The following is a 230686-nucleotide window of genomic DNA, read 5'->3' on the forward strand; positions in this document are numbered from 1 at the left end:
AGCGTCCACCACACCACGGGTATCCGCAGCGGGGTGAGCTCGTAGACCGCGGCGTAGATCGCCACGATGGGGATCTTCCACAGCGCGTCGAACACGAGGCTGCCCAGGCCCATGCCGACGCTGGTGGCAGCGTCCTTGGTCTCGTAGCCCTCCGCCTCCTCGTCGGGATGGAGGCGGTAGCTCACCATCTCGATCACGGCGAGCAGAACGAAGGCCGGTATGGACCACAACAGGACATCGGGCAGGTGCGGCATGTCCCGCACCATAAAGGTGTGGACGGCGGTGCCGCTAGGGGTTGTTACTGAGAAGTATGTAAGACGTGCCGTCAGCTGCGTCGAGACGACGACCCGGCGACAGGTCCCCTCGACGACCGGAAGCGAGGCTCCATGACCCGCACACCCACCATCGCCCTGCTCGGCGGCGGCTTCTCCGGCGACCCCGACACCCTGCTGGACGACTTCGTGCTGGAGACCGCCGGACGGCCCCGGCCGAAGGTCTGCTTCCTGCCGACCGCGAGCGGTGACGCACCGGGGTACATCGAGGGGTTCCACGCGGCGTTCGCCGGGCGCGGGTGGTGCGAACCGAGCCATCTGGAGCTGTTCCGGCGCACCGTGACCGATCTGCGGTCATTCGTCCTCGCCCAGGACATCGTCTACGTCGGCGGCGGCAACACCGCCAACCTGCTTGCCGTCTGGCGGGTGCACGGCCTGGACGCGATCCTGCGCGAGGCGTACGCGGCAGGGGTGCTGCTGTGCGGCATCAGCGCCGGGGCCTGCTGCTGGTTCGAGACCGCGTTCTCCGACTCCTTCGGGCCGCCCGTGCCGCTGGCCGACGGACTGGGACTGCTGCCGGGCAGCCTGTGCCCGCACTACGACGGCGAGCCGGAGCGCAGGCCCGGCTACCTCGCAGCGGTCAACGACCGTGCGCTGCCCGCAGGCTGGGCGGTCGACGACGGCGCCACCGGGGTGTTCACCGACGGCCGCCTCACGGACGTCGTCACCCGCAGACCGGGCGCCACGCTCCACCGGGTGAGCGTCGGCCGGGACGGCTCGGTCGAGGAGGTGGCGCAGACGGCGCGGCAGCTGGGGGCTTAGGGGGCGCCTTCCGGCTCTCCGTGGGCCTGCGGCGATCGAGAAGGAGCCCCCTTGGCGCCGGCGACCGGCTTCCGGCCCACCGTCAATTCCGCTGCCGGCCCCGGGAAGAGGGCCGGACCAGGGGGTGACCCCGCCTCCCGTCGTCCGTCCGCACGGCGGGCCCGCGGCGCATGGGGCGTGCGACTGCCCCGCGCGCCCCACGCCGGTTCGGTGGCTGTCAGTGGTGGCCCGTATCCTCAGTGACCATGCTCGAAGACCGTATGGCAGCAGCCGACCCGATCGCGCCGAAGATCGGGCAGCAGCCGGGCCCGCAGACGCCGCCGGCTCCCTGGCCGTCCGCATACCCCGAGGGGTACGCGGTGGTCGACGTCGAGACCACCGGCCTGGCCCGCGACGACCGGATCATCTCCGCCGCGGTGTACCAACTCGACGCACAGGGCGAGGTCCAGGACCACTGGTACACCCTCGTCAACCCGCAGCGGGACCCGGGGCCGGTCTGGATCCACGGACTGACCAGCGCCGTGCTGGCCGATGCCCCGCTCTTCCCGGAGATCGTCCCGGAGCTGTCCCGGCGCCTGGCGGACCGGGTACTGGTCGCGCACAACGCCATGTTCGACTGGTCGATGATCGCCCGCGAGTACGCCCGCGCCGCGGCGACGGCACCGGTCCGGCAGCGGCTGTGCACCATCGCCCTGTCCAAGGAGCTGCGGCTCCCGCTGCCCAATCACAAGCTGGAATCCCTCGCCGCGCACTACGGCGTGGTGCAGGAGCGCGCCCACCACGCGCTGGACGACGCCCGGGTACTGGCCGAGGCGTTCCGTCCCGGTTTGCGGCGGGCCGCCCAGGAGAATCTGCGGCTTCCGCTGATGAGCTGTCAGCCGCTGACGGAGTGGTCGGACGCCCCCGCGCCCCGGCAGCACGCCACGGCCTCGGCGTACCGCCCCACGTCCTGGCGGCCCTCCCGTAAGCGCCCGGCGTGCCCGTACCCCAACCCGGGGCGCTACGAGGCGGGTGGCCGGCTCGTCCAGGGGATGCGGGTCGCCTTCTCCGGCGACACCTCCGTGGACCGCGAGTTGCTGGAGGACCGGGCCGTCGAGGCCGGGCTCCATGTCGCCACGAGCCTGTCCCGGCTGACCAGCCTGCTGGTGACCAACGACCCCGACGCCCGGACCTCCAAGACGGCCAAGGCCGCCTCGTACGGCACGGTCGTGGTCGATGAGGCGGCCTTCATGCAGCTGCTGCAGGATGTCGAGCCGGCGGCATCGGCGCCTGCGTCCGGGTGAAGCCCGCCCAACACACCCGTCGGCACCTCGCCCCGCAGGGGCGCCGCCCGCACCCTGTGGCGCATGGCACGTTGTGAGGTCTGCGGAAACGAATACGGCATGACATTCGAGGTGCACGCGCAGGGCGCGGTGCACGTGTTCGACTGTTTCGCCTGCGCCATCCACCGCATGGCGCCGATCTGTGAGCACTGCCGGTGCCAGATCATCGGCCAGGGCGTGGAAGCCGACGGGCAGTGGTACTGCGGTGCGCACTGCGCCCGGTCGGACGGGAGGGTGGGCATCGTCGACCGGGTCTGAGCCCGCCGGACCCGGCCGGGCGGCCGCCCGGCCGGACCCTCCCCCGGCCGTTACCGGGGACCCCGGATCGGAATGCGGCAAAGGCCCGGGTACCGTCGAAGCCGTGTACCGCTTCCTGTTGTCCCGGCAGTGGGTGATCCTCACCCTCGTGGCTCTCGTGCTGATCCCCGTCATGATCAAGCTGGGCTTCTGGCAGCTCCACCGCCATGAGCACAAGGTGGCGCAGAACCAGCTGATCGCGAGCAGCCTGGCCGCCAGGCCGGTCCCGGTCACCGAGCTGACCGCGCCCGGCCGGACCCTGCCCCACCACGACATGTGGCGCACGGTCACCGCCACCGGCACCTACGACACCGCGCACGAGGTCGTGGTCCGTCAGCGCACCGCCGCCGACGAGCAGAGCATCGGCTACTACGTACTGACCCCGCTGGTCCTCGGCGACGGCAGGGCCGTGCTGGTCAACCGCGGCTGGATCTCGGCGGGCAACGACCTCACCAAGTTCCCGGACGTCCCGGCCGCCCCCCGGGGCAAGATCACCGTGACCGGCCGGATGATGGCCGACGAGACCACCGCCTTCAGCGGCATCAAGGACACCAAGGGCCTGCCCGCCCGCCAGATCATGCTGATCAACAGCAAGGAGCAGGCGAAGCGGGTCGGCCGGCCGCTGCTCGGCGGCTATATCGAGCAGACCGGGCCCAAGCCGCCCGGCGGCAAGCCGGAGCTGGTCCCCGAGCCGGACCACGACTCCATCGGGCCGCACATGGCGTATGCGGTCCAGTGGTGGCTGTTCGCGGCCGCGGTGCCGGTCGGCTGGGTGATCCTGGTCCGCCGTGAGCGCCGCGACCGGGTGGAGGCCGCGGCCAAGGAGGCAGCCGGGGCCGCACCGGACCCGGAGGCTCCCGAGGCTCCGGAGACCGACGACACGGCGCCGGTGCCGGCCAGGTCGTAGCCCGTACAGCCGCCCCAGCGCGTGGCGCCCCCGCCGCAGGGGAAAAGGCGCTGAGTGCACCCACATATCGAGGACTATGCGCTCATCGGCGATCTGCAGACCGCCGCTCTCGTCGGCCGCGACGGCTCCATCGACTGGCTGTGCCTGCCCCGCTTCGACTCCGGGGCCTGCTTCGCCGCGCTCCTGGGCCACAAGGACAACGGCCACTGGCGGCTGTCCCCCCGCGCCTCCGAGGCCCGCGCGGTGCGCTCCTACCGCGGTGATTCGCTGATCCTGGACACAGTGTGGGAGACCCCGACGGGCAGCGTCCGGGTCATCGACTTCATGCCGCAGCGCGACCGGCAGCCCGATGTCGTACGGATCGTCGAGGGCCTGAGCGGCAGCGTCGAGATGCGGGGGGTGCTGCGGCTGCGGTTCGACTACGGGCGGGCGGTGCCCTGGGTGCGGGCCACCGAGGGCTGCCGGGTCGCGGTCGCCGGGCCGGACTCGGTATGGCTGCGCACCCCGGAACGGAGCACCACCTACGGCAAGGACTTCAGCACCCGCTCGGACTTCACCGTCGCCGCGGGCGAACGCACCGCGTTCGTACTGACCTGGCACCCCTCGCACGAGCCCCGGCCGGTGCAGATCGACCCGTTCGAGGCGCTTCAGGACACCCTGGACGACTGGCACACCTGGTCCGGGCGCTGCCGCTACCAAGGCCCCTACCGCGAGGCCGTGATGCGCTCGCTGATCACCCTCAAGGCGCTCACCTACGGGCCCACCGGCGGCATCGTCGCGGCCCCCACCACCTCGCTGCCCGAGGAGCTGGGCGGGGTACGCAACTGGGACTACCGCTACTGCTGGCTGCGCGACGCCAGCCTCACCCTGAACTCGCTGCTCTCCGCCGGATATCTGGAGGAGGCCGGTGCCTGGCGGGACTGGCTGCTGCGTGCGGTGGCCGGTGCCCCCGACGATCTGCAGATCATGTACGGGCTGGCGGGTGAGCGGCGGCTGCCGGAGGCCGAGCTGCCGTGGCTGTCCGGATACGCCGACTCCGTGCCCGTACGCATCGGCAACGCCGCCGTCGAACAGCGTCAGCTCGACGTCTACGGCGAAGTGCTCGACTCCTTCCACATCGCGCGCACGGCCGGGCTGCCGTCGGAGCCGCACGCCTGGAGCATCCAGCGCGCGCTGGTCGACTATCTGGAGTCCGCCTGGCGCGACCCCGACGAGGGGCTGTGGGAGATCCGCGGGCCGCGCCGGCACTTTGTGCACTCCAAGGTCATGGCCTGGGTGGCGGCCGACCGTGTGGTGTGGGCGCTGGAGGCCAATCCGAAGCTGGGCGGGGACGTCGGCCGCTGGCGGGCGATGCGCGACGAGGTGCACCGGGAGGTGTGCGAGCGGGGCTATGACGCCGACCGCGGCACCTTCACCCAGTTCTACGGGTCCGCGGAACTGGACGCGGCGACCCTGCTGATCCCCCGGGTCGGCTTTCTGCCGGGTGACGACCCGCGGGTCGCCGGCACCGTCGAGACGGTACGCAGGGAGCTGAGCCACGGCGGTCTGGTGCGCCGCTACAGCACCGAGGGCGGCTCGGTCGACGGGCTGCCCGGCGACGAGGGCACCTTCCTGGCCTGCTCGTTCTGGCTCGTCGACGCACTGCGGATGAGCGGACGGCGGCACGAGGCCCGGGAGATGTTCGAGCGGCTGCTGGACCTGCGCAACGATGTGGGGCTGCTCTCCGAGGAGTACGACCCGGTGGCCGGCCGCCAGCTGGGCAACTATCCGCAGGCGTTCAGCCATATCGGTCTGGTGGGGACCGCCTTCGGGCTGCAGGACGGGGCGGGGGCAGACTAGGGCCATGGATCTTGGACTCACCGACCGGACGTACCTCGTCACCGGGGCGACCCGCGGCCTCGGCTTCGCCACCGCCCGTGAACTGGTCGCCGACGGCGCCAACGTCGTCCTCACCGGACGCACCGAGGAGAGCGCCGCCGCGGCCGCCGCCTCGCTCGGCGAACGCGCCCTGGGGGTGGCGGCCGACAACGCCGACCCGGAGGGCCCGGACCGCCTGGTGGCCGCGGCCCGGGAGCGCTTCGGCCGCCTGGACGGCGTGCTGATCAGTGTGGGCGGCCCGCCGCCCGGCGGCGCCCTCGACAACACCGACGACCAGTGGCGGCAGGCCTTCGAGTCGGTCTTCCTCGGCGCGGTACGGCTGGCCCGCACGGCCGCCGCCGAGCTGGCGGAGGGCGGTGTGATCGGCTTTGTGCTGTCCGGCTCGGTACATGAGCCGATCCCCGGGCTGACCGTCTCCAACGGGCTCCGCCCCGGCCTCGCCGGCTTCGCCAAGTCGCTCTCGGTCGAGCTCGGCCCGCGCGGCATCCGGGTCCTCGGCGTGCTGCCGGGACGGATCGCCACCGACCGGATGACCCAGCTCGACGCGCTCTCCGGCGACCCGGAGGGCACCCGCGCCCGTAACTCCGCGGCGATCCCGCTGGGCCGCTACGGCACCCCGGAGGAGTTCGGGCGGACCGCGGCGTTCCTGCTGTCGCCGGCCGCGTCGTATGTCACCGGGGTGATGGTGCCGGTGGACGGCGGGGCCCGGCACGGCTTCTGACGGGGAGCCCGCCGGGCGGCCGGGCCGGGGACGCCTCATGAGGACCGGACCGGCACGCTCGGCAGGAATCGCCCCGGCCGACCCGCCACCCTAACTGACCCGCTCGGGCCGGTGCTTGACCGCGCGCAGCCGGACGTCCCCCGGCAGCCGGCCGAGCCCGGCCGAGCTGCGGGCGTGGGTCACCGCCTCGTCCGACAGCCGGCGGACCACGGTTCCCGGATCGGCGTGCGGGGCGAGGGACAGCAGGGCCCGGATCCGCGGTTCGCTCCGGCGGCCGGTCAGCAGCACCCCGGCCCGGTCGACGCCCTCCAGCGACTCGGTCTCGGCCGCGAGGACGCTCTCCAGCGCCCGGCCGCGCAGGGTGGCGCCCTCGCCGTCGCCGCTGTCGACGAGGATCTCGTTCAGCCGGCGCCGCCGCAGCTGGGACAGCAGCCACCACAGCATCAGCAGCACGAAGACGGCCAGGACGGCGATCACCGCGGGCCAGAACCAGCCGTGGCCGGTCCAGCGGGTGCGCTGGTGCGCGGAGAGCAGTACGTCGCCGGGGCGGGACCAGGGCCAGTGGGCGGGCAGGCGCACCCGCCATCTCGCGGGGAGGTCCAGGCCGCCGAACAGCACCAGGCCACCGGTGCCCAGCAGCACCACGCCGGTCACACCGAGCAGTACCCGGTTGACCGTTCTGCCGACCCTGCGCATCGCTGCCTCATCCCTTCTTCGGGCGCCGGACGTGCAAGGTCAGGCCGATCCGGTGCGCCAGCCCCAGCTGCCGCAGGCCCTCGCCCAGCGCGATGTCGAGGTCGGCGCGGACCTCCTCCAGCTCACGGAAGTGCGAGACGGCGTGCGCCTTCGCCTTGCGGCGGCCGACCTTCATCCGTACGGACTGGACGCCAGCCACCTCCATGGCACGGTCGCGCAGCACCAGCGCGGCGGCGGCCCGGTCCAGCCCGGCCCGGAGGTCCGGCGCCGTCGGCCGCATCGGCAGCACCTGGCGCAGCCCGGGGGTGAGCGCCAGCACGATCAGCCAGATGCCGAGCACCAGCGCGAGAGCGGCGGCGGCCAGCACCCAGGGGTTGTCGAGGTGAAGGGTGGCCAGTTCGCGGGCGAGCCACCGGCGCCAGGCCATCGCGGGGTGGTGGGCGCGCACCGCGACCACGTCGTAGAGCAGCAGTCCGGCGGCGGCCAGCAGCACCAGCGCGACCACCGCGGCCGGCACCCGGCGGGCCGACCAGAAGCGCCCGCTGCGGCCGTCGTCCGCCCGGTCCGTCGCGGCCGGGTCCGGGGTGGGCCCGTTCCGCTCGTCCGCGGCGTCGGGCGTCTTGTCGAGGGTGGGCATCCGCCGGGTGTCCGGCTGCTCCGCGTCGTCGCTCATCGCACCCTCCCGCGGCCCGCCCGCTCCTGCAGCGGGGAGTGCAGCCGCTCGACCTCCACGGCGACCTCGGGCACCTCCATGCTCGCCAACGCCTTGACCTGCTCGGTGACGTGACGGCGTACCACCCGGCACTGGGCGCCGATGTCGGAGGGGTAGCCCAGCTCCACGGCGATCCGCACCCGCGCCTCGCCGAAGTGCCGGCGGTCATCGCGCCGGTGCACCGTCACCGTCGCATGGGCCTGGGTGCGGGCCTGCGGGGACTCCCGGCGCAGCGCCTCCCTGGCCGCCCGTGCGGCGATCTTCGCCACCACCCGGTCCGCGATGCTGGTCGCGCCCCGCTCACCCGCCGCCACGGTGGCGGCAGCGGCGGCCGGGGACACCGTCGCCACCCGGCTTCACCGCCGCCGTTCGTCGCGGTCGCCGCGGCGCGGACGGAAGAAATCGCCGGCCTCCAGATCCCCGTCCAGGAGTCTGCCGGCCACGAAGCCGATGGCGCCCAGCGCCGCCACGAGTACGAAGGCGCCGAAGCCGCCGAAGTATCCGGCGAAGCCCAGCGCCATGCCGGCCAAGAGGCCGACCACGGCCATGCTCATCGTGCGCTCCTTCGCTACCGCTCCGGACGGGCCCGGCTACTGGAGCCGCGGCTCCGCTCCCTCTTCTTCGTCTTCCTCGTCGGGCAGCTTGACGTCGCTGACCGCGATATTGACCTCGACGACCTCCAGGCCCGTCATCCGCTCCACCGCGGAAATGACGTTCTCCCGTACGGAGCGCGCCACATCGGCGATGGAGACGCCGTAGTCGACCACGATCTCCAGGTCCAGCGCGGTCTGCACCTCGCCGACCTCGGCCTTGACCCCGCGGGTCGCGGTCGCGGACCGGCCGCCGCCGGGCACCCGGTCACGTACGGCGCCGAGCGTACGGGCGAGGCCGCTGCCCATGGCATGCACACCGAGGACGTCCCGGGCCGCCAGACCGGCGATCTTCTCGACCACGCCGTCGGCGATGGTGGTCCGCCCGCGGGTCGCGGGGTCGCCGCCACCCCGCTTGGCAGGAGTCCGGGGCGCCTCTGCATGCTGCTGGCTCTCGCTCATCGCCGTAGTCCCTTCCGCGAGGAGAAGCGGTCCGCTTCCGAGAGGAGAAGCGGTCCGCCCGCTCCGTTGCCCACAGTAGGTCCGCATCCCCCGGACCGCTCCGGGGACGTGGCAGCGGAGTGCTCCGCACGGCGGTGCCCGGCACACCGCCCTGCCGTACAGGCCGTACGGGCAGGTCTGCGGCAGGCTGGTGACGTGGTGCGGGAGGTGTCCGGAACGGGTCCGGAGGCTTGCCGGGAAAGGGGTGACGCGGTGGCTGCGAACCAGTGGGCGCAGGCGGTGCGGGTACAGCTCGGGATCGGCCGGGTGCTGCCGCTCGGCGGGCCCGGCGACGGATCGTGGATCACCGAGCAGGCAGCCGCCGGGGCGTTGCGGGCGGCCGCCCAGGTGCCGGCCGGGGTGCACCTCGGCACGCTGCGGTTGTCCGTCGCCGACCCGGACCGGGCCCCACAGCCCGCGGTTCCGGCGCCGCCGAGCGCGCTGCCGCCAGGACCACTGCGGATCGAGGCGGATTTCGCCGCGGTCGCCGGCCGGCCGCTGCCCGCCGTCGCCGACCAAGTGCGCACCGCGCTGCTGGAGGCCTCGGTCCGGGAGCTGGGGCTGGTGGTGGGTGTGGTGGATCTGCAGGTCAGCGAGCTGCTGGAAGAGGGCGAGGCACCGTCGCCGCCCGCCGGCCGTACGCAAGGGCCGCCTGCCACCCCCGCGGCGGAGGAGGGCAGCGGTGCAACGCAGGAGGGCCCGGCGGGGATCACGGCCGCCGCGCGGGGCGTACCGGGCGTGGCCCGGCTGGCACCGGTGCTCGGCGGGGCGTCCCGCGCGGTGCGGTACACCGACGGCCATGTGCTGGTCCAGCTGGCGACCGCGCCCGGCTACCGGGCCCTGGACGTCTCGAGTGCCGTACGGCGCGCGGTGGCCGCCGCACCTGCGGCGCCGTCGACGGTTGCCGTACTGGTCACCGCCGTGGAACGGAGCTGACGGGCACCCCCGGCCGGAAGGGACGTCCGTCAGTAAGACCGGAAGGGATGCCCGTCAGCAAGAAGGGGTGCGGCGGGGCTACTCCCCCACGCCCGCGAGGTCGCGCAGCCGGCGTGCCTGTGCGGCCCGCTCGGCAGTGCGCTGCTCTTCGTACGTACGGCCCGCGGCGCCGGCCAGCAGGGCCTTGGTCTCGATGACGGCGTCCCGCGGCGGGGCGGTGAGCGCGGCGGCCAGGTCGGTCACCGTGGCATCGAGTTCGTCCGCGGGCACCAAGAGGTTGGCCAGGCCGATCCGCTCGGCCTCCTCGGCATGCACGAAGCGGCCCGTGGCGCAGATCTCCAGCGCCCGGGCATAGCCCACCAGCCCGACCAGGGGGTGGGTACCGGTCAGGTCGGGTACGAGTCCCAGGCTGGTCTCGCGCATGGCGAACTGGACGTCGGGCGCGACCACCCGCAGATCGCAGGCCAGGGCGAGCTGGAAGCCCGCGCCGATGGCATGGCCCTGCACGGCGGCGATGGACACCAGGTCGTTGCGCCGCCACCAGGTGAACGCTTCCTGGTACTCGGCGATCGTGGCGTCCAGGGCGCTGTCCGTGCCGCGCGCCAGATCGATGAACGACGGCTCGCCGTCGAAGCCTTCGGGCGTGAACGCCTGACGGTCGAGGCCGGCGGAGAAGGACTGGCCCTCACCACGGAGCACCGCGATCCGCACGTTTCCCGGCAGCAACGAGCCCGCCTCGGCGAGCGCCCGCCACATGGCCGGTGACTGCGCATTGCGCTTCGCTGCGTTGGCGAGGGTCACCGTGGCGATCGCACCGTCAACGGTGAGTCGCACACCGTCCTTGTCGAGCAGAGTCATCAGCGCCTCCGAGTCAGCCGTCCGCACCTGCGTGCGTAAGTGACTGAACGGTAACCTCCCGGTCGACCGCTCGGTCGACCGGGGGGACACCGTTGCACCCGGAGTCGCAGCCGTCAGGCCGATGCGGCCTTCTTGCCCCTTGTGGCTCCGCCTCGACCGCGCAGGACCACACCGGATTCGCTGAGCATCCGGTGCACGAATCCATAGGAGCGGCCGGTTTCCTCGGCCAGCGCCCGGATGCTCGCACCGGAGTCGTACTTCTTCTTCAGGTCTGCCGCGAGCTTCTCGCGCGCGGCGCCGGTTACCCGGCTGCCCTTCTTCAGAGTCTCGGCCACCCGTGCCTCCTCGTGGGAAGTGCGCTCTGGACTCTCATGATCACCCCTCCCCGGCTTCCTGGCCACCCATTCCGCAGGGTCAGTACGACATCCTTTGCCGTCCGGCGGCCGCTCCCGCGGGCCGGAATGTCACATTCCGCCTCGGTGGACGGCCGCCCGTACCCGGTTTTGCGCGAGAAGGGGCAGGTCAGGCCGTATGCGGCCGAAATGGTGACGGCCGGGCCCCAAGGACCCGGCCGGATGCCGCAGACTCGCCGGTGTACGAGCCGTTCTCACTCAGATGATGGATCACACATCGGCCGAATGATCCATACGGCATGATCCATACGCCGTGATCAGGCCAGCGCGACCAGGTCCGCGTAGTCCTGGCCCCACAGGTCCTCGACGCCGTCGGGCAGCAGGATGATGCGCTCCGGCTCCAGGGCGTCCACCGCTCCCTCGTCGTGCGACACCAGGACCACCGCGCCCGTGAAGGTGTGCAGCGCGCCCAGGATCTCCTCGCGGCTGGCCGGGTCGAGGTTGTTGGTGGGCTCGTCGAGCAGCAGCACATTGGCCGAGGAGACGACCAGCGTCGCCAGGGCGAGCCGGGTCTTCTCGCCGCCGGAGAGCACCCCGGCGGGCTTGTCGACGTCGTCCCCGGAGAAGAGGAAGGAACCCAGGGTCTTGCGGATGGCGACCAGGTCCATGTCCGGGGCGGCCGAGCGCATGTTCTCCAGGACCGTGCGGTCCGGGTCCAGGGTCTCGTGCTCCTGGGCGTAGTAGCCGAGCTTGAGGCCGTGCCCGGGGCGGACCTCGCCGGTGTCCGGTGTCTCGACGCCGGCCAGCAACCGCAGCAGGGTGGTCTTGCCGGCACCGTTCAGACCGAGGATGACGACCCGGGAGCCCTTGTCGATGGCCAGGTCGACGTCGGTGAAGATCTCCAGGGAGCCGTAGGACTTCGACAGGCCCTCGGCGGTGAGCGGGGTCTTGCCGCACGGCGCCGGGTCGGGGAAGCGCAGCTTGGCGACCTTGTCGGAGGTACGCACCGCCTCCAGGCCGGCGAGCAGCTTGTCGGCGCGCTTGGCCATGTTCTGGGCGGCGACGGTCTTGGTGGCCTTGGCCCGCATCTTGTCGGCCTGGGTGTTGAGCGCCGCGGCCTTCTTCTCGGCGTTCTGCCGCTCGCGCTTGCGGCGCTTCTCGTCGGCCTCGCGCTGCTGCTGGTAGAGCTTCCAGCCCATGTTGTAGATGTCGATGTTCGAGCGGTTGGCGTCGAGGTAGAAGACCTTGTTGACGACGGTCTCGACCAGGTCGACATCGTGGGAGATCACGATGAAGCCGCCGCGGTAGGTCTTGAGGTAGTCCCGCAGCCAGACGATGGAGTCGGCGTCGAGGTGGTTGGTGGGCTCGTCGAGCAGCAGGGTGTCGGAGTCCGAGAACAGGATCCGGGCCAGCTCGACGCGGCGGCGCTGACCACCGGAGAGGGTGTGCAGCGGCTGGCCGAGGATGCGGTCGGGCAGGCCCAGGCTGGCGGCGATGGTCGCGGCCTCCGCCTCGGCGGCGTACCCGCCCTTGGTCAGGAACTCGGTCTCCAGGCGCTCGTACTTCCGCATCGCCTTGTCGCGGGTGGCGCCCTTGCCGTTGGCCATCCGGTCCTCGTTCTCGCGCATCTTGCGCAGCACGCTGTCGAGATCACGGGCGGACAGGATGCGGTCGCGGGCCAGCACGTCCAGGTCGCCGGTGCGCGGGTCCTGCGGCAGATAGCCGACGTCGCCGGAGCGGGTGACCGTGCCGGAGGCGGGGATGCCCTCGCCCGCCAGCACCTTGGTGAGGGTGGTCTTGCCGGCGCCGTTACGGCCGACCAGGCCGATGCGGTCGCCCTTGGCGATACGGAAGGAAGCGGACTCGATGAGAATGCGGGCGCCGGCGCGCAGCTCAAGGCCGGAGGCGGTGATCACGGAAAAAACTCCAGGGCAGGAAGACGGCGGATTGGACGGACGGTCCGAGAGCGGGCTGCGCCGTCTAATGAACCCGGGGGAGAACTGCCATGGGAGGCAGTCTAACGGCCCCATGCAAATGGTTTACCTCCCACGTTTTCGGCTGTCCCGCCGTGGGGGTTGCTCGCCGTGTTCCGCCCGCTGCGCGGTGCGCTCGCCGTTTCGCCTGGCGGCGGGCCAGTTCGTTGCGCTTTGCCGCCGCCCCGGGTTCGGCTGTCCCGCCGTAGCGCCTGGCGGCGGGCGGTGCCGCTGCGCGGGGCGGGGTCCGCTGCGCGGGGCTGTCGGGGTGCGGTGACGGGCCTGCGCGGGTGGGAGTGGGCCTGCGTGGTCCGGTGCGCGTTGTGGGCGCAGGGAAATGGCCGTGGACATGGGGACCCCCATGGACAGGGCCTGCGCCATGGCACAGGCACGGGGAATCGGCTGTGATCGACGCCCGCCCCCACCCACCGTCACTTACTCACCCACGGGAGGGGACGGGCCGGAGGGGCCGGTGTGTGGGACGTAAAGCGAAGCAGTCCCACACACCGGCCCCGCAGGCCCGTCACCGCACCCACAGCCCCGCGCAGCGGACCCGGCCCGCCGCCAGGCGCAACGGAGAGCAACCCCCACGGCGGGACAGCCGAAAACGTGGGAGGGGCCGCCAGGCACAGGCGCACCGCGAAGCGGGCGGAAAACGGCGCGCAACCCCCACGGCGGAACTGACAAAAGCGTGGGATTACACCCCACCCGTATGGACTTGGAACGCCGCCCGCCGCACCGCCTTGGCGAGGGCCGGGTCGGGGTGGGCCGCGGCCAGGGCCACCAGGACCTGGACGGTGCGGGGGTGGCCGATGGCGCGTACCTCCTCCAGGAGGCGCGGAGACCGAGCCCTGGACCGCCGAGTCGAGGTGCCGCACCAGGAGTTGGGTCTCGCCGTGGTCGGCGACGGCCGCCGCGGTGTCCACCCAGAGCCAGGTCGACTCCTCACGGGTGAGCACATCGGGTGCGGTCTCGGGGTCGCCGCCCTCGTGCTCGACCAGCCACAGCAGGGCGTACGGCCGCAGGCCGGGTTCGTCGGCCGCGGCGCGTACGGCGGGTTCGGCGGGGGCGCCGACCGCGCGCAGTGCCTCGAAGGCGAGGCCACGCAGCAGCGCGTCCTCGCCGCGGGCCACGGTCAGCAGCTCCTCGACGGCCGCGCCGACCGAGCGGGCGGCGAGCCAGGCGCGGTACTCGGCGCGGGCCGGGCCGGGGGTGAGCCGGGCGCAGCCGCGCAGCATCGCCTCCGCCGACTGCTCGATATGGCCGGCCGGGCTCTGCGCGGCGACGCAGATCTGCTCCAGCTTGACCCATACCGACCAGTTACCGAGCGGTGTCAGCTGCGCCTCGGAAGCATCGTGGAAGGCCTCGTGGAGGCCGTCGTGCGCGCCGTCCGGCGCCACCAGCGCGCCGACCGTCAGCAGGGCGTCCAGCGCCCAGCCCAGCAGCTCGGCCAGCGACGCCCCCGCGGCGTCGTCGGCCGCCGGCGCGGCATGGTCGGCGCTGCCCGGGGCCGGGTCCTGGCCGTAGGGGACCTCGCAGCGTTCGGTGCGCAGCTCGGCGACGCGCTGGTCCAGCATGTCGAGCAGCACCGGCAGCCGGACGGGCCCGGCGGACAGGTGCAGCAGGGACAGCAACTGCGGCAGCGCCTCGACGACTTCGGCGACTATCGCGGGTCCTGCGGTGGCCGGGGCGGGGCGGGCCAGCGACCAGGCGTCGAAGAGGGCGACCCAGCCGCGCAGCACGGCGGTGTCGTCGCGGTCCCAGGCGCGCAGCCGCCAGCCGGGGCGGGCGAGACCGTCGTGGAGTTCGACGAGGCCGGAGAGCCGGGCGCGGTCCCAGTCGGTGCGGACCTGCTGCGGCGTCAGGCTCAAAGCCTCGGCGGCGCGTTGTGCCGCGGCCTTCGGCAGTGCCCCGTCCGCTCCGGCACGCAGCGCGGCGCCGTCGGCCCAGCGGGCGAGGCGGGCAGCGCCGGCCAGCACGGTTCGGGCCTGCCTGGCCAGTTCCGCGGGCGGCGGCGTGCCCTCGGGCGGACGGGGCGCCGGACGCTTGGTCCGGGTTGTCACCGCCCGGCGGGCGGCCGCAACCGGTTGACGGGGGACGATGCGGAGCCGGGAGTCGCGCGGGGTACGGGACGTCACAGGAGCAGTGTTGCCGCTGTCGGCCCGAAAGCCCAATCGGAACCCTGCCTGCGACCTGCCGGGGCCATGTCATCTTGCCGGCCCGTCCCTGATGGGGGGAGTTGTCGCCCCGTATGCCAGGGCGTCACCGGGCGCCGGCTCCCGGCGGGGGCGGCGGATTGGCGGGGCGGGTGTCACATGAGCGGGGTGAGGAAGCGCCGCAGCGCCTCTTCGTAGCCCGTGGGGTCGGCGTTCCACATCGCGGCGTGCGGTGCGTGCGGGACCGGCTGGAGGGTGACCAGATCGGCGCGGCGGGCGGCGAGGGAGCGGGAGGCCGACCAGGGGGCGATGAGGTCGTCGGGCCCGTGGAAGAGCAGGATGGGGACGTTCAGCCCGTCCGGGTCGATGGCGTCGGGCCGGTCGACGGGCATCCCCGTGGCGCCCTCGGCGGCGCGTACGACCAACGGGAGCAGGACGCGCGGGACCCGGCGGGCGGCCGCCAGGGCACGGATGGTGGCGCCCCGGTCGAGGACCGGGGAGTCCAGGACCAGGCCGCTGATCCGGGCGCGCAGCGCGGAGTGGGCGGCGGCGCGCAGCGCCATGGTCGCTCCGGTGGACCAGCCGTGGAGGACGATGTCCTGAGCGCCGTAGCGGACCGCGTAGCGGATCGCGGCGTCGAGGTCGCGCCATTCGGTGTCGCCGAGGTGGCTGAGGCCGTCGGCGGTGCGCGGGGCACCGACGTCGTTGCGGTAGGCCAGGTCGAGGACGGGCAGCCGGTGGCGGTGCAGGAACGGCATCACCACCATGGGGTGTTCGCGGGTGGTGCCCAGCCCATGGACGGTGATGACCCAGGTGTCGCGTACGCCGGGGAGGAACCACGCCGGGAGGGCGCCGAGTTCACCGGGGAGATCGACATCGGCGCAGTCGAGGCCGAGGGCGTCGCGGGGGTTGCCGAGGTGCACCTGCGGGGTGAGCCGCATCCGGTTGCCCGGTTTGAGGGTGCCGTGGGTGACCCGCACCAGGCGCCGTACGACCGCGTCGGCGGGGTGCGGTACGCCGTGGATGACATCGCCGACCACCGCGTGGCAGCCGGAGCCGGTGAGCCCGTAGGTGCCGGGCCGCAGGGTCGCCAGACTGCGGGTGAGGGCGATGCGGTTCTCGGTGGCGGAGTGCACGGTGAGGCGGGAGTCGCCCGGGAAGGGGTCGTCGGGCGTCGGTTTCAGGGCAATGTCGCCGGCGTACCGGCCGACCGCCACGGCGGCCGCCCCGGCACCGATCACGGTGGTGGCGGCCAAGGCCGCCGCGGTAACCAGGCGCACCTGTTCAGTGTGCGCAGGGGTGGCGGGAGCGGCCACTTGGCGGTGCCGGGCGGGTGACACCGGGGGCGGCCGGGTGACCAGGGGCGGCCGGGTGGACGGCGAGCGGGCGGACGGCGAGCGGGGGGCCGCGCCGCCGTCCACGGCGAGGGCTCAGCCCTGCCGGCCGTAGCCCCGCAGCTGTGCGGCGGCCGCGTCGAGCTGCCCGGCCGACAGCAGGCTCGGCGTGTGCCCGGGCACGGAGCTCGCGGTCAGCCAGACCCGGCACATCCACTCCAGCTGGGCCGTGCGGTCCAGCGCCTGGTCGAGGCTGTCGCCGTAGGTGAGGGTGCCGTGGTTCTGCAGCAGGCAGCCGGTGCGGTCGCGGAGCGCGTCGAGCATGTGGGCGGCGAGCTCGTCGCTGCCGTACAGGGCATAGGGGGCAACGCGCACGGGGCCGCCGAGCGCCGCGGTCATGTAGTGGACCGGCGGGAGTTCGGGAACGAGGGTGGAGACGGCGGTGGCGTACGGGGCATGGGTGTGGACGATGGCGGTGGCCGTGGTGCTGCGGTAGACCGCCAGGTGCATCGGCAGTTCGCTGGTCGGCTTGAGCGTGCCGATGATCTGGCGTCCTTCGAGGTCGACCGCGGTGGTGTCGCCCGGCCCGAGCCGGTCGTAGGGGACGCCGCTGGGGGTGACCAGGATCAGGTCCCTGATGCGGCGCGAGACATTGCCCGAGGTGCCGACGACCAGGCCGTCGGTGACGGTTCTGCGGGCGGTGGCGACCAGTTCGCCCCAGGCTTCGGCGAGGCGGTCGGCGTGGTCCTTCATGGGTCCTCCGGCGCGGTGCGGCAAGTGGCGGATGCAGTGCGCGACACCGTACGAGCAGGCCGGGGCAGAGCACGACGGGGCCCGCCCGCCGGCCATCCGCCATATAGGGATATCTGCCCCTCTGCGGAGGATTGGACGGAGGCAGGTCGCCTTGGGTTGGTTCTCCGTTAACGTCGTCGGGGAGCCGGCGCGCGGCGCCCTCGTGGGAACGGCCGGCCGGCGCAACTCATCAAGTTCGCCAACGGGTGAGGCGGAAGTGACGCGGGGGACACCTCCCTGTGAACACTGCGGGGGCGTCATCACCGCGCCCGTCCCAGTTCACTTTCCGTTCACCCGCTCTCCGTACGGTCCCAACGACACTGACCTTCGAACTGATTGCCTGGGTGAATGGAACACATCACGCTTCTCATCGGGATCGTGATCGTCACGGCCTTGGTGTTCGACTTTACGAACGGCTTCCACGACACGGCCAATGCAATGGCCACCACCATCTCCACCGGGGCATTGCGACCCAAGACCGCGGTGGCGATGTCGGCGGGGCTCAACCTCGTCGGTGCGTTCCTGTCCGTCGAGGTGGCCAAGACCATCTCCGGCGGGATCATCGACGAGAGCGCCGGCATCAGACCTGAAGTGATCTTCGCCGGCCTGGTCGGCGCCATCGTCTGGAACCTGCTGACCTGGCTCGCGGGGCTCCCCTCCAGTTCCTCCCACGCTCTCTTCGGCGGTCTCATCGGCGCCACCCTGGTGTCCGTCGGCACCAACGGGGTGCACGGCGACGCCGTCGTGATGAAGGTCCTGATCCCGGCGGTGGCCGCCCCGGTCGTGGCCGGCCTGGCCGCGATGGCGGCGACCCGGCTCACCTACCGGCTGACCCGCAACCGCGACGAGGCGGACACCGCCAAGGGCTACCGCGCGGGGCAGATCGCCTCCGCCGCCCTGGTCTCCCTCGCCCACGGCACCAACGACGCCCAGAAGACGATGGGTGTGATCACCCTCGCGCTGATCACCGGCGGTGTGGTCGCCCCGCACGCCGACCCGCCGCTGTGGGTCATCGCCTCGGCCGGTCTCGCCATCGCGCTCGGTACGTACCTGGGCGGCTGGCGGATCATCCGCACGATGGGCAAGGGCATCACCGACATCCAGCCGCCGCAGGGCTTCGCCGCCCAGACCGGTGCGGCAGCCACCATCCTGGCCTCCTCGCACCTCGGCTTCGCGCTCTCCACCACCCAGGTCTGCTCCGGTTCCGTGATGGGCTCGGGCCTGGGCCGCAAGGGCGGCGTGGTGCGCTGGTCCACGGCCGGCCGGATGGTCCTGGCCTGGGGTCTGACGCTGCCGGCCGCGGGTCTGGTCGCGGCGGGTGCCGCGTTCCTCGCCGGCCAGGGCACCTGGGGGGTGGCGGCGGTGGCCGTCCTCGCCCTGGGCATCTGCGGTGCGATCTGGGCCGCCTCCCGGCGCAAGCCGATCGACCACAGCAATGTCAACGAAGGCCCGGCCGCGGAGCCGGTGGGCGTGGTGACCGCCGCGCTGCGCACCGTCTCCCCTCCCCCGGCGGGCCAGCCGGCCCCGGCCGCCGACGCTCCGGTGGCCGACGCCCCGGTGACCGCCCCGGCGGCCGACGCCCCGGAGACTGCCGGGATTCCGGCTCAGACATCCGGTACCGACACCCCCACGACACCCGCCCCGCGCCTCAAGGCCGCGACGGTCTCCCGCTAGCTGTCATCACCCGATAAGGAACTCCATGAGCATCGACTGGGCAGCTCTCGGCCAGGTCTTCGGCGTCACCCTCGCGGTCACGGTCGGGATCGTGGGCCTGTTCACCGTCGGCATCGTCGGTACGTCCCGCAAGCCGCAGCCGGAAGGCGCCGCGGCCGCGGTCGCCGCACCGGCTGCGGGGGCGCGGGCCGGCGCGGTGACCGCCTTCGCCCTGTGCGCGGCGGCGGTGGCCTACGGCATCTATCTGATCGTCGCCGCCTGACCTCAGCCGCAGGCGGCAGCGGACAGCGCGAGGCGCCCGGCGGACCACGGCATCAGCCGTCGTCCGCCGGGCGCTTCGTCGTCGGTGCGCCCCGTCCGCCGAGCGCATCATCGGCCTGCCGGGCCAGCCGGTCGGCGATGGCGGTGCCGCCGGGGCCGTTGAGGAAGGCGGACACCCCGAGCTGAACGACCTTGCTGAAGGTCTGGTAGTGGGCGCTGCGCGGGCGCGGTTCGGCCGCCAGCAGCGCCTCGTGCAGGGTGCGGGGGTCGGGGCGCGGCTCCGGCGCCCCCGAGCCGCCGCGCTCCGCGTCGCGGGGCGGCAGCGGGCAGCGCGGTGCCGTGGGCCCGTCCCGGTACGCCGAGTCGCGGGTGGCCGCGAATCCCCGCTCCAGCAGACAGCGTTCGCTGCCCGCTCCGGTCAGCGCCTCGATCAGGGACCGGGCGCCGGCCGGCCGCTTGCTGCCCGCGGAGATCGCGAGGTTCTGCCCGCCCAGCACGGACATCCGCTTGCCGTCACCGGTGCGGGCGGGCAGCTGGGTGACGTCGAACTCCTTGCCCGGCGTGAGCTTGCGGGCGACCGAGGCGTACTCGACCGGCCAGTTGCGCATGAACAGCGCGCGGCCGTCGGCGAACCAGCGGCGGCTCTCGGTCTCGTCCATGGCCGTGGCCTCGTGCGGCATGATCGAGTCGAGCCGGTTCTTGAGCTCGGCGACGCCCAGTTGCAGCGCGCCGACCTGCTCGCCCTTGGTGAAGCTGGTGGCCTCCGGGTCGCCGCCGTTGTCCCAGGCCGACTCCAGGGTGTTGACGGTCAGTCCCTCGTACGGCCGCAGCTGGGCGACCATGCCGTACATCGTGGGCCGCTTCTTCTTGCCGGCGGCGGCGTCGTGGGCCGCCGTGCGGTTGTAGGCGTGGGTCACCTCGATCGCCATGTCCTTCAGTTCGTCCCAGGTGGACGGGGCGTCGTGGTGGTAGGCGTGCAGGATGTCCTTGCGGTAGTAGAGGAGCCCGGCGTCGGTGTTGAAGGGCACCCCCCACACCTTGCCGTCGTACTCCACGGTCTTGGCCACACTGCCGAGGAGGTCCCCGTCCAGGCTCGCGGGCCAGGGGCGGATCACGCCCGCCTCGGCGAACTCCGCGGTCCAGGCCACGTCGAGGTTGAGCACGTCGTACCCGCCGTTGCCGGACTGGCCCGCGGCCAGCAGCTGGCTGCGCTGGCCGTCGGCGGTGTCGGGGAGTTCGACGATCCGGACCGTGCGGCCGTTCTTCTTCTCCCAGGCGCGGATCAGATCCTGGCGGATGCCGGAGCTGCTGAGGTCGCTGCCGGTGGCGAAGACGATCGCGCCCTTCTCCGGGGCGTCCTGCTCCCCCGGCGTACAGCCGCTCACCGCCAGCGTCAGCAGCAGACATACCGCGGCGGCGGGCGTGGTGGTGCGTAGAGCGGTCATCGGTCCCCCTTGGCGGCCGTGCCGATGGAGGCGATCCGGCCGGCCAGCGTGTCGACGGCCTGCGGGCCGGCGGGCACGCACTGTCCGTGCGAGGCGCCGGCCAGCTGCCGGAAGGCGAAGGTGTCACAGCCTGACTGGCCCATCACCAGGGCCAGGATGGGTACATCGGGTTTCTCCTCCAGGAGGGCGCTGAGCGTCCGCTCCACGCCCGCCGCACGGCGGCCCGCGCCGTCGTCCTGGTCGAGCAGGAGCACGATGGCCTTGTTGGTGGCCGGGGACTTCTTCATCGTGCGCAGGGCACGGGTCAGCGCCTCCTCCATCGCGGCGCCGTGCTCGACCAGTTCGCCGCCGGCGATCCGGTCCAGCGCGGCCTTTCCCGGGGCCGGGTCGGCGCTACCCAGCCGGACGAGCTCGCGCACCGCGCCGGCGTCGGCGGGGTGCGCGCGGTCGGGGAAGGCCCACAGGCCGTAGGTGTGGCGCGAGCCGGCCAACTCCAGGGCGCGTGCGGCCGCGCTCAGGGCGACCGGGAGCCGGCCGCCGTCGGCCATGGAGGTGGAGGTGTCCATGAGGATCAGCACCTGGCTGGACTTCTGTGCCTTGTCGTAGCCGTCCAGCACCTGTGAGACCTGCTCCGGGCCGGCGGTGAAGGGCACCACCCGTCCGACGGGGTCGACGTCCGACCGGCTGTCCCGCAGCGGTGAGCCCGGTGGGGGGCTCGTCTCCCGCACCCCGCGGTAGCCCTGCGCGGTGAGGGCGCGCTGCCCGCCGTCGGGGGCGCGCAGCCAGCCGGCGAAGCTGGCCACGGCGGCCTGCCGCACGGTGGCGTCCGTGGCGCCCTGCCAGTCGACGCGGACCAGGGGGTGGTCGAGCGCGGGGACGTTGTCGGGGTAGTAGGCGAGGTAGCGGTTGCGGAACGGGAGCGCGGACGGGCGGGCTGGGCAACTGCCGATGGCATGGCCGAGGTTGTAGTCGGCGAGGGACTTCTCCGACACCAGGGGCGCGGACTTCGTACGGTCGACGGAGCCGGCGGCATCCGAGCCGGTGTCGGGCCGCAGCGAGCACAGCAGTTCGGTGCTGCCCGCGTACTGGCTGCCCGGGGCGGACAGCCGCTCCTCGGCCTGCCGGGCGAGGGTGAGGTCGGGCGCTCCCGTCGAGGCGCCGCCCGGGCCGTCGTGGGCGAGGTAGAGGCCGAGGGTGTGCAGCAGCCCGGTACCGGACAGCACCGGGCTGGGCCGCAGGAGTCTGAGGTCGTGGTGGCTGCCGTCCGTCTGCGTGAGCAGATCCGGCCAGGAGGCGTCGGCCGGTTCGACGTCGTCCAGGCGCCGGTTCTCCGGGATGCCGACGACCAGCGGGGTGTAGGCGACGGGGGCGCTGTAGTGGAGGGTCGCCGGGGAGCTCGTGGCGGGCATACCGCGGCGCGCCTCGTAGTAGTCGGCGGTGGACTCGGGGATCCAGATGTCGGGCTGTGGTCCGGGCCGGTTGAGGGGGCCGGGTCCCTTGTCGGCCGGCCGGGCCTGCCCGGTCCCCAGGGCCTCGCCCTGCCAGCGCTCGGCGGCGGCGAAGCCCTGGTCGACCTGGTCCCTGGCGGCGGAGTAGACGGTGATCTGGGCGCGCCGGCAGCCGTCGGGGAGGTCGCCCTCGCCGCTCAGGGGCCGGGTGTTGGTCTCGGACATCTCGTAGTCGAAGGCGGCCTGGCGCAGCGCGGGTTCGGCCTCGGGGGCGGTGAGCAGCCGCAGCTCGAGGGCGGGCGGACAGGGCGCCCCGTCGTCCGGGAGCCGGAGCAGGACGACGCCCGCGGTGGCCGGTACGAAGATGATCGCCAGGATCAGCAGGATGCCGGTCCAGTGCCGTAAGGACGACTTCAGCCGGCGGCGTAAGCGGACCCGCAGCGGGGTCGGCGGGCGGGCCTCGGGGGTGGCGAAGGAGAGGATGACGTCGTCGACGGTGTTCTGCTTCGCCGAGCGCGGCTCCCAGACGTCGCCCATCGGGGTCCGTTCACCGGCCAGTTGTTCGCGCAGGGCCCGGACCAGGTCCTCGAAGGTGACGAACCGTTTGCCGGGGATGCCTTGTTCCAGGATCTGGACCAGGGCACGGTTGAAGACGCTGCCCCCGGTGGGCTCCTCGCCGCTGAAGATCCGGCGGTTGGGCTGCGCGGCCATCAGCAGCGAGGTGGGGTTGCGGCAGGAGTGGAAGGCCTCGCTCGCGTTGCCGGCGTAACAGCACTCCAGGACGATCACGATGCGGTCGGCCCGGGCGTTGTCCAGGTAGGAGAGCACGGTGTCCTGCCAGGAGACGGTCTTGTGCCGCGGTTCCGAGGCACCGACCATGAGGTGCAGATTGCCGCCGTCGCTGCCCACCCGGCCGTGGCCGGAGAAGTACACCAGCAGCAGCCCGCGCGCCTCCTGGACGACGGTGTCCAGCGCCTGTTCCACCTCCCAGGGCTCCTGGGGCCGGCAGGTGACGATCTCGCCCTTGGTGAACAGATCGGTGCCGGGGGCGAGCAGGGCCTGCTCCAGCTTGCGGACGTTGTCCTTCACCGCGGGCAGCGGGCGCAGCGAGCGGTAGTCGTCGACGCTGATCAGCAGCGCCCGGTTGACCTTGCCCCGTGCGTCGTATTCGGACATCCGGCTCAGTCCCCGGCGGTGCTGCCGCTCCCGTCCGCCGGGCTGCCGGGATCGGGGTGTTCGGGGGCCGCCGTGCCCGGGCCCGCGTCGCCGAGCGCGTGCAGGTCCCCGTCACCGGCCCCGACGGCGACGGCGGGCCGCTCGCCGGTGTCGCGCTCCTCCCGGCGCCGTCGCAGCCACTCCTGCAGGGCGATGGTGAGGCTTTTGGTGATCTCGCCGGTGACGGCGCCGATGATGACCAGGATCAGGTCGTCGAGGCCGGCGGCCATGTCACCGGGGCCGTCGTCGCTCGCGTCCGCAGGGCGCGGCCGCAGCAGCCAGTCGTGGCCGTGCCGGTCCAGCCACGGCTCGCGCTCCAGCCAGGCCTTGAGGTCTTCGAGGTCCTGGTCAGGATTGTTGGTGCCCGTGATCCTGAGGCGGATCTCGTGACGGTCAGCGCTCTGCGGCATCCCCCGGCCCCCTTCCGGCGGCCCCGTCGCCACCGTGCACCACCAGATAGTGACGTGAGATCAGGGGCGCGGGCAACCGTCTGTGACCTCATCGCCACGCTGTGGCGTGCACCACAGCGCGTGCCACAGGACAGCGTCGCAGGTCAAGGCCGAGTTGACGGGCATCGCGGGGCGTGGTGGACTGCCGGAGCCATTCGGCGACAGCTGAGGAAGTCCGGTGCGAATCCGGCGCGGTCCCGCCACTGTCACCGGGGAGCGATCCTCCAGCGAAGGCCACGGTCCGCCTCGCATACGTCGGATGACGTACGCAGGGACTGGAAGGCCGGAGGACTCGCCGATCCGGGAGCCAGGAGACTCTTGTCGCCGACACGTCGAGCCAGGGCGCGGACCCTGAGTGAGGACACACCGCCATGCCCGGCCACCCGTCGAGATCTCCACTGCCCGCCGCCACAGGGTCCGTTGGACGCGCCTGCACGGCGGTCTGACCGGTGCGCGGCGAACACGCGGGATATGCGTGCGGCGCGGCCCTCGGCTTTCTCGGCGACCTGATCGCGGCGGACCCGCGGCGCGGCCATCCGGTGGCCGCCTTCGGCCGGGCCGCGAGCGCCGTCGAGCGCCGGCTGTGGCGCGATCACCGCGGATACGGGGCGGCGCACGCCGTGCTGTGTGCGGGCGGTGCCGCCGCCGGGGCCGCGCTGCTGGAGCGCACCGTACGGGCCACCGTCCCGCCTCCCCTGCGCGGCGGCGCCCGGATCGCGCTGACCGCGGCGACGGTCTGGGCGGTGCTGGGCGGCACCTCGCTCGGCCGCGAGGCCCGGGCCGTCGGTGGTGCGCTGACGGCGGGTGACCTGGACGTGGCGCGGGAGCGGCTGCCGCATCTGTGCGGCCGCGATCCCCAGGCCCTGGACGGGTCCCAGATGGCCCGCGCGGTGGTGGAGTCGGTCGCCGAGAACACCTCGGACGCCGTGGTGGGCGCCCTGGTGTGGGGCGCGCTGGGCGGGGTGCCCGGCCTGGTGGCGTTCCGGGCGGTGAACACCCTGGACGCGATGGTGGGGCACAAGTCGCCGCGCCACCGCCGCTTCGGCTGGGCCTCGGCCCGGCTCGACGACCTCGCCGGCTGGCCCGGCTCCCGGCTGACCGCCGCCCTCACCGTGCTCGCGGGCCCCGACCGGCGCGGTGCGCTGCGGGCCTGGCGGGCGGACGGCGGCGCCCATCCGAGCCCCAACGCGGGCCCGGTGGAGGCGTCGTTCGCGGGCGCGCTGGGCGTACGGCTGGGCGGCACGCTGGCCTACGGCGGACGGGTCGAGCACCGGCCGGTGCTCAACGACGGGGCGCCGCCGGTCGCGGTGCCCGACATCGAACGGGCGGTGCGGCTCTCGCGCCGGGTGAGTGTCCTTGCGCTGGCGACGACGGTGGCGGCGCGGCTGGCGGCCGGGGCGCTGCGGCGGTCCCCGGTGACCGCCGCCCGCCCGGCCGCGGGTGCGGTATCGCGCAGGGCCGTGCGTGCACTGGCGCGTACGGCTCACGACAGCCGGAGTCCCGGCGTATGAGGAGGACCCGGTGAACGGGCGGTTCAAGGCAGCGGGCGGGGCCGTCGGCGGTGGCCTGTTGGTGGCCGGTACGACGTCCGACGCCGGCAAGAGCGTGGTGACGGCGGGGATCTGCCGCTGGCTGGCCCGGCAGGGGGTGCGGGTGGCGCCGTTCAAGGCGCAGAACATGTCGCTGAATTCGTTCGTCACCCGCGAGGGCGCGGAGATCGGGCGGGCCCAGGCGATGCAGGCCGCCGCGGCGCGGGTGGAGCCGACCGCGCTGATGAACCCCGTGCTGCTCAAGCCCGGCAGCGACCGCAGCAGCCAGGTGGTGCTGCTGGGGAAGCCGGTGGGCGAGCTCAGTGCCAGGGGCTACCACGAGGGCCGCCAGAAGCAGTTGCTCGGCACGGTCACCGACTGCCTGGCCGAGCTGCGGCGTACCCACGACGCGGTGATCTGCGAGGGCGCCGGAAGTCCCGCCGAGATCAATCTGCGGCGTACCGACCTCGTGAACATGGGCCTGGCGCGGGCCGCCCGGATCCCGGTGGTGGTGGTCGGTGACATCGACCGCGGCGGGGTGTTCGCCTCCTTCTTCGGCACCACGGCGCTGCTGTCCAAGGAGGACCAGGCGCTGGTCGCGGGGTATCTCGTCAACAAGTTCCGCGGCGATGTGACGCTGCTGGAGCCGGGCTTGGAGATGCTGCGCGGCCTGACCGGGCGGCAGACGCTGGGCGTGCTGCCCTTCTCGCACGGCCTCGGCATCGACGAGGAGGACGGGCTGCACGTGTCGCTGCGCGGCGCGGTGCGCGAGAGCGTGGTGGCTCCGCCCCACGGCGCCGAGGTGCTGCGGGTGGCGGTCTGTGCCGTCCCGCTGATGTCGAACTTCACGGACGTGGACGCGCTGGCCGCGGAGCCGGGCGTGGTGGTGCGGTTCGTGGACCAGGCCGAGGAGCTGGCCGACGCGGACCTGGTGGTACTGCCGGGGACCCGCGGCACGGTCCGGGCCCTGCAGTGGCTGCGCGAGCGCGGGCTGGCGGACGCGGTCGTCCGGCGGGCCGCCGAGGGCCGCCCGGTGCTGGGCATCTGCGGCGGCTTCCAGATGCTGGGCGAGCGCATCGAGGACGACGTCGAGTCGAAGGCCGGCACGGTCGACGGGCTGGGGCTGCTGCCCGTGCGCGTACGGTTCGCGGCGGAGAAGACCCTGGCGCGGCCGGTCGGCGAGGCGCTGGGCGAGCCGGTGGCGGGCTACGAGATCCACCACGGCGTCGCCGAAGTGACCGGCGGGGACGAGGCGTTCATGTCCGACGGCGAAGGGCGCAGCCTGGACGGGTGCCGGGCCGGCTCCGTATGGGGCACGCACTGGCACGGCTCGCTGGAGAGCGACGGCTTCCGGCGGGCCTTCCTGCGGCGGGTCGCGGCGGACGCGGGACGGGCGTTCGTACCGGCCCCCGGCACCGCCTTCGCCGCCCTGCGCGAGGAGCAGTTGGACCGGCTGGGCGACCTGATCGAGGAGCACGCGGACACCGGCGCGCTGCTGCGGCTGATCGAGGAAGGAGTACCGGAGGGGCTGCCGTTCGTGCCTCCGGGGGCGCCATGAGGGTACGCAGTGGAGGACCGCGACCGACGCGGACGACGCAACTGACGCAGCCGCCCGACGACCTGGAGGACGACACAGCATGACTACCGCTCACCACACCGCCCCGCAGTACCCCTTCACCGCGGTGGTCGGCATGGACGATCTGCGGCTGGCGCTGCTGCTGAACGCGGTCAGCCCCGCGGTGGGCGGGGTGCTCGTCCGCGGGGAGAAGGGCACCGCCAAGAGCACCGCCGTGCGGGCGCTGTCGGCGCTGATGCCGCAGGTGGACGTGGTCAGCGGCTGCCGCTTCGCCTGTGCCCCGGCCGCGCCCGACCCCGGCTGCCCCGACGGGCCGCACGAGGCGGGCGCCGCCGAGGCCCGCCCGACGCGGATGGTCGAGCTGCCCGTCGGTGCCTCCGAGGACCGGCTGGTCGGCGCGCTGGACATCGAGCGGGCGCTGTCGGAGGGCGTGAAGGCCTTCGAACCGGGCCTGCTGGCCGATGCGCACCGCGGAATCCTCTACGTCGACGAGGTCAACCTCCTCCACGACCATCTGGTCGACCTGCTGCTCGACGCGGCCGCCATGGGCGCCTCGTACGTCGAGCGCGAGGGTGTCTCCGTACGGCACGCGGCCCGCTTCCTGCTCGTCGGCACGATGAACCCCGAGGAGGGCGAGCTGCGGCCGCAGCTGCTGGACCGGTTCGGGCTGACCGTCGAGGTCGCGGCCTCGCGCGAGCCGGAGCAGCGGGTGGAGGTCGTGCGGCGCCGGCTGGCGTACGACGCCGACCCGGCCGGTTTCGCGGCACGCTGGGCGGCCGAGGAGGACGCGCTGCGCCATCGCATCACCGCGGCGCGGGAGTTGCTGCCGGGCGTGACGCTGGGCGACGCGGCGCTCCGGCAGATCGCCGCGACCTGCGCGGCGTTCGAGGTGGACGGGATGCGCGCGGACATCGTGATGGCGCGTACGGCCACGGCGCTGGCCGCGTGGGCGGGGCGGACCGACGTCCTGGAGGAGGACGTCCGCCAGGCGGCGCTGCTGGCGCTGCCGCACCGCAGGCGCCGCAACCCCTTCGACGCGCCCGGCCTGGACGAGGACAAGCTCGACCGGACCCTGGAGGAGTTCGGCGGGGCGGACGAGGACACCGACGGCGAGAGCACGGACGGCGAGGACGATCCGGACCCGGACGGCCCGGACGGCGGCCCCGGCGGGGGCGGTCCGGACGGCGGCGGGGCGCCTGCGCAGGACGGTCCGGACGGCGCTCCGCAGGAGTCGCCCGCGGCGCAGAGCCCCGAACTCCCGCACCAGCAGGAGCGGGAGAGCGCCGAGGGCCCCGAGCGGCCTCAGGAGCAGCCTGCGGCCCCGGAGCAGTCCCAGGAGGGCGCCCCCGCGGCGGGCGGCGAGAAGGCCGCGGTCGGCGCCGGCGAGCCGTTCCGGACCCGGCGGCTGGATGTGCCGGGCCTGGGCGAGGGCGCGGACGGCCGCAGGTCGCGGGCGCGGACCGCGCACGGCCGGACGACCGGGGCGCGGCGTCCGCACGGCGCCCTGGGCAAGCTGCACCTGGCGGCGACCGTGCAGGCCGCGGCGCCGCACCAGCGGGCCCGCGGCCGCCACGGGCGGGGTCTGGTGGTGCGCCGGGACGATCTGCGCGAGGCGGTGCGCGAGGGGCGGGAGGGCAATCTGGTCCTGTTCGTCGTGGACGCGTCCGGTTCGATGGCGGCACGCAAGCGGATGAGCGCGGTCAAGGGTGCGGTGCTCTCGCTGCTGCTCGACGCCTATCAGCGGCGCGACAAGATCGGCATGATCACCTTCCGGAGCGGCGGCGCCGAGCTGGCGCTGCCCCCGACCTCGTCGGTCGAGGCCGGCGCGGCGCGGCTGGAGCAGCTGCCGACGGGCGGCCGTACGCCGCTGTCGGAGGGGCTGCTGCGGGCCCATGAGGTGCTGCGGGTGGAGCGGATGCGGGACGCCTCGCGGCGGCCGCTGCTGGTGGTCGTCACCGACGGACGGGCGACCGGCGGGCCGGAGCCCGTGGTCCGGGCCAACCGCGCCGCCCGGCTGCTGGCCGGTGAGGGCACCGCTTCGGTGGTCGTGGACTGCGAGACGGGCCCGGTGCGGCTGGGGCTTGCGGGCGAGCTGGCCCGTGAGCTGCAGGGCACCGCGGTCACCCTCGACGAACTGCGCGCGGACAGCGTCTCCGCGCTCGTACGGACCGTACAAGGCAACAGGAAGGCCGCGTAATGCCGCAGGGACAACCGTCCGTCGTACCGAACGACGGGCTCACCACCCGCCAGCGCCGCAACCGCCCGCTGGTGTTCGTCCACACCGGCCAGGGCAAGGGCAAGTCCACCGCGGCCTTCGGGCTGGCGCTGCGCGCCTGGAACCAGGGCTGGCCGGTCGGGGTGTTCCAGTTCGTGAAGTCGGCGAAGTGGAAGGTCGGCGAGGAGCGGGCGCTGAAGGTGCTCGGGGAGTCCGGCGAGGGCGGCACCGTCGCCTGGCACAAGATGGGCGAGGGCTGGTCCTGGGTCCAGCGCGACATCGCCTCCAGCGAGGAGGCGGCGCGCGAGGGCTGGGAGCAGGTCAAGCGGGATCTCGCCGCGGAGACCTACAAGCTGCTGGTGCTGGACGAGTTCAGCTACCCGCTGAAGTGGGGCTGGATCGACGCCGATGAGGTGGTCTCGGCGCTGCGCGACCGCCCCGGTACCCAGCATGTCGTCATCACCGGGCGGGACGCCCCCGAGGCGCTGCTGGACTTCGCCGATCTGGTGACGGACATGACCAAGGTCAAGCACCCGATGGACACCGGTCAGAAGGGCCAGCGGGGCATCGAATGGTGAGCCGGGTGAGCGCGGAATGAGCGGCGGTGCGATCCCCCGGCTGGTGATCGCCGCGCCGTCCTCGGGCGCGGGGAAGACGACGGTGGCCACGGGCCTGATGGCGGCGTTCGCCGAGGCCGGGCTCGTGGTGTCGCCGCACAAGGTGGGCCCGGACTACATCGATCCTGGCTACCACTCGCTGGCCACCGGCCGTCCCGGCCGCAACCTGGACGCCTATCTGTGCGGGCCCGGCCGCATCGCGCCGCTGTTCCTGCACGGCGCGGCCGGCGCCGATCTCGCGCTCGTCGAGGGCGTGATGGGGCTGTTCGACGGGGCGTCCGGGATGGGCGAACTGTCCTCGACGGCGCACGTGGCCAAGCTGCTGCGGGCGCCGGTGGTCCTGGTGGTGGACGCCTCCTCGCAGTCGCGGTCGGTGGCGGCGCTGGTGCACGGCTTCGCCTCCTGGGATCCGGAGGTACGGCTGGCCGGGGTGATCCTCAACAAGGTCGGCTCGGACCGCCACGAGGAGCTGCTGCGGGAGGCCATGGACTCCTCCGGGGTGCCGGTGCTGGGGGCCCTGCGCCGGGACGGGCGGGCCGGTACGCCGTCGCGTCACCTGGGCCTGGTGCCGGTCGCCGAACGGCGGGCCGAGGCGGTGGAGTCGGTGGCCGAGCTGGCCGCGCGGGTCCGTGCGGGCTGCGATCTGGAGGCGCTGCTGGCGCTGGCGCGTACGGTGCCCGAGCTGCCGGACGCCCCCTGGGACCCGGCGGCGGAGCTGTCCGTGGCCGAGGGGGGCACCGCCCCGGAGCGGCCGCTGATCGCCGTCGCGGGCGGCCCCGCGTTCACCTTCTCGTACGCCGAGCACGCCGAGCTGCTGGCCGCTGCGGGCGCCGAGGTGGCCGCCTTCGACCCGCTGCGGGACGAACAACTGCCGCCCGGCACCCGGGGGCTGGTGATCGGCGGCGGCTTCCCGGAGATGTATGCACCGGATCTGTCGGCGAACGCGCCGTTGCGCGCCGCGGTGGCCGCCCTGGCCGCGTCCGGGGCGCCGGTCTCCGCGGAGTGCGCCGGGCTGCTCTACCTCTCCCGGTCGCTGGACGGGAAGCCGATGTGCGGGGTGCTGCCCGCCGAGTCCCGGATGACCGAACGGCTCACCCTCGGCTACCGCGAGGCGGTGGCGCTGCAGGACAACGCCCTGGCGGCGGCCGGGACCCGGGTGCGCGGCCACGAGTTCCACCGCACGGCGCTGGAGCCGGGCGCGGGGGCCGACCCGGCGTGGGGACTGACCCACCCGGAGCGGCGGGTGGAGGGCTTTGTGTCCGGCGGGGTGCATGCCTCGTATCTGCATGTGCACTGGGCCGCCGAGCCGTCGCTGGCCGGGCGCCTGGTGGCGAGCGCGGCGCGTGGCGCCGTGGCGGGGAACTCGGCGTGAGGACCGTCGCGGGGAGCTCGGCGTGAGGACCGTCGCGGTATGAGGGGCCGGGCGGCCGGCGAGGCTCACGGGGCCGAGGAGGCCGACGGGGCCGACGAGGCCGGGGCGCCGCTCGTGCCGCTGGTCGCCGGCGTGGGCGCGCGCCGTGGCGTCCCGGCGCCGGAAGTGCTGGAGCTGATCACGGCCAGTTGCACGGCGGCGGGGTACGCCGTCCGCCAGGTCGTCGCCCTGGCGACGGTGGCGGCCAAGGCGGACGAGCCGGGACTGACCGCGGCGGCCCGGGAGCTGGGGGTGCCGTTGCGGTCGTTCCCGGCGGCGGCCCTGGCGGCCGTGCGGGTACCGGAGCCGTCCGCGGCCGCGTCGGCGGCCGTCGGGACGCCGAGCGTGGCCGAGGCGGCCGCGCTGCTGGCCGCGGGGCCGGGTGCCGCACTGGCCGCCGGCAAGCGGAAGTCGCCGCCGCCGGCCCGGGCGACCTGTGCGCTCGCCGGGCCGGCCGTAACGGACCACCTCGCCGGGCCGCTGTAACGGACAACAGCGTCCTTACCGCTGGTAGGGAGGGAGCGCCCGTCGTGCCCGCCACCGGGGCGGTTATCGTCATGGCCGCGCCCAACCCGCCCCGCCGTGGCCCGGATCGGCGGACGGCGGTCGCCGGCGACCCGGCGCCCGGCAGCGCACCCCCGGTACCAAGGAGACCCAGTGACCACTCCTCCCGCACTGCTCATCGCCGGTCACGGCACCCGTGACGAAGGCGGGGCCGAGGCGCTGCGCACGCTGGTGCGCATGCTCGGCGAGCGCCACCCCGACGTGCCCGTCGCCGGCGGGTTCTTCGGCGTCCCGGCCTCTCCCCTGCCGCTGGACGACGCCATCGACGGGCTCGTCGAACGGGGCGCGACCCGGCTCGCCGTCATACCGCTGCTGCCGGCCCCGACCGGGCCGGTACCGGACGCGCTGCCCTCGGCGCTGGAGCGGGCGGCGGAGCGTCACCCGGGGCTCGGCTATACCTGCGACGCCGAACTGGGGCCCCACCCCAAGGTGCTCGACGTACTGGAACGACGGCTGGACGAGGCGCTGGCCGCCGGCGCCCGCAGGCCCGAGGACCGGGCGCGGACCACGGTGTTGCTGGTGGGGCGTGGCGCGGCCGATCCGTACGCCAACGCCGAGGTGGCACGGGCCGCGCGGCTGCTGTGGGAAGGGCGCGGCTTCGCGGGGGTGGAGACCGCGTTCGTCTCCCAGGCGGCGCCCGATGTGCCGGCGGGCCTGGACCGGTGCCGGGCCCTGGCGGCCGCGGCGCCGCCCGACCGGCCACGCCGGATCGTGGTGCTGCCCTACTTCTTCTTCCCCGGGGGCCTCTTGGAGCGGCTGCACCTGCAAGCCGAGGGCTGGGCCGCGGCGCACCCCGGCACGGAGGTGTTCGGCGCGGGGGCGATCGGCCCCGCGGCCGAGGTGGCCGAGGCGGTCATGGAGCGCTACCGCGCGACGGTGGCGGACGCTCCACTGCCCGGCGGCGCGGCGTGCGGTTGCCGGGCGGCGGAGGACGCCCGGGGGACGGACGGCACGGCGCCGCGGACCGCCGCGGTGGCGGCGGACGCCGGGGAGCGGTGAGCATGCCGGCACACCCCTACACCGGATCCGCCCCGCTCCGGCCGCCCGGCCGGGACGCACCGCCCCCCGGGCGGGACGCACCGCCCCATGAGCCAGGCCTGCGGGACCCCGAGCCCGGCCTGCGGCCCCACGAGCCCGACCTGCGCCATCACGGCGATGCCGAAGTCCGGGGCGCGGACGGCGGATTGACGGATTTGGCGGTCAATGTCCGTACCGGTACTCCCCCGGCCTGGCTCAAGGCCCGGATCGCCGCCTCCCTGGACGGTCTGGCCGCGTACCCCGACGGCAGCGCGGCACGCCGTGCGGTCGCGGCCCGGCACGGCCTGCCCGTGGAACGGGTGTTGCTGACCTCGGGGGCCGCGGAGGCGTTCGTACTGATCGCGCGCGCCGTACGGGCCCGCCGGCCGGTCGTGGTGCATCCCCAGTTCACCGAGCCCGAGGCGGCCCTGCGGGACGCGGGGCACGACGTCGGACGGGTGCTGCTCGACGCGCACGACGGCTTCCGGCTGGATCCGGCGGCCGTGCCGGAGGAAGCCGACCTGGTCGTCGTCGGCAACCCCACCAACCCCACCTCGGTCCTGCACCCGGCGGACTCGCTGGCCGCCCTGGCGCGGCCCGGCCGGACGCTGGTGGTGGACGAGGCCTTCATGGACGCGGTGCCCGGTGAGCGCGAGGCGCTGGCCGGGCGCACCGACCTGCCGGGCCTGGTCGTGCTGCGCAGCCTCACCAAGACCTGGGGGCTGGCCGGGCTGCGGATCGGCTATGTACTGGCCGCCCCGGACACCGTCGCCGCCCTGGAGCGCGCACAGCCGCTGTGGCCGGTCTCCAGTCCCGCACTGGCCGCCGCCGAGGCCTGCTGTACGCCACGGGCGCTGGCCGAGGCGGAGGCGGCGGCCGGGGAGATCGCCGTGGACCGGGCACATCTGCTGGCCCGGCTGGGCGAGTTCGGGCAGATCCGGGCGGCCGGCCCGGCGGCGGGCCCGTTCGTGCTGATCCGGCTCCCCGACGCGGACGCGGTACGCGCCGCGCTGCGGGCCCGCGGCTTCGCGGTACGCCGTGGAGACACCTTCCCGGGCCTGGGCCCCGGCTGGCTGCGTCTGGCGGTACGGGACCGGGCCACGACGGACCGGTTCGCGGCGGCGCTGGGCGAGGTGCTTCGCTAGGTCCCGGGGACGCCGACGAAGGGTCAGCGGGGGGAGAAGCCACCGAGTCAGCGGCCCCGCCCCGCCCTCCATCACCCCCGGCAAGGATGAGGTGCGCCGCGCCCGGCCGTCCGAGACCGGGTACGGCGCACCTCGGGCCGTACACCGCGCGCGACGCCCCCACAGCACCGGCGCGGCGTACGGGGTCCGTCAGCCGCGGCCGCCCTGCGCGGCGTTGCGGCGCCGCCGGGCGAAGCCGACCGCCCCGGCGCCCGCGGCGACCATCAGGGCCGCGCCCCCGGCGAGGTACGGGGTGGCCGAACTGCCGCCGGTCTCCGCGAGGTTCTCGGTGCCGGTCCGCGAGCCGGCCTGGTGCACCTCGGTGCCCTTGCCCTCGACCGGCTTGGTACCGCCGTCCGGCGTGGTGCCACCGCCGGCGGTGCCGGAGCCGTTGTGCTCGGGCGCCTTGACGCCCGGTGCGGTGCAGGTGGCCCGGGCCAGGGTGACCCGGCCGTCCACCTCGGCGACGCCGAGCTTCAACGGGTTGAGGGAGACCTTGAGGTCGAGCGCGGTGGCCGCGGCGCTCTTGGACAGGACGTTCTTCCGTGACAGGTCGAGCCGCACCTGGCCCACGCCCGGCACCTTGACGTCCGTCGTCCCGCCCGCCGTGAGCCTGACCCGCTTGCCCAGGACGAGGACGTCGCCCAGCACGTTCGCCTCGGCCCGGGGCCGCTCGCCCGCCTCGCACACCGCCTTGGCGGTGACCTGCTGGACCTCGACCAGGGACCGCAGTGCCAGACCGGGCACCCGCACCTTCGCCTTCACGAGGTTGGCGTAGCCCTCGGTCTTCCGGCGGTCGGCGGTGGCCCGTGCGGTGGCGGCATCGGCGCGCAGCACGCTGAACGGCTTGCCGTGGTCGATGCCGTCGAGGCGGACGGTGAGCGCGGTCCTGGAAGCCGAGGCCGGGGCGTGCACCTCGTTGAGGACGGCGTTGAGCGGGACGTCGAGCGTCTTGTGGAGCAGCCCGATGTTCAGGCCGGTGCGCAGCACGACCGCGTCGGCCGTGCCGCGGGCCGGGCCGTGATCTCCGGTGGCATGCGCGGGCACGGCGCCGAGCAGGAGGGCGGAACCGGCCGTGAGCGCGGTGGCGACGAAGGTCGCGGCGAGGCGTCGGGGCATGCCGAAGGAGCGGGCGGGACTGGTGGACACGTGTGTGGAACCCTCACAGGAGAAATGGAGCCGCCGGCCGCGCCAATGGGGGACATCGCGCGGGCCGACGACCTCGACCCGCACATCGTGTCCGCACGGAGGGTGAACAGGGAGCCACGTGACGTCAGTTCATCCCAATGGGTGGTTTCCGCGTATTTATTCGATTCCTGCGGCACGGGGCACCACCCTCGCCACAGCGGCCCCACCGTCCGGGTGACCCGGGTTGACCGGGCCGGATGACGCCGGGGCACCCGCCCGGGCACCCCGGCACCACCCGCTGCCCGGCTACCCCACGACCTGCCCGCGCAGCACCACCCGCCGCGGCGCGGCCAGCACCCGGACGTCCTCGCGCGGATCGCTGCCGTAGACCACCAGATCCGCCGGGGCGCCCTCGGTGAGGCCGGGGCGGCCCAGCCACTCCCTGGCCCCCCAGGTGGTCGCGGAGAGGGCCGCCACGGCGGACAGACCGGCCTTGGTGAGCTCGGCGACCTCGTCGGCGACCAGGCCGTGGGCGAGCGCGCCGCCGGCGTCCGTGCCGGCGAAGACGGGCACACCGGCGTCGTAGGCCGCCCGTACGGTGTCGTAGCGGCGTGCGTGCAGGCGCCGCATGTGGTCCGCCCAGCGCGGGTACTTCCCTTCACCGCCGGCCGCGAGCCGCGGGAAGGTGGCGATGTTGACGAGCGTGGGCACGATGGCGACGCCACGCTCCGCGAACAGCGGGACGGTGTCCTCGGTGAGCCCGGTGGCGTGCTCGATGCAGTCGATGCCGGCCTCGACCAGCGGGGCGAGGGAGTCCTCGGCGAAGCAGTGGGCCGTCACCCGGGCGCCCAGCCGGTGGGCCTCGGCGATGGCCGCCTCGACCGCCCCCTGGGGCCAGCAGGTCCCCAGATCGCCCGTGGAGCGGTCGATCCAGTCGCCGACGAGCTTGACCCAGCCGTCGCCGCGGCGGGCCTCCTGCGCGACATAGGCGACCAGGTCCTCGGGCTCGATCTCGTGGGCGTAGTTGCGGGTGTAGCGCTTGGTACGGGCGATGTGGCGGCCGGCCCGGATGATCCGGGGCAGATCCTCGCGGTCGTCGATCCAGCGGGTGTCGGACGGGGAGCCGGCGTCGCGGATCAGCAGGGCGCCGGCGTCACGGTCGGTGAGCGCCTGCTTCTCACTGGTGGCGTGGTCCACCGGGCCGTGCGCATCCAGGCCCACATGGCAGTGGGCGTCGACCAGGCCGGGCAGCGCCCAGCCCGTCACGGTGGTGGCATCCCGTGCCATCGCCGGCCGGTCGAACGTGACCCGGCCGCCGACCACCCACAGCTCGTCGCGCACGTCGTCCGGCCCGACGAGGACCCTCCCCTTGAGGTGCAGCACCGCACCTTCGCTCATGGACGTCATAGGGGCACTGTAGGCGGCGCCCCCGGCGCTGTGACCCGTACGGTCACGCCGGTCGCAAGGCGGCATTCCCCCGCCGTTTCCCGGGATACCCGGCGCTGCGCCGCGCTTTTCGCCCCGGTCGCTCTCCGTAGACCTTCCGTACGCTCCGCGGGCACTTCCACACACACTTCCGCCGACGTTCTCCGCCCGTTTGCGGACATCGTCTCGCGCATGTTCTTGCGGGTCTTGTCATCGACCTGCCGAGCAGGTTTCGATGGGCCTTACGCCCAGCCTTCCGGGGGCGAATTCCCAATTACCCGCGCGTACAGCTTCCCGTATTCTTCTGCCCGCTTTTCCGGACCCCAAACGCCAAGATTTTGCTAGTGGCAAGTTCCGCAATTCGGACGCATCTCATCGATGTTACGGAGCTGTGACCGACTACACAACGTGTCCGTTTTACCCCGAACATCCCGGTCAAATCGGGACATCCGGCGGTGGGACCGCGCGCACGGGCGCCCCCGCGCGATAACACATCTTTGGCGCTTCTGTAACCCCTGCCCACGATGCAATTTCCTTTTTCCCTGGGTAAATTTAATTTCTATGACCGCCGCACAAGCAGACCATGCAGGTGCCCGAAGCGATATCAGAGAATTGCCGGAGGGCTTCAAGCTCGACACCCCACGCGTGGAGGACGGAGCCGCGATCTGGCGTATCGCCCGCGACTCGAAGGCGCTGGACCTCAACTCCTCGTACAGCTACCTCCTGTGGTGTCGCGACTTCGCCGCCACCTCCGTCGTCGCCCGCGACACAGAGGGCGAGCCGGCCGCTTTCGTCACCGGATACATCCGCCCCGAGCGCCCGGAAACCCTCGTCGTCTGGCAGGTAGCCGTCGACGACGCACACCGTGGCCAGGGGCTGGCGGCCGCACTCCTGGACGGGCTCGGCGCCCGTGCCAGGGACCAGCTGGGCATGCGCTTCGTCGAGACCACCATCACCCCCGACAACGCCGCATCCAACCGGTTGTTCGCGTCCTTCGCCGAGCGGCACTCAGTGCCGATCAAGCGCGAGGTGCTCTTCGACGCGGGGCTTTTCCCCGAGCAGGGCCACGAGCCGGAGGTGCTGCACCTCATCGGCCCGTTCGAGCCACCGGCCCGCCCGGAGCACTGACGCCTCCCAGGACCGCGCGGCCACCGCGCCGCAGCGGCCATGCGGGACCCGGCACCACACCCGCGACACCGCCGGCACCGCCCAGCCCCACAGACTTCCTGATCCTTTTCGCCACTCATCTCCCAGGAGCATGTTGTGACCATCACCCAGCCCGATCTGAGCGTCTTCGAGACCGTGGAGTCGGAGGTCCGCAGCTACTGCCGTAGCTGGCCCACCGTCTTCGACCGCGCGCAGGGCAGCCGCATGACCGACGAGGACGGCCACACCTACCTCGACTTCTTCGCCGGGGCCGGCTCGCTCAACTACGGCCACAACAACCCGGTCCTCAAACGCGCTCTGATCGACTACATCGAGCGGGACGGCGTCACCCACGGCCTGGACATGTCCACCACGGCCAAGCGGGCGTTCCTGGAGTCGTTCCAGAACATCGTCCTGCGGCCCCGCGACCTGCCCTACAAGGTCATGTTCCCGGGCCCGACGGGTGCCAACTCCGTCGAGGCCGCGCTCAAACTGGCCCGTAAGGTCAAGGGCCGCGAGTCGATCGTGTCCTTCACCAACGCCTTCCACGGCATGTCGCTGGGCGCGCTCGCCGTCACCGGTAACTCCATGAAGCGGGCCGGTGCCGGTATCCCGCTGGTGCACGGCACCCCGATGCCGTTCGACAACTACCTCGACGGCACGTACCCGGACTTCCTGTGGTTCGAGCGGCTGCTGGAGGACCAGGGCTCCGGCCTGAACACCCCCGCCGCCGTGATCGTCGAGACAGTCCAGGGCGAGGGCGGCATCAACGTCGCCCGTCCCGAGTGGCTGCGCGCCCTCTCCGACCTGTGCGAGCGCTGGGACATGCTGCTCATCGTCGACGACATCCAGATGGGCTGCGGCCGTACGGGTGCCTTCTTCTCCTTCGAGGAGGCGGGCATCGTGCCGGACATCGTCACCGTCTCGAAGTCCATCAGCGGCTACGGCCTGCCGCTCGCGCTCACCCTGTTCAAGCCTGAGCTGGACATCTGGGAGCCGGGCGAGCACAACGGCACCTTCCGCGGCAACAACCCGGCGTTCGTCACCGCCGCCGCGACGCTGGACACCTACTGGGCCGACGGCCAGATGGAGAAGCAGACTCTCGCCCGCGGTGAGATCGTCGAAGCACACCTCAAGGCCATCGCCGAGGAGCACCCGGACGCCATCGCCGAGTACCGCGGCCGCGGTCTGGTGTGGGGCATGGAGTTCAACGACAAGCCCGTCGCCGACAAGATCGCCAAGCGTGCCTTCGAGCTGGGTCTGCTGATCGAGACCTCCGGCCCGGAGAGCGAGGTCGTCAAGCTGCTGCCCGCACTGACGACCACCCCCGAGGAGCTGGACGAGGGCCTTCGGATCCTCGCCCGCGCGGTCCGCGACTGCGTCTGACCACTCCAGAGCCCCTTACCGTTCCACAGAAAGGCACCGAGTCACCGTGATCGTCCGATCCTTCAAGGACATCGAAGGCACCGACCGCCACGTCAAGGCCAAGTCGGGCACCTGGGAGAGCAAGCGCATCGTGCTCGCCAAGGAGCGCGTCGGCTTCTCGCTGCACGAAACCACCCTGTACGCCGGTACGGAGACCTCGATGTGGTACGCGAACCACATCGAAGCCGTACTCTGCGTAGAGGGCGAGGCCGAGCTCACGAACGACGAGAACGGCGAGAAGCACCTCATCACGCCGGGCACGATGTACCTGCTCGACGGGCACGAGAAGCACACCATGCGGATCAAGAAGGACTTCCGCTGCGTCTGCGTCTTCAACCCGCCGGTCACCGGCCGCGAGGACCACGACGAGAACGGGGTCTACCCGCTGCTCACCGAGCCGGAGCCCGAGGCCGAGACGGTCTGAGGCGATCGGCACCCGCCTGCCCCGTCCGGCAGATGAGGAAGGCACGCCCACACGCACGGAAGCCAGAGCCCGTACGAGAGGAGAGGAAGGCAACACCATGACCACCGCACCCGAGCGCACCGCCGACCTGTACCCGACCCGTGGGACCGCTGAGGTCATCACCCCGCGGAAGGACCCGGTGGTGTGGTCGCAGCCCGGAGCGGCCGGCCCGTTCGCGCCGTCCGAGCTGAGCGACTTCGAACGCGACGGCTTTTTCGCCATCGGAGAGCTGCTGACGGCGGAAGAAGTCGCGGTGTACCGCGCCGAACTGGACCGTCTCGTCCTCGACCCGGCGATGCGCGCCGACCCGCGCTCCATCGTCGAGCCGAAGTCGGGCGACGTACGGACCGTGTTCGAGGTGCACAAGATCAGCGAGGTGTTCGCCAAACTGGTCTCCGACCCGCGTGTGGTCGGCCGTGCCCGTCAGATCCTCGGCTCGGACGTCTACGTCCACCAGTCGCGGATCAATGTGAAGCCCGGCTTCGGTGCCACCGGCTTCTACTGGCACTCGGACTTCGAGACCTGGCACGCCGAGGACGGTCTGCCGAATATGCGCACCGTGTCGGTCTCGATCGCGCTCACCGAGAACTACGACACCAACGGCGGCTTGATGATCATGCCCGGCTCGCACCAGCACTTCGTGGGCTGTGAGGGCGAGACGCCGAAGGACAACTACAAGCGGTCGCTGCAGATGCAGGACGCGGGCATCCCGTCGGACGAGGTGCTGACGAAGATGGCGGACAAGCACAGCATCCGCCTCTTCACCGGCAAGGCCGGCTCGGCGACCTGGTTCGACTGCAATGCCATGCACGGCTCGGGTGACAACATCACGCCGTACCCGCGCAGCAATGTCTTCATCGTCTTCAACAGCGTGGACAACGAAGCGGTGGAGCCGTTCGCGGCGCCGGTCCGGCGCCCCGAGTACATCGGAGCCCGGGACTTCACGCCGGTGAGGTAGTCACGGCGGGGTACGGGTGGCGCGGCCGCCGCACAGCAGGGTCTGTGCGGCGGCCGCGCTGGTGTGAGCGGGGGCCGGTCGTGTGGCCGGGGCCGGTCCGGGCTACCCCAGCAGGGCCAGCAACCGGTCCACGTCGTCCGTCGAGTTGTAGAGGTGGAAGGCCGCGCGCAGCAGGCCGCCGCGCACCGAGATCCGCACATCCGCCTCGGCCAGCCGCTGCTCCGCGTCCGCGATCCCGGGGGTGGAGACGATCGCCGAGCCGGGCGCGGGGCAGGGCGTCAGACCGCGTTCGGCCAGCCCCGCGCGATAGTGGTCGGCGAGCGCGGTGTTGTGGGCGTGGACGGCCGCCACGCCCAGCTCGCCGAGGAGGCCGAGGGACTGCTCGGCGCCCACATAGGAGAGGTAGGCGTGCGGTTCGTCGAAGCGCCGGGCGTCGGCCGCCGGACGGAGGGGGCCGTAGTTGGATGCGCCGATGTCCTCGCCGGCGACCCAGCCGGCGTGGAGGGCGGCGGGCCACTCCCCGCCCCGCCCGATATCCCCTCCGAACGCCATGAAGGTCGTCCCCCGCGGGCACAGCAGCCACTTGAAGGCCCCGGCGACGACGAAGTCGAAGTCGGCGGCGCGCAGCGGCAGCCAGCCGGCGGCCTGGGTGACGTCCAGGTAGGAGCGCGCCCCGTGGGCCCGCGCCGCCTCGCGGACCGCCGCCATGTCGGCGATCCGCCCGTCCAGCGACTGCACGGCGCTGAAGGCGACCAGCGCGGTGCCGGGGCGCACCGCATCGGCAAGCGCCTCCAGCGGCACGGTGCGCAGCTTGATCCCCGGGTGGGCGGCGAACGGATTGACCAGGGAGCTGAAGTCGCCCTCGGGAGCGAGCACTTCCGCGCCGGCCGGGAGCGAGGCGGCGACGAAGGCGGACTGCACCGCGACCGAGCTGCCGAGGGCGACCCGCTCGGCGGGCACCTCCAGCAGCCGGGCGAAGGCGGCACGGGAGGCATGGGCGGCGGCGAAGTAGTCGCGGCCCATGGTGCCGTGGGAGACGGATTCCTCGACGGCAGCGCGCAGGGCGGCGGCACTGCGCGCCGGGAGGAGCCCGCTGGAGGCGGAGTTCAGATAGGTCGTCCGGGTCTGGAACTCGGCCCCGCCGAGTGACGCACGTCGCTGCATGCCCCCACTGTGCTCGGTGATCACCCGGCGCGTCCATGACCGGGGCCGTATCCCGCCAACGGGCCCTGCGGGTGCGCGCGGGGCCGAGGCTCGCGCCGGCCGGTACGGGCGGGGCGCGGGCGGAGCGCGGGCGGAGCGGTACGCGGCGCGGGCAGGCCGTCACACGGTCACTCCCCCGGCACCGCGCAGCCGTCGTCACCGCACACCCCGGCCTCGCCGCCCGCCGGGATCAGCGCCGCACCGTCGGCGTGCGCGCGCTCCAGCGCCTGCCGGAACACCTCGGCGGGCTGACCGCCGGAGATGCCGTAGCGGCGGTCGATGACGAAGAACGGCACACCGGTGGCACCCAGCTCCGCGGCCGCACGCTCATCGGCCCGCACCTCCTGCGCATACGCCCCGGGGTCGGCGAGCACCCGGTCGGCCTCCGCGGCGGGCAGCCCGGCACCGACGGCGGTCTCGCGCAGCACGGCGGGGTCGCCGAGCGTCCTGGCCTCGGCGAAGTTGGCGCGGTAGAAGGCGTCCAGCACGGCATCCTGCACCCCGTGCGCGGCGGCGGCGTGCAGCAGCCGGTGCAGGTCGAAGGTGTTGCCGTGGATCCGGTCGGAGCGGTAGTCCAGCCCCTCCCCGGCCGCCGCCCCGGCGACCCGGGCCTCCATCGCCTCGGCCTGCTCACGGCTCACCCCGTACTTCGTGGCGAGCATGTCGAGCACGGGGATGTCGGTGGCGGCCGGCGCCTTCGGGTCCAGCTCGAAGGAGCGGTGCACCACCTCGACGGCGTCGCGGTGCGCAAACGCGGCGAGCCCGGCCTCGAAGCGGGCCTTGCCGATGTAGCACCAGGGGCAGGCGATGTCGGACCAGATTTCGACGCGCATGAGCTGACTTTCCTCGTGGTGAATGTGTCCGGCTGCAACCCCGTGGGGCGGCGGGGTATTCCCGGTCCTTCCCGCTTCAGCGACCGGCCCGTCCCGCCGGTTTCCCCAGGGGCCGGCGGGCGGTTTCGTGGGCAGCGTCCGGGCATGACCTCGCCACAGGGATTTCTCGGGTTCTGGGAGACGACCGGGTCCGCCAAGACCTTCACCCATCCGCTCGATCCTGCGCTGCTGGACGCCTATGTGCCGCGGAGCGCGCAGCTGCTGGACTACGGCTGCGGGTACGGGCGGCTGACCGCCGAGCTGGCCGGGCTCGGGTACGGGGCGGTCCGGGGGGTGGATGTCTCGGCGGCACTGATCACACGGGGGCGGCGGGAGCATCCGGAGCTGGAGCTCATGCGGTGCGCCGGGTTCCCCTTGCCGTTCGAGGACGGCAGCTTCGACGCGGCGCTGCTGTTCGCGGTGCTCACCTGCGTTCCCGGGGACGCGGACCAGACGGCGATCGCCGGGGAGCTGGGGCGCCTGGTGCGGCCCGGTGGGGTGGTGTACCTGAGTGATGTGCCGCTGCAGGGCGATGCGCTCAACCGGGAGCGCTATGCGCGGTTCGCGGAGCGCTACGGGACGTACGGGGTCTTCGAGACGCCCGATGGCGGGGTGTTCCGGCACCATCCGCCGGAGCGGCTGCGCGGGCTGCTGCGGGAGGCCGGCTTCTCGGTGCGGAAAGAGCGGGTCGGTGTGGTGGGCACGCTGGACGGGCGGACAGCGGAGCGGCTGCAGATCATTGCCGTGAAGGAGCCGGACGGGGCGGGGCCGGGGACGGAGCCGTTGCCGGGGCCGGGGCCGGCGTCAGGGTGAGCGGGAAGGGCGTCTGCGGGGCCCGGCCCGGTGGGAGATGGCGCGGGCGCCGGGGTGCCGGGCGGCGGTGAACGCCGCCAGGCCGGCGGGGGTTTTCAACTGCTGGCCCTCGAAGTCGGGTAAGTGAGCGTAACCATGCGTGAGTGAGTGTCGTTGTCAGCGTGTGAATCTGACGGAATGGGCGAAGACGCAGGGTGTGCATCCGCAGACCGCGTATCGCTGGTTCCGTGAGGGGACGCTGCCGGTACCGGCTCAGAGGGTCGGGCCGCGCATGGTTCTGGTGAACATCGAGGCGAACGCCGCGCCGGAGGCGGTTGGCGGGCTGGGCCTGTATGCCCGGGTCTCTTCGCATGATCAGAAGGCTGATCTGGAGCGGCAGTTGGCGCGTCTGGTCGCGTGGGCGGCCACGGCCGGTCACCGGGTTGTGCGTGTGGAGTCCGAGGTCGGTTCGGGCATGAACGGCGGCAGGTCGAAGGCGAAGCGGCTGCTGGCCGATCCTGAGGTGACCACGGTTGTCGTGGAGCACAAGGACCGGTTGGGCCGGATGAATGTGGAGCTGGTTGAGGCCGCGTTGTCCGCGGCCGGCCGTCGTCTGGTCGTCTTGGATGCTGGTGAGGTTGAGGACGACCTGGTCCGCGACATGGTCGAGGTGCTGACGTCGTTGTGCGCCCGCCTGTACGGGCGCCGGTCGGCGAAGAACCGCGCGGCGAAGGCTCTTGAAGCGGCGTCGCATGGCTGAGCCGAAGAAGCCGCTGCGGGCGATTTCCCGTCCGTTCGTCGCTGACGGGCCGTCGGGGGTGAGCATCCGTGACCGGCTCAGGGGGCTCACCGCCCAGGACGAGAAGGTGTTGCGTCTGGTCGGCGGCCACATGGGGCGGCTGGCAACGCTTGACCTCAAGGCGCGGTGCGCTGACGGCCTGGAGCACTCCACTCACACGTGGGCTGACCGTAAGCGTGAGCTGACGGCCTCCTCGTCGTCCCGCTGGGCCGGTTCGGTCACCTCCAGCACGCATGATCAGTGGGGCCTGTCCCGGCGCGCTCAGCATGCTCATCTGCAAGGGCTGGACGCCGGTATCAAGACGGTGCGGCACCGCCTGTCGCTGCCGGTCGGCGAGAAGGGCAGCAAGCGTGCCCCGGGCGGTTACCGGTCGAAACACGAGTGGTTCGTCAAGTCCCGGCGGCTGGCGGTTTTGGAGAAGCGGCGTTCGGTTGTTGCCGCTGACCGGGAGAGGGGGAAGGTCTCGGTGGTGCGCGGCGGCCGGAAGCTCGCGAACACCCGGCACAACCTGGCCGCCGCCGCTGTGAACGAAACGCGGTGGCGGGAGCGGTGGGAGGCGGCACGCTGGTTCCTGTCGGCCGACGGGGAGTGCGGGAAGCGCTTCGGGAACGAGACGATCCGGATCACCCCCGATGGGGAGATCAGCATCAAGCTGCCCGTGCCACTGGCCGAGCTGGCGAACGCGAAGCACGGCCGGTACGTCCTCGCGGCGAAGGCGGTGTTCCCCTACCGGGGCCAGGAGTGGCGCGACCGCATCGAAGCGAACCGTGCCGTGGCCTACCGCGTCCACCTCGACACCGCCTCCGGCCGCTGGTACGTGGACGCGTCCTGGACCCGTAAAGCCCTTCCCGCTGTGCCGCTGGACACGCTGCGGGCGCAGGGTGTGGTCGGTGTGGACACCAACGCGGATCACCTCGCCGCATGGCTGCTCGATGAGCACGGCAACCCGGTCGGTGAGCCGCGCCGCTTCGACTACGACCTGTCCGGCACCGCTGACCACCACGACGCGCAACTGCGCCACGCCCTCACCCGCCTGCTGCACTGGGCCAAGACCACCGGCGTCCAGGCCATCGCCATCGAAGACCTCGACTTCACCGACTCCAAGACCCGCGAGAAACACGGCCGCAAGAAGAGCTTCCGGCAGCTCATCTCGGGCATCCCCACCGGCAAACTCCGTGCCCGGCTGCTATCGATGTGCGCGGAGACCGGACTCGGCGTGATCGCCGTCGACCCTGCCTACACCAGCATGTGGGGCGCGCAGCACTGGCAGAAGCCGCTGACCACCACACACCGCAAGACCAGCCGACACGCCGCCGCCCCGGTGGCCATCGGCAGGCGCTCCCTCGGACACCCGATCCGGCGACGGACGGCACCGCCCCGCCAGCACCAGAGCGATGCTCGCGGGCATCGGACCGCCCAGGCCGGACCAGGTGACCGGGGGCGTGAGGGAAACCGCCCCCGCGTACCCGGACCACGGACACGATCCGATGGAGCTGAACGCGGCAGGAACGCGGTGGACCAGAACGCCCAAGACCGTTCGGGGCGCTCGGCTGAGCGTGGGTTCTGGCGACAGGACTCACTCCCGCTCAGTCTTTAGGAACGGTTGGCGCACTGAACTGGACGGCCGCCAGGTCGGCGGGTGTGGGCGCACGGAACTGGAGCGGCGGCCTCGTCGGCGGCCAGGTCAGTGGCCTGGTCGGTGGTCGGGAACAGCCTGCCTACGCGCCCTCGGCCCGGTCGTCGACCCGGCGTGGCAGCCCCAGCGGGTTGTCGTCGCGCAGCTCGGGCGGCAGCAGCGCGGGCGGGGTGTTCTGGTAGGCGACCGGGCGCAGCCAGCGCTCGACGGCGGTGCCGCCGACGGAGGTCGAGGTGGAGGTCGTCGCCGGGTAGGGGCCGCCGTGGTGCTGGGCGGGGGCAACGGCGACCCCGGTCGGCCAGCCGTTGACGACCACCCGGCCGGCGAGCCGGGTGACCTCGGCGAGCAGCCGGGCGCCGCGGCCCCCGTCGTCGCTGCCGGCGCTCTCCGCGTCGCCGATCTGCAGGGTCGCGGAGAGGTTGCCGGGCAGCCGGGCGAGGACGGCGCCGATCTCGGCCTCGTCACGGTAGCGGGCGACGACGGTGACCGGGCCGAAGCACTCCTCCAGGAGGAGGTCGTGCGGCCCTTCGGCGGCGAGGTGGGCGGCCGGCACGGAGAGGAAACCGGCGCTGACGGTGTGCTCGCCGCCCGCGCCCGGGGTCACCGGCGCCTCGACGCCGGGGAGCTCGGCACGGGTGCGGACCCCGTCGAGGAACGCCTGCCGCATCCGGTGGTCGAGCAGCACCCCGGCCTCGGTGTCGCTGACCGCGTCGGTCAGCGCCGACAGCAGCCGCTCGCCGCTCTCGCCGTCGGGCGCCAGGACCAGGCCCGGCTTGACGCAGAACTGGCCCACGCCGAGCGTCATCGCACCGGCCAGCCCGGCGCCGATCTGCTCGGCGCGCTCCGCGGCCGCGGCCTCGGTGATCACGACGGGGTTGAGGCTGCCCAGCTCGCCGTGGAAGGGGATGGGGTGCGGGCGGGCCGCGGCCGCGTCGTACAGGGCACGGCCGCCGCGCACCGAGCCGGTGAACCCGGCCGCGGTGATCAGCGGATGGCGCACCAGGTCGATACCGGCCTGGAAGCCGTGCACCAGGCTCAGCACGCCCTCCGGCAGGCCGGCCTCGGCCGCGGCGCGGCGCAGCAGCGCGGCGCACAGCTCGGAAGTGGCCGGGTGGTCCGGGTGTGCCTTGACGACGACGGGGCAGCCGGCCGCGAGGGCGCTGGCGGTGTCGCCGCCCGGTACCGAGAAGGCGAGCGGGAAGTTGCTGGCGGAGTAGACCGCGACGGGGCCCAGCGGGATCTTGTAACGGCGCAGGTCGGGCCGGGGCGGGGTGAGGCCGGCGTCGGCGTGGTCGATCCGTACGTCGAGGAACGCGCCCTCCTGCACGAGGTCCGCGAAGGCGCGCAACTGGTAGGTGGTGCGGCCGAGTTCGCCGGTGAGCCGGCCGGGGCCGAGCGCGGTCTCGGCGTCGGCGGCCTCGATGACCGCCTCGCCCGCGTCGTCGAGCAGATCGGCGGCGCGGCGCAACAGCGCGGCGCGTACGGCGCGGTCGGCGAGCGCGTCCCGGGCCGCGTGGGCGGCGCGGACCACGGTATCCACCTCGTCGGCCGTGGCCTCCACCGCAACCTGTTCCCGCTGCTTCCCGGTTCGGGGGTCGACACTCCAGACTGGTGCTGCTGCTGCCACCGTGCATTCCTCCCGGGCGTGCCTGCCGAGTCTTTCCGCGTCCTGCCGCACATCGGAGGGCGTTCGATATGGTGAACGCTGTCCCAGATGGTGAACAACCGGGACTCTATGGCGGTCCGAACAGGGGGGTCAAGGGCGATGTCAGCTGACGGGACCGGTGGATCTCAGGTCAAATCCGCGGTGCGGACGGTGGAGTTGCTCGAATACTTCGCAGGTCGCCCCGGTATGCACAGTCTGTCCTCCGTCCAGGAAGCCGTCGGCTACCCGAAATCCAGCCTCTACATGCTGCTGCGCACCCTCGCCGACCTGGGCTGGGTCGAGACCGACGCCACCGGCACCCGCTACGGTATCGGTGTCCGCGCGCTGCTGGTCGGCACGTCGTACATCGACGGCGACGAGGTCGTGGCCGCGGCCCGGCCGACGCTGGACCGGCTCTCCGACGACACCACCGAGACCATCCACCTCGCCCGCCTGGACGGCACCAACGTCGTCTACCTCGCCACCCGTCAGTCGCAGCACTATCTGCGCCCCTTCACCCGGGTCGGCCGGCGGCTGCCCGCGCACTCCACCTCGCTGGGCAAGGCGCTGCTCGCCACGTACGGCGACGACCAGGTGCGGGCGATGCTGCCGCCGACCCTCCCGCAGCTCACCGAGCACACCCTCACCGACCGCGAGCAGCTGATCGAGGAGCTGCACGCGGTGCGCGAACAGGGCTATGCGGTCGACCGCGAGGAGAACACCCTGGGCCTGCGCTGCTTCGGCGTCGCGATCCCGTACCGCACCCCGGCCCGGGACGCGATCAGCTGCTCGGTGCCGGTGGCCCGGCTGACCCCGGCCCATGAGCAGATGATCAAGGACACGCTGTTCGACGCCCGCGACCGGCTGACGCTCGCCACCCGGCGGCTGTGAGCCCCCTGCGCCGGCCGCTCTTCCGCTTCCCCCTCCCCCGTACGGCGGAGGGGGATCGTCGTCGGGGCGGAGGCGCGCCGGGGGCGGCCCGCGGAAGGCTGGACGCCATGAACACCCGTACCGGCCGCCCGGTGCGACGGGCCGGCCGACGCTGGGTCCATCTGGTGCTGGGCGGCGCGCTGTTGATGCCGTTCTATCTGCTGGCGTCGGTCGTGATCCCGCTGCTCGTGGACGGGGCCGACCCGCTGCGCCGGGTGGGCTGGCAGTTCGTCGCGTTCGGCGGTGCGCTGCCGCTCGCCGCCCTGGCCGCGCTGCTCTTCCCGCTGCTGCGGCCGCTGGAGGTGGCCGCCGTACGGTCGCTGTGCGCGGTGCCGGCGGAGCGGCTGGCCGAGGGGCCGGCGCTCTCCTGGGCGGCCCGGCGGCGTACGGCGTTGTGGTTCGTGGCGCATCTGCTGGCCGGGGGAATCGTCAGCGGGATGACGCTGGCCGCCCCGCCGGCCGCCGTCCTGCTGCTGGTGCTGCCGTTCTCCGGCGCCCTGCGGCACGCCTCGCCGGGGTGGCCGGCCGCCTTCCACGGTGCGCTGGGGCCGCTCACGGGGCTGGCGCTGCTGGCGCTGGTGGCCGGCACCGCCTGGGGGGCCGGAGCGCTGCTGGGCCGCTGCGCCCCGGTGCTGCTGGGCCCGACGCCCGCCGACCGGCTGGCCGCCGCCGAACGCCGGGCTGCCGATCTGGCGTCCCGCAACCGGCTGGCCCGCGAGCTGCACGATGCCGTCGGACACGCGCTGAGCGCGGTCACCCTCCAGGCGAGCGCGGCCCGCCGGGTGCTGGACACGGACCCGGAGTTCGCCCGCCGGGCACTGGCCGCCATCGAGGAGACCACCCGCGAGGCGGTCACCGAACTCGACACCGTACTGGGCCTGTTGCGCGAGGAGGACGGCGCCGATCCGACCGCGCCCGCGCCGACCCTGGACGGTCTGGATGCGCTGCTCGCCCGGACCCGGGCGGCGGGCCTGGCGGTCGAGGCCACGGTCGAGGGGCGGTGTGCGGGGCTGGCGCCGGTGGTCTCGCGGGAGGCCTACCGGATCGTGCAGGAAGGCCTCAGCAATGCGCTGCGCCATGCCGGGCCGGTAGCGGTACGGCTCCAGCTGCGGTGTGACGAGGGGGAGTTGACGATCCGGGTGGAGAATCCGGTGACCGGACCGGGGGACGGCTCCCCCGAGGCGGCGGACCGTCCGGACGGGGGCCGCGGACTGCGGGGAATCGCCGAGCGGGCACGACTGCTGGGCGGCGAGGCGGCGGCCGCGGCCCACGACGGCGTATGGCGGCTGACGGCCCGGCTGCCGTCGGCCGGGACGACGAGAGGGCGGGAGGACGGGACGACGGGGCGGGCGACGGAGCAACGGAGCAATGGGACGACGGGGCGGGCGACGGGACGGCGGGGCGATGAGCAGCGGGACGCGGGAACACAGGACCGGTAACGGGGGCCGGTGCGAGAGCTGGGGCAGGGTGAGTGAACCGGGAGAGGATGAATGAACTGGGGCAGGGTGAATGCACTGGGGCAGGGTGAGCGGGGCGTGACCACGAGGCAGGACGAAGACGACCAGCGGTCCGGCGACGGGGCCCGCTCCGGCCCGCTGCGTATCGTCCTCGCCGACGACGAACGGATGGTGCGTACGGCGCTGTGCGCGATCCTGGGCGCCGAGGCGGACATGGAGGTCGTCGGCGAGGCGTCGACCGGCGCCGAGGCGGTGCCGCTGATCCGTGCGCTGCGCCCGGACATCGTGCTGATGGATGTCCGGATGCCGGAGATCGACGGCATCCGCGCGACCGAGCAGGTGCTCGCCGGGATGCCGGAGCCGCCCCGCATCATCGTGGTGACCACCTTCGAGAACGACGCCTACGTCTATGACGCACTGCGGGCCGGCGCCAGCGGGTTCCTGCTCAAGCGGTCCGGCGCGCAGGAACTGGTCCAGGTCGTACGGCTGGTGGCGCGCAGCGACTCGCTGCTGTTCCCCGCGGCGGTGCGGCGGCTGGCCGCCCGGCACGCCGGGGAGCGGGCGGCGGCCGAGGCGGTGCGGACGCTGCGGGCCCGGCTGTCCGAGCGGGAGCGGGCGGTGCTGCGGCTGATGACGGCCGGGCTGACGAACGCCGAGATCGCGGGCCGGCTGGGGGTGGGCCCGGCCACGGTCAAGACGCATGTGGCGGGGGTGCTGGCCAAGCTCGGGGTGCGGGACCGGACCCAGGCGGTGATCGCCGCGTATGAGTGCGGGTTCGTCCGGCCGGGGTGAGGCGTCCGGAGGGAGTGATGCGTCCGGAGGGGATGATGCGTCCGGCCGGGGCGATCAGGCACCGCCCCTGCCGTGCCGCAAGCGGATTCGCCGGCCCCGTCAAGTGTCTTGACCAGCCATGAACCAGCTCTTCTAGCGTGTCCGCACATCTGAATGCTGTCCGTGCATACAGCCTTGCTGTTGAGCCGGAGGAGTCCCCGTCCATGACCGCACCCCGCACCCCCTCACGCACCGTCCCCCGCAGCGTCCTGCTCACCGGCGCCGCCGGCGGGCTCGGCACCCTGATGCGTGAGCTGCTGCCGCCCTACGGGTACCGGCTGCGCCTCTTCGACCAGCGGCCCGTCGACACCCCCGCCGGCGAACCTGAGGCGATCACGGCCGAGTTGGCCGACACGGAGGCACTGCGCGAGGCGGTGCGCGGGGTCGACGCGGTGATCCATCTCGCGGGCATCTCCCTGGAGGCCGGCTTCGAGCAGATCCTGCGCGCCAACATCGAGGGCACCTACCGCCTGTACGAGGCGGCGCGCGAGGCGGGCGTCCGCCGTATCGTCTTCGCCTCCTCGAACCACGCCGTCGGCTTCACCCCGCGCCCCGCGGACGGCTCCGGCGCCATCCCCGTCGGCACACCCCGCCGCCCCGACACCTACTACGGGCTGTCCAAGGGATTCGGCGAGGATCTGGCCTCCCTGTACTGGGATGTGCACGGCATCGAGACCGTCTCGGTCCGCATCGGCTCCTGCTGCCCCGTGCCGGCCTCGGTGCGGATGCTGTCCATCTGGCTGAGCCCGGCCGACTGCGCACGGCTGCTGCACGCCGCGCTCACCGCGCCGGACGTGGGCCACACCGTCGTCTACGGCTCGTCCGCCAACACCCGCCTGTGGTGGGACCTGTCGACCGCCCGCGCCCTGGGGTACGCGCCACAGGACGACTCCGAGCCGTACGCGGCACGGCTGATCGCCGCACAGGGCGCGCTGGAACCGGACAACCCCGAACACGCCTTCCTCGGCGGCACCTTCTGCACCGACCCGCCCCGGTGGCCACACTGACGGTCCCGCCCGGTGGCCCCCGAGGGCCCTGCCCGTTGCCGCGGCGCCACCGAACCGCCCGAGCGGCGCCGTGCGCACGTGGCCCCTGCCACGCCGCGGAACCCCCGCCGCCCGGGTGGCGTCCTGGTCTGTGTACCCACCCACCGCGCAGGAACGAGGAACGCATCATGGGCATCGTCAGCTGGCTCGTACTCGGGCTGATCGCGGGCATCATCGCGAAGGTCCTGCTGCCGGGGCGGGACCCGGGCGGCATCGTCGGCACGACCCTCATCGGCATCGTGGGGTCCTTCCTCGGCGGCTGGCTCTCCACCAAATTCCTGCACCGCCCGATCCCCAAGGATTTCGGCGAGCCGTCCATGTGGATCGCCTCGGTCGCCGGGGCCCTGGTCCTGCTGATCGCCTACCGGCTGCTCTTCGGCAACTCCCGCGAACGCCGGTGACCGGGTCCGGCGGCCATCGGGCCGCAGGTAATGGAACCGCAAAGGCGAGCCGATCGTTGAGCCCGGCATGACCGCTATGACTCCTGGCTCGAACCTCCCGCTCAACGCCGTGCGGGTGGCGGTGGACGTCACCGCCCCCGTGCGGCTGGACGTGTCGGGCCTGCTGCTCGCCGCCAACGGCAAGGTGCGCTCCGACGACGACTTCGTGTTCTACAACCAGCCCGGCGGACCGGGCGTGACGCACTCCGCGGCGGCCGGCGGCGGCGACACCATCACCGTGGACACCGCCGCCGTGCCCGAGGGCATCGAGAAGATCGTGGTCACCGCGAGTCCGGACGCCCCCGGCGCGACCTTCGCCGGCACCGAGCCGACCGGCACGGTCCGCAACGCCGACGACGGCAGCGTCATCGCCTCCTTCACCCCGCCGCAGCTGGGCCCCGAGACCGCTCTGGTGGTCGTCGAGATCTACCGCCGCGGCGGTGCCTGGAAGGTCCGCGCGGTCGGCCAGGGCTATGCCAACGGCCTGGCGGGAATCGCCACCGACTTCGGCGTCAGCGTGGAGGAGCCGGCCGCACCCGCCGCACCGCAAGCGCCCGCCGCGCCCCCGGCGCCCCCGGCCCCCGCAGGCCAGTGGGGGCCGCCCGCCGGCGCCCCGGCCCCGGTCGCCCCGCCGCCGGCCGCCGCGCCCCCGGCCCCGGCGGCCGCCCCGGCCCCCGGCTCCGGCAAGGTCAACCTCGACAAGGGCCGCGTCAGCCTCCAGAAGAACCAGACCGTCTCGCTGGTCAAGGGCGGCCGCCCACTGCTCACCTCGGTCACCATGGGCCTCGGCTGGGAGCCGGCCTTCCGGGGCAAGACCATCGACCTGGACGCCTCCGTCATCGCCTTCGGCCCGGACCGCAAGAAGGTCGACAACTGCTTCTTCGGCAAGCTGATGATCCTGGGCGGTGCGATCCAGCACTCCGGCGACAACCTCACGGGCGAGGGCGCCGGCGACGACGAGGCCATCACCGTCCACCTCGGCGGAGTGCCCCAGGAGGTGAGTGGCCTGGTCTTCGTCGTGAACTCCTTCTCCGGCCAGAAGTTCTCCGACGTCGCCAAGGCGTACTGCCGCCTGGTGGACGCCCAGAGCGGCGAGGAACTGGTCCGCTTCGACCTCACCCACGCCGAACCGCGCACCGGCGTGATCATGGCCAAGCTGATCCGCCAGTTCTCCGGCGAGTGGGAGATGACCGCACTGGGCGAGTTCGTCGACGCCCGCACGGTGCGCGGCATGGTCAAGCCCGCCGCACAGGCCCTGTGAGCCGCTGACGCCCGCCTCCCCGACGGCCCTCGCACCCGTCGGGGACGGCGCGGCCGGACCGCGCCCCGGGGCTCAGCCACGGGCCGTCAGCCCCGCCACCTCCGCCAGCCGCTCGAAGGACTCCACCAGCGCCGCGCGGTCGTAGGTGCTGGTGGTGACCAGCACCTCGTCCGCCCCGCTGCGCTCGATCAGGGTGCCGAGGGCGTCGGCGACCTGCTCCCCGGTGCCGTGGATCTGCCCGGCCAGGGCGTCCTCGTAGAACCCCCGCTCACGTGCCGGCAGCGCGGCCACGGCCGCCGGATCGTCCTCGGCCGGCCGCAGCGGCGGAAACACCCCATGGGTACGGGAGTACGCCAGCGACCGCGCCTCCGGCAGCACCAGCCGCCGCGCCCGCTCCGCCGTACCGGCCACCGCCACCGTCCCGGAGATGACCACATACGGCCGCTCCCACATCCCGGACGGGCGGAACGCGTCCCGGTAGGCGTCGATCGCGTCCAGCATCTTCTGCCGGCCGCGGAGGTCGCCGATGACCAGCGCCAGCCCGGCGTCCGCGGCGATCCGCGCGCCCGCGCCGGTGGCCAGGACGAACGCCGGGACATGCAGCCCCTCGGCGGGCCACGCGCGCACCCGCGCGGCGGCGGTCCCGGTGCCCGCGAAGTACCCCAGCAGCTCGGTCAGCTGCCCGGCGAAGCCGTCGGCGGCGTCCTTGTCCGTGCCCAGCGCCCGGCGGACACCGCCGGTGAAGCCCACCGACCGGCCGAGCCCCATGTCGATCCGGCCGGGGAACAGCGACTCCAGCACCCCGAACTCTTCGGCGACCACCAGCGGCCGGTGGTTGGGCAGCATCACCCCGCCGGTACCGACCCGGATGGCCGAGGTCGCCGAGGCCACCGCGGCGGCCAGTACGGTCGGCGCGGAGCCGGCGACGCCGGGCACACCGTGGTGCTCGGAGACCCAGAAACGGTGGTAGCCCAGCCTCTCGGCGCGGCGCGCCAGGTCCACCGTGTCCCGCAGCGCCGCCGCCGGCGGATGGCCCTCCCTGGTGCGGGAACGGTCCAGGACCGAGAATCGTGTCGTCCGTATCGTCGAGCTCACCACCTCTCCTTCAACGTCCGCCCGCCTCCGCCATTCCCCTTCCCGCCGCCCTTGGGCCCCGCCCCGTCACGGCCCGCCCCGTCACGGCGCGTCCCCACGGCACGCACGAGGAGCGTTCGATGACGCAGCAGCCGCCGCCGGCCGGACCCGCGGATCCCCCGGACGGCCCAGTACCCCCGGACCTTCCCGACCGGGTCGCGGTGACCTACGGCGAGCGCGACCTCAGCACCGTCCCCGCCTTCGCCGGCGGCTTCATCAACTTCGGCTACTGGACGGGCCTGCCCGGCCCCGCCGGCCGGCCGCTGACCGAGGCCGACCGGGTGCGCAGCGAGCAGGATCTCTACCGTCTGGTGCTCGGCACCTTCGACCGGCCGCGGGGCCGCACCGCCCTGGAGGTCGGCTGCGGACGCGGGCTGGGCTCCGCGCTGGCACTGCGGGAGTTCGGCCTGGGCACGGTGCTCGGCATGGATGCACACCCCGACCAGATCGCCCGGGCCCGGGAGGCGAATGCCGCCCTGCTCGCCCCCTCCCCAAAATCCTCCGGGCGGCTGGAATTCCTCCAGGGCGCGGCCCAGCGCATCCCGCTCCCCGACGGCTGCATCGACTGCCTCTTCTCCGTCGAGGCGGCGCAGCACTTCCGCGATCTTGCCGGTTTCGCCCGGGAGGCGGCGCGGGTGCTGCGCCCGGGCGGCCGGCTGGCGCTGACGACGTTCTTCGCCCGCACCCGGGAGACGGCGCGGGTGCTGCCCACCGTGCTGCCCCCGTACGCCGACGGCCTGGACGTCCCGCACGTGGTCGACGAGGTCGCCGCGACGCTGACCGCCGCGGGTCTGCGCGAGGTCCGGGTCCGGTCCATCGGCGACGGCGTCTGGGAGTCGTACGACCGTTATATGGCCCAGCAGCCCGGACTCCGCGACGAGTGGCCGCGCCGCTACCTGACGGCTTATGAGACCGGGCTGCTGGACTACTACGTGCTCACGGCCGGGGCGGGCTGAGCTGCCCGCCCCGTGGCCGCCGGGATACGGCTACCGCTGACGGCGCTACCCCTGACCGCGTTACCCCTGACGGCGCTGCCGCTTCCAGGGGCCGGTGATGGCCAGCATGATGCCGGGCTCCTGGATGTTGGCGAACAGCGTGTGCCCGTCCGGGGAGAACACCGGCCCGGTGAACTCGCTGAACTCCGGCTCGTCCGCGGTGCCGATGTTGAGGTCGTTGCGGGCGATCGGGTAGGTCCGGCCGTCGTCGGTGGCCCCGAACAGGTGCTGGACGCCCTCGCCGTCCTCGGCGATGATCAGCCCGCCGTAGGGCGAGACGGTGATGTTGTCGGGGCCGTCCAGGGCGCCGTCCTTCGACGGTTCCTTGTTGACGCCCAGCAGCACCTTCAGCGTCAGGGTCCGCCGCCGCGGGTCGTAGAACCAGACCTGGCCGTCGTGCTGGACCGGGCTCTCGTCGCGGGCGAACGAGGACACCACGTACGCGCCGCCGTCCGCCCACCACAGGCCCTCCAGCTTGCGGGCGCGGGTGACCTCACCGTCCTTGAACTGCTTGCGCACCGAGACCTTGCGGGCGTCGCGGTCGGGCACCTCGACCCAGTCCACGCCGTAGACGGTGCCGGCCTTGGTGGCGCGCGAGAGGTCGTCGACGAACCGACCGCCGGAGTCGAAGCACTTGAAGGCCTCCAGCACGCCGGCGTCATCGGCCAGCGTGCGCAGCTGCCCGCGGCCGTGCCGGAATCCGTGCGGCGGGGTCCAGCGGTAGAACAGCCCGTTGGGGGTGTCGGCGTCCTCGGTCAGGAAGAGGTGGCCGCGCTTGGGGTCGACGACGACCGCCTCGTGGGCGTAGCGCCCCAGCGCCTTGACCGGCTGGGGATTGCGGCCGGCCCGGCGGTCGTGCGGGTCGACCTCGAAGGCATAGCCGTGGTCCTTGGTCATGCCGTGCTCGCCGGCCTTGTCCTCGTTCTCCTCGCAGGTGAGCCAGGTGCCCCAAGGAGTGGTCCCGCCCGCGCAGTTGGTGGAGGTACCGGCGATGCCGACCCACTCGCCGACCGGCCTGCCGTCCTTGGCGACCTCGACGACGGTGCAGCCGCCGGACGCCGCAGGGTCGTAGACCAGCCCCTCGGCCAGCGGCACCGGGTGCGGCCAGTCGGCGCGCGGGCCCTTCAGCTCGTGATTGTTGACGAGGAGGGTGGTGCCGCGGTGGCCCGCGAAGGTCCCGGTGCCGTCGTGGTTGGAGGGGGTGGACTCGCCGCTGTCCAGCTTGGTGACGCCGGTGCGCGTGATGATCTTGTACGAGAACCCGGCGGGCAGCGCGAGGATGCCGTCCGGGTCCGGGACCAGCGGGCCGTAACCGATGCCGTGGCCATGGCCGTGACCGTCCGCCGCACCGCCCGGGCCGGCGCCCGGTGCCTCTTCGGCGAGGGCCCCGGGCGCGGTGGCCAGCACCCCGACGCTCCCGGCCAGCGTGACCCCCGCGCCGGCGAGGGCGGAACGCTTGGCGAAGTCTCTGCGGGTGAGCGGCATTGTCATCTCCTGGATGGCCGGTTTCTTCATCCCTGTGCCTGCGCCGCACACGCTCCCGTGCGTCGTCGAACTCCAGTTGAACGCCGTGCGACATCCAGGAAGCAGTTGGGGCCGGTCCGGCGGATCAGGGCCGGGCGTGCCCTGATCCGCCGGACCGGCCCCGGCGCAGGGGGTATCTCCCCGCGAGGTGGTCCGCCCCGGCCGTGCCCGGGTTTTCTCCGCTAGCCGGACTGCCGCGAGCGCGCCTTGAAGGCCGCCTTGCGGGCCTCCTTGGCCGCCTTCTTGTCCGGGTGCAGCCGGCCCATGGCCTCCAGGACGTCGGCGGTGGCCGGGTGGTCCACCCGCCAGGCCGTGTCGAAGAACCCGCTGTGCTGCTCGGTCAGGCCCTGCACCAGGTCGCGCAGCTCGCCCGTGGCGTCCTCCTCGGCGCTCTCCAGCTGTGCCGCGATGGTGTCCACCGTCAGCCAGAAGATCATCTCCTGGGACGGCTCGGGGATGCCGGGCAGCGCCCGCTCGGCGAGCCAGACCCGGGCCAGACCGCCGAGCTGCCGGTCGTCGAGCACGTCGCGCAGCGCGGCCTCGGCGTCCGGCGAGACCAGCGAGAGGGTCTGCTGGGCGGCCAGCCGGCGCCGCGGGGCGCGGTCGTCGTCCCCGCGGGCGGCGGCGAGCAGGTCCCGTGCGGCATCCAGGGGCGTACGGCTGGCGAGCCACAGCTCGGACTCGGCCTGGGCCAGCGCCTCGGGGTAGTCGGGCAGCGCCTCCAGGAGGGCATCGGCGCCCTTGTCGGCGAGGTCGCCGACCGCCGGGGCGTCCACCCCCGCGTCCAGCATCCGGGCGCGTACCGCGTAGACGCCGAGGGGGGTGAGGCGCACCAGGCCGTAGCGGGAGACGTCCTCGTCCGTCAGCGGCCCCGCGGCGGGGCCGGCGGAGTCCGGGGAAACGACCGTCTCGCCGTCCTCGTCCAGCTCCTCGATCAGCGCTTCGTCGACGGGCTGGTAGGCGACCAGGCCGATCGGCTCCAGCACCCGGAACTGGTCGTCCAGGCGCATCATCGCCTCGGAGACCTCTTCGAGGACGTCATCGGTGGGCTCGTCCATATCGTCCGGGACGATCATGGAGGCGGCCAGCGCGGGCAGCGGAACCTCCTGGTCAGGGCTCTCGTTCAGGGCCGTGAGCAGATAGAGGTTGCCGAGGATGCCGTCCAGCAGCTCGGCCTCCTCCTCCGGGTTCCAGTCGATCGCGTCCAGGTCGAGTTCGCCGCCCTCGGTGAGCTGGTCGGCGAGGTCGGCGAGGTCGGGGGCGGCCGCATCGGCGAGCACGGTCTCCATGCCGCCGAGCCAGATGTCGAGGATGTCCTGCGGGCTGCCGGAGGTGAGCAGGTCGAGCTCGTCGCCGGGGGTGGCGAGGCCGGCGGCGGCATCGTCGGGCAGGTCGGCACCGTCCTCGCCGTCGGCGCTCTCCTCGATCTCCACGAGTCCGGTGTCCACCGCCAGCTGCCAGGCCTCGGCGGTGTAGGCGGCGCCGTCCTCGTCGCCGGCCAGGCCCAGGTGCTCGGTGGCGGCGGCCAGCGGCTCGTCGAGGATCTGGCCGCCGACCCCGACCGGAACACCCCGTTCGGCCCAGCGGGCGAGCTTCGCGGCCCGGGCCAGCAGGGGGGCGCTCAGCGCGTCCCTGGCCAGCTCCGCTTCGGAGTGCAGCCGCACCGGCGGCAGGGTGGGGCGGTCTGCGGACATCGGGTGCTCAGCTCCTCGGACGGACTACGACTGGGGGTACCTCCCAGCGGTAGCTGGGGAGTGCGCCGCCCCAGCGTAGACGGAATTCGCCGTAACCCGGACGGTTCACCTGCGCGCCCCCTGCCGGTCACCGGGAGAAGCTTGACAACTCCCCTGTGTGCGCAAGAGATTGACGCAGATCGACGCGCGTAGCGCGCGCCGGTCCGGCTCCGCACGCACCTTCACCGGCCACCCCCCATATACCTCGGAGGCATCCATGCCGTCCCGTCGTTCACTCCGCAGACCGGTCACCCTCGGTGCGGTGATCTGTGCCGCCCTGGCCGGCGGACTGCTGACCGCCACGCAGTCCGCCTCCGCCGCCGGCACCCGGATCCACGACATCCAGGGCAGCACCCGCATATCCCCGCTGGCCGGACAGCAGGTCAGCGAGGTGCCCGGCACCGTCACCGCGATCCGCTCGTTCGGCTCGGCCCGCGGCTTCTGGGTGCAGGACGCGCACCCGGACAAGAACCCCGCCACCAGCGAGGCGGTCTTCGTCTTCACCGGTAAGGAGACGCCGAAGGTCGCCGTCGGCGACGCGATCACCTTCTCCGGCACGGTCAGCGAGTACTACCCGGGCGGCAAGGACGCCGGTCTGCAGTCCGTCACCGAGATCACCGGGGCGACCTGGAAGACCGTCTCCTCCGACGCCCCACTGCCGGCCGCCTTCAAGCTCAACCCCGCCTCGGTGCCGAATCGTTACGCCCCCACCGCGGGCGGCAACAGCATCGAGTCGCTGAAGCTGCGCCCCACGTCGTACGCCCTGGACCGCTACGAGTCCCTGGAGGGCATGCGGGTCTCCGTCTCGAACGCCCCGGTCGTCGGCCCGACCAGCAGCTACCACGAGCTGTGGGTGACCGCCGAGCCCGGCCACGACCGCACCCGCCGCGGCGGGACGCTCTACCGCTCGTACGCGGACCCCAACGGCGGCCGGGTCAAGGTGGCGTCCCTGATCCCGTTCGCGCAGCAGCCGTTCCCGGTCGCCGACGTCGGCCAGGCGCTGTCCGGCACCACCGCCGGGCCGCTGGACTACGACAACTTCGGCGGCTACACCCTGCAGGCCACCGAACTGGGCAAGGTCACCGGCCAGAGCCCCACGCCGGAGACCACCCGCAAGCAGAAGTCCGACGAGCTGGCGGTGGCGACCTACAACGTCGAGAACCTGTCCCCCGCCACCCCGCAGGCCAAGTTCGACCGGCTGGCGAAGGCGCTGGTGCAGAACCTGTCCTCGCCCGATGTCGTGGCGCTGGAGGAGGTCCAGGACGACAGCGGCCCCAAGGACAACGGCGTGGTCACCGCCGGGGAAACCCTCAAGAAGCTCACCGAGGCCGTCAAGGCGGCCGGCGGTCCGGCGTACGAGTGGCGGCAGATCGACCCGGTCAACGACCAGGACGGCGGCCAGCCCGGCGGCAACATCCGCACGGCGTTCCTGTTCAACCCCGAGCGGGCGTCCTTCACGGACGTCAAGGGCGGCGACGCCACCACTCCGGTGAAGGTGGTCGACGACCACGGCAAGGCCTCGCTGTCCGCGTCCCCGGGCCGGATCGCGCCCGCCGACGAGGCGTGGAAGACCAGCCGCAAGCCTCTGGTCGGCCAGTTCTCCGCCAAGAGCCGTCCCGGCAGCCGGGTGTTCGTGATCGCCAACCACTTCAACTCCAAGGGCGGCGACCAGGGCCTGGACAGCCGTTTCCAGCCCCCGGCCCGCAGCTCCGAGACCCAGCGCACCGCCCAGGCGCGCCTGGTCAACACCTTCGTCAAGGATCTGCTGGCCAAGGACCCGAAGGCCGGTGTGGTGGTGGCCGGTGACCTCAACGACTACCAGTTCTCGCCGGCCCTGAAGGACCTCACCGCCGGCGGTGTACTCACCGACCAGGTGCGCCGACTGCCGGCCGCCGAGCGCTACGGCTACGTCTACAGCGGCAACTCACAGGTGCTGGACCATATGCTCACCAGCCGTCCGCTGACCCGGTCCGACTACGACATCGTGCACCTCAACGCCGAGTACGCCGACCAGGCCAGCGACCACGATCCGCAGGTGCTGCGCATCAAGCTGTAGCACGCGGCATGTCACCCCGTGTAACGCTCCGGTCACCCGCCTGGCCCACGCCGGGGGGCCAACTGCCGCGGGTGGTGCGGTACTGGGCATGTAAGAAACATTCGGCGAGACATAGGGAGTCATCATGCCGAAGTCCCAGAACCGTAAGTCGGGCAACAAGGACCGTGCCGCCGAGCGGCGCACCGACCAGCGGAAGCCGAAGTCGTCGGAGGAGTCCGCTTCCGAGCGGACCCAGGACCTGAAGCGTTCGCGGAATGGCCTGACTGGCGCGTGATGGGCCTGTGATGCCCGAGCGGCCGTCGCACCGGAAGGCGCGGCGGCCGCTTCACGTTCCGGCCCTGGCGCCGGACGTAGCGCTGCTCAGCAAATCAGCCGGCACAACCAAGTGGACGTGACATATGAGGCGCCCCCAGACTCCTGGCATAGAGACCATGACCACTCCCCTCACACCCCCGGCGGCCGCACCGCCGTTCGGCCGGGTCGCGACCGCCATGGTCACGCCGTTCACCGCCGACGGAGCGCTCGACACCGACGGCGCCCAGCGGCTCGCCACCCATCTCGTCGACGACGGCGGCTGCGACGCACTGGTAGTGAGCGGCACCACCGGGGAGTCCCCGACGACCTCGGACGCCGAGAAGGAGACCCTGCTGCGGGCCGTCGTCGAGGCCGTCGGCGACCGGGCCCGGATCACCGCCGGGATCGGCACCAGCGATACCCGCCACTCCGTCACCCTGGCCCGCAGCGCCGAACGCGCGGGCGCCCACGGCCTGTTGGTGGTCACGCCCTACTACTCACGGCCCACCCAGGAGGCCGTCGCCCACCACCTGCGGACGGTCGCGGACGCCACCGGACTGCCGGTGATGCTCTACGACATCCCGGGGCGCACCGGCACCGCGCTGGCCACCGGAACGCTGCTGCGGCTGGCCGCCCATCCGCGGATCGCGGCGGTCAAGGACTGCGCCTACGACCCGCTGAAGTCGGCGAAGGTGCTGGCCGCGACGGGTCTGGCCTACTACGCGGGCTGCGACGAGCAGATCCTGCCGCTCCGTGCGCTCGGCGGCTCCGGCTGCATCAGCACCGCAGGCAATGCCGCGCCGCGGGCGGTGCGTGCCGTGCTGGACGCCTTCGACGCCGGCGACACGGCCGGGGCGACCCGCCGTCAGCTCGCGCTGATCCCGCTCATCGAGGCGGTGACCGGCGGCGAGAACCCCGGCGCGGTCACCGTGAAGGCGCTGCTCAACCACCTCGGCCTGCCCGCGGGACCGGTCCGCGGCCCGCTGCTGGCGGCGGATGGCGAGCTCACCAGGCGGCTGGCGGACGCGCTGCAGACGACCCTGGACCGGACTGCGGACGGGGATACCGCTGCGGTGCCTGCGGCTGTCCCTGGCTAGCGGGGAAGGGCGGGGGCGCCGCCCCGAAGCCGCTCTGGGCGCCCGGCTGCGCATACGGCGCGCCCGGCTGTCCGTACCGCGCGCCGGCGGCCGGGTCGTGCCCCGCCGCGGCTTCGCCCCGGTCCGGCGCGGGCGGCTCCTCCTCGTCCGCCACCAGGTCCCGTACCAGCAGCGTCGCTCCGGCCACCGCGCCCGGCATCAGCACCACCGCGACGAACGGGATCAGGAACAGCAGCACGACCGGGGTGCCGAAGCCGACCGCGAGCGCCTTACGGCCCCGCAGCAGCCGCAGCCGCTCCCGCACCGGAATGTCCCGGCGCTGCATGGCCACCGAGGTCAGCTCGACGGCGAGGAAGAAGCCGGAGACGCAGAAGCCGATGGCGGGGATCACGGTCTGCCCGAGGAAGGGCACGAACCCGAGGACGAACAGCAGGATCCCGAAACCGGCGGCCCGCAGCAGCACATGGACGCTGTCGCGCAGGGCGATCCAGATCTCCTGCCACAGCGGGCGGTCCGGGGACGGCGGGCAGTACCCCTCGGACTCCTCGACCTTCTCCGACAGCGACTCGTAGAAGGGGTCGCCGATCAGCAGGGTGACGGCGGTGAACGTCAGCACCGACAGCATCAGCCCGCCGGCGAACAGCAGCGCCACGAAGACTCCGCGCAGCAGCCCCTGCCAGGGCGAGCCCCAGCCGTCGGCGAACGGCGTCGCCCAGGCCGCGATATCGCCGGACCAGAGGGCGAGCACGGTGAGCACCGCGGCGTACAGCACCAGCGCGATCAGCGCCGGAATCAGCCCGAATCCCCACCACCGGCCGTGCTGGGCGACCCAGCGCTGCCCCTTACCCAGATACCGCATCCCCGCTGCAAGATCACGCATAGCGCAAAGCCTAGCGGCGTCCGTCCGGGGCGGGGACGGGGGCGGCACCCCGGGCGTGCGGAGACCGTGCGGGCTGCGCGGAGACCCTGCGGAGGCAGCGACGGAAGCGGCAACGGAAGCGGCCCGGCGGGTCTCCCGCCGGGCCGCTGACGCTGCCGTGCAGGGCCGGCTGCAGACCGGCCGCCCTGCCCCTGGCCTCAGTTGTGGCTGTGCAGCACCTCGTTGAGGCCGCCCCAGGTCGCCTTGTTCGGGCGGGCCTCGACGGTGCCGGTGGTGGAGTTGCGGCGGAAGAGGATGTTGTCCGCGCCGGAGAGCTCCAGGGCCTTGACGATCTGGCCGTCGGGCAGCGTGACGCGGGTACCGGCGGTCACGTACAGCCCGGCCTCGACGACACACTCGTCGCCGAGCGCGATGCCGATGCCCGACTCGGCGCCCAGCAGGCAGCGCTCGCCGATGGCGATGATCTGCTTGCCGCCGCCCGAGAGGGTGCCCATGGTGGAGGCGCCGCCGCCGATGTCGGAGCCGTCGCCGATGACTACGCCCGCGCTGATCCGGCCCTCGACCATGGAGGTGCCCAGCGTCCCGGCGTTGAAGTTGACGAAGCCCTCGTGCATGACGGTGGTGCCGGCCGCGAGGTGTGCCCCCAGGCGCACCCGGTCGGCGTCCGCGATCCGCACCCCGGTGGGCGCGACGTAGTCGGTCATCCGGGGGAACTTGTCGATGCTGGTGACCATCAGGTGCAGCCCCTCGGCGCGGGCGTTCAGCCGCACCGTCTCCAGCCGGTCGACGGCCACCGGGCCCAGCGAGGTCCAGGCGGCGTTGGACAGCAGCCCGAAGAGGCCTTCCAGGTTCTGCCCGTGCGGCTTGACCAGCCGGTGGCTGAGCAGGTGGAGGCGCAGGTAGGCGTCGTGCGCGTCCAGCGGCTTGTCGTCGAGGGAGGAGATGACCGTACGGACGGCGACGACCTCTACCTCACGGACCGGGTCGGGGCCGATCGCCTTGAGCACGGCGGCGCCCAGCAGTTCGGTGGCGCGCTCGTCGTCAAGGCGCTCGGTGCCGGCCGGGCCGGGCGCACCGACCAGCTCGGGCGCCGGGAACCAGGTGTCGAGAACGGTGCCGTCGGAGGTGACGGTGGCGAGCCCGGCGGCGACGGCGCCGGTCGTACGGGAAGAAGCAGCGGAAACAGCAGCATCGGTCATGCTCGAAACCTAACCGGAGGGCGCCCGCCGAGGCGAACCGGTCTCAGCGGCCGGCCGGGCCGTGGGGCTCCTTCGCCGGCCCGCCGGGGCCGCACGACGGCCGGTCCAGCTCAGCCCAGCACCCCGGCCAGCCCGGCCCGGACCGCCTCGGGGTCGAAGGGCTGCCCGGTCAGCAGATGCTGCAACACCAGCCCGTCGGTCAGGGCCACCACCGTCCGCGCCGTGCGCAGATCGCCGATCCGCTGTCCGAGCAGCCGCACCATCTCGTCCAGGCACTCGGCGGCGATCGGCCGCACCGCCTCGTGCCGCAGCGCCGCCAGATACAGCTCGTACTCCAGCTCCATCCGCCTGCGGTCACCGGTCAGCGTGTCCTCGACCAGCCTCGCGACCTCCTCCGCGAGCGGCGCCGCCTGGTCGATGCCGTCGACCCAGCGCGCGAAGTCCGCCAGGCACATCACGTTGGACTGCCGCAGCGCGGCGACCAGCAGCTCGTCCAGGGTCGCGAAGTGGTAGGTGGTCGAGCCGAGCGGCACATCCGCCGCGGCGGCCACGGCGCGGTGGCTGAGCCCGGCGATCCCGCGCTCGCCGACCACGGCGATCGCCGCATCGATGATCCGCTGCCGCCGGTCCGGATCGTAGCGCCGGGCCATCAGTGCGCCCCGTCCAGATTCAGCACCACGACCCCCGCGATGACCAGCAGTACGCCGAGGATCTTCAGCGCATTGGTGCTCTCCCCCAGGAAGACCATCCCGATCGCGGCGATCAGCGCCGTTCCGACACCGGCCCAGATGGCGTACGCGGTGCCGACGCTCATCGATTTGAGCGTCTGGGCGAGCAGCGCAAAGGCGAGCAGATAGCCCAGCGCGGTGGCCAGCGAAGGCCACAGCTTGCTGAAGCCGTTGCTGTACTTCATCGCGGTGGTCGCAAGCACCTCGGAGAGGATCGCGCCGGCGAGCGTCAGATAGACCATGCGTACGAGCGTACACAGCGTTGCGTACGGGCGTACATATGCGTGCGCAGTCGAGTCCAGCCCGTCCCGACCACCCCGCAACGCGATATGGCCGTGCCCGCCAGTGGTCACCACTGGCGGGCACGGCCATATCGCTCGGGAGATCTCGTCAGACGTTGAAGCCCAGCGCGCGCAGCTGCTCGCGGCCGTCGTCGGTGATCTTGTCCGGGCCCCACGGGGGCATCCAGACCCAGTTGATCTTCAGTTCGTTGACGATGCCGTCCGTGGCGGACTTCGCCTGGTCCTCGATGACGTCGGTCAGCGGGCAGGCCGCGGAGGTCAGCGTCATGTCGATGGTGGCGATATTGGCGTCGTCGACGTGGATGCCGTAGATCAGCCCCAGGTTGACGACATCGATGCCCAGCTCGGGGTCCACGACGTCGTACAGCGCCTCGCGGACCTCTTCCTCAGAGGCCGGCTTGGTGGTGGTGGTCGGGGTGTCGGTCATGCGGTCTTCGCCTCCTCGGAGAGGGCCTTGGCCGTGGCGTCCTTCCAGGCCATCCAGCTGAGCAGCGCGCACTTCACACGCGCCGGGTACTTGGAGACACCGGCGAACGCCACCGCGTCCTCCAGGATCTCCTCCATGGCGTCATCCGGCTCGACCTGCCCCTTGGACTGCATCAGCTCCAGGAACGTCTCCTGGATCTTCTGCGCCTCGTCGAGCTCCTTGCCGACCAGGAGGTCGTTGAGCACCGACGCGCTGGCCTGGCTGATGGAGCAGCCCTGGCCCTCGTAGGACACATCCTCAATCGTCGAGCCGTCGAGCCGCACGCGCAGCGTGATCTCGTCACCGCACGTGGGGTTGACGTGGTGCACCTCGGCGTCGCCGTCCCGAAGACCGCGCCCGTGCGGGTGCTTGTAGTGGTCCAGGATGACGTCCTGGTACATGGAATCCAGCTTCACGGCTCAGTCAGTCCTCGTCCTCATCCGCTGTGCTTGTTAACCGGCTGGGTCTTCTTAACCGAAGAAGTTGCGGACGTGCTCCAGGCCCTCGACCAAGGCGTCGACCTCGGCGGGCGTGGAGTACAGATAGAACGACGCTCGCGTGGTCGCAGGAATTCCGAAGCGCAGGCAGACCGGCCGTGCGCAGTGGTGACCCACGCGGACCGCGATGCCCTGCTCGTCCAGCACCTGGCCGACATCGTGCGGATGGATGTCGCCGAGCGTGAAGGAGAGCGTCGCCCCGCGGTCCTCGGCCGTGCTCGGGCCGATGATGCGCAGGTCGGGGACCTCCAGCAGCCGCTTGACGGCGTACTCGGTGATCGCGTGCTCATGCGCGGCGATCTGGTCCATGCCGATCGAGGCGAGGTAGTCCACGGCCGCGCCGAGGCCGACGGCCTGGGCGATCGGGGGCGTACCGGCCTCGAACTTGTGCGGCGCGGGCGCATACGTCGAGGAGTGCATCGAGACGGTCTCGATCATCTCGCCGCCGCCGAGGAACGGCGGAAGGTCCTCCAGCAGCTCCTGGCGGCCCCACAGCACACCGATGCCGGTCGGACCGCACATCTTGTGGCCGGTGAAGGCCACGAAGTCGGCCTGCAGCGCCTGCACGTCCAGCACCATGTGCGGGGCGGCCTGCGAGGCGTCGATGCAGACCAGCGCGCCGACCTCCTGGGCGCGGCGGATGATCGTCTCGACCGGGTTGATGGTGCCCATGATGTTGGAGACCAGCGTGAAGGAGACGATCTTCGTCTGCTCCGTGATGACCTCGTCGATGTTGGACAGGTCGAGACGTCCGTCGTCGGTGATGCCGAACCACTTCAGCTTCGCGCCGGTGCGCTGCGAGAGCAGCTGCCACGGGACGATGTTGGAGTGGTGCTCCATCTCCGTGATGACGATCTCGGTCTCGCGGTCCACGCGGTAGGGCTCATCGGCCCAGCCGAGCATGTTGGCCACGAGGTTGAGCGACTCCGAGGCGTTCTTGGTGAAGATCACCTCGTCGCGGCTCGGGGCGTTGATGAAGGCGGCCACCTTGTCACGGGCACCTTCATACAGCGCCGTGGCCTCCTCGGCGAGCACATGCACGCCGCGGTGGACGTTGGCGTTGTGGCGTTCGTAGTAGGCGTTCAGGGCGTCGAGGACCTGACGCGGCTTCTGGGAGGTCGCCGCGTTGTCCAGGTATACGACCTTCTTCCCGTCATGGATCTGACGATCCAGGATGGGGAAGTCCTTACGGATCGCCTCGGTGTCGAGGAGGCCCGGCAGCTGTGTCACGCGGTTGCGCCACCCTTCGTGTACTCCTCGTAGCCCTCGGCCTCCAGCTTGTCGGCGAGCTCGGCGCCGCCGGACTCGGCGATCCGGCCGTTGGCGAAGACGTGGACCTGGTCGGGCTTGATGTAGCGCAGGATGCGCGTGTAGTGGGTGATCAGCAGGGTGCCGACCTCGCCGGTCTCGCGGACGCGGTTGACGCCCTCGGAGACGGTGCGCAGCGCGTCGACGTCCAGACCGGAGTCGGTCTCGTCGAGGATCGCGATGGCGGGCTTCAGCAGCTCCAGCTGCAGGATCTCGTGGCGCTTCTTCTCACCGCCGGAGAAGCCCTCGTTGACGTTGCGCTCGGCGAAGGAGGGGTCCATCTGCAGGCGCTCCATGGCCTCCTTGACCTCCTTGACCCACAGCCGCAGCTTGGGGGCCTCGCCGCGGATCGCGGTCGCGGAGGTGCGCAGGAAGTTGGAGACCGAGACGCCGGGCACCTCGACCGGGTACTGCATGGCGAGGAAGACGCCGGCGCGGGCGCGCTCGTCGACGGACATCTCCAGGACGTTCTCGCCGTCGAGGGTGACGGTGCCGCCGGTGATCGTGTACTTGGGGTGACCCGCGAGGGAGTAGGCGAGGGTCGACTTGCCGGAGCCGTTGGGGCCCATGATGGCGTGCGTCTCGCCCTGCTTCACGGTCAGGTCGACGCCCTTCAGGATCTCGCGCGGGCCGTTCTCGGCCTCGACGGAGACGTGCAGGTCGTGGATCTCAAGCGTTGCCATGGGGAACTCAGGACTCCTGGGTGACGGAGACGAGCACGTCGTCCCCTTCGATCTTGACGGGGTAAACGGGGACGGGGCGCGTGGCGGGAAGGCCGTTCGGCTTGCCGGTGCGCAGGTCGAAGCTCGAACCGTGCAGCCAGCACTCGATCGAGCAGTCCTCGACCTCCCCCTCCGAGAGGGAGACGTTCGCATGCGAGCAGATGTCGTTGATCGCGAACACCTCGCCCTCGGTGCGGACCAGGGAAATGGGCGTGCCGTCGAGCTCCACCCGCTTGGGGGTGTTCTCCTCCAGCTCGCTCAGCGCCGCCGCGCGTACGTAGGTCATGCCGCGGACGCTTCCAGCTCGGCCTCGATCTTGCTCATCAGACGCTCTTCGACGTCCGGGAGACCGATCTGCTGGACCAGTTCGGCGAAGAAGCCGCGGACGACCAGCCGGCGGGCCTCGTCGGCCGGGATGCCGCGGGCCATCAGGTAGAACAGCTGCTCGTCGTCGAAGCGGCCGGTCGCCGAGGCGTGACCGGCGCCGACGATCTCGCCGGTCTCGATCTCCAGGTTGGGGACCGAGTCGACCCGCGCGCCGTCGGTGAGGACGAGGTTGCGGTTGAGCTCGTAGGTGTCGGTGCCGGTGGCGGACGCCTGGATGAGGACGTCGCCGATCCAGACGGCGTGTGCGTCGTCGCCCTGGAGCGCGCCCTTGTACGTGACGTTCGAGCGGCAGTTCGGCGCCTCATGGTCGACCATGAGGCGGTGCTCCTGATGCTGGCCCTGCTCGGTGAAGTAGAGGCCGTAGAGCTCGGCCTCGCCACCGGGGCCGGCGTAGTTGATACGCGGGTGAAGCCGCACGACATCGCCGCCGAAGGTGACGATCACGGACTTGAAGCCAGCATCCCGGCCGACGAGAGCGTTGTGCTGCCCGACGTGGACCGCGGTGTCGTCCCAGTCCTGGACCGAGACCACGGTCAGCTTGGCGCCGTCGCCGAGGAGGTAGTCGACGTTGGCGGCCAGCACCGCGTCACCGGTGTGGTCGATGACGACGACCGCCTCGGCGAACGCGCCCAGCTCGATGACCTGGTGGCCGAAGGCGGTGCCGCCCTCGCCGTGCACGGTGATCCGGATCGGCTCGGACAGCACGGTCTCCTTGGGGACCGTGACGACCGAGGCCTTCTCGAAGGAGCTGTACGCCTGCGCCGCGACCCGGTCCACGGGCACCCCGGCCTTGCCGACCCGGGGGTCGGCACGGTCGACGAGCTCGTGGGTGACGCCCTCGGGCGCCGTGATGTCGATCTTCAGGTCGGGACCGCCGGCCTCGGCGCTCCCGTCGTGCAGGCCCTTCAGCCGCGCGAGAGGCGTGAAGCGCCACTCCTCCTCGCGGCCGTGCGGCACCGGGAAGTCCGCCACGTCGTAGGACGGCGGGGCGCTCATCCTCGTGGCGACGGTGGACTCCGCGGCCACCGCGATGGAGCCGGTGGTCGTGGAACCCGCCGGGGAAATCTGAGCCTCAGCCATGGCTGTCGTCGTGCTCGCTTTCTGCAATCAGGGAGTCGGTCGCTGCGTGGGGCCGGCCGTCAGCCGACCGCGCCTTCCATCTGCAGCTCGATCAGCCGGTTCAGCTCCAGCGCGTACTCCATCGGCAGCTCACGGGCGATCGGCTCGACAAAGCCGCGCACGATCATCGCCATGGCCTCGAACTCCGTCAGGCCACGGGCCATCAGGTAGAAGAGCTGGTCCTCGCTGACCTTGGAGACGGTCGCCTCGTGGCCCATGGAGACGTCGTCCTCGCGGACGTCGACGTAGGGGTAGGTGTCCGAGCGGGAGATGGTGTCCACCAGCAGGGCGTCACACAGCACGTTGGACTTGGAGCCCGCGGCACCCTCGCCGATCTCGACCAGACCGCGGTAGGAGGTCCGGCCGCCGCCTCGCGCCACCGACTTGGAGACGATGTTGGAGGAGGTGTTCGGCGCCATGTGGACCATCTTGGAGCCGGCGTCCTGGTGCTGGCCCTCGCCCGCGAAGGCGATGGACAGGGTCTCGCCCTTGGCGTGCTCGCCCATCAGGTAGACCGCGGGGTACTTCATCGTCACCTTGGAGCCGAGGTTGCCGTCGACCCACTCCATGGTCGCGCCCTCGTAGGCGACGGCGCGCTTGGTGACCAGGTTGTAGACGTTGTTCGACCAGTTCTGGATGGTCGTGTAGCGGCAGCGGCCGCCCTTCTTCACGATGATCTCGACGACCGCGGAGTGCAGCGAGTCCGACTTGTAGATCGGCGCCGTGCAGCCCTCGACGTAGTGGACGTAGGCGTCCTCGTCGACGATGATCAGCGTCCGCTCGAACTGGCCCATGTTCTCGGTGTTGATCCGGAAGTAGGCCTGCAGCGGGATGTCGACGTGGACACCCTTGGGGACGTAGATGAACGAGCCGCCGGACCACACCGCGGTGTTCAGCGACGCGAACTTGTTGTCGCCGACCGGGATGACCGTGCCGAAGTACTCCTGGAAGATCTCCGGGTGCTCCTTGAGCGCGGTGTCGGTGTCCAGGAAGAGGACGCCCTGCTCCTCCAGGTCCTCACGGATCTGGTGGTAGACGACCTCGGACTCGTACTGCGCGGCGACACCGGCGACCAGGCGCTGCTTCTCCGCCTCGGGGATGCCGAGCTTGTCGTAGGTGTTCTTGATGTCCTCGGGCAGGTCCTCCCAGGAGGCGGCCTGCTGCTCCGTGGAGCGGACGAAGTACTTGATGTTGTCGAAGTCGATGCCCGACAGGTCCGAGCCCCAGTTCGGCATGGGCTTCTTGTCGAACAGCTTCAGACCCTTGAGGCGGAGCTTGAGCATCCACTCCGGCTCGTTCTTCTTCGCCGAGATGTCGCGGACGACGGCCTCGGAAAGACCGCGCTTCGCGGAAGCGCCGGCCACGTCGGAGTCGGCCCAGCCGTATTCGTACTTGCCCAGGCCCTCGAGCTCGGGGTGAGCAGTCTCCGTGGGGAGCGTCATGCGGGGTTCCTCCCGGCCGTGCTTGCAGATGCTGTGGTGGTCTTGCTGGTGCGTGCGGTGCTGTGAGCGGCCTTGCCGGCACCGGCCTTCGGGATGAAGGTCGTGCATACCCCGTCGCCATGGGCGATGGTGGCAAGCCGCTGTACGTGGGTCCCGAGCAATCGGGAGAAGACCTCGGTCTCCGCCTCGCACAGCTGCGGGTACTGCTCGGCGACATGGGCGACCGGGCAGTGGTGCTGGCAGAGCTGTTCACCGAGCTGGGGATTGGGGGCGCTGCGCGCCGTAGCAGCGTACCCGTCCCCGGTCAATGCCTTCGCCAGGGCCTCGGTACGGGCCTCGGGCTCAGCGCTCTCGACCGCCTTGCGGTAGCCCTCCGCCTGGGCGGCGAGCCGCGCGCGGGCGAATGCCGCGACGGCGGCCTCGCCCTGCTCGCCGCCGCCCGCGCTCTGCGCGATCCAGCGCAGCGCATCGGAGGCGAGCTGGTCGTAGGCCTGGTCGAAGGCGTCCCGCCCGCAGTCGGTGAGGGCGAAGGACTTCGCCGGGCGGCCGCGGCCCCGCGCGCCGTAGACGCGCTTCTCGCGGGGCTCGACGACGCCCTCGGCGGCCAGCGCGTCCAGATGCCGGCGCACCGCGGCCTGGGTCAGCCGCAGCCGCAGGGCCAGCTCGGCCGCGGTGGACGGACCGTGGTCGAGGATGGAGCGGGCGACCCGGTTGCGGGTGCCCTGCTGTTCGTCGTGCGGCGCCGGGGCGGGCGCGGTGCCCGCTGCGGGCTGCGCGGTCTGCTCGGGCGCGGAGGCGGCCGGCCCTGCGGTCCGGTCGACCGCGGGCCCTTCCTGTTCCTCGCTCGCGTATTTCACAACGTCATTGTTGCGTAATTCGCCGGAGCGATACAAGCCTCGTCCGGATCACGGACAGGTGGCCTCTATCACTTAGGGTGCCCTAAATTCAAGTACCTTCCGAGCCCGGAAGCACGGCCGACCTGCGACGGGACGCTCCCGCCCGCTGGGGCGCACCGGGGCGCGCGGGGCGGCGGAATTGCCCGGGCCGCATACCGCCGGATTGGGTACCCCGGCGCGGAAAAGCACCGGCGCCCCCATTGAAGAACGCCCCGCCACTCTCCGTAGACTGCCCGCCATGCGCAGCACCTCCCCGGGGAGCGACCCCCGGCCCCCCGGACGAGAGCCTGCCGTCGAGATCACCGGCCTGGTCAAGCGATACGGGACCAAGACCGCCGTGGACGGCCTCGATCTGACCGTCGCGCGCGGCGCGGTGACCGCCGTGCTCGGCCCCAACGGCGCCGGCAAGACCACCACCATCGAGACCTGCGAGGGCTACCGCCGCCCGGACGCCGGCCGCGTCCGGGTCCTGGGCCTGGACCCGGTCGCCGACGCCGCGGCGCTGCGGCCGCGGATCGGCGTGATGCTGCAGTCCGGCGGCGTCTACGCGGGCGCCAAGGCGGAGGAGATGCTGCGGCACACCGCCACCCTGCACGCCCACCCCCTCGACATCGGCGGGCTCATCGACCGGCTCGGTTTGGGCAGCTGCGGCCGGACTCCCTACCGGCGGCTGTCCGGCGGCCAGCAGCAGCGCCTCGCGCTGGCGATGGCCGTGGTCGGCCGCCCCGAACTCGTCTTCCTCGACGAGCCGACGGCCGGCCTCGACCCGCAGGCCAGGCACGCCACCTGGGACCTCGTACGGGAGCTGCGCGCCGACGGCGTCAGTACCGTGCTGACCACCCACTTCATGGACGAGGCCGAGCAGCTGGCCGACGATGTCGCGATCATCGACGGCGGCCGGGTGATCGCCCAGGGCACCCCGGACGCCCTGTGCCGCGGCGGCGCGGAGAACAGCCTGCGCTTCACCGGCCGCCCCGGCCTCGACATCGCCTCGCTCCTCAAGGCGCTGCCCGCCGACAGCGCCGCCGCGGAACCGGCCTCCGGCGTCTACCGCGTCCACGGCAAGGTCAACCCGCAGCTGCTGGCCACCGTCGCCTCCTGGTGTGCCCAGAACGGCGTGATGCCCGACGCGATAGCCGTCGAGCGCCACACCCTGGAGGACGTCTTCCTGGAGCTCACGGGCAAGGAGCTGCGCGCATGAATCACGGCCACACCACTCACGGCCGGGGGTCCGGGGGTCGTCCCCCGGGCAGGCACAGCCTGGAGCTCACGGGCAAGGAGCTGCGCGCATGACCGCTCTCGAGGCCGGACACGGCACCGCCGCCGGCACCGGTACGTTCGCCCCGCGGCCCGGCGCCGCCCCGCTGCCCCGGATGATCCGCGCGCAGGCGGCCCTGGAGACCAGGATGCTGCTGCGCAACGGCGAGCAGCTGCTGCTGACCGTCATCATCCCGACGCTGCTGCTGGTGCTGTTCTCCGCCGTCGACATCATCGCGGTGCCCACCGGCACGGCCGGCGGCGCGGGCAGCTCCGTGGACTTCCTGGCGCCCGGCATCCTGGCGCTCGCCGTGATGTCGACCGCCTTCACCGGCCAGGCCATCGCGACCGGCTTCGAGCGGCGCTACGGCGTGCTCAAGCGGCTCGCCGTCTCGCCGCTGCCGCGCTGGGGGCTGATGACCGCCAAGACCTGCGCGGTGCTGGTCACCGAGGTGCTGCAGACCGCGCTGCTGACGGCCGTGGCCCTGGCGCTGGGCTGGTCCCCGCACGGCAACCCGCTCTCGGTGGTGCTGCTGCTCCTGCTGGGCACCGCCGCCTTCTCGGGCCTGGGCCTGCTCATGGCCGGCACGCTCAAGGCGGAGGCCACTCTCGCGGCGGCCAACCTGGTGTTCCTGCTGCTGCTGGTCGGCGGCGGCGTGATCGTTCCGCTGGACAAGTTCCCCGAGGCCGCGCAGAGCGTGCTCGGGCTGCTGCCGATCGCGGCGCTGTCCGACGGGCTGCGCGACGTCCTCCAGCACGGCGCCCAGATCCCCTGGCGGGACCTGGGCATCCTGGCGGTCTGGTCGGTGCTGGGCCTGGGCACGGCGGCCCGCTTCTTCCGCTGGGAGTGAGCCGCCGGGGGGCCGTGCCGCCGAGCCGTTCCGGGCGCGTCCGACGCCCGGGAGCACCCCTCGTGAAAACTTGCACAAGGCCCGGCCTACGATGTCTCCCGTGCCGAACACGCTGAACCCCCTTGAGCTGATCGCCCGCCGCTGGCAGCCGTCCGCGGCCTTTGTGCGACGGGCCGCGCTGGCCACCGTCGTGATGGCCGTGATCATCGTCGTCACGGGGGGCGCCGTCCGGCTCTCCCAGTCCGGGCTGGGCTGCTCGACCTGGCCCAAGTGCACGCCGGACAGCCTGACCCCGACCGCCGCGATGGGCATCAACGGGATCATCGAGTTCGGCAACCGCATGCTGACCGATGTGCTGTGCGTGGTCGTCGGGGTGTTCATCATCGCCGCCCGCGCCCGCCACCCCCGGCGCCGCTCGCTCACCCGCCTCGGCTGGGCACAGTTCTGGCTCGTCATGACCAACGCCGTCGTCGGCGGCATCACGGTCCTCACCGGCCTGAACCCGTACATCGTCAGCTCGCACTTCCTGGCGGCCACCGGCCTGCTCACGGTCGCCGTACTGAGCTGGCTGCGCGCCTGCGAGGGCGACGGGACGCCACGCGAGCTGGTCGCCCGCCCGGTGCGGCAGCTGGCCTGGCTGCTGGTGGGGGCGACCGGCGCGCTCACCGTCATCGGCACGGTCGTCACCGGCACGGGCCCGCACGCGGGCGACGCGAAGAAGGTCCACCGCATCCCGCTGGACTGGCAGGAGATCACCCAGCTGCACGTCGACTTCGTCTACATCGTCGTCGGCCTGACCGTCGCCCTGTGGTTCACCCTGCGGGCCGTCAAGGCCCCGGCCGCCCCGCGCCGGAAGGTCCTGGAACTGCTCGCCTGCCTCGGCCTGCAGGGCGTCATCGGCTACGTCCAGTACTTCATGGGCCTGCCCGAGATCGTCATCGGCTTCCACATGCTGGGGTCGGCCCTGGTGTGGGTCTGCGTGCTGCGGGTCTGCCTGTCCTTGCGCGACCGCGGTCCCCTCCTGGAAGAGGACCCCGGCGAGCCCGCCCTCGCGGGCGAGGCCGGGGCACCGGAACCTCAGCCGGCCTCCGCGCTCAGCCGGTAGATCCGGCGCGCGGTCCCCGACCCGACCATCTCGGTGATCCGGCGCCCGTCCTCGGCGCCGCACAGCCCCTCGTCGGCCCACTCCCGTACGAGGCGGCCCATGGCCCGCAGAAAGAACCGGGCGCCGGTCACATACAGCTCGGGCAGCCCGCGGGCGCCCGAGGAGAACAGCAGCTTGCCGAACGGCGCCCGGCCGAGCGTGTCCTCGGGGCGGGGTCCGGCGTCGGCGTACACATGGGCGTGCACCGCGGCGAGCTCCGCCGCCCGCCGGTGGTGCGGCACCCGCGGCAGCAGGACAAGGGCCGAGCCGATGCCGGCCGTGGCGCGCAGGAAGCCCGCCAGCGGCCGCGGATCGGGGCAGTGCAGCTGCACCGGCAGACCGGTCGCCACCGCGCTCCACAGCAGATGCCGTACGAGCGCGGGCTCTCCCAGCCGCTCCCCCGGACGGCGGCCGCGCAGCCAGCGTTCCGCGGCGCGCCGTACCTCCCCGGCCTCGGGTGCGTGCCCGTCGCAGTGGGTGGCGCCGGAGGCGAAGGCGGTGGTGTGCTGGGCCGCGGCGTACAGGGCCTCGGCGGTGTAGCCGAGGAAGGAGTCGACGCTGCCGGAGGTGTCGGCGACCTGCTCGGCGAGCGGTTCGAGCCGGACGACCTCGTGGGCCCAGGCTTCGGCGGCGGTGGCCAGTTCGCCGGCCGAGGTCAGGTCGCCGGGGGCGCCGGCCTCCAGCAGGAACGTGCCGATGCCGGAGCCGCGCAGCAGCAGACGGCCGGCCCGGTAGGCGCCGACCTCACGCCTGCGGGCCAGGTAGCGGGCGGGTGGGCACTGCGGTTCCAGGCCGAGCAGCGGGGGGCACCAGCGGCGTATCGCCAGGCCGGTGAAGCTGTCGAAGTAGCTGGTGCCGGCGGGTGCCGGGCCGTGGGCGCCGACCGCGGCGGCAAGGTGGGTCTCGAAGGAGCCGAGACCGAGCTCACCGTGCACCACGCCATGGCTGTGCTGATCGATGAGCGGTGGAAGCCCGTCCATCCGCGCCTCCTCGCCGTGGGCCCGCCGGGCGCGGCCGGAGCGCCGCGCCTGGTGGGCTTAACGGGCGAGGAGGTGGTGAGGTATCGGGCTCCGCTTCCGGCGTGCGCTCCGGCGCACGGCACCCGGCACCCGGCACCGGATCGTCAGCTGTTGGAGGGGCCGCCCACCTGGATGCCCGCCATCCGGGACCACTCGTAGCGGCCGGTACGGACCTTGGCGGCGAGGTCGCCGTCGAAGTCGTCGTGGAGCGTGAGGCCGGCCTTGTCTGCGGCGTCCTTGGCGGAGCCGAAGGTGTCCGCGACGAGGTTGCCCCACTCGCCGTCGGCCCCGACGAGCGCGATCCGGGTACGGCCCCGGCCGATGTGCGCGAGCTGGCCCTCGGCACTGCCGCCGTGCGTGGCGGCGAAGGCGCGGATCTGCTTGGCGAGCCGGTCGGCGTGCTTGCCGGCCCTCTTGTCGGTGCGCGCCGCGGCCTTCACGTCGGCCGCCGTCTCCGTCTGCTCGTCCGCCTGCTGGGTGTCTGCCATACCGCCATGCTACCCATCGGTAATCAACGAAGGAAGGGATCCACGGCGACGGCGACGAACAGCAGCGACACATAGGTGATGGACCAGTGGAACAGCCGCATCTCCTTGAGCTTGGCGCCCGTGATCCCGGCCTTGGCGCGGGACTGCAGACCGTGCGCCTCCTTGAGCCAGAAGGCGCCGCAGGCGACCGCGACGACGGTGTAGAACCAGCCCGTGTAGCCCAGCGGCTGCAGCAGCAGCGAGACGGCCACCATCACCCAGCTGTAGGCGACGATCTGGCGGGCGACGACCTTGTTGCCCGCGACGGCCGGCAGCATCGGCACCCCGACGCGCTCGTAGTCCTCCTTGACCTTCATCGACAGCGGCCAGTAATGCGGCGGCGTCCAGAAGAAGATGACGAGGAAGAGGATGAACGAGGCCCAGGAGACGGAATTCGTCACCGCCGACCAGCCGATGAAGACCGGCATGCAGCCCGCGATGCCGCCCCAGACGATGTTCTGGGACGTACGCCGCTTGAGGATCATCGTGTAGACGACGACATAGAAAAGCAGCGCACCGAGCGACAGCATCGCCGACAGCGGGTTGACGAGGAACCAGAACAGGGCCGTGGAGCCCACCGCGAGCGCGGTCGCGAAGACCAGGCATTCGCGGGGGCTCACCATGCCGGTGACCAGCGGACGCTGGGACGTACGGTCCATCAGCGCGTCGATGTCGCGGTCGAGGTACATGTTGAACGCGGCGGCGCCGCCGGCGGAGAGATAACCGCCGACACAGGTCACCAGCACCAGCATCAGATCCGGCACGCCCTTGGCCGCCAGGAACATCACCGGCACCGTGGTCATCAGCAGCAGCTCGATGACCCGCGGCTTGGTCAGCGCCACGAACGCCTTGACGCGGGCCCCGAGCGGCCGGTTGCCAGGACTCCCGGGGACCGGAGAAAGCGCCCCCACAGGACGGGATTCGACGGCCGTCACGCACACCCCTGGAAGTAACATCAGCGGCCTCTGCCGCGGAAGAGATAAGGCCTGCAAGCCCGTCCGGCCGTGAATTCCCGGTGAAGGGCTTGCGCGTACCACGCCACTTTAGACGTTGGCCATCAGGCGATCTTCGCGGGGGTGGTCGTGTTGGGCGCCGGGCCACGGGGTGGCGGCGGCAGCTATTCCCCGGCGGCCGCCCGGCGTTCGGGAGGCGGATGCGACCGCCTCCCGGCAGTCTGGTCCTAGAGCCGCCTCCTCAGGACCGGGAATGTCACCCGCCCTGAGGTGGTTGCCCGAAGCGACGGGCTGCCGTGGCGCCCGCGCACCGACTGAGCGCCGAAAACACCGACTGAGCGTCGAAAAGACGCACGCCCTTGCGGGGGTAGGCTCGACACCGCCTGGCGGACATACCGTCCGCGGCATTCGACATGTGGAGAGGAGCCCTGACTCAGGGTGAGCACCAAGCCGACCACCACAGATCTCGAGTGGACCGAACTGGATCAGCGGGCAGTGGATACGGTCCGTGTCCTGGCCATGGATTCCGTGCAGAAGGTCGGTAACGGCCATCCGGGTACGGCCATGAGCCTGGCTCCGGCCGCCTACCTTCTCTTCCAGAAGCTGATGCGGCACGACCCGGCGGACGCGAACTGGACCGGGCGCGACCGGTTCGTCCTCTCCGCGGGCCACTCCAGCCTGACCCTCTACATCCAGCTCTACCTCGCCGGTTACGGCCTGCAGCTGGACGACCTGAAGGCGTTCCGCACCTGGGACTCGAAGACCCCGGGCCACCCCGAGTACGGCCACACCACCGGCGTGGAGACCACCACCGGCCCGCTGGGCCAGGGTGTCGCCAACGCGGTGGGCATGGCGATGGCCGCCCGCTACGAGCGCGGCCTGTTCGACCCGGAGGCGCCCGAGGGCAGCTCGCCCTTCGACCACCACATCTACGCCATCGCCGGTGACGGCTGCCTGCAGGAGGGCATCTCCGCCGAGGCCTCCTCGCTCGCGGGCCACCAGAAGCTCGGCAACCTCATCATGCTGTGGGACGACAACCACATCTCGATCGAGGGCGACACCGAGACCGCGGTCTCCGAGGACACCTGCAAGCGCTACGAGGCCTACGGCTGGCACGTACAGCGGGTGGCCCCGAAGGCGAACGGCGACCTGGACCCCGAGGCGCTGTACCACGCCATCGAGGCGGCCAAGGCCGAGACCGGGCGCCCGTCGTTCATCGCGATGCGCTCGATCATCGCCTGGCCGGCCCCCAACGCCCAGAACACCGAGGCCGCGCACGGCTCGGCGCTGGGCGACGAGGAGGTCGCGGCCACCAAGCGGGTCCTCGGCTTCGACCCGGAGCAGTCCTTCGAGGTCCCCGAGGAGGTGCTCGCGCACACCCGCGGAGCCCTCGACCGCGGCCGTGACCTCGAAAAGGAGTGGGGCAAGAGGTTCGCCGACTGGCGCACCACGAACCCCGGGCACGCCGCGGAGTTCGACCGGGTCGCCGCGGGCGAGCTGCCCGCGGGCTGGGAGGAGCACCTCCCGTCGTTCGAGACCGGCAAGGCCGTGGCCACCCGCGCCGCGTCCGGCAAGGTGCTGCACGCGCTCGGCGCGGTCATCCCCGAGCTGTGGGGCGGCTCCGCCGACCTGGCGGGCTCGAACAACACCACGATCGACAAGACCTCGTCGTTCCTGCCCGAGGGCAACCCGCTGCCGGGCGCGAACCCGTACGGCCGCACGATCCACTTCGGTATCCGTGAGCACTCCATGGCCGCGGAGATGAACGGCATCACGCTGCACGGCAACACCCGCGTCTACGGCGGCACCTTCCTGGTGTTCTCCGACTACATGCGCAACGCCGTCCGGCTGTCCGCGCTGATGCACCTGCCGGTGACGTACGTGTGGACGCACGACTCCATCGGCCTGGGCGAGGACGGCCCGACCCACCAGCCGGTCGAGCACCTGGCCTCGCTGCGCGCCATCCCGAACCTGAACATCGTCCGCCCGGCCGACGCCAACGAGACCGCCCTCGCCTGGCGCGAGATCCTCAAGCGCTGGACGAAGGAGTACGGCGTGGGGGCCCCGCACGGCCTCGCGCTGACCCGTCAGGGCGTGCCGACGTACCCGGCCGACGAGAACACGGTCAAGGGCGGCTACATCCGGTTCGAGGCCGAGGACACCGACGGCAAGAGCACCACGCCGCAGGTCGTGCTGATCGGTACCGGCTCCGAGCTGCAGCTCGCCGTCGAGGCGCGCGAGCAGTTGCAGGCCGAGGGCGTGCCCACCCGCGTGGTGTCGATGCCGTCGGTCGAGTGGTTCGACCAGCAGGACCAGGCCTACCGCGACAGCGTGCTCCCGCCGTCCATCAGGGCGCGGGTCGCCGTCGAGGCCGGCATCGGTCTGACCTGGCACCGCTTCGTCGGTGACGCCGGGCGCATCGTGTCGCTGGAGCACTTCGGTGCCTCGGCCGATGCCAAGACCCTGTTCCGCGAGTTCGGCTTCACCGCCGACGCGGTCGCCTCCGCCGCCCGCGAATCGGTCGAAGCCGCCGCGCGCTGACGCCCGTACACGACAAGTAGGAGATGCAGAACCCATGACAGACGCACTCAAGCGCCTCTCCGACGAAGGCGTCGCGATCTGGCTGGACGACCTGTCGCGCAAGCGCATCACGTCCGGCAACCTCGCCGAGCTGATCGACCAGCAGCATGTCGTCGGTGTCACGACGAACCCGTCGATCTTCCAGAAGGCGATCTCCTCGGGCGACGGCTACGAGCAGCAGCTCGCCGACCTCGCCGCCCGCAAGGTCACCGTCGAGGAAGCCATCCGCATGATCACGACGGCGGACGTCCGCGACGCCGCCGACATCCTGCGCCCGGTCTTCGACGCCACCGGCGGCCAGGACGGCCGGGTCTCCATCGAGGTGGACCCGCGCCTGGCGCACCACACCGTCCCGACCATCGCCGAGGCCAAGCAGCTGGCCTGGCTGGTGGACCGCCCCAACACACTGATCAAGATCCCGGCCACCAAGGCGGGCCTCCCGGCGATCACCGAGGTCATCGGCCTGGGCATCAGCGTCAATGTCACCCTGATCTTCTCGCTGGAGCGCTACCGCGAGGTCATGGACGCCTACCTGGCGGGCCTGGAGAAGGCCAAGGCCGCGGGCCTGGACCTGTCCCTGATCCGTTCGGTCGCGTCGTTCTTCGTGTCCCGGGTGGACACCGAGATCGACAAGCGCCTGGAGAAGCTGGGCACGGACGAGGCCAAGGCCCTCAAGGGCAAGGCCGCGCTGGCCAACGCCCGGCTGGCCTACCAGGCGTACGAGGAGGTCTTCTCCTCGGAGCGCTGGGCCGCCCTCGACAAGGCCGGCGCCAACAAGCAGCGTCCGCTGTGGGCCTCGACCGGCGTCAAGGACCCGGCCTTCAAGGACACCCTGTACGTCGACGAACTGGTCGCTCCGGGCACGGTCAACACCATGCCCGAGGCCACCCTGGAGGCCACCGCCGACCACGGCGGGATCACCGGTGACACGGTGCGCGGGAGGTACGACGCCGCCAAGGCCGACCTGGCGGCCATCGAAAAGCTCGGGATCTCGTACGACGAGGTCGTACAGGTCCTGGAGGACGAGGGCGTGGAGAAGTTCGAGGCGTCCTGGAACGACCTGCTCAAGTCCACGGAGGCGGAGCTCAAGCGCCTCGCTCCCACGGAGGGCTGATCTCCCTTGTCTGATGCACACGGAGCCAACCCGCTTCGTGACGCCCTGGACCGACGGCTCCCGCGTATCGCGGGGCCGTCGGGCCTGGTGATCTTTGGCGTCACGGGCGATTTGTCCCGTAAAAAGCTGATGCCCGCCGTCTACGACCTGGCCAACCGCGGTCTGCTGCCACCGGGTTTCTCGCTCGTCGGGTTCGCCCGCCGGGAGTGGGAACACGAGGACTTCGCGCAGGAGGTGTACGCGGCGGTCAAGGAGCACTCGCGTACGCCGTTCCGCGAGGAGGTCTGGCAGCAGCTGGTCCAGGGCTGCCGCTTCGTCCAGGGCAACTTCGACGACGACGATGCCTTCGAGACGCTGAAGGAGACGATAAACGAGCTCGACAAGGCCCAGGGCACCGGCGGCAACTTCGCCTTCTACCTGTCCGTGCCGCCGAAGTTCTTCCCCAAGGTCGTCCAGCAGCTGAAGAAGCACGGGCTGGCCGACCAGAAGGAGGGCTCGTGGCGGCGCGCGGTCATCGAGAAGCCCTTCGGTCACAACCTGAAGAGCGCCCAGGAACTCAACCGGATCGTCCATGAGGTCTTCCCGCCCCACGAGGTCTTCCGGATCGACCACTACCTGGGCAAGGAGACGGTCCAGAACATCCTGGCGCTGCGGTTCGCCAACACGATGTTCGAGCCGCTGTGGAACCGCAGCTATGTCGACCACGTCCAGATCACGATGGCCGAGGACATCGGCATCGGCGGCCGGGCCGGCTACTACGACGGCATCGGCGCCGCCCGTGACGTCATCCAGAACCACCTCCTCCAGCTGCTCGCGCTGACCACCATGGAGGAGCCCGCCTCCTTCGAGGCGGATGCGCTGGTCGCGGAGAAGACCAAGGTGCTGGGCGCGGTCCGGCTGCCCAAGGACCTCGGCAAGGAGACGGTCCGCGCGCAGTACGCGGAGGGCTGGCAGGGCGGCGAGAAGGCCGTCGGCTACCTCCAGGAAGACGGCATCGACCCCAAGTCGAAGACCGACACCTACGCCGCGATCAAGCTGTCGATCGACAACCGCCGCTGGGCGGGCGTCCCCTTCTACCTGCGCACCGGCAAGCGTCTCGGCCGGCGGGTCACCGAGATCGCGGTGGTCTTCCAGCGTGCCCCGCACTCCCCCTTCGACCGCACCGCCACCGAGGAACTGGGGCAGAACGCCCTGGTCATCCGGGTGCAGCCGGACGAGGGCGTGACCGTCAGGTTCGGCTCCAAGGTCCCGGGCACCTCGATGGAGGTACGGGACGTGTCGATGGACTTCGCCTACGGCGAGTCCTTCACGGAGTCCAGCCCCGAGGCGTACGAGCGGCTGATCCTCGATGTGCTGCTCGGCGACGCCAACCTCTTCCCTCGTGTGGAGGAGGTGGAGCAGTCCTGGCGGATCCTCGACCCGATCGAGGAGTACTGGGACAAGCACGGCAGGCCCGCGCAGTACCCGGCGGGCAGCTGGGGCCCCGCCGAGGCGGACGAAATGCTCGCACGAGACGGACGGAGCTGGCGTCGGCCATGAAGATCGATTTGACGGAAACCACGTCCAGCAAGATCAACAAGGCGCTGGTCGAGGGACGCCGCGCGATCGGCACCCCGGCCATAGGCATGGTGCTCACCCTCGTCATCGTCACCGACGAGGAGAACGCCTACGACGCGCTGAAGGCGGCCAACGACGCCTCGCGTGAGCACCCCTCGCGCACCCTCGTCGTCATCAAGCGGGTCAGCCGGTCGCCGCGCGACCGCGCCAAGGCCCGCCTCGACGCCGAGGTGCGGCTCGGCACGGACGCCGGCACCGGCGAGACGGTCATACTCCGGCTCTACGGCGATGTGATCGACCACGCCCAGTCGGTGGTGCTCCCGCTGCTGCTGCCGGATGCACCGGTCGTGGTCTGGTGGGCGGTGAACGCCCCGCTGGACCCGGCCAAGGACCCGCTCGGCGCGCTGGCCCAGCGCCGGGTGACCGATGCCTACGCCGCCGAGGAGCCCATCGCGGAGCTGGCGGCGCGCGCGGACACCTACACCCCCGGCGACACCGATCTGGCCTGGGCCCGCATCACGCCCTGGCGCTCGATGCTGGCGGCGGCGCTCGACCAGGCCCCGTGCACGGTGACCTCGGCCGAGGTCACCGGCGAGGAGTTCAACCCCAGCTGCGAACTGCTCGCCATGTGGCTGGCCGACCGGCTGCAGGTCCCGGTCACCCGCAAGGTGTCCGGCGGCCCGGGTCTGACGGCCGCACGGATGGAGTCCAGCACCGGCGCGATCGTGCTGGACCGCCCGGACGGCTCGCTGGCCACGCTTTCGATGCACGGCCAGCCCGACCGCGCGGTGGCGCTCAAGCGGCGGGACACCGCCGAGCTGCTGGCCGAGGAGCTGCGCCGGCTCGACCCGGACGAGATCTACGCCGCCGCCCTGAAGTACGGCGTGGACCGGATCGGTGACGGCACGGACGGCCGGCCGGCCGGCGGGGAGCCGGACGCCGGCAAGGACGCGCCGGCCAAGCCCGCGGCGAAGAAGGCGGCCAAGAAGGCAGCCGCCAAGTGAGCGCTCCTCAGGTCGTCGTCCACCGCGACAAGGAGCTGATGGCCAAGGCCGCGGCGGCCCGGCTGATCACGAAGATCGTGGATGCCCAGGCCGCCCGCGGCTTCGCCTCCGTCGTCCTGACCGGCGGGCGCAACGGCAACGGGCTGCTCGCGGCCCTCGCCGAGGCGCCCGCCCGCGACGCCGTGGACTGGTCCCGGCTCGACCTGTGGTGGGGCGACGAGCGGTTCCTGCCGGACGGCGATCCGGAGCGCAACTACACCCAGGCCCGGCAGGTGCTGCTGGACAGCGTCCCGCTGGACCCGGCCCGGGTGCACCCCATGCCCCCGTCGGACGGCCCGTACGGCAATGATGCCGACGCCGCCGCCGAGGCGTACGCGGCCGAACTGGCCGCCGCGGCAGGCCCCGAGGACCACGGGCCGGTGCCCTCCTTCGACGTCCTGCTGCTGGGTGTCGGCCCGGACACCCATGTGGCCTCGCTCTTCCCCGAGCTGCCTGCCGTCCACGAGCAGGAACGGACGGTGGTGGGGGTGCACGGCGCCCCCAAGCCGCCGCCCACCCGCACCTCGCTGACCCTGCCCGCGATCCGCGCGGCACGGGAGGTCTGGCTGCTGGCGGCCGGTGAGGACAAGGCCAACGCCGCGGCCATCGCGCTCTCCGGCGCCGGAGAGGTCCAGGCTCCGGCGGCCGGCGCACGGGGCCGCAGCCGGACCCTGTGGCTGCTGGACGGGGCGGCGGCGGCTCAACTGCCGCGTGGCCTCTACCCGCCGGCGTCGGCCTGAACGCCCAGCAGGAGCCGATGCCTAAGGCCCCGCACCCCGAAGAGGGGGTGCGGGGCCTTAGGCATCGCCGTGGTCACCGGGCGGAGCCGCCGGTGATCCCGGCGGCTCCGGTGATCCCGGTGATCTTGGCCATCAACGCCCGCGCAGCTCCCGGTACTTGGCGACCAGGCCGGCCGTGGAGGCATCGAGGCCCGGCACCTCGGCGCCCTCCGTCAGGGCCGGTTCGACGCGCTTGGCCAGGACCTTGCCCAGCTCCACGCCCCACTGGTCGAAGGAGTCGATGTTCCAGACCGCGCCCTGGACGAACACCTTGTGCTCGTAGAGCGCGATCAACTGACCCAGCACGGACGGGCTGAGTTCACCGGCCAGGACGGTGGTGGTGGGCCGGTTGCCCGGGAAGGTCTTGTGCGGCACAAGTTCCTCGGCCACGCCCTCGGCACGCACCTCCTCGGGCGTCTTGCCGAAGGCCAGCGCCTGGCCCTGGGCGAACAGGTTGGCCATCAGCAGGTCGTGCTGGGCGACCAGGCCCGGCGGCAGATCGTCGACCGGCCGGGCGAAACCGATGAAGTCGGCCGGGATCATCTTCGTGCCCTGATGGAGCAGCTGGTAGTAGGCGTGCTGGCCGTTCGTGCCGGGCGTGCCCCAGACGACGGGGCCGGTCTGCCAGCCGACCCGGTGGCCCTCGCGGTCCACGGACTTGCCGTTGGACTCCATGTCCAGCTGCTGCAGATAGGCGGTGAACTTGGAGAGGTAGTGGCTGTAAGGCAGCACGGCATGCGACTGGGCGTCCCAGAAGTTGCCGTACCAGATGCCGAGCAGACCCATCAGCAGCGGTGCGTTCTCCTCCGGCGGGGCGCTGCGGAAGTGCTCGTCGACGAGGTGGAAGCCGGCCAGCATCTCGCGGAAGTGCTCCGGTCCGATCGCGACCATCAGCGACAGTCCGATGGCGGAGTCGTAGGAGTAGCGGCCGCCGACCCAGTCCCAGAACTCGAACATGTTGTCCGTGTCGATGCCGAACTCCGCGACCTTGCCGGCGTTGGTCGACACCGCCACGAAGTGCTTGGCGACGGCCTCCGTCCCGGCACCGAGACCGGTCAGCAGCCAGTCGCGCGCCGAGGTGGCGTTGGTGATGGTCTCGATGGTGGTGAAGGTCTTCGAGGCGACGATGAACAGCGTCTCGGCCGGGTCCAGATCGCGGACCGCCTCATGCAGGTCGGCGCCGTCCACATTGGAGACGAAGCGGAACTGCATGTCCCGGTGGGTGAAGGCGCGCAGCGCCTCGTACGCCATCGCCGGGCCCAGGTCCGAGCCGCCGATACCGATGTTGACGACGGTCTTGATGCGCTTGCCGGTGTGGCCCTTCCAGTCGCCGGAGCGGATCCGGTCGGCGAAGGTCCCCATCCTCGTCAGGACGTGGTGCACCCCGGGGACGACGTTCTCGCCGTCGCTCTTGATGGCCTCGGAGGCGGGGGCGCGCAGCGCGACGTGCAGGACGGAGCGCCGCTCGGTGATATTGATCTTCTCCCCGCGGAACATCGCGTCCCGCAGCTCGGCCACGCCCCGCGCCGCGGCCAGGTCGCGCAGCAGCCCCAGCGTCTCGTCGGTGACCAGATGCTTGGAGTAGTCCAGGTGCAGATCGCCGACCTGGAGGGTGTAGCGCTCGGCGCGTCCCGGATCCCGCTCGAACAGCTCGCGCAGATGCACCTGCGCCAGCTGCTCCCGGTGCTTGCTCAGCGCGGTCCACTCAGGCAACTGATCGAGCCTGCTGCGGCCTTCTGCGTTCATCTCGGACATCAGCCTTCTTCATCTCGTACCGGCCCCGCCGTCTCCCAACCTAATTGATCAGCGCGCGGTGGGGGCACTCCCACTCGAGCGAAGCCGAGGGTGGGGGAAGGTATCTGTCCACCGCCGGATCAGGGGGTGTCGGGGGCCTGAAGAACAGGTATCAGCGCGACGGCGCCCAGGGCCAGCAGGGCTGCGGCCAGCAGCGCCGGGCTGCGGGGACCGTACAGCCCGGCGACCGCGCCGCCGAGGAGCGCGCCGAGCGGTGTGCCGGCGACGGAGACGGTGCGGAACGCGGCGCTGATCCTGCCGAGCATCCCGGCCGGGCTGCGCTGTTGTACGACGGTGGCTTCCAGGACGTTGATCACCATGGAGGCGAAGCCGAACAGGCCCAGGAAGAGGGCCGCGGCGGCCGGTGAGCGCAGCGTCCCGAGGCCCACCAGCATCACGGTCTGGAGCACTCCGGCGACCAGCAGGGCGGGGCCGCCGCCCCCGGCCGCGGCGATCGCCCGCCGCGCGAGGAGGCCGCCCAGCACCATCCCGATGCCGTACCCGGTCGTCACGAGCGCATAGCCGAAATCCCCGGCGCCCAGCCACCTCTTGACGACCACCACCAGGGTCGCGACCAGCGCGCCGAGGCCGATATTGCCCAGCGCCACCGACAGGCAGAGGGCACGCAGCACCCGGTCGCGCCACAACTGCCGTATTCCCTCGGCGATGTCGTGCCGCAGGGTGCGTCCCGCGACGGCCGGACGGGCGGCCGGCGGGCCGGTGCGCAGGGAGGCGACGAGAGCGGCAGCAAGGAAGTAGGTGACCGCGTCGGCCAGGAACGGGAGCGCGGCGCCGAGCGCGATGAGCACCGGAGCGAGCGGCCCGCCGATGAACCGCCCGGCCACCTCCTGACAGGTCATCAAGCGTGCGTTGGCGAGCCCCAGCTTCTCCTGGGGCACCACCGTGGGCAGCAGGGCCGTGGCGGCGTTGTCGAAGAGCGTCTGGAGGGTGGTGAGCGCGAAGGAGAGCGCGAGCAGCAGCCCGATCCCCACCCGGTCGAGCGCCACGGCCAGGGCGAAGCCGGCCATCAGCAGCCCGCGCAGCACATCGACCGCCCACATCGCCCGCCGCTGGTCCAAACGGTCCGCCACCGCGCCGCCCACCAGCCCGAAGAGCAGCCAGGGAACGAAGCCGCAGGCGGTGACGAGCGAGATCAGCAGCGGGGAACCGGTCAGGGTGTAGGCGAGCAGCGGCAGCGCCGTGCCGCGCAGGGCGTCACCGAAGCGGGAGACGGCGGCGGCGCCGCACAGCCGGCCGAAACCACCGCCCCGGGCGAGCGCGCCGGCTCCTGCCGCACGGCCGCTGTCCGCGTCCCCCTTCGTGTCCCCCTTTGTGCCCCTCGCCGCGCCCGTTCCCCTGCCCGTCCCCGTCCCCGTGACCGCGTCCGCGCTTGCTTTCCTGCGTGCCATCCCGCCCCGTCCCCCGTTCGCTTCATGCGCCTACGGAAAACGGTACGGGCGACCACTGACAGTGGCCCTCGGGCAACTTCCCCATCCGCTGCCTCAGATGCGGCCGGTGCGCCGGTGCGGCAGGTGGCAGGTGCGTGCGGCCGGTCGCAGAACGGACGTGGTCCGGGCGCGGACCGGGCCCGGAACGGGCGCGCCTCGCGAAGGCCTACCAACGCGGTCGGCCCGGCCGGAGGGGGTGCGTCCCCTCCGGCCGGGCCGACCGAGATGAGCTGGTCCGTCAGATTTCACCGCGGAGCTTGGCAAGCGCCTCCGCGAGGATCGCCTCACCGTCGGCGTCGCTGCGGCGCTCCCGGACGTAGGCGAGGTGGGTCTTGTAGGGCTCGGTGCGCGGCGGGTCCGGCGGGCTGTCCCGGTCCTTGCCTGCCGGGAAACCACAGCGCGGGCAGTCCCAGGTGTCAGGAACCTGCGCGTCGCCGGCGAAGCTGGGCTGCGTCTCGTGCCCGTTGGAGCACCAGAAGGAGATGCGGGTGCGCGGCGCGGACTCGCCGCGCTCGGCCTCCCCCATCGGCCCCGCCCCGACCCGACTTCCTCGGATCGCGTTGCCACTTGCCACGGTTGTAACTCCCTGCGTCATGGTGCTGCACAGCCTCTCGCAGCAGCTGGGCTGCGGAACGCCCCAGTCTACGTAAGGCCCAACGCGCGTCCAGTGGCTGGAGTTACCCGTCCGAGGACGCCTCCCTCATGATAGGCCGCGCCTCCGACGCATTGTCAGTTGCCGAGCTTCATCAGGATGCCGAGCACGACGATGCAGGCGAACCACAGCAGACCGATCACGATGGTGATGCGGTCGAGGTTCCGCTCGGCGACCGAGGAGCCACCGACCGAGGACTGCATGCCGCCACCGAACATGTCGGACAGGCCGCCGCCCTTCCCCTTGTGCATGAGCACCAGCATCATCAGCAGCAGGCTGAAGACGATGAGGGCGATCGAGAACCCGATGACCACGGCTGGACCAACTCTCTAGGACTGACGGACGGAAGTAAGGATCACGATATCGGTAACAAATGGTGCGGGGCCGGGGACGGTGCTGCTGCACCGGTCCCGGCCCCGACAGGGTACGACGAGGGCTCCCCCTCGTCATAGCTGCTACTGGTCGCGGAAGCGGACGATCTTCACAAACTCGTCCGCGTCCAGCGCCGCGCCGCCGATCAGCGCGCCGTCGACGTCGGGCTGCGCCATGATCGCGGCGACATTGCCGGACTTGACCGAGCCGCCGTACTGGATGCGGACCTTGTCGGCCAGCTCCTGGCTGTAGAGCTCGGCGAGGCGGCCGCGGATGGCACCGCACACCTCCTGCGCGTCCTCGGGAGTGGCGACCTCGCCGGTGCCGATGGCCCACACCGGCTCGTAGGCGATCACGATCGTCTCGGCCTGCTCGGCCGGGACGTCCGCCAGGCCGCCGTCGACCTGGGCGAGGGTGTGCGCGACCTGGTTGCCGGCCTTGCGCACGTCCAGGCCCTCGCCGACGCACAGGATCGGGGTGATCCCGTTCTTGAAGGCGGCCTTGACCTTGGCGTTGCAGATCTCTTCGTTCTCGCCGTGGTACTGGCGGCGCTCGCTGTGGCCGACGGCCACGTACGCGCACTTGAGCTTGGACAGCATCGAGCCGGAGATCTCACCGGTGTAGGCACCGGAGTCGTGCGCGGAGATGTCCTGGGCGCCGTACTTGATCTTGAGCTTGTCGCCGTCGACCAGCGTCTGCACCGAACGCAGGTCGGTGAAGGGCGGCAGGACCGCGACCTCTACGGCGTCGAAGTCCTTGTCGGCAAGGGCGAAGGCGAGCTTCTGGACGTGGGCGATGGCCTCGAGGTGGTTGAGGTTCATCTTCCAGTTGCCCGCCATCAGCGGGGTGCGGTCAGTCACGTTGTTCAGTCCTCCAGAGCGGCGAGGCCGGGCAGCGTCTTGCCTTCGAGGTATTCGAGGCTGGCGCCGCCGCCGGTCGAAATATGGCCGAATGCATTCTCGTCGAAGCCCAGCTGGCGAACGGCGGCGGCCGAATCACCGCCACCGACGACGGTGAAGGCGTCCGAGTCCAGCAGCCCCTTCGCGACGGCCGCGGTGCCGCCGGCGTAGTCGGGGTGCTCGAAGACGCCCATCGGGCCGTTCCAGAAGACAGTGGCCGCGTCGGCGAGCTTCGCGGCGTAGAGCTCGCGGGTCTTCGGGCCGATGTCCAGGCCCTCCTTGTCGGCCGGGATGGCGTCCGCGGCGACGGTCTCGGGGTGGGCCGGGGCCTTGGTCTTCAGGTCAGGGAACTCGGACGACACCAGGACGTCGACGGGGAGGACGAACTCCACACCGCGCTTCTCGGCCCGCGCCAGGTACTCCAGGCAGGCCGGGACCTGGTCCTCCTGGAGCAGCGAGATGCCGACCTCGTGGCCCTTGGCCTTGAGGAAGGTGTACGCCATGCCGCCGCCGACCAGGATGCGGTCGGCCTTCTCGATCAGCTGGTCGATGACGGCGAGCTTGTCGGAGACCTTGGCGCCGCCGAGCACGACGGCGTAGGGGCGCTTGACGTCCTCGGTGAGCTTCTTCAGGACGCGCAGCTCGGCGGCGATCAGATCGCCGACGGCGTGCGGAAGGCGCCGGGGCAGGTCGTAGACGGAGGCGTGCTTGCGGTGCACGGCACCGAATCCGTCGCCCACGTACAGGTCCGCGAGGGCGGCGAGACGGTCGGCGAAGGCGGCGCGCTCGGCGTCGTCCTTGCTGGTCTCGCCGGCGTTGAAGCGAAGGTTCTCCAGCACGGCCACCTGGCCGTTGGCCAGCGCGGCCGTCACGGACGCGGCGGACTCACCGACCGTGTCGGTCGCGAACGCCACGGTCTGCCCGAGGATTTCCCCGAGGCGCTCGGCGGCGGGGGCCAGCGAGAAGGCCGGGTCCGGGGCGCCCTTGGGACGGCCCAGGTGGGAGGCGACGATCACCTTGGCGCCGCGCTCGACGAGCTTGGCGATCGTCGGGGCGACGGCGCGGATCCGGCCGTCGTCGGTGATGGTGGTGCCGTCCAGCGGCACATTCAGGTCGGCGCGGACAAAGACCCGCTTACCGTCCACCTGGAGGTCGTCGATCGTCTTCATGAGGAATGACTCCATCACATGGGTCGGTCGGTCGCGGAACGGGGCTCGTGCGACGCCTCATCGCGTCACACGAGCCCCGTCCCCACATCTCGGTGTCCCGGGTGTCAGCCAGGGATCAGAGCTGGCCGCCGACGAAGGTGGTCAGGTCCACCAGGCGGTTGGAGTAGCCCCACTCGTTGTCGTACCAGCCGACGACCTTGACCTGCTTGCCCTGCGACATGGTCAGCTGGGAGTCGAAGGTGCAGGAGGCCGGGAAGTTCACGATGTCCGAGGAGACGATCGGGTCCTCGGTGTACTCGAGGACACCCTTGAGCTGCCCCTCGGCGGCCTTCTGGAAGGCGGTGTTGATCTCTTCCCTGGTGACCTCGCGGTCGAGCTCCAGGACCAGGTCGGTGACCGAGCCGGTGGGGACGGGCACGCGCATGGCGATGCCGTCCAGCTTGCCCTTGAGCTGCGGGAGGACCAGGGCGGTGGCCTTGGCGGCGCCCGTCGAGGTCGGGATGATGTTCTCCGCGGCGGCGCGGGCGCGGCGCAGGTCGCTGTGCGGGAAGTCCAGGATGCGCTGGTCGTTGGTGTAGGCGTGGACCGTGGTCATCATGCCCTTGACGATGCCGAAGTTCTCGTCGAGAACCTTCGCCATCGGCGCCACACAGTTGGTGGTGCAGGAGGCGTTGGAGATGACGTGGTGCTGAGCGGCGTCGTACTTGTCCTGGTTGACGCCCATCACGATGGTGATGTCCTCGCCCTTGGCGGGCGCGGAGATCAGGACCTTCTTGGCGCCGGCCGCGAGGTGCTTCTCGGCGTCGGCCTTCTTGGTGAAGATGCCGGTCGACTCGATGACGATGTCGGCGCCGAGCTCGGCCCACGGGAGGTTGGCCGGGTCGCGCTCGGCCATCGTCTTGAAGGTCTGGTTGCCGACCGTGATGCTGTCGTCGGTGTGGCTGACGGGCTGCTTGAGACGACCCAGGATGGTGTCGTACTTCAGCAGGTGAACCAGGGTGGCGTTGTCGGTCAGGTCGTTGACACCGACGATCTCGATGTCCGCACCCTGCTCCAGGAGCGCGCGGAAGTAGTTGCGACCAATGCGGCCGAATCCGTTGATGCCTACGCGGATCGTCACGAACCGATCTCCTCGTTGGTACGCCGGCGCAGTTACCGGCGAGCTGTATGGGATGTCCCCGACCGCCTCCGACCCTACCCCCTGCAAGAGACGTACGTGACATTGACATCGACGCCGAAAGGTGCTCAAGTGAGCGCCCTCCAGCCCCTCTGACGTCCGCCTTTACGCGCCCCCGCGGCGCCCCTGCACACAGCGGCGCCCCCGGCGCCCAATACGGGCGCCGGGGGCGTAGACGAGGGAGGACCGGGCTCCGTTTCAGCCCACCATGCCCTCGGCGAGTTCCTCGGTGAGGTTGGACTCGGTGCCGGGGATGCCCAGGTCCTGGGCCCGCTTGTCGGCCATCGCCAGCAGCCGGCGGATCCGGCCGGCGACGGCGTCCTTGGTCAGCGGCGGGTCCGCGAGGGCACCCAGCTCCTCCAGGGAGGCCTGCTTGTGCTCCATGCGCAGACGGCCGGCCGCCGCAAGGTGCTCGGGGACCTCCTCGCCCAGGATCTCCAGGGCCCGCTGGACCCGGGCGCCCGCGGCGACCGCGGCGCGGGCCGAGCGGCGGAGGTTGGCGTCGTCGAAGTTGGCGAGACGGTTGGCGGTGGCCCGCACCTCGCGGCGCATCCGCCGCTCCTCCCACGCCAGCACCGACTCATGGGCGCCGAGCCGCGTCAGCAGCGCGCCGATCGCATCACCGTCACGGACGACGACGCGGTCCACGCCGCGTACCTCACGGGCCTTGGCGCCGATGCCGAGCCGGCGGGCGGCGCCGACCAGCGCGAGCGCCGCCTCGGGTCCGGGACAGGTGACCTCCAGGGACGAGGAGCGGCCGGGCTCGGTCAGCGAGCCGTGGGCCAGGAAGGCGCCGCGCCAGGCCGCCTCGGCGTCGCAGGTCGCGCCGGAGACCACCTGGGGTGGCAGCCCGCGGATCGGGCGGCCGCGGCCGTCGACCAGGCCGGTCTGGCGCGCCAGCTGGTCGCCGCCGGCCACGACCCGTACGACGTAGCGGCTGCCGCGCCGCAGGCCGCCGGGGGCCATCACCACCAGGTCGGAGCTGTGCCCGAAGATCTCCAGGATGTCCTTGCGCAGCCGCCGGGCCGCGATGCCCGTATCCAGCTCCGCCTCGATCACGATGCGCCCGCTGACCAGGTGCAGACCGCCCGCAAACCGCAGGATCGACGAGACCTCCGACTTCCGGCAGCAGGTCCGGGTGACGGGGAGCCGGGAGATTTCATCCTTCACCGCTGCCGTCATCGCCATGGGCCGATCCTTCCATGCATCCGAAAAATACGGTCGTACGCGGCTGCCAGCAGCTCCGGGTCGTGCCGGTCGGGGGCTCCCCCGGCGCTCGACCGGGCGTCGTCTCCTTGTGCGGCGACCGCCGCCAGCTCGACCTCGCTGCCGACCAGCTGCTTCGCGGCAACCGTCAGACCTTCGATGTCGGGCACGGCGGCCTTGTCGGCCAGCACCACGTCGAAGGCGAGTTTAGGGGCGTGTCGGGCCAAAACCTCCAAATGACGCTGCGGGGAGAAGCCATCGGTTTCGCCCGGTTGGGGCGCAAGGTTGAGCGAAAGGACCTTTCGGGCCTTGGTCTCCTCCAGGGCCTCGCGCAGCTCAGGCACCAGCAGATGCGGGATCACGGAGGAGAACCAGGAGCCCGGACCGAGCACCACCCAATCGGCGTCACGTACGGCGGCGACCGCCTCGGGGACGGCCGGCGGGTCCTCGGGGACCACATGGACGGACTGCACCTCGCCGCGGGTGAGCGCGACGGTGGCCTGGCCGCGGACCGTGGTGATCGCGTCCGGCCTGTCCTCGTCATGGCCCTTGACCTGGGCCTGGAGTTCCAGGGGCACCGCCGACATGGGCAGCACCCGGCCGTGCGCGCCGAGCAGTCTGCCCACCAGGTCGAGCGCCTGGACATGGTCGCCCAGCTGCTCCCACAGCGCGACGATCAGCAGATTGCCGACCGCGTGGTCGTGCAGCTCGCCCTCGCTCGTGAAGCGGTGCTGGATCACCCGGGACCAGGTCTGGCCCCAGTCGTCGTCGCCGCACAGCGCGGCCAGCGCCTTGCGCAGGTCGCCGGGCGGCAGGACGCCCAGCTCGTCACGGAGGCGCCCGCTGGAGCCGCCGTCGTCGGCGACCGTGACGACGGCGGTCAGGTCACCGGTGATCCGGCGCAGCGCGGTGAGTGAGGCGGACAGGCCCATGCCGCCGCCCAGTGCCACCACCTTGGGGGTGGCCCCCTTCGTCATACGGCCGCTGGGGACGAAGCGCCGGACCTTGCGCAGCCGCGGCGCGCGCCCGCTCACTCGCGCCCCATATCCCGGTGGACGATGACGGTTTCCACCCCTTCGGAGACCAGCCTGCGGCCAAGCTTCTCGGACATCGCGACGCTGCGGTGCTTGCCGCCCGTGCAGCCCACGGCGATGGTCACATAGCGCTTGCCCTCACGGCGGTAGCCCTCGGCGACGATCCGCAGCAGCTCGGCATAGCCGTCCAGGAACTCCTTGGAGCCCGGCTGGCTGAAGACGTAGCTGGAGACCTCGTCGTTGAGACCGGTGAAGGGGCGCAGCTCGGGGACCCAGTGCGGGTTGGGGATGAAGCGGCAGTCGATGACCATGTCGGCGTCGACCGGCAGGCCGTACTTGAAGCCGAAGGACATGACCGTGGCACGCAGCTCGGGGACCTCTTCGCCGGCGAACTGGGCGTCCATCTTGGCGCGGAGTTCGTGGACGTTGAGGCTGGAGGTGTCGATGACCAGGTCGGCGTCGCCGCGCAGTTCGCGCAGCAGATCCCGCTCGGCCACGATGCCGTCGACGATCCGGCCGTCGCCCTGAAGCGGGTGCGGGCGGCGCACCGACTCGAAGCGGCGCACCAGGGCCTCGTCGGAGGACTCCAGGAAGACGATGCGGCGCTTGACGTTCTGCGCGTCGAGGGTGGCCAGCGACTCCTTGAGGTTGGCGAAGAAGCGGCGGCCGCGGACGTCGACGACGACCGCGATCCGGGCGACATTCCCCTGCGAGCGGGCGCCCAGCTCGACCATCGGCGCGATCAGCTCGGGCGGGATGTTGTCGACGACGAACCAGCCGAGGTCCTCCAGACACTTCGCGGCCGTACTGCGGCCGGCGCCGGACATCCCGGAGATGATCACCAACTCGGGGATCGCGGCGCTCTCGCCCTGGTCGGTCGTGCCCGTGCTCACCTGTGCACCGTCTCTCTCGGTTTCCTGCGCTTCGTGCGGTGTACTCATCGTTCCTGCCCCCGTTCTGCCGACAACGCGGCCGGTGGGGCCCCGTCATCTTCCATGATCTCTCCTGTGGCGGTGTTCACCGCGGGGGCGGACGGTGCCGCCCCTGCCAGCGCCGCGGCGACCGTCTCCGCGGTCTTGCGCCCGACGCCCGGGACCTCGCAGATCTCGTCGACGGTCGCGGCCCGCAGCTTCTTCACCGAGCCGAAGTGCTTGAGCAGCGCCTGGCGGCGGGTGTCGCCGAGGCCGGCGACGGCGTCGAGCGGCGAGGCCTTCAGCCGCTTGCCGCGCTTGCTGCGCTGATAGGTGATCGCGAAGCGGTGCGCCTCGTCGCGGACGCGCTGGAGGAGGTAGAGGCCTTCGCTGCTGCGCGGCAGCACGACCGGGTCGTCGTCCTCGGGCAGCCAGACCTCTTCGAGCCGCTTGGCCAGGCCGCACACGGCGACATCGTCGATGCCGAGCTCGTCCAGCGCCCGGCGGGCGGCCGCGACCTGCGGGGCGCCGCCGTCGACGACCACGAGCTGGGGCGGGTAGGCGAAGCGCTTGGGGCGGCCGTCCTCGTCGGTCGGCCGGCCGGCCATGGGGTCCGGCTCCGGCTCGTCGGGGGGCGGCGTGAGGGCGCCGGTGGTGATGCCAGGGCCGGTGGTGATGCCGGGGCCGGTGGTGATGCCGGTGGTGATGCGGCCGGTGCCGTCCGTGACTCCGGAGGCGTCCGTGACTCCGGCACGGTCCGTGGCTCCGGTGCCGGCGGTGACCCCGGTGCCGGCCGTGATGCCGTTGTCGTCCACGCGGGCGTCGCCGGGCGGCTCCTCCGTCCACTCACCGGACTTCTGCTTCTCCTGGAGATAGCGCTTGAAGCGGCGGCCGATGACCTCGTGCATGGACCGGACATCGTCCTGGCCCTGGAAGGTCTTGATCTGGAAGCGGCGGTATTCGCTCTTCCGGGCGAGACCGTCCTCGAAGACCACCATCGAGGCGACCACGTCATCGCCCTGAAGGTGGGAGATGTCGAAGCACTCGATGCGCAGCGGCACCGCATCCAGCCCCAGGGCCTCGGCGATCTCCTCCAGGGCGCGGGAGCGGGTGGTGAGGTCGGAGGCGCGCTTAGTCTTGTGCAGCGCCAGGGCCTGCTGGGCGTTGCGGCCGACCGTGACCATCAGGTCCTTCTTGTCGCCGCGCTGCGGGATGCGCAGCGAGACCTGGGAGCCGCGGCGCTCGGAGAGCCACTGCGCGATCGGCTCGACGGGCTCGGGGAGCGCCGGGACCAGGACCTCCTTGGGGACGGCGTCGCCCCGCTCCTCGCCGTACAACTGCTGGAGGGCGTGCTCGACGAGACCGCTGGTGGTGACGGCCTCGACCTTGTCCGTCACCCAGCCTCGCTGGCCGCGCACCCGGCCGCCGCGGACGTGGAAGATCTGGACGGCGGCTTCGAGTTCGTCCTCGGCGAGGGCGATCAGGTCGGCGTCGGTGGCGTCGGCGAGCACCACGGCGCTCTTCTCCATGGCCCGTTTGAGCGCCCCTATGTCATCACGCAGCCGGGCGGCGCGTTCGTACTCCATCTCCTCGGCGGCCTCCTGCATCCCGCGCTCCAGGCGGCGGAGGTAGGCGCCGGTCCGGCCGGCCATGAAGTCGCAGAACTCCTCGGCGAGTTCGCGGTGTTCCTCGGCGGAGACCCGTCCGACGCAGGGTGCCGAGCACTTGCCGATGTAGCCGAGCAGACAGGGGCGGCCGATCTGGGCGGAGCGTTTGAAGACGCCGGCGGAGCACGTCCGCACCGGGAAGACCCGCAGCATCAGGTCGACGGTCTCGCGGATGGCCCAGGCGTGGCCGTACGGACCGAAGTAGCGCACGCCCTTCTTCTTGGCGCCGCGCATGACCTGGACGCGCGGGAACTCCTCGTTGAGGGTCACCGCGAGGTACGGATAGCTCTTGTCGTCGCGGTACTTGACGTTGAAGCGCGGGTCGAACTCCTTGATCCAGCTGTATTCGAGCTGAAGCGCCTCGACCTCGGTGGAGACGACGGTCCACTCCACGGAGGCCGCGGTGGTGACCATCGTGCGCGTACGCGGATGGAGGCCGGCCAGGTCCTGGAAGTAGTTGGCCAGGCGCTGGCGCAGGCTCTTGGCCTTGCCGACGTAGATGACCCGGCCGTGTTCGTCGCGGAACTTATAGACCCCCGGCGAGTCGGGGATCTGTCCCGGCTTGGGTCGATAGCTGCTGGGGTCTGCCATGCACACCACCCTACTGACCGGGACCGACAATCACCGTTCCCAGGCCCACTCCGCACCCCGGCTCTCCCCGTTCCCCGGCCCTCCCCCTCCGCGGCCCGGTCAGGCGCTGCGCCGCCTGCGCAGTGCCGCCGAGGCGGACAGCCCCAGCGCGAGCAGGGCGGCGGTGCCCGCCACGCTCGTGGCGGCGGTCACCGGCAGGCTGTCGCCCGCGAAGGCACCCGCCGTGACGGGCCGCGCGGCGCGGGGCTCCCGGTCCTGGTCCGGGGCCGCGGCCACCGGCCCGTAGCCACCCTCGCCGCGCCGCTCCTGCGCGGAGCCGGGGAGCTTGTCCTCGTAAGCCCGCGCCACCCGTTCCCGGTAGGCGGCGACGGTGGTCCCGCGTGCGCCGACGGCCTGGCGGGCGTCCGGGTCCAGTGGCTCGATCCGGTCGCCGTGCTGCACGTACCAGGCGTCGGTCCGCGGCTCGTGGAAGACCGTGCCGCCCTTCGCCCGCGCGGCCCCGGCCGCGGTGTAGCGGGTCTCGTCGTCGCCGGTGGCGATGGTGACGACCTTCCAGGCCGCGCCCCGCCGTGCGGTCCGCACCGAAGCCGTGCGGCCGTCGCCCGCGACGGCCTTGTGGGCGAAGAACTCCAGGCGGGCGACGGGGGCTCCGGGCCGACCGCGGACGAAGTCCGGTGACAGGACGTAGACGGGGACGGCGGCGCCCTCGAGGTGCGGTGCGGCCTGCGCGGTGCCGGGGGCCGCGGCGCGCCCGCCGCCGCGCTTGCGTCCGGTCGCGAAGAACCGGGCGAGGGCATCCAGGGTCGCGGGGGCGGCGGCCGCCGCGCGGGCGGCGGTGACGCTCGCCGGGGCGGGGGCCGGGGTCCGGGGCACGGGGGCGGGTGCGGCCAGGGCGAGGTGCGGGGTGAGGCCGAAGAGGGCCGTGAGGGACGTGCCGGTGGCGACGGCGCGAAGGGCGGTGCGGACGGCGGTGCGCTTCGTCATGCCCTCAGGCTCCTCTCCGGTACCGGGAGTGTGTCCAGGAGAAGGAGCTGCCGTTCACGTGGTAGTCGAAAACGCCGCAGTTGTAGCGTTTGTTGGCCGACCGTGGATCACACCGGTACACCCAGTGGCGATCCGTGTCATATCCGTGGATCACATGCCTGTGGCCATCGCCGGAGGACCACTGGATCCGGGTCTCGACGGGTGGGCCGGCGTTCGATCTGGCCCCGCGGGCTGTCGTAGTGGGGTCAACCGGCCACGTATGAACCGGAGTTGAACCGGAGTTGACGCCCAGCCGGTCGAAGGCGTGCTGCACCTTGCCGAGGGCGGCTTGGCCGCCAGGGCAGGCGGTTCCCTGCCGGCGGCAGAAGGCGGCGTTGCGGGAATGGTTCCGGCTGTCGTTCGCCCGGCGCGGCGTCACCATCGGGGTGACCAGCCCGAGTTACCGGCAGCAGGGCGCGCGGCGGCCGCAGCGACCCGCGGGCCGGTGTGTCAGCCCGCGATCAGCTTGCCGCCCTCGGCCTTGACCGGGACCTCGGGCAGCGGCTCGGACGCCGGCCCCTGAATGACCTTGCCGGTGGTGACGTCGAAGCGGCTGCCGTGGCAGGGGCAGCTGCCCTCCTTCTTCTCGACCTCGGCCAGGATGCAGCCGGCGTGGGTGCACTTGGCACTGAAGCACTTGTAGGTGCCCTTGGCGGGCTGCGAGACGACGAGCCGGTCCTCGCGGTAGAGCTTGGCGCCGCCGACCGGCACCTCGGCGGCGGCCCCGAGATCGACCGGCTTGGCGGGCTCCGCCGGGGCGTTCGCACCCGAGTCCCCCGGCGAGCAGGCCGCCAGGCCGAAGCCCGCGGCGCCGGCGAGCGCGGCCCCCCGCAGCACGGTCCGTCGGGCGGGGGGCTGGCTCATGGCTGCTCCAGAGATCATGGCGTCAGGGGTGGGCGGCTCCCGACGATACCGGCACAGACCCGTCCGCTTCCGGCCGGGCCGGGCGTCCCCGCAGCAGGTCCTGCTCGATCTCCTCCAGGCTGCGGCCCTTGGTCTCCGGCAGCAGCCGCTGTACGAAGAGGAACGCCAGCAGGGTCGTCCCGGCGAAGAACAGGAAATTGATCCCGGCGCCCCAGGCGTGCAGCAGCGAGGGGAACACCAGCGCCACGATCATGTTGAACAGCCAGTTGAAGAGCACACACAGGCCGACCGCGGACGCCCTGATCCGCATCGGGAACAGCTCGGGCAGCATCACCCACTGCACCGGCCCCCAGGAGATCGCGAAGGACGCGATGTAGAGCGCGATCCCGCCGAGGGTGAGCACGGACAGCAGCGCTCCGTAGCCGAGTCCGGAGAGATTGGTGACAGCCAGCAGCACCATCGCCGCACACATGCCCAGCGCGCCCCACCGCAGCAGCGGCTTGCGCCCCTTGCGGTCGATGAGCCGCATCGCCGGAAGCGTCATCAGCATGTTGAGCAGACCGATGCCGACGTTGGCGAGGATCGCGCCGCCGGAGCCGAAGCCGATGTCGGTGAGCAGGGTCGGCGCATAGTAGATGATCGTGTTGATGCCGACGAAGTTCTGGAAGAGGACCAGCAGCATCCCCACCACGAACACCGGACGCAGCCGTGGTGACAGCAGCCGCCGCAGCGTCAGCGGCTCGCTCTGCGCCTGCTCGGTGCGCTCGGCCCGCTCGATCTCCGCCAGCTCCTCCCCCGCCGTGCCGGCGTCGCCGCGCAGCCGGGTCAGCACCGTACGTGCCTCGTCGGTGCGGCCCTTGCCCACCAGCCAGCGCGGGCTCTCCGGCTGGGTGACGATGCCCAGGGCCAGAATCGCGGCCGGGATCACGCCGAGACCGATCATCCAGCGCCAGGCCTCGGCGTCGGCCAGCAGGTAGTCGGTGACATACGCGACGAAGATCCCGACCGTGACCAGCAGCTGCATCAGGGACGTCAGCCCGCCGCGCAGGTGCTTGGGCGCGAGTTCGGTGAGGTAGAGCGGGACCACGACGGAGGCGATGCCGACGCCGATCCCGATCACGAACCGGAACGCGATCAGCGAGGCGGCGTCGAAGGCGCAGGAGGCGCCCAGCGTGCCGAGGATGAAGACCCCGGAGGCCGCGAGGATCAGCCGGCGGCGCCCCCAGGAGTCGCTCAGCCGCCCCGAGAGGCCCGCGCCGAGCATGGCGCCCACCAGGAGGCCCGAGACGACCAGGCCCTCCAGGAGCGGGGTGAGGGCGATGTCGTTCTTGAGGAAGAGCATGGCGCCGGAGATGACCCCGGTGTCGTATCCCCACAGGATGCCGCCGAGGGCCCCGAAGACCCAGATCAGCGCGTTCTTGATGCGTGCGGGCACGGCGTTCAGCCCTTCTGCGGGGCGATGTGGATCTTGCGGCCGGTGCCCGCCCGGAACCGGGCCACCGCCTCGTCGAACCCGTCCAGACCGTAGACGTCGCTGACCAGCGAGTCGACGGGGACGCCGCCGAGGCCGGCGGCGAGGACATCGATGGCGGGCTGGAAGCTGTGGTGCACCGCCATCGAACCGATGATGTCGATCTCGTGGTGGTAGACGCGGTACGGCGAGAAGGAGGCCGCGCGCGCCGGATCGGCGACGCCGAACTGCAGGAAGGTACCGCCGCGGCGCACCCGGCCCAGCCCGTCCTCGATGGCCGGGACGGCGCCGGTCGCATCGACCACGACCTCGAAGCCGGGCGCCCGGCCGAGCAGGTCCGCGCTGGTCACGGCCGCGTCGGCGCCGAAGGACTCGGCGAACGCCAGCCGCTCTTCGTTGAGGTCCACGACGGACACCGAGGCGGCGCCCGCGGTCCGTACGAGGGCGGCCATCAGCAGGCCCATGGTGCCGGCGCCGTAGATCAGATAGTGCTCGCCGGGCCGGCGCGGCAGCCGGTTCAGGCCGTGCACCGCACAGGACAGCGGCTCGACGAGTCCGGCCGCGGCGTCCGAGAGGCCGCCGGGCAGGAGGTAGCAGCAGCGTGCGGGCACGGCGACCAGCTCGGCGAAGCCGCCGGCCCGGGTGACGCCGATCGCGGTGTAGTCCTCGCAGAGGTTGCCGCGGCCGATCCGGCAGTAGTGGCAGGCGCCGCACGGCATGTTGGGGTCGACGGCGACCCGGTCCCCGACCGCCCGGCCGGTCACCGCCGCACCCACCGCCACGATCTCGCCGGTCAGCTCGTGCCCGGGCACCAGCGGATAGACCGCGGCGGGCAGCTCACCGCCGAGGAGGTGCATATCGGTGCCGCACAGCCCGCAGGACGTGACGCGCACGACCACCTCATCGGGCTCCGGGCGGGGGTCGGGCAGCTCGGTGACAGCGGCGCTGCCCCCCTTGCCCGGTGCGGTGACCACGAGAGCGCGCATCGGCGCCTCCTCACGACGTCGTGCGGGATTGCGATGCCGGGAAGGTAGCTTGGACGTAAACGCTTACGCAAGCGTTTACGTTTTCGGTGGAGTGCTCGTAATGTGGTGGACTCGCGGACGGGGCCGTGGGAGGCCGCGGTGCCGACGGGGTGCCGACGGGTGCCGCACGCCCGGGGAGGAAGAGCCGGATGACGACGATGACGGATGTGGCACGGCGTGCGGGGGTCTCCGTCGCCACGGTCTCGCATGTGCTGAACGACACCCGTCCGGTGCGGCCCGACACCCGGGCCGCGGTGCTCGGCGCCATCGACGAGCTCGGCTACACCCCCAACACCCTGGCCCGCTCCCTGGTCACCTCCCGCACCCGCTCGATCGGCCTGGCGGTCTCCGCGATCAGCAACCCGTACTTCACCGAAATCCTCCAGGGTGTCGAGGCCGGCGCCCTGGAGGCCGGCTACAGCCTGCTGATCACCGATCCGCACGACGACCCGCGGCACGAACGCAAGGTCGTCCAGCTGCTCCACGAACGGCGCGTGGACGGCATGATCGTGGCACCGTCCGCGGAGCCCGCCGAGATGGTGGAGTATCTGGCCCGCCGTGCGGTGCCCACCGTGTTCCTGGACCGGCTGGTCGGCGACGACCACGACCAGGTGTGCGCCGAGAACACCGGCCCGGTGCGTCAACTGGTCGGGCACCTGGCCGAGTCGGGGCACACCCGGATCGGTCTGGTCGCCGGCCTGCCCGGCCTGAGCACGACCACCGAGCGGGTCCAGGGCTACCGCGAGGGGTTGCGCGCCCACGGCCTGCCGTTCGCACCCGAACTCCTCGCCGGCGGCAACTCCGAGGCGGCGGGCGCCCAGCGCGCCACCCATCATCTGCTGGCAGCCCCCGAGCCGCCCACCGCGATCATCACCGCCAACAACGCGATGACCATCGGCACCCTCCGGGCCCTGCGCGAGCTCGGTCTGGACGTGCCCGGCAATATCGCGCTGGCCTGCTTCGACGACTTCTCGTGGGCCGATCTGTTCACGCCGCGGCTGACCGCGATCGCTCAGCCCAGCAAGGGCATCGGGGCGGCGGCGGTCCGGCTGCTGCTGGAGCGCCTGGCGGAGCCGGACCGGCCCCCGCGCACCGTCCGCCTCCCCTGCACCTTTGTGCACCGTACGTCGTGCGGCTGCGCCGAAACCGCCCCGGCCACGCCCCCGGCCGCCCAGGAAAGGAACCCCATCCCGTGATCGTCGTCGCCGGCGAGGCGCTGATCGACCTCGTCCCCAGCCCCCAGGCCGCTCCCCCCTCCCTGGAGGGCACGGGAGGGAGCCCCACCTCGGACGACCGGTTGCCGGCGCTGCTGCCACGGCGTGGCGGAGGCCCGTACAACACCGCGGTCGCACTGGGACGGCTGGGCTCGCCGGCCGCGTTCTGCTCCCGGATCTCGACCGACAGCTTCGGCGAGGCGCTGCTCCAGGGGCTGGCCGGCAGCGGTGTCGACACCTCCCTGGTGCAGCGCGGCAGCGAGCCGACCACCCTCGCCGTGGCGGACATCAGCCCGGACGGGTCGGCGGGCTACGGCTTCTATGCGGACGGCACCGCCGACCGGCTCTTCACCCTGCCGCCCGCGCTGCCCGCCGGGGTCCGCGCGCTCTCCCTGGGCACCTGCTCGCTCGTCCTGGAGCCGGGAGCGAGTGCGTACGAGTCCCTGCTGCGCCGCGAGGCCCGGCGCGGTGTCTTCACGGCGCTCGACCCCAACATCCGGTCCGGTCTGATCCCGAACCCGGACGCCTACCGGGCCCGCTTCCGCTCCTGGCTCCCCGACCTCGCCCTGCTGAAGCTGTCGGAGGAGGACGCGCTGTGGCTGGCCGGGGCCGGCGCCGAGGACGGGGGCAGGGCCGGGGACGGCGCGGCGCCGGGCGGCGCGTGGGAGGCGGTCACCGCGGCGGCGCGGGAGTGGCTGGCGGCGGGACCCGCGGCGATCGTCCTGACCCGTGGGGGCGACGGCCTGACGGTGCTGACGCGCGGCGGCGGTGAGCTCACGGTCCCCGGCGAGCGGGTCACCGTCGTCGACACCATCGGGGCCGGCGACACGGTCAACGCCGCGCTCCTGCATCGCCTGGACGCCCATGACGCCCTCTCGTACGCCGCCGTCGCCGCCCTCGGTGACGACGACTGGCGCGACATCCTGCGCTTCGCCGCCCGCGCGGCCGCCGTCACCTGCTCCCGCGCGGGAGCGGAACCGCCGTTCGCCACGGAGTTGGCGGCGTAGGAGGCGTAGGAGGCGTAGGAGGCGTAGGCGGTCTGGCAGCGGGGCGGGGCCGCGGCGGAGGGCGGGAGGCGGCGGCACGGCGAGGGCACGGCCCGGAGAGGAGCGGCGGCGCCTGGGGGTGCGGCGGCCCTGCGGAGCTTCTTGCTCCGCTCCCCCCGCTTCCCCGCTCCCCCGCTTCCCCCGCTCCCCCCGCTTCCTCCACGCCGAAGCGGGCCGTCACCGCTCCTCGTACGGAGAGCGGTGACGGCCCGGCAGGAACCGTCCGGCGGCGTCAGGTGGCCTTGCGGGCCCGCGCCGTCGTCTTCTTGGCCGCGGCCGCGGTCTTCTTGGCGGCCGTCTTCTTCGCCACGGCCTTCTTGGCCGCCGGCTTCTTCGCAGTGGCCCTCGCCGGCGCGGCATCGCTGACGCGGTCGCCCAGGATCTCCCGCAGGAACTTTCCGGTGTGGCTGGCCGGGATCGAGGCGACGCCCTCCGGGGTGCCCTCGGCGACGACCAGACCGCCGCCGTTGCCGCCTTCGGGGCCCATGTCGACGACCCAGTCCGCCGTCTTGATCACATCGAGGTTGTGCTCGATGACGATCACCGTGTTGCCCTTGTCCACCAGGCCGGACAGCACATTGATCAGCTTGCTGATGTCGTCGAAGTGCAGACCGGTGGTCGGCTCGTCGAGGACGTAGACCGTGCTGCCCGTCGAGCGCTTCTGGAGCTCGCTGGCCAGCTTGACGCGCTGCGCCTCACCACCGGAGAGCGTCGGCGCGGACTGGCCGAGCCGGACGTACCCGAGGCCGACCTCGTTGAGCGTCTTGAGATGCCGGGAAATGGTCGGCACCGCCTCGAAGAAGCTCAACGCCTCCTCGATGGGCATGTCCAGCACCTCGGCGATGGACTTGCCCTTGTAGTGGACCTCCAGCGTCTCCCGGTTGTAGCGCGCACCGTGGCAGACCTCGCACGGCACATACACATCCGGCAGGAAGTTCATCTCGATCTTGATCGTGCCGTCGCCGGAGCAGTTCTCGCAGCGGCCGCCCTTGACGTTGAAGGAGAAGCGCCCCGGCAGATAGCCGCGGACCTTGGCCTCCATGGTCTCCGCGAAGAGCTTGCGGACATGATCGAAGACGCCGGTGTAGGTGGCCGGGTTGGACCGCGGGGTACGGCCGATCGGCGACTGGTCGACATGCACGACCTTGTCCACCAGGTCGTCGCCTGCCACCCGGGTGTGCCGACCCGGCACCGACTTGGCGCCGTTCAGCTCGCGCGCCAGGTGGGTGTAGAGGATGTCGTTGACCAGCGTCGACTTACCGGATCCGGAGACCCCGGTGACGGCGGTGAACACTCCGAGCGGGAAGGAGACGTCGATGTCGCGGAGGTTGTTCTCCTTCGCGCCGTGGACCGTCAGCTGCCGCGACGGGTCGGCGGGCCGCCGGATGTCCGGGGTCGCGATGGCCTTCTTGCCGGAGAGGTACTGACCGGTGATCGACTCCTTGGTGGCCAGCAGCTCCTTCATCGGGCCGCTGTGCACGACCTTGCCGCCGTGCTCGCCCGCGCCGGGGCCGATGTCCACCACCCAGTCCGCGACCTTGATGGTGTCCTCGTCGTGCTCGACGACGATCAGGGTGTTGCCCATGTCGCGCAGCCGCACCAGGGTCTCGATCAGCCGGTGGTTGTCGCGCTGGTGCAGACCGATCGACGGCTCGTCGAGGACGTAGAGCACGCCCACCAGACCGGAACCGATCTGGGTGGCGAGGCGGATGCGCTGGGCCTCGCCGCCGGAGAGGGTGCCGGCCGCGCGGTTCAGCGAGAGGTAGTCCAGGCCGACGTCGACCAGGAACTTCAGCCGCTCGTTGACCTCCTTGAGGACCCGCTCGGCGATCTTCTTCTCGCGGGCGGTGAGCTTCATCTCCCGCAGGAAGTCGGCGCAGTCGCTGATCGACATGGCCGCGACCTCGGCGATCGACCTCTCCTGGACCGTGACGGCGAGCACGATCGGCTTCAGCCGGGTGCCCTCACAGGTCGGGCAGGGCACCTCGCGCATATAGCCCTCGAAGCGCTCCCGGCTGCTGTCGCTCTCCGCCTCGGAGTGCCGCCGCTTGACGAACGGGAGGGCACCCTCGAAGGGCGTGGTGTAGGCGCGCTGGCGGCCGTACCGGTTGCGGTAGCGCACCTCGATCTGGGTCTTGTGGCCGTTCAGCAGCGCCTTCTTGGCGCGGGCCGGCAGCCCGGCCCAGGGGATGTCCGTACGGAATCCGAGGGCGTCCGCCAGCGCGCCGACCAGACGGCCGAAGTACTCCTTGGTGTGACCGTGCGACCAGGGGTGGATGGCACCCTCGTCGAGGGAACGGTCCTCGTCGGGGACGATCAGATCGGGGTCGACCTCCATGCGCGTCCCGATGCCGGTGCATTCCGGGCAGGCGCCGAAGGGCGAGTTGAAGGAGAAGGAGCGGGGCTCCAGCTCCTCGAAGGAGAGATCGTCGTAGGCGCAGTACAGATGCTCCGAATACATCCGCTCGCGCTGCGGGTCGTCCGCGTCCAGATCGACGAAGTCGAGGATGACCATGCCGCCGGAGAGCCCGAGGGCGGTCTCGACGGAGTCGGTCAGCCGCCGCTTGGCGGACTCCTTGACCGTGAGGCGGTCGACGACCACCTCGATGGTGTGCTTCTCCTGCTTCTTCAGCTTCGGCGGCTCGGAGAGCTGGATCGTCTCCCCGTCGACCCGGGCCCGGCTGTAGCCCTTCGTCTGGAGGTCGGAGAAGAGATCGACGAACTCGCCCTTGCGCTCGCGCACCAGCGGCGAGAGCACCTGGAAGCGGCTGCCCTCGGGGAGTTCGAGCACCTTGTCGACGATGGCCTGCGGCGACTGCCGGGCGATCGGCCGCCCGCACTCGGGGCAGTGCGGCTTGCCGATACGGGCGAAGAGCAGACGGAGGTAGTCGTAGACCTCGGTGATCGTGCCGACCGTCGAGCGGGGGTTGCGCGACGTCGACTTCTGGTCGATCGACACCGCGGGGGACAGGCCCTCGATGAAATCCACATCGGGCTTGTCCATCTGCCCGAGGAACTGCCGGGCGTAGGAGGAGAGCGACTCGACATAGCGCCGCTGCCCCTCGGCGAAGATCGTGTCGAAGGCGAGCGAGGACTTGCCCGACCCGGAGAGCCCCGTGAAGACGATGAGGGAGTCGCGGGGGAGGTCGAGCGAGACGTTCTTGAGGTTGTGCTCGCGAGCGCCACGGACGATGAGACGGTCGGCCACGCCGGTCGGCACCTTTCTTGGAGGGGGGCGGGGGCCGCGGCTCTGCGTCCGCCGCGCGGTGGGTGAGCAGAGGCAACGGAGCGGAGCGGAGCCCCCGCCCCAGGGTATGGGGCCCGCCGCGGCACTGTCTTTGGGATGCCACACACGAGCCTATAGCACGCGCATTCGATTTAGGGGGTGCGCAAGCCCTCTTCACCCGAACGTGTGGCGGCCCCACAATCTTCCCGCCCCGCCGCGCACCCCGTACTCGCCGTACGCCGCCCACGCCCCGTACACCTCCTGCGCCCCGCAGGACCGCAAGGACTCCCCTCAGGCGACACCGGGCAGCGCACGCTCCAGCGCATCGAATGTGCGCCGCAGCACCTCCGCCTGTTCAACGGCCACCTCCTCCACCGGGTCACCCCCGAGCTGCCGGGCCAGCGCTTCGGCACCCGCCGCCCGGATCCCCGCGACGATCAGCGCCGCGGCCAGCCGGGCGTCCGGGCCGGGGCGCTCCGCTTCGCCGCCCGCCACCTCGGCCAGCAGCATGGCCAGCGTGTTCTCCATCTCCTCGAGCGCTTCCCGGCCCCGCGCGCGCAGCGCCGGCGAGTCCAGCAGCGTCCGCCAGAAGTGCTCGAACCCCTCCCCCACGGCGGCCAGCGGATGCCGCTCCGCCAGCAGCCCGAGAGCGAGCCGGCGCAGCGCGGCGAGCGGTGACTCGTCCGCACCGCGCTCACGGACGGCGCGGGTGATCAGCTGACGGGCCTCGGGGACCCGGTCGAGGAACAGGTCCTCCTTGCGCGGGAAGTAATTGAAGACCGTCATCGTGGACACCTCGGCCGCGCGGGCCACCTCGGCGACGGTCACATTGTCGAAGCCCCGCCGGATGAACAACAGCGTGGCCTCGCCGGAGATCCGCTGCCGGGTGCGCAGCTTCTTGCGCTCGCGCAGCGTCAGCCGCCCGTCATCCTCGGTGAAACCGGTCTCCTCCCACCGGCCGCGAGACCCCGCCTCGCCACCGTCGCGCCGCTCCTCGTCCGTCACGTCATCCTTCATGGCCGAAAGTTTAGCCCCGCTTTTAGTCACAACAAATTTATAGTAACTACACTTACTCGCATGAGCCATGACGCAGACGTAGTAGTGGCAGGGGGCGGCCCGGTGGGGCTGATGCTCGCCTGCGAACTTGCCCTGGCAGACGTGTCGGTCATCGTCCTGGAGCGGCTGACCGACGTGGATACGACCATCAAGGCGGGGGCGGTCAACTCCCCCACGGCAGAAGCCCTTTACCGACGCGGGATGCTGCCCGGCCTGGCGGCTGCCCAGCGCGACGCGTACGACAGGGTCAGCTCGTTCATGCGGCAGCGCCAGGCCGCCGGCGCCACCGGGATAACCCAGCCGCCGAAGTTCGCCGGGCACTTCGCGGGCATCATGCTGCGCGGTGACCTGCTGGACGAGTCCGACCCGGACTTCGACGGCCCCGGGCCCGCCGCCGAGGTCGGCCTCGTCCCCCAGGAGGCGCTGGAGCGGCTGCTCGGCGCCCGCGCCGCCGAACTGGGGGTCGACCTGCGCCGCGGGGTGACCCTGACCGGTTTCGACGCCGGCGAGGACGGTGTGCACGTCCACACCTCGGACGGGTCGCTGCGCACCGGCTGGCTGGCCGGCTGCGACGGCGGCCGCAGTACCGTCCGCCGGCTCGCCGGCTTCCCCTTCCCCGGCACGGCCCCGGAGATCACCGGCCATCAGGCCCTCGTCGAGATGACCGGCGCCGACGCCCTGGGCGCCGGCTGGAACTTCACCCCGACGGGGACGTACGTCCACGGGCCGGTGCCCGGCCGGATCCTCACCGTGGAGTTCGACGGACCGCCCGCGGACCGGGAAGCCCCCGTCACCGCCGAGGAGTTGCAGGCCTCCCTGCGGAAGGTGTCCGGGGTCGCGGACGTCACGATCCACGCGGTGCACTCGGCGACCCGGTTCACCGATAACGCGCGCCAGGTGCCCGATTACCGGTCGGGGCGGGTGCTGCTCGCCGGCGACGCGGCGCACGTCCACTCGCCGTTCGGCGGCCAAGGGCTCAATCTCGGCATCGGCGACGCCATGAACCTCGGCTGGAAGCTGGCCGCCACGGTGCACGGCCGGGCCCCGGAGGGACTGCTCGACAGCTACACGGCCGAGCGGCACCCGCTGGGTGCCTGGGTACTGGAGTGGTCCCGGGCCCAAGTGGCACTGATGCGGCCGGAGTCGCACGCCATGGCGCTGCGCGGGGTGATCGCCGAACTGACCGGGACGGCCGACGCCACCACCTTCTTCGCCAAGAAGATCTCCGGCGTGTGGCAGCGCTACGACCTGCCCGGCGACCATCCGCTCACCGGCCGCAGCGCGCCCGACCTGGAGCTCGGTGACGGCACCCGGCTCGCGGACCATCTGCACGGCGGACAGGGGCTGTTGCTCGATCTGACCGGGGACGCCGAGGTGCGCAAGCACGCCGCCGGATACGGCGACCGGATACGGGTGCTCACGGCGAGCTGCCCGGGGCGGCCCGGTCTGGCCGGCCTGCTGGTGCGGCCCGACGGTGCCACCGCCTGGGCGGTGGACGCCCCCGGCGGTCCGGACGGGCTGGACGCCGCGCTCCGGCTCTGGTTCGGAACGCCCGCCGAAGCGGCGGCCTGTCCTCCGGGCCCGGGGACTTTGACATCAGGCCCTGGCCGTATCGATCACGGCTGTCGGCCACGCTCGTGATCAACCCACCTGGTGGGCGGCGCAGACCGGCGGACCCTTCCGGCCGACGCGCGCCGCCCGCTCCGCCCGCGTACCCCTCGATCGGCACCGGCCCACTCCCGAAGCCGCCCCGACGGCGCTAGCGTCGGACCATGACCCTCACCTCGCCCGACTTCCCGCACGATGTGGCAGCAGTCCGTGAGGCCACCGACCGGCTCCTGGTCTCGGTGAGCAAACTCGACGACGCGGCGATCGGCGAGCCGTCGCTGCTGCCGGGCTGGACCCGCGGCCATGTCCTCTCCCATCTGGCCCGCAACGCGGACGCGCTGGGCAACCTCCTCACCTGGGCGCGGACGGATGTACCCACGCCGATGTACGCCGGTCCCGAGGCCCGTGCCGCCGATATCGAGCGGGGCGCCGACCGCCCGCTGGCGGCGCATCTGGAGGATCTGAGGGAGTCCGCGGCGCGGTTCGACAAGGCGATGGACGCCCTGCCGCGGGACCGCCGGGCCTACCAGGTCGAGATGCGCAACAACGTCGTCGAACGGGCCGACCGGCTGCCGCTGCGCCGGCTGGCCGAGCTCGAACTGCACCATGTCGACCTCGGCGTGGGCCACACCCTCGACCAGCTCTCCCCCGACTTCGTCGAGCGCCAACTCGCCTTCCTGGCCACGGTCAAGTTCGCCGGCCACCCGGATCTGCCCCCGCTGGAACTGCGCTCCGACGACGGCCGCAGGTGGCGCACCGGCCGCCTCGCCACCGGTACGGGCGCCGGGGACCGGCCCGTGGTGGTGACCGGCTCCGCGGTCGCGCTGGTGGGCTGGCTCACCGGACGCGGCGGGGACGGCGCACTCGACGCTCACGGCTCCGTCCTGCCCGAGGTGCCGCCGCTCTAGAGTGGTCCCATGGGCTACAGCGGAGCAGTGAAGGTCGGCGGACCGGCCGACGTGCACGAGCTGACCGACCTGATGATCTCGAAGGTCGCGGTCGGTCCGATGGACAACAACGCCTATGTGCTGCGGTGCCGGGCGACCGATGAGCAGTTGCTGATCGACGCGGCCGCCGAACCGCACACCCTTCTCGCGCTGATCGGCGACAGCGGTATCGGGTCCGTGGTCACCACGCACCGGCACGGCGACCACTGGGGCGCGCTGCGCGAGGTCGTCGATGCGACGGGGGCGCGGACCTACGCGGGGCGGTACGACGCCGAGGGCATCCCCGTCCCCACGGATGTGCCGGTCGAGGACGGCGACACCCTCACCGTCGGCCGGGTCGAGCTGACCGCGCGCCATCTGGCCGGGCACACACCGGGCAGCATCGCGCTGGTCTACGACGACCCGCACGGCGCCCCGCATCTGTTCACCGGGGACTGCCTGTTCCCCGGCGGCGTCGGCAACACCTTCGGCAGCGCGGAGAACTTCACCCGCCTGATCGACGATGTGGAGCGCAAGCTCTTCGGCGCACTTCCCGACGAGACCTGGGTCTATCCGGGCCACGGCTCCGACACCACGCTCGGCGCGGAGCGGCCGCACCTCGCCGAGTGGCGCAAGCGCGGCTGGTAACGCAGGGAACGGCACCACGCGGGGTCCCGCGGGTAACCCCTCAGGACCCCTACGGACAACGGCGCCCGGTTCGCGCTCCGGTGAGGAGCGGGAACCGGGCGCGCGTGCGCCGTGCGGACCGGCGTCAGACGTCGATGCGCTCCTTGGCCGCCGCATCGGCCTCGGCCTGCCTCTTCGAGGCGCGCAGGCTGGTGATCGTCGTGACGATCAGGACGGCACAGATGACGCCCAGCGACACCGGAATGCCGATCTCCGGAACGGGCACCCCGGACTCGTGCAGGGCGTGCAGCACCAGCTTCACGCCGATGAACCCGAGGATGACCGACAGGCCGTACGAGAGGTGGACCAGCTTCTTGAGCAGCCCGCCGATCAGGAAGTACAGCTGCCGCAGACCCATCAGGGCGAAGGCGTTGGCGGTGAAGACGATGTACGGGTCCTGGGTGAGGCCGAAGATCGCCGGGATGGAGTCCAGCGCGAAGAGGACATCGGTGGTACCGATCGCCAGCATGACGATCAGCATCGGCGTCATCAGCCGCTTGCCGTTCTCGACGATGAACAGCTTGGTGCCGTGGTACGTGTCGGTCGACGGGAAGCGCTTCTCGACCATCTTGAGGAAGCGGTTCTCCTCGAACTCCTCGTCCACCTCCTCGGCGCGGGCCTCCTTGATCAGCTTCCATGCGGTCCAGATGAGGAACGCGCCGAAAATGTAGAAGACCCAGGAGAAGTTGGCGATGATCGCGGCGCCCGCACCGATGAAGCCGGCCCGCAGCACCAGCGCGATCAGCACACCCACCATCAGCACCCGCTGCTGGTAGATCGCCGGGACCGCGAACTTCCCCATGATCAGTACGAAGACGAAGAGGTTGTCGACGCTCAGGGACTTCTCGGTGATGAAGCCGGCGAAGAACTCACCGGCCGGCGCGGCACCGCCGAACAGCAGCAGCCCGAGGCCGAAGAGCCCGGCGAGCGCGATCCAGACACCGGTCCAGATTCCGGCCTCCTTGAGGGAGACCTCGTGCGGTTTGCGTCCTCCGATGAAGAAATCGGCGGCTATCAGGGCGCACAGACCAAGGATGGTCAGCACCCACAGGTTCAGGGAAACGTCCACTGCTCCTCCGGCAGAGTCGTACGGCACTTACAGCGTCGTCGCTGCCGGAGGTCTCTTCCGCCCCGCTCCGCCGGATGGGGGAACGGGGCCGACGCCCCGGGATCGCGTCACACTCGCGGTCCGTGATGACGGGTACGTCGTAGCGGGAATACTCCCCTCCGCACCAAGAAGCGTAAAGGAAGGGCAATGGATAGTAAAGAAAAAGGCAAAAGCCCTGGTCAGGATGGTCGACGAGCGGCCGCTACCCGGCTCAGCACCTGCCGCACCACCTGACTTCCCTTCGGGGCGAGCGGTGGCTCGTACGTCCAGGCATGACCGACCCAGGGGTCGGCGAGATGAGCGTCGGTCACCGGTGTGATCCGCAGCAGCGAGCGCCACAGCGGGTCGAGGACCGGACCGTGGTCCCGGGCCTGGGCGCGGTCGGCGACCATCATCAGATGCACGCCGACGGCCGGCCCCTCGTCGGCCAGGTAGCGCAGCCGGGTGAGGGCGCGGTCGTCGAAGCCGTGCGGGAAGTCGTGCACGATCAGCAGCTGGTCGGCGGTGTCGAGGTCCGGCGGGAGGGAATCCGCTGCGCGGTGGCGCACGGCCATCTGGACGAGGTCCACCCGTCGCGTCAGCGCCTCCAGCACCGCGGTCACGCCCTGGGCGCCGGGCACCGGGGCGGCGGGCAGCACACCGCTCTCCACCAGCGGCGCGAGTGCGGGCGCGGCGGTACCGCCCGGGTCGATGACCTGGACCGCGAAGTCACCGGCGGGGTGGATGGCGAGCAGCCGGGCGGCGATCGCCACGGCCGTCTCCATGGCCAGCCGGCGCAGTTCGGCCTCGTCGGGCGGCCCGTCCGTGAGCGCGCTGCCCAGTTCCCTCCGGGGGATGTCGCGCCCGGGGCCGGTGCCGGTGCCCGCGGCGTAGGTATCGGGCCCGCTGTCGATCCACAGCCCGCGCTCCAGGGGGAGGCGTACGAGCATGGGAATGCGCAGGTCGAGCACTTCGGGGAGGTGCAGATCGCCCAGGCGCAGCGCCATCGGACGCGTGGACGGGGCCTGGTAGCCCTGCCAGACGGGGTTGTCCCAGCGGGCGAAGGCGGGCGGCAGCGCGGGCTCGACGACCGCCGACTCGGCCGCGAGCTGTGCGAGGTCACGGTCGAGGGCGGCGCGGGCCTGGGTGACGAGGGCGGCGTGCTTGTCGCGGGCGGCGGCACGGGCGTCGTCGCCGGCCGCGCCGAGGCGGTTGCGCGGGTCGGACAGGGCCTGGTCGAGCTCCTGCTCCAGGCGCGACTCGGCGAAGCCGGAGGCGCTGCGGTAGGCCGCGACCGAGCGGGCCAGGTCCTCGAACATCCCCCAGACCTGGTTGTAGAGCCGCTCCTCCATGCTCCAGCCGGCGGCGTCACCGGCCACGGGCAGCGGGGGGCCGTCGGGCGGGACGGTGGCGGGGCCGCCGTCCGGAGAGGAAGCGGGGGCGGCCGGCGCCGGACCGCCGGGGGCGGGGGTGGCCGGTGCGGGGGCGGTCGGTGCGGGACCGGCTGGTGCGGGACCGGCTGGTGCGGGACCGGCTGGTGCGGGCGTGCCGCGGCGCTTCGGATGGCGGTAGTCGACGGGGCCGCCGCCCACGGGGGCGGGCACTGCGCCGGTGGTTCCGGGGGCGTTCCCGTGGGAGGCTCCGGGACCGGTTCCGGGCGGTGCCGGGCCGTCGGATGCGGGAGGGTGTGCGGGGGACGGCCGGTCCGCGGCGGCCGGGCCGGACCCGGGGCGTTCGGACCGGCTCGCCGCCACGGGGGCGGGTGCCGGGACCGCACGGGCCCGTCCCCGGCTGACCGCCTCCTCGATCTCCGCGGCCAGCTCCGCCGCCTGTGGCAGGCCCTGGTCGTCCAGCAGCGCCGTGAGGCCGCCGGCGTACCCCTGGCCCACGGCGCGTACCTTCCAGCCGCCCTGCCGGCGGTAGAGCTCCACGGCGACCACGGCGGACTCGGCGCCCAGGCCGGTGACGGTGTAGCGGGCGAGCCCGGTGCCGTCGAGGCCGGTGACCGTGACGGCGGGTGCGGCGGCCGGCCCGAAGGTGGCCAGGGCGCCGGTCGCGCCGGTCAGTGCCAGCAGCACGCTCACCCGGTGGACGGCGGCGGGCAGCGCGTCGAGGTCCACCGCGATGCGGTGCTCGGCGGCCGCCTGACGGGGAACCTCGATGCCGGTGCGCCGCGGCGCGCCCGGGTGGGCCACCGCCTCGGCGCCGGCGAGCCTGCCCTGCTCGTCGCCGAGGGCGACCCCGGCCATGACGGGAGCGCCCGCCGTCACCCGGATCTCCACCCGCGTCCGGTCCAGTGGATGGTTCTGCCCCCGGACCAGCTCGGCCGTCATCGTTGTTCCCCCTGGTGGTTGTGGCGTGCCCGGGCCCCGCCCCGGGCGCGGGCCCAGGGGGTGGACGGCGCGGCCCGGTACGCGCCGCCGCGACGGTGGTGGCCGGACGGTGGTGGCTACAGGTGCGGCAGGATCGCCGGCACGAGGTCCTGGAAGGTGCGGCCGACGGAGGGCTCACCGATGGCGGTCATCTGCCAGCCGTTGCCGACGCGGTGCACCTTGGACATGACCTGTGCGGTGTAGTCGCCGCCGCCCGTGAGCGTGTACCGGGCCAGCTCCTGGCCCGTGGTCTCGTCGACCAGGCGGCAGAAGGCGTCCTGCACCTCGGCGAACGTCTGGCCGGTGAAGGAGTTGACGGTGAACACGATCTGGTCGATGTGCACCGGCACCCGCGCCAGGTCGACCAGGATCGCCTCGTCGTCGCCGCCCTGGCCCGCGCCGCCGACCAGGTTGTCGCCGGTGTGCCGGACCGCACCGTCGTCGCTGACCAGGTGCTGGAAGAAGACGACGTCTATCGGCTTCTGGCCGGCGAAGAGCACCGCCGAGGCGTCGAGGTCGATCTCGCTGGTCCGCCTGCCGAACAGGCCGCGGCGCGGCGCCGAGCGCCACCCCAGCCCCATCCGCACCGCGCTCAGGCTTCCGCCGTCGGACTTCTGCAGGCTGATGCCCTGCCCCTTGGACAAATTGACCGACACGCGCCGTCCCCTCTCTGTACTGTCCCCGCCCAGCTGTCCGGCGGCCCCTCCGACCCTACGCACGACGGCGGTCCGGGGGCGCGCCGGACCCGCGTTTTGTGGCGCTTCTGCAACACACCGGGCGCCGCCGGCCGACCCCCGTTCACGTGCGGCGATGGCGCACCGGGACGGCCGGAAACCGCCCGGCAGGAGCCGCGCACCACCCCGGTGCTCCCCCTCAGCTCCTGCCGATGCAGCTCGTGCCGCTCCGTTCGCGCCGCCCCCTGCTTCACCCCGTTTACTTCGCCCGCTTACTTCACTCCGGCCTCCCTCATTTGCCGCAGCTCCTTCTTCAGCTCGCCCACCTCGTCGCGCAGCCTGGCGGCAACCTCGAACTGCAGCTCCGCCGCGGCGGCCCGCATCCGCTCCGTCATCTCCTCGATGAGCGCGGCCAGTTCGGCGGCGGGACGGTCCGTCAGGTCCGCACCTGCCTTGCCGCCCTTGCCCTTCGCGGCCTTTCCGCCGAGCGCCGGGACCGGTGCCTTGCCCTGGGTCTCCTTGGCCTCGCCGCCCTTGCGGTACCCCGTGCCCAGCAGCTCCTGGGTGTCGATCTCCTCGCGGGCGAGGGTGGCGACGATGTCGCCGATCTTCTTGCGGAGCGGCTGCGGGTCGATGCCGTTCTCCTTGTTGTACGCCAGCTGCTTCTCCCGGCGGCGGTTGGTCTCGTCGATGGCCTTCTCCATCGCCGGGGTGACCTTGTCGGCGTACATGTGCACCTGGCCGGAGACATTGCGCGCCGCACGTCCGATGGTCTGGATGAGCGCCGAACCGGACCGCAGGAAGCCCTCCTTGTCGGCGTCCAGAATGGCCACCAGGGAGACCTCGGGCAGGTCAAGGCCCTCCCGCAGCAGGTTGATGCCCACCAGGACGTCGTACTCCCCCGATCGCAGCTCACGCAGCAGCTCCACCCGGCGCAGGGTGTCCACGTCGCTGTGCAGATAGCGGACCTGGATACCGAGCTCGAGGAAGTAGTCGGTGAGGTCCTCGGCCATCTTCTTCGTGAGGGTGGTGACCAGGATGCGCTCGTCCTTCTCCGTGCGCGTACGGATCTCGTGCACCAGGTCGTCGATCTGTCCGTCGGTGGGCTTGACCACCACTTCCGGGTCGACCAGGCCGGTCGGGCGGATGATCTGCTCCACGAAGCCGTCGCCCCGGGAGAGCTCGTACTTCCCGGGGGTCGCGGACAGATAGACGGTCTGGTCGATGCGCCCCAGGAACTCCTCCCACTTCAGCGGCCGGTTGTCCATGGCGGACGGCAGCCGGAAGCCGTGCTCGACGAGGGTGCGCTTCCGCGAGGCATCGCCCTCGTACATGGCACCGATCTGCGGGACCGTGACATGCGACTCGTCGATGACCAGCAGGAAGTCGTCGGGGAAGTAGTCGAGGAGGGTGTTGGGCGCGGAGCCGGGCTCGCGACCGTCCATGTGCATCGAGTAGTTCTCGATGCCCGAGCAGGAACCGATCTGACGCATCATCTCGATGTCGTAGGTGGTGCGCATCCGCAGCCGCTGGGCCTCCAGATGCTTGCCCTGCTTCTCCATCGTGGCGAGGCTGTCCGCCAGCTCGGCCTCGATGCCGGCGATGGCCCGCTCCATGCGCTCCGGACCCGCGATGTAATGGCTGGCCGGGAAGACGTACAGCTCCCGGTCCTCGCTGATGACCTCGCCGGTGAGCGGATGAAGGGTGGACAGCGCCTCGATCTCGTCGCCGAACATCTCGATCCGCACGGCCAGCTCTTCGTAGACCGGGAAGATCTCGATGGTGTCGCCGCGCACCCGGAAGGTGCCACGGGTGAAGGCCACGTCGTTGCGGGTGTACTGGATGTCGACGAAGCGGCGCAGCAGAGCGTCGCGGTCGAATTCGTCGCCGACCTTCAGCGGCACCATCCGGTCGACGTACTCCTGCGGCGTACCCAGGCCGTAGATGCAGGAGACCGAGGCGACCACGACGACATCACGCCGGGTGAGCAGGGAATTCGTCGCGGAGTGACGCAGCCGTTCGACCTCCTCGTTGATGGAGGAGTCCTTCTCGATGTACGTATCGGACTGCGGGACGTACGCCTCGGGCTGGTAGTAGTCGTAGTAGGAGACGAAGTATTCGACGGCGTTGTTGGGCAGCAGTTCGCGGAATTCGTTGGCGAGCTGGGCCGCGAGGGTCTTGTTGGGCGCCATGACGAGGGTCGGGCGCTGCAGCTTCTCGATCATCCACGCGGTGGTCGCCGACTTGCCGGTACCGGTCGCACCGAGCAGGACGACGTCCTTTTCACCCCCGCGGATACGCCGGTCGAGTTCGGCGATGGCCGCGGGCTGGTCGCCGTTGGGCTGGTAGGGGCTGACGACCTCGAAGGGCGCCACCGTGCGTTCGATGTTTGATACGGGCCGCATGGCACCCACCGTACGACTCGGCACTGACAATCGACGCGACCAGCGCTCTGACCTGCGGTTTCAGGGTGTGCGGCGGGGCCATTTCCGGGCGTCGGGCGGTGCACGGCGGACGGCGGGGGCGGCCGGGAGCGACGGGCGGCACGGAGCGGCGGAGCGGCGGGAGGGCGGGCCGGTGGCCCGGAAGGCCGGCGGGCGGCGGGCCGCACCGGAGCGCGGGACACCCAGGCCGGTGGCCGTGGCCCTCGCACGCAGGAGACGCGCGGGACACGTGGGACACCCGGGGCACGCGAGAAGGCGCCCCGCCTCCCCTTCGGGAGCGCGGCCGGACCCGGGTCAGGTGCCCGGGCCCGTGCGCGCGACGCGCCCACGCACGGAGCCGTCGCGGCGGACCGCCCCACGAGGTGCCCGGCCAAAACCGTTCAGGCGCACGACGGGTGACGCATCATCGGTCAAGATGCGCGGATGCCGAGGCTCCGGCAAGTTGGACGGCGTCGGGGCGTACGTCTGTGGCACGGCCCATCCGGGCATCCTGCAACTGCGTGTCGCTCCGCAACGGAAAACCGGCCACTCCCCGTTCAGCGCCCGGCCACCACACGACCGCCTCCCGCTACGGCACAGCTGCGAGCCTCTGCCCGTCCGACCCGGTTCACGTCACTTCACGTCAGCTCACGTCCACGACGTCACGAGGAGTCCGTATGCGTATTCGCCCCGTCGCCACCGTTGCCGCCGGTGCGCTCATGGGTCTGTCCGCGCTCGCCCTCTCCACAACCGTCGCCCAGGCCGCACCGGACGGACACCCTCCGGTGACGATCGCTCACCGCGGCGCCTCGACGTACGCGCCCGAGAACACCCTCTCCTCGATCGACGCGGCCGACCGGCTCGGCTTCGAGTGGGTGGAGAACGACGTCCAGCGCACCAAGGACGGCGAGCTGGTGATCCTCCATGACAACTCGCTCGCCCGGACGACCAACGTGGAGCAGGTCTTTCCCGGCCGCTCCCCGTGGAACGTAGCGGACTTCACGCTCCGTGAGATCGAGAAACTGGACGCGGGCAGCTGGTTCGGGTCGAAGTTCCGCGGGGAGCGGGTGCCGACCCTCGAGGACTACATGGACGAGGTCGAGCACAACGACCAGAGTCTGCTGATGGAGCTGAAATCACCGGAGCTCTACCCCGGTATCGAGCGGCAGACCCTCAACGAGCTGCGCCGCGCGGGCTGGCTGGACAATGCGCACGTCAAGCGCCATCTGATCATCCAGAGCTTCAATGCCGATGCCCTCAAGACCGTGCACCGCCTGCGGCCGGACATCAAGACGGGCTTTCTCGGCAACCCGTCGGTCGCCGACCTCCCGAAGTTCGCGAGGTACTGCGATCAGATCAACCCCGTCCACACGGCGGTCACCCCGGAGTACGTCGCCGCCGTGCACGGTCTGAAGGGCCCGCACCGCCGGCCGCTGGACCTGTACACCTGGACCGTCGACGATGCGGCAACCGCGGTCAAGGTCGCCGGGCTGGGCGTCGACGGCATCATCACCAACAAGCCCGACGTGGTGCGCGACGCGGTCGGGGGCGACGACGACTGAGCCGGAACCGGCGAGGAGCGGGCCCCGGTGACAGCAGCCCGGTGACAGCAGCCGGTCCGTTCCCCGCCGCGTTGTCAGTGGTGCGTCCTACCCTGATCAGGTGACGAATTCCGAGCAGGTTGCGCGTCCGGAGGAGCGGCCGGACGACGCACCGGAGGCAGGCGCTGCGGCAGGGGCGGCGGCCCGGCGCGACTGGGCCTGGACGCTGCTGGAGACCCCGATCGGCCCGCTGCTGCTCGCCGCGACCCGGGAGGGCCTGGTCCGCGTCGTCTTCCATGCCGACGGGCCGACGGCCAGCAGGGAGCTGACCCGTCTGGAGCAGTTCTTCGGTGGGGCGCCGGCGGCCGCGGTCCCGCATCTGGCGACGGCCACGGCCGAGCTCACCGCCTACTTCGCCGGCGAACTGCAGACCTTCACCGTCCCGCTGGACTGGTCGCTGTCCGCCGGCTTCTCCGCCCGGGTCCTGCAGGCCCTGGCCGCGGGGGTCCCATATGGCGCCGTCGTCGGCTATCAGGACCTCGCCGACCAGGTCGGGGAGCCGGGCGCCGCCCGCGCGGTGGGCGCCGCGATGGGCGCCAATCCGCTTCCGGTCGTCGTCCCCTGCCATCGCGTCGTCGCCAGTGACGGCGGCATCGGCGGCTTCGGCGGTGGTCTGGAGACCAAGCGTCTGCTGCTGGCCCTCGAAGGGGTGCTGCCCGCTCCGCTCTTCTGATCGTGACCGTCGTCCGCCCTCGCCGAGGCCGGCTCCTACGAAGGGCAGTCCATGTCCCGTCAGATCGCTCTGCTCCGCGGCATCAATGTCGGCGGCCACAACTCCTTCCCCAAGGCGAAGCAGCTGGAGCTGGCCGCATCCCTGGGCTTCCGCGAGGTCTCGGTGCTCCTGCAGACCGGCAATATCGTCTTCGCCGACCCCGGCACCCCACCGCAGGAGACGGCCCGGGTGATCCAGGACCGGATCGCCGCCGAACTCGGCCTGACGGTGCCGGTCGTCGTCCGGACCCGCGACGAGCTGGCCGCAGCCGTCGCGGCGAATCCGTTTCCCCGGGCCGTGGCGGATCCCAAGAGCCTGCATGTCACGTTCCTGTCGGCGGCGCCGGCCGACACCTCCCGGCTGGATGCGCTCGACGCGGCCGCGTTCGCGCCCGATCAGTACCGGCTGACCGGGCGCGAACTGTATCTGTGGTGCCCCGGCGGCATCGGCCGCTCCAAGCTCGCCGCGGTGGTGAGCCGCGCCCGGCTCGGGGTGACGGCGACGAACCGTAACTGGAACACCGTCACCAAGCTCCTGGCCCTGGCCGACGCCTGAGTCCCGGAACGCCGGAGTCCGGCGCCGCGGAGATTGGGCACACCGGGGCTTTGGCGCCCGGGAGCTCCGGCGCCCAGGAGTCGCTTCGTCAGCGCCAGCCGTAGCGCTCGCGCAGCCGGTTGACGACCAGGTTGAAGCGGCCCCGGTCCAGCGCGCAGGCCTCGCGCCGCATCCCGGCCGGGTGCACCCGCAGCACCCGGTCCACGGCCACCCATGAGTCGCGCCCCGCCCGGTCCCACGGGCCGGCCCCGAGAGGGACCCACTCCCAGTCGTTCTGGTGCCGCTTGCTGGACAGCTGCACGGCCAGCAGCGTTCCGCCGGTCTCGCGGGCGACGACCAGCACGGGGCGGTCCTTGCCCCGGCCGTCGTTCTCCTCGTAGGGCACCCAGGTCCACACTATTTCGCCGGGGTCCGGGTCGCCGTCGGGGTCGGGCGCATAGGTCATCGTCACCGTGCCTACGGACCGCGGACGGGCCTCCTCGGTCGCGGTGGGCCCCTGGCTGCCGGGCAGCGCGGCGGACTCGTCGGATGCATTGAATGAAGTGGTCACGGAGTCACGCTAACCGCCGTCGCCGGCGCGGTGATCAGCGGTCCGCGCCCAGCGGCCGGGGCTCGATTGTCAGTGGTCGGCCGTACGGTTTTTCCGACGGTTTTTCCACGGGGAGGGGGCGGCCTTGGGGGCCGAGGACGCAGGCCGGACCGGACGCTCAGAGCAGGCCGCTCCAGGCCGGCCGGCGGGGATCGTCGGCCCGTACGACCACGTCCGCCGCCTCCTCGGGCCGGGTCTCGGCCTCGTAGCGCGCAAACGCGGGCAGGGTCCAGCGCGCGTCCTGTGGAGTGCGGCGGGCGAGCGCGGCCGGTGACAGCTTCAGATGCACGGAGAGATCGAAGGGGAACCAATGGCCGAGCAGCAGAGGGCCGTGCAACAGCAGGACGCCGCCGGGCGGCAGCTCCACGTACGCGCTGCGCGTCGCCCGGTCCGCCGCGGGGTCCCACAGATCCGGCAGCACCCGCCCGCTGCCGCCCACGTCCAGCGGCTGGAACACCTCACGCCACAGGGCCTGCCGGTCGAACCACTCGTCGTGGTAGGCATCGGGATCCTCGCGGCCGTACTCCAGCCGCAGCGAGGCGGGGCGCAGAAAGCCGAAGGTGCCGGCCTTGTGCACCGCCCGCCCCCGGATCCGCAGCGCCTCGGCGAGCCGCCCGGCCAGCTCGCCCGGCGCGGCGGCGGGCGCCCCGTCGAGGGCCACCCGCAGCCAGGGGCTCCCGTCCTTCGCCGGCATCGTGGCGATGCGCTCGGCGAGCGCGTCGGTGAGCCGTTCCCAGGTGATCGCTTCGAGCCGCACCCCGCCATTGTGCCCGGCAGCCCGCCGCGGGATGCCGCGCGCCGCCGCGGCTCAGGCCTGGTCCGCGGACGGCCGGGCGGCTCCGTGGCGGCTCAGTTCGGCCGCCGCCTCCTTCGTCGCCTCGATGACGCCGTCGGGGGCCACCGGCATCACGGACTTGAGCTTGAGAAGCAGCACCGCTCCCATGATGGAGCCGTCCCACATGATCGGCGCCGCGCAGGAGTTCCAGCCGGCCATACACTCCTCGTACCCGAGGGCGTGCCCGAGGTCGCGCACCTCGGCCAGGGACTCCACCAGCGCCTCGTTGTCCCGGTAGACACCGGGTCCCGCCTGGTCGGGGACGGGCTCGGCCAGCACCCGCTGCTGCAGCACCTCCGGCAGGTAGGCGAGGATCGTCCGCCCGGAGGCACCGGTGCGCAGCGAACGCGTCACGGACAGCACATCGCGCGGCGTCATCCCCAGCTCCGCGAGGTCGGAGTCGCCAACGGCCATGTCGACGCACTGCCGTTGCGCGCCGGAGAAGGGCGCCACCATGTAGAGGAACGCCAGCCCGTCGTCGGTGGCCGTCCGCAGTTCACTCAGCACGGTCTGCGAGGCCGCACCGTCGAGGCGGTGGTCGAGCGCGGTGAAGGCCAGCTGGGCCGCCGAGGTGCGCAGCCGGTAGAGGCCGCGGTCCACCCGTTCGAAGATGCGCTGGTAAATGCCGGACTGCAGGATGCGGTAGACGACGGAGTCGTCCAGGCCGGTGAACTCCGCGATCTCCCCCGGGCCGTGGGCGGATCCGCCCAGCTCGGCGAAGGCCGTCTGGACGAGGAAGACCCGCTCGGCATGGCCGGATCCCGACGCCCGGGAGCCCGGGGACGAGGTGCCCTTGGCTGCCTGGCGCGCCTTCTTGGCGTGGCCCGCGGAACGCGGCGCCGTGCCGGTGGCGGGCGCGGCGGCCGAGGCCGGACCGCCCGTGGCTGCGGTGCTGTTGCCCATCGTGTGCTCTCTCCCCTGGCAGTGGTAGGCGCCCGAAGGCGTACGGCAGTGCGCTGTGGTCCGGTGCCCCCGCCGGCCGCTCCTCCCGGCGGCCGGTCCCGGGGCCCGCTCCCGCAGGCGTGGGGCCCGTCCGGCACCCCGGGTTGACGGAATTACCGGGCGACGTCGAGGGCCAGTTTTCCGGTCGGGGTGCGTGCGGCCAGATCGTGGTGCGCCCGGGCCGCCTCACCGAGTGGGTAGGCGGTGCCGGTCAGCGGCTTGAGGGTGCCGTCGGCGACCGCGTCGAACAGCGCCCGCATGGAGGTCGGCAGGGCCGTGCGGTCCGCGTAGAGCTGCGGCAGCCAGAAGCCGGAGACGGTGATGCTCCGCTCCATCAGCTCCCGGGTGGGCACGCTCGCCAGGTCGCCGCCGGCGTACCCGTAGACGGCGAGGCGGCCACGCGGCGCGACGGCGGCGAGGGTCCGCTCGAAGGTGACCCCGCCGGTCATCTCCAGCGCCGCCGCGACCGGTCCGCCGGCCGCGTCCAGGATGCGCTCGGTCAGGTCCTCGGCGGTCGAGTCGACCACTGCATGGGCGCCCAGTTCCGCGGCCAGTTTGCGCTTTTCCGGGGAGCCCGCGAGGCCGATGACCCTGGCTCCGGCGTGCGCGGCGAGCTGGACGGCCAGCGAACCGACGCCTCCCGCGGCGGCCGGTACGACGACGGTCTCGCCCTCGGTGAGGCGCAGCGAGGTGAACAGCAGATGCCAGGCGCTGTTGCCCTGCAGCGCCAGCGCAACGGCCTGTTCGTCGCTGATGGCGTCGGGGACGTCCCAGGTCACGCGGCGGTGCAGCAGGGTCCGCTCCGCGTATCCGCCGCCGCGGCACAGCCCGACGACGCGGCGTCCGCCGTCCACGGTCCCCACGACCTCGTTCCCGGGGACGTACGGCAGCTCGACGGGCGCGAGATAGGAGTCCCCGCGTACGTGCACATCCGCGTAGTTGATGCCGGCCAGGGACACCTCGACCAGCGAGTGGCCGGCGCGGGGCGCGGGCTCGGGAACGTCCTCGAGCCGCAGCACGTCCGGGCCGCCGAATTCTCGCATCACAATCGCGCGCACGACTCTCCCTCGGGTTCTCCAGTGCGGTGCCCGCACAGGGTAGGCAGGCAGGCCATCCGTCCGTCGGTACCCGATCATTTCCCGCCAACCCTGCGGGACTTCGCGTGCCGCCGTCCCTCCCCTCACGGGACATTCCGGCCCGCCTTTCTCACGTCGCGAGAAAGCGCCGCAGCGGTTTCCTCCCATTGCACCGTTTTGCTGCAGATCTACCCATCGGTATCTCCCGGGTGGCCACCACGCGTCCCTCTCTCGAACCCGGCTGTCGGATGTGATCGCCGCCGCCTACGATCCGGAAGAGTGTCCGCCGTTGACCGGATGTGACGGCTGCGCCCCCCGGGACAGAGCTCATTCCACGAGGCAGTTGTGCTCGCCCGCCCCACCCGGTGATACGGGCGGGTGGCGGAGGAGGACGTGGCGGTGCGCGGGGCGGCGCAGGCACGGCCTGAGGGGGAATCATGATGGGGAAATCGGGGGGCGGCAGGCCGGCGTTCGCGTCGGCCTGCCGGGACCCACAACGAGCGCAACCGCTTCCACCGGTACCTCTGCGCATGCTGCGGACCGCATCCGCGTCCCTGCCGTTCTCGTTGACGGCTTCGTTCACCGCCGTCAGCGACGCCGTCATCGCCGCCGCGCGCCGGCGTTCCCGACCGTATGCGGCACCGCCCTTTCTGGACGTGGCCCGCACCCGCCGGGGATCCGCGCTCCGCCGCCGAGAAAGGGACTGCCCATGAACGGATCGAGCACGACAGGCAGCAACGGGCTCCAGTTCCACCACCCCTACCTCGCCGTGGTACTCGGCGGCGGCTTCACGGGCATGCTCGCCGCCGCGGCGCTGTCCGGGCACGCCGACGTCATCGTCGTCGAGCGCGACCGGCTGCCACGGACCCCCGCCCTGCCCACGGACCTGCCGCGGGCCCGGCATGCCCATCTGCTGACGGCGGACGGCGCCCGGCTGATCGATGCCCTGCTGCCCGGCAGCGTCGCACGCTGGCTGGACGAGGGCGCCCGCAGGATGCCGAAGCCGGCGAAGTTCACGGACCGGCACCCGGCAGGCCGGTTAGGCCGACGGGCACGCGCTGAGCATCTGATCGCCTGCTCCCGCGATCTGCTCGACCGGGTCATCCGCCAACAGGTGCCGGCCCTCCCGGGGGTGAGCGTTCTCGACGGAACGGAAGCAGCCGGGCTCACCGGCACCGCGGAACACATCACCGGCGTGCGCGTGCGGGACACCACCACCGGCGCCACGTACCGTCTGGATGCCGACCTCGTCGTCGACGCCACCGGCCGGCACTCCACCTCCCGGGAGCGGCTGGCCGCGCTGGGGCTGCCCACCGCACGCGAGGACCTGGCGGACTGCGGCATCGTCTCGGCGACCCGTATTTTCCGTGCCCCCGACGGCATGGAGAACTGCCCGGTGCTCACCACCCGTTCGGCATTCAGCACCCCGGCTCCCGGCGCTGCCGCGCCGCGGCGCCCGGTTCCCGGCAGGACCGCGACACTGGTCCCCATCGAGGGCGGGCGCTGGCTGGTCACGCTCACCGGCACCGGGGACGACCGGCCCTCCGAACACGCGGCCCGGTTCGTGCCCTTCGCGCGGGGCACCGGTAACGGCGTCATCGGCGACCTCATCGCAGACGCCGAGCCGCTGAGCGAGGTGCGGCTGTCCCGCGACACCACCAGCCGGTGGCGGCGCTACGAACAACTGCCGTCCTGGCCCACGGGATTCATCGCGCTCGGCGGTGCCGTGGTCTCGCTCGCCCCCGACTGCGGTCAGGGCCTGGCCCTCGCCGCCCATGGGGCCGCCGTGCTGCGCGGGGCACTACGGCGGCACGGGCTCGACGAGCCGGCGCTGGCCCGGAAGGTGCAGCGGAGCCTGGGACGCCTGGCCCGGGCGCCGTGGTCCCTGGCCACCGGCACGGTGCTCCCTTCCGCCGCCGGCCGGTCCGCCGTCAGCCGCGCCTACCTCGATGCCGTCACGCCCTTCGCTCCGACAGCCCCGGTCCTGCGCCCCTCCGCCGTACTCGGCCTGCTGCGGAATGCGGCACGGGCCGGCCAGGCGGCAAGCGGTGCAGCGGGCGGACCGGCCTCACCGCAGGCGCTCCCGCCCCCGCTGCCTGCGACGGCCGGCCCCGCGCCGGCCGGCGCCCCGCTTCCCCCGGCAGCGGCAGGTGCCGCCTCCGCCCTCGCGGCGACGCCCGCGGCCGCGCTCTCCGCTGCGCCGCCCGCTCCGGGACAGCCCTCGGTGCCGCCCCGGCCCCACGGCTCACAGCCCGCCCCCAGACGCCTCCCGCGCCTCGGCTTCGGTCCGGCCGCCCTGCGCCGTATCGGCGGGGCCGGACGACGGAGACCGGCCGACGACTGAGGCCGCCCCTGCCCATCCGGCGCGCCGCCCGTTGCCGGGACGGCCCTCGGCGCCGCCCCGGCCAACGGGTCAGGTGTCACCCGGCCGTGGTGGCCTCCCCGGAGGGTGCCGGCAGCCCCAGGAGGCGGTGGGCGAGGGCGAGCGGTGCGTGGGAATTTCGGGGAGGAGCGGGGGCCTTGGCCCGGTGGGCGGGGAGGCGTTCGACGGTGGTGGTGCCGGTGTCGGATTCCAGGGCCGGCGCGTAGCCCGCGGCGCGCAGCGCGTCCAGGGTGGCGGCCGGCGGCCGGCTGCTCACCAGGACGGTCGGGGCGATGGCCCGCAGCCCGAGGTCACGCAGGGCACGGTGCGCGGCCAGCTCTTCGACCAGAGCCTCGTCGTCGGAGCGGATGCAGCAGGCGGCGGGCAGGACACGCATCCGACCGTGGGAGCGGGCGGCGTCCTGGACGAGGTAGCCGAGCGGTTGCGGCAGTGTGCCGGTCGCCGAGGCGCGGGTGAGGTCGTCGAGGAGGGTTTCGGCGCGGTGGCCGGCGTCGAGCGCACGGCGTACGGAGCGGGGGGTGAAGCGCCAGGTCACGGCGTGGCCTTCGGATTCCCGGTCGGCCGCGGCGGTGAGCAGTGCCTGGAGCGCGGCGGCGGGACGGCCGGGCACGACAGCGGTCAGGTCGGCCTGGAAGTGGGCCTGTTCGAGGAGCGGCGGGAGCAGATCGCCCAGCGGCTCGTCGAGGGAGCTCGGGTCGGCGAGCAGCGCCCGGCCGAGGGGGGTGAGGGTGCCGTGGGCGACCAGCCCCAGACAGGCGGCCTCGTGGAGGGTGTGGGCGGCGCGTTCCCCGGCCACCGGCTGGCGGGTGACGGCGAGGGGGCGGTGCCAGTCCGCGGCCCCGAGCAGGTCCTCCCACGGGGTGCGGGTTCCCGTCTCCTGCCGTGGGGGCTCCGTGAACGGCAGCGGCGGAAGTGGGGTGCCCCCGCCGGGAGGGAAGGCGGCCAGGGCGGCGAGGAGCGCGTGCCGGAGGGCGGGGGCGTGCCGGTCGTGGCCACGGACCAGTGCGGTCGGGGTCTCGCCGGCCGGGGTGTGGGTGGGGATGTCCCACAGTCCCGACCAGGCGGCCAGGAGCGGGGCGAGGCGCGCGCCGGGTGGGAGGCCGAGCCAGTCGTCGTAGGCGCCGGTGGGCAGTGCGGTGATGCCGGACGGGCTACGGGTCAGCGCGATCAGGTCGGCTGCCAGGGCGAGGTCGAGGAGGAGGCGGGTGTGCGGTTCGGTGGCGCCGGCCGCCTTGGCCAGCCGTTTGATCTCCCGTACGGCCAGCCCGCCCGACTTGCGCAGCGCGGCGGGCTGCGTCGCCAAGGCGGCCAGCAGACGGTCGGCAGTGGCGGCGAGGGTCGCCGCGGCGGCGCGGGATTCGTCGTGCGGCGAGGTCGGGGGGACGGGTGCGGCCGGCGCCCCGGGGGTGGCGGGGCCTTCCGGCGCGGGCTGCGGGGCGTGTGCGAGGAACGGGCCGAGGTCGTGGGCGGCCAGGAGCTGCGGGGCGCGCGGCGGCACGACGATCGTGCCGTCCTCGGTCCGCGCAGCGAGTCCGTCGTCGCAGAGGTGGCGCAAGGCGGATTCGGCGGCGGTGCGCGCAGGGCCGGGTGAGGCGGCCCCGAGGGCGGCGAGGACGTCCTCGGGCGGAACGGGTTCGGTGGCCAGATGCGCGAAGGACAGCTGGTGCGCCATCAGGGACTGGTAGTCGGCGCCCGGGGCCGGGGCGGCGGGGCCCGGGGCGTCACGCCCGGCCCGCTCCTGGCTGATGCGGGCGGTGGCGGCGAGCACCTGGAGCCGGGGGTGGTCGAGATGCAGCACCAGGTGGTGGAGGGTTTCGTAGGACCACAACGCCTGGGCCAGGCCGCGGAGTTCGGTGGGGGCGGGCCGGCGGGCGAGCGGTTCGGCGTGCCGGGTGAGGAGCGCGGCGAGCTGCTCGGGGGTGCGCCGGGCGAGGGATCGGGTGACAGCATCGAGACCTTCCACGGCGTCGAGGTTAGTCATCGCGCGAGCAGGGTGGTGAGGGCGCCCACGGGGTCGGGGTCCGCGGGGCCGGTGGGCCACCAGTCCTCGGTGTTGGGCTCGGATTCGTACGGATACCAGCGGTGGTCGTGACCGAAACGGAGCTGGATGCCGCGCTCCGCGTCGGTGAGGTGGTTGTGGCGCGGGCGCAGGGCGGGGAGGTCCGCGGCGAGGAGAGCGCTGCGGGCCCGGTCGAAGTCGCCGGCCGGCGGGTTCCAGGCGGCTTCGAGGAGGGCGAGGCCTTCGCGGCCGCCCTGCCGCCAGGCGGCGACCGAGCGGGCCACGTCCGTGGCCGTCCGGCCGGTTGCCGCGGCGAGGTCGCGATACAGGGCCCGGGTGGCGGACGTCAGGCCGGCAGTGGGGTGGGCGGTGGCCGCCAGGCGGACGGCGTCCTCCCATACGGGCAGCGCGGGGAAGGGGCTGGGGGCGGGCGGCTGTTCGTCGCCGGGGCGCCGTCCGTCGCCGGGGGCCCGCCCCTCCCCGGGCGGCCGTCCGTCGCCGGGGCGCCGCCCCTCCCCGGAGTGCCGCCCATTCGCGGGGGCCCGCCCGTCGCCGGGGCGCACGGATCCGGCGGCGGATACGCAGGCATGGGCACGGGCCGCGGCGTCGGCTGCCAGGAATTCGAGGGCGGCGGGGTCGAAGGGGAGGTGGTCGGCGTCCGGCAGGGCGGGCGGCTGGCCGGGGCGGGGCGGGGCCGGCAGCGGTGGCGGGAGCGGCGGGCGGGGGCGGTCGGCGAGCGCCGCCTTGGCGAGGACGCCGGGGAGCGCCTGCGGCCCGGCCGCTGTCGCGGACTCCCCGGGCCCCCCGGGGGCCGCGCCGGCGGCGGCCGGGGCGCCCGGTGCGGTGCCGGCGTGGTGGGTCCCGCTTCCGGGCGCGGGGCGGTGCGGGGGCGGCTCGGTGGTGGCGGGTGGGTAGCCGGCGGCGGGTGGGTGCGCACGGGCCTCGCGGGCGGTGAGGGCGGCGTTGCGGCGGGAGAGCGCGTCGAGGAGTTCGCGTTCCCCGCGGCCGCGCATCAGCAGGAGGACGAACGGGTCGGCGTCCAGGAGGCGGGCGACCTGGAAGCAGAGCGCGGCGGCGTGTTTGCAGGGCCTGCCGTGGTCGGGGCAGGAACACCGGGAAACGAGATCGCCCGGCCCCGGGAGGAGGCCCACCCCGTCCTCGGCCAGGGCTTGGGGCAGCTTCTTGGCCAGCAGGGCGGTGAGCTGTCCGGGCTCCGCGGCGATGGCGTCCAGGAGTCCGTCCCACTCCTGGTCGGTGAGGGTGGTGAGGCGGATCTCCGCGCTGTAGGGGCGGGGTCTGCTGCCGCGTACGGTGGCGACGAGGCGGCCCGGGGTGACGTTGATGGTGTCGACATGGCCGTCACGGGCGTAGGTCCGGCCGCGGGCCAGCCGGGCGCTGTCGAGGGCCGTGGTCTCCAGCGCCTCCAGCCAGGCGCTGCCCCACCAGGATTCGGCGAACAGCCCGCGGGCCCCGGTCCGGGCCGGCAGGGGCGGGAAGGTGCGCGAGCGGTCGGCGCGGGCCAGCCGGTCCGCGGCGGCGGCGCGCCCGGAGGCAGGGCGGGGAGTCATCCGGGCCTCCTGAGGGAGACGAGGTCGGCCAGTTCGGCATCGGACAGTTCGGTGAGCGCACTCTCGCCACCGGAGAGCACGGAGTCGGCGAGCGCCCTTTTGGCGCTCAGGAGTTGGGCGATGTTGTCCTCGACCGTGCCCTCGGCGATCAGCCGGTGGACCTGGACGGGCCGGGTCTGGCCGATGCGGTACGCCCGGTCGGTGGCCTGCTCCTCCACCGCCGGATTCCACCAGCGGTCGTAGTGGATCACGTGTCCCGCGCGGGTCAGGTTCAGGCCGGTGCCCGCCGCCTTCAGGGACAGCAGGAAGACCGGGGCATCGCCCGACTGGAAGCGGTCGACCATCTTCTCCCGTTCGGCGACGGGGGTGCCGCCGTGCAGGAGCTGCACCGGGATGCCCCGGTGGGTCAGGTGGTGTTCGAGCAGCCGCGCCATGCCGACGTACTGGGTGAAGACCAGGGTGGCGCCGCCCTCGGCGAGGATAGTGTCCAGGAGTTCGTCGAGGAGTTCGAGCTTCCCGGAGCGGGCGGCGAGACCGGGCGCGGCCTCCTTGAGGTACTGCGCGGGGTGGTTGCAGATCTGCTTGAGGGCGGTGAGCAGCTTCATGACCAGGCCGCGGCGGGCGATGCCCTCAGCGGTCTCGATCCGGGAAAGGGTCTCGCGGACGACGGCCCGGTACAGCGCGGCCTGTTCGCGCCCCAGCGCCACCGGGTGGTCCGTCTCGGTCTTGGGCGGCAGTTCGGGGACGATGCCCGGATCGGACTTCTTACGGCGCAGGATGAACGGGCGCACCAGCCTGGCCAGCCGCTCGGCCGCCCGCGCGTCCTCGCCGCCCTCGACCTCCCTGGCGTGCAGCGCACGGAACGTCTTGAGGGAGCCGAGGAGCCCGGGCGTCGTCCAGTCGAGGAGAGCCCACAGCTCGGAGAGGTTGTTCTCCACGGGCGTGCCGGTGAGGGCGATCCGGGCGGGAGCCTTGATGCTGCGCAGCGCCTTGGCCGTCGAGGAGCGCGGATTCTTCACGTGCTGGGCCTCGTCGGCAACGATCCAGGCCCATGGGTGTCCGGCCAGTTGGGGGGCGCTGCTGCGCATCGTCCCGTAGGTCGTCAGCACGAAGCCGCCCGTCAGGCCGTCGAGGCTGCGGCCGGCGCCGTGGAAGCGGCGTACGGGGATACCGGGGGCGAAGCGCTCGATCTCGCGCTGCCAGTTGCCGAGCAGGGAGGCCGGGCAGACGACGAGGACCGGTGCGCCGGGCCGGCGGTGCAGATGGAGCGCGATGACGGTGAGGGTCTTGCCCAGTCCCATGTCGTCGGCGAGGCAGCCGCCCAGACCGAGGGAGGTCATGGTGTCGAGCCAGGCCATGCCCCGTAGTTGGTAGTCGCGGAGGGTGGCTCGCAGTCCGGGCGGCTGGGGCAGGGGCCGTGTCTCGGCGGTGAGACGGCCGCGCAGCGCGGCGAGGGCGCCCTCGGGCACCACGTCGACCTCCTCGCCGTCCACCTCCGCGGTGCCGTTGAGCGTCGTGGCCAGGGCCTCGGCCGGGTCCAGGTAGCCCAGTTCGCGTTTGCGGGCCTTGCGGACCAGCCCGGGGTCGACCAGGACCCACTGGTCACGCAGCCGGACGACGGGGCGATGCGCCTCGGCGAGGGCGTCCATCTCGGCCTCGCTCAGCGGCACCCCGTCCATCGCCGCCTGCCAGCGGAACTGCAGGAGTTCACGGGTGTCGAAGAAGCCGAAGCCGTCCGCGGCGGAGCCCGGTGCCGGGCGCAGCACCGCCGTGGCGGTCAGGCCGCGGGCCAGTTCCCTGGGCCAGTGGACGGCCACTCCCGCGGCGCCCAGGCGAGGCGCGGCTTCCCCCAGGAGCGCGTACAACTCGTCCTCACTGAGCGCCAGTACGTCGGGAACGGGCTGCTCCAGGAGGCGGGTGAGCGGGGGCCAGACACGGGCGGCGCGCCGCAGGGCGAGCAAGGTGTCGACACGGGAGCGCGGCCCGAAAGAGGCAGACTCCTCGCCGTCCCACAGTCCGCGGGCGTCCGTCACCAGGGTGGGGTCGGTGAGGCTGTGGACCTGGAGGACGGCGGCCGCCGCACTGCGAACTTCGGCTCCGTCCTCCCCGTTACCCTCTCCCCGGTCGAAGAGCTTGTGCGCGGCGAGATCGAGGCGCAGGGAGAGGCGCACCCCGGCGTCGACGCCGGCCGCGACCTCGGCCGCCCAGTCCCGGGCGCCGGGCAGATGCTGGGGTGCGCTCGCGGCGAACGGGGCACCGGCGACCAGTCGGGCGGCGGGGGTACGCGGCAGCGCATCGGCGACCGCGTCCACGTAGAGCCGTACCAGGGCCGCCGGGTCGTGCACCTGGAGCGGGCGGCTGCCGGCGATCGGCACGGCGTGGGCCTCGGCGGGCATGGCGGCGGCGATGGCCCGGAGATGTGCGATGTCGTCGGGGTCCAGCGGACCGGCGCGCCAGGCGTCGGTGTCCTCAGCGGTCAGGCCGGGGAGGAGTCTGCCGCGGGCGGCGAGATGCAGCGCATGCAGGGTGGCCGCGCCCCAGCAGGCGGCGGCCGGGTGGGCGGCCGGGTCGTGCCGGGCACGGACCAGCAGGGGGACGGCCTCGGCCAGGGGAAGCAGCACGGCGGGGAAGGTGCGGCTGCGGGCGCCGTTTCCATGACGGCGGGCGATTGTCAGCTGCCCCGGCCCGGAGGTCCCGTCACTGCCCGGCGCGGCCTCGCCATCCTCCCCGGTGCCGACGTCCGGGAGGGGGCCGCCATCGGGCCGCCACAGCGCGATCCTTCCGGCGCGCGGCGGCCGCCCGGGCACGGCGGGCAGGAAGACCGCGGCGCAGCGCGCCGGCGCAGCGCCGGCTTCCCCGCCCTCCCCCAGGCTCCCGGGCCCGGGCCCGGCCGTGGGCGGGTCGTGCAACGGCCGGGCCTCCCCTGCCGCCGCCCACCGCCTGGTCATCCCATTCCTTACTGCTCGGTCGTTCACTGCACTGCTCGGTCGTCGGCGGCGCGGTCGGGCGCTGCTCGATGGCTCACGGCGCGGTCGTCCGCGACGCGGTCGTGCCCTGCACGATCGTTCACGGCGCGGTCGTGGCCTGCACGATCGTTCACCGCGTGGGCGTTCCACCCCGGCCGCGGCGCCCGCAGAACCTGCCGCGAGCGGCCCGATCCAGCGCCCCCGACCTGCGAGTCTACGGTCGCACGCACCACGTCTTCCGCTTCCCTCCCCAGCGTTCGCACCTCCCTCGGAGCGCCGGGCACCGAGGCCCCGGCCGCATGCCATGACCGCGCCGGCGCCTCTCGTCCGCGCACGCTGCTCACCGCACGTCGCAAGAGCCGATGCCGGTGCCCGTGCCGATGCCGATGCCGATCGAACGATGGCGGCCTGCCACGCTCGCCCCGCTCCGCTCCGCCACGGTCCCGGCTCTTCCTGATCGATGGAAGCAGACAGCACTGACAATGCGTCCCGACCAGGCCTTCGTCTGCAGGCCGGAGGTTATCCACAGGCTGCAGGAATCTCTCTCGCCCTCGGCTCGAAATCCGCTACGGTGGCGCCATCGTCACTCTCGGTAATCAATCCAGCGTCGATGAGGAACACAGCATGTACATCCCCACGCCCGAACAATCCGCCGCGGCAGAGGCCTTTCCGACCGGAGCGCATCTGGTGATCCAGGCCGACGCCGGAACCGGCAAGACGACCACCCTCGCCATGCTCGCCCGCACCGCGCGGCGACAGGGCCGATCAGGCCGGTACCTCGCCTTCAACAGAGCGGTCGCGCGCCATGCCGCGCGCACATTCCCCGCCGAAGTGTCCTGCGGAACCGCCCACTCCCTCGCCTACACCGCCGTGGGCAAGCGCTACCAGGCACGCATGAACGCCCCTCGGCGCGCAGGATGGCGCACGGGCGCCGCCCTGGGCATCGACGAGGACATGACCGTCCCCATCGGCGCACGCAAGGTGACCCACAAGGCGCTCTCCTACACGGTCCTGCGCACCGTCACCCGCTTCTGCCAGTCGGCCGACCGAGAGATCGCGCCCCATCACGTCCCGCCCCTGCGCGGAGCCGAATCCGCGCCGCTGCACGCACAACTCGCCGCTCTCGCCCTGCCCTACGCGCGCAAGGCCTGGGCCGACCTGCAGCATCCGGACCACGGCGTCGTCCGCTTCGAGCACGACCACTACCTCAAGATGTGGGCGCTGCGCGAGCCCGTCATCCCGGTGGACTTCCTGCTCCTGGACGAGGCACAGGACACCAGCCCCGTGGTCGAGCAGGTCTTCACGGCCCAGCGCGACCACGCACAACTGGTGCTGGTCGGAGACTCGGCCCAGGCCATCTACGGCTGGCGCGGCGCCCGCGACATCATGACCGGGTTCGACGGCCGGCAGCTCAGTCTCTCCCGGTCGTTCCGCTTCGGTCCCGCGCTTGCCGCCGAGGCCAATCGCTGGCTCACCATCGTCGGCGCCCCGATCCGGCTCACCGGATCGCCCTGCCGGGAGACGGAGTTACGCAGGGCTCCCGCGCCGGAGGCGATCCTGTGCCGGACAAATGTGGGAGCGATGGTGGAGGTGATACTGCAGCTGGCGGCGGACCGCCGGGTCGCCCTCGCCGGCGGCGGCCAAGCACTCGGCGCTCTCGCCCGCGCCGCATACGATCTCGAGGCCGGCCGCCGCACCGGCCACCCCGAGCTGATGCTCTTCGAGACCTGGGCCGAACTGCGCGAGTACGCCGAGTTCGACCCGGCCGGACGGGACCTGCTCCCCTTGGCGGAGCTCGTCGACGAGCACGGCACGGAGGCGCTGCTCCAGGCCCTGGACCAGCTCTCCCCCGAGGACTCCGCCGAGGTGACGGTGTCCACGGCGCACCGAGCCAAAGGCCGGGAGTGGGAAAGCGTGCGCGTCGCGGACGATTTCACGGGGCCCGACGACCTCGACGAGCCCGGCGAGGACGGGACCCCGCTGCCCGGCCCGGTCGACCTCGACGAGGCGCGCCTGGCCTACGTCGCCGTGACCCGTGCCCGCTCGCTCCTCGACATCGGCGGACTCTCCTGGATCAACAGCCACCCCGCCGGCGACCCGCTCCCCACCTCGTTCCCCGGCCCGCGCCCCACTGGAGGGAAACACGCAGAACAGCCGGTGGCGGGCGCGGAACGACCAGCGCACAACGGGGAAAGAGGTACCGGAGAAAGGTGACTGGGCGACCGATCGGGAGGATCCTAGAGGTGGGAGATGGGTGCCGATGCGTACGGGAAATGAGCCCCTTCAGGCACGCAGCCCGCTGAGAATCCGCTGCGGACTGGCGCTGTGGGGATTGCTGTGGGCGATCGCCGGAACCGTGGCCTTCGTCGATACCGGGCGACCGGAGTGGGCGGCGGCATGCGCGGCGCTGGCCCTGGTGGCGGCCGCGGACCTGGCCGTGGTGATCCGCCACATCCACCAGGGACCGCACTACCAGCCGGGAAAGGACATACCGCCGTACGCCCCCGACCGAGGGCGCAACGACGCGTTCGGCATACGGAAAGGACCCGGCAGGAGACGGGACAGCAGGCCGTAAGTACCGCGGCGCGGGGCGCGACGTCACGCATGCGGCGAAGGCGGAGCGCGCCGTAGCGGTCCGGGGGCACTATCACCTGCGGGTCGGTGCGGCGTATCGCCTCCGGCGACAGCCGAGGCGCCCGTAGGCATCGACGGCGGGGCGCCCGACCGGCCGCGATCGATGGGTGCGATCGGCGCGCACGCCGCAATCGGCGCGTACGGCGCGACTACTCCGGACCGGCGTCCGGGTGGCCGCGATCACTGTCGCCGCTGCCGCTGCCGTCACCCTTGTCGCTGCCCTGGCCCGGTGCGAAGCGGGCGGCTTCGATGAACTCCGGGCGCGGTTCGAGGGCCGCTGCCAGCCGGAAGTGGCGCAGCGCCTCCTCGGTACGGTCGGCACGTTCCAGGGTGCGGCCGAGCGCGAAGTGCGCGAAGGCGTTGTCCGGCTCGCGTTCCAGCACGATCTGGAACTCGAGTTCCGCGGGCCGCAGTTGAGCGGCGAGGAAGAAGGCACGGGCGCGTAGCAGTCGGGCCGCGGTGTTCTCGGGGTGCGCGGTGATGACCGAGTCCAGCAGCCGGATCGCCCCGCGCGGGTCGCGGGCCGCCAACAGCTGCTCCGCGGCGCGGAAGTCGATGACATGCGTCTCGGGGCTGCTCTCGGGCACGGCTGCTCCTCTCCGTCGCCGTCGGGACATGCATCGGCCACGGACCGTACGGCGTTACCTGCTGCACAACATTCCCCTCGGCCGCGGCATTCCCCGGCCGGCATCACTTCAACCGGGGCGCCCGGGACCGCCCCAGGGCAAGCACAGCCGACCGGGCCGGCGGAGGAGCACCGCCGACCGCTCGCCACCGGCCCGACGCTCGCAACCGATCCAACGCTCGCAACGGGCCCCTACCTCGCTACAGAGCCGCTTCCCTACAGGTCCGCTTCCTACAGGTCCGCTTCCTACAGGTCCGCTTCCTACAGGCTGATGTGATACGCCTTGCGCAACGTCTCGTGCACGGTCCAGCGCGTGCGGTCGCCCTCGCGCAGGACGCAGGCATCGCCGGGGCCCACCTCCAGCACCGAGCCGCCCTCGACCTCGATGGTGGCGCGCCCGCTGACGACCACGAACAGCTCATTGGCCTCGGTGTCCGTCACCACACCCGGCGTGATCTGCCAGATTCCGCGGATCTGCTGCCCGTCGGGGGACTCCCACAGCACCTTGCCCGTCACCACCGGCTCACCGGCGACGATCTGCGAGGGGTCCAGCGGGTCAGGTTCCAGATCGGCATCCGCGATGCCGGGGATGTTGACCACGAACGAGGCGGGCGCCGGGTCACCGGCAACGGACGGCACGGCGGACTCGGCAACCGGGCCGGCGCCGGAGCCCGGCTCCGTGGTGCGGGCGGGCCCGGTCGCGGAGTTCGTGGCGTCAAGATCGGAAGCAGAAGTCATGGCGGCGAGGGTACCCTCCGGCCTCAGGCGCTCCGCAGCCGCTCCCATACGGCGCGGACCTGGGGTTCCAGCGCGTCCAGCGGCCCGTCGTTGTCAATGACGAGATCCGCGACGGCCAGCCGCTGTTCGCGGGTGGCCTGGGCCCCCATCCGGGACGTGGCCTCGTCCTTGGCCATACCGCGCAGCCGCACCAAGCGGTCCAGCTGGGTCTGCGGCGCGGCGTCGACCACGACCACCAGGTCGTAGAGCGGTGCCAAGCCGTTCTCGGTCAGCAGCGGGACATCGTGCACCACCACCGCGTCCGGCCCGGCCGATGCTTCGAGTTCGGCCGACCGTGCCCCCACCAGCGGGTGCACGATCGCATTCAGCGCCTTCAGCTTCCCGGGGTCGGAGAACACGATCCGGCCCAGCTTCGGCCGGTCCAACGTGCCGTCCGGCGCGAGTACGTCGCTGCCGAACTCCGCGACCACTGCCGCCAGTCCGGGCGTTCCCGGCTCGACGACCTCGCGTGCGATCTTGTCCGCGTCCACCACCACCGCGCCGTACGACGCCAGCAAGCGCGAAACCTCACTCTTGCCCGCACCGATCCCGCCGGTCAGCCCCACCTTCACCATGGGCCCACGCTATACGCTGCGCCCGGACGGCAGGAGCGCAGGAGGCTGCTCCGGCCGCCTGCTCCCCCTCCGGCCTCCTCAAGGCCGACCTGGCCCGGCACGCTCACGCCCCGGCCTCCCTCAAGCCCGGCCCGGCCCGGCACGCTCACGCCCCGGCTTCCCTCAAGCCCGGCCCGGCACGCTCACGCCCCGGCCTCCCTCACGGCCTGCACCCACGTCCCCGCCCCACGCCCCTGCGGGTTCCGGCTCGCTCAGGCCCCGCCCGCACCGCCGTCGCCCTCGCGCTCCGCCAGGAAGCGCTCGAACTCCCTGCCGATCTCATCGGCCGACGGCAGTTCCACCGGCTCGGCCACCAAGTTCCCCCGGCTCTCCGCCCCGGCCACCGCGTCGTACTGATGCTCCAGCCCGCTGACCAGCGCGACCAGTTCCTCATCGCCCTCCGAGATCTGCCGCTCGATCTCCTCCTGCGTCCGCAGTGCCTCCGTACGCAGCGAATGCGCGGCGGCCGGCAACACCAGCCCGGTCGCGGCCATCACGGCCTCCAGCGCCGTCAGCGCGGCATCCGGATAGGCGGACCGGGCGATGTAGTGCGGTACGTGCGCCGCCACGCCCAGAACGTCGTGCCCCGCCTCCGCCAGCCGGAACTCGATCAGCGCCTCCGCGCTGCCGGGCACCTGCGCCTCGTCGAAGAAGCCGCCGTGCCCGGGCATCAGATCGGTGCGGTTGCCGTGCGGGGTGATGCCCACGGGGCGGGTGTGCGGCACGCCCATGGGGATGCCGTGGAAGTTCACCGAGAGGCGTACGCCGAGGCGTTCCACGATCTCCTTCACGGCGGCCGCGAAGCGCTCCCACTCGACGTCCGGTTCGGGTCCGGACAGCAGCAGGAACGGCGCGTCGGTGGTGTCCCGTACGAGCCGCAGCTCGATGCCCGGGGTCTCGTAGGCGGTCCAGCGGTTGCGCTCGAAGGTGAGCAGCGGGCGGCGGGCTCGGTAGTCGACGAGGCGGTCGTGGTCGAAGCGGGCGACGACCTGGTTCGGCAGGCCGTCCAGCAGCCGTTCGACGATCTGGTCGCCGGTCTCGCCGGCGTCGATGTACCCGTCGAAGTGGTACAGCAGCACCAGTCCGGCGGAGTCCCTGGAGGCAATCGCCTCCACCTCCGCGAGCCCGCTCGGCTCCCATTCGTACATACCCTGGGGATCCAACACAGTGACTGCTCCTCCTCGTTCTCCTCAGCGGCAACGCACGATCCCGCGCGGGCATTCCCGATTCCCGGTGACGCGGAAGACCTCCCGCCTCGCACATGCCCCGGCGCAGGCCCGGCCAACGGCCTGAACCAGCCCCTCCCGCCGGCAACCCCGGCCCGCCACGCGCCTCACACACCTTCAGCAACCGCAACTCGCCCTGAGACCTCAATCGCCGCAGAGGCAGCCGGTTCGCTTCCACGCCAACTACACCCCGGCCTACAACCCCGCCCCGGCCCGCGCTCCCGGCCGAAGCGTCACCACCGCCCCGGCCGCCCACACACCCGCTGCCTACGCGCCTGCTGCGCCTTCCGCGCCTGTCCCGGACACGACGAAGGCCCGCTCCCCACCGGGGAACGGGCCTTCGTCTATCGGCTAGTGCCTATCGGCAAGAGCTCAGCTCTGGCCGCCGGCCAGCTTCTCGCGGAGCGCGGCAAGGGCCTCGTCCGACGCCAGGGCGCCGGAGTTGTCCGCCGACTCCGAGGAGTAGGAGCCGCCGCCGCCACCGGCGTTGCCGCCGCCGGCCTGGCCGCCACTCTGCGCCGCCGGCGCCGCAGCGCCCTCGGCCGCAGCCTGCTCGTCGGCCTCGCGGGACTTGATGACCTGAGCCTGGTGCTGCTCGAAGCGCGTCTGCGCCTCGGCGTACTGGTTCTCCCACACCTCGCGCTGGCTCTCGAAGCCCTCGAGCCAGTCGTTGGTCTCGGGGTCGAAGCCCTCGGGGTAGATGTAGTTGCCCTGGTCGTCGTAGGACGCGGCCATGCCGTACAGGGTCGGGTCGAACTCGACCGTCGACGGGTCGGCACCGAAGGCCTCGTTGGCCTGCTTCAGCGACAGCGAGATCCGGCGACGCTCGAGGTCGATGTCGATGACCTTGACGAAGATCTCGTCGTTGACCTGGACAACCTGCTCCGGGATCTCGACGTGGCGCTCGGCCAGCTCGGAGATGTGGACCAGGCCCTCGATGCCCTCGTCGACGCGCACGAACGCACCGAACGGAACGAGCTTGGTGACCTTACCCGGGACGACCTGACCGATCTGGTGGGTCCGGGCGAACTGCTGCCACGGGTCTTCCTGGGTCGCCTTGAGCGACAGGGACACGCGCTCGCGGTCCATGTCGACGTCCAGGACCTCGACCGTGACCTCCTGGCCGACCTCGACGACCTCGGACGGGTGGTCGATGTGCTTCCAGGACAGCTCGGAGACGTGGACGAGACCGTCGACGCCGCCCAGGTCCACGAAGGCACCGAAGTTGACGATGGAGGAGACGACGCCGGAGCGCACCTGACCCTTCTGGAGGGTGGTGAGGAAGGTCTGGCGGACCTCGCTCTGGGTCTGCTCCAGCCAGGCACGGCGGGACAGGACCACGTTGTTGCGGTTCTTGTCCAGCTCGATGATCTTGGCCTCGAGCTCCTTGCCCACGTAGGGCTGGAGGTCGCGGACGCGGCGCATCTCGACCAGGGAGGCCGGGAGGAAGCCACGGAGGCCGATGTCGAGGATGAGACCACCCTTGACGACCTCGATGACGGTACCGGTGACGATCCCGTCCTCTTCCTTGATCTTCTCGATGGTGCCCCAGGCGCGCTCGTACTGGGCACGCTTCTTCGAGAGGATCAGGCGGCCTTCCTTGTCCTCCTTCTGGAGGACCAGGGCCTCGATCTCGTCGCCGACGGCAACGACCTCGTTGGGGTCGACATCGTGCTTGATCGAGAGCTCGCGGCTCGGGATCACACCTTCGGTCTTGTAACCGATGTCGAGCAGGACCTCGTCCCGGTCGACCTTCACGATGACGCCGTCGACGATGTCGCCGTCGTTGAAGTACTTGATCGTCTCGTCGATCGCGGCGAGGAAGGCTTCCTCGTTACCGATGTCGTTGACCGCAACCTGCGGGGTGGTGGCGGTGGTCTCGGTGCTGCTCGTCATGTGGGTAAAGGCTCCGGTGCGGACATTGAAGTCGTAGGTACTGCTACGCCGAGAGCCCGTATCGCCTCTGCATAAGCCGGACAGTGTCCAAGACGCATTCACCGGAAGCCCGCGGATGCCTGAGCATCCGGAGCGACCCGAAGATCGCCTCAAAACCGAGGGGACATACATACAGATGCGAGCGCGGCCTGCTCCGTCTGAGGCGCGCAAGCCCGCAGCGCAACTTGTAGCATACGGGGGCAGCCGGACCCGGTCAATGCGCGAACGCGCACACCGGGGGCAGAACGCCCCATAACCGGCACACACGATGTTCCGCGAGGTCGAACGGCCTCACAGTCCCTGCAGCAACAAGCAGAGCGAACTTTACGACGACGGGCGCGATGAACCAAGACCACGAGCCGGAGGCGACTCGCCGTGACGCCTCGGACACCGAAAGCAGCCGGGCCAACCGGGGCTGGTGGGACAGCAACGCGGACGAGTACCAGAGCGAGCACGGTGCCTTCCTCGGGGACGACCGGTTCATCTGGGGCCCCGAGGGGCTGGACGAGGCGGACGCCGCGCTGCTCGGGCCGGCGGCCGAACTGAAGGGGCGCCGGGTCCTGGAGATCGGAGCCGGTGCGGCGCAGTGTTCCCGCTGGCTGGCGGCGCAGGGCGCGCTCCCGGTGGCGCTCGACATCTCGCACCGGCAGCTGCAGCACGCCCTGCGGATCGCCGGCGGACCGGGCGAGGACGCCCTCGGTCTGGTCGAGGCGGATGCCGGGGCGCTGCCGTTCCGCGACGGCGGTTTCGACCTCGCCTGTTCCGCGTACGGCGCGCTGCCGTTCGTCGCCGATCCGGTGCGGGTGCTGCGCGAGGTGCGCCGGGTTCTGCGGCCGGGCGGCCGGTTCGTCTTCTCCGTCTCGCACCCGATCCGCTGGGCCTTCCCCGACGAGCCGGGGCCCGAGGGCCTGTCGGTGGGGGCCTCCTACTTCGACCGCACGCCGTACGTCGAGCAGGACGAGTCCGGCCGGGCCTTGTACGTCGAGCACCACCGGACGCTGGGCGACCGGGTACGGGACGTGGTGGCGGCCGGATTCCGGCTGGAGGATCTCGTCGAGCCGGAATGGCCCGAATGGAACACCCAGGAGTGGGGCGGATGGTCCCCGCTGCGCGGGCATCTGATCCCCGGGACGGCGATCTTCGTGTGCTCGGCGGCGGGTTCTTAGCGGAGCGGTGCCGACCGGTTTTACTGAGCCGGTGGCGCCCGGCTTACAGAGCCGGTCGTGCCGGCCGGGCGGACCGGTGGTGCGGTGCGGCGTGGCGGGGCGGACCGGCAGGACCGGCGCGGACCAGGCGGACGGCAGGGCCGGCACGGACGCTCGGGTAGGCGCTGCCCCCGGGGCAGCCGACCGCCGGGCCCGGACGGGGCGGCAGACTGGGGGCGTGATCCGTCGTGACGCCCTTGACCAGCTGCCCGTGCGTACCGCGCTGCCCGCGCTGCGCGCTGCCCTCGAAGGGCCCGGTGCCGCGGTGCTGTGCGCGCCGCCGGGCACCGGCAAGACGACGCTGGTGCCGCTGGAGCTGGCGGGCCTGACCGGCGAGGGGCCGGAGCGGCGGGTGCTGGTCGCCGAGCCGCGGCGGATCGCGGCCCGTGCGGCCGCGCGGCGGATGGCCTGGCTGCTGGGCGAGAAGACCGGTGACCGGGTCGGGTTCACGGTGCGCGGGGAGCGCCGGGCGGGGCCCCGTACCACCGTGGAGGTGGTGACGACCGGCGTGCTGCTGCAGCGGCTGCAGCGCGATCCGGAGCTGGCGGGCGTCGATGTGGTGGTCCTCGACGAGTGTCATGAGCGGCATCTCGACGCCGATACCTCCGCGGCGTTCCTCCTGGACGTGCGGGAGACCTTGCGGCCCGAGCTGCGGCTGGTGGCGGCGTCGGCCACTACGGATGCCGGGGGCTGGGCGCGGCTGCTGGGCGGCTCGGAGGGCCCGGCGCCGGTGGTCGAGGCGGCAGGTGTGTCGCATCCGGTGGGGGCCGTGTGGGCGCCGCCGGAGCGGCCGGTGCGGCCGGCCCACGGGATGCGCGTCGATCCGGCGCTGCTGGCGCATGTGGCGGCGGTGGTGCGGCGGGCGTTGCGCGAGCAGACGGGTGATGTGCTGTGTTTCCTCCCCGGTGTCGGGGAGATCGGGCGGGTCGCCGGGGAACTGGCCGGGGTGGACGCCGAGGTGCTGCAGGTGCACGGGCGGGCCCCGGCCGAGGTGCAGGACGCCGTACTGGTGGGCGGGGGCGGCCTGCGCAGGGTGGTGCTGGCGACCTCGGTGGCGGAGTCCAGCCTGACCGTGCCGGGCGTGCGGGTGGTGGTGGACAGCGGGCTGGCGCGGGTGCCGCGGACGGATCATGCGCGGGGGCTCAGTGCACTCACGACCGTGCGGGCTTCGCGGGCCGCGGGGCGGCAGCGCGCCGGCCGGGCGGGGCGTGAGGCGCCGGGGGTGGTGTACCGCTGCTGGTCGGAGGGTGAGGACGGGCGGCTGCCGGCGTTCCCCGATCCGGAGATCAAGGTCGCCGATCTGACCGCGTTCGCCCTGCAGGCGGCCTGCTGGGGCGATCCGACGGCCGGTGGTCTCGCCCTGCTCGACGCGCCGCCGGCTGGTGCGCTGGCCGCGGCGCGGGAGGTGCTGACGGCGATCGGCGCGGTGGACGGGACCGGCCGGGCAACGGCGCGGGGCGTACGGATGGCGCGGCTCGGGCTGCACCCCCGGCTGGCGCGCGCCCTGCTGGACGGCGCACCGGAGGTCGGCGTGCGCCGCGCCGCGGAGGTGGTCGCCCTGCTGAGCGAGGAACCGCCGCGGGCGTACGGGGACGATCTGGCGGCCGCGTGGCGCACCGCGCGGCGGGGCGGCGATGCGTACGCGGCGCGGTGGCGGCAGGAGGCGCGGCGTCTGGCATCGGCGGCCGGCGAGCCGCGGGCCGGGTCAGGCGCGGACGCGCACACGGGGCCCGGGTCGGACTCGGACGCCCACACGGGATCCGGGTCGGACTCGGATACCCACGCGGGATCCGGGTCGGACTCGGATACCCACGCGGGATTCGAGGCGGGCGCGAACGTCGGGTCGGGTGGCGGTACCGATGGCGGGTCCCCCGCGGGCGGGAGCGGCCGGGGCCGGGGCGGGACCGGCCGGGGCGAGCGCTCAGGTTCCGCACGAGGCCGGGGCACCGCCCAGGGCGGGGAAGACCGGGCCGGCACAGACGACAGGCCAGGCTCGAACGACAGGCCAGGCTCGAACGGCCGGGCGGCTGCAGCCGCCGGCAGCCGTCGTGCGGGAGCCGGGAGCGGCGTGGCAGCGGTCACCGACGACGCGGTCGCCGGCCTCCTTGCCGCGTTGGCCTTCCCGGAGCGGGTGGCACGCGCCCGCGGGGGCGGGAGTTACCTCATGGCGTCGGGGACCGGGGCCGAGTTGGCGGGGGCAGGGGCGGGTCCGGGGGCGCAGGCCGGACGAGGGCACCGCGCGGGGCCTTCGGACGGCGGCGGGTCGCGGCTGCGGGATGCGGGGTGGCTGGCGGTTGCGGTGGCGGACCGGCCGGTGACGGCGGTGTCGGCGCGGGTGCGGCTCGCAGCGGTGATCGATGAGGAGACGGCGTGTGCCGCGGCGCGGGCGCTCTACTCCTCGGGTGAGGAGGTGCGCTGGGCGGACGGTGACGTGGTGGCCAGGAGCGTGACCCGGCTGGGGGCGATCGAGCTGGCGTCCCGGCCGCTGACCGCGCCCGACCCCGGTCTGCTGCGGGAGGCGGTGGTCTCGGGCCTGCGGCGGGAGGGGTTCGGTCTGCTGCGGTGGCCGCCCGGGGCGGCGTCGCTGCGGCAGCGGCTGGCGTTTCTGCACCGGGAGCTGGGCGCGCCGTGGCCCGATGTGTCGGACGCGGCGCTGCTGGAGCGCGTCGAGGAGTGGCTGGGGGTGGAGCTCGGCCGGGCGCGGCGGCGGGCCGACCTGGCTCGGGTCGATGCGGGGCAGGCGCTGGCCCGGCTGCTGCCCTGGGCGACCGGCGACGCGGCACGCTTCGACGAGCTGGCACCGGAGCGCATCGAGGTGCCGAGTGGTTCGCGGGTGCGGGTGGATTACGAGGGTGAGCAGCCCGTACTGGCCGTCAAACTCCAGGAGTTGTTCGGCCTGCAGGAGTCGCCACGGGTGGCCGGCGGGCGGGTTCCCGTGCTGGTACATCTGCTGTCCCCCGCGGGGCGTCCGGCTGCCGTCACGGCGGATCTCGCCTCGTTCTGGCGGGACGGATACCGGTCCGTACGCGCGGAGTTGCGCGGGCGTTACCCCAAGCATCCCTGGCCGGAGGACCCTTCGGCGGCCCAGCCGACCCGGCACACCTCGGCGCGGCTCAAGCGGGGCTGAGCGCGGGGCCGGAGGGGCGCGGAGGCGGCTCGCTGACGTCATGTGTCCACGTTACGGCCCGGCACTGACAACGCCGTCGCCGGACGACGGCGGCGCGGGGGCGGGCGCCTTGCCGGCCGGGGTGCGAGGGCGGCGGCCGCGGGCTTCGAGGTGCAGGCTCAGGGCGAGCAACGCGGCGCCGAGGACGAGGAATCCCCAGGGGAGGTAGCGGGTGAGCAGGAGGACGAGGGTGCGCTGAGAGGTCACCAGGGCCACGGTGGAGTCGATGTAGTCGCCGCGCATCTTCACATGGCCGGCGAACGCGGTGACCTTGCCGCCGCCGGGCAGCAGTTGGCCGCCGCGCAGCTCCTCCTGGTGGATCTCCTGGCCGTTGACCGGCGCGCCGGTGACCGGCTCCACCCAGAACATCCGCTTGGTGGTGTACCAGCGGGTGGTGCCCATCTTCTCGACGGACCGGGGGGTGATGCCCTTGACCGGCATCTTCTTGGGGAGAGCGACCTTGGTCCAGGGGACGGTCTGCTCGAAGTAGTAGACCTCCAGGCCGTGGAAGGTGCGGGTGCCCCTGTAGTGGATGGGGGCCGAGGTGCGGGTCTGGGCGTCGAAGTAGGCGTAGTCGCGCTTCTCGGTGAGGAACGGCCACTTGTACTCGATGCCCTCGCGGCGCACCGGGTCGCCGTCGACCATCTCGCCGGTGGCGTGCACGGGTTCCTGGGAGTGTGCGTCGAACAGGTAGCGCTCGGGGATTTCGGAGACCATCTTGCCGTCGGGACCCACGACGTAGGACAGCGCGTCCCAGACGACGACATCGCGGCCGGCGGACTGCTCGATGCGCTCGGACGCGGCGACATCGCCCTTGAGGGTCTGCACGATGGTGACCTCGGGGACGCGCTCGGCCTTCATCGTCCCGTAGTTGAGGAGGGTGGCGGGCCTGGCCTCCAGGACCATGCCCTGGTACTGGCCGGGCGGGATCTTGGCGAGCCGCGGAAAGGCGTACCACCGCATCAGCGGGGACAGGGCGGTGAAGAAGACGGCGAGGGCGAGCAGCACCAGGCTCGCCGGGCGGCGCATCCCTCGCGCTTCTCCGCCCCGGCGGGGGCCCGCGGTGCCGGAGCCGGCCGGGGGCACGGGGGTGGTCCCCCCGGTGGGCGCAGTGCGGCGCATGGCGGTGGCGTCCCTCCCTCAGGGGTGCTTGGGGACGGTGGTCAGCAGCGGCTTGGGCGAGGTCGTGCCGCGGGGTGCGCCGATCGCCGCGAGGGTGAACACGAGGGCGAGCGCCGCGGCCAGTCCGGCCGCGGCTGCTGTCAGGGCGCGCATGGTCGGCCTCCCGAGAGCTGATGCATCGTCAGGGAGGGGGCACCGTAGCAACGAGCGGCCGAGATGAGAACACGTGACACCGCCGTCCTGCCCTGGACGGCGGGCAGGACGGCGGTGGGGGGGCCGGCGCGGCGGCCGGCCCGGCTGGGGGTCCCGGCTGGTCGGTTCGGCCATGGGTCCGGGGCCGGCGGGCGCGATACCGGACCGGACCGGCCCGCGCGGCGCCGGTCCGGCCGCGGCGACGGGCCGGGAGTGCGGTCAGGAACCGGCCGGGGCGGCGACCTTCAGCTTGATGGTGAGTACGGCGCCGTCGGCGGTGGTCAGCCGCAGCAGGAACGTACCGGCGTGCGTATCGGTGTAGATCTTCGGGAGCTTCAGCAGGCCGTGGGCGTCGGTGGTGAGCCCGGTGAGGGTGCGGACCGGCTTGTCCTTGTCGTCGCCGGTGGCCGCGGGGTCCTTGAAGTAGGGGCCCTTGTCGTTCTCCTCGGGCTGCTCCGGGTCGTCGGTGACCATGGTCGCGGTGACCGCCGCGCCCGGCGCGATCTTGCCCTGGTAGGTCGCCTTGACCTCGACCGCGTCCTCGGCGAAGGCCTGCCCCGCGGTCGCCGTCAGCTCCTTGTCCGAGGTGCGGCGGAGCTTGTCGGCCTTCGGGGCCGGCTTGGCCTTGACGGTGGCGCCGAAGGCGACGGCGGGGGCGGTACGGCCCACGGCGGTGGCCCGGATGGTGAAGGCGCCGGCCGTGTCGCCCGCGCGCAGTGTGGGAGCGGTGGCGAGGCCGTCCTTGTCCGTCGGGACGGTGACAGAGGTGGCGTTGCCGGGGAAGCGGGCGCCGGTGGTCTTGGGCAGGGTGAAGCGGACCGGGGCGCCGGCGACGGCCTTGCCGGCGGCGTCCTTGGCGCGCACCTGCGGCGAGGCGGCGAACTCGGCGCCGGCGACGGCGCTCAAGTCCTTGTCGCCGACCCGTTCGAGAGTGGCGAGCCGGGTGGGCTCGGTGGGCGGCTTGGGCGTGGGCTTCGGGGTCGGCTTGGGCGTGGGCTTCGGGGTCGGCTTCCCCGTATTGCCGCCCGGGGTGTGGCCGGTGCCGCCCGAACCCCCGGGCTCTCCGGGGCGGTTCGGCGTGCCGGTGCCCGGTCCGCCGGACCCCGTATGCCGGCCCGGTGCGGGAGAGCTGTGGTGGGGGCGTGTGGCGTCGCCGGTACGGCCGCCGCTGTGGCCGCCGGACGTGCCGGCGCCGTCGCGGTGCACCGGGAGGACGCCCCGGCCGTCCGGGACCTCGTGGGTGCCCTTGCGGTAGAACGCGTACCAGGACAGCACCGTCCGCAGATACTCCTCGGACGCGTTGTAGCCGAGGATCGCCCGGTCCAGGTCGCCCTGGACCGACAGATCGCGGCCGCCGGCGCAGAGATAGCGGCCCGCGGCGAGGGCGGCGTCGAAGACGTTGTGGGGGTCCTTCTTGCCGTCGCCGTTGCCGTCGGCTCCCCAACCGGTGCCGTTGGGACCGCCGTTGGACCAGGTGGAGGGGATGAACTGCATCGGGCCCACGGCACGGTCGTGGGTGAGGTCGCCGTCGTAGCGGCCGCCGTCGGTGTCCTTGATCAGGGCGAAACCGTGGCCGTTGAGCTGCGGGCCGAGTATCGGCTGAAGGGTGGCGCCCTCGGCGTCGACGGCACCGCCGCGCGCCTGTCCGGACTCGACCTTCCCGATTCCGGCGAGCAGTTGCCAGGGCAGACGGCAGCCCGGATCGGATGCGCCGACCGCCGAGGCGGCCTTCTTGTACGCGGCCAGGACGGTGGCGGGCAGACCGGCTTCGGCGGGCCCGGTGCCGAGGGCGGGGCCCTGGCCGGTGTGGTGCGTATCGCGCGGCGGTACCGGCCGGTGGACGGGCGGCCGGTCGGTGAAGTACGCCGAACCACCGTCGATGGGGGTGTCGGCGGGTGGCGTGGGCTTCTGTCCCTTGGCGGCCGAGTCCTCGGTGGCGGCGGGCGCCTGAGAGGCGGTCAGGGCGGCGAGCACCACGGCCGCCACCGCTGTCGAGGCCGCTCCCCTCCGGAGCCGCCTTCGGAATGTGGCTGCCATACGTGGTTCCCCTCCGCGTTGCCCTACCGCGCCGTTGACGCGGTGTTGCGCTCCCCAGCGCTCCAACTCAGGCGAGACTACGACAACTCGGGCCCGGCATCTACCACCAGCATCGGACACATAATGATCTGAATCGATCCAGGAGAGGCGCCATGCCGTTCACGCTCAGTCACGCCGCCGCCGTGCTCCCCGCCATGCGGCGGACCGGCGCGGCACGTGGTCCGTTGGTCGCCTCGGCGCTCGTGGCGGGTTCGTTCGCCCCGGACATGACCTACTACGCGGCCGGTGCGGTGCCGGGCGCCATGGAGTTCGGCGAGGTCACCCACGCGCTGCCCGGCGTGCTGACCGTGGACGTCCTGTTCACCGCGGCGCTCGTCGGCATCTGGCTGCTGCTGCGCGAACCGCTGCTGGCGCTGCTGCCCCGGCGCCGGCAGGGTCCGCTCCACGCCCTCCTGCGCGGGCGGCCCTGGCGCCCCCGAGGTGCCCGCGAACTCGCCGCTCTCGTGGGCGGGTTCCTCCTCTCCGCGGTGCTCGGGGCGGCGAGCCATGTCGTCTGGGACGCCTTCACCCACCCGGGCCGCTGGGGCACCCGGCTGGTTCCCGGACTGGACCGGGTGGTGGGCGGCCTGCCGGTCTGTACGTATCTCCAGTACGGCACCTCGGCACTCGCGCTGGTGGCGATGGGCGCGTTCGTGTGGCCGGCCCTCCGGGGGCGGGGCGGCGGCGCGGCGGCTGCCGGGGCGCCCGTACCGGTCGCGGTGCCGGTGCTGACCATGCGGCTGCGGCTGCTGCTGTCCGCCCCGCTCGTGCTGTGCGTAGTGGTCGGCGCCGTGCACCGTGTGCTGCGGGCCCGCGCCGTATACGGTCCCGCGGCGGCCGCGGCCGACTACCTTCCGTCCGCGCTCTTCGGCGCCGGGGCCGGCCTCGCCCTCGGGCTGCCGCTCTTCGCGGTGGCCGTACGGCTGCTGCACCGCCGCGCCCTCCGCACCCGGGCGACGGGCGGCACCGGCCGGCCACCGCTGCCCGCGGCGCAGCCCGCGCCCCGGGCGGTGACGCCGTCGGGTGCCGCAGCAGCGTCGCCGGACGCCTCGGCCCGCGCCGAGTGACGGCACCCGCGGGCCTGCGGCACACCCCGCGCCCGCCGCACCCGGCGGGCTACTCGACGAGCGCCGGGCCGGGCGGTGGCACCGGGGCAGGGGCCAGGGCGGTGCGCCGGGCGGCCCGCAGCAGGAAGGCGCCGCAGCCGAAGCCGATGGCGGCCGCCAGCAGATGTCCGACGGTGGTGAAGTCGGGCAGCCCCCCGCTCCAGTCGGCGCCGAGCACCGGCCAGGCGACGACACCGGCCGCGGCGAGCCACCGCGCCCGGCGCAGCAGGAGCGCCCCCGTCGCGAGCACCGCCTCGGACCCGTAGCTGATGCCGAAGTCAGGGGCGTGCCGGACGCTGTCCGGGTACCAGCCGTGGGCGAGGGCCACAAGGATCAGCGGCACGGTGAGCAGCGTGGCCGCGAGATGCCCCAGAACGAAGATGCCGTAGGCACGCCCCGGTCCGTAGCGCCGTTCCAGCCACGCCAGGCACACGATGACCCCGAGGCCGAGCGTGATCAGTGTGCCGGCGAAGGCCTCCGAAGTGACCTCGGTCAGCGTGCCGTCGAAGAACAACATGCTGCCCGCCAGCACCCGGAGCGGACGGTCGTGGAGATTGTCCAGATGGGTACTGACGGCGAGCACCACGCGCTGCGCCTGTGCCGTGGACAGCACCGCGGTGCACCACAGATGGGTCGACAGCAGCAGTCCGGCATAGCCGGCCGTGACCGGGCTGCGGGAGACATAGGTGCCCAGAGCTCGGGCCGCACGGCGCATCACGGGGTGATCAAAGCAGGTGCTTCCGCAGTGAACACGATCCATGACGCGTCCGGCGACGACCGGGCCCGGCGCCATGCCGAACAGACCGGAACCGGCCGCAACTCGGCTCCCTACGCGCCGGGTTGCAGGCGGCGCGGGCGGTGACGCCGTGGTGTGCCCGCGTCGCCACCGCCCGCTTCGCGCTCAGTGCGCGGCCGACTCCCAGTCCTTGCCGGAGCCGACCGAGACATCCAGCGGGGCGCTCAGCTGGACCGCCGCGGCCATCTCCCGGCGGAGCAGTTCCTCGACCTTCGTGCGTTCGCCGGGGGCGACCTCGACGACGATTTCGTCATGGACCTGGAGCAGCATCCGCGACCGCAGCTCGGCGGCCCGCATCGCCGCGTCCACCCGCAGCATCGCGATCTTGACGATATCGGCGGCGGTGCCCTGGATCGGGGCGTTCAGCGCCATCCGCTCGGCCATTTCGCGGCGCTGGCGGTTGTCGCTGTTGAGGTCGGGGAGGTAGCGGCGGCGGCCGAGCATGGTCTCGGTGTAGCCGATGGCGCGGGCCTCCTCCACCGCACGCTGGAGGTAGTCGCGCACCCCGCCGAAGCGCTCGAAGAAGTTGTCCATCAGCTTGCGGGCCTCGTCGGGCTGGATGCCCAGCTGCTGGGAGAGGCCGAACGCCGACAGGCCGTACGCCAGGCCGTAGGACATCGCCTTGATCTTGCGGCGCATCTCCGGGTCGACCTTGGTCTTGTCGACCGAGAAGACATGGGAGGCGACGGTGGTGTGCAGATCCTCGCCGGAGGCGAACGCCTCGATCAGGCCCTCGTCCTCGGAGAGGTGCGCCATCACCCGCAGCTCGATCTGGCTGTAGTCGGCGGTCAGCAGCGACTCGAAGCCCTCGCCGACGACGAAGCCGCGGCGGATCGCCCGGCCCTCGTCCGTACGCACCGGGATGTTCTGCAGGTTGGGGTCCGTGGAGGACAGCCGTCCGGTGGCCGCCACGGTCTGGTTGAAGGTGGTGTGGATCCGGCCGTCGGCGCCGATGGTCTTGATCAGGCCCTCGACGGTGGTCCGCAGCTTGGCCTGCTCACGGTGCCTGAGCATGATCACCGGGAGCTCGTTGTCGGTCTGCGACGCCAGCCAGGTCAGGGCGTCGGCGTCGGTGGTGTAGCCCGTCTTGGTCTTCTTGGTCTTGGGCAGGCCCAGCTCACCGAAGAGGACTTCCTGCAGCTGCTTGGGCGAGCCGAGGTTGAACTCGTGGCCCGCGGCGGCATGCGCCTCCTTGACGGCCTGCTGCACCGCCCCCGCGAACTGCTGCTCCATCCGCTCCAGCCAGCCCCGGTCCGCGGCGATACCGGCCCGCTCCATCCGGGCCAGCAGCTCGCTGGTCGGCAGCTCCACGTCGCGCAGTAGCTCGGCCGCGCCGACCTCCGCCAGCTTCGCCTCGAACGCCGTCCCCAGGTCGAGGACCGTACGGGCCTGCACCATCAGGGCGTCCGCCTCGGCCTCCTCGTCCGCGCCGAAGGCGAGCTGGCCGTCGCCGGCCGCGGCCGGGGCGAGATCACGTCCCAGGTATTCGAGGGACAGCGCGTCCAGCGCGAAGGAGCGGCGGCCGGGCTTGACCAGATAGGCGGCCAGGGCGGTGTCCATGGTGACGCCCTCGATGCGCCAGCCGTGCTCGCCGAAGACCCGCATCAGGCCCTTGGCGTTGTGCATCACCTTGGGACGGGCGGCGTCCGCACTCCAGGCGGCGAAGGCCTGCTCGTCGGCCTCGTCGAGCTGGGCGGGGTCGAACCAGGCGGCCGGGCCCGCGGGGGCCGCCAGCGCCACCTCGGCGACGCTGCCGCTGCCCAGCGTCCATACGTCGACCGTGGCCACACCCAGCGGGCCCGTGCCGTGTTCGGCCAGCCACGGAGCGAGTTCGCCGGTGCCGAGGACCGTGCCGTCCACCGCGACGCCCGGGGCCGGGGCGGCCTCCTCGGCGGCCTCGGCCGCTCCGGGGTCGACGGCGTGCAGCCGGTCGCGCAGGCCCTGGTTGCGGATCTCCAGCCCGTTGAGGAACACCGTGAGCGCTTCGCGGTCGTACGCCTCGCGGGTCAGCTCCGCCGGGCCGCACGGCAGCGCGACATCGCGCACCATCTCCGTGAGCCGGCGGTTGAGCTTCACCGCGTCCAGATGCTCACGGAGGTTGGCGCCCGCCTTGCCCTTGACCTCCTCGGCGCGCTCCACCAGCTCGGCGAACGAACCGAACTGGTTGATCCACTTCGTGGCGGTCTTCTCGCCGACGCCCGGGATGCCGGGGAGGTTGTCCGACGGGTCGCCGCGCAGCGCGGCGAAGTCCGGGTACTGGGCGGGGGTCAGGCCGTACTTCTCGAAGACCTTCTCCGGGGTGAAGCGGGTCAGCTCCGAGACGCCCTTGGTGGGGTAGAGGACCGTGACGTCGTCGGAGACCAGCTGGAAGGAGTCGCGGTCGCCCGTGACGATCGAGACCTCGAAGCCCTGGGCGGTGGCCTGCTCGGTGAGCGTGGCGATGACGTCATCGGCCTCGAAGCCCTCGACCGCGAACCGCTTGACGCTCATCGCGTCGAGCAGCTCGCCGATCAGCTCGACCTGGCCCTTGAACTCGTCGGGGGTCTTGGAACGGTTCGCCTTGTAGTCGGCGAACTCCTCGGACCGCCAGGTCTTGCGCGAGACGTCGAAGGCCACCGCGAAGTGCGTGGGCGCCTCGTCGCGCAGGGTGTTCGCGAGCATCGACGCGAAGCCGTAGATCGCATTGGTCGGTTGTCCCGTGACGGTCGTGAAATTCTCCACGGGCAGGGCGAAGAACGCCCGGTATGCCATGGAATGCCCGTCCATCAGGAGCAGGCGGGGACGGCCGCCCGCCGCCGCCTCGGTGCCGGTCGCTTCGCTCTTCTTCGCTGCCTTTGCTGCCACGCCCCCGATCCTGCCACGCCCCACTGACAATCCCCGCCGCGACGGTCACGGCTCCTCGCCGCGGCCCGGCCCCGGGCCGGCTCCGGACACCGCCCCGGCCCCCTTGGCGCACTCGCTCCGGACCACCACCGGCACACCGCCCCGTCCGCCTCCGCACACGCCCCGGCCCGACGCCGCACACCACCCCGGTCCGCCCCGGCCGCCCCGCCGCAGCCGCACCCCCGCTCGCCCCTACACCACCCCCCGCGTCCGTGACAGGATCAGATGCGTACAGCAACGATCCGCTGTGTACCGAAACGATCCGCCGCACCCGGCGGAGCGAGCAGCAGCTCAGGCTCAAGGGAGAGCGCCATGGCAGGCAAGCCGCCCGCGTCGGACCCCGTCCAGGACGCGCCCCAGGTCAGCGAACCCCAGCACTCCGCCGTAGGGCTGCCGGCGATCACCCACGCCCTGCGCATCTCCCAGCAGCAGATGGGCGTGCGCCGTACCGCCCTCACCCTGCTGCGCGTCAACCAGCGGGACGGCTTCGACTGCCCCGGCTGCGCCTGGCCCGAGCCCGACAAGCCGCACACCGCCGAATTCTGCGAGAACGGCGCCAAGGCCGTCGCCGAAGAGGCCACCTTGCGCCGGGTCACCCCGGACTTCTTCGCCGCCCACTCCGTCGCCGACCTCGCGACCCGCAGCGGCTACTGGCTCGGCCAGCAGGGCCGCCTCACCCACCCCATGTACCTCCCCGAGGGCGGCGACCACTACGAGCCGGTGACCTGGGAGCGGGCCTTCGACATCGTCGGCGAGGAGCTGACCGCCCTCGGCTCCCCCGACGAGGCCGTCTTCTACACCTCCGGCCGCACCAGCAACGAAGCCGCCTTCCTCTACCAGCTCTTCGCCCGCGAGTTCGGCACCAACAACCTCCCCGACTGCTCCAACATGTGCCATGAGTCGTCGGGCTCCGCGCTGACGGAGACCATCGGCATCGGCAAGGGCAGCGTCCTCCTGGAAGACCTCTACCAGGCCGACCTGATCATCGTCGCCGGGCAGAATCCGGGCACCAACCACCCCCGGATGCTCACCGCCCTGGAGAAGGCCAAGGCCGGCGGCACGAAGATCATCTCGATCAACCCGCTGCCCGAAGCCGGCCTGGAGCGTTTCAAGAACCCGCAGACCCCGCGCGGCCTGGCCGGCGGCGGCACCGCGCTCACCGACCTCTTCCTCCAGGTCCGCCTCGGCGGCGACCAGGCGCTCTTCCGCGCGCTCAACCGCCTCCTCCTGGACACCGACGGCGCCCTCGACGAGGACTTCATCCGCGCCCACACCCACGGCTTCGAGGAGTTCGCGCAGCAGGCCCGCGCCGACGACGACTGGGACGAGACGCTGCGCGCCACCGGCCTGACCCGCGCGGAGATCGACCGCGCCCTGGCCATGGTCCTCGCATCGCGCCGCACCATCGTGTGCTGGGCGATGGGCCTGACCCAGCACAAGCACTCCGTCCCCACCATCCGGGAAGTCGTCAACTTCCTCCTGCTGCGCGGCAACATCGGGCGCCCCGGGGCCGGCGTCTGCCCCGTACGCGGCCACAGCAACGTCCAGGGCGACCGCACCATGGGCATCTTCGAGCGCCCCGCCCCCGCCTTCCTCGACGCCCTGGAGAAGGAGTTCGGCTTCGCCCCGCCCCGGGAGCACGGACTCGACGTCGTCCGCGCCATCCGCGCACTGCGCGACGGGCAGGCCAAAGTGTTCTTCGCGATGGGCGGCAACTTCGTGGCCGCCACCCCCGACACCGACGTCACCGAGGCCGCCGTGCGCCGCGCCCGGCTGACCGTCCACGTCTCCACCAAGCTCAACCGCTCACATGCGGTCACCGGCGCCCGTGCGCTGATCCTGCCGACCCTGGGCCGCACCGAACGCGATCTGCAGGCCGGCGGCGAACAGTTCGTGACCGTCGAGGACTCCATGGGCATGGTGCACGCCTCCCGGGGCCGCCTGGCACCCGCGAGCCCCCAGCTGCTGTCCGAGACGGCCATCGTCGCCCGCCTGGCCCGCCGCGTCCTGGGCGAGGAGAGCCGCACCCCCTGGGAGGAGTTCGAGAAGGACTACGCGACGATCCGCGACCGCATCGCCCACGTCATCCCGGGCTTCGAGGACTTCAACACCAAGGTCGCCCGCCCCGGAGGCTTCGCCCTCCCGCACGCCCCCCGGGACAGCCGCAGCTTCCCCACCGCCACCGGGAAGGCCAACTTCACCGCCGCGCCCGTCGCCTACCCCGCCGTCCCCGAAGGACGGCTGCTGCTGCAGACACTGCGCTCCCACGACCAGTACAACACCACCATCTACGGCCTCGACGACCGCTACCGCGGCATCAAGAACGGCCGCCGCGTCGTCCTCGTCCACCCCGACGACGCCCGCGAACGGGGCCTGGCCGACGGGGCGTACACCGACCTGGTCAGCGAATGGACCGACGGCAGCGAGCGGCGCGCGCCCGGCTTCCGGGTGGTGCACTACCCCACGGCGCGCGGCTGCGCGGCGGCCTACTACCCCGAGACCAATGTGCTCATCCCGCTCGACCACACCGCCGACACCAGCAACACCCCCGCGGCCAAGTCCCTGGTGATCCGCCTGGAGAGCCCCCGCGAGGACTGACCGCCACCGGGCCGCCGGACGGGAACAACAACCCCGCGCTGAGCGCTTGCTCAGGGGCCTGATAGGAACAGGCACGGATCGACGACGATCACGGGCGAGCGAACGGAGCCGTAGGCATGGGTGAGCAGAGCACGACCAAGTTTCCGCAGGAGATCCTCGACCAGTGGGCCGGCCTCGGCCTCGACCTGCCGTCCTTCTTCTCCGCCGGCCACCTCGGCGAGCGGATGAGCGTGCAGGTCACCGAAGCCGCCCCCGAGCGCGTCGTCGGCACCATGCCGGTCGAGGGCAACACCCAGCCCTACGGACTCCTGCACGGCGGCGCCTCCGCCGTCCTGGCCGAAACTCTCGGTTCCGTCGGCTCCATGCTGCACGGTGGTCCCACCAAGATCGCGGTGGGCGTGGACCTCAACTGCACCCACCACCGCGGCGCCCGCTCCGGCCTGGTCACCGGCGTCGCCACCCCCGTACACCGCGGCCGTTCCACCGCCACCTACGAGATCGTCATCACCGACGAGCAGGACAAGCGGGTCTGCACCGCCCGCCTGACCTGCCTGCTGCGCGACACCGACGCCGACGTCTACCGCAGCTGACCCGCACCGGCCGGCGGACCGCCGGCCGCCCTCACGGCCCCGCACCCCGACCCCGGGAGCGGGGCCGTCCGCATTGCCGTAACCCTGCGTAACACGCGCGGCCCACGACGGGGGCACCAACTCCCGTCCCCCGCACGGCCCCCGGCACCCCCGCGCACATCCCGTCCGATATCCGGACACTCTTCCGCCACCGCACGCCCCATCCCCCCGTGGAAGTGCGAGTTCGCCCTCCGCACCGCGTTCGCCCTCCGGTGTAAGGACCATAACGGCATAACGCTCATCGAAGGTCATAACAAGAGCGTCACATCCTGCTCAGCGCATCTGCCGGTGCGACGAACACCGCTCTAGAGTCACGGCCAGTCACCGCGCCGCCGGGTGCGCTGCACGCACGGAGCCTCTACGGCCCGTACGGCCCGGTGTGCGATCCGGCCATGCGACAGTCGTGGCCGCGCCAGGGAAAGGACTGATCGTGCGTCACCGTTCCTTGCTCATCCTCACCACCGCAGTCACCACCGGCGCCCTCACGCTCTCCGCGTGCGGTTCGCGCGGCGACGACACCAAGAGCGGCGAAGGAAAGTCCACGGTCGTCATCGGCCTCGACGCCCCCACCACCGGCGAGCTCTCCGCGCTGGGCCTGGGCATCCGCAACTCCGCCCAGCTCGCCGTCAACACCGCCAACAAGACCGGCGAGGTCAAGGGCGTCACCTTCAAGCTCGAAGCCCTCGACGACAAGGCCCTCCCCAACGCCGGCCAGCAGAACGCCACCAAGCTCGCCGGCGACAAGGACGTCCTCGGCGTCATCGGCCCCCTCAACTCCGGCGTCGCCCAGTCCATGCAGCAGGTCTCCAAGCAGAACAACCTCACGCTGATCTCCCCGGCGAACACCACCCCCGACCTCACCCAGGGCAAGGACTGGAAGCAGAACAACCGCGTCCGCCAGTTCCCCACCTACTTCCGCACCGCCACCACCGACGAGGTCCAGGGCGCCTTCGACGGCCAGTACGCCTGGGAGAAGATGAAGGCCAAGAAGGCCTACATCATCGACGACCAGAAGACCTACGGCGTCGGCCTCGCCTCCTCCTTCAAGGACCAGTTCGCCAAACTCGGCGGCAAGATCGTCGGCACCGAGCACGTCAGCCCCGACGACCGCGACTTCAAGGCCGTCGTCTCCAAGGTCAAGTCCGCCAAACCCGACATGGTCTTCTACGGCGGCGAATACCCCGCCTCCGGCCCCCTCAGCCAGCAGCTCAAGGACGGCGGCGTCAGCGCCCCCGTGATGGGCGGCGACGGCATGTACAGCAGCGACTACATCAAGCTGAACAAGAAGGCACAGGGCGACTACGCCTCCTCCGTCGGCAAGCCCGTCGAAGAGCTCCCCTCCGCCAAGAAGTTCATCGCCGACTACAAGGCAGCCGGCTTCAAGGAGGGCTACGAGGCCTACGGCGGCTCCACCTACGACGCCACCTGGGCCGTCATCCAGGCCGTCAAAAAGGTCGTCGAAGCAAGCGGCGGCAAGCTCCCCGACGACGCCCGCAAGCAGGTCGCCGACGCCATGAACAAGGTGACCTTCGACGGCGTCACGGGCCCCATCGCTTTCGACAAATACGGCGACACCACCAACACCATGATCACCGCCTACCAGGTCGACAAGGGCGCCTGGGCCTCCCGCTTCAGCGCCGAATTCAAGAAGTTCGACAAGAGCTGACCGACCGCACCGCACCGCACCACCTCACCCCGGGCCGCGCCAGGACGCACCAATGACCCTGGCGCGGCCCGTGGCTCACCGGGCACCCCGGACACGGGCATCCCGGACCCAGGCACCCAGGACACGGGCATCCCGGGCACCGCGGAGTCCGCTCTGCTCGCTCCCACGCCCCGGCCGGATCTCTCTTTGCCGGGCGGTCCGGGGACCGCGCTCCCGGCCCGGCCCGGATCCCTCACGCCCAGCCGGCCCGGATCCCTCGCAGCCAGCCGTTCCGGATCCCTCGATCCCAGCTGGCTCTCATCCCTCAATCCCAGCCTGGATCCCTCACAGCCAGCTGGCTCTGATCCCTCGATCCCAGCCGTTCCGGATCCCTCAATCCCAGCTAGCCCCGATCCCTCACACCCAGCTAGCCCCGATCCCTCACACCCAGCTAGCCCCGATCCCTCACACCCAGCTAGCCCCGATCCCTCACACCCACCCAACGGAGGCCCCGCGGTGAGCGAACTGCCGCAACAGCTGGCCAACGGACTCATCCTCGGCGCGATGTACGGACTCATCGCGATCGGCTACACGATGGTCTACGGAATCGTCCAGCTCATCAACTTCGCCCACGGCGAGATATTCATGGTCGGCGGCTTCGGAGCGCTCAGCGTCTTCCTCGCTCTCCCCGCCGGCACCCCTCTCGCCCTCGCCCTGCCGGTCATGCTGCTCGGCGGCATCGCCGTATCCGTCCTCGTCGGCATCGCGGCCGAACGGTTCGCCTACCGACCGCTGCGCGGCGCACCTCGCCTCGCCCCCCTCATCACCGCCATCGGCCTGTCCATCGCCCTCCAGCAAGCCATCTGGAAGTGGTACCCCGACGGCAAACAGGCCCGCGTCTTCCCCCAGTTCAAGGGCCACGCCTTCGACATCCTGGGCGCCACCGTCCAGCGCGGCGACGTCTTCGTCCTGATCGCCGCCCCCACCTGCATGATCGCCCTCGGCTTCTTCGTCGCCAAAACCCGCAGCGGCCGCGCCATGCAGGCCACCGCACAGGACCCCGACACCGCCAAGCTCATGGGCATCAACACCGACCGCATCATCGTCCTCGCCTTCGCCATCGGCGCCGCCTTCGCCGGCGTCGCCGCCGTCGCCTACGGACTGCGCACCGGCGAGGTCCAGTTCCGCATGGGCTTCATCATGGGCCTCAAGGCCTTCACCGCAGCCGTGCTCGGCGGCATCGGCAACATCTACGGAGCCATGCTCGGCGGCGTCGTCCTCGGCATCGCCGAAGCCCTCGCCACCGCCTACATCGAGGAAATACCCGGCATGGAGCAATTCGGCGGCGGAGCCTGGAAGGACGTCTGGGCTTTCGTCCTCCTCATCCTCGTACTCCTGTTGAGACCCCAAGGCCTCCTGGGCGAACGCGTCGCGGATCGGGCGTGATAGCGATGACCACGAACACCACCACACCCCCCGCCCGCGGCCTGCTCCCCCTCCCGGAACGCACCGCGCGCCTCCTCACCGCCGCGGGCGCCCTCGCCACCGCCGCCACCACCGGCCTCGCCTGGACCTGGAGCAGCGACTTCCCCGGCGACCTCACCTACTACTTCTCCCCCGCCGGACTGCAGGTCGTCACCCTCGCCGGCGGCATCCTCACCCTGCTGTTCGCCCTCGCGGCACTCGGCATCCGCGGCCTGCGGTGGCTCACCCCCGCAGGACGCAACGCCCCCACCGTCCTCGCGGCCCTGGCCACCTTCGCCGCCACCTGGTTCACCCTCATCGCCATCGCCGTCCAGCTCGGCGGGCTGATCAACCTCGAACCGGGCGGCGCCCTCGCGGCCGTCACCTCCCTGCTCACCCTGGCCGGCGCCCTCGCCCTGCCCCCCGACCAGGCCGCCGACCGGCCCCCCTCGGGCCCCTGGCAGCGCTTCACCGCCACCCTCACCGCCGGCCCCCTGCGGAGCCCCACCCGCGAACTCCCCTCCTGGGCCGAGATCCTGATCATCGCCGCCGCCTTCGCCGGCGGGCTCCTCGCCTTCACCTACGGCATCGACACCGACGACGGCGCCCCCTTCGTCGGCTACCTCCTCTTCATGGCGCTCGCCGTCCCCGCCCTCCACCGGGCCGGACTCATCGCCCGCCTCACCGCACTCACCCACACCCACCGCACAGTCGCCCTCGGCGCGGCCTTCCTCTCCGCCGCCTGCTTCCCCCTCACCCAGAACACCGACCAGTACACGATCATCGGGGCCAACATCCTGATCTTCGCCACCGTCGCCCTGGGCCTCAACGTCGTCGTCGGCCTCGCCGGCCTCCTCGACCTCGGATACGTCGCCTTCCTCGGCGTCGGCGCCTACGCCGCCGCCCTCGTCTCCGGCTCCCCCGAATCCGCCTTCGGCCTCCGCTTCCCCTTCTGGGCAGCCCTCCTCACCGGCGCCGCCGCCTCCCTCGTCTTCGGCGTCCTCATCGGCGCACCCACACTGCGCCTACGCGGCGACTACCTCGCCATCGTCACCCTCGGCTTCGGTGAGATCTTCCGCATCGCCATGCTCAACCTCAACGGCACCACCGGCCCCGACATCACCAACGGCGCCATGGGCATCCCCAACATCCCCAACCTCGAAATCTTCGGCTTCAACTTCGGCGAACCCCACGTCATCCTCGGCATCCCCCTCGCCACCTACGGCAACTACTACCTGCTGATGATCCTCGTGACGGCCTTCGTCGTCCTCGTCTTCCGGCGCGCCGCAGCCTCCCGCATCGGCCGCGCCTGGATCGCCATCCGCGAAGACGAAACCGCCGCCATCGCCATGGGCATCAACAGCTTCCGCCTCCGCCTCCTCGCCTTCGCCCTCGGCGCAGCCCTCGCCGGACTCGCCGGCACCGTCCACGCCCACGTCGTCACCACCGCCACCCCCGAACAGTTCCAGTTCGCCGGCCCCCAGCCCCCCAACTCCGCCTTCCTCCTCGCCGCCGTCATCCTCGGCGGCATGGGAACCCTCAGCGGCCCCCTCGTCGGCGCCGCCCTCCTCTTCCTCATCCCGGCCAAGCTCGACTTCATCCAGGACTACCAACTCCTGCTCTTCGGCATCGCCCTCGTCCTCCTCATGCGCTTCCGCCCCGAAGGCCTCATCCCCGACCGCAGGAAACAACTCGAATTCCACGAAACCGGCCAACTCGACGTACCCGACCAGCGCCTCCCCGACGCAGACGCCACCCTCGGCGCCACCCAGGCAAAGGCGTGACGACCATGACCACACCCACCAGCCTCGCACCCGCCACTGACACCGACACCGTCCTGCGAGCCGACGGCGTCACCATGCGCTTCGGCGGACTCACCGCCGTACGCGACGTCAGCCTCACCGTCGGCACCGGCGAAATCGTCGGCCTCATCGGCCCCAACGGCGCCGGCAAAACCACCTTCTTCAACTGCCTCACCGGCCTCTACGTGCCCACCGAAGGCACCGTCAGCTACCGAGGCACCCGCCTCTCCCGCAAACCCCACCTCGTCACCCAGGCCGGCGTCGCCCGCACCTTCCAGAACATCCGCCTCTTCGCCAACATGACCGTCCTCGAAAACGTCCTCGTCGGACGACACACCCGCACCAAAGAAGGCCTCTGGTCCGCCCTCCTCCGCGGCCCCGGCTTCAAAAAGGCCGAACGCACCAGCGAACAACGCGCCATGGAACTCCTGGAATTCACCGGCCTCGCCCACAAACGCGACCACCTCGCCCGCAACCTCCCCTACGGCGAACAACGCAAGCTCGAAATCGCCCGCGCCCTCGCCAGCGAACCCGGCCTGCTGCTCCTGGACGAACCCACCGCCGGCATGAACCCCCAGGAAACCCGCGCCACCCAGGACCTCGTCCTCGCCATCCGCGCACAGGGCACCGCCGTCCTCGTCATCGAGCACGACATGCGCTTCATCTTCAACCTCTGCGACCGCGTCGCCGTCCTCGTCCAAGGACAGAAACTCGTCGAGGGCACCGCCGAAGTCGTCCAGGCCGACGAACGCGTCATCGCCGCCTACCTCGGCACACCCGTCGAGGACATACCGGCGCCGGACGACACCACGGACCCGGACAGCACAACGACCCCGGACAGCACCACAACTCCGGACGGCACAACAGGCCCGGCAGCCGGGACAGAAAAACCCGACGGGCCAGGAAAGCCCGAAGGAGCAGGAGAACCCGACGCAGCAGACGGGCCTACCCCACCAGACCAGCCGGCCCAGGGACAGACCGGAGACACCCCATGACCGCACTGCTCCAAGTCGAGGACCTCCGCGTCGCCTACGGCAAGATCGAAGCCGTCAAAGGCATCTCGTTCTCCGTCGAAGCAGGACAGGCCGTCACCCTCATCGGCACCAACGGCGCCGGCAAAACCACCACCCTGCGCACCCTCTCCGGCCTCCTCAAGCCCCTCGCCGGCAAGATCACCTTCGACGGCGAACCCCTCGACGGCGTCCCCGCCCACAAAATCGTCGAACGCGGCCTCGCCCACTCCCCCGAAGGCCGCCGCCTCTTCCCCCGCCTCACCATCGCCGAAAACCTCCAGCTCGGCGCCTTCCTCCGCAAGGACGCCGACGGCATCGGAAAAGACATCCAACGCGTCTACGAGCTCTTCCCCATCCTCGGCGAACGCAGCAAACAAGCCTCCGGCACCCTCTCCGGCGGCGAACAGCAAATGCTCGCCATGGGCCGCGCCCTGATGTCCCGCCCCAAACTCCTCATGCTCGACGAGCCCTCCATGGGCCTCTCCCCGATCATGATGCAGAAGATCATGGAAACCATCCGCGAACTCCGCTCCCAAGGCACCACCATCCTCCTCGTCGAACAGAACGCCCAGGCCGCGCTCTCCCTCGCCGACCAAGGACACGTCATGGAAATCGGCCGCATCGTCCTCTCCGGCAGCGGCACATCCCTCCTCCACGACGAATCCGTCCGCAAGGCCTACCTCGGCGAGGACTGACCCACCCGCACCGACGCGAGCGGCCCCGCACCGACGAAGATCGGTACGGGGCCGCTCACACGCTCGGGACCAGCCCGGCTGCCGCCGGCTACTGCTCCTTCTGCTGCTTCTTCTCCTCGGCGTCCTCGATGACCGCCTCGGCCACCTGCTGCATCGACAGCCGACGGTCCATCGACGTCTTCTGGATCCACCGGAACGCGGCCGGCTCCGTCAGCCCGTACTGCGTCTGCAGAATGCTCTTCGCCCGGTCCACCAGCTTCCGGGTCTCCAGCCGCTGCGTGAGGTCCGCGACCTCCTGCTCCAGCGTCCGCAGCTCGGTGAACCGGCTCACCGCCATCTCGATCGCGGGAACCACATCGGTCTTGGAGAACGGCTTCACCAGATACGCCATCGCGCCCGCGTCCCGCGCCCGCTCCACCAGCTCACGCTGCGAGAACGCGGTCAGCATCAGCACCGGCGCGATGCTCTCCTCAGCGATCTTCTCGGCCGCCGAGATACCGTCCAGCACCGGCATCTTCACGTCCAGGATCACCAGATCGGGACGGTGCTCCCGGGCCAGCTCCACGGCGGTCTGGCCGTCCCCGGCCTCACCGACGACGGTGTAGCCCTCTTCCTCCAGCATCTCTTTGAGGTCGAGACGGATGAGGGCCTCGTCCTCGGCGATCACGACGCGTGTGGTCAGCGGCGGGACGTGCGACTGATCGTCATCGGCGACGGGCTGCTCGGGCTCGGCGGCGCTCACGGGACTCCTCATTCCAGGCAGGTGGTGCCCCATGAGCCTACCTAGCTCCTGTAGGGTGGGACCACGCAGGGCAGCAGGTATCCTCCCTTTCTAAGGCCCCAGTACTCCAACTGGTTAGAGAGGCGGCTCTCAAACAGCCGAAAGTGTGGGTTCGAATCCCACCTGGGGCACTTTCTCTTCGATTCGAAGATCGCGTTAGCGACATCCACTGTCACCCTTTCCGGTGACGGTACGGCGAAATCCCACCACTGGGCGCCACCGCTATCACGCTCGTATGCATGTACGACATCGCAACGCGTGAGCGCGCGCTCGCCCTTGTCGCCCACGGCCACAGTCTCAACTCCGTGAGCATGCAAACCGGGATATCCCGCTTCGCCATCCGATCCTGGCAGACCAGGATCGAACCGCTCTCACGCAAGACGGAATGCCCGCGATGCAGGACAGTTCCGCAACCGCCTGAGGCAGCTACGGCCTATGCCTACTTACTCGGCCTCTACCTCGGTGACGGGTGCCTCAGCAGGCAGCCTCGACGGCACGGATATGTGCTGCGCATCGCCTGCGCAGATGCCTGGCCGGGGTTGATCGTCGCGTGCCGCGAAGCGGTAAAGGCCGTCCGACCGACGAACAGCGCGTGCATCGTCCAGCGCGAGGGCTGCGTCATGGTGACGAGTTACAGCCACCATTGGCTTTGCCTCTTCCCTCAACACGGCCCCGGCAAGAAGCACGAGCGACCCATCGTCCTCGAAACCTGGCAGCAGCAGATCGTCGACGCCCACCCCTGGGAGTTCCTTCGCGGACTCATCCACTCCGACGGCTGCCGGATCACCAACTGGGCCACCCGCACGGTCGCCGGACAGCGCAAGCGTTACGAATACCCGCGGTACTTCTTCACCAATAGGTCCGCCGACATCATCGGCCTCTACACCGACACCCTCGACGCAGTCGGCGTCGAGTGGAAACCCGCCCGGCAATCCCGCAGGGCACAGAACATCTCCGTAGCCCGCAGAGTCTCCGTCGCTCTCATGGACCGACACATCGGGCCGAAGTACTGACGGGGACGGCAGTCAGGTACCTCGGCCCAGCGGAATCGCGGTGCGGGTGGGGCTACTTCGGGGAGTCGTCCTCGCCGATGTGGTGGACGCGGACGAGGTTGGTGGAGCCGGGGACTCCGGGCGGGGAGCCGGCCGTGATGATCACGACGTCGCCCTTCTGGCAGCGGCCGAGCCTCAGAAGCTGCTCGTCGACCTGGGCGACCATCTCGTCGGTGGAGTTGACGGTCGGGCCGAGGAAGGTCTCCACGCCCCAGCTGACGTTGAGCTGGGAGCGGGTGGCCGGGTCGGGGGTGAAGGCCAGCAGCGGGATGGGCGAGCGGTAGCGGGAGAGGCGGCGGACGGTGTCGCCGGACTGGGTGAAGGCGACGAGGAACTTGGCGCCGAGGAAGTCGCCGATGTCGGCGGCGGCGCGGGCGACGGCGCCGCCCTGGGTGCGGGGCTTGTTGGCCTCGGTGAGCGGCGGGAGGCCCTTGGCGAGGAGGTCTTCCTCGGCGGCCTCGACGATGCGGCTCATCGTCTTGACGGTCTCGGTGGGGTACTTCCCGACGCTGGTCTCGCCGGAGAGCATGACGGCGTCGGTGCCGTCGATGACGGCGTTGGCGACGTCGGAGGCTTCGGCGCGGGTGGGGCGGGAGTTGTCGATCATCGAGTCGAGCATCTGGGTGGCGACGATGACCGGTTTGGCGTTGCGCTTGGCGAGTTTGACGGCGCGCTTCTGGACGATCGGGACGGTTTCGAGGGGCATTTCGACGCCGAGGTCGCCGCGGGCGACCATGATGCCGTCGAAGGCGGCGACGATGTCGTCGATGTTGTCGACGGCCTGGGGCTTTTCGACCTTGGCGATGACGGGGAGGAAGCGGTCTTCCTCGCGCATGATGCGGTGGACGTCGTCGATGTCGTGGCCGCTGCGGACGAAGGAGAGGGCGATGATGTCGGCGCCGTAGCGCAGGGCCCAGCGGAGGTCGTCCTGGTCCTTGTCGGAGAGGGCGGGGACGGAGACGGCGACGCCGGGGAGGTTGAGGCCTTTGTGGTCGGAGACCATGCCGCCTTCGACGACCCTGGTGCGGACGTGGGGTCCGTCGACGTCGGTGACTTCGAGGGTCACCTTTCCGTCGTCGATGAGGATGCGTTCGCCGGTGGTGACGTCGGCGGCGAGGCCGTGGTAGGTGGTGCCGCAGATCTGGCGGTCGCCTTCGACGGCGGGTTCCACGGTGATGGTGAACTCGTCGTCGCGTTCGAGAAGTACAGGGCCTTCGCGGAATCGGCCGAGTCGGATCTTCGGGCCTTGAAGGTCGGCGAGAATGCCGACGCTGCGGCGGGTTTCTTCGGAGGCTTTGCGGACCCGGTCGAATCGTGCCTCGTGTTCGGCGTAGGTGCCGTGGCTGAGGTTGAAGCGGGCGATGTCCATTCCGGCGTCGACGAGGGCTTTGATCTGCTCGTACGAGTCGGTGGCGGGTCCCAGTGTGCAGACGATCTTTGCTCGGCGCATGCTTCGACTCTATGACTTACCGGGCGGTAGGGAACGGTAGGGAAGTGACTGCTCAACGAGCGCTTGATGAAAGGCTGTTGACAAGTAATGGAATGGGCGCGATGGCGCTCCGATGAGCAGAAATTCATTCCGTGCGCGCGGTCTCACAATACGGGGCGGGTCATCGTGAAGCGTGCGTTGACATGGGCATGGACGGCTTGGCGCTGGGGTTCGAGGTCGAGGGCGGGGGCGGATTCCTGGACGGCGGCGCGGCCGTAGCCGGCGAAGCCGCGCATGCCGGGGGCTTGGGCGGGGGCGGTGTTCTCGGCGCCGAGGTCGGCGATTTCGAGGAGGGCGTCGAGGCGGGCGCCGACGGCCTCGGCGTATTCGCGGGCGCGCTGGACGGCTTCGCGGACGACCTGGGTGCGGGCGGCGCGGTGGGCGGGTGAGTCGGGGCGCAGGTCCCACCACGGGCCGTCGACGCGGGTGAGGTCGAGGTCGGCGAGGCGGGTGGTGAGTTCGCCGAGGGTGGTGAAGTCGTTGAGGGTGGCGGTGTGGGTGACGCGTCCGTGGTAGGCGCGGACGCGTTCGTGGCGGCCTTTCTCGGTGAGCTGGGGGGTGAGGCTGAAGGTGCCGGTTTCGAGTTTTTCGATGGCGTCGCCGTAGCTCTTGATGAGGGTGAGGGCTTGTTCGTTGCGGCGGGTGAGGTCGGTGAGGGCGGTGGTGCGGTCGGTGCCGCGGGCGCTGACGGTGACGGCGATGCGGGCGATTTCCGGGTCGACGTCGAGGCGGGCTTCGCCGCGTACGGCGAGGCGGGGGGTGTCGGGGGTGCCGTACGGGAGGGCGGTCGGGGCGCCCGCGGGGGTGGGGACGGCGGAGGTCGTGGCGGCGGGGTCGGTCATGGTGCCTCCCGGGTTTCGGGGTCGGTGGCCGGTCTGTCCGGTGTGTTCGGTGTGTTCGGTGGGGCGGGCCTCGGGTTCGGGGCGTGCGGTGTGCGGGTGCGGGGCGTGTGGGTGCGGGGGCGTGGGTGGTGAAGGGTCGCATATCGGGGCCGGTCGGGGTGGGGCATCCGGGGGAGCCGCGTGAGGGGTGTTGCGCGGGGTGCGGCTGCGCCAGAATCTACGCGCGTTGTCCCGCTGTGTGACGGCACGCATCGGCGTTTTGGCGTTCATCCAAGGGAGTTGGCATGTCGCTCGACCGTAGGAAGTTCTTGGGGCGTTCCGTGGTGACGGGGGCCGGGGTGGCGCTCGCGGGGGCGGCGGGCGCGCCGGCGGCCGGGGCGGTGGAGGCCCGGGGCACGGGTGACCACGGTGGCCGCGGTCACCGGCGGGAGCGGTACGCCTTCACGGTCATGGGCACGACGGATCTGCACGGCAATGTCTTCAACTGGGACTACGCCACCGGCGCGGAGTTCGACGATGCGGCGCACAACGACGTCGGTCTGGCGAAGATTTCGACGCTGGTGACGCAGGTGCGGCGGGAGAAGGGCCGGCGGCACACGCTGCTGATCGATGCGGGCGACACGATTCAGGGCACCCAGCTGGCGTATTACTACGCCAAGGTGGATCCGATCACGGATCCGGACGGGCCGGTGCATCCGATGGCGCGGGCGATGAATGCGATCGGCTATGACGCCGCGGCGCTGGGGAATCATGAGTTCAATTACGGCATTCCGGTGCTGCGGAAGTTCGAGGAGAGCTGTGATTTTCCGCTGCTGGGGGCGAATGCGGTGGATGCGAGGTCGCTGCGGCCGGCGTTCCGTCCGTATGTGCTGAAGCGGTTGCGGTCACCGCGCGGCCGGGAGGTGACGGTGGCGGTGCTGGGTTTGACGAATCCGGGGATCGCGATCTGGGACAAGGCGCATGTGCAGGGGAAGCTGGCGTTTCCGGGGCTGGTGGAGCAGGCGGCGAAGTGGGTACCGAAGCTGCGGTCGATGGGCGCGGATGTGGTGATCGTGGCGGCGCATTCCGGGATGAGCGGTACGTCGTCGTACGGGGATCAGTTGCCGTATGTGGAGAATGCGGCGGCGTTGGTGGCGGAGCAGGTGCCGGGGATCGATGCGGTGTTGGTGGGGCATGCGCATGTGGAGGTTCCCGAGCGGCGGGTGGTGAACAAGGAGACGGGCCGCGAGGTGGTGCTGTCGGAGCCGTTGAAGTGGGGGCAGCGGCTGACGCTTTTCGATGTGGCGGTGGAGTGGCATCGGGGGCGCTGGGAGGTGGCGTCGGTCGGTGCGCGGGTCCTGAACTCGAATGCGGTGGCGGAGGACGCGCGGATCACGGGGTTGCTGCGGGCCGAGCACCGGAAGGTCGTGGCGTATGTGAACCGGGTGATCGGCCGGTCCAAGGCGGAGATGACGGCGGCCGAGGCGCCGGTGAAGGATACGCCGGTATTGGACTTCATTGCTTTTGTGCAGGCGGAGGTGGTGCGTAAGGCGCTTGCGGGGTCGGCGTATGCGTCGTTGCCGGTGTTGTCGCAGGCGTCGTGTTTTTCGCGGACTGCGAGGGTGCCGGAGGGTGAGGTGACGATCCGGTCGATGGCGGCGTTGTATCCGTTCGACAACACGCTGGAGGCGAGGGTGTTGACGGGTGCGCAGGTGCGGGCGTATTTGGAGTTTTCGGCGCGGTATTACGTGCGGACGGCGGCCGGTGGTCCGGTGGATCCGTCGAAGGTCACGAATGCGGACGGTACGCCGGATTACAACTATGACGTGGTGAGCGGCGTCTCGTACGAGATCGATATCGCGAAGCCGGCGGGGCAGCGGATCGGGAAGCTGATGTTCGGCGGGAAGCCGTTGGATGATGCGGCGCGGTTCGTACTGGCGGTGAACAATTACCGGGCGAGTGGTGGCGGTAATTTCCCGCATGTGGCGGCCGCGGAGCAGGTGTGGTCGACGTCCGACGAGATCCGGAATTTGATCATCGGGTGGGTTCAGGAGAGTGGGCAGATCGATCCTGCCCGGTTCGCTTCGGTGGACTGGAAGCTGACGCGGGACGGGGTTCCGGTGTTCTGATTTCCGGTGGACCGCCAGGGGCCGCGGGGTCGCCGGAGGCACGGGCGGGAGGGGGCGCCGTCCGGGGGCGGCTGCGGTCTCTTCCTGGGCCCGGCACTCCCGCGGGCTCCCCCGGGTTCCCCACTCCCCCGGCTCCCGTGGGCCTGGTGTCGGGTGGCGGACGGACGTCGGTGGCAGGGGGCCGGGGTCAGCGGCGGGGGACGAGGGTGGAGCCCTGGCGGGGGACCATGCCGGTGCGTCCCGTCGACGGCTGGGGGAGGCCGAAGCTGGTGAAGGCCGTGCGGCTGGGGAGGGGGTAGGGGGTGTTGCCGGTGAGGCAGTTGAGGATGGTGGCGCTGCGCCAGGCGGCGAGGCCGAGGTCGGGGGTGCCGACGCCGTGGGTGTGGGTTTCGGCGTTCTGGACGTAGACCGAGCCGGTGACGGCGGGGTCGAGGACGAGGCGGTGGTCGGCGTCGATACGGGGGCGGGCGCCGGAGTCGCGGCGTAGGTAGGGGTCGATGGCGGCGAGCAGGGTGTCCATGCGGCGTTCGCGGTAGCCGGTGGCGAGGATGACGGCGTCGGTGGTGAGGCGGGAGCGGGTGCCTTGCTGGGTGTGGTCGAGGTGGAGTTCGACCTTGGTGGTGCCGACGCGGCCCGCGGTGCGGACGAAGACTCCGGGGGTGAGGGTGGCGTCGGGCCAGCCGCCGTCGAGGGTGCGGCGGTAGAGCTCGTCGTGGATGGCTCCGAGGGTGGCGTGGTCGATGCCTTTGTGGAGCTGCCATTGGCCGGGGACGAGGTCGTCGCGGACGCGTTCGGGCAGGGCGTGGAAGTAGCGGGTGTAGTCGGGGGTGAAGTGTTCGAGGCCGAGTTTGCTGTATTCCATGGGGGCGAAGGCGGGGGTGCGGGCGAGCCAGTGGAGGCGTTCGCGGCCGGCGGGGCGGGCGCGGAGCTGGTCGAGGAAGATTTCGGCGCCTGACTGGCCGGCGCCGATGACGGTGACGTGGTTGGCGCCGATGAGGCTGTCGCGGTGGTCGAGGTAGTCGGCGGAGTGGATGACGGGGACGGCGGGGGCCTCGGCGAGGGGGCGGAGGGGGACGGGGATGTGGGGGGTGGTGCCGATGCCGAGGACGAGGTTGCGGGCGTAGGTGCGGCCCAGGGCTTCGGCTTCGCCTTCGGTGTCGAGCTGGGTGAAGTCGACTTCGAAGACTTCGTGTTCGGGGTTCCAGCGGACGGCGTCGATCTGGTGGCCGAAGTGGAGGCTGGGGAGGTTTTCGCTGACCCAGCGGCAGTAGGCGTCGTATTCGGCGCGGTGGAGGTGGAAGCGTTCGGCGAAGTAGAAGGGGAAGAGCCGTTCGCGGGTTTTGAGGTAGTTGAGGAAGGTCCAGGGGCTGGCGGGGTCGGCGAGGGTGACCAGGTCGGCGAGGAAGGGGACTTGGAGGGTGGCGCCGTCGATCAGGAGGCCGGGGTGCCAGTGGAAGGCGGGGCGCTGGTCGTAGAAGGCGGCGCGGAGGGGGGTGAGGGGGTGGGCGAGGGCGGCGAGGGAGAGGTTGAAGGGGCCGATGCCGATGCCCGCGAGGTCGAGGGGTTCACCGGGGCTCGTGGTGTGGGTGGTGAGGGGGGTTTCCGGGTGCGGGGTGGCGGTCATCGAGGCGTGTGGCCTTCCACGAGTTTGAGGAGGGTGGTCAGGTCTCCGGGTTGGGTGTGGGGGTTGAGGAGGGTGGCTTTGAGCCAGAGGCCGGTGGGGGTGGTGGCGCGGCCGAGGACGGCCTGTCCGTCGGTGAGGAGGGTGCGGCGGATGGTGGCGAGGGCGGTGTCGTCGGCGCCGGTGGGGCGGAAGAGGACGGTGCTGAGGGCCGGACGGGAGTGGAGTTCGTAGCGGGGGTGGGCCTCGATGAGGTCGGCGAGGGTCTGCGCGGCGGCGAGGGTGCGGTCGACGAGTTCGCCGAGGCCGTGGCGGCCGAGGGCTTTGAGGGTGACGGCGATTTTGAGGATGTCGGGGCGGCGGGTGGTGCGCAGGGAGCGGCTGAGGAGGTCGGGGAGGCCGGCTTCGGTGTCGTCGTCGGCGTTGAGGTAGTCGGCCTGGTGGGTGAGGGGGGCCAGGGTGGCGGGGTCGGGGACGGCGAGGAGGCCGGCCGCGACGGGTTGCCAGCCGAGTTTGTGCAGGTCGAGGGCGACGGTGTGGGCGCGGGCGAGGCCGTTCAGTGCGCTGCGGTGGGTGTCGCTGAAGAGGAGGGCTCCGCCGTAGGCGGCGTCGACGTGGAAGCGGGCGCCGTGGTGGTCGGCGACGTCGGCGAGGGCCGGGAGGGGGTCGAGGGCGCCGGAGTCGGTGGTGCCTGCGGTGGCGGTGAGGAGGACGGGGCCGGTGCGGCCTGCGAGGTTGGCGAGGCAGGTGTGGACGGTGTCGGGGGTGAGGATGCCGTCGGGGGTGGGGAGGGTGAGGGGTTCGGGGAGGCCGAGGAGCCAGGCGGAGCGGTGGATGCTGTGGTGGGCGTTGGCGCCGCAGACGATCTGGAGGGGCGGGGCGGGCCGGTGGGGGTCGGTGGCGGTGCCGCCGGGGGCGGTGGCTTCGCGGGCGAGGAGGAGGGCGAGCTGGTTGGATTCGGTGCCGCCGGTGGTGATCAGGGCGTCGGGGCGGTCGGCCCGGGGGTAGACCAGGGCGGCGAGTTCACGGCTGGTGAGGGCTTCGAGGGCGGAGGCGGCGGGGGCCTGGTCCCAGGAGTCCATGGAGGGGTTGAGGGCGCCGGCGGCGAGGTCGGCGGCGGTGGCGAGGGCCAGGGGCGGGCAGTGCAGGTGGGCGGCGCAGTGGGGGTCGGCGGGGTCGGCGGCGCCGGCGGCGAGGGTGTGGACGAGGGTGCGCAGGGCGGTGTGCGGGCCGGTGCCGTGGTCGGGGAGCAGGGGGTGGCAGGCGTCGCGTACGGCGCGGGTGACGGTGGCGGGGCCGCCGGGCGGGAGGGGGCCGGCGCGGTCCTGGGCTCCGGTGGTGAGGGCGTCGAGGACGGTTTCGAGGAGGGGGCGGAGTGCGCGGGGGCCGTTGGTGCCGCCTGCGAGGGCGGTGCCGGCAGGGGGCACGGGCATCAATGTGCTCTTCTGTCAGGGGAGTTGGGGCGTCGATCCCATGCGGACCAGCCCTCAGGCAGCCCAAAGTTACTTTCCCTGCACAGCCGGTATCCACTGGTTGCGGTCATACCACCCGTAAGTGGTACGGGTGTACCGCAGGTGTTCGGGTGCCGCCGACCGGCGGCGCGGACCGTCGCCGACGCCCCGCCGCGGCGGCTTTCCGTCCGGGGGCCGGGGGCCGGGGGCGGCACTGCGGCACCCGTCTCATGGTGGCCGCGCGGGCCCGCCGAAGGGGGTCTCCCCCGGGTCAGGTGCCGACGTAGGCCGCGAGGTGTTCGCCGGTGAGGGTGGAGCGGGCGGCGACGAGGTCGGCGGGGGTGCCCTCGAAGACGATCCGGCCGCCGTCGTGGCCTGCGCCGGGGCCGAGGTCGATGATCCAGTCGGCGTGCGCCATGACCGCCTGATGGTGCTCGATGACGATGACCGACTTGCCGGAGTCGACGAGCCGGTCGAGCAGGCCGAGCAGCTGCTCGACATCGGCGAGGTGGAGGCCGGCGGTCGGTTCGTCGAGGAGGTAGACGCCGCCCTTCTCGGCCATGTGGGTGGCCAGCTTGAGCCGTTGCCGCTCGCCGCCGGACAGTGTGGTGAGCGGCTGGCCGAGGCCGAGGTAGCCGAGTCCGACGTCGGCGAGCCGGCCGAGGATGCGGTGCGCGGCCGGTGTGTGTGCCTCGCCGTCGCCGAAGAACTCTGCGGCCTCGGTCACCGACATCGCCAGCACCTCGCTGATGTCGCGGCCGCCGAGATGGTGGTCCAGGACCGAGGCCTGGAACCGCTTGCCCTCGCACTCCTCGCAGGGGGAGGCGACGCCGGCCATCATCGCCAGATCGGTGAAGATGACACCGGCGCCGTTGCAGGTGGGGCAGGCGCCCTCGGAGTTGGAGCTGAACAGTCCCGGCTTCACGCCGTTGGCCTTGGCGAACGCCTTGCGGATCGGGTCGAGCAGCCCGGTGTACGTCGCCGGGTTGCTCCGTCGTGAGCCGCGGATCGGGGCCTGGTCGACCGACACCACGCCCTCGCCGTTGGTCCCCGCCCCTCCTGGCAGCGACCCGTGGACGAGCGAGCTCTTTCCGGAGCCGGCGACGCCGGTGACGACGGTCAGCACCCCGAGCGGGATGTCGACGTCGACACCGCGCAGGTTGTGCGTCGTCGCGCCGCGGATCTCCAGCCTGCCGGTGGGGGTGCGCATGGTTTCCTTGACGGCGGCCCGGTCGTCGAAATGGCGGCCGGTGACGGTGCCGCCGGCCCGCAGCCCCTCGACGGTGCCCTCGAAGCAGACCGTGCCGCCCGCCGCGCCGGCGCCGGGGCCCAGGTCGACGACGTGGTCGGCGATCGCGATGGTCTCCGGCTTGTGCTCCACGACGAGCACCGTGTTGCCCTTGTCCCGCAGCCGCAGCAGCAGGTTGTTCATCCGCTGGATGTCGTGGGGGTGCAGGCCCGTGGTGGGCTCGTCGAAGACGTAGGTGGTGTCGGTGAGCGAGGAGCCGAGGTGGCGGATCATCTTGACGCGCTGCGCCTCGCCGCCCGACAGCGTGCCCGACGCCCGGTCGAGCGAGAGGTAGCCGAGGCCGATCTCGGTGAACGAGTCGAGCGTCTGCTGCAGCGCGGTGAGCAGGGGCGCCACCGACGGCTCGTCGAGGCCGCGGACCCAGGCGGCCAGGTCGCTGATCTGCAGGGCGCAGGCGTCGGCGATGCTGATGTCGCCGATGCGCGACGACCGGGCCCCCTCGCTGAGCCGGGTGCCCTCGCACTCGGGGCAGGTGGTGAAGGTGACCGCCCGCTCCACGAACGCCCTGATGTGCGGCTGCAGCGACTCCTTGTCCTTGGACAGGAACGACTTCTGGATCTTGGGGATCAGCCCTTCGTAGGTGAGGTTGACGCCCTCGACCTTCACCTTGGTCGGCTCCCGGTGGAGGAAGTCGTGCATCTCCTTCTTGGTGAACTTGCGGATCGGCTTGTGCGGGTCGAGGAGGCCCGACTCGGCGTAGACCCGCACGGTCCAGAAGCTGTCTGACTTCCAGCCGGGGATGGTGAACGCGCCCTCGGCGAGCGACTTGGAGTCGTCGTAGAGCTGGGTGAGGTCGATGTCGGAGACCGTGCCGCGGCCTTCGCAGCGCGTGCACATGCCGCCGGTGCGGGTGAAGGTCGCCTTGACCGCCTTCCGGGCGCCGCGCTCGACGGTGATGGCGCCGCTCGCCCGGACCGAGGGGACGTTGAAGGCGTACGCGCCGGGCGGGCCGATGTGCGGCTTCCCGAGCCGGCTGAAGAGGATGCGCAGCATCGCGTTGGCGTCGGTGACGGTGCCGACGGTGGAGCGGGCGTCGGACCCCATCCGCTGCTGGTCGACGATGATCGCGGTGGTCAGCCCTTCGAGGACGTCGACCTCGGGCCGGGCCAGGGTCGGCATGAAGCCCTGTACGAAGGCGCTGTAGGTCTCGTTGATCAGCCGCTGCGACTCCGCGGCGATGGTGTGGAAGACCAGCGAGCTCTTGCCCGAGCCGGAGACGCCGGTGAACACCGTCAGCCGGCGCTTCGGGATCTCGATGCTGACGTCCTTGAGGTTGTTCTCGCGCGCGCCGTGCACCCGGATCAGATCGTGGCTGTCGGCAGCGTGCGGAGCGGGCGACTGCGGGTCCGTCCTCGTGACCTTGCTCATCGTGTCTCCATCCGGGAGGAGGGGCCGCCTTCGCAGTCTCCGTCGGCGTCGCCTGGCTCGATCTGACCGGCTCCGAGCGTAACGTCTGATTTTGCTGTGCCGGAGGGGTCGTGCAACGGGCAGGGTCCACGGCGTCCGCCTCAGCGGCGGCGCCGGCCGGGACGGCGCGGTGACCGCCCGGCCGGCGCGGCTCTCACCGGTCCTGAAGCAGCCCGAGGACGTTGCCGTCGGGGTCGGTGACGGTGGCCACCAGGCGGCCGCCGCCGACCTCGTGCGCGGGCTCCTTCACGGTGGCGCCCGCGGCGGTCACCTCGGCCAGCTTCGCCTCGATGTCCGGCACGTGCCAGTAGGCCACCGGTGCGGTCATGCCCTGCGGCCCGCCGCCCGGCACCAGTCCGATGTGCTGGCCACCGGCCTCGAAGCCGACGTAGTAGGACTCGTCGGCCTGCGGTGGCACGCCGAGCAGGGCGGCGTACACCGCCTTGGCCGTCGCCAGGTCGGACACGGGGTGCAGCACGGTCTTGATTCCCTGGGTGGCGGAACCGGTCATGATCACTCCTGGAGTCATGGGCAAATAGCCCGTTATGTCCCGTCGAGCTTAAGGACGAACGGGATGCCCGGGCATCGACATGCCGGACCGGCCGGTCGCCCCGGCCGTACGGGGCGACCGGGGTGTCCCTCCGTAGGCCATGCCGTTGTGCCAGGAGGCGGGGCAGGAACGGGAACGGGAACGGGTCCTGGCTAGGCGCCCCCGGCCGCGGCGCGTACCTTCAGCGCCCTGCGCAGGTCATCGAGCTGGTCGATGAGCTTGCGGCGCAGGGCGGGTGTCGGGTCGCCGTCGGCGAGGCAGGCCTCGCCGCGCCGGAGGGTGTCCTCCTCGACGAAGACGGCGGGGAAGGCGTAGCGGCCTGCGGCATCGGCGAGGGCGGGGCCGCGGGCGGCGGCGAGGGCGGGGACCTCGGTGAAGTAGCGGGCGACGTACGGGCGGAGCAGGTCGCGCTGTTCGGGTGCCCAGAAGCCGGTGGCGGTGGCGGTGAAGAGGTAGTTGGACAGGGCGGCTGTGCCGTCGGTGGTGAACAGGGCGCCCCAGGCGGCTTGTTTGGCGGCCGGGTCGGGGAGCGCGGCGTGGCAGCGGGCCGCGCCTTCGCGGCCGGTGGCGCTGGGGTCGCGGGCGAGTTCGGCGTCGATGGCGGCGCGGAGTTCGTCGAGCGGCGCCGCGCCGAGGGTGGCGAGCCGGCCGAGGGTGCGCCAGCGCAGTTCGGGGTCGAGGCGGGGGCCGCCGGGGACGCTGCCGTCGTCGAGCCAGTCCTGGATGCCTTCGGGGGTGGTGGCGCTGTCGATGAAGGTACGGACGGCGGTGAGCCGCAGCCCCGCTTCCGAGCCGTGTTCGGGGCCCTCGGTGCGGCGGAGTATGTCGCGGCTGAGGGAGGTGAGGGTGGCGAGGGCGGTGCGGCGTTCGGTGTGGGGGAGGTAGCGGTCGGCGATCTGGGTGCGGGCGAAGGCCAGGACGCCTTGGACGACGGCGAGGTCGGTTTCGTACGGGAGGTGGGTGCGGGCGGCGTCGAGGTAGGCGGCGGGGGCGAGTTCGCCGTCGCGGACCATGTCGCGGGCGGCGTTCCACACCACGGCGCGGGTCAGCGGTTCGGGAAGCCCGGACAGGGCGCCGAGGGCGGTGTCCCAGGAGACGGGGTCGAGGCGGACCTTGGCGTAGGTGAGGTCCTGGTCGTTGAGCAGGAGCAGGGCGGGGCGGCCGCCCGTGGCGGAGTGGCCGCCGCCGTCGGGCACGTCCCAGGACAGCGGCTCGCGCGGGACGAGGCGGCCCGGGGCGGTGTGGTCGTGGTCGTAGAGGCCGATGGTGAGCCGGTGCGGGCGGATGCCGTCCGGGCTTCCGGTCTGCTCGACGGACACGCTCCAGTGGCCGTCCGTGCCTTCTTCCACGACGGGGGTCAGGGTGTCGACTCCCGTGGTGCGCAGCCAGCGCTCCGCCCAGGCGTGGACGTCGCGATCGGTGGCGCGGGAGAGCGAATCGATGAAGTCGGCGAGGGTGGCGTTGCCGAAGCGGTGCCGGGCGAAGTGGTCGTTGATACCGGCGAGGAAGGCCTTCTCCCCCATCCAGGCGACGAGTTGGCGCAGTGCGGAGGCGCCCTTGGCGTAGGAGATGCCGTCGAAGTTGGTGAGCGCCGAGGTGGTGTCGGGGACGTCCTCGGGGGCGGGGGCGACGGGGTGGGTGGAGGGACGCTGGTCGGCGTCGTAGCCCCAGCCCTTGCGCGCGATGGCGAAATCGGTCCAGGTGTCCTTGAAGCGGGTGGCTTCGGCCAGGACCTGGTAACCCATGTATTCGGCGAAGGACTCGTTCAGCCAGATGTCGTCCCACCATTGGAGGGTGACGAGGTCGCCGAACCACATATGAGCCATTTCGTGGGAGACGACCATGCCCCGGGTCTGGCGTTCGGTGTCGGTGACGGCGGAGCGGAAGACGAATTCGTCGCGGAAGGTGACCAGGCCGGGGTTCTCCATGGCGCCGGCGTTGAACTCGGGGACGAAGGCCTGGTCGTAGGAGTCGAAGGGGTACGGCTCCTCGAAGATCTGGTGGTAGCGGTCGAAGCAGCGCCGGGTGAGGTCAAGGATTTCGTCGGCGTCGGCGTCGAGGTACGGGGCCAGGGAGCGGCGGCAGTGGAGGCCGAAGGGCAGTCCGGCGTGTTCGGTGCGTACGGAGTGCCAGGGGCCTGCGGCGACGGCGACGAGGTAGGTCGAGATCAGCGGGGTGGGGGCGAGGGTCCAGTGGCCGGGGTCGCCTTGGGTGGCGATGCCGTTGCCGAGGACGGTCCAGTCGGTGGGGGCGGTGACGGTGAGGGCGAAGACGGCCTTGAGGTCGGGCTGGTCGAAGGCCGCGAAGACGCGCTGGACGTCCTCCATGAACAGCTGGGTGTAGGCGTAGGTCTCGCCGTCGGCGGGGTCGGTGAAGCGGTGCATGCCTTCGCCGGTGCGGGAGTAGCGCATGGTGGCGTCCAGGCGCAGTTCGTGGGCGCCGGGGGTGAGGCCGGTGAGCGGGAGGCGGTTGTCGTCCAGGGCCGCGGGGTCGAGGGGGTGGCCGTCGAGGGTGGCGGAGTGCAGCTCGGCGGGTTTGACCTCGACGAAGGTGTCGCCGTCTGCGTGCGCGGTGAAGTGGATGACCGTACGGGAGTCGAAGTGGTCCTCGCCTCGGGTGAGGTCGAGGGCGATCTCGTAACGGTGGACGTCGATGAGCCGGGCTCGGGTCTGCGCCTCGTCGCGCTGCAGTGCGGGCATGACGTCATGCTGCCGTAACGCGGGTGGGCGGTGCATCCCTGTTCTGGGGGTGGGGGTTGCGGGTGGTGGGTCTGCGGGTGCGTTGTGGCTGGGCGCGCGGTTCCTCGCGCCCCTTTGGGGCGTGGTCGGTGCCGGGCTGGGTTTTGGCGGCTTGGTCTGTTGGGGCTGGTGCCGTTCGGGGTTCGTGGGTGCCGCTGGGGCCGGAGGGGACGCACCGGAACCCTCCCCCAGCCTTCGGCCGGGAGGTGCCCCCACGGCGCGGGCGGCCCTGGTCCATGGAATTGAGTACCCCGGCGTTCGCTCCGGTCCTGCGGGCGGGTCCCGGTACATCCCCTCCGGCCTTCGTGCGTTCCCGGCTGCCGGCCGGTGGCACCGTCCGTCAACGATCACAAGCGCATGCCGGCTCCGGGCAAGGTGCACCCGGGGCGGGGTCGGCCGGACGACGACGGCCCGGATGGCGACGGCCCGATAACGACGGTTGGGCGGCCGACAATCTGCACGCCTGCCGGCCAGCGCCCTGCCATGGGCAGGTGTGGCTCGGACCTGGTGGTTGCCCAGTTCCCTGCCAAGGGCTGGTGCGGCTCGGACCTGGTGGTTGCCCAGTCTCCTGCCAAGGGCTGATGTGTTTCGTACCTGGCGGGTGCCCAGTGTCCTGCCAAGGCCTGGGCGCGGCCTGGACCTGGTGGTTGGCCAGTGCTCTGCCAAGGGGTGGGCTGGTGGTGGTCGTAACGGTGATTGGTACGGCGGGACAGTCGCCAACGGGCGGCGGTCGGAGGGGATGTCCGGTGCCCCGCCCGCAGGACCGGAGCGAACGCCGGGGCAATCAAATCCATGGACCAGGGCCGCCCGCGCCGTGGGGGCACCTCCCGGCCGAAGGCTGGGGGAGGGGTACCGGGCGTCCCCTCCGACCCACCACCCACGACGAAAAGGCGCACCGGCCCCAGCCACAGGCAACCCGCACCGAGCCGAACCGAGCCGGGCCCAAGCGAGCCATAAAGCTGCCCCCAACCAGCCTCAGCCGTTGTACCCGCTGACCAGGGGCGGGTCGTTCGGGTCGGGGATCTGTGTGGACCAGCCGCCGGGTACGTTGCGGATCTGGCGGTCGCGGAAGCGTACGGGGGCGGTGCCGACCCGTCGGGTGAACAGGCGGCTGAAGTACGCCGGGTCGTCGTAGCCGACCCTGCGGGCCACCGCCGCCACCGGGAGTTCGGTTCCCACCAGGAGTTCCTTGGCACGGCCCAGGCGTATGCCCAGCAGGTAGTCCTTGGGGCTGCAGCCGGCACCGCGGCGTACGGCGGTGCGGAGTTCCGCGGGGGTCATGCCGTGCCGGGCGGCATGTTCGGCGACCGAGAGGGGGAGGAAGGCGTCCCGGGCGAGGGCCTGGAGGACCGGGTCCCCGTCGGCGTCGGTGTCGGCGCGTGCCCTGCGCAGGGCGACGAGGAGTTCGTGGACCGCGGCCGAGGTCTCCACCTCCAGCAGGGGGTTGCCCCGCCGCGCCGCGCGGGCGATCCGTCCGATGGCGGTGCGGGCCGGGCCGGTGTCGGCCAGAGGCACGAGCGGGCGGTCCGGTTCGATGTAGCCGAGTTCGGTGTAGGTCGCGGCGGCCGGCCCGGTGAAGTCGACGAAGCTCTCGTCCCAGCCGGTCTCCGGGTCGGCGCCGTAGTGGTGCGGCACCCCCGGCATGATCCATAGCAGAGCGGGCGCTGTCACCGTACGGCGCCGGCCGTCGGGGGCGGTGAACCAGCCGCGGCCGGCGCTGATGACGATGGCGACATGGTGGTCGAGGGTGCGCGGACCGACCGTGGGCAAGGTGCCGTGCTGGAGACCGACTCCCAGGCACACCAGGCCGAGCCGGTGGTGGACCGGGCTCGGGGTGAAGTAGCGCATCCAGGTGTGGTACACGTCCGGGCCTCCCGTCGCTCCGTACCGCTCCGTCGGACCGTCGAACCGTCCAAACAGATCCGATCTTTGTCCATGGACCGTCACACCGCCAGAGGGCAAGGGTGACCGGTGACCGGGTGCGCCCGGCCGGTGGCGCACAGGAGACGACACAGGGGCGGGTGACGTGACGCAGTTCGAGGCGGGCGAGCGGGACTTCATGCTGGACGGGCGGCCGGTGCGGCTGCTGTCCGGGGCGATGCACTACTTCCGGGTGCACGAGGCGCAGTGGGACCACCGGCTGGCGATGCTGCGGGCGATGGGCCTGAACTGCGTGGAGACCTATGTGCCGTGGAATCTGCACGAGCCGCGGCCCGGCGAGTTCAGGGACCCGGAGGCGCTGGGGCGGTTCCTGGACGCGGTGCAGGCGGCGGGGCTGTGGGCGATCGTCCGCCCGGGGCCCTACATCTGCGCGGAGTGGGAGAACGGCGGGCTGCCGCAATGGCTGACCGGGCCGCTGGGGCGGCGGGTGCGGACGCGGGATGCGGCGTATCTGCGGGCCGTGGACGCCTGGTTCGGGCGGCTGATGCCGCAGGTGGTGGCGCGGCAGTGCACGGCGGCGGGGCCCGGCGGCGCGGGCGGCGGGCCGGTGATCATGGTGCAGGCGGAGAACGAGTACGGCTCGTACGGCAGCGACGGGGTGTATCTGGCGCACCTCGTGGAGCGGCTGCGGGAGCTGGGGGTGCGGGTGCCGCTGTTCACCTCGGACGGGCCCGAGGACCACATGCTCAGCGGTGGTTCGGTGCCGGGCCTGCCGGCCACCGTCAACTTCGGTTCGGGGGCCGGGGAGGCGCTGGCGGTGTTGCGGCGCCACCAGGATCGGGGGCCGCTGATGTGCATGGAGTTCTGGTGCGGGTGGTTCACGCACTGGGGGCAGGAGGAGGCGCCGCGCGCTCCGGAGGATGCCGCCGCGGCGCTGCGGGAGATTCTGGAGGGCGGGGCTTCGGTCAATATCTATATGGCGCACGGGGGGACGAATTTCGGCGGGTGGGCGGGGGCGAACCGCGCGGGCGAGCTGCACGACGGGGCGCTGCAGCCGACGGTCACCTCCTACGACTACGGGGCGCCGGTCGATGAACGCGGGCGTGCCACGGAGAAGTTCTGGCGGTTCCGGGAGGTGCTCGCCGAGTGGGCGGACGGGCCGTTGCCCCGGGTGCCGGAGCCGCTGCGGGTGCTGGCGGAGCCGGTGCGTGCGGAGGTCGGGGAATGGGCGTGCGCCGGGGACGTGATGGAGGTGCTGGGCGGTGCGGAGCGGGAGGGGGGCGCTCCGGCGACGTTCGAGGAGCTGGGGGTGGACCGGGGGGTGGTCCGCTACCGGGTCGAGGTGCCGGGGCCGCGTGGTCCCCGTCCGCTGCGGGTGAGCGGGCTGCGGGACCGGGCGGTGGTGTGGGTCGACGGCGTGCGCGGGCCGGTGGTGGACACCGAGGACGCGGTGCTCGGGGAGGTGGCCGGGCCGGCGTCGGTGGAGTTGTGGGTGGCGTCGCTGGGACGGGTCAACTACGGGCCGCGGCTCGGTGAGTCCAAGGGGATCACGGGCGGGCTGCTGCACGAGCGGCAGTTTCTGCACGGCGTACGGTCCCGGGGGCTGCGGCTGGATGCGATGGAGGGCCCCGGGGCGTTGGCCAACGTTCCGTTCCGGGCGGTGGAGGAGGCGGGCGGCGCCGCGGGGCTGTACCGGGGGTCGGTGACGGTGGCCGGGCGGCCCGGGGACGCCGATCTCGCGCTGCCGGGGTGGAGTCATGGCTTCGCCTGGATCAACGGTTTCTGTCTGGGGCGCTATTGGGGTCTCGGGCCGCAGCGGGCCCTGTATGTGCCGGGCCCGGTGCTGCGCGAGGGCGCCAACGAGCTGCTGTTGTGGGAGTGGGAGGGCGCCCCGGCCCTGGTGGGGGACAAGGCGGGGGCGCCCGGTCTGTATCCGTGCGCGGGCGGGCGCTGAGCGGTCCGTGGGGCGGCGGGGCCGCCGCCGCCCCGGGGCGCGTCAGATTTCGCGTACCTCGAAGGAGTCCAGGACGAACTCCGCGGTGGCGTCGTCGGCCACCTTGCGCAGCCCCACCCATGCCTCGCCGTCGGCCGGTGCGGTGAACTCGTAGGTGTGGGTGGCCGGTTGGGTGGCGACGGGCAGCGGGGTGCGGGTCAGTTCGCGGGGGGCGGGTGTGTCGACGGCGGTGACCCAGGCGTACTGGCCGGCCTGCTCGTTCTCGTAGCGGAAGGTGACGCGGTAGCGGCGGCCGGGGGTGAAGCGGACGGTGTGCGGAACCGTCCGGTGGACGAGTCCGGTGTTCTCGCCGCGTGACTTGAGCGACTGGCCGCCGTCGATGACATCGTCGATGGCCTTGCCGTTCCAGCCGCGCCGGGTGAACGGGGCGTGCCGCTGGGCGATATGGGTGCGGGGGTCGGTGCTGCCGCCCGCGTCGCCCTTGACGAAGACGCCCCAGCCCTGGGGCACGTGCTCGAAGTCCTCGTAGGCCAGGGTGCCCTGCTTGGTGGTGGGCCGGGCCGGTACGACGCGGAGGTTGTCGAACCTGACCCGGGCCCGGCCGGCCGCCGCGGTGAGGGTGAGGGTGACCGGGCCGCCGCCCTCGGGGACGGTGAAGTGGGTGAAGAGGCGCTGGAAGCGGGTGCCGGACTTGCGGTCGGCGGCGACGTAGTTGCCTGCGGTGGAGGTGTCGGTCCAGTTGGCGGCGGTGACGCCGTCGGCGGTACGGACCTCCAGGGCGGCCCGCCGCCGCTCCCCCGCCGTGGCGCCGACCTCGACCTGCACGGAGGCGGCGTAGCTGCCGGGGGCGAGCCGGGCGAGTCGTTGGGCGACGGTGGCGGCGGCGCCGGCGTCGATGACCAGCTCGTAGTCGCCCAGCTTGCTGAGTTGGACGGAGGCCGGTCCGGTGACCTGCCGGTCGGCCAGGTTCCCGGAGTGGAAGCCGGGGTCGGTCAGGGGTGTGCCCTCGCCCCAGACGGGGTCGCGCTGCGCCGGGGCCTTGGCGCGGTGGACGACGTAGGCGACGCCGGGCCGGGCGGTGAGGGTGATCCGGCCGCCGCTGACGGGGAGCCGGGTTTCCTGGGTGCGGCCCTGGTCGGTGAGCCGGTAGGCGTAGACGGCGGCCGCGCCCGCCCAGCCGCGCGGCAGGGTCCAGGTGGTGGCGCCGCCATGGGGGTTGTAGTGGTAGAGGCGGTGCGGGTCGGTGGCGCGGCGGGGTTCCCAGGGCAGCAGGTAGGTGCCGTCGTCGTAGACCAGCCGGCCGTCGGTGGTGATCTTGCGGGTGCCGTCGGCGTCGCTGACGGAGGTCTTGGTGGGGCCCTCGAAGGTGATCTCGTGCGCGCCCCAGGTGCGGATCGGGTACGCCTGCAGGTATTTGGCGGGCAGGGCGTCGGTCCAGATGATCGTGTGGAAGGCGTTCCAGTCGGTCTTGCCGACCCAGCCCTCGAAGTTGCCCATCCGGGCGTTGCCGAGCAGGGTGGGCCATTTGTCGGCGAAGACGTCCTTGTGGTCGTTGCGCAGGAAGCGGATCAGCCGGGAGTTGATGCCGCGGGAGGTGTCGGGGCCGTAGTCGGTCTCGTTCGCCCAGTGCGACCAGAGGGCGGAGCGTTCCAGGCCGTGGCCCCATTCGGTGGCGACCTGCCAGCCCTGGTCGCGCAGCTGGCGCTGGAGGCGGTCGGAGTTCCAGCCGGACTCGCGGAAGACGTCGATATAGACGGTGTTCAGTGCCGGGTCGGTCTCCTTGCGCAGCTGCGCGAAGCGCCGGGCGATGTCGCCGGAGACCAGATCGCGGCGGGCGTCGATGCGGTAGGACTGGTCGAGCCAGTCCCACTGCTTGTCGTTCTTGTCGACCAGCTTCTCGGAGAAGGCATGGGCGACGGGGTAGGACTCGGTGGCGTTGACGTGCACCGCGAAGTCGCTGTTCCACTTCTTGCCGGCGCGGAGCAGGGCGTTGAGGTCGGCGAGGCCGCCGGCCCGGGTGTTGTAGTTGCCGCCGTAGTCGGGGTGGGCGGAGTCGTGGCCTTCGGACTGGTAGCCCTTGAGGAGGGTGAACTGCCGCAGCCCGTCGGTGGCCAGGGCGATCCGTTTGATGTGGTCGAGGGTGGCGAGGAACGGGTTGGTGGCCTGGCTGGCGAAGTTGAACGGGATGTGCGGGACGACCCGCAGGTGCTGTTCCCCGGCGCCCAGCGGCATGACCATGATGTCGCGCAGCGCGATGGCGGCGTCCTGCCAGTCGGTCTTCCCGTCGCCGTTGCGGTCGCCGGTGACGATGACGGTCGCGTACGGCAGCGGGTCGGTGGCGAGGGGGGCGCCTCCCGCAGTGGAGGAGGAGTCGGGAGTGGGGGACGGCTGCCCGGCCGCCCGGTGGGTCCACTGGCCGCAGGACAGCTGGGCCTTGACGAAGCCGTCGCCCTTGACGGTCTGCCGCCAGAGGCGGCCGTTCTCCCAGGTGGTGGCCCCGGCGGGCTTGTCGTAGCAGGTGTTGGTCTCGACGGCGCCGGCCAGCGCGTCGGTGGCGACGACGGCGTAGGCGCATCCGGTGGGTGCGGCGTCGGCGGGGGTGGCGTCGGTGACCTGCACCAGGGTGTCGCCGCTCTTGGCCTTGTCCAGTTCGATCCGGGCGGCCAGCAGGGCGGCGCCGGGCTGGTCGCTGCGGACGCTCAACAGGGCGAGGCCGGGGATCTCCAGGGTGCCGACGCGCAGCGCCGGGGTGTCGGTGATGCCGGTGACCCGCCAGGTCGTGCGCCGGTCCCGGACGGCGATCTCGACGGTGATCCTGGTGCCGCCGTCGAAACCGAGGGTGTAGGTGGCGCGGTCGGCGCGGGTGCGGTGGGTGACACGAGGGGTGTGGGCGGTGCCGTCGAGGAGGACCTGGGTGACCGGGGTGTCCTGGCCGTGCAGGACGGCGCCGGTGGCGCGGTCGGTGTAGGAGACGATCCGGGGGAAGGCGGTGTCGACCCGGACCTCCAGCGTGTCGGACCGGAGCACCGCCTCGCCGCCGCGGGGTGCGGCGGTGGCGGGGTGCGCCCCGAGCGGGAGGGCGCCCGCCGCCCCGGCGAGCGCGGTGGCGGCGACGACGTTTCTGCGGCTGGGCCCGCGCGGGGCGCCGGTCTGTTCGTTCACGCGCACGTCCTCCTTCGTACCTGCACTGCCTGTCGGCGGACAGCGTGCTGCGCGTGCGGGTGGCGCGCCTATGGACAAAGGAGGGGCAGGTGTTGGACAGATGTGGGGTGGCGTCGGGGGTGGCGGGGGCGGGAAGCGGGGCGATCGGACGCCCGTACGGCGGAAGGCGTGTGGCCCGTACGGCGCGAAGCCGGTGCGACCCGTACGGCCGGTGCGGCCCGGGTGGCCTCAGGCCGTCGCCCCGCTGTCGAGGGGCAGTACGGCGGTGAGTTCCCAGCCGCCCTCGGCCGCGGGGCCCGCGAGGAGGCGTCCGCCCATCGCCTCGGCGCGTTCGGTGAGGCCGGCCAGTCCGAAGCCGCCGCCGCGGGCCTGTTCGCCGAGGCGGGCCGGTCTGCCGCCGTCGTTGGCGATGCGCAGCTCCGCCCCGAAGGGGACGGGCCGCAGGCCGATCCGTACCGCCGTGGCGTCCGCCGCGTGCTTGCGGACGTTGGTCAGCGCCTCGCGGACGATGCGGTAGACCGCCGCGGCCACATCGTCCGGCAGCGTCTGTGCCAGCCCGGTGTCGACGGAGAGGACGACCGGCGGGCCGGTGCGGGCGAACACCTCGGTCAGCGCCCGGACCTCGGCGAGCCCGGCGACCGGGTGGGGGTGTGCCCCGTCCTCGCGCAGGACCCGCACCAGCCGGCGCGTCGCGACCAGCGCCTCGCTGCCGGAGGCCTCGATCCGTTCGAGGGTGGCACCGGCCGGCCGGCCTTCGAGCGCGGTGAAGCGGGCGGCGCGGGCCTGGACGACGATGCCGGTGACATGGTGGGCGACCAGGTCGTGCAGCTCCCGCGCCAACTCCAGGCGCTCGGCGGCCCGGACGGCCGCGAGATCGCGCAGCCGCCGGGCGTCCTGCCGGCGCAGGATCGCCGCATACACGGCGACGACCACGGTGAGCACGGCGGAGACGACGGTGAACAGCCCCGGCCGGACGTCCCGCAGCGGGGCGAGCACACAGGCCAGGCCCAGCAGCGAGCCGAGGACGGCGGCGGTGCGGCCGGGCGCCCGGCGGACCACGGCGCTGAGCAGGACGAGCAGGGCGATGCCCTCGCCCAGGCCCCACACGTCCCGTGCGTGCGGTCCGGCGATCAGCGCCGCCGACGCGGTGAGGGAGACCGCGGCCGCGGTCCACACACGGCCGGTCAGCGGGATCCGGTCGGAGGGCACCGCGCACAGACCGGCCACGATGCCGGCGGCCGTGACGATCAGGTGCGGCCGGGCGGGCTGAGGTGCCGTCGCCAGAGCCTCCAACCCGACGAGAAGCAGCAGTACCACCGCGAGGGCGGCCCGGGCGGCGACGGCTTGCCGCGGAGGGGTCTTCGCCCACCGTGCCGGCCGGCTGCCCGGCGCGGCCCACCGGGCGCGCACCGGGACACGGCCCGGGACGCGCCGTGTCCCGGTGCCGGTGCGCTCGCCGTGCTCGCTCACGGGCCGCCGGAGGACAGACCGCTCTGCCAGGCCCAGAAGGCGATCTCGACCCGGTTGCGGGCGGCCAGCTTGATCTGCACGTTCGCCAGATGGGACTTGACCGTGGACAGCGACAGGTACAGGGCACCGGCGATCTCGGCGTTGGTCCGGCCGCCGGACAGCGCCCGGACGACGTCCCGTTCGCGTCCGGTCAGCGGCTCGGAGGGGGTGCGGGCCGCCGCCCGGCCCTTGCCGCCGTCCGGAGACCGCTCGCGCAGCAGCCGCGCGGCGACCGAGGGCGAGAGCAGGGAGTGGCCGACGGCGGCGGCCCGTACGGCCTCCACGAGCAGCGCAGGGCTGGCGTCCTTGAGCAGAAAGCCCGAGGCGCCCCCGTCCAGCGCGCCGTGCACATATGCGTCCAGGTCGAAGGTGGTGACGATGACGATCCCCGGGGTGTGCCGGCCCTCGGGGCCGCCGGGCGTGCGCTCGGTCAGCCGCCGGGTGACCTCCAGTCCGTCGGTTCCGGGCATCCGGATGTCGAGCAGCAGCACATCGGGGTGCAGCCGCCCGACGGCCGCGAGGGCGGCCTCGCCGTCGGCGACCTCGGCGACGACCTCGATGTCGGGCCGGCTCTCCAGCACCGTCCGGAAGCCCATCCGGACCACTTCCTGGTCGTCCGCGATCACCACACTGATCGGCATGTCGTTCCTCCTGGGCGCCCTCGGGGTCGCGGGCCCGTCTGCGTCTCCCGCCGGGCGGCGTCACCGTCTCCCCTCCGGACGGCGTGTCGTTCTTCCCTCCGGGCGGCGAGTCGTTCTCCCCTGCGGGCGGCGAGTCGTTCTCCCCTGCGGGCGGCGGTGTTCGGGCCTCCGCCGCGGCCGGGGACGGCCCGGTGCGCCGGCGGCGGGGGCCCGCCGGTCAGCTCTGGGCCGCGTTCGGGTGGTCGTCGGCCGGCAGCTCGACGGCGTCGTGCGGGCCGCCGAGCAGCACATAGGCGAGGGTCGCCGCGGAGGCGGCGAGGAGCAGCGCGGCGAGGACGGTCGCTCGGTGGCCGCGGTCGGGTGCCGGGGGTCGGGGGCGGGGCTCGGTGCTCATACCGTTCACGGTAGGAAGCCGTCGCGGGGTGGCCCATAGGCCGTCCGGTCATCCGTGACGGCACAAGACCCGGCCGCAGGCACGAGCTTGGTCCCGCGGCGGACGGACCAATGGCCGTGGCGCGAAGGGACGAAGGTCCCGGGCCGGGGCCGGGGGATTCGGACCGGCGCAAAGCCCGGGGATCCACCGTGGATCCCCGGGCCCTGCGTGCAGGTGGTGCGGTTCGCGTGCGTGGTGCGGTTCATGTGCGCGTGCTACGGATCGCGTACGCGGTATCCGGATCGCGTACGCGACGCCGTCAGCCGCCCAGTTCGCCCGCGGCCTTCTTGATGTTCGCGGCGAAGGTGCTCACCTCGCTGTAGACACCGGGCTTGCCGGGGCGTGCGCAGCCCTCGCCCCAGGAGACGATGCCGACCTGGAGCCACTGCCCGGCGTCGTCCTTGCGGAACATCGGGCCGCCGGAGTCACCCTGGCAGGTGTCGATGCCGCCGGTGTCCAGCTTGCCGGCGCAGATCTCGTCGCCGGGCGTCAGCTGGTCGCCGTAGGCCTTCTGGCAGGCGGCGTCGTCGACGAAGGGCACCGTGGCCTTGAGGAGGTAGCGCTGCTGTTCGCCGCCCTCCTTGTCGGCGCCCCAGCCGGCGATGGTGAAGTCGCCGTTGTTGAGCTTGTCATCCTCGGCGATCTTCAGTGTGGGCTGGTCGACCGGCTTGGCGAGCTTGATGAGCGCCCAGTCCTTGCCCTTGCCGTTGTAGCCGGGGGCCTGGAGGACCTTGGTGGAGTTCACCTTGACGGCGTGCGAGTCCTCCAGGTCGGCCACACCCGCGGTGGCGGTGATGGAGGTGTTGTCGCCGCTGCCGTCGACACAGTGCGCCGCGGTGAGCACGATGTCCTTGGCGTACAGGGCGCCGCCGCAGCCCATCGACAGCCGGACCATGAACGGGAATTCACCCTGGCCGGCCTTGGTCCCGCCGACGACCTTGGTGTGGACCGAGCCGGACGGACCCGCCGAGGGGGCGGCCGAGGCCGAGCCGGGCTGGAGGCTGACGGCGGCCAGAGCGACGGCGCCGAGGGCAAGGGATCTTCTGAGGGGCTTCCGGTAGCTGCGCAACGGGCTTCCTTTCGTGGGGGGTTGCACGTCGATGACGAGCCCATGCCAACACCGGAGCCGGACGTGGCCGCCGCGAAAGGTGTGTGGAGGACGGCCGCACGCCGCAAGGCGACCGGACCCAGTGGGGGATGAGTCCGTAAAGCGCCCTGTGATTATGTGGAGTGGCCGATCCGGGTGACAAGAGTGCGCATCCGGCCAACTCGCGTACCCCACAGGCCCCGTACGGCCCATACCGGACGTTCCCGGCCCCCCGTACAGTGGCCGGGTGACCACGGGCGGCAGTGAGATCGAGCACGGATACCCGCATCTCGACACGGTGCGTGCGGCCGTCCATGCGCTGTTCAAACGCCTGTCGTACGACACGGTGAGCACCTTTGCCACCAGCGTGCTGCCGGTCGATGTGGCCTTCGACGAGACCGAGGATCTGCACCTGGGGGCGCAGCGGGTCGCCCGGGCCATGCTCCGACAGCTGCATCTGCCGGACGCCAGGACCGTCATCACCTTCCGGGAGATGGAACACGCCGCCGCCGTCGAACTCACCGCGGGGCCCGAGTACTTCATCGAGCTCAACGACCGCTTCAAGACGCACCGCAAGGACATCGGCGCCGCGCTGGCCCATGAGGTGATGCATCTGTTCCTGCACCGTCTGGACCTGTCGTTCCCCGGCACCCGGGACAACGAGATCCTCACCGACACCGCGGCCGCGTACCTCGGCGCGGGCTGGCTGCTGCTGGACGCCTACCGCGAGCACGGCCCGTTCTCGCAGAAGCTCGGCTATCTGACGCCGGAGGAGTTCGGCTATGTCCTTGCCCAGCGGGCCGAGTTCTTCGGCGAGGACCCGTCGCCGTGGTTCACCAGCCCGCAGGCGTACGACGCATACACGGCGGGCGCGGCACGGGCCCGCCGGGACGCCCGCCGGGCGCCGCTCGCCGCCGCCGGCTGGGCCGCCCGGCTGCGCTACGCCAAGGACCGCCGGGCGGCGCAGGATCCGCGGCGCACCGGCCGCCCGCCCGCCACCGCCGACTACACCTTCGAGGGCGGCCCGCCCCTGCGGGTGTCCTTCCCCTGCCCCGCCTGCCACCAGCGGATCCGCGTCCCGGTACGCGGCCGCCTGCAGGCCCGCTGCGGGCTGTGCAAGACGCTGCTGGACTGCGATACGTGACGGAGCGGCGGCCGGCGCCCCGGCTGCCTGCCGGCTCCACCGGGTTCACTGCCGCCCCTCACCGCCAGGCGTGCGGAGACCGGTAGTGATTACGGTGGCCGGCCCTCAGGACCTTGTGCAGTTCCGTCAGGTGCTCGGTGCCGGCCGGGAGGTCCAGTTGCTTCAAGAGCGCGGCTGCGGGCTCGGGTTCGAGGTCTCCGTAGACATCGTGGTAGCTGCCGAGGAGACCGCGGAACAGCGCAAGGTGAAGGTCAGGTATCCCCGCCGCCGTCCGGTAAGCCGACTGCTTGACCGGCCAGGGCACGGGTCCCGAGGCTTTGAGAACACGCCGGGCGCGGCGCAGCAACGGGCCGCGGGCCGGGCCGGCAGGTTCCTCCTGGGCGGGCAGCGAGGCGAGGTCGTTGCCCAGCACCTCGGCGAATGCGGTCGCCGCCGTGTCCCGGTCCTCGAACCAGTCCACCCAGAGCGAGTAGAGCAGCGCCTCGGGCTCGGTCACCGCCTCCAGCCGCAGCCGGCAGGCATCCCAGAATGCCTGGGCCGGCAGGGGGTTGTGCTTATCCGCGAGAGCGAGGCCGATCTCCATCGTCACCCAGTACTCGCCGAGCAGATCCAGCAGCCCGAAGGCGGTCCGCAGCCGGGCGTTCGCCTCCAGCGCGGGATCCTCCAACGCCACACTCGTCCAGGTGTGCGCCACCTCGTTCGGCGTCAGTACCGCCCCAGGGGAATCGTCCTGCCGCCAGGCATCGCTGCTGACTTGCGTCACCCCTGCCTCTGCCAGCCAGCGCCGGGCACGCTCCGCATCGTCCTTTTCGTTCACCATTCGGCAAGTATGCGGCGGCACACGGCACGTACGGGGCGGCAGGGCTCCTCCCGGCACAACCGGAGCCCCTGGCGGGCGCCCCCTAGACCCACCCCTCCAGCCCCGCCATGAAGCCGTCGAAGTCGTCGCGGTGGATGGTGTGGCCGACGCCGGGCACCGTACGGACCTCGAAGCCGCGGCCGGTCAGCGCGTCCGCCGCCTGTTCGGAGAAGAGGAACCCCTCCCCCGCGAACTGCACCAGCGACGGGACGACCGGCTTCTCGGGCACATGGTCATGGCGGTGCACGGCGGACAGCGCGAGGGCGGTGGCAGTGTCCCACTGCGCGATGGTGGCCAGTTCGATGTCGAGATCGGTGTCGTTCCAGCGCGGGTTGAAGGTGCGCAGCATCGCCCGGTCGGCCCGCTTGAACGCGACGAACAGGGCCGGGTCGACGGGCTCCTGGAACCTGGGGAACGACCAGGCGGGATCGCTGTAGACGGCCCGCCGTGGCTGCAGCCGCTCCACCGCCAGGGACAGCGCCAGGCCGCCCAGGGAATGTCCGATGACGACCTCGGGGGTGGCGGGCAGGGTCTCCACGAGGTCTTCGGCGTACCGCTCGGTGTCGTAGTCGCCGCGCGGGCTGCGGCCGTGGCCGCGCAGGTCGACGGCGATGACGCGATAGCCCCGGTCGGCGAGCGCGGGAGCGACGCGGTGCCAGGTGCGGTGATCGGACATCAGCCCGTGGACCAGCACCGCGGTCCGCTCGCCGGTGCCCCACTCGTGGGTGTGCAGCTGCATGCCCCTGTCTCTCCTCGTATCCCGCGCTCGCCCGCCTTGCCGGTGTTCCCGATGCGGTTGCCCGACCCTGTTGGCCTGGGCCGGTTGGCCTGGGCCGGTTGCCCCACCCGGTTGGCCCCGGGCCGGTTGCCCGGCCGGGGAACACCCGCGCGAGGTTACCCGGGTCGGCAGGCGTGGGGGGTACGCCGCGCCCCGCTCGGGCACCGTTCCGCCGCCCCCGCGCGCCCTGTTTGCCTCAGAGCCAGTCCGTCTCCGGCGTGGCGGCGGCCAGTACGTCCCGGGCGCCGGTGCGCAGGGGTACGCCGTGCGGTACGCAGACCGTGTCGACGTCATCGAGGGCGGCGAGCCGCCGGAAGGACGCGATGGCCTCCTCGCGTGCGACGTTGAAGGGGCCGAGGACCGCGCGGCGGCCGTCGGGGTCGGTGCCGATGATGTCGCCGGGGAAGAGCAGCCGGCTCGCGGGGAGGTGCAGGGCGATCCCGCCGGGGGTGTGGCCGGGGACGTGCAGCACCCGCACCTCTTCCCCCCAGCCGTCGAGGGTGTCCCCGTCGTGCAGGACGGTATCGACCTCGGCGTGGCGCAGCGGCGGCGTCCCGGCGGCCGCCAGGTCCGCCATGATCCCTTCATGCAGGGCCTGTTCCGCGGGGGTCGGCACCGGCGCGGGTTCGGGGGCGGTGCCACGGATGTACGGGGCGTCGAGCGCCCCGGCCAGGACGCGGGCGCCGGTGGCGGCGGCCAGGTCGGCGGCGGAACCCATGTGGTCCAGGTGGGAGTGGGTGAGCACGATCTGCCGCAGCTGCTGTGGCCGGCCGCCGAGCCGGGCAAGGGCGTCGAGGATGGCGGGGGCGGAGCCGGGGAGGCCGGTGTCGACCACCGCGTAGCCGTCGTCGGGGAGGGCGGCGAGGTACACGTGCCCGACGGGGAACGGGAGTTGCCAGACGGTGGGGGTCAGCTCGGTGAGGGTGTCCATGGCCCGGACGCTAGCGGGCGGACGGTCCGCCGCCACCGCTGTTCACCGTGGGCGGACCGGGTTTCACCGTGAGCGGAGCGGACGGCGAAGAGGCGCCTCCCTGGCCCCGGCGGCATCGGCATCGGCATCATCCACGGCAACGGCGGAAAGCGGCCGGAACCTGTCTTGCGCCCGGCACGTCCCATCCGTGACACAAGGAGGCAATGTCATGCGAGGATCCCACCTCTCCCGCACCCGTACCTTCACCGCCGTGCTCGCGCTGGCGGCGGCCGGCGCCGTCGCACTGTCCGGCTGTGGCCAGAACCAGCAGAAGGTGACCCCCGCGGTGCCGCCGAAGAAGCAGGACGAGTTCGAGCGGCGCGCGGATCAGATCGTGCACGACTGGCCGAAGGTCTCCCCCCTTCACGGCCGCCGGCAGGCGCTGATGCCGCTGGTCTCCGCGGAGCGCCCCAAGAAGACGGGGGTGCGGGAGATCACCGTCACCGTCGGGCACAGCGCCTGCGACGTCCGCTTCGGGGCACGCAGCCATGAGTCGAAGGACCTGGTGGTGATCACCGGCTGGGGCAAGCGGAAGAGCGCCAAGGGGATGTGCACCGAGCAACTGGCCACCGACAAGGTGACCGTGCACCTCAAGAGCGCGCTGGACGGCCGCAAGGTCGTCGACGCGGCGACGGGCAAGCAGCTCCTCAAGGGCTGACCGGCGGTGCGGCGTGAGCGCGCGCCCGCTCCGCGGTTCGCGTGCGCGCGCACTCCGCCCACCCCCTAGGCTCACCCGCATGAGCCCTTCCATCGCCCGCAACACCCGTGTCGAGCTGCCCGGACTGCTGGAGTTCGTCCGCCCCCGTCACCGCGCGATCCTGCTCACCCGCCGCGGCGACGGCACGCCGCAGGGCTCGCCGCTGACCTGCGGGGTGGACGACTCCGGGCGGCTGGTCATGTCGACGTATCCGGAGCGCGCCAAGGTCCGCAACGTCCGCCGGGTCTCTTCGGTCAGCGTCATCGTGCTGTCCGACGAGTGGAACGGCCCGTGGGTGCAGATCGACGGCGAGGCCGAGGTCATCGACGCCCCGGATTCGGTCGAGCCGCTTGTCGAGTACTACCGCAACATCGCCGGGGAGCACCCGGACTGGGACGAGTACCGGGAGGCGATGCGGCAACAGGGCAAGTCGCTGATCCGGGTGACGCCGCTGCGCTGGGGACCGGTGGCGACCGGCGGCTTCCCGGCCCGGCTCGCGGAGGACGGCGACGCGTAGCCCCGTCCCGCCATGGCCCGTCCCGCCATGGCCCGGCGCGCGGACGGGGCCTGCCCTAGCCGGGCCGCACCCCACCGCGCCCCGCCCCGCCCCGCCGCGCCGCGCCGCGCCGCGCCTGGGAAGCCTCAACGGGTGCCGCGGGTACCGCCGTTGACGTTCAGCACCTGGCCGGTGATGTGCCGGGCCGCCGGTGAGGCCAGGAAGGCCACTGTGCCGGTGATGTCGGCGGGGGACCCTGCGCGGCCCACCGCCGCGGCGGCCACCAGGTGGTCGCGCCGTTCGTCGGTGAGCTGGTCGCGGAAGAAGTCGGTGCCGGCGATATACCCGGGCGAGACGACGTTGGTGGTGATGTCGCGGGGGCCGAGCGTCCGGGACAGCCCGATGTTCCAGGAGGCGAGGCCGGCCTTGGCGGCTCCGTAGGCGCCGTTGCCGTGGTCGGCGGCGATCGATCCGAGGTGGACGACCGCGCCGCCTTCCGCGAGCCGGTCGTCCAGCGCCCTGGTGGTCAGCGCGGCGCTGAGCAGGTTGGCGTCGAGGTTGGCACGGAAGTTGCGGGCGTAGGCCGCCAGGTCGGTGGCGTCGTCCGCGTCGAGGTCGGTGTTGCCACCGGCGTTGTTGACCAGGACGTCGATCCGCGCGGGGAGCCCGGCGAGCAGCGCGGTGAGCGCCCGGGGGTCGGTGTGGTCGCACACCAGGGGGCGCACGGTCCGGCGGCCGGCCGCCGTCTCGTCGAGCGGGCCGGGGCGCCTGCCGGTGACGATGACCTCGTCGCCGGCGTCCGCGAAGTGGTGGGCGACGGCGCGTCCGATGCCGGTGCCGCCGCCGGTGACCAGGATGGTGCGTGACATATGCTGAGCTCCGTCCATCACGTTCAGGTCTAAATTTAGAGCTGAACGTACCACCTCCGGGAGGGCCCGTGACAAGAGATTCCGAGGCGGGGGACGGCTCCGGCCACCCGGCGGCCCCCGCTCCCCCGTATCCCGTCGAGGAGATCGCCGCCGCCTGGGAGCGGGAACGCCCCGGCACCCCGGTCTCCTCCATTGGCATCGTGACGCCGATCTGGCAGCTGGCGAAGCTGCTGGGCGACGACCGGCGCCGGGTGCTGGCCGCCGCCGGGATGGACCCGGCCACCCTCGATCTGCTCAGCGTGCTGCGCCGCAGCGGCGCGCCGTACACCTTGACCACCCGTGAACTCAGCCGCCGCTCCCTGGTCACCGCCGGGGCGATCTCCCAGCGGGTGACCCGCGCCGAGCGCGAGGGGCTGGTCACCCGGCGGCCCGGCGAGGGCCGCCCCCGCACGGTCCTGGTCGAGCTGACCCCGGCCGGCCACGAGAAGGTCGAGGCCACGGTCGGCCAAGTACTGCACCGCGAGGCCGAGTTGACCGACGGCCTGACCCCCGGGCAGCAGACGCAGCTCGCCGGGCTGCTGCGGATCCTGCTCCAGGACGCCCAGCGCAAGCTCGGCGACGACCGGATCAGCCAGGTCGGCGGGGACTGAGCGCCCCGGGGGCGCCGGACGGGGGCGGGGCGAAGGTGAGGGAGGGGAACAGCGCCTCGTCGGGCAGTCCGAGCTGCGCGCGGAAGGCCGTACGGCCCGCCGCGGTGACGGTGAGGATGCGGGTGGCAACGGCCTTGACGACCCAGCCGTGCTCCAGGGCGTGCCGGTAGAGGGCGGCGCCGACCGCGCCGGAGAGGTGCCGGCGGCGCACCGTCCAGTCGAGGCAGGTGCGGACATGAGCCCGGTGGGCGGCCGACGGCCCGGCGTCGGGGATGCCGAGGGCGGTCAGCCAGCCGGCCCCGTCCACGGTCAGCACCGGGCCGTAGTCCCGCCCCAGCAGGCCGCGTTCGGTCATCGCCTCGACGATGGCGACGCCGAGCGCACCGGCGATGTGGTCGTAACACGTCCGGGCGTGGTGCAGGGCCCTGCGGTGGTTGGCCTCGGCCAGGGAGCGGACCGGGACCTGGCGGTAGGGCGCCAGGCCGGCAAGGTTCTCCAGGGTTTCCGCGGCCTCCGGTCCGGCCAGGCGTACGTAGCGCCGCCGCCCCTGCCGTTCCTCGGCGAGCAGGCCTCCGGCGACCAGGAGGTTGAGGTGTTCGGTGGTGGTGGAGGGCGCCACCGCGGCGTATTCAGCCAGTTCACCGGCGGTCCAGGCGCCGCCGTCGAGCAGGGCCATGCAGATGGCGGCACGGGTGCGGTCCGCGAGCAGCGCCGCCAGGGCAGCCAGATCGGGGGTCTCCGCGACGCTTTCCTGATCGGCGTCCCATCGTTTCATGTACACAGAGTAACCTCTGATAACATTTCGGTGAGCACCGAATCAACCGGCTTCTATCCTCTAGGCCATGAAAGTCGCGCTGGAGAAGAGCAGTTCGGTCGTCCCGGCGCTGCTGTCCACGGAGAACGACGACGGGACATTCGTGCTGGTCGAGCTGCGCATCCGGTGGGAGCTCGGCCCGGTCGTCAGCGTCTGGCTGCCGGCCCGCGGCCGGACCGCGCGGAATCTCGCGGTGCGCCCTGACGTGGTGTTCAATCTGCCGCCGGACGAAACGGGGACCGAAGAGGGGGCGGGCGGCATGCCCTGCTCCGCGGAGGCGCCGTGGACGGAGCCGTCCGACTTGGTACGGCCGCCCCGACTGGCGCACTGCCCGGTGCAGTTGGAGGCCCGACGGGTCGGGGAGCGGACGGTCACGGACGGGGCGTGGACGCAGATCGAGGCGCAGGTGCTGCGGGTGCATGCCGATCCGCGGTGGGTGGTGCCGGTGAGCGGCCCGGCGACGGGGCTTACGACCTGGCATCCGCCAGTGCACGATTTCCGGCCGTCGGGCACTCCCCCGCCACCGGCCGTACCGGCGCCCGCACGGGAAATGGCCCGGCAGTTGGGGCGGCGCTTCCCCGCCGGGAGCGGTGGCGCGTAGGGCACCCGGGGCGCCGGGCCCGGTCCGGGGGACCGGGCGCGACGGCACAGGCCCGCGGCGCCTGCCCTCCCGGTCGGGGGAGGGGGACAGGCGCCGCGGTTGTTCCGTACGACGTTGTACGGGACATCAGGGGACGGATCACACGGTCAGTGCGCGATCCGTCGGCTTGATGGGAGCCGGCAGGGCGCTGACTCCGGTCAGGAAGTGGTCCACGCCCTTGGCCGCGGAACGGCCCTCGGCGATGGCCCACACGATCAGCGACTGGCCGCGGCCGGCGTCACCGGCGACGTACACGCCGGGGACGTTGGTGGCGAAGTCCGCGTCGCGGGCGATGTTGCCGCGCTCGTCGAGCTCCAGGCCGAACTGCTCGACCAGGCCGTTCTCCCGGTCGGTGCCGGTGAAGCCCATGGCGAGGGTGACCAGCTGGGCCGGGATCTTCCGCTCGGTGCCGGGCTTCGGCTCCGGGCGGCCGTCCTTGAACTCCACCTCGGTCAGGTGCAGCCACTGGACGTTGCCGTCCTCGTCGCCCTCGAAGTGGGTGGTGGACACGGAGTAGAGCCGGTCGCCGCCCTCCTCGTGCGCGGAGGTGACCTTGTAGAGCATCGGGAAGGTCGGCCAGGGCTGGTTGGCGTTCCGCTCGTCGCCCGGCTTGCCCATGATCTCCAGCTGGGTGACCGAGGCCGCGCCCTGGCGGTGGGCGGTGCCGACGCAGTCCGCGCCGGTGTCGCCGCCGCCGATGACGACCACGTGCTTGCCCTCGGCGCTGATCGGGGCAACGGTCAGGTCGCCCTCCTGCACCTTGTTGGCGAGCGGCAGGTACTCCATCGCGAAGTGGATGCCGTTCAGCTCGCGGCCGGGCACCGGCAGATCGCGGGAGGTGGTGGAACCGGCGGCGATGACCACGGCGTCATAGCGCTTGCGCAGCTTCTTGGCGTCGAGGTCCCGGCCGATCTCCACCTCCGTACGGAACTTGGTGCCCTCCGTGCGCATCTGCTCGATGCGGCGGTTGATGTGGCGCTTCTCCATCTTGAACTCGGGGATGCCGTAGCGGAGAAGACCACCGATACGGTCCGCGCGCTCGTAGACGGCGACGGTGTGGCCGGCCCGGGTCAGCTGCTGGGCGGCGGCCAGGCCCGCGGGGCCCGAGCCGATGACGGCGACGGTCTTGCCGGACAGGCGCTCGGGCGGCTGCGGGGTGACGTCCCCGTTGTCCCACGCCTTGTCGATGATCGAGACCTCGACGTTCTTGATGGTCACCGGCGGCTGGTTGATGCCCAGCACACAGGCGGACTCACAGGGCGCGGGGCACAGCCGGCCGGTGAACTCCGGGAAGTTGTTGGTCGCGTGCAGCCGCTCGCTGGCCTCGGTCCAGTCCTCGCGGTACGCGTAGTCGTTCCACTCGGGGATGAGGTTTCCGAGCGGGCAGCCGTTGTGGCAGAACGGGATGCCGCAGTCCATGCAGCGCGAGGCCTGCTTGCTGATGATCGGCAGCAGGGAGCCGGGCTGGTAGACCTCGTTCCAGTCCTTGACGCGCTCCTCGACGGGGCGGGTCTTGGCGACCTCGCGCTCGTGGTTCAGGAAGCCCTTGGGGTCAGCCATTGGTCGCCGCCTCCATCATCTTCTCGTGGGTCTCGGACTCGGAGAGTCCGGCCTGCTCAGCGGCGTCCTTGGCGACGAGCACTGCCTGGTAGGTGGGCGGGATGACCTTGCTGAAGCGCGCGGCTGCGGCATCCCAGTCGGCGAGGAGCTTGGCGGCGACGGTGGAGCCGGTCTCCTCCTGGTGGCGCTGCACGACGTCGTGCAGCCACTGCTTGTCGTCGTCGTTCAGCGGATTCACCGCATCGACGAGCTCCTTGTTGACGTTGGCCGGGTCGAGGTCGATGACGTAGGCGAAGCCGCCGGACATACCGGCCGCGAAGTTACGGCCCGTCTCGCCCAGCACGACCGCGTTGCCGCCGGTCATGTACTCGCAGCCGTGGTCGCCGACGCCCTCGGAGACCACCGTGGCGCCGGAGTTGCGGACGCAGAAGCGTTCGCCGACCCGGCCGCGCAGGTACAGCTCGCCGCCGGTGGCGCCGTAGGCGAGGGTGTTGCCGGCGATGGTGGAGTACTCCGCCAGGTGGTCCGCGCCGCGGTCCGGGCGGACGACGACCCGGCCGCCGGAGAGGCCCTTGCCGACGTAGTCGTTGGCGTCGCCCTCCAGGCGCAGCGTGATGCCGCGCGGCAGGAACGCGCCGAAGGACTGGCCGGCCGAGCCGGTGAAGGTGATGTCGATGGTGTCGTCGGGCAGGCCCGCGCCACCGAACTTCTTGGTGACCTCGTGGCCGAGCATGGTGCCGACGGTCCGGTTGATGTTCCGGATCGCGATCTGTGCCCGGACCGGCTGGGCGTCCTCGGCGGTGTCCGCGGCCAGGGCGTCGGCGGCGAGCTTGATCAGCTCGTTGTCGAGCGCCTTCTCCAGGCCGTGGTCCTGCTCGATGACCTGGTGGCGCACCGCGCCGTCGGCCAGCTCGGGGACGTGCAGCAGCGGGGCCAGGTCCAGCCCCTGCGCCTTCCAGTGGTTCACGGCGCGGGAGGTGTTCAGCAGATCGGCGTGGCCGATGGCCTCGTCCAGGCTGCGGAAGCCCAGCTCGGCGAGGATCTCCCGGACCTCTTCCGCGATGAACTGGAAGAAGTTGACGATGTACTCGGCCTTGCCGCTGAACCGCTCGCGCAGCGCCGGGTTCTGGGTGGCGATGCCGACCGGGCAGGTGTCCAGGTGGCACACCCGCATCATGATGCAGCCGGAGACGACCAGGGGTGCGGTGGCGAAGCCGTACTCCTCGGCGCCCAGCAGGGCGGCGATGACGACGTCGCGGCCGGTCTTGAGCTGGCCGTCGGTCTGCACCACGATGCGGTCGCGCAGGCCGTTGAGCAGCAGCGTCTGCTGGGTCTCGGCCAGGCCGAGCTCCCAGGGGCCGCCCGCGTGCTTGAGCGAGGTGAGCGGCGAGGCGCCCGTACCGCCGTCGTGGCCGGAGATCAGGACCACGTCCGCGTGCGCCTTGGAGACACCCGCGGCGACCGTGCCCACGCCGACCTCGGAGACCAGCTTCACGTGGATGCGGGCCTGCGGGTTGGCGTTCTTGAGGTCGTGGATCAGCTGAGCCAGGTCCTCGATGGAGTAGATGTCGTGGTGCGGCGGCGGCGAGATCAGGCCGACGCCCGGGGTGGAGTGCCGGGTCTTGGCGACCCACGGGTAGACCTTGTGGCCGGGCAGCTGGCCGCCCTCGCCGGGCTTGGCGCCCTGGGCCATCTTGATCTGGATGTCGTCGGAGTTGACCAGGTACTCGGAGGTCACACCGAAGCGGCCGGAGGCGACCTGCTTGATGGCGGAGCGGCGCGCCGGGTCGTAGAGACGGTCCGGGTCCTCGCCGCCCTCACCGGTGTTGGACTTGCCGCCCAGCTGGTTCATGGCGATGGCCAGCGTCTCGTGCGCCTCCTGGGAGATGGAGCCGTACGACATGGCGCCGGTGGAGAAGCGCTTGACGATCTCGGACGCCGGCTCGACCTCCTCGATCGGGATCGAGGGGCGCTCGGAGGCGAAGGAGAACAGGCCGCGCAGCGTCATCAGCCGCTCGGACTGCTCGTTCACCCGGTCCGTGTACTGCTTGAAGATGTCGTAGCGGCGCGAGCGGGTGGAGTGCTGGAGCCGGAAGACGGTGTCCGGGTCGAAGAGGTGCGGCTCGCCCTCGCGGCGCCACTGGTACTCGCCGCCGATGTCCAGCGCGCGGTGCGTGGCGGCGATGCCGGAGGCCGGGTAGGCCTTGGCGTGCCGCGCCGCGACCTCCTTGGCGATGACGTCCAGGCCGGCGCCGCCGATCTTGGTGGCGGTGCCGTGGAAGTACCGGGCGACGAACTCCTCGTCCAGGCCGACGGCCTCGAAGACCTGCGCGCCCCGGTAGGAGGCGACGGTGGAGATGCCCATCTTGGACATCACCTTCAGGACGCCCTTGCCGAGCGCCTTGATCAGGTTCTTGATGGCGGTCTCGGCCTCGACACCGGGCAGGAAGGTGCCGGCACGGACCAGGTCCTCGACCGACTCCATGGCCAGGTACGGGTTGACGGCCGCGGCACCGAAGCCGATGAGCAGTGCGACGTGGTGCACCTCGCGCACATCGCCGGCCTCGACGAGCAGACCGACCTGGGTGCGCTCCTTGGTGCCGATGAGGTGGTGGTGGACCGCGGCGGTCAGCAGCAGCGACGGGATCGGCGCGTGCTCGGCGTCCGAGTGGCGGTCGGAGAGCACGATCAGCCGGGCGCCGTCGTCGATGGCGGCGTCGGCCTCGGCGCAGATCTCCTCGATCCGGGCGGCCAGCGACTCGCCGCCGCCGGAGACCCGGTAGAGGCCGGAGAGGGTCACGGCCTTCATGCCGGGCATGTCGCCGTCGGCGTTGATGTGGACGAGCTTGGCCAGCTCGTCGTTGTCGATGACTGGGAAGGGCAGGGTCACGCTGCGGCAGGAGGCCGCGGTGGGCTCCAGGAGGTTGCCCTGGGGGCCGAGGGAGGAGATCAGCGAGGTGACCAGCTCCTCGCGGATGGCGTCCAGCGGCGGGTTGGTGACCTGCGCGAAGAGCTGGGTGAAGTAGTCGAAGAGCAGCCGGGGGCGCTCGGAGAGCGCGGCGATCGGCGAGTCGGTGCCCATCGAGCCGATGGGCTCGGCGCCGGCCTTGGCCATCGGGGCGAGGATGACGCGCAGCTCTTCCTCGGTGTAGCCGAAGGTCTGCTGGCGGCGGGTGACCGAGGCGTGGGTGTGCACGATGTGCTCACGCTCGGGCAGGTCGGCGAGCTCGATCAGACCGGAGTCCAGCCACTCCTGGTAGGGCTGCTCGGCGGCGAGCTGTGCCTTGATCTCGTCGTCCTCGATGATGCGGCCCTCGGCGGTGTCCACGAGGAACATCCGGCCGGGCTGCAGGCGGCCCTTGCGGACCACCTTGGCGGGGTCGATGTCCAGGACGCCGACCTCGGAGGAGAGCACGACCAGGCCGTCGTCGGTGACCCAGTAGCGGCCGGGGCGCAGGCCGTTGCGGTCGAGGACCGCGCCGACCTGGACGCCGTCGGTGAAGGTGACACAGGCCGGGCCGTCCCAGGGCTCCATCATCGTGGAGTGGTACTGGTAGAAGGCGCGCCGGGCCGGGTCCATGGCGGGGGAGTTCTCCCACGCCTCGGGGACCATCATCAGCACCGAGTGCGGCAGCGAGCGGCCGCCGAGGTGAAGCAGCTCCAGGACCTCGTCGAAGGAGGCGGAGTCGGAGGCGTCCGCGGTGCAGACCGGGAACAGCCGTTCCAGGTTCTCGGCGTTCTCCTTGCCGAAGAGCTTGGTGGCGAGCTGCGACTCGCGGGCCCGCATCCAGTTGCGGTTGCCCTTGACCGTGTTGATCTCGCCGTTGTGCGCGACGAAGCGGTACGGGTGGGCGAGCGGCCAGCTCGGGAAGGTGTTGGTGGAGAACCGCGAGTGGACCAGCGCGACGGCGGTGGCGAAGCGGCGGTCGGACAGGTCCGGGAAGAAGGGCTCCAGCTGGCCGGTGGTCAGCATGCCCTTGTACACAATCGTCCGGGCGGACAGCGAGGGGAAGTAGACCCCGGCCTCCCGCTCGGCGCGCTTGCGCAGCGCGAAGGCCTTGCGGTCCAGCGCCAGGCCGGTGTTCACGCCGTCGCTCACGAAGATCTGGGAGAAGGCGGGCATGGTGGCGCGGGCGCCGTTGCCGAGCAGCTGCGGGGCGACGGGGACCACCCGCCAGCCGATGACGTCCAGGTCCTCTTCACGGGCGATCGCCTCGATGCGGGCGACGGCATCGGCCGCTTCCCGGGCATCGGACGGCAGGAAGGCGATGCCGACGGCGTAGGCGCCGGCGTCGGGGAGCTCGAAGGTGACGTTCTCGCGAAGGAATGCGTCCGGCACCTGGAGCAGGATGCCGGCGCCGTCGCCCGAGTCGGGCTCGGAGCCGGTGGCACCGCGGTGCTCCAGATTCGTCAGGACGGTGAGTGCCTGCTCGACCAGTGCGTGGCTGGCCTCGCCGGTGAGGGTGGCCACAAAGCCGACGCCACAGGCGTCGTGCTCGTTGCGCGGGTCGTACATGCCCTGCTGGGCAGGGCGGCCGTCCATGGGCGACCAGGCGGCGGCGCTGGCGCTGCTGGTGGTCGCGGAGTGCGTGGACGCGAAACGCATCGGCTCTCCCAACGTCGTCGTGGCATAGGCGTTGCCGAGGGACGACGTTGGCCCTCCGCGAAATTTCGTGCAGGTTACAGGATGACTCCCTTCTCAAAAAGCGAAAAGGGGCTTCCAACATGCGGACACCGCACGGGCGGTGAGTCAGTGCACGGACGGAATCCAGGCCGTCCCACAAGGCGGCGTTCGGCGAGCGACGTTGCCCGCGACGCCTGGGCCTTATGCCCGGTCGTCAACAAACCGAAACCGCTGGGTAACGCGGTAATTATGCAGTCACCCGTATGACACGTCAGCCTACGACGGTTCCGAACAGTGCTCCCAGGGCGTACGTCACACCCGCGGCCGCGCCGCCGAGAGCGAGCTGCCGCAGCCCGCTGAACCACCAGGAGCGGGCCGTCACCCGCGCCACCACGGCACCACAGGCGAACAGCCCGACCAGCGCGAGCAACACCGCGGGCCAGATCGCGGACGCCCCCAGCAGATAAGGAAGGACAGGCAGCAGCGCGCCCAGCGCAAACGATCCGAAGGAGGAGACCGCGGCGACGGTGGGCGAAGGAAGGTCGGACGGGTCGATACCCAGCTCCTCGCGGGCATGGATCTCCAGGGCCTGCTCCGGGTCCCTGGACAGCTGAGCCGCGACCTGCCGGGCGAGCGCCGGCTCGACCCCGCGGGACTCATAGAGTGCCGCCAGCTCCTCCAGCTCGTCCTTCGGGTGCTTGCGCAGCTCGGACCGCTCGATGTCCAGCTCGGCCTGCACCAGCTCACGCTGCGAGGCGACCGAGGTGTACTCCCCCGCAGCCATCGAGAAGGCGCCGGCGGCCAGCCCCGCCAGGCCGGTGATGATGATCGTCTGCTGCGACAGCGCACCGCCGGCGACACCCGTCATCAGGGCGAGGTTCGAGACCAGCCCGTCCATCGCGCCGAAGACGGCGGGGCGCAGCCAGCCGCCGTTCACATCGCGGTGGGTGTGGTTGTCGCGGTGGGCGACGTGCGTCGGCGCCGCGGCATCCATGATCTCCATGACGGACATATCGGTACCTACTCCCTGCAACGAGGTGTGGGCCGATGGCGGCACTTCCCCCTCCAACACCTCGAAGTTATGCGCCCATTACCCTCCGCCGCTAGCAAGGAAGGCCGAACTTACCTCGCTGACCTGCGGCTTTTCCGCGAGGTCGGCGATGAGATCCGGGTCACACCCCCTTTTCGGGCCCTCGGGCGGTCCGGTCCCGGGGCCGTCCGGAGGAGTCGACCGGGTGACCCCGCCGCCCGGGCGACCGGGTGACCCTGCCGCCCGGGACAGGAGAGCCGGGCCGCCGCGTGGCACGGATACAGCGCAGCGGTCCGCAACCGGCCGGCGCCCCGGCGGCGAACGTCCCAGGCTGCTCTCCACTACGGAGCCGACCGCCCCCGATGCCGCCCCGGCGCCCTTCCGGCCGCCTCCCTCTCCCCCACCGTGGAAGGACTCACCCGCAGATGACGTACGCAAGCGAGCAGACACCGGCCGCGACGCCGGATGCGAGACCGGAGGCGAGGACGGAGGCGAGGCCGATCGCGGCACCGGATGCGCCGGGCGTGGCGGACGTGGCGGATGCGCCGACCGCCTCCGAAACAGGGGCCGCCCGCGCCGCCCGGGCCGTCCAGACCCTCCCGACCCGGGCCGTCCCCCCGGTCGCCGAGCCGTCGTCGCCCACCGGCCCGGTCCCGCCCGTCGTTTCCGCCCCGCCGTCCCTGGAGGACCGGGCGGCCGGATGCCTGGTCGGCGCCGCTGTCGGCGATGCGCTCGGCGGGCCCGTGCAGGGCTGGTCGCCGGAGGAGATCGTCAAGCGGCACGGCGGCCGGGTCGAGGGCATCGTCGGACCGTTCCACGACAACTGGCGCACCGCCCGCCCGATCGCGCCGTACCACAAGGGCGACGGCCACGTCACCGACGACACCCTGATGACGCATGCGCTGGTGCGGGTCTACGAAACGGTGCGCGACCACCTCGACGCCTATGACATCGCCGACCACCTGGTACCGGATCTGATCGGCACCCCGCGCTGGATCCCGGAGCTGGAGACCGAGGCACTGCCGCTGCAGCGGATCTTCCTCGCCGAGAAGTGGATCGTGGCGCGGCTGCACTACGGGCACGCGGACCCCCGCGAGGCGGGCGTCGGCAACATCGTCAACTGTGGTGCGGCGATGTACATGGCTCCGGTCGGCATCGTCAACGCCGGCAACCCGGACCGGGCGTACGCCGAGGCGCTGGACATCGCCGGTGCGCACCAGGCCTCCTACGGGCGGGAGGCGGCGGGGGTGTTCGCCGCGGCCGTGGCCGCCGCGTTCCTGCCGGACGCCACCCCGTCCTCGGTCGTCGTCCAGGCGCTGCGGCTGGCCAAGGACGGCACCCGTGCCGCGATCGAGGCGGTCTGCGAGGCCGCGGCGTCACTCACCGACGCCGAGTCGGCGCCGGCGGCGCTGCGTGCGGCCGTCGCCCCCTTCGACACGGTGGGCCCGGACTACCGCAACCCTTCGCTCGGCGCCCGTCGCCCCTCCCGGCTGCACGCCGTCGAAGAACTCCCCATCGCCCTGAGCATGTTGCTGACCGGTGGCGGCGACTTCCGCGCCACGGTCCTCGGCGCGGTCAACTACGGCCGCGACTGCGACTCGATCGCCACGATGAGCGGCGCGCTCGTCGGCGCGCTGCGCGGCGCGGCGGCGGTACCGGCCGAGTGGAGCGAGGAGGTCGCCCGCGCCAGCCGTCTCGATCTGCAGGCGCCCGGGGCCGCACTGGCCACCGTCGCCCGCGAGATCTTCACCCGTGACCGGGCCCGCGCCCGCACCCACGAGCAGGCCTTCACCGCGATCTCGGCCATTCCGGCGATGACGGAGGCGGGCGGGCGGTGATCCCTGCGGCCCCCGGCCCTCTCCCCCTGCCGTGCGATGTCCGGCGGCGTCGGCTTCGACGCCCTCGCGGTCCGTACCGCCGCGCCGGCCGTGCCCCGCACCGCCCCGCACCCGACCGACCGGAGGCACCCGCACCATGACCGATCCCACCGCGCCCGGGACGCCAGGGCCCGGCGCCGGCGGCCCGACCGCCCCCGAGGGCCCCTCCCCGGAGCCCCCCTCCCCCGGTCCGCTCGCCGGGCTGCGGGTGCTCGATCTCGCCACGCTGTTCGCCGGCCCGCTCGCCGCCACCCTGCTGGGGGACTACGGCGCCGAGGTGGTCAAGGTCGAGCATCCGCGCCGCCCCGACCCGGCACGCGGCCACGGGCCCGCCAAGGACGGCATCGGACTGTGGTGGAAGCTGGTGGGCCGCAACAAGAAGACCGTCACGCTCGATCTGTCCCACCCGGAGGGCCGCGAGGTCCTGCTGCGGCTGGCTGCCGGGGCCGACGTCGTCATCGAGAACTTCCGGCCCGGGACCCTGGAGCGCTGGGGGCTGGGCTGGGACGAGCTGTCCGCGCGCCATCCGGGGCTGGTGCTGGCCCGGGTCACCGGCTTCGGGCAGTTCGGCCCGTACGCCCGCCGCCCCGGGTTCGGCACCCTGGCCGAGGCGATGAGCGGCTTCGCCGCGATCACCGGCGAGCCGGACGGCCCGCCGACCCTGCCGCCGTTCGGCCTCGCCGACGCGATCGCCGCGCTGACCACGTCGTACGCCGTGATGGCCGCGCTGCACGCCCGGGCGGCGACCGGGCGCGGCCAGGTCATCGACCTGGCGCTGATCGAACCGATGCTGACCGTCCTCGGCCCCCAGCCGCTCTGGTACGACCAGCTCGGTCACGTCCAGCCGCGGACCGGCAACCGCTCCGCCGATGTCGCGCCGCGCAACACCTACCGCACCGCCGACGGCTCCTGGGTGGCGGTCTCCACCTCGGCCGAGTCGGTCGCCGCGCGGGTGATGCGGCTGGTCGGCCGGCCCGAGGTGATCGACGAGCCCTGGTTCGCGACCGGCGCGGGGCGTGCCCGGCACACCGATGAGCTCGATACGGCGGTCGCCGACTGGATCGCCCGGCACGACCTCGCCGAGGTACTGGCCGCCTTCGAGAAGGCCGAAGCGGCGGTGGCCCCCGTCTACGGCATCCGCGAGGTGATGGCGGATCCGCAGTACCAGGCGCTGGGAACGATCACCGAAGTCCCGGACGACGAGCTCGGCACCGTCCGGATGCAGAACGTGCTCTTCCGGCTCTCCGAGACGCCGGGCGCCATCCGGTGGGCGGGCCGCCCGCACGGCGCGGACACGGACGAAGTGCTCGCCGGGATCGGCCTGACCGGTCCCGAGATCGCGGGGCTGCGCGCGGCGGGAGCGCTGTGACGCCGGCTCCCCGCCCCGTCCGGCCTTCTTTCCCACGCCGCTGACCTGGCTCTACGGTCCCGGGGACCGCGCCGAGGCGGTCGCCGGGGCGCTCGGCTCCGGGGTTGGTGTGGTCCTCGTCGGCCCCGGAGGACGCGGTCGCCCCGGAGGGCGCCGTCGCCCCGGACCGCAGCGAGCACGCCGGGCGCGCCACCGGGACAGCACGGCGCCGGGCGGATCCGACGAATCGGGTCCGCCCGGCGCGGTCGGCGGCCGGTGGCCGCCTCAGGACTTCTTGGTGCTGCCGCTGCCGGCGGGCTTGGCGGCATCCGTCTCGGGAGCGTCCGCCGCGGGGGCGTCCGCCGCGGGGGCGTCCGCCGCGGGGGCGTCCGCCGCGTCCTCGGCCGTCGCGCCCGCGGGCTCGTCCTTCGCGGACTCCGCGGGCTTCTCGGAGTCGGCAGACTTCGCGGACTTCGCGGACTCCTCGGCCTGCTCTGCCTGCGCGGTCCCGTCGGCGCCCGGCTCCGTCCCGTCGGCGGAGGCCGGCTTCGGCGAGGCCTTCACGGCCGCGGCATCAGCACCGGCTTCAGCTTCGGCTTCGGCGCCGCCTTCGGCACTCTTGGCGCCGTCCGCGCCCTTGGTGGCTTCGCCGCCCTCGTCGCCGCTCTCACCCTCGGCGAGCTGCGCCCCCGGTTCGACGACCGCTTCCCTGCCGGGTGCCTTCTTGGCGGAGACCACCAGGTAGGCGATGGCCAGAATGAACACGATCAGCGCGGTCCAGACGTTGAGCCGCAGGCCCAGGATGTGGTGCGCCTCGTCGACCCGCATGTACTCGATCCAGGCGCGTCCGGCGCAGTAGGCCGCGACGTAGAGCGCGAAGGCCCGCCCGTGGCCGAGCCGGAAGCGCTTGTCGGCCCAGATCACCAGCGCCGCCACTCCGAGGCACCACAGGCTCTCGTAGAGGAAGGTCGGGTGGTAGGTGCCGCCGATCCGTCCGATCGCCGGGTCGGAGCTGATCTGCAGCGCCCACGGGACATCGGTCGGCTTGCCGTACAGCTCCTGGTTGAACCAGTTGCCCCAACGGCCGATCGCCTGCCCGATGGCGAGGCCCGGCGCCAGCGCGTCGGCGTAGGCGGGCAGCGGGATGCCCCGCCGGCGGCAGCCGATCCAGGCGCCCACGGCACCGAGCGCGACCGCGCCCCAGATGCCGAGGCCGCCCTCCCACACCTTGAAGGCGTCGAGCGGGTGGCCGTTCGGGCCGAAGTACGGCTCGTACGTCGTGATGACGTGGTAGAGGCGGCCGCCGACCAGCCCGAAGGGCACGGCCCACACGGCGATGTCGGCGACGGTGCCGGAGCGGCCGCCGCGCTGTACCCAGCGCTTGTTGCCGAGCCAGACGCCGACGAAGACGCCGATGATGATGCAGAATGCGTAGCCGCGCAGCGGGATCGGGCCGAGATGTACGACGCCGACCGACGGGCTGGGAATGAATGCGAGGTCCATGGCAAGGTCGACGCTACCGCGCCGGGCGGGGTCGGCGACAACCCGCCCGGCAACGGCTGCGTAACGACCCCGCTGTCCTGCGATGACGCTGTGTGTCCGGGAGGACCGCGGCGCCGCCGGGGCGGAGCCCGCCGGGACCGCCAGAGGTGTCTGCTTTCCCTGAGTCCCCAAGGACCCCGGCTGAGTCCCCCGGGGTCCCGGCTGAGTCCCCAAGGACCCCGGCTGAGCCCCTAGTTCCCCGGTGCGGCGCTCGTGCCGTGCTGCTTTTCCCGGGGCGAAGCGCCCGGGACGGCCTGTTCTCCCCGGGACGGGGTGCTCCGGACGGCCTGCCTCCCGCGAGTCGAGGTGGTCGGGTGCGGTGAGGCGCCGGTGTGCGGCGAGGCGCTTTTCCCGGGCTGCTTGCCCTTGTTGGCGTCCTGCACCATCTTCTTCAGGTCGGCGGGGGTGAGGCGGCCGCCCTTCTCCTTCGAGAGGTCCTTTCCGTTGAGCAGGACGGTCGGGGTACCGCGGTATCCGGACTTGGCGAAGGCGTCGGTGGACTTCTGCACGAAGTGGTCGTACCTGCCGTCGTTGACGCACCGGGTGAAGGCGGGGGTCACCAGCCCCTTGACCTTGCCGGCGAGTTGGAGGAGGTACTGCTTGTCGGCGAACTTGTCCTCCTCCTCGGGCGGCTGGTGGGAGTAGAGGACGTCGTGGTAGTCGCGGAACTTCCCTGCGTCCTGGGCGCAGAGGGCGGCGTTGGCGGCGTTGCGGGACCCCTTGCCGCCGGCGTTCCCGTCAATGATCGTCACGAGGTGGTACTCGTTCTTGAGCTGTCCGGAGTCCTGCAACTCGTGGATGGCCGGGCGGAAGCCGGTCTCGAACTGCTGGCAGGCGGGGCAGCGGAAGTCCTCCCACACGGTGAGTGTGGAAGGGGCGCCCGCCGCACCGACGGGAATAGCGGGGCTGCTGCCGCCACTGGCCTGCTTCGGGCGGGCGGTTTCGTTGTCGGAACCGCTCTTGCCGCTGCCGGCCGAGGTCGCCCAGACGGCGATGCCGCCGGCGACCGCCAGCACCACCACCACCGATCCGGCGACGACGGCCTGCCGGCCGCGCCGGGCGCGTGCCCTCTCCTTTTCCCGCTGTTCCTGCAGCCGCTCGCGGGCGGTTCTCTTACCCTCATGATTCTTCTGGCTCACGCCCCTGGACAACGAAGCGGAGGGGTGCCGCCGCACCCCTCCGCACCGATGTTCGCCCTATCGAGGGACAACGCCGGGGACAGCGCGCCGGTCCCGCATCCCTGCGGGACCGGCGGTGCGCACCGCGCTAGGCCCGCTTGCGCACGCCCTCGGCCAGCTCGGCTGCCAGGGCGCGGATCCCGGCGAGACCGTCCGCCAGGTCGCCGTCCGCCGCCAGCAGCCGCTTGACGAACGCCGAGCCGACAATCACTCCGTCCGCGAACTGAGCCACCTCGGCGGCCTGTTCGGGGTTGGAGACGCCCAGGCCGACGCAGACCGGCAGGGCGGTGGTCGCCTTGGTACGCCGCACGAGGTCCTGCGCCTGCGCCCCCACCGACTCACGGGTGCCCGTGACGCCCATCAGCGAGGCGGCGTAGACGAAGCCGGAGCCCGCGGCCGTGATCTCGGCCAGCCGCGCGTCCTTGCTGCTGGGGGCGACGACGAAGACGGTGGCGAGGCCGTGCTTGTCGGCGTGCTCCCGCCAGGTCGCGGACTCCTGGACCGGCAGGTCGGGCAGGATGCAGCCGGCGCCGCCCGCCTCGGCGAGCTCGGCGGTGAACCGCTCGATGCCGTAGCGGTCGATCGGGTTCCAGTACGTCATGACGAGGACGGGCTTGCCGGTGGCCCGGTGTGCCTCGCGCACCGTCCGCATCACGTCCGCGATCTTCACCCCGCCGCGCAGGGCGATGTCGTCGGCGGTCTGGATGACGGGGCCGTCCAGGACCGGGTCGCTGTGCGGCAGCCCGACCTCCACGACGTCCGCGCCGCCGTCGAAGACGGCCTTGGCCGCCTCGATGCCGCCGTCGACGGTCGGGAACCCGGCCGGCAGGTAGGCGATGAGGGCGGAGCGGCCCTCGGCCTTGGCGGCGGCGAGGGTGTCACTCAACAGCTTGATGTTCCCGCTCACTTGACGTCCCCTTCGATCTCCGCGCCGGCGGTGCCGTTGTCCGCCTCGACGGCGGCGTCCGTGTCGTACAGGTCGAAGTAACGGGCGGCGGTGTCCATGTCCTTGTCGCCGCGCCCGGACAGGTTGACGACGATCAGTCCGTCGCTGCCGAGCTCCTTGCCGAGGTCCAGGGCACCGGCGAGCGCGTGGGCGCTCTCGATGGCCGGGATGATGCCCTCGGTCTGCGAGAGCAGGCGCAGCGCCTGCATCGCGGCGTCGTCGGTGACGGCGCGGTACTCACCGCGGCCGCTGTCCTTGAGGTAGGCGTGCTCGGGCCCGATGCCCGGGTAGTCGAGGCCGGCCGAGATGGAGTACGGCTCGGTGATCTGGCCCTCCTCGTCCTGCAGGACGTAGCTCCGGGAGCCGTGCAGGATGCCCGGCTCACCGGCGCTCAGGGTGGCCGCGTGCTCGCCGGTCGCGATGCCGTGGCCGGCCGGCTCGCAGCCGACGAGCCGTACGCCGGCGTCCGGGAGGAAGGCGTGGAAGAGCCCGATGGCGTTGGAGCCGCCGCCGACACAGGCGACGGCCGCGTCCGGCAGGCGGCCCGCGCGCTCCAGGATCTGGCGGCGCGCCTCGACGCCGATGACGCGGTGGAAGTCGCGCACCATCGCGGGGAAGGGGTGCGGTCCCGCGACGGTCCCGAACAGGTAGTGGGTGTGGTCGACGTTGGCCACCCAGTCGCGGAAGGCCTCGTTGATGGCGTCCTTGAGGGTGCGGCTGCCGGACTTCACGGCGATGACCTCGGCGCCGAGCATCCGCATCCGGGCCACGTTGAGAGCCTGCCGCTGGGTGTCGATCTCGCCCATGTAGATGGTGCATTCGAGACCGAAGAGCGCGCAGGCGGTGGCGGTGGCGACGCCGTGCTGGCCGGCGCCGGTCTCGGCGATGACCCGGGTCTTGCCCATCCGCTTGGTGAGCAGCGCCTGGCCCAGTACGTTGTTGATCTTGTGCGAGCCGGTGTGGTTGAGGTCCTCGCGCTTGAGGAACACCCGGGCCCCGCCGGCGTGTTCGGCGAACCGCGACACCTCGGTGAGCGCGCTGGGGCGCCCGGTGTAGTTGACCATCAGGTCGTTGAGCTCGGCGGCGAACGCGGGGTCCGCCTTGGCCTTCTCGTACTCGGCGGCGACCTCGTCGACCGCGGCGACCAGCGCCTCGGGGATGAACTTGCCGCCGAAGGCGCCGAAATAGCCTTCGGCGCTGGGGACGCGCCCCTCGGGGTCGGGAAGGAAGAAATCGGAGGACATCAGACGCACTCCTCGGCCGGGGCGGGTGGCCCCGGAAGTCCGGTTGTGTCGGAGAGATAAGGATTCGGAATTCGGGTTCGGAATTCGGGCATCACGGTGGGCAGCGCGCGCCGCACGGGCCGGTGCCGCCACGGAGCCGCACGGGGCGGTCTCACGGAGGGGCGGCCGGCGTCGTGGGATCCGGTCGCGGGCCTGGGGCCCGGCCGCGGTCGTGGGACGCGGTCGTGGGCTCCGGTCGCGGGCCGTAGGACCCGGCCGCGAGCCGTGCAACCCGGCCGCGGGCCCTGGGACCCGGCGCCACGAGCCGCGTGGGACCCGGCCGCAGGCCGTGGAACCCGGCCGCGAACCGTGGAAGCCAGCCGCGGCGCTCCCCCGCCCCCTCCCCCTCTCCCCCTTCGGGGGAGGGGGCGGGGGTGGGTTCGGGGGTGGGGGGTGTGAGCAGGCGGTCAGATGACCGCCTCGCCCACCACCACCCCGGCGCCCGGACGGGGCCGACGCGTCAGCGCGCGGGCCCCGGTCGCCATCGCCTGCCGTTGATCTGTCCCGGCTCGGATCCGATGTGGTACCTGACCCTGCGCCCGTGGACCCGTCGCGCGGGCGCGCGGCAGCCGCGGTGCCACGGCGGCAGCGCGCAGCGCCGGGGCTCGGGGAGGTGGTGAGCGGCGGGCGGGAAACCGCCGGCCGGCGCCGGGCGCGGGACGCGGGTGGCCCCCGCCGCGGCGCGCGCGCCGGCCGGACCCGGGTACGGAACCCGGGCCTGGCAGCGGATGCCTGCGGCGGTGGCGGTCATGTCGGTGTGTGCCGTCCCCGGGCGCTCAGGACCGGCCGTGCCGGATCGCCGGGTGGGAGCCCGCGGCGACCAGGTCGGCGACCGCGGTCCTGGGGTCCTTGCCGGTCACCAGCGACTCGCCGACCAGCACCGCGTCCGCGCCGTCATTGGCGTACGCGATCAGGTCGTGCGGCCCGCGCACCCCGGACTCGGCGATCTTGACGATGTGGTCGGGGATCTCGGGGGCGATCCGGGCGAAGTTGCCGCGGTCGACCTCGAGGGTCTTCAGATTGCGGGCGTTGACACCGATGATCTTCGCGCCGGCGTCCACCGCGCGGGCGACCTCTTCCTCGTCGTGCACCTCGACCAGCGGCGTCAGGCCGATCGACTCGGCCCGCTCGATCAGCGAGACCAGGGCCTCCTGCTCCAGCGCGGAGACGATCAGCAGCGCGAGGTCGGCACCGTAGGCACGGGCCTCCCACAGCTGGTAGGCGGTGACGATGAAGTCCTTGCGCAGCACGGGGATGTCGACCTTGGCGCGGACGGCCTCCAGGTCGGCCAGCGAACCGCCGAACTTGCGCTGCTCGGTCAGGACGGAGATGACCGCCGCGCCGCCCGCCTCGTAGTCGGCGGCCAGACCGGCCGGGTCGGCGATCGCGGCAAGCGCGCCCTTGGACGGGCTGGAGCGCTTGACCTCGCAGATCACCGTGACGCTCTCGCCCTTGAGCGCGGCGACGCCGTCCTTGGCGGGACGTGCCTTCTGGGCCCGCTCCTTGAGCTCGTCGAGGCCGACGCGCGCCTGCCGCTCTGCGAGGTCGGCACGGACGCCGTCGATGATCTCGTCGAGCACACTCACGCGAGCGGCCTCCTTCTTGAGCGGTGGAGGTGGACAGTGGCCGCCGGGACGAGCTGTCCCATCCGGCACTCCGATGGTATCCGCCAAAGGATCCAGGTCTCACATCCGGTGGACGCTGGTCCCACGACCCGGACATCCGGGGGCCCCGCACGGGCGGGCGCGGCCGGCCCGCACGGCCCGCGGATCACGGTGCCAGCCCGCTGCCGAAGGGGAGGTTGCGGACGACCGTGAAGACCAGCAGCAGGCCGCCCAGCGCCCACCAGTGGACGGCTCGCGGCCGCGGGCCCGCCGTAGGGCGTCCGCGCACCGCACGGCCCGCCCAGCGGGCCCAGAAGACCGCACAGGCGGCGTACCCGGCCACCGCGAGGGCATTGGCGCCCAGCGCCGCCACGAGATCGCCGTGGGCGACGGCATGGGCGCTGCGCAGGCCGCCGCAGGCCGGGCAGAAGAGGCCGGTGAGGTGCAGCAGGGGGCAGACCGGGTAGTGGCCGGGCTCGTTCGGGTCGACGATGCCGAGGCAGGCGAAGGCGGCGGTGGCGGCGGCCAGGACGCCCAGGGGCGCCGCCAGACGGCGGGGCAGCCCGCCGTGGAGTCGGGCTTCGGGCCGGGGCCGCGCCGCGGGTTCGCTCACGTGCCGATTGTGCGGCCGCACGCGCGAGGGCGCAGCTTCTCGGCCGCCGTACGGAACGCGCGAAGGCGCCGCTTCTCGGCCGCCGTACGGAAGAGGCACGGACGGCTGGTACGGCACCAGGGGTGCGTACGGACCGGGAAGCGGCGCCTTCGAGGGGTGCCACGAGGCCGGCGCCGGGGCGCGGCGCCGCGGGTGCGGAAGGTCAGCCCTCCCGCGGTCGGCTCAGCCCTCCTGCGGCTGCGCCTGCGCCTGGGGGCGCGGCTTGGCCGAGCGCTTGGGCTCCTGGCCCAGGCCGGCCGCGCGCATCAGACCGCCCGCCAGGGCGCCGAGGCCGATCAGCACGATGCCGGCCCAGAAGCCGGGCACGTTCCCCAGCACGATGAAGGCTCCGGAGACACAGAAGCCGATGAACGAGATGATGACGCCGGTCCAGGCGGCGGGGGTGTGTCCGTGGCCACTGCTCGACATGAATGCTCCTCGTTGCTCTCTCGCGCCGGGGTCGGGGCGCGGTGATCCTCAGCGCCCATTGTCACCGATGCCGGGTGGAGCACCGTTACCGGGTGGGGTCCTCACCGCGGTCCAGGGACTTCCAGATCTCCTCGGGCCGGTCCAGATCCGGCGCGGGCGGCGTCCGGCGCGGGCCGCGGCCGCCACCCGGCGTGCGCTCGTAGCGGCCCGACATGGCAGGCCAGTGACGCCCGCAGACCAGTGCCAGCAGCCCGGCGAGCAGCAGCAGCAGACCGCCGGCGGCGGCCACCCACGGCCATCCGGTGTGCGTGACGTGATGCACACCGGCGCTGGTCAGTCCGACCGCGGTGGCGGCCTTCTCGCGCAGCGCCGAGGTGTCGGAGTTGCCCAGCACCGCGGCGACGGCGATGCCCACGCCGCTGAGCGTGAGCAGAACGGCGACCGCGATCCGGCCGGTGCGGCGCACCGCGAAGACGGCGACCAGCGCGGCCAGCCCGACGACGGCCAGCGCGCCGGGCACACCGGTCACATCGGCACCGGTCACGCTGCGCGGCAACTCGCCCTGGGCCAGCACGGCGGTGCCCTCGGCCCAGGTGCGGCCGGAGGCCAGCAGCGCCAGGGCGGCGCCGACCGCACCGGCCGGCAGCGCCAGGGCGAGACTGCGCTTGGCACGGGAGGCGGACTTGGCCGGCGTGGGCCCGGGCGTGACCGAGGGCTCGGTCTCGGCAGGGGTCTGGGGTACGGCACTCACGGGTACCACTATCGCGCACCGGCCGGCGGGGCCCGGCGCGCGGGGTGGCAACACAGGCGCGGCGGGTTACCCGCCCAGGTGGTTCGCGGTGTGCACGGCGCGCAGCACCGCCGCCGCCTTGTTACGGCACTCGGTGTCCTCGGCCACTGGGTCGGAGTCGGCGACGATTCCGGCGCCCGCCTGGACGTAGGCGGTGCCGTCGCGCAGCAGGGCGGTGCGGATCGCGATGGCGGTGTCGGAGTCGCCGGCGAAGTCGAGGTAGCCGACGCAGCCGCCGTACAGACCGCGCCGGGTCGGCTCCAGCTCCTCGATGATCTGCAGGGCGCGCGGCTTGGGGGCGCCGGAGAGCGTGCCCGCGGGGAAGCAGGCGGTGAGCACGTCGAAGGCGCTGCGGCCCTCGGCCACCTGCCCGGTGACCGTCGAGACGATGTGCATCACATGGCTGTAGCGCTCGACGGACATGAAGTCGACGACCTCGACGCTGCCCGGCTCGCACACCCGGCCCAGGTCGTTGCGGCCCAGGTCGACCAGCATCAGGTGCTCGGCGCGTTCCTTGGGGTCGGCCAGCAGCTCGTCCGCGAGGGCCTGGTCCTCCTGGACGCTCGCGCCGCGCGGGCGGGTGCCGGCGATGGGGTGGACCATGGCCCGGCCGTCCTCGACCTTCACCAGCGCCTCGGGGCTGGAGCCGACGACGTCGAAGCCCGCCCGCTCGCCGTCCTCGCCGCCGTTGCCGCCCTCGAAGCGGAAGAGGTACATGTACGGGCTGGGGTTGGTGGCCCGCAGCACGCGGTAGACGTCCAGCGCGCTCGCCGTGCAGGGGGTCTCGAAGCGCTGGGAGGGCACGACCTGGAAGGCCTCGCCGGCCCGGATGCGCTCCTTGATGTCCTCGACGGCCTCCTGGAAGGCCGGGCCGCCCCACTCGGCGGTGTACGGCGGGACCTCGGAGGGCGGCAGCGCGGCGGCACCGGCGTGCGCGGGCCGGGCGAGGTCGTCGGCCATGGCGTCCAGGCGGGCCACCGCGTCCGCGTAGGCCTCGTCGATACCGGTGTCGAGGTCGTTGTGGTTGATCGCGTTGGCGATCAGCAGGACCGTGCCGTTCCAGTGGTCGAGGACGGCGAGGTCGGAGGTGAGCAGCATGGTCAGCTCGGGCAGCTGCAGGTCGTCCTCGGTCTGCTCGCCGATCCTCTCCAGGCGGCGCACGATGTCGTAGCCGAGGTAGCCGACCATGCCGCCGGTGAACGGCGGCAGGCCCTCGCCCTCGATGAGGTCGCGGGGGGTGTGCAGCGCCTCGACGGTGTCGCGCAGCGCGTCGAGCGGGTCGCCGCCGGCCGGCATGCCGACGGGCGGGGTGCCCAGCCAGTGCGCCTGCCCGTCGCGGGTGGTGAGCGTGGCGGCGCTGCGGACGCCGATGAAGGAGTAGCGCGACCACGTACGGCCGTTCTCGGCGGACTCCAGGAGGAAGGTGCCGGGGCGTTCGGCGGCGAGTTTGCGGTAGAGCCCGACCGGGGTGTCGCCGTCCGCGAGCAGGCGCCGGGTGACGGGGATGACCCGTCGGTCCTTGGCGAGGGTGCGGAAGGTGTCGAGGTCCGGAGTGGCGGTGCCGGTGGTTCCCGTGGTCATGGCAGCGGAGCCTACTGGTCCTGACCGGCCCCGGTGGTCAGTACGTCCGCATCGAAGCAGGTGCGGTCGCCGGTGTGGCACGCGGCGCCGACCTGGTCGACGCGGACCAGGAGGGTGTCGGCGTCGCAGTCCAGCGCCACCGACTTGACGTGCTGGACGTGGCCGGAGGTGTCGCCCTTGACCCAGTACTCCTGGCGGCTGCGGGACCAGTAGGTGCAGCGTCCTGTGGTGAGGGTGCGGTGCAGCGCCTCGTCGTCCATCCAGCCGAGCATCAGCACCTCGCCGGTGTCGTACTGCTGGGCGATGGCGGGGACCAGGCCGTCGGCGCCGCGCTTGAGGCGGGCGGCGATGGCGGGGTCCAGGGCGGGGGTGGTGTCCGGGGTGGCGGCGCGGCTGCTCATGGTGTCCATTGTGCCGTGCGGCATCCTGCAGGCATGCATCATCAGCAGCCGCCCGCGCCGCCACCGCCGCCGGACCCGGACCGCGCCGCGCGGGTGGCGGTGCGGGTACTGGGGGCGGTGTTCGCGGCGGCGGTGGCGGTCGGCGTGGTGGTCGCGGTGGTGGTGTTCCGCTCGTGAGAGGGCGGGTTCCCGTGGTGCGGCCGCTTTGCGGGGGCGGGCTCACCTCTGGCTTCGCGGGGGGGGCTCACCCTCCGGCTTCCCGGGGTGCCGGGCTCACACCCCCAGCTTCGCCGCCCGCAGCCGCTCGATGGCGTCCTTGTCGCCGTCCAGCTCCACCTCGGCGGCCTCCTGCCGGCCGAAGGCGAACATCGTCAGCTCGCCCGGCTCGCCGACGACCGTGACCACCGGGGTGCCGCGATGGGCCACCGCCGTCCGCCCGTCCGGTCGCCGCAGCACCAAGCCCACCGGCGACTTGCGGCCCAGTACCCGGGCCATCCGCTCGATCCTGGACCAGAGCGCGTCCGAGAACACGGGGTCCAGCTCCCGCGCGGTCCAGTCCGGCTGCGCCCGCCGTACGTCCTCGGCGTGGACATAGAACTCGACGGTGTTGGACGCCTCGTCGATCTGCTTGAGGGCGAACGGCGACATCCGCGGCGGCCCGGTCCTGATCAGCCGGATCAGCTCCTCGTACGGCTTGCCGGCGAACTCCGCCTGCACCCGCTCCAGCCGGGCGGCCAGCGGCTTGACGAGCAGCCCGCCGGCCGCGTCGGGGCGCCGCTCGCGCACCACCACATGCGCGGCCAGGTCCCGCGCGCTCCAGTTCTCGCACAGCGTCGGCGCCTCGGGGCCGGCGCTCTCCAACAGGTCGGCGAGAAGGAGCCGTTCACGCTTCGCATGGGTCGACATGCGGCCAGCCTACGACCGGGTGCGGCCCCCTGCCACGGGGCCGCGCCCGGCCCCGTCCGGTGATCCGCCCCGCTCCCCCGTCCGCCGGGTCCTCCGCGTTCAGGGGCCGTCCGGCTCCAGGCGGTCGCGCAGAATGCGCTCCAGCTCCCGGGCGGCCCGCGGCGGGGAGACATCGCCCCGGTGGGCGACGGAGACCACACGGTGCATACCGGGCGTCGAGAAGCGGGTGACGCGCAGGCCGGAGCGTTCGGCGACCATGCTGGGGACCACGGCGAGGCCCAGCCCGGCCCGGACGAAGCCGAGGACCGCGTCCATCTCGCCGCCCTCGACGGTGAAGGCGGGCTCGAAACCGGCCGACCGGCACGCAGCGGTGGTGAATTCTCGCAGGTCGTAGCCGCGGCGGAACATGGCCAGCGGCCGGTCCTGCAGATCCTCCACCCGGATGCGGGTGCGCCGGCCGACCGGGGCCGGGCGGTCGGGCGCGGAGACCACGACCAGTTCCTCGCGCAGCAGGTCGGAGGTGGTCAGCGCGGGGGCCTGGACCGGGAGCGGGGTGATGACCAGGGCCAGGTCCAGTGCGCCGTCGGCCAGCGCCCTGACGAGGTCCTGCGAGCCGTCCTCGGTCACCAGGAGCTCCACCCCCGGATACGCGGTGTGGAAGGCCCGCAGGACGTCGGGGACGAGGCTGGCGCACAGGCTGGGCGGGGCGCCGAGGCGCAGCCGCCCGCGGCGCAGCCGGGCGACCTCCTGGACCTCGCGACGGGCGCTCTCGGCATCGGCGAGGATCCGCCGGGCGAACGGCAGCAGTGTCTCGCCGGCGTCGGTGAGGGTGATGTGGCCGCGGGCGCGGTGAAAGAGCTCCGCTCCCAACTCCCTCTCCAGCGAACGGATCTGCTGCGAAAGGGAGGGCTGGGCGACATGTTCGCGCTCGGCGGCGCGGGTGAAGTGCCGGGTGTCGGCCACGGCCGTGAAGTAGCGGAGCTGCTGCAGCTGCATACGGGGAAGGGTAGGCGCACGGTGATAGGTGATGCCTATGGAGATGAGCCGGACCATGTCTTGGACTGATCGGAAGGCGGTCCCTACCGTCGGGACTCATGGCACTGGACACACGGACGGGCCGACGGCCGTCCTTCGCGGGCCTCCTGTGGCGCTCGACCGTCGGCAAGAAGACGGCGATGGCCGTCAGCGGCCTCGTGATGCTGCTGTATCTGGTCGTCCATATGCTGGGCAACCTCAAGATCTTCTTCGGTGCGGCGGACTTCGATGCGTACGCCGCCTGGCTGCGCACCATCGGCGAGCCGTTCCTGCACCACGAGTGGTTCCTGTGGATCGCGCGGGTGGTGCTGCTGGCCGCGGTCGTGGTGCATGCGGTGGCCGCGTACCAGCTCAGCCGTCGCGACCTGGCCGCCCGGCCGGTGAAGTACGCCCGCCCGTCGCCCGGCCACCACCCCGGGCCGAGGCGCCTCGCGTCGCGCCTGCCTCTCCCGGCGCCCGGCCGCCGCGCGAGCTACGCCACCCGGACGATGCGCTGGGGCGGTGTCATCCTCGGCCTGTTCCTCGTCTGGCACCTCCTGGACCTGACGACGCTGACGGTGAATCCGCGCGCCGAGGCAGGACACCCGTACGCGAACGTGGTCGCCACCTTCTCCACCTGGTACGGCAACGCCGTCTACCTCGTGGCGATGCTCGCCCTGGGCCTGCACGTCCGGCACGGCTTCTGGAGCGCCGCGCAGACGCTGGGCGCCAACCGGCCCGGCCGCGACCGGACGCTCAAGGCCCTCGCGAACGCCCTCGCCGCCGTCCTGACCGCGGGCTTCCTCGCCGTCCCCGTCGCCGTGATGACCGGAGTAGTGAGCTGACATGACATCGACCACCGAGCCGACTCCGACCCCCGAGCCGATGTCGACCAACGAGCCGAAGCCGACTGCCGGTCCGGCTCCGGCTCCGACTGCCGAGGCGACGCCGACCGCCCGCACGGCTCCGGCCCCCGTCACGACGCCGTACGCCAGCTACGCCGACTACCCGACCGGCGCCCCCGTCGCCGACACCGCGGCCCCCGGCGGGCCGGTCGCCGAGCGCTGGGACCGCCGCCGCTTCGAGGCCAGGCTCGTGGGCCCGGCCAACCGCCGCAAGCACACCGTCATCGTCGTCGGCACCGGTCTCGCGGGCGGTGCGGCGGGCGCCACCCTCGCCGAACAGGGCTACCACGTCGAGCAGTTCTGCTACCAGGACTCCCCGCGCCGGGCGCACTCCATCGCCGCCCAGGGCGGGATCAACGCGGCGAAGAACTACCGCAACGACGGCGACTCCGTCCACCGGCTCTTCCACGACACCGTCAAGGGCGGCGACTTCCGCGCCCGGGAGTCCAATGTGCACCGGCTCGCGCAGATCTCCGTCGGGATCATCGACCAGTGCGTGGCCCAGGGTGTGCCGTTCGCCCGCGAGTACGGCGGCCTGCTCGACACCCGCTCCTTCGGCGGCGTCCAGGTCTCCCGTACGTTCTACGCCCGCGGCCAGACGGGGCAGCAACTGCTGCTCGGGGCCTATCAGGCGCTCTCCCGGCAGATCGCGGCCGGGACGGTGCGCCTGCATGCCCGTACCGAAATGCTCGACCTGATCGTCGTCGACGGCCGGGCCCGCGGCATCGTCGCCCGGGACCTGGTCACCGGCCGGATCGAATGCCACATCGCGGATGCGGTGGTCCTGGCGTCCGGCGGCTACGGCAACGTCTTCTACCTGTCGACGAACGCCATGCACTCCAACGCCACCGCGATCTGGCGGGCGCACCGGCGCGGGGCGTACTTCGCCAACCCCTGCTTCACCCAGATCCACCCCACCTGCATCCCGCGCACCGGCGACCACCAGTCCAAGCTCACGCTGATGAGCGAGTCGCTGCGCAACGACGGCCGGATCTGGGTCCCGAAGGCCCGGGGCGACGTCCGCCCGCCCGACCGGATCCCCGAGGAGGAGCGCGACTACTACCTGGAGCGCCGCTACCCCTCCTTCGGCAATCTCGTGCCCCGCGACATCGCCTCGCGCGCCGCCAAGAGCGTCTGCGACGAGGGCCGCGGCGTCGGTCCCGGCGGTCAGGGCGTGTACCTGGACTTCGCCGACGCGATCGCCCGGACGGGCAGGGCCGCGGTCGAGGAGAAGTACGGCAACCTCTTCGACATGTACGCGCGGATCACCGCGGAGAACCCGTACGAGACGCCGATGCGGATCTACCCCGCTGTGCACTACACGATGGGCGGCCTGTGGGTCGACTACGACCTGCAGACCACCGTCCCCGGCCTGTTCGCCATCGGGGAGGCCAACTTCTCCGACCACGGCGCCAACCGCCTCGGCGCCTCCGCCCTGATGCAGGGCCTCGCCGACGGCTACTTCGTCCTGCCGCCGGCCCTCAACGACTACCTGGCCCGCACCCCCCTCGCCCCCGTGGACGAGGGCCACCCGGCGGCCGTCGCGGCCGCCGCGGAGACCACGGCACGCCTGACGCGGCTGCTCGCCGTGGACGGCGACCGCACTCCCGACTCCTTCCACCGCGAGATCGGCGCCCTGTTGTGGGAGTACTGCGGAATGGCCCGCACGGACGAGGGGCTGCGCACGGCCCTCGACCGGATTCCGCGGATCCGCGAGGAGTTCTGGCGCCGCGTCAAGGTGCCCGGCACCGGCGAGGAGTTCAACCAGTCCCTGGAGAAGGCCCACCGCATCGTCGACTACCTGGAGCTCGCCGAGCTGATGTGCCTCGACGCACTGCACCGCGCCGAGTCCTGCGGCGGCCACTTCCGCGAGGAGTCGCAGACCCCCGACGGCGAGGCCGCCCGCCGGGACGAGGAGTTCTCCTACGCGGCCGCCTGGGAGTTCACCGCCACCGGCGCGGCCCCCGTCCTCCACAAGGAAGACCTGGTCTTCGAGTACGTCCACCCCACCCAGCGGAGCTACGCATGAAGCTCACCCTGCGCATCTGGCGCCAGCAGCACGCCGACGCCCCGGGCGCCCTGTCCACCTACGAGGTGGACGGCATCTCACCGGACATGTCGTTCCTGGAAATGCTCGACACCCTCAACGAAGAGCTCCTGCTGAGCGGTGACGATCCGGTCGCCTTCGACCACGACTGCCGCGAGGGCATCTGCGGCGCCTGCTCGCTCGTCATCAACGGCGAGGCGCACGGCCCCGAGCGGACCACCACCTGCCAGCTGCACATGCGGTCCTTCCGGGACGGCGACACCCTCGACATCGAGCCGTGGCGGGCCGCCGCCTTCCCGGTCGTCAAGGACCTGGTCGTCGACCGCTCCGCCTTCGACCGCATCATCGGGTCCGGCGGCTACATCACGGCCCCGACCGGCGCCGCCCCCGAGGCACACGCCACCGCCGTACCCAAACCGGCCGCCGACACCGCCTTCGAGCACGCCGAGTGCATCGGCTGCGGCGCCTGCGTGGCGGCCTGCCCCAACGGCTCGGCGATGCTCTTCACCGCCGCCAAGGTCGTCCACCTCAACTCCCTGCCCCAGGGCGCCCCGGAACGGGAGAGCCGCGTCCTGGACATGGTGGGACGGATGGACGCCGAGGGCTTTGGCGGCTGCACGAATACCGGGGCGTGCGCGACGGCCTGCCCCAAGGGGATCCCGCTCTTCAGCATCGCCACGATGAACCGGGAGTTCGTCCGGGCGGCACGCAAGGGGCGGTGAGCCGGACCGCGGCGGCCCCGGCGGATGCGCCCCGGTCAGCGCACGGGGTGTCCGGCCCCCCGGAGGGCGTCCTTGACCTGGGCGATGCGCAGGTCGCCGAAGTGGAAGACGGAGGCGGCCAGGACCGCGTCGGCGCCGGCCGCGACGGCCGGGGCGAAGTCGTCGAGCCGGCCGGCGCCGCCGGAGGCGATCACCGGGACGGTGACGTGCTTGCGGACGGCCTCGATCATCGCGACGTCGTAGCCGTCCTTGGTGCCGTCGGCGTCCATGGAGTTGAGGAGGATTTCGCCGGCGCCCAGTTCGGCGGCGCGGTGGGCCCACTCCACGGCGTCGATGCCGGTGCCGCGGCGGCCGCCGTGGGTGGTGACCTCGTAGCCGGACGGGGTCCCCGCGTCGGTGCGGCGGGCGTCGACCGAGAGGACCAGGACCTGGCTGCCGAAGCGCTCGGCGATCTCGCGGATCACGTCGGGGCGGGCGATGGCGGCGGTGTTGACGCCAACCTTGTCCGCGCCGGCCCGCAGCAGCTTGTCCACGTCCTCGGGGGTGCGGACGCCGCCGCCCACCGTGAGGGGGATGAAGACCTGCTCGGCGGTGCGGCGGACCACGTCGTAGGTGGTCTCGCGGTTGCCGGAGGAGGCGGTGATGTCGAGGAAGGTCAGCTCGTCTGCGCCCTCCTCGCCGTAGATCTTCGCCATCTCGACCGGATCACCCGCGTCGCGCAGGTTCTGGAAGTTGACGCCCTTGACGACCCGGCCGTTGTCGACGTCCAGGCAAGGGATGACTCGGACCGCCAGGGTCATGTCGGTTCAGGCCTCTCTGACAGTTCTCGGAAAGCTTCCAGTTCCACTTCCACCAGCACACGGGGGTCGACGAAGCCGGAGACCACGACCAGGCTCGAAACGGGCGGCGCGGCCTCGAAGAGCTCCCGGTGGGCGCGGCCGGCCGCGTCCACATCGCGCAGGTGGGTGAGGTACACACGGGTGCGCAGGACCGCGTCGGCGCCGAGGCCGAAGGGTTTGAGCGCATCCAGCGCGTGGGTGAAGGCGGCCTTGGTCTGTTCGTACGGGTCGCCCTCCCCCACAAGAACGCCGTCGACCAGTGGCATCGTGCCGGCGACCAGGACCCGGTCGCCGGCCGCCACGGCGCGTGCGAAGCCGATCTTCTCTTCCCAGGGATTGGGGGTCCGTACGCGCTCGATGGTCATCATGCGGCCTTTCGTTCGCCGTTACGACAATTACGACACTGCTGCCAGCGCCTCTTCGAGGGTGAACGCCTTTGCATAGAGCGCCTTGCCGACGATCGCGCCCTCCACACCTTCCGGCACCAGCGAGGCCAGCACCCGCAGGTCGTCGAGCGAGGAGACACCGCCGGAGGCGACCACGGGCCGGTCGGTGGCCGCGCAGACGTTCCTGAGCAGTTCGACGTTGGGGCCCTGGAGGGTGCCGTCCTTGTTGATGTCGGTGACGACGTAGCGGGCGCAGCCCTCGGAGTCGAGGCGGGCCAGCGTCTCGTAGAGGTCGCCGCCGTCGCGGGTCCAACCGCGGCCGCGCAGGGTCGTGCCGCGGACGTCCAGGCCGACCGCGATCTTGTCGCCGTGCTCGGCGATGACCTTGGCGACCCACTCGGGGGTCTCCAGCGCGGCGGTGCCGAGGTTGACCCGGCGGCAGCCGGTGGCCAGGGCCGCGGCGAGCGTGTCGTCGTCGCGGATACCGCCGGACAGCTCGACCTTGATGTCCATGGAGCGGGCGACCTCTGCGATCTGCGCCCGGTTGTCACCGGTGCCGAAGGCCGCGTCGAGGTCGACGAGGTGCAGCCACTCGGCGCCGGACCGCTGCCAGGCGAGGGCCGCCTCCAGCGGGTCGCCGTAGGAGGTCTCGGAGCCGGACTCACCGTGCACGAGGCGGACGGCCTGGCCGTCGCGGACGTCGACGGCGGGGAGGAGCTCGAGCTTCGCAGCGTTCGGCATTACAGGGTCTCGATCCAATTGGTCAGGAGCTGGGCACCGGCGTCGCCGGACTTCTCGGGGTGGAACTGGGTGGCCCACAGCGGGCCGTTCTCGACCGCGGCCACGAACCGCTCGCCGTGCGTGGCCCAGGTGACCGTCGGCGCGGTGAGGTGCGGGTTGCCGACCTCCAGCTCCCAGTCGTGCACCGCGTAGGAGTGCACGAAGTAGTAGCGGGCGTCGGCGGGCAGCCCGGCGAAGAGCTGCGAGTCCCCGGGGGCCTCGACGGTGTTCCAGCCCATGTGCGGGACGACCTCGGCCTTGAGCGGGCCGACCGTGCCGGGCCACTCGTCCAGGCCCTCGGTCTCGACGCCGTGCTCGATGCCGCGGCCGAAGAGGATCTGCATGCCGACGCAGATGCCCATCACGGGGCGTCCGCCGGCCAGCCGGCGTCCGACGAGCCAGTCGCCGCGGGCCTCCTTGAGCCCGGCCATGCAGGCGGCGAACGCGCCGACGCCGGGGACCAGCAGCCCCTCGGCGTTCAGCGCCCGGTCGAAGTCCCGGGTGATCTCCACGTCGGCGCCGACGTGGGCCAGGGCGCGCTCGGCGGAACGGACGTTGCCGAAGCCGTAGTCGAAGACGACGACGTTCTTACGGGATGCCGAGGGGGTCAATTCCATACCTCCAGCCGCAGCACGCCGGCGAGCAGGCACAGCGCCGAACCGACGGACAGCAGCACGATCAGGCCCTTGGGCAGCTGCTGCTTCCAGAACGAGTAGACACCGCCGAGGAGAAAGAGCCCGAGGAGGATGAAGACGGTGGACAGACCGTTCACGGCATCCTCCTGTTCTCCCCCAGACTCCGTCCGGGGGCACCCCCATCTCCGCCCATGCGGCGCAGAGGTGCGGGCATCGTGGTCATCTGCGGCCCGGCGGCCGCGCGTGCGTCGCTCACGGGCTACAGGGCTCCCTTGGTGGAAGGAATGATCCCGGCCGCGCGCGGATCACGCTCGCTGGCGTAGCGCAGGGCGCGGGCCAGCGCCTTGAACTGGCACTCCACGATGTGGTGGGCGTTGCGGCCGTACGGGACGTGGATGTGCAGCGCTATCTGGGCCTGGGCGACGAACGACTCGAAGATGTGCCGGGTCATGGTCGTGTCGTAGCTGCCGATCATCGGCGCCATGTTCTCCGGCTCGGTGTGCACCAGGTACGGACGGCCGGAGAGGTCCACGGTCACCTGCGCGAGCGATTCGTCCAGCGGGACGGTGCAGTTGCCGAAGCGGTAGATACCGGACTTGTCACCGAGGGCCTGCTTGAACGCGGCGCCCAGGGCCAGCGCGGTGTCCTCGATGGTGTGGTGGGTGTCGATGTGCAGATCGCCGTCGGTCTTGACCTTGAGGTCGAACAGGCCGTGCCGGCCGAGCTGGTCGAGCATGTGGTCGTAGAAGCCCACACCGGTCGATACCTCCACCTCGCCCCTGCCGTCGAGGTCGATCTCGACGAGGACGGAGGTTTCCTTGGTCGTACGCTCCACGCGTCCTACGCGGGTCATCGCTTGCTCTCCTTCAGTACTGCGCGAACCGCGTCGAGGAACGCGTCGTTCTCGGCCGGGGTGCCGGCGGTGACCCGCAGCCAGCCCGGTACGCCGTTGTCCCGGACCAGCACGCCGTGGTCGAGGATCGCCTGCCAGGTGGCATGCGCATCCTCGAAGAGACCGAACTGCACGAAGTTGGCGTCGGAGTCGACGACCTGGCAGCCGGCCGCCCGCAGCTCGGTGACCAGGCGGTCCCGCTCGGTCTTGAGCTGCTCGACGTACTTCAGGAGGGTGTCGGTGTGCTCCAGCGCGGCGAGCGCGGTGGCCTGGGTGACGGACGAGAGGTGGTACGGGAGCCGGACCAGCTGCACCGCGTCGACCACGGCGGGGTCGGCGGCGAGGTAGCCCAGCCGCAGTCCGGCGGCGCCGAAGGCCTTGGACATGGTCCGGGAGACCACCAGATTCGGCCGGCCCTCGATCAGCGGCAGCAGCGAGGGCCGGTGGCTGAACTCGCCGTAGGCCTCGTCGACCACCACCAGGGCGCCGGCCCCGTCCGCCCGGGCCGCCTGCGCCGCCTCGTACAGCGCGAGCACGGTCGCTTCCCCGACGGCGGTGCCGGTCGGGTTGTTCGGCGAGCAGATGAAGACGACATCGGGGCGCTGTTCGGCGATGACCGCCCTGGCCGCCTCGACGTCGATGGTGAAGTCGTCATTGCGCGGGCCGGAGATCCAGCCGGTGCCCGTGCCGCGGGAGATCAGCCCGTGCATGGAGTACGACGGCTCGAAGCCGAGGGCGCTGCGGCCGGGGCCGCCGAAGGTCTGCAGCAGCTGCTGGATGACCTCGTTGGAGCCGTTGGCGGCCCAGACCCGGTCGGCGGTGACCTCGTGGCCGCCGGTGCGGGTGAGGTAGCGGGCCAGCTCGGTGCGCAGCTCGACCGCGTCCCGGTCGGGGTAGCGGTTGAGGCGGCGGGCGGCCTCGGTCACCCGCTCGGCGATCCGCTCGACCAGCGGCTCGGGCAGCGGGTAGGGGTTCTCGTTGGTGTTCAGACGCACCGGGACGTCCAGCTGCGGTGCGCCGTAGGGGGACTTGCCGCGCAGCTCGTCCCGGATGGGGAGATCGTCGATCCTGGTCACGTGCCTGCTCACTTGCTCTGCGGGACCTTCCATTCGAACCTGGCCTTCAGCGCGGCGCCGTGGGCCGGGAGGTCTTCGGCCTCGGCGAGGGTCACCACATGGTGGGTGACCTCGGCCAGCGCGTCGCGGGAGTAGTCCACGACATGGATGCCGCGCAGGAAGGACTGCACGGACAGGCCGGAGGAGTGGCAGGCGCAGCCGCCGGTGGGCAGGACGTGGTTGGAGCCGGCGCAGTAGTCGCCGAGCGAGACCGGGGCCCAGGGGCCGACGAAGACCGCGCCGGCGTTGCGGACCCGGGCAGCGACGGCGGAGGCGTCGGCGGTCTGGATCTCCAGGTGCTCGGCGCCGTAGGCGTCCACGACCCTGAGGCCTTCGTCGATGCCGTCGACGAGGACGACGGCGGACTGCCGCCCGGCCAGCGCCTCGGTGATCCGCTCGATGTGCTTGGTGGCCCCGACCTGCTGCTTGAGCGCGTCCTCGACGGCGTCGGCGAGCTCGGTGGAGTCGGTGACCAGGACGGCGGCGGCGAGGGTGTCGTGCTCGGCCTGGCTGATCAGGTCGGCGGCGACGTGCTCGGGGTCGGCGGTGGCGTCCGCGAGCACCGCGATCTCGGTGGGCCCGGCCTCGGCGTCGATGCCGATCCGGCCCTTGAGGAGGCGCTTGGCGGAGGCGACGTAGATGTTGCCGGGGCCCGTGACCAGGTTGACCGGCAGGCACTCCTCGGTGCCGTACGCGAACATCGCGATGGCCTGGGCACCGCCGGCGGCGTAGACCTCGTCGACGCCGAGCAGGGCGCAGGCGGCGAGGATGGTCGGGTGCGGCCGGCCGCCGAACTCCTTCTGCGGCGGGGAGGTGACGGCGATGCCCGTGACGCCGGCCTCCTGCGCGGGGACGACGTTCATGACGACGGACGACGGGTAGACCGCGAGGCCGCCGGGGACGTAGAGGCCCACCCGCTCGACGGGGACCCAGCGTTCGGTGACCGTGCCACCGGGGACGACCTTGGTCGTGACGTCGGTGCGGCGCTGCTCGCGGTGGACGATCCGGGCACGCCGGATCGACTCCTCCAGGGCGGCGCGCACGGCCGGGTCCAGCGCGTCCAGGGCGTCGCGCAGCGCCTCGGCGGGCACCCGTACGCGCTCGATCTCGACGCCGTCGAACCGCCGCGCGTAATCGATCAGCGCCGCGGTGCCGCGATGGCGTACGTCCTCGCAGATGGGCCGCACCTTCTCCAGGGCGGCTTCCACGTCGAACTCGGCACGGGGCAGCAGGTCGCGCAGGGCGCCGCCCTCGGGGAGGGCGTCACCGCGCAGATCGATTCGGGAGATCACCCTCCCAGTGTCTCAGACCCGCTCCCGGGCCCGAGCGGCCGTATCACTCAGTGATACACAGCGGCACACGCTCCGGACACCCCGTGACCGGGCCCGCGGAAGTTGACCGGAGTTGGCCCTGACCACGCGTGTTCAAGCCGTCACGGGGCGGGCAAGGGCCACGTGACGGCGTACGGGGACGCCTGTGGGACGCGGCACGACCGGTGCACGCCATGCGTCCGAACAGGTTGCGACACACCACGGGAGAGCAAGGGGGAACCACTGTGACCGAGCCCGGGGACGGCGACGCACCCGCCGACCTGCAGCTGACATCGGCGGAATGGAGCATGTGGCAGGCCTTCCGCAACGGCAGCACCTGCGATCTGCACATCGGCGACCCGGCGCGCGACGATCCGCACGGACAGCATCTGTGGGGCCCCGAGCGCCGGGTGCGGGCCAGGGTCGTGGCGTTACTGCTGCTCGACGGGCCGCCACCGCAACCGGGCCGGGTCTCCGCGCTCGAGCTCACCGGCGCGTACATCACGGACACTCTCGACCTTG

At 72.2% G+C, this 230686-nt stretch carries 195 protein-coding genes, 1 tRNA gene, 2 pseudogenes and 1 riboswitch (2 of these 199 cut by a window edge); of the genes and pseudogenes, 79 read left to right on the forward strand and 119 right to left on the reverse strand.

Annotation, left to right across the window (positions count from 1 at the left end; genetic code table 11):
* Positions 1-254, reverse strand: partial view of a sterol desaturase family protein gene (locus ABR737_RS12295; RefSeq protein WP_350250218.1) — the 5' end (the start) only. The gene continues 658 nt to the left of window position 1, outside the view; the window shows 254 of its 912 coding nt (coding positions 1-254); the start codon lies at positions 252-254; the stop codon falls past the left edge of the window.
* 132 nt (positions 255-386) lie between these two features.
* On the opposite strand from ABR737_RS12295, the gene ABR737_RS12300 reads away from it, so the two are divergent.
* The 6 genes from ABR737_RS12300 to ABR737_RS12325 all read left to right on the forward strand — a co-directional run bounded on the left by ABR737_RS12300 (position 387) and on the right by ABR737_RS12325 (position 6219).
* Positions 387-1094 carry a Type 1 glutamine amidotransferase-like domain-containing protein gene (locus ABR737_RS12300; RefSeq protein ID WP_350250219.1) on the forward strand — a complete coding sequence of 236 codons (708 nt, stop codon included), beginning with the start codon at positions 387-389 and terminating at the stop codon, positions 1092-1094.
* Positions 1095-1339: 245 nt separating this feature from the next.
* Positions 1340-2377 carry a DEDDh family exonuclease gene (locus ABR737_RS12305; RefSeq protein ID WP_350250220.1) on the forward strand — a complete coding sequence of 346 codons (1038 nt, stop codon included), beginning with the start codon at positions 1340-1342 and terminating at the stop codon, positions 2375-2377.
* Between the two features lie 63 nt (positions 2378-2440).
* Positions 2441-2674: a metallothionein gene (locus ABR737_RS12310; RefSeq protein WP_030087516.1), complete on the forward strand. Its 234-nt coding sequence runs from the start codon at positions 2441-2443 to the stop codon at positions 2672-2674.
* 103 nt (positions 2675-2777) lie between these two features.
* On the forward strand, positions 2778-3620 hold the full coding sequence (locus tag ABR737_RS12315; RefSeq protein WP_350250221.1) for an SURF1 family cytochrome oxidase biogenesis protein: 843 nt from the start codon (positions 2778-2780) through the stop codon (positions 3618-3620).
* Between the two features lie 54 nt (positions 3621-3674).
* Complete coding sequence (locus tag ABR737_RS12320; protein WP_350250222.1) at positions 3675-5459, forward strand: glycoside hydrolase family 15 protein; 1785 nt, start codon at positions 3675-3677, stop codon at positions 5457-5459.
* 4 nt (positions 5460-5463) lie between these two features.
* Positions 5464-6219 (forward strand): SDR family oxidoreductase, encoded by a 756-nt coding sequence (locus ABR737_RS12325; RefSeq protein WP_350250223.1) that lies wholly within the window; start codon positions 5464-5466, stop codon positions 6217-6219.
* Positions 6220-6309: 90 nt separating this feature from the next.
* On the opposite strand, the gene amaP is transcribed toward ABR737_RS12325, so the two are convergent.
* From amaP to ABR737_RS12350, 5 genes are read right to left on the reverse strand one after another with little or no spacing between them, the layout of a single operon-like run.
* The gene (gene amaP, locus ABR737_RS12330; RefSeq protein ID WP_350250224.1) at positions 6310-6915 is read right to left on the reverse strand and encodes an alkaline shock response membrane anchor protein AmaP; all 606 of its coding nucleotides are present in this window, start codon (positions 6913-6915) and stop codon (positions 6310-6312) included.
* A 7-nt stretch (positions 6916-6922) separates the two neighbouring features.
* Entirely contained in the window at positions 6923-7588 is a 666-nt protein-coding gene (locus ABR737_RS12335; RefSeq protein ID WP_350250225.1) for a DUF6286 domain-containing protein, read from the reverse strand.
* Complete coding sequence (locus tag ABR737_RS12340; RefSeq protein ID WP_350250226.1) at positions 7585-7977, reverse strand: hypothetical protein; 393 nt, start codon at positions 7975-7977, stop codon at positions 7585-7587. The genes ABR737_RS12335 and ABR737_RS12340 overlap by 4 nt, the downstream gene beginning before the upstream one ends.
* Positions 7978-7983: 6 nt before the next feature.
* Positions 7984-8181, reverse strand: coding sequence for a hypothetical protein (locus ABR737_RS12345; RefSeq protein ID WP_088797070.1), 198 nt, complete (start codon positions 8179-8181; stop codon positions 7984-7986).
* A gap of 36 nt (positions 8182-8217) precedes the next feature.
* Positions 8218-8679 (reverse strand): Asp23/Gls24 family envelope stress response protein, encoded by a 462-nt coding sequence (locus ABR737_RS12350; RefSeq protein WP_350250227.1) that lies wholly within the window; start codon positions 8677-8679, stop codon positions 8218-8220.
* Positions 8680-8931: 252 nt separating this feature from the next.
* On the opposite strand from ABR737_RS12350, the gene ABR737_RS12355 reads away from it, so the two are divergent.
* Positions 8932-9654 carry a hypothetical protein gene (locus ABR737_RS12355; protein WP_350250228.1) on the forward strand — a complete coding sequence of 241 codons (723 nt, stop codon included), beginning with the start codon at positions 8932-8934 and terminating at the stop codon, positions 9652-9654.
* Between the two features lie 78 nt (positions 9655-9732).
* On the opposite strand, the gene ABR737_RS12360 is transcribed toward ABR737_RS12355, so the two are convergent.
* From ABR737_RS12360 to ABR737_RS12385, 6 genes and pseudogenes are all read right to left on the reverse strand, one after another.
* Positions 9733-10512, reverse strand: a complete 780-nt coding sequence (locus tag ABR737_RS12360; RefSeq protein WP_350250229.1) for an enoyl-CoA hydratase/isomerase family protein — start codon at positions 10510-10512, stop codon at positions 9733-9735.
* Between the two features lie 113 nt (positions 10513-10625).
* Positions 10626-10847 carry a helix-turn-helix domain-containing protein gene (locus ABR737_RS12365; RefSeq protein WP_006606369.1) on the reverse strand — a complete coding sequence of 74 codons (222 nt, stop codon included), beginning with the start codon at positions 10845-10847 and terminating at the stop codon, positions 10626-10628.
* 335 nt (positions 10848-11182) lie between these two features.
* Entirely contained in the window at positions 11183-12781 is a 1599-nt protein-coding gene (locus tag ABR737_RS12370) for an ABC-F family ATP-binding cassette domain-containing protein (protein WP_350250230.1), read from the reverse strand.
* 754 nt (positions 12782-13535) lie between these two features.
* A pseudogene (locus tag ABR737_RS12375) lies at positions 13536-14976 on the reverse strand (hypothetical protein).
* A gap of 173 nt (positions 14977-15149) precedes the next feature.
* The gene (locus tag ABR737_RS12380) at positions 15150-16274 is read right to left on the reverse strand and encodes an alpha/beta hydrolase (protein ID WP_350250231.1); all 1125 of its coding nucleotides are present in this window, start codon (positions 16272-16274) and stop codon (positions 15150-15152) included.
* Positions 16275-16424: 150 nt separating this feature from the next.
* Positions 16425-17081 (reverse strand): class II aldolase/adducin family protein, encoded by a 657-nt coding sequence (locus tag ABR737_RS12385; RefSeq protein ID WP_350250232.1) that lies wholly within the window; start codon positions 17079-17081, stop codon positions 16425-16427.
* 387 nt (positions 17082-17468) lie between these two features.
* On the opposite strand from ABR737_RS12385, the gene ABR737_RS12390 reads away from it, so the two are divergent.
* Together ABR737_RS12390 and ABR737_RS12395 are read left to right on the forward strand one after the other, a co-directional pair.
* Complete coding sequence (locus ABR737_RS12390; RefSeq protein ID WP_350250233.1) at positions 17469-18794, forward strand: inorganic phosphate transporter; 1326 nt, start codon at positions 17469-17471, stop codon at positions 18792-18794.
* Positions 18795-18819: 25 nt separating this feature from the next.
* Positions 18820-19056 carry a hypothetical protein gene (locus ABR737_RS12395; RefSeq protein WP_350250234.1) on the forward strand — a complete coding sequence of 79 codons (237 nt, stop codon included), beginning with the start codon at positions 18820-18822 and terminating at the stop codon, positions 19054-19056.
* A 52-nt stretch (positions 19057-19108) separates the two neighbouring features.
* Here ABR737_RS12395 and ABR737_RS12400 read toward each other — a convergent pair whose 3' ends face one another.
* From ABR737_RS12400 to ABR737_RS12410, 3 genes are read right to left on the reverse strand one after another with little or no spacing between them, the layout of a single operon-like run.
* A complete protein-coding gene (locus ABR737_RS12400; RefSeq protein WP_350250235.1) occupies positions 19109-20500 on the reverse strand; it encodes an extracellular solute-binding protein in 1392 nt (463 codons plus the stop codon).
* Positions 20497-23124: a caspase family protein gene (locus tag ABR737_RS12405; RefSeq protein WP_350250236.1), complete on the reverse strand. Its 2628-nt coding sequence runs from the start codon at positions 23122-23124 to the stop codon at positions 20497-20499. The genes ABR737_RS12400 and ABR737_RS12405 overlap by 4 nt, the downstream gene beginning before the upstream one ends.
* Positions 23125-23129: 5 nt before the next feature.
* The gene (locus ABR737_RS12410) at positions 23130-23573 is read right to left on the reverse strand and encodes an effector-associated constant component EACC1 (protein ID WP_350250237.1); all 444 of its coding nucleotides are present in this window, start codon (positions 23571-23573) and stop codon (positions 23130-23132) included.
* Positions 23574-23779: 206 nt separating this feature from the next.
* Positions 23780-23930: riboswitch (cobalamin riboswitch) on the forward strand.
* A gap of 131 nt (positions 23931-24061) precedes the next feature.
* Between ABR737_RS12410 and ABR737_RS12415 the strand changes: the two genes are divergently transcribed.
* The 8 genes from ABR737_RS12415 to cobC all read left to right on the forward strand — a co-directional run bounded on the left by ABR737_RS12415 (position 24062) and on the right by cobC (position 33686).
* On the forward strand, positions 24062-25123 hold the full coding sequence (locus ABR737_RS12415; protein WP_350250238.1) for a cobalamin biosynthesis protein: 1062 nt from the start codon (positions 24062-24064) through the stop codon (positions 25121-25123).
* Positions 25124-25133: 10 nt separating this feature from the next.
* Positions 25134-26699 carry a cobyric acid synthase gene (locus ABR737_RS12420; RefSeq protein WP_350250239.1) on the forward strand — a complete coding sequence of 522 codons (1566 nt, stop codon included), beginning with the start codon at positions 25134-25136 and terminating at the stop codon, positions 26697-26699.
* A 79-nt stretch (positions 26700-26778) separates the two neighbouring features.
* Positions 26779-28914: a putative cobaltochelatase gene (locus tag ABR737_RS12425; RefSeq protein WP_350250240.1), complete on the forward strand. Its 2136-nt coding sequence runs from the start codon at positions 26779-26781 to the stop codon at positions 28912-28914.
* Positions 28914-29510, forward strand: a complete 597-nt coding sequence (gene cobO, locus ABR737_RS12430; protein ID WP_350250241.1) for a cob(I)yrinic acid a,c-diamide adenosyltransferase — start codon at positions 28914-28916, stop codon at positions 29508-29510. The genes ABR737_RS12425 and cobO overlap by 1 nt, the downstream gene beginning before the upstream one ends.
* Before the next feature lie 16 nt (positions 29511-29526).
* Positions 29527-30921 (forward strand): cobyrinic acid a,c-diamide synthase CobB, encoded by a 1395-nt coding sequence (locus ABR737_RS12435; protein ID WP_350250242.1) that lies wholly within the window; start codon positions 29527-29529, stop codon positions 30919-30921.
* 39 nt (positions 30922-30960) lie between these two features.
* Positions 30961-31446 (forward strand): cobalamin biosynthesis protein, encoded by a 486-nt coding sequence (locus tag ABR737_RS12440; protein WP_350250243.1) that lies wholly within the window; start codon positions 30961-30963, stop codon positions 31444-31446.
* 171 nt (positions 31447-31617) lie between these two features.
* Positions 31618-32523 carry a sirohydrochlorin chelatase gene (locus ABR737_RS12445; protein ID WP_350250244.1) on the forward strand — a complete coding sequence of 302 codons (906 nt, stop codon included), beginning with the start codon at positions 31618-31620 and terminating at the stop codon, positions 32521-32523.
* Positions 32524-32525: 2 nt separating this feature from the next.
* Complete coding sequence (gene cobC / locus ABR737_RS12450; RefSeq protein WP_350250245.1) at positions 32526-33686, forward strand: Rv2231c family histidinol phosphate aminotransferase CobC; 1161 nt, start codon at positions 32526-32528, stop codon at positions 33684-33686.
* Positions 33687-33875: 189 nt separating this feature from the next.
* Here cobC and ABR737_RS12455 read toward each other — a convergent pair whose 3' ends face one another.
* Both ABR737_RS12455 and ABR737_RS12460 read right to left on the reverse strand, forming a co-directional pair.
* Entirely contained in the window at positions 33876-34844 is a 969-nt protein-coding gene (locus tag ABR737_RS12455; protein WP_350256762.1) for an SCO1860 family LAETG-anchored protein, read from the reverse strand.
* A gap of 315 nt (positions 34845-35159) precedes the next feature.
* A complete protein-coding gene (locus ABR737_RS12460) occupies positions 35160-36251 on the reverse strand; it encodes an amidohydrolase family protein (RefSeq protein ID WP_350256763.1) in 1092 nt (363 codons plus the stop codon).
* Positions 36252-36839: 588 nt separating this feature from the next.
* On the opposite strand from ABR737_RS12460, the gene ectA reads away from it, so the two are divergent.
* From ectA to thpD, 4 genes are all read left to right on the forward strand, one after another.
* Complete coding sequence (gene ectA / locus ABR737_RS12465) at positions 36840-37406, forward strand: diaminobutyrate acetyltransferase (protein ID WP_350250246.1); 567 nt, start codon at positions 36840-36842, stop codon at positions 37404-37406.
* 135 nt (positions 37407-37541) lie between these two features.
* Positions 37542-38810 (forward strand): diaminobutyrate--2-oxoglutarate transaminase, encoded by a 1269-nt coding sequence (ectB, locus tag ABR737_RS12470; protein WP_350250247.1) that lies wholly within the window; start codon positions 37542-37544, stop codon positions 38808-38810.
* A 46-nt stretch (positions 38811-38856) separates the two neighbouring features.
* Entirely contained in the window at positions 38857-39273 is a 417-nt protein-coding gene (locus ABR737_RS12475; RefSeq protein ID WP_350250248.1) for an ectoine synthase, read from the forward strand.
* Between the two features lie 97 nt (positions 39274-39370).
* The gene (thpD, locus tag ABR737_RS12480; protein ID WP_350250249.1) at positions 39371-40270 is read left to right on the forward strand and encodes an ectoine hydroxylase; all 900 of its coding nucleotides are present in this window, start codon (positions 39371-39373) and stop codon (positions 40268-40270) included.
* A 102-nt stretch (positions 40271-40372) separates the two neighbouring features.
* Here the strand turns inward: thpD and ABR737_RS12485 are convergent, their stop codons facing one another.
* The gene (locus ABR737_RS12485; protein ID WP_350250250.1) at positions 40373-41434 is read right to left on the reverse strand and encodes an aminotransferase class V-fold PLP-dependent enzyme; all 1062 of its coding nucleotides are present in this window, start codon (positions 41432-41434) and stop codon (positions 40373-40375) included.
* Between the two features lie 167 nt (positions 41435-41601).
* Complete coding sequence (locus tag ABR737_RS12490) at positions 41602-42306, reverse strand: DsbA family oxidoreductase (protein ID WP_350250251.1); 705 nt, start codon at positions 42304-42306, stop codon at positions 41602-41604.
* 144 nt (positions 42307-42450) lie between these two features.
* Here ABR737_RS12490 and ABR737_RS12495 point away from each other — a divergent pair, with 144 nt between their 5' ends.
* The 3 genes from ABR737_RS12495 (at position 42451) to ABR737_RS12505 (ending at position 45533) form a co-directional block, all read left to right on the forward strand.
* Positions 42451-43158 carry a class I SAM-dependent methyltransferase gene (locus tag ABR737_RS12495; protein WP_350250252.1) on the forward strand — a complete coding sequence of 236 codons (708 nt, stop codon included), beginning with the start codon at positions 42451-42453 and terminating at the stop codon, positions 43156-43158.
* 163 nt (positions 43159-43321) lie between these two features.
* Positions 43322-43897: an IS607 family transposase gene (locus ABR737_RS12500; protein WP_350250253.1), complete on the forward strand. Its 576-nt coding sequence runs from the start codon at positions 43322-43324 to the stop codon at positions 43895-43897.
* Positions 43890-45533: an IS200/IS605 family accessory protein TnpB-related protein gene (locus ABR737_RS12505; protein WP_350250254.1), complete on the forward strand. Its 1644-nt coding sequence runs from the start codon at positions 43890-43892 to the stop codon at positions 45531-45533. Before ABR737_RS12500 ends, ABR737_RS12505 begins: the two co-directional genes overlap by 8 nt.
* A 121-nt stretch (positions 45534-45654) precedes the next feature.
* On the opposite strand, the gene ABR737_RS12510 is transcribed toward ABR737_RS12505, so the two are convergent.
* Positions 45655-47199, reverse strand: coding sequence for an aldehyde dehydrogenase (NADP(+)) (locus ABR737_RS12510; RefSeq protein ID WP_350250255.1), 1545 nt, complete (start codon positions 47197-47199; stop codon positions 45655-45657).
* A 138-nt stretch (positions 47200-47337) separates the two neighbouring features.
* Between ABR737_RS12510 and ABR737_RS12515 the strand changes: the two genes are divergently transcribed.
* The 6 genes from ABR737_RS12515 (at position 47338) to ABR737_RS12540 (ending at position 53182) form a co-directional block, all read left to right on the forward strand.
* A complete protein-coding gene (locus ABR737_RS12515) occupies positions 47338-48108 on the forward strand; it encodes an IclR family transcriptional regulator (protein ID WP_350250256.1) in 771 nt (256 codons plus the stop codon).
* 107 nt (positions 48109-48215) lie between these two features.
* The gene (locus ABR737_RS12520; RefSeq protein WP_350250257.1) at positions 48216-49586 is read left to right on the forward strand and encodes a sensor histidine kinase; all 1371 of its coding nucleotides are present in this window, start codon (positions 48216-48218) and stop codon (positions 49584-49586) included.
* A gap of 96 nt (positions 49587-49682) precedes the next feature.
* The gene (locus ABR737_RS12525) at positions 49683-50396 is read left to right on the forward strand and encodes a response regulator transcription factor (RefSeq protein ID WP_350250258.1); all 714 of its coding nucleotides are present in this window, start codon (positions 49683-49685) and stop codon (positions 50394-50396) included.
* A gap of 203 nt (positions 50397-50599) precedes the next feature.
* The gene (locus ABR737_RS12530; protein WP_350250259.1) at positions 50600-51442 is read left to right on the forward strand and encodes an NAD-dependent epimerase/dehydratase family protein; all 843 of its coding nucleotides are present in this window, start codon (positions 50600-50602) and stop codon (positions 51440-51442) included.
* Positions 51443-51609: 167 nt separating this feature from the next.
* A complete protein-coding gene (locus ABR737_RS12535; RefSeq protein WP_088797103.1) occupies positions 51610-51882 on the forward strand; it encodes a GlsB/YeaQ/YmgE family stress response membrane protein in 273 nt (90 codons plus the stop codon).
* A 76-nt stretch (positions 51883-51958) separates the two neighbouring features.
* On the forward strand, positions 51959-53182 hold the full coding sequence (locus tag ABR737_RS12540; protein WP_350256764.1) for a TerD family protein: 1224 nt from the start codon (positions 51959-51961) through the stop codon (positions 53180-53182).
* 72 nt (positions 53183-53254) lie between these two features.
* Here ABR737_RS12540 and ABR737_RS12545 read toward each other — a convergent pair whose 3' ends face one another.
* On the reverse strand, positions 53255-54277 hold the full coding sequence (locus ABR737_RS12545; RefSeq protein WP_350250260.1) for an LLM class flavin-dependent oxidoreductase: 1023 nt from the start codon (positions 54275-54277) through the stop codon (positions 53255-53257).
* 119 nt (positions 54278-54396) lie between these two features.
* Between ABR737_RS12545 and ABR737_RS12550 the strand changes: the two genes are divergently transcribed.
* Positions 54397-55272 (forward strand): class I SAM-dependent methyltransferase, encoded by an 876-nt coding sequence (locus ABR737_RS12550; RefSeq protein ID WP_350250261.1) that lies wholly within the window; start codon positions 54397-54399, stop codon positions 55270-55272.
* A gap of 60 nt (positions 55273-55332) precedes the next feature.
* Here ABR737_RS12550 and ABR737_RS12555 read toward each other — a convergent pair whose 3' ends face one another.
* Both ABR737_RS12555 and ABR737_RS12560 read right to left on the reverse strand, forming a co-directional pair.
* Positions 55333-56796, reverse strand: coding sequence for an alkaline phosphatase PhoX (locus ABR737_RS12555; protein ID WP_350250262.1), 1464 nt, complete (start codon positions 56794-56796; stop codon positions 55333-55335).
* Between the two features lie 221 nt (positions 56797-57017).
* Positions 57018-58529: a hypothetical protein gene (locus tag ABR737_RS12560; RefSeq protein WP_350250263.1), complete on the reverse strand. Its 1512-nt coding sequence runs from the start codon at positions 58527-58529 to the stop codon at positions 57018-57020.
* 256 nt (positions 58530-58785) lie between these two features.
* Between ABR737_RS12560 and ABR737_RS12565 the strand changes: the two genes are divergently transcribed.
* The 3 genes from ABR737_RS12565 to dapA all read left to right on the forward strand — a co-directional run bounded on the left by ABR737_RS12565 (position 58786) and on the right by dapA (position 62015).
* Positions 58786-60624: a DUF8508 domain-containing protein gene (locus ABR737_RS12565; protein ID WP_350250264.1), complete on the forward strand. Its 1839-nt coding sequence runs from the start codon at positions 58786-58788 to the stop codon at positions 60622-60624.
* A 124-nt stretch (positions 60625-60748) separates the two neighbouring features.
* On the forward strand, positions 60749-60898 hold the full coding sequence (locus tag ABR737_RS12570) for a hypothetical protein (protein ID WP_176956553.1): 150 nt from the start codon (positions 60749-60751) through the stop codon (positions 60896-60898).
* A 157-nt stretch (positions 60899-61055) separates the two neighbouring features.
* Positions 61056-62015 carry a 4-hydroxy-tetrahydrodipicolinate synthase gene (gene dapA / locus ABR737_RS12575; protein ID WP_350250265.1) on the forward strand — a complete coding sequence of 320 codons (960 nt, stop codon included), beginning with the start codon at positions 61056-61058 and terminating at the stop codon, positions 62013-62015.
* Here dapA and ABR737_RS12580 read toward each other — a convergent pair.
* From ABR737_RS12580 to ABR737_RS12635, 12 genes are all read right to left on the reverse strand, one after another.
* A complete protein-coding gene (locus ABR737_RS12580; protein ID WP_350250266.1) occupies positions 61924-62895 on the reverse strand; it encodes an EI24 domain-containing protein in 972 nt (323 codons plus the stop codon). The two genes, dapA and ABR737_RS12580, sit on opposite strands and share 92 nt — an antisense overlap.
* A gap of 197 nt (positions 62896-63092) precedes the next feature.
* On the reverse strand, positions 63093-64094 hold the full coding sequence (dapD, locus tag ABR737_RS12585) for a 2,3,4,5-tetrahydropyridine-2,6-dicarboxylate N-succinyltransferase (protein WP_350250267.1): 1002 nt from the start codon (positions 64092-64094) through the stop codon (positions 63093-63095).
* Between the two features lie 110 nt (positions 64095-64204).
* Positions 64205-64744: a TetR/AcrR family transcriptional regulator gene (locus ABR737_RS12590; protein WP_350250268.1), complete on the reverse strand. Its 540-nt coding sequence runs from the start codon at positions 64742-64744 to the stop codon at positions 64205-64207.
* Complete coding sequence (locus ABR737_RS12595; RefSeq protein WP_350250269.1) at positions 64744-65064, reverse strand: DMT family transporter; 321 nt, start codon at positions 65062-65064, stop codon at positions 64744-64746. Before ABR737_RS12595 ends, ABR737_RS12590 begins: the two co-directional genes overlap by 1 nt.
* Positions 65065-65212: 148 nt before the next feature.
* Positions 65213-65551, reverse strand: coding sequence for a metal-sulfur cluster assembly factor (locus ABR737_RS12600; protein ID WP_328687343.1), 339 nt, complete (start codon positions 65549-65551; stop codon positions 65213-65215).
* Positions 65548-66006 carry a Fe-S cluster assembly sulfur transfer protein SufU gene (gene sufU / locus ABR737_RS12605; RefSeq protein WP_350250270.1) on the reverse strand — a complete coding sequence of 153 codons (459 nt, stop codon included), beginning with the start codon at positions 66004-66006 and terminating at the stop codon, positions 65548-65550. Before sufU ends, ABR737_RS12600 begins: the two co-directional genes overlap by 4 nt.
* 54 nt (positions 66007-66060) lie before the next feature.
* Positions 66061-67317, reverse strand: coding sequence for a cysteine desulfurase (locus tag ABR737_RS12610; protein WP_350250271.1), 1257 nt, complete (start codon positions 67315-67317; stop codon positions 66061-66063).
* Entirely contained in the window at positions 67314-68078 is a 765-nt protein-coding gene (gene sufC, locus ABR737_RS12615) for a Fe-S cluster assembly ATPase SufC (protein ID WP_159480282.1), read from the reverse strand. The genes ABR737_RS12610 and sufC overlap by 4 nt, the downstream gene beginning before the upstream one ends.
* A 7-nt stretch (positions 68079-68085) precedes the next feature.
* Positions 68086-68403 carry a non-heme iron oxygenase ferredoxin subunit gene (locus tag ABR737_RS12620; RefSeq protein ID WP_350250272.1) on the reverse strand — a complete coding sequence of 106 codons (318 nt, stop codon included), beginning with the start codon at positions 68401-68403 and terminating at the stop codon, positions 68086-68088.
* Positions 68400-69584, reverse strand: coding sequence for a Fe-S cluster assembly protein SufD (gene sufD / locus ABR737_RS12625; protein ID WP_350250273.1), 1185 nt, complete (start codon positions 69582-69584; stop codon positions 68400-68402). Before sufD ends, ABR737_RS12620 begins: the two co-directional genes overlap by 4 nt.
* 59 nt (positions 69585-69643) lie before the next feature.
* Positions 69644-71065, reverse strand: a complete 1422-nt coding sequence (gene sufB, locus ABR737_RS12630; RefSeq protein ID WP_350250274.1) for a Fe-S cluster assembly protein SufB — start codon at positions 71063-71065, stop codon at positions 69644-69646.
* Positions 71062-71922: a helix-turn-helix transcriptional regulator gene (locus ABR737_RS12635; RefSeq protein ID WP_350250275.1), complete on the reverse strand. Its 861-nt coding sequence runs from the start codon at positions 71920-71922 to the stop codon at positions 71062-71064. Before ABR737_RS12635 ends, sufB begins: the two co-directional genes overlap by 4 nt.
* Positions 71923-72199: 277 nt before the next feature.
* Between ABR737_RS12635 and ABR737_RS12640 the strand changes: the two genes are divergently transcribed.
* The 3 genes from ABR737_RS12640 to ABR737_RS12650 all read left to right on the forward strand — a co-directional run bounded on the left by ABR737_RS12640 (position 72200) and on the right by ABR737_RS12650 (position 75174).
* Positions 72200-73162, forward strand: coding sequence for an ABC transporter ATP-binding protein (locus ABR737_RS12640; RefSeq protein WP_350250276.1), 963 nt, complete (start codon positions 72200-72202; stop codon positions 73160-73162).
* A gap of 88 nt (positions 73163-73250) precedes the next feature.
* Entirely contained in the window at positions 73251-74069 is an 819-nt protein-coding gene (locus tag ABR737_RS12645) for an ABC transporter permease (protein ID WP_350250277.1), read from the forward strand.
* Positions 74070-74169: 100 nt separating this feature from the next.
* Positions 74170-75174, forward strand: coding sequence for a COX15/CtaA family protein (locus tag ABR737_RS12650; protein ID WP_350250278.1), 1005 nt, complete (start codon positions 74170-74172; stop codon positions 75172-75174).
* On the opposite strand, the gene ABR737_RS12655 is transcribed toward ABR737_RS12650, so the two are convergent.
* From ABR737_RS12655 to ABR737_RS12665, 3 genes are all read right to left on the reverse strand, one after another.
* Positions 75147-76193, reverse strand: coding sequence for an amidohydrolase (locus ABR737_RS12655; RefSeq protein ID WP_350250279.1), 1047 nt, complete (start codon positions 76191-76193; stop codon positions 75147-75149). The genes ABR737_RS12650 and ABR737_RS12655 overlap by 28 nt on opposite strands.
* A 143-nt stretch (positions 76194-76336) precedes the next feature.
* The gene (locus tag ABR737_RS12660; protein WP_350250280.1) at positions 76337-76720 is read right to left on the reverse strand and encodes a type 1 periplasmic-binding domain-containing protein; all 384 of its coding nucleotides are present in this window, start codon (positions 76718-76720) and stop codon (positions 76337-76339) included.
* A gap of 23 nt (positions 76721-76743) precedes the next feature.
* Complete coding sequence (locus ABR737_RS12665) at positions 76744-77694, reverse strand: heme o synthase (protein WP_350250281.1); 951 nt, start codon at positions 77692-77694, stop codon at positions 76744-76746.
* A 456-nt stretch (positions 77695-78150) separates the two neighbouring features.
* Between ABR737_RS12665 and tkt the strand changes: the two genes are divergently transcribed.
* Genes tkt through pgl form a run of 5 tightly spaced genes read left to right on the forward strand, consistent with a single transcriptional unit; the run spans position 78151 to position 84746 of the window.
* Positions 78151-80253 carry a transketolase gene (gene tkt / locus ABR737_RS12670; protein WP_350250282.1) on the forward strand — a complete coding sequence of 701 codons (2103 nt, stop codon included), beginning with the start codon at positions 78151-78153 and terminating at the stop codon, positions 80251-80253.
* 34 nt (positions 80254-80287) lie between these two features.
* Positions 80288-81406 (forward strand): transaldolase, encoded by a 1119-nt coding sequence (tal, locus tag ABR737_RS12675; RefSeq protein ID WP_350250283.1) that lies wholly within the window; start codon positions 80288-80290, stop codon positions 81404-81406.
* Between the two features lie 6 nt (positions 81407-81412).
* A complete protein-coding gene (gene zwf, locus ABR737_RS12680) occupies positions 81413-82945 on the forward strand; it encodes a glucose-6-phosphate dehydrogenase (RefSeq protein WP_350250284.1) in 1533 nt (510 codons plus the stop codon).
* On the forward strand, positions 82942-83967 hold the full coding sequence (gene opcA / locus ABR737_RS12685) for a glucose-6-phosphate dehydrogenase assembly protein OpcA (RefSeq protein ID WP_350250285.1): 1026 nt from the start codon (positions 82942-82944) through the stop codon (positions 83965-83967). Before zwf ends, opcA begins: the two co-directional genes overlap by 4 nt.
* On the forward strand, positions 83964-84746 hold the full coding sequence (gene pgl, locus ABR737_RS12690) for a 6-phosphogluconolactonase (RefSeq protein ID WP_350250286.1): 783 nt from the start codon (positions 83964-83966) through the stop codon (positions 84744-84746). The genes opcA and pgl overlap by 4 nt, the downstream gene beginning before the upstream one ends.
* 132 nt (positions 84747-84878) lie before the next feature.
* Here pgl and pgi read toward each other — a convergent pair whose 3' ends face one another.
* The 15 genes from pgi to ABR737_RS12765 all read right to left on the reverse strand — a co-directional run bounded on the left by pgi (position 84879) and on the right by ABR737_RS12765 (position 102049).
* Positions 84879-86531 (reverse strand): glucose-6-phosphate isomerase, encoded by a 1653-nt coding sequence (gene pgi, locus ABR737_RS12695; protein WP_350256765.1) that lies wholly within the window; start codon positions 86529-86531, stop codon positions 84879-84881.
* A gap of 128 nt (positions 86532-86659) precedes the next feature.
* A complete protein-coding gene (locus ABR737_RS12700; RefSeq protein WP_350250287.1) occupies positions 86660-87988 on the reverse strand; it encodes an MFS transporter in 1329 nt (442 codons plus the stop codon).
* 277 nt (positions 87989-88265) lie between these two features.
* Positions 88266-88601 (reverse strand): RNA polymerase-binding protein RbpA, encoded by a 336-nt coding sequence (locus ABR737_RS12705; protein WP_006606296.1) that lies wholly within the window; start codon positions 88599-88601, stop codon positions 88266-88268.
* Positions 88602-88756: 155 nt separating this feature from the next.
* Entirely contained in the window at positions 88757-88993 is a 237-nt protein-coding gene (gene secG / locus ABR737_RS12710; RefSeq protein WP_006606295.1) for a preprotein translocase subunit SecG, read from the reverse strand.
* Positions 88994-89134: 141 nt separating this feature from the next.
* A complete protein-coding gene (tpiA, locus tag ABR737_RS12715) occupies positions 89135-89911 on the reverse strand; it encodes a triose-phosphate isomerase (protein WP_350250288.1) in 777 nt (258 codons plus the stop codon).
* A 5-nt stretch (positions 89912-89916) separates the two neighbouring features.
* Entirely contained in the window at positions 89917-91119 is a 1203-nt protein-coding gene (locus tag ABR737_RS12720; protein ID WP_350250289.1) for a phosphoglycerate kinase, read from the reverse strand.
* A 115-nt stretch (positions 91120-91234) separates the two neighbouring features.
* On the reverse strand, positions 91235-92239 hold the full coding sequence (gene gap / locus ABR737_RS12725) for a type I glyceraldehyde-3-phosphate dehydrogenase (protein ID WP_350250290.1): 1005 nt from the start codon (positions 92237-92239) through the stop codon (positions 91235-91237).
* Between the two features lie 255 nt (positions 92240-92494).
* Entirely contained in the window at positions 92495-93484 is a 990-nt protein-coding gene (gene whiA / locus ABR737_RS12730) for a DNA-binding protein WhiA (RefSeq protein WP_018091880.1), read from the reverse strand.
* The gene (locus ABR737_RS12735; protein ID WP_350250291.1) at positions 93475-94536 is read right to left on the reverse strand and encodes a gluconeogenesis factor YvcK family protein; all 1062 of its coding nucleotides are present in this window, start codon (positions 94534-94536) and stop codon (positions 93475-93477) included. The genes whiA and ABR737_RS12735 overlap by 10 nt, the downstream gene beginning before the upstream one ends.
* The gene (gene rapZ / locus ABR737_RS12740; RefSeq protein ID WP_350250292.1) at positions 94533-95477 is read right to left on the reverse strand and encodes an RNase adapter RapZ; all 945 of its coding nucleotides are present in this window, start codon (positions 95475-95477) and stop codon (positions 94533-94535) included. The genes ABR737_RS12735 and rapZ overlap by 4 nt, the downstream gene beginning before the upstream one ends.
* Positions 95474-97705 carry an excinuclease ABC subunit UvrC gene (gene uvrC, locus ABR737_RS12745; protein WP_350250293.1) on the reverse strand — a complete coding sequence of 744 codons (2232 nt, stop codon included), beginning with the start codon at positions 97703-97705 and terminating at the stop codon, positions 95474-95476. Before uvrC ends, rapZ begins: the two co-directional genes overlap by 4 nt.
* 99 nt (positions 97706-97804) lie before the next feature.
* Positions 97805-98689: a hypothetical protein gene (locus ABR737_RS12750; RefSeq protein ID WP_350250294.1), complete on the reverse strand. Its 885-nt coding sequence runs from the start codon at positions 98687-98689 to the stop codon at positions 97805-97807.
* 489 nt (positions 98690-99178) lie between these two features.
* The gene (locus ABR737_RS12755) at positions 99179-99592 is read right to left on the reverse strand and encodes a Rieske (2Fe-2S) protein (RefSeq protein WP_350250295.1); all 414 of its coding nucleotides are present in this window, start codon (positions 99590-99592) and stop codon (positions 99179-99181) included.
* Positions 99593-99614: 22 nt separating this feature from the next.
* Positions 99615-101027, reverse strand: coding sequence for a sugar porter family MFS transporter (locus ABR737_RS12760; RefSeq protein WP_350250296.1), 1413 nt, complete (start codon positions 101025-101027; stop codon positions 99615-99617).
* Positions 101028-101032: 5 nt separating this feature from the next.
* Positions 101033-102049, reverse strand: a complete 1017-nt coding sequence (locus tag ABR737_RS12765) for a zinc-dependent alcohol dehydrogenase family protein (protein WP_350250297.1) — start codon at positions 102047-102049, stop codon at positions 101033-101035.
* A gap of 188 nt (positions 102050-102237) precedes the next feature.
* On the opposite strand from ABR737_RS12765, the gene ABR737_RS12770 reads away from it, so the two are divergent.
* A complete protein-coding gene (locus tag ABR737_RS12770) occupies positions 102238-103284 on the forward strand; it encodes a LacI family DNA-binding transcriptional regulator (protein WP_350250298.1) in 1047 nt (348 codons plus the stop codon).
* Positions 103281-104309 carry a carbohydrate kinase family protein gene (locus tag ABR737_RS12775; RefSeq protein ID WP_350250299.1) on the forward strand — a complete coding sequence of 343 codons (1029 nt, stop codon included), beginning with the start codon at positions 103281-103283 and terminating at the stop codon, positions 104307-104309. Before ABR737_RS12770 ends, ABR737_RS12775 begins: the two co-directional genes overlap by 4 nt.
* Before the next feature lie 271 nt (positions 104310-104580).
* On the opposite strand, the gene uvrA is transcribed toward ABR737_RS12775, so the two are convergent.
* Both uvrA and ABR737_RS12785 read right to left on the reverse strand, forming a co-directional pair.
* Positions 104581-107556, reverse strand: a complete 2976-nt coding sequence (gene uvrA / locus ABR737_RS12780; protein WP_350250300.1) for an excinuclease ABC subunit UvrA — start codon at positions 107554-107556, stop codon at positions 104581-104583.
* 309 nt (positions 107557-107865) lie between these two features.
* Positions 107866-108591 carry a TetR/AcrR family transcriptional regulator gene (locus ABR737_RS12785; protein ID WP_350250301.1) on the reverse strand — a complete coding sequence of 242 codons (726 nt, stop codon included), beginning with the start codon at positions 108589-108591 and terminating at the stop codon, positions 107866-107868.
* Positions 108592-108651: 60 nt separating this feature from the next.
* Here ABR737_RS12785 and ABR737_RS12790 point away from each other — a divergent pair, with 60 nt between their 5' ends.
* From ABR737_RS12790 to ABR737_RS12800, 3 genes are all read left to right on the forward strand, one after another.
* A complete protein-coding gene (locus ABR737_RS12790) occupies positions 108652-110271 on the forward strand; it encodes an FAD-dependent monooxygenase (protein ID WP_350250302.1) in 1620 nt (539 codons plus the stop codon).
* Between the two features lie 131 nt (positions 110272-110402).
* A complete protein-coding gene (locus tag ABR737_RS12795; RefSeq protein ID WP_350250303.1) occupies positions 110403-111146 on the forward strand; it encodes a maleylpyruvate isomerase family mycothiol-dependent enzyme in 744 nt (247 codons plus the stop codon).
* A 9-nt stretch (positions 111147-111155) separates the two neighbouring features.
* Positions 111156-111812 carry an MBL fold metallo-hydrolase gene (locus ABR737_RS12800; RefSeq protein WP_350250304.1) on the forward strand — a complete coding sequence of 219 codons (657 nt, stop codon included), beginning with the start codon at positions 111156-111158 and terminating at the stop codon, positions 111810-111812.
* A gap of 124 nt (positions 111813-111936) precedes the next feature.
* Here the strand turns inward: ABR737_RS12800 and ABR737_RS12805 are convergent, their stop codons facing one another.
* The 4 genes from ABR737_RS12805 to uvrB form a co-directional block, all read right to left on the reverse strand.
* Entirely contained in the window at positions 111937-112920 is a 984-nt protein-coding gene (locus tag ABR737_RS12805) for a TerC family protein (protein WP_350250305.1), read from the reverse strand.
* Between the two features lie 218 nt (positions 112921-113138).
* A complete protein-coding gene (locus ABR737_RS12810) occupies positions 113139-115271 on the reverse strand; it encodes a TerD family protein (RefSeq protein ID WP_350250306.1) in 2133 nt (710 codons plus the stop codon).
* A gap of 116 nt (positions 115272-115387) precedes the next feature.
* Positions 115388-115966 carry a TerD family protein gene (locus tag ABR737_RS12815; RefSeq protein WP_350250307.1) on the reverse strand — a complete coding sequence of 193 codons (579 nt, stop codon included), beginning with the start codon at positions 115964-115966 and terminating at the stop codon, positions 115388-115390.
* Between the two features lie 290 nt (positions 115967-116256).
* Positions 116257-118389, reverse strand: a complete 2133-nt coding sequence (uvrB, locus tag ABR737_RS12820; RefSeq protein WP_350250308.1) for an excinuclease ABC subunit UvrB — start codon at positions 118387-118389, stop codon at positions 116257-116259.
* Positions 118390-119084: 695 nt separating this feature from the next.
* Between uvrB and ABR737_RS12825 the strand changes: the two genes are divergently transcribed.
* The 3 genes from ABR737_RS12825 (at position 119085) to ABR737_RS12835 (ending at position 121275) form a co-directional block, all read left to right on the forward strand.
* Entirely contained in the window at positions 119085-119969 is an 885-nt protein-coding gene (locus ABR737_RS12825) for a glycerophosphodiester phosphodiesterase (RefSeq protein WP_350250309.1), read from the forward strand.
* Between the two features lie 100 nt (positions 119970-120069).
* Positions 120070-120681, forward strand: a complete 612-nt coding sequence (locus ABR737_RS12830; RefSeq protein WP_502964310.1) for a methylated-DNA--[protein]-cysteine S-methyltransferase — start codon at positions 120070-120072, stop codon at positions 120679-120681.
* A gap of 51 nt (positions 120682-120732) precedes the next feature.
* Positions 120733-121275, forward strand: coding sequence for a DUF1697 domain-containing protein (locus ABR737_RS12835; protein ID WP_350250310.1), 543 nt, complete (start codon positions 120733-120735; stop codon positions 121273-121275).
* A gap of 88 nt (positions 121276-121363) precedes the next feature.
* Here the strand turns inward: ABR737_RS12835 and ABR737_RS12840 are convergent, their stop codons facing one another.
* From ABR737_RS12840 to ABR737_RS12855, 4 genes are all read right to left on the reverse strand, one after another.
* A complete protein-coding gene (locus ABR737_RS12840) occupies positions 121364-121825 on the reverse strand; it encodes a type II toxin-antitoxin system PemK/MazF family toxin (RefSeq protein ID WP_350250312.1) in 462 nt (153 codons plus the stop codon).
* Positions 121826-121982: 157 nt separating this feature from the next.
* The gene (locus ABR737_RS12845) at positions 121983-122621 is read right to left on the reverse strand and encodes a nucleoside/nucleotide kinase family protein (RefSeq protein WP_350250313.1); all 639 of its coding nucleotides are present in this window, start codon (positions 122619-122621) and stop codon (positions 121983-121985) included.
* 51 nt (positions 122622-122672) lie between these two features.
* On the reverse strand, positions 122673-123602 hold the full coding sequence (locus ABR737_RS12850) for an IclR family transcriptional regulator domain-containing protein (protein WP_350250314.1): 930 nt from the start codon (positions 123600-123602) through the stop codon (positions 122673-122675).
* Between the two features lie 152 nt (positions 123603-123754).
* Entirely contained in the window at positions 123755-124699 is a 945-nt protein-coding gene (locus tag ABR737_RS12855; protein WP_350250315.1) for a quinone oxidoreductase family protein, read from the reverse strand.
* A gap of 727 nt (positions 124700-125426) precedes the next feature.
* Here ABR737_RS12855 and ABR737_RS12860 point away from each other — a divergent pair.
* Positions 125427-127061, forward strand: a complete 1635-nt coding sequence (locus ABR737_RS12860; RefSeq protein ID WP_350250316.1) for an FAD-dependent oxidoreductase — start codon at positions 125427-125429, stop codon at positions 127059-127061.
* 76 nt (positions 127062-127137) lie between these two features.
* Here the strand turns inward: ABR737_RS12860 and ABR737_RS12865 are convergent, their stop codons facing one another.
* The 3 genes from ABR737_RS12865 to ABR737_RS12875 are packed head-to-tail and all read right to left on the reverse strand — an operon-like array spanning position 127138 to position 133615.
* Positions 127138-129081, reverse strand: a complete 1944-nt coding sequence (locus tag ABR737_RS12865) for a helicase-associated domain-containing protein (RefSeq protein WP_350250317.1) — start codon at positions 129079-129081, stop codon at positions 127138-127140.
* Positions 129078-130667 (reverse strand): SWIM zinc finger family protein, encoded by a 1590-nt coding sequence (locus ABR737_RS12870; RefSeq protein ID WP_350250318.1) that lies wholly within the window; start codon positions 130665-130667, stop codon positions 129078-129080. Before ABR737_RS12870 ends, ABR737_RS12865 begins: the two co-directional genes overlap by 4 nt.
* On the reverse strand, positions 130664-133615 hold the full coding sequence (locus ABR737_RS12875; RefSeq protein ID WP_350250319.1) for an SCO1167/SCO6262 family helicase: 2952 nt from the start codon (positions 133613-133615) through the stop codon (positions 130664-130666). Before ABR737_RS12875 ends, ABR737_RS12870 begins: the two co-directional genes overlap by 4 nt.
* Positions 133616-134257: 642 nt before the next feature.
* Here ABR737_RS12875 and ABR737_RS12880 point away from each other — a divergent pair.
* Together ABR737_RS12880 and ABR737_RS12885 are read left to right on the forward strand one after the other, a co-directional pair.
* Positions 134258-135847, forward strand: coding sequence for a UvrD-helicase domain-containing protein (locus ABR737_RS12880; RefSeq protein WP_350250320.1), 1590 nt, complete (start codon positions 134258-134260; stop codon positions 135845-135847).
* A 46-nt stretch (positions 135848-135893) separates the two neighbouring features.
* Positions 135894-136208, forward strand: coding sequence for a DUF6343 family protein (locus tag ABR737_RS12885; protein WP_350250321.1), 315 nt, complete (start codon positions 135894-135896; stop codon positions 136206-136208).
* A gap of 208 nt (positions 136209-136416) precedes the next feature.
* On the opposite strand, the gene ABR737_RS12890 is transcribed toward ABR737_RS12885, so the two are convergent.
* The 5 genes from ABR737_RS12890 to rpsA all read right to left on the reverse strand — a co-directional run bounded on the left by ABR737_RS12890 (position 136417) and on the right by rpsA (position 141405).
* Positions 136417-136854: a tetratricopeptide repeat protein gene (locus tag ABR737_RS12890; protein ID WP_350250322.1), complete on the reverse strand. Its 438-nt coding sequence runs from the start codon at positions 136852-136854 to the stop codon at positions 136417-136419.
* A 299-nt stretch (positions 136855-137153) separates the two neighbouring features.
* On the reverse strand, positions 137154-137531 hold the full coding sequence (locus ABR737_RS12895) for a cupin domain-containing protein (RefSeq protein WP_350256767.1): 378 nt from the start codon (positions 137529-137531) through the stop codon (positions 137154-137156).
* 122 nt (positions 137532-137653) lie between these two features.
* Entirely contained in the window at positions 137654-138244 is a 591-nt protein-coding gene (coaE, locus tag ABR737_RS12900; protein WP_350250323.1) for a dephospho-CoA kinase, read from the reverse strand.
* 251 nt (positions 138245-138495) lie between these two features.
* Complete coding sequence (locus ABR737_RS12905) at positions 138496-139449, reverse strand: PAC2 family protein (protein WP_350250324.1); 954 nt, start codon at positions 139447-139449, stop codon at positions 138496-138498.
* Positions 139450-139881: 432 nt separating this feature from the next.
* Positions 139882-141405, reverse strand: a complete 1524-nt coding sequence (gene rpsA, locus ABR737_RS12910; RefSeq protein WP_350250325.1) for a 30S ribosomal protein S1 — start codon at positions 141403-141405, stop codon at positions 139882-139884.
* Between the two features lie 380 nt (positions 141406-141785).
* On the opposite strand from rpsA, the gene ABR737_RS12915 reads away from it, so the two are divergent.
* Together ABR737_RS12915 and ABR737_RS12920 are read left to right on the forward strand one after the other, a co-directional pair.
* A complete protein-coding gene (locus ABR737_RS12915; RefSeq protein WP_350250326.1) occupies positions 141786-142610 on the forward strand; it encodes a class I SAM-dependent methyltransferase in 825 nt (274 codons plus the stop codon).
* Between the two features lie 217 nt (positions 142611-142827).
* On the forward strand, positions 142828-145776 hold the full coding sequence (locus ABR737_RS12920) for an ATP-dependent RNA helicase (RefSeq protein WP_350250327.1): 2949 nt from the start codon (positions 142828-142830) through the stop codon (positions 145774-145776).
* Between the two features lie 51 nt (positions 145777-145827).
* Here the strand turns inward: ABR737_RS12920 and pgfA are convergent, their stop codons facing one another.
* From pgfA to ABR737_RS12935, 3 genes are all read right to left on the reverse strand, one after another.
* Complete coding sequence (gene pgfA / locus ABR737_RS12925; RefSeq protein ID WP_350250328.1) at positions 145828-146844, reverse strand: cell envelope lipid trafficking protein PgfA; 1017 nt, start codon at positions 146842-146844, stop codon at positions 145828-145830.
* A 111-nt stretch (positions 146845-146955) separates the two neighbouring features.
* Complete coding sequence (locus tag ABR737_RS12930) at positions 146956-147090, reverse strand: SPW_0924 family protein (RefSeq protein WP_328387654.1); 135 nt, start codon at positions 147088-147090, stop codon at positions 146956-146958.
* 258 nt (positions 147091-147348) lie between these two features.
* Positions 147349-149166: a lytic transglycosylase domain-containing protein gene (locus ABR737_RS12935; RefSeq protein WP_350250329.1), complete on the reverse strand. Its 1818-nt coding sequence runs from the start codon at positions 149164-149166 to the stop codon at positions 147349-147351.
* A 152-nt stretch (positions 149167-149318) separates the two neighbouring features.
* Between ABR737_RS12935 and ABR737_RS12940 the strand changes: the two genes are divergently transcribed.
* Positions 149319-150272 (forward strand): DUF4184 family protein, encoded by a 954-nt coding sequence (locus tag ABR737_RS12940; protein WP_350250330.1) that lies wholly within the window; start codon positions 149319-149321, stop codon positions 150270-150272.
* A gap of 49 nt (positions 150273-150321) precedes the next feature.
* Here the strand turns inward: ABR737_RS12940 and ABR737_RS12945 are convergent, their stop codons facing one another.
* Both ABR737_RS12945 and polA read right to left on the reverse strand, forming a co-directional pair.
* Complete coding sequence (locus ABR737_RS12945; protein ID WP_350256768.1) at positions 150322-151026, reverse strand: rhomboid-like protein; 705 nt, start codon at positions 151024-151026, stop codon at positions 150322-150324.
* Positions 151027-151212: 186 nt separating this feature from the next.
* Complete coding sequence (gene polA / locus ABR737_RS12950) at positions 151213-153951, reverse strand: DNA polymerase I (protein ID WP_350250331.1); 2739 nt, start codon at positions 153949-153951, stop codon at positions 151213-151215.
* A gap of 351 nt (positions 153952-154302) precedes the next feature.
* Between polA and ABR737_RS12955 the strand changes: the two genes are divergently transcribed.
* From ABR737_RS12955 to ABR737_RS12985, 7 genes are all read left to right on the forward strand, one after another.
* Entirely contained in the window at positions 154303-156588 is a 2286-nt protein-coding gene (locus ABR737_RS12955; protein ID WP_350250332.1) for an FdhF/YdeP family oxidoreductase, read from the forward strand.
* Between the two features lie 116 nt (positions 156589-156704).
* Entirely contained in the window at positions 156705-157178 is a 474-nt protein-coding gene (locus ABR737_RS12960; RefSeq protein ID WP_350250333.1) for a PaaI family thioesterase, read from the forward strand.
* Between the two features lie 484 nt (positions 157179-157662).
* Positions 157663-158883 (forward strand): branched-chain amino acid ABC transporter substrate-binding protein, encoded by a 1221-nt coding sequence (locus tag ABR737_RS12965; RefSeq protein ID WP_350256769.1) that lies wholly within the window; start codon positions 157663-157665, stop codon positions 158881-158883.
* Positions 158884-159378: 495 nt separating this feature from the next.
* Positions 159379-160308, forward strand: a complete 930-nt coding sequence (locus ABR737_RS12970) for a branched-chain amino acid ABC transporter permease (protein ID WP_350250334.1) — start codon at positions 159379-159381, stop codon at positions 160306-160308.
* A 5-nt stretch (positions 160309-160313) separates the two neighbouring features.
* A complete protein-coding gene (locus ABR737_RS12975) occupies positions 160314-162110 on the forward strand; it encodes a branched-chain amino acid ABC transporter permease (RefSeq protein WP_350250335.1) in 1797 nt (598 codons plus the stop codon).
* The gene (locus tag ABR737_RS12980; protein ID WP_443058778.1) at positions 162107-163123 is read left to right on the forward strand and encodes an ABC transporter ATP-binding protein; all 1017 of its coding nucleotides are present in this window, start codon (positions 162107-162109) and stop codon (positions 163121-163123) included. The genes ABR737_RS12975 and ABR737_RS12980 overlap by 4 nt, the downstream gene beginning before the upstream one ends.
* A complete protein-coding gene (locus ABR737_RS12985; protein WP_350250336.1) occupies positions 163120-163836 on the forward strand; it encodes an ABC transporter ATP-binding protein in 717 nt (238 codons plus the stop codon). The genes ABR737_RS12980 and ABR737_RS12985 overlap by 4 nt, the downstream gene beginning before the upstream one ends.
* Before the next feature lie 88 nt (positions 163837-163924).
* Here ABR737_RS12985 and ABR737_RS12990 read toward each other — a convergent pair whose 3' ends face one another.
* Positions 163925-164590 carry an ANTAR domain-containing response regulator gene (locus tag ABR737_RS12990; protein WP_443058777.1) on the reverse strand — a complete coding sequence of 222 codons (666 nt, stop codon included), beginning with the start codon at positions 164588-164590 and terminating at the stop codon, positions 163925-163927.
* A gap of 83 nt (positions 164591-164673) precedes the next feature.
* Between ABR737_RS12990 and ABR737_RS12995 the strand changes: the two genes are divergently transcribed.
* A tRNA-Leu gene (locus tag ABR737_RS12995) sits at positions 164674-164748 on the forward strand.
* Positions 164749-164856: 108 nt separating this feature from the next.
* Positions 164857-165630, forward strand: coding sequence for a transcriptional regulator (locus tag ABR737_RS13000; RefSeq protein WP_350250337.1), 774 nt, complete (start codon positions 164857-164859; stop codon positions 165628-165630).
* A 52-nt stretch (positions 165631-165682) separates the two neighbouring features.
* Here the strand turns inward: ABR737_RS13000 and pyk are convergent, their stop codons facing one another.
* Together pyk and ABR737_RS13010 are read right to left on the reverse strand one after the other, a co-directional pair.
* The gene (gene pyk, locus ABR737_RS13005) at positions 165683-167119 is read right to left on the reverse strand and encodes a pyruvate kinase (protein WP_328387630.1); all 1437 of its coding nucleotides are present in this window, start codon (positions 167117-167119) and stop codon (positions 165683-165685) included.
* 143 nt (positions 167120-167262) lie between these two features.
* Complete coding sequence (locus ABR737_RS13010; protein WP_350250338.1) at positions 167263-168000, reverse strand: SIMPL domain-containing protein; 738 nt, start codon at positions 167998-168000, stop codon at positions 167263-167265.
* Between the two features lie 284 nt (positions 168001-168284).
* Between ABR737_RS13010 and ABR737_RS13015 the strand changes: the two genes are divergently transcribed.
* Entirely contained in the window at positions 168285-170108 is a 1824-nt protein-coding gene (locus tag ABR737_RS13015) for a bifunctional metallophosphatase/5'-nucleotidase (RefSeq protein ID WP_350250339.1), read from the forward strand.
* A gap of 187 nt (positions 170109-170295) precedes the next feature.
* On the opposite strand, the gene ABR737_RS13020 is transcribed toward ABR737_RS13015, so the two are convergent.
* The 6 genes from ABR737_RS13020 to ABR737_RS13045 all read right to left on the reverse strand — a co-directional run bounded on the left by ABR737_RS13020 (position 170296) and on the right by ABR737_RS13045 (position 181047).
* Positions 170296-171732: a lysine N(6)-hydroxylase/L-ornithine N(5)-oxygenase family protein gene (locus ABR737_RS13020; protein WP_350250340.1), complete on the reverse strand. Its 1437-nt coding sequence runs from the start codon at positions 171730-171732 to the stop codon at positions 170296-170298.
* Positions 171729-173162: a pyridoxal phosphate-dependent decarboxylase family protein gene (locus ABR737_RS13025; RefSeq protein ID WP_350250341.1), complete on the reverse strand. Its 1434-nt coding sequence runs from the start codon at positions 173160-173162 to the stop codon at positions 171729-171731. The genes ABR737_RS13020 and ABR737_RS13025 overlap by 4 nt, the downstream gene beginning before the upstream one ends.
* A 289-nt stretch (positions 173163-173451) precedes the next feature.
* Positions 173452-175857 carry an ATP-binding cassette domain-containing protein gene (locus ABR737_RS13030; protein ID WP_350250342.1) on the reverse strand — a complete coding sequence of 802 codons (2406 nt, stop codon included), beginning with the start codon at positions 175855-175857 and terminating at the stop codon, positions 173452-173454.
* A gap of 193 nt (positions 175858-176050) precedes the next feature.
* Positions 176051-176407, reverse strand: a complete 357-nt coding sequence (locus ABR737_RS13035) for a VOC family protein (protein WP_311623365.1) — start codon at positions 176405-176407, stop codon at positions 176051-176053.
* A 191-nt stretch (positions 176408-176598) separates the two neighbouring features.
* Complete coding sequence (gene pepN / locus ABR737_RS13040; RefSeq protein ID WP_350250343.1) at positions 176599-179145, reverse strand: aminopeptidase N; 2547 nt, start codon at positions 179143-179145, stop codon at positions 176599-176601.
* A gap of 1014 nt (positions 179146-180159) precedes the next feature.
* Positions 180160-181047 carry a helix-turn-helix domain-containing protein gene (locus tag ABR737_RS13045; protein WP_350250344.1) on the reverse strand — a complete coding sequence of 296 codons (888 nt, stop codon included), beginning with the start codon at positions 181045-181047 and terminating at the stop codon, positions 180160-180162.
* A gap of 163 nt (positions 181048-181210) precedes the next feature.
* Here ABR737_RS13045 and ABR737_RS13050 point away from each other — a divergent pair, with 163 nt between their 5' ends.
* Positions 181211-183019: a glycoside hydrolase family 35 protein gene (locus ABR737_RS13050; protein WP_502964311.1), complete on the forward strand. Its 1809-nt coding sequence runs from the start codon at positions 181211-181213 to the stop codon at positions 183017-183019.
* 42 nt (positions 183020-183061) lie between these two features.
* Here the strand turns inward: ABR737_RS13050 and ABR737_RS13055 are convergent, their stop codons facing one another.
* The 5 genes from ABR737_RS13055 to ABR737_RS13075 form a co-directional block, all read right to left on the reverse strand.
* Positions 183062-186181 carry an endo-alpha-N-acetylgalactosaminidase family protein gene (locus ABR737_RS13055; RefSeq protein WP_350250345.1) on the reverse strand — a complete coding sequence of 1040 codons (3120 nt, stop codon included), beginning with the start codon at positions 186179-186181 and terminating at the stop codon, positions 183062-183064.
* 228 nt (positions 186182-186409) lie between these two features.
* Positions 186410-187651, reverse strand: coding sequence for a sensor histidine kinase (locus tag ABR737_RS13060; RefSeq protein ID WP_350250346.1), 1242 nt, complete (start codon positions 187649-187651; stop codon positions 186410-186412).
* Positions 187648-188331 (reverse strand): response regulator, encoded by a 684-nt coding sequence (locus ABR737_RS13065; protein ID WP_350250347.1) that lies wholly within the window; start codon positions 188329-188331, stop codon positions 187648-187650. The genes ABR737_RS13060 and ABR737_RS13065 overlap by 4 nt, the downstream gene beginning before the upstream one ends.
* 217 nt (positions 188332-188548) lie before the next feature.
* Positions 188549-188725 (reverse strand): hypothetical protein, encoded by a 177-nt coding sequence (locus ABR737_RS13070; protein WP_350250348.1) that lies wholly within the window; start codon positions 188723-188725, stop codon positions 188549-188551.
* A 298-nt stretch (positions 188726-189023) separates the two neighbouring features.
* A complete protein-coding gene (locus ABR737_RS13075; RefSeq protein ID WP_350250349.1) occupies positions 189024-189833 on the reverse strand; it encodes a S1 family peptidase in 810 nt (269 codons plus the stop codon).
* 265 nt (positions 189834-190098) lie between these two features.
* Between ABR737_RS13075 and ABR737_RS13080 the strand changes: the two genes are divergently transcribed.
* Positions 190099-190995: a hypothetical protein gene (locus ABR737_RS13080; RefSeq protein ID WP_350250350.1), complete on the forward strand. Its 897-nt coding sequence runs from the start codon at positions 190099-190101 to the stop codon at positions 190993-190995.
* Positions 190996-191053: 58 nt separating this feature from the next.
* On the opposite strand, the gene ABR737_RS13085 is transcribed toward ABR737_RS13080, so the two are convergent.
* The 3 genes from ABR737_RS13085 to ABR737_RS13095 form a co-directional block, all read right to left on the reverse strand.
* Complete coding sequence (locus tag ABR737_RS13085; RefSeq protein ID WP_350250351.1) at positions 191054-191815, reverse strand: hypothetical protein; 762 nt, start codon at positions 191813-191815, stop codon at positions 191054-191056.
* Between the two features lie 82 nt (positions 191816-191897).
* On the reverse strand, positions 191898-192593 hold the full coding sequence (locus tag ABR737_RS13090; RefSeq protein WP_350250352.1) for an alpha/beta fold hydrolase: 696 nt from the start codon (positions 192591-192593) through the stop codon (positions 191898-191900).
* 235 nt (positions 192594-192828) lie between these two features.
* On the reverse strand, positions 192829-193563 hold the full coding sequence (locus ABR737_RS13095) for an MBL fold metallo-hydrolase (protein ID WP_350250353.1): 735 nt from the start codon (positions 193561-193563) through the stop codon (positions 192829-192831).
* A gap of 208 nt (positions 193564-193771) precedes the next feature.
* Here ABR737_RS13095 and ABR737_RS13100 point away from each other — a divergent pair, with 208 nt between their 5' ends.
* Positions 193772-194260 carry a hypothetical protein gene (locus ABR737_RS13100; RefSeq protein ID WP_350250354.1) on the forward strand — a complete coding sequence of 163 codons (489 nt, stop codon included), beginning with the start codon at positions 193772-193774 and terminating at the stop codon, positions 194258-194260.
* A gap of 79 nt (positions 194261-194339) precedes the next feature.
* Positions 194340-194816, forward strand: coding sequence for a PPOX class F420-dependent oxidoreductase (locus tag ABR737_RS13105; RefSeq protein WP_350250355.1), 477 nt, complete (start codon positions 194340-194342; stop codon positions 194814-194816).
* Between the two features lie 125 nt (positions 194817-194941).
* Here the strand turns inward: ABR737_RS13105 and ABR737_RS13110 are convergent, their stop codons facing one another.
* The gene (locus ABR737_RS13110) at positions 194942-195664 is read right to left on the reverse strand and encodes an SDR family NAD(P)-dependent oxidoreductase (RefSeq protein WP_350250356.1); all 723 of its coding nucleotides are present in this window, start codon (positions 195662-195664) and stop codon (positions 194942-194944) included.
* A gap of 68 nt (positions 195665-195732) precedes the next feature.
* On the opposite strand from ABR737_RS13110, the gene ABR737_RS13115 reads away from it, so the two are divergent.
* Positions 195733-196314, forward strand: a complete 582-nt coding sequence (locus ABR737_RS13115) for a MarR family winged helix-turn-helix transcriptional regulator (protein ID WP_350250357.1) — start codon at positions 195733-195735, stop codon at positions 196312-196314.
* Here ABR737_RS13115 and ABR737_RS13120 read toward each other — a convergent pair.
* A complete protein-coding gene (locus ABR737_RS13120) occupies positions 196292-197089 on the reverse strand; it encodes an ArsR/SmtB family transcription factor (RefSeq protein WP_350250358.1) in 798 nt (265 codons plus the stop codon). The two genes, ABR737_RS13115 and ABR737_RS13120, sit on opposite strands and share 23 nt — an antisense overlap.
* Before the next feature lie 67 nt (positions 197090-197156).
* Between ABR737_RS13120 and ABR737_RS13125 the strand changes: the two genes are divergently transcribed.
* On the forward strand, positions 197157-197729 hold the full coding sequence (locus tag ABR737_RS13125) for a flavin reductase family protein (protein WP_350250359.1): 573 nt from the start codon (positions 197157-197159) through the stop codon (positions 197727-197729).
* A gap of 138 nt (positions 197730-197867) precedes the next feature.
* Here ABR737_RS13125 and ABR737_RS13130 read toward each other — a convergent pair whose 3' ends face one another.
* The 3 genes from ABR737_RS13130 to ABR737_RS13140 form a co-directional block, all read right to left on the reverse strand.
* Complete coding sequence (locus ABR737_RS13130; protein WP_350250360.1) at positions 197868-199328, reverse strand: glutamate synthase subunit beta; 1461 nt, start codon at positions 199326-199328, stop codon at positions 197868-197870.
* The gene (gene gltB / locus ABR737_RS13135; RefSeq protein ID WP_350250361.1) at positions 199321-203934 is read right to left on the reverse strand and encodes a glutamate synthase large subunit; all 4614 of its coding nucleotides are present in this window, start codon (positions 203932-203934) and stop codon (positions 199321-199323) included. Before gltB ends, ABR737_RS13130 begins: the two co-directional genes overlap by 8 nt.
* A 289-nt stretch (positions 203935-204223) precedes the next feature.
* Positions 204224-204955, reverse strand: a complete 732-nt coding sequence (locus tag ABR737_RS13140) for a VIT1/CCC1 transporter family protein (RefSeq protein WP_311623412.1) — start codon at positions 204953-204955, stop codon at positions 204224-204226.
* 452 nt (positions 204956-205407) lie between these two features.
* Between ABR737_RS13140 and ABR737_RS13145 the strand changes: the two genes are divergently transcribed.
* Both ABR737_RS13145 and ABR737_RS13150 read left to right on the forward strand, forming a co-directional pair.
* Positions 205408-206820: an ADP-ribosylglycohydrolase family protein gene (locus tag ABR737_RS13145; RefSeq protein WP_350250362.1), complete on the forward strand. Its 1413-nt coding sequence runs from the start codon at positions 205408-205410 to the stop codon at positions 206818-206820.
* 136 nt (positions 206821-206956) lie between these two features.
* Complete coding sequence (locus ABR737_RS13150) at positions 206957-208228, forward strand: CaiB/BaiF CoA transferase family protein (RefSeq protein ID WP_350250363.1); 1272 nt, start codon at positions 206957-206959, stop codon at positions 208226-208228.
* Positions 208229-208669: 441 nt separating this feature from the next.
* Here ABR737_RS13150 and lgt read toward each other — a convergent pair.
* From lgt to hisI, 11 genes and pseudogenes are all read right to left on the reverse strand, one after another.
* Positions 208670-209710: pseudogene (gene lgt, locus ABR737_RS13155) on the reverse strand (prolipoprotein diacylglyceryl transferase); the annotation flags it as partial.
* A gap of 230 nt (positions 209711-209940) precedes the next feature.
* Positions 209941-210888 carry a DsbA family protein gene (locus ABR737_RS13160; RefSeq protein ID WP_350250365.1) on the reverse strand — a complete coding sequence of 316 codons (948 nt, stop codon included), beginning with the start codon at positions 210886-210888 and terminating at the stop codon, positions 209941-209943.
* Between the two features lie 127 nt (positions 210889-211015).
* Positions 211016-211834 (reverse strand): tryptophan synthase subunit alpha, encoded by an 819-nt coding sequence (trpA, locus tag ABR737_RS13165; protein WP_350250366.1) that lies wholly within the window; start codon positions 211832-211834, stop codon positions 211016-211018.
* A complete protein-coding gene (gene trpB, locus ABR737_RS13170) occupies positions 211831-213117 on the reverse strand; it encodes a tryptophan synthase subunit beta (protein WP_350250367.1) in 1287 nt (428 codons plus the stop codon). Before trpB ends, trpA begins: the two co-directional genes overlap by 4 nt.
* Positions 213118-213616: 499 nt before the next feature.
* The gene (gene trpM, locus ABR737_RS43910) at positions 213617-213907 is read right to left on the reverse strand and encodes a tryptophan biosynthesis modulator TrpM (protein WP_502964312.1); all 291 of its coding nucleotides are present in this window, start codon (positions 213905-213907) and stop codon (positions 213617-213619) included.
* A 25-nt stretch (positions 213908-213932) separates the two neighbouring features.
* The gene (trpC, locus tag ABR737_RS13175; RefSeq protein WP_030088821.1) at positions 213933-214742 is read right to left on the reverse strand and encodes an indole-3-glycerol phosphate synthase TrpC; all 810 of its coding nucleotides are present in this window, start codon (positions 214740-214742) and stop codon (positions 213933-213935) included.
* A 184-nt stretch (positions 214743-214926) separates the two neighbouring features.
* On the reverse strand, positions 214927-215373 hold the full coding sequence (locus ABR737_RS13180; protein WP_350250368.1) for a DUF2752 domain-containing protein: 447 nt from the start codon (positions 215371-215373) through the stop codon (positions 214927-214929).
* A gap of 222 nt (positions 215374-215595) precedes the next feature.
* Entirely contained in the window at positions 215596-215841 is a 246-nt protein-coding gene (locus ABR737_RS13185; RefSeq protein WP_350250369.1) for an HGxxPAAW family protein, read from the reverse strand.
* A gap of 85 nt (positions 215842-215926) precedes the next feature.
* Positions 215927-216592 carry a TIGR02234 family membrane protein gene (locus ABR737_RS13190; RefSeq protein WP_350250370.1) on the reverse strand — a complete coding sequence of 222 codons (666 nt, stop codon included), beginning with the start codon at positions 216590-216592 and terminating at the stop codon, positions 215927-215929.
* 66 nt (positions 216593-216658) lie between these two features.
* Complete coding sequence (locus tag ABR737_RS13195) at positions 216659-218212, reverse strand: anthranilate synthase component I (protein WP_350250371.1); 1554 nt, start codon at positions 218210-218212, stop codon at positions 216659-216661.
* Positions 218213-218223: 11 nt separating this feature from the next.
* Positions 218224-218613, reverse strand: a complete 390-nt coding sequence (gene hisI / locus ABR737_RS13200; RefSeq protein WP_350250372.1) for a phosphoribosyl-AMP cyclohydrolase — start codon at positions 218611-218613, stop codon at positions 218224-218226.
* A gap of 33 nt (positions 218614-218646) precedes the next feature.
* Between hisI and ABR737_RS13205 the strand changes: the two genes are divergently transcribed.
* Entirely contained in the window at positions 218647-218790 is a 144-nt protein-coding gene (locus ABR737_RS13205; RefSeq protein WP_350250373.1) for a hypothetical protein, read from the forward strand.
* A 96-nt stretch (positions 218791-218886) separates the two neighbouring features.
* Here ABR737_RS13205 and ABR737_RS13210 read toward each other — a convergent pair whose 3' ends face one another.
* Both ABR737_RS13210 and ABR737_RS13215 read right to left on the reverse strand, forming a co-directional pair.
* On the reverse strand, positions 218887-219519 hold the full coding sequence (locus ABR737_RS13210; RefSeq protein ID WP_350250374.1) for a TIGR03085 family metal-binding protein: 633 nt from the start codon (positions 219517-219519) through the stop codon (positions 218887-218889).
* A 99-nt stretch (positions 219520-219618) separates the two neighbouring features.
* The gene (locus ABR737_RS13215) at positions 219619-220515 is read right to left on the reverse strand and encodes a LysR family transcriptional regulator (RefSeq protein WP_350250375.1); all 897 of its coding nucleotides are present in this window, start codon (positions 220513-220515) and stop codon (positions 219619-219621) included.
* Positions 220516-220613: 98 nt separating this feature from the next.
* Between ABR737_RS13215 and ABR737_RS13220 the strand changes: the two genes are divergently transcribed.
* Genes ABR737_RS13220 through ABR737_RS13230 form a run of 3 tightly spaced genes read left to right on the forward strand, consistent with a single transcriptional unit; the run spans position 220614 to position 224207 of the window.
* Positions 220614-221378 (forward strand): succinate dehydrogenase cytochrome b subunit, encoded by a 765-nt coding sequence (locus ABR737_RS13220; RefSeq protein ID WP_350250376.1) that lies wholly within the window; start codon positions 220614-220616, stop codon positions 221376-221378.
* Position 221379: 1 nt separating this feature from the next.
* Positions 221380-223467, forward strand: a complete 2088-nt coding sequence (locus tag ABR737_RS13225; RefSeq protein WP_350250377.1) for a fumarate reductase/succinate dehydrogenase flavoprotein subunit — start codon at positions 221380-221382, stop codon at positions 223465-223467.
* Positions 223464-224207: a succinate dehydrogenase/fumarate reductase iron-sulfur subunit gene (locus ABR737_RS13230; RefSeq protein ID WP_350250378.1), complete on the forward strand. Its 744-nt coding sequence runs from the start codon at positions 223464-223466 to the stop codon at positions 224205-224207. The genes ABR737_RS13225 and ABR737_RS13230 overlap by 4 nt, the downstream gene beginning before the upstream one ends.
* A 35-nt stretch (positions 224208-224242) precedes the next feature.
* Here the strand turns inward: ABR737_RS13230 and hisF are convergent, their stop codons facing one another.
* The 8 genes from hisF to hisD all read right to left on the reverse strand — a co-directional run bounded on the left by hisF (position 224243) and on the right by hisD (position 230146).
* Positions 224243-225007, reverse strand: coding sequence for an imidazole glycerol phosphate synthase subunit HisF (hisF, locus tag ABR737_RS13235; RefSeq protein ID WP_350250379.1), 765 nt, complete (start codon positions 225005-225007; stop codon positions 224243-224245).
* On the reverse strand, positions 225004-225411 hold the full coding sequence (locus ABR737_RS13240; protein ID WP_311623411.1) for a Rid family hydrolase: 408 nt from the start codon (positions 225409-225411) through the stop codon (positions 225004-225006). Before ABR737_RS13240 ends, hisF begins: the two co-directional genes overlap by 4 nt.
* A gap of 30 nt (positions 225412-225441) precedes the next feature.
* Positions 225442-226173 carry a bifunctional 1-(5-phosphoribosyl)-5-((5-phosphoribosylamino)methylideneamino)imidazole-4-carboxamide isomerase/phosphoribosylanthranilate isomerase PriA gene (gene priA / locus ABR737_RS13245; protein WP_088797211.1) on the reverse strand — a complete coding sequence of 244 codons (732 nt, stop codon included), beginning with the start codon at positions 226171-226173 and terminating at the stop codon, positions 225442-225444.
* Positions 226173-226829: an imidazole glycerol phosphate synthase subunit HisH gene (hisH, locus tag ABR737_RS13250; protein WP_350250380.1), complete on the reverse strand. Its 657-nt coding sequence runs from the start codon at positions 226827-226829 to the stop codon at positions 226173-226175. Before hisH ends, priA begins: the two co-directional genes overlap by 1 nt.
* On the reverse strand, positions 226820-226984 hold the full coding sequence (locus tag ABR737_RS13255; RefSeq protein WP_167392733.1) for a CG2302 family histidine operon protein: 165 nt from the start codon (positions 226982-226984) through the stop codon (positions 226820-226822). The genes hisH and ABR737_RS13255 overlap by 10 nt, the downstream gene beginning before the upstream one ends.
* Positions 226985-227106: 122 nt before the next feature.
* A complete protein-coding gene (gene hisB, locus ABR737_RS13260; RefSeq protein WP_030085936.1) occupies positions 227107-227700 on the reverse strand; it encodes an imidazoleglycerol-phosphate dehydratase HisB in 594 nt (197 codons plus the stop codon).
* Positions 227697-228848: a histidinol-phosphate transaminase gene (locus ABR737_RS13265; protein ID WP_350250381.1), complete on the reverse strand. Its 1152-nt coding sequence runs from the start codon at positions 228846-228848 to the stop codon at positions 227697-227699. Before ABR737_RS13265 ends, hisB begins: the two co-directional genes overlap by 4 nt.
* Positions 228824-230146 carry a histidinol dehydrogenase gene (gene hisD, locus ABR737_RS13270; RefSeq protein WP_350250382.1) on the reverse strand — a complete coding sequence of 441 codons (1323 nt, stop codon included), beginning with the start codon at positions 230144-230146 and terminating at the stop codon, positions 228824-228826. Before hisD ends, ABR737_RS13265 begins: the two co-directional genes overlap by 25 nt.
* A 263-nt stretch (positions 230147-230409) precedes the next feature.
* Here hisD and ABR737_RS13275 point away from each other — a divergent pair, with 263 nt between their 5' ends.
* Positions 230410-230686: the 5' end (the start) of an oxidoreductase gene (locus tag ABR737_RS13275; protein ID WP_350250383.1), read on the forward strand. It continues 1325 nt past the right edge of the window; the window shows 277 of its 1602 coding nt (coding positions 1-277); it begins with the start codon at positions 230410-230412; its stop codon lies off the right edge, out of view.

Origin of the sequence: Streptomyces sp. Edi2 (assembly GCF_040253635.1) — a bacterium.
Taxonomy (GTDB): Bacteria; Actinomycetota; Actinomycetes; order Streptomycetales; family Streptomycetaceae; genus Streptomyces.

Bases quoted from the DNA above. Each gene is read 5' to 3' on its own strand.
- ABR737_RS12300 (WP_350250219.1), top strand. From the start codon at position 387: ATGACCCGCACACCCACCATCGCCCTGCTCGGCGGCGGCTTCTCCGGC.
- ABR737_RS12305 (WP_350250220.1), top strand. From the start codon at position 1,340: ATGCTCGAAGACCGTATGGCAGCAGCCGACCCGATCGCGCCGAAGATC.
- ABR737_RS12310 (WP_030087516.1), top strand. From the start codon at position 2,441: ATGGCACGTTGTGAGGTCTGCGGAAACGAATACGGCATGACATTCGAG.
- ABR737_RS12325 (WP_350250223.1), top strand. From the start codon at position 5,464: ATGGATCTTGGACTCACCGACCGGACGTACCTCGTCACCGGGGCGACC.
- amaP (WP_350250224.1), bottom strand. From the start codon at position 6,915: ATGCGCAGGGTCGGCAGAACGGTCAACCGGGTACTGCTCGGTGTGACC.
- ABR737_RS12335 (WP_350250225.1), bottom strand. From the start codon at position 7,588: ATGAGCGACGACGCGGAGCAGCCGGACACCCGGCGGATGCCCACCCTC.
- ABR737_RS12345 (WP_088797070.1), bottom strand. From the start codon at position 8,181: ATGAGCATGGCCGTGGTCGGCCTCTTGGCCGGCATGGCGCTGGGCTTC.
- ABR737_RS12350 (WP_350250227.1), bottom strand. From the start codon at position 8,679: ATGAGCGAGAGCCAGCAGCATGCAGAGGCGCCCCGGACTCCTGCCAAG.
- ABR737_RS12360 (WP_350250229.1), bottom strand. From the start codon at position 10,512: ATGACTCTGCTCGACAAGGACGGTGTGCGACTCACCGTTGACGGTGCG.
- ABR737_RS12385 (WP_350250232.1), bottom strand. From the start codon at position 17,081: ATGAAGGACCACGCCGACCGCCTCGCCGAAGCCTGGGGCGAACTGGTC.
- ABR737_RS12390 (WP_350250233.1), top strand. From the start codon at position 17,469: ATGGAACACATCACGCTTCTCATCGGGATCGTGATCGTCACGGCCTTG.
- ABR737_RS12395 (WP_350250234.1), top strand. From the start codon at position 18,820: ATGAGCATCGACTGGGCAGCTCTCGGCCAGGTCTTCGGCGTCACCCTC.
- ABR737_RS12400 (WP_350250235.1), bottom strand. From the start codon at position 20,500: ATGACCGCTCTACGCACCACCACGCCCGCCGCCGCGGTATGTCTGCTG.
- ABR737_RS12405 (WP_350250236.1), bottom strand. From the start codon at position 23,124: ATGTCCGAATACGACGCACGGGGCAAGGTCAACCGGGCGCTGCTGATC.
- ABR737_RS12410 (WP_350250237.1), bottom strand. From the start codon at position 23,573: ATGCCGCAGAGCGCTGACCGTCACGAGATCCGCCTCAGGATCACGGGC.
- ABR737_RS12425 (WP_350250240.1), top strand. From the start codon at position 26,779: ATGACTACCGCTCACCACACCGCCCCGCAGTACCCCTTCACCGCGGTG.
- cobO (WP_350250241.1), top strand. From the start codon at position 28,914: ATGCCGCAGGGACAACCGTCCGTCGTACCGAACGACGGGCTCACCACC.
- ABR737_RS12435 (WP_350250242.1), top strand. From the start codon at position 29,527: ATGAGCGGCGGTGCGATCCCCCGGCTGGTGATCGCCGCGCCGTCCTCG.
- ABR737_RS12440 (WP_350250243.1), top strand. From the start codon at position 30,961: ATGAGGGGCCGGGCGGCCGGCGAGGCTCACGGGGCCGAGGAGGCCGAC.
- cobC (WP_350250245.1), top strand. From the start codon at position 32,526: ATGCCGGCACACCCCTACACCGGATCCGCCCCGCTCCGGCCGCCCGGC.
- ABR737_RS12455 (WP_350256762.1), bottom strand. From the start codon at position 34,844: ATGCCCCGACGCCTCGCCGCGACCTTCGTCGCCACCGCGCTCACGGCC.
- ABR737_RS12460 (WP_350256763.1), bottom strand. From the start codon at position 36,251: ATGAGCGAAGGTGCGGTGCTGCACCTCAAGGGGAGGGTCCTCGTCGGG.
- ectA (WP_350250246.1), top strand. From the start codon at position 36,840: ATGACCGCCGCACAAGCAGACCATGCAGGTGCCCGAAGCGATATCAGA.
- thpD (WP_350250249.1), top strand. From the start codon at position 39,371: ATGACCACCGCACCCGAGCGCACCGCCGACCTGTACCCGACCCGTGGG.
- ABR737_RS12485 (WP_350250250.1), bottom strand. From the start codon at position 41,434: ATGCAGCGACGTGCGTCACTCGGCGGGGCCGAGTTCCAGACCCGGACG.
- ABR737_RS12490 (WP_350250251.1), bottom strand. From the start codon at position 42,306: ATGCGCGTCGAAATCTGGTCCGACATCGCCTGCCCCTGGTGCTACATC.
- ABR737_RS12495 (WP_350250252.1), top strand. From the start codon at position 42,451: ATGACCTCGCCACAGGGATTTCTCGGGTTCTGGGAGACGACCGGGTCC.
- ABR737_RS12505 (WP_350250254.1), top strand. From the start codon at position 43,890: ATGGCTGAGCCGAAGAAGCCGCTGCGGGCGATTTCCCGTCCGTTCGTC.
- ABR737_RS12515 (WP_350250256.1), top strand. From the start codon at position 47,338: ATGTCAGCTGACGGGACCGGTGGATCTCAGGTCAAATCCGCGGTGCGG.
- ABR737_RS12520 (WP_350250257.1), top strand. From the start codon at position 48,216: ATGAACACCCGTACCGGCCGCCCGGTGCGACGGGCCGGCCGACGCTGG.
- ABR737_RS12530 (WP_350250259.1), top strand. From the start codon at position 50,600: ATGACCGCACCCCGCACCCCCTCACGCACCGTCCCCCGCAGCGTCCTG.
- ABR737_RS12535 (WP_088797103.1), top strand. From the start codon at position 51,610: ATGGGCATCGTCAGCTGGCTCGTACTCGGGCTGATCGCGGGCATCATC.
- ABR737_RS12540 (WP_350256764.1), top strand. From the start codon at position 51,959: ATGACTCCTGGCTCGAACCTCCCGCTCAACGCCGTGCGGGTGGCGGTG.
- ABR737_RS12550 (WP_350250261.1), top strand. From the start codon at position 54,397: ATGACGCAGCAGCCGCCGCCGGCCGGACCCGCGGATCCCCCGGACGGC.
- ABR737_RS12555 (WP_350250262.1), bottom strand. From the start codon at position 56,796: ATGCCGCTCACCCGCAGAGACTTCGCCAAGCGTTCCGCCCTCGCCGGC.
- ABR737_RS12560 (WP_350250263.1), bottom strand. From the start codon at position 58,529: ATGTCCGCAGACCGCCCCACCCTGCCGCCGGTGCGGCTGCACTCCGAA.
- ABR737_RS12565 (WP_350250264.1), top strand. From the start codon at position 58,786: ATGCCGTCCCGTCGTTCACTCCGCAGACCGGTCACCCTCGGTGCGGTG.
- ABR737_RS12570 (WP_176956553.1), top strand. From the start codon at position 60,749: ATGCCGAAGTCCCAGAACCGTAAGTCGGGCAACAAGGACCGTGCCGCC.
- dapA (WP_350250265.1), top strand. From the start codon at position 61,056: ATGACCACTCCCCTCACACCCCCGGCGGCCGCACCGCCGTTCGGCCGG.
- ABR737_RS12580 (WP_350250266.1), bottom strand. From the start codon at position 62,895: ATGCGTGATCTTGCAGCGGGGATGCGGTATCTGGGTAAGGGGCAGCGC.
- dapD (WP_350250267.1), bottom strand. From the start codon at position 64,094: ATGACCGATGCTGCTGTTTCCGCTGCTTCTTCCCGTACGACCGGCGCC.
- ABR737_RS12590 (WP_350250268.1), bottom strand. From the start codon at position 64,744: ATGGCCCGGCGCTACGATCCGGACCGGCGGCAGCGGATCATCGATGCG.
- ABR737_RS12595 (WP_350250269.1), bottom strand. From the start codon at position 65,064: ATGGTCTATCTGACGCTCGCCGGCGCGATCCTCTCCGAGGTGCTTGCG.
- ABR737_RS12600 (WP_328687343.1), bottom strand. From the start codon at position 65,551: ATGACCGACACCCCGACCACCACCACCAAGCCGGCCTCTGAGGAAGAG.
- sufC (WP_159480282.1), bottom strand. From the start codon at position 68,078: ATGGCAACGCTTGAGATCCACGACCTGCACGTCTCCGTCGAGGCCGAG.
- ABR737_RS12620 (WP_350250272.1), bottom strand. From the start codon at position 68,403: ATGACCTACGTACGCGCGGCGGCGCTGAGCGAGCTGGAGGAGAACACC.
- sufD (WP_350250273.1), bottom strand. From the start codon at position 69,584: ATGGCTGAGGCTCAGATTTCCCCGGCGGGTTCCACGACCACCGGCTCC.
- sufB (WP_350250274.1), bottom strand. From the start codon at position 71,065: ATGACGCTCCCCACGGAGACTGCTCACCCCGAGCTCGAGGGCCTGGGC.
- ABR737_RS12640 (WP_350250276.1), top strand. From the start codon at position 72,200: ATGCGCAGCACCTCCCCGGGGAGCGACCCCCGGCCCCCCGGACGAGAG.
- ABR737_RS12645 (WP_350250277.1), top strand. From the start codon at position 73,251: ATGACCGCTCTCGAGGCCGGACACGGCACCGCCGCCGGCACCGGTACG.
- ABR737_RS12655 (WP_350250279.1), bottom strand. From the start codon at position 76,193: ATGGACGGGCTTCCACCGCTCATCGATCAGCACAGCCATGGCGTGGTG.
- ABR737_RS12660 (WP_350250280.1), bottom strand. From the start codon at position 76,720: ATGGCAGACACCCAGCAGGCGGACGAGCAGACGGAGACGGCGGCCGAC.
- tal (WP_350250283.1), top strand. From the start codon at position 80,288: ATGACAGACGCACTCAAGCGCCTCTCCGACGAAGGCGTCGCGATCTGG.
- opcA (WP_350250285.1), top strand. From the start codon at position 82,942: ATGAAGATCGATTTGACGGAAACCACGTCCAGCAAGATCAACAAGGCG.
- pgi (WP_350256765.1), bottom strand. From the start codon at position 86,531: ATGAACGCAGAAGGCCGCAGCAGGCTCGATCAGTTGCCTGAGTGGACC.
- ABR737_RS12700 (WP_350250287.1), bottom strand. From the start codon at position 87,988: ATGGCACGCAGGAAAGCAAGCGCGGACGCGGTCACGGGGACGGGGACG.
- ABR737_RS12720 (WP_350250289.1), bottom strand. From the start codon at position 91,119: ATGAAGACGATCGACGACCTCCAGGTGGACGGTAAGCGGGTCTTTGTC.
- whiA (WP_018091880.1), bottom strand. From the start codon at position 93,484: ATGGCGATGACGGCAGCGGTGAAGGATGAAATCTCCCGGCTCCCCGTC.
- rapZ (WP_350250292.1), bottom strand. From the start codon at position 95,477: ATGAGTACACCGCACGAAGCGCAGGAAACCGAGAGAGACGGTGCACAG.
- uvrC (WP_350250293.1), bottom strand. From the start codon at position 97,705: ATGGCAGACCCCAGCAGCTATCGACCCAAGCCGGGACAGATCCCCGAC.
- ABR737_RS12750 (WP_350250294.1), bottom strand. From the start codon at position 98,689: ATGACGAAGCGCACCGCCGTCCGCACCGCCCTTCGCGCCGTCGCCACC.
- ABR737_RS12755 (WP_350250295.1), bottom strand. From the start codon at position 99,592: ATGAGCCAGCCCCCCGCCCGACGGACCGTGCTGCGGGGGGCCGCGCTC.
- ABR737_RS12765 (WP_350250297.1), bottom strand. From the start codon at position 102,049: ATGCGCGCTCTCGTGGTCACCGCACCGGGCAAGGGGGGCAGCGCCGCT.
- ABR737_RS12770 (WP_350250298.1), top strand. From the start codon at position 102,238: ATGACGACGATGACGGATGTGGCACGGCGTGCGGGGGTCTCCGTCGCC.
- ABR737_RS12785 (WP_350250301.1), bottom strand. From the start codon at position 108,591: ATGAAGGATGACGTGACGGACGAGGAGCGGCGCGACGGTGGCGAGGCG.
- ABR737_RS12790 (WP_350250302.1), top strand. From the start codon at position 108,652: ATGAGCCATGACGCAGACGTAGTAGTGGCAGGGGGCGGCCCGGTGGGG.
- ABR737_RS12795 (WP_350250303.1), top strand. From the start codon at position 110,403: ATGACCCTCACCTCGCCCGACTTCCCGCACGATGTGGCAGCAGTCCGT.
- ABR737_RS12800 (WP_350250304.1), top strand. From the start codon at position 111,156: ATGGGCTACAGCGGAGCAGTGAAGGTCGGCGGACCGGCCGACGTGCAC.
- ABR737_RS12810 (WP_350250306.1), bottom strand. From the start codon at position 115,271: ATGACGGCCGAGCTGGTCCGGGGGCAGAACCATCCACTGGACCGGACG.
- uvrB (WP_350250308.1), bottom strand. From the start codon at position 118,389: ATGCGGCCCGTATCAAACATCGAACGCACGGTGGCGCCCTTCGAGGTC.
- ABR737_RS12825 (WP_350250309.1), top strand. From the start codon at position 119,085: ATGCGTATTCGCCCCGTCGCCACCGTTGCCGCCGGTGCGCTCATGGGT.
- ABR737_RS12835 (WP_350250310.1), top strand. From the start codon at position 120,733: ATGTCCCGTCAGATCGCTCTGCTCCGCGGCATCAATGTCGGCGGCCAC.
- ABR737_RS12850 (WP_350250314.1), bottom strand. From the start codon at position 123,602: ATGGGCAACAGCACCGCAGCCACGGGCGGTCCGGCCTCGGCCGCCGCG.
- ABR737_RS12860 (WP_350250316.1), top strand. From the start codon at position 125,427: ATGAACGGATCGAGCACGACAGGCAGCAACGGGCTCCAGTTCCACCAC.
- ABR737_RS12865 (WP_350250317.1), bottom strand. From the start codon at position 129,081: ATGACTAACCTCGACGCCGTGGAAGGTCTCGATGCTGTCACCCGATCC.
- ABR737_RS12870 (WP_350250318.1), bottom strand. From the start codon at position 130,667: ATGACTCCCCGCCCTGCCTCCGGGCGCGCCGCCGCCGCGGACCGGCTG.
- ABR737_RS12875 (WP_350250319.1), bottom strand. From the start codon at position 133,615: ATGACCAGGCGGTGGGCGGCGGCAGGGGAGGCCCGGCCGTTGCACGAC.
- ABR737_RS12880 (WP_350250320.1), top strand. From the start codon at position 134,258: ATGTACATCCCCACGCCCGAACAATCCGCCGCGGCAGAGGCCTTTCCG.
- ABR737_RS12885 (WP_350250321.1), top strand. From the start codon at position 135,894: ATGCGTACGGGAAATGAGCCCCTTCAGGCACGCAGCCCGCTGAGAATC.
- coaE (WP_350250323.1), bottom strand. From the start codon at position 138,244: ATGGTGAAGGTGGGGCTGACCGGCGGGATCGGTGCGGGCAAGAGTGAG.
- rpsA (WP_350250325.1), bottom strand. From the start codon at position 141,405: ATGACGAGCAGCACCGAGACCACCGCCACCACCCCGCAGGTTGCGGTC.
- ABR737_RS12915 (WP_350250326.1), top strand. From the start codon at position 141,786: ATGAACCAAGACCACGAGCCGGAGGCGACTCGCCGTGACGCCTCGGAC.
- pgfA (WP_350250328.1), bottom strand. From the start codon at position 146,844: ATGCGCCGCCCGGCGAGCCTGGTGCTGCTCGCCCTCGCCGTCTTCTTC.
- ABR737_RS12930 (WP_328387654.1), bottom strand. From the start codon at position 147,090: ATGCGCGCCCTGACAGCAGCCGCGGCCGGACTGGCCGCGGCGCTCGCC.
- ABR737_RS12935 (WP_350250329.1), bottom strand. From the start codon at position 149,166: ATGGCAGCCACATTCCGAAGGCGGCTCCGGAGGGGAGCGGCCTCGACA.
- ABR737_RS12940 (WP_350250330.1), top strand. From the start codon at position 149,319: ATGCCGTTCACGCTCAGTCACGCCGCCGCCGTGCTCCCCGCCATGCGG.
- ABR737_RS12945 (WP_350256768.1), bottom strand. From the start codon at position 151,026: ATGCGCCGTGCGGCCCGAGCTCTGGGCACCTATGTCTCCCGCAGCCCG.
- ABR737_RS12955 (WP_350250332.1), top strand. From the start codon at position 154,303: ATGGCAGGCAAGCCGCCCGCGTCGGACCCCGTCCAGGACGCGCCCCAG.
- ABR737_RS12960 (WP_350250333.1), top strand. From the start codon at position 156,705: ATGGGTGAGCAGAGCACGACCAAGTTTCCGCAGGAGATCCTCGACCAG.
- ABR737_RS12975 (WP_350250335.1), top strand. From the start codon at position 160,314: ATGACCACGAACACCACCACACCCCCCGCCCGCGGCCTGCTCCCCCTC.
- ABR737_RS12985 (WP_350250336.1), top strand. From the start codon at position 163,120: ATGACCGCACTGCTCCAAGTCGAGGACCTCCGCGTCGCCTACGGCAAG.
- ABR737_RS12990 (WP_443058777.1), bottom strand. From the start codon at position 164,590: ATGAGGAGTCCCGTGAGCGCCGCCGAGCCCGAGCAGCCCGTCGCCGAT.
- ABR737_RS13000 (WP_350250337.1), top strand. From the start codon at position 164,857: ATGTACGACATCGCAACGCGTGAGCGCGCGCTCGCCCTTGTCGCCCAC.
- pyk (WP_328387630.1), bottom strand. From the start codon at position 167,119: ATGCGCCGAGCAAAGATCGTCTGCACACTGGGACCCGCCACCGACTCG.
- ABR737_RS13010 (WP_350250338.1), bottom strand. From the start codon at position 168,000: ATGACCGACCCCGCCGCCACGACCTCCGCCGTCCCCACCCCCGCGGGC.
- ABR737_RS13015 (WP_350250339.1), top strand. From the start codon at position 168,285: ATGTCGCTCGACCGTAGGAAGTTCTTGGGGCGTTCCGTGGTGACGGGG.
- ABR737_RS13020 (WP_350250340.1), bottom strand. From the start codon at position 171,732: ATGACCGCCACCCCGCACCCGGAAACCCCCCTCACCACCCACACCACG.
- ABR737_RS13025 (WP_350250341.1), bottom strand. From the start codon at position 173,162: ATGCCCGTGCCCCCTGCCGGCACCGCCCTCGCAGGCGGCACCAACGGC.
- ABR737_RS13030 (WP_350250342.1), bottom strand. From the start codon at position 175,857: ATGAGCAAGGTCACGAGGACGGACCCGCAGTCGCCCGCTCCGCACGCT.
- ABR737_RS13035 (WP_311623365.1), bottom strand. From the start codon at position 176,407: ATGACCGGTTCCGCCACCCAGGGAATCAAGACCGTGCTGCACCCCGTG.
- pepN (WP_350250343.1), bottom strand. From the start codon at position 179,145: ATGCCCGCACTGCAGCGCGACGAGGCGCAGACCCGAGCCCGGCTCATC.
- ABR737_RS13065 (WP_350250347.1), bottom strand. From the start codon at position 188,331: ATGCCGATCAGTGTGGTGATCGCGGACGACCAGGAAGTGGTCCGGATG.
- ABR737_RS13070 (WP_350250348.1), bottom strand. From the start codon at position 188,725: ATGAGCACCGAGCCCCGCCCCCGACCCCCGGCACCCGACCGCGGCCAC.
- ABR737_RS13085 (WP_350250351.1), bottom strand. From the start codon at position 191,815: ATGGTGAACGAAAAGGACGATGCGGAGCGTGCCCGGCGCTGGCTGGCA.
- ABR737_RS13090 (WP_350250352.1), bottom strand. From the start codon at position 192,593: ATGCAGCTGCACACCCACGAGTGGGGCACCGGCGAGCGGACCGCGGTG.
- ABR737_RS13095 (WP_350250353.1), bottom strand. From the start codon at position 193,563: ATGGACACCCTCACCGAGCTGACCCCCACCGTCTGGCAACTCCCGTTC.
- ABR737_RS13100 (WP_350250354.1), top strand. From the start codon at position 193,772: ATGCGAGGATCCCACCTCTCCCGCACCCGTACCTTCACCGCCGTGCTC.
- ABR737_RS13105 (WP_350250355.1), top strand. From the start codon at position 194,340: ATGAGCCCTTCCATCGCCCGCAACACCCGTGTCGAGCTGCCCGGACTG.
- ABR737_RS13110 (WP_350250356.1), bottom strand. From the start codon at position 195,664: ATGTCACGCACCATCCTGGTCACCGGCGGCGGCACCGGCATCGGACGC.
- ABR737_RS13120 (WP_350250358.1), bottom strand. From the start codon at position 197,089: ATGAAACGATGGGACGCCGATCAGGAAAGCGTCGCGGAGACCCCCGAT.
- ABR737_RS13125 (WP_350250359.1), top strand. From the start codon at position 197,157: ATGAAAGTCGCGCTGGAGAAGAGCAGTTCGGTCGTCCCGGCGCTGCTG.
- ABR737_RS13130 (WP_350250360.1), bottom strand. From the start codon at position 199,328: ATGGCTGACCCCAAGGGCTTCCTGAACCACGAGCGCGAGGTCGCCAAG.
- gltB (WP_350250361.1), bottom strand. From the start codon at position 203,934: ATGCGTTTCGCGTCCACGCACTCCGCGACCACCAGCAGCGCCAGCGCC.
- ABR737_RS13140 (WP_311623412.1), bottom strand. From the start codon at position 204,955: ATGGAGATCATGGATGCCGCGGCGCCGACGCACGTCGCCCACCGCGAC.
- ABR737_RS13145 (WP_350250362.1), top strand. From the start codon at position 205,408: ATGACGTACGCAAGCGAGCAGACACCGGCCGCGACGCCGGATGCGAGA.
- ABR737_RS13150 (WP_350250363.1), top strand. From the start codon at position 206,957: ATGACCGATCCCACCGCGCCCGGGACGCCAGGGCCCGGCGCCGGCGGC.
- trpB (WP_350250367.1), bottom strand. From the start codon at position 213,117: ATGTCCTCCGATTTCTTCCTTCCCGACCCCGAGGGGCGCGTCCCCAGC.
- trpM (WP_502964312.1), bottom strand. From the start codon at position 213,907: ATGACCGCCACCGCCGCAGGCATCCGCTGCCAGGCCCGGGTTCCGTAC.
- ABR737_RS13185 (WP_350250369.1), bottom strand. From the start codon at position 215,841: ATGTCGAGCAGTGGCCACGGACACACCCCCGCCGCCTGGACCGGCGTC.
- ABR737_RS13195 (WP_350250371.1), bottom strand. From the start codon at position 218,212: ATGACCACGGGAACCACCGGCACCGCCACTCCGGACCTCGACACCTTC.
- hisI (WP_350250372.1), bottom strand. From the start codon at position 218,613: ATGAGCAGCCGCGCCGCCACCCCGGACACCACCCCCGCCCTGGACCCC.
- ABR737_RS13205 (WP_350250373.1), top strand. From the start codon at position 218,647: ATGCATCATCAGCAGCCGCCCGCGCCGCCACCGCCGCCGGACCCGGAC.
- ABR737_RS13210 (WP_350250374.1), bottom strand. From the start codon at position 219,519: ATGTCGACCCATGCGAAGCGTGAACGGCTCCTTCTCGCCGACCTGTTG.
- ABR737_RS13215 (WP_350250375.1), bottom strand. From the start codon at position 220,515: ATGCAGCTGCAGCAGCTCCGCTACTTCACGGCCGTGGCCGACACCCGG.
- ABR737_RS13220 (WP_350250376.1), top strand. From the start codon at position 220,614: ATGGCACTGGACACACGGACGGGCCGACGGCCGTCCTTCGCGGGCCTC.
- ABR737_RS13225 (WP_350250377.1), top strand. From the start codon at position 221,380: ATGACATCGACCACCGAGCCGACTCCGACCCCCGAGCCGATGTCGACC.
- ABR737_RS13230 (WP_350250378.1), top strand. From the start codon at position 223,464: ATGAAGCTCACCCTGCGCATCTGGCGCCAGCAGCACGCCGACGCCCCG.
- hisF (WP_350250379.1), bottom strand. From the start codon at position 225,007: ATGACCCTGGCGGTCCGAGTCATCCCTTGCCTGGACGTCGACAACGGC.
- ABR737_RS13240 (WP_311623411.1), bottom strand. From the start codon at position 225,411: ATGACCATCGAGCGCGTACGGACCCCCAATCCCTGGGAAGAGAAGATC.
- priA (WP_088797211.1), bottom strand. From the start codon at position 226,173: ATGCCGAACGCTGCGAAGCTCGAGCTCCTCCCCGCCGTCGACGTCCGC.
- hisH (WP_350250380.1), bottom strand. From the start codon at position 226,829: ATGGAATTGACCCCCTCGGCATCCCGTAAGAACGTCGTCGTCTTCGAC.
- hisB (WP_030085936.1), bottom strand. From the start codon at position 227,700: ATGACCCGCGTAGGACGCGTGGAGCGTACGACCAAGGAAACCTCCGTC.
- ABR737_RS13265 (WP_350250381.1), bottom strand. From the start codon at position 228,848: ATGGAAGGTCCCGCAGAGCAAGTGAGCAGGCACGTGACCAGGATCGAC.